The sequence below is a fragment of the Leeuwenhoekiella polynyae genome, assembly GCF_004104075.1.
GTDB lineage: Bacteria > Bacteroidota > Bacteroidia > Flavobacteriales > Flavobacteriaceae > Leeuwenhoekiella > Leeuwenhoekiella polynyae.
Genome location: NZ_QOVK01000004.1, coordinates 57,672 through 251,718, shown reverse-complemented (window position 1 = coordinate 251,718; position 194,047 = coordinate 57,672). Strand labels below are relative to the sequence as shown.

General features: G+C 37.0%; 176 protein-coding genes and 1 other RNA gene (1 of these 177 running past the window's edge). 99 read left to right on the top strand and 78 right to left on the bottom strand.

Features of this window, described 5'->3' with window-relative positions; translation table 11 throughout:
* Nucleotides 1-141 precede the first annotated feature (141 nt).
* Entirely contained in the window at nt 142-1,890 is a 1,749-nt protein-coding gene (gene rho / locus DSM02_RS07740; protein WP_128765076.1) for a transcription termination factor Rho, read from the bottom strand.
* A gap of 206 nt (nt 1,891-2,096) precedes the next feature.
* Here rho and DSM02_RS07735 point away from each other — a divergent pair, with 206 nt between their 5' ends.
* On the top strand, nt 2,097-2,507 hold the full coding sequence (locus DSM02_RS07735) for a DUF4293 domain-containing protein (protein ID WP_128765075.1): 411 nt from the start codon (nt 2,097-2,099) through the stop codon (nt 2,505-2,507).
* Nucleotides 2,508-2,568: 61 nt separating this feature from the next.
* Here DSM02_RS07735 and DSM02_RS07730 read toward each other — a convergent pair whose 3' ends face one another.
* Nucleotides 2,569-3,075, bottom strand: coding sequence for a metallophosphoesterase family protein (locus tag DSM02_RS07730; RefSeq protein WP_128765074.1), 507 nt, complete (start codon nt 3,073-3,075; stop codon nt 2,569-2,571).
* A 50-nt stretch (nt 3,076-3,125) separates the two neighbouring features.
* On the opposite strand from DSM02_RS07730, the gene truA reads away from it, so the two are divergent.
* Nucleotides 3,126-3,917 (top strand): tRNA pseudouridine(38-40) synthase TruA, encoded by a 792-nt coding sequence (truA, locus tag DSM02_RS07725; protein WP_128765073.1) that lies wholly within the window; start codon nt 3,126-3,128, stop codon nt 3,915-3,917.
* Nucleotides 3,907-5,676 (top strand): ABC transporter ATP-binding protein, encoded by a 1,770-nt coding sequence (locus DSM02_RS07720; protein ID WP_128765072.1) that lies wholly within the window; start codon nt 3,907-3,909, stop codon nt 5,674-5,676. Before truA ends, DSM02_RS07720 begins: the two co-directional genes overlap by 11 nt.
* Here DSM02_RS07720 and DSM02_RS07715 read toward each other — a convergent pair.
* Together DSM02_RS07715 and cdaA are read right to left on the bottom strand one after the other, a co-directional pair.
* Entirely contained in the window at nt 5,673-6,527 is an 855-nt protein-coding gene (locus DSM02_RS07715) for a DUF3667 domain-containing protein (RefSeq protein ID WP_128765071.1), read from the bottom strand. The genes DSM02_RS07720 and DSM02_RS07715 overlap by 4 nt on opposite strands.
* A gap of 6 nt (nt 6,528-6,533) precedes the next feature.
* Entirely contained in the window at nt 6,534-7,316 is a 783-nt protein-coding gene (gene cdaA / locus DSM02_RS07710) for a diadenylate cyclase CdaA (protein WP_128765070.1), read from the bottom strand.
* 241 nt (nt 7,317-7,557) lie between these two features.
* On the opposite strand from cdaA, the gene DSM02_RS07705 reads away from it, so the two are divergent.
* Together DSM02_RS07705 and DSM02_RS07700 are read left to right on the top strand one after the other, a co-directional pair.
* Entirely contained in the window at nt 7,558-7,917 is a 360-nt protein-coding gene (locus tag DSM02_RS07705; RefSeq protein ID WP_128765069.1) for a BlaI/MecI/CopY family transcriptional regulator, read from the top strand.
* A gap of 1 nt (nt 7,918) precedes the next feature.
* Complete coding sequence (locus tag DSM02_RS07700) at nt 7,919-9,802, top strand: M56 family metallopeptidase (RefSeq protein WP_128765068.1); 1,884 nt, start codon at nt 7,919-7,921, stop codon at nt 9,800-9,802.
* An 84-nt stretch (nt 9,803-9,886) separates the two neighbouring features.
* Here DSM02_RS07700 and DSM02_RS07695 read toward each other — a convergent pair whose 3' ends face one another.
* The 4 genes from DSM02_RS07695 to DSM02_RS07685 all read right to left on the bottom strand — a co-directional run bounded on the left by DSM02_RS07695 (nt 9,887) and on the right by DSM02_RS07685 (nt 12,725).
* Nucleotides 9,887-11,083 carry an IS256 family transposase gene (locus DSM02_RS07695; RefSeq protein ID WP_128765067.1) on the bottom strand — a complete coding sequence of 399 codons (1,197 nt, stop codon included), beginning with the start codon at nt 11,081-11,083 and terminating at the stop codon, nt 9,887-9,889.
* Between the two features lie 87 nt (nt 11,084-11,170).
* A complete protein-coding gene (locus DSM02_RS07690) occupies nt 11,171-11,590 on the bottom strand; it encodes a nucleoside-diphosphate kinase (RefSeq protein WP_073097393.1) in 420 nt (139 codons plus the stop codon).
* A gap of 111 nt (nt 11,591-11,701) precedes the next feature.
* Nucleotides 11,702-11,920 (bottom strand): hypothetical protein, encoded by a 219-nt coding sequence (locus DSM02_RS20575; protein WP_240674004.1) that lies wholly within the window; start codon nt 11,918-11,920, stop codon nt 11,702-11,704.
* Nucleotides 11,892-12,725 carry an alkaline phosphatase D family protein gene (locus tag DSM02_RS07685; RefSeq protein ID WP_240674003.1) on the bottom strand — a complete coding sequence of 278 codons (834 nt, stop codon included), beginning with the start codon at nt 12,723-12,725 and terminating at the stop codon, nt 11,892-11,894. Before DSM02_RS07685 ends, DSM02_RS20575 begins: the two co-directional genes overlap by 29 nt.
* A 79-nt stretch (nt 12,726-12,804) precedes the next feature.
* Here DSM02_RS07685 and DSM02_RS07680 point away from each other — a divergent pair, with 79 nt between their 5' ends.
* The 4 genes from DSM02_RS07680 to DSM02_RS07665 all read left to right on the top strand — a co-directional run bounded on the left by DSM02_RS07680 (nt 12,805) and on the right by DSM02_RS07665 (nt 16,213).
* Nucleotides 12,805-13,821 (top strand): DHH family phosphoesterase, encoded by a 1,017-nt coding sequence (locus DSM02_RS07680; RefSeq protein ID WP_128765066.1) that lies wholly within the window; start codon nt 12,805-12,807, stop codon nt 13,819-13,821.
* Nucleotides 13,814-14,368, top strand: coding sequence for a gliding motility-associated peptidyl-prolyl isomerase GldI (gene gldI, locus DSM02_RS07675; RefSeq protein WP_128765065.1), 555 nt, complete (start codon nt 13,814-13,816; stop codon nt 14,366-14,368). Before DSM02_RS07680 ends, gldI begins: the two co-directional genes overlap by 8 nt.
* A 2-nt stretch (nt 14,369-14,370) precedes the next feature.
* Nucleotides 14,371-15,549 (top strand): peptidylprolyl isomerase, encoded by a 1,179-nt coding sequence (locus DSM02_RS07670; protein WP_128765064.1) that lies wholly within the window; start codon nt 14,371-14,373, stop codon nt 15,547-15,549.
* A 163-nt stretch (nt 15,550-15,712) separates the two neighbouring features.
* On the top strand, nt 15,713-16,213 hold the full coding sequence (locus DSM02_RS07665) for a DUF4168 domain-containing protein (protein WP_128765063.1): 501 nt from the start codon (nt 15,713-15,715) through the stop codon (nt 16,211-16,213).
* A 76-nt stretch (nt 16,214-16,289) separates the two neighbouring features.
* On the opposite strand, the gene DSM02_RS07660 is transcribed toward DSM02_RS07665, so the two are convergent.
* Nucleotides 16,290-17,756 carry an aminoacyl-histidine dipeptidase gene (locus tag DSM02_RS07660; protein WP_128765062.1) on the bottom strand — a complete coding sequence of 489 codons (1,467 nt, stop codon included), beginning with the start codon at nt 17,754-17,756 and terminating at the stop codon, nt 16,290-16,292.
* Between the two features lie 162 nt (nt 17,757-17,918).
* On the opposite strand from DSM02_RS07660, the gene DSM02_RS07655 reads away from it, so the two are divergent.
* Complete coding sequence (locus DSM02_RS07655; RefSeq protein ID WP_128765061.1) at nt 17,919-18,203, top strand: 4a-hydroxytetrahydrobiopterin dehydratase; 285 nt, start codon at nt 17,919-17,921, stop codon at nt 18,201-18,203.
* An 88-nt stretch (nt 18,204-18,291) separates the two neighbouring features.
* Nucleotides 18,292-19,023: a YebC/PmpR family DNA-binding transcriptional regulator gene (locus tag DSM02_RS07650; RefSeq protein WP_128765060.1), complete on the top strand. Its 732-nt coding sequence runs from the start codon at nt 18,292-18,294 to the stop codon at nt 19,021-19,023.
* A 209-nt stretch (nt 19,024-19,232) separates the two neighbouring features.
* Here the strand turns inward: DSM02_RS07650 and rny are convergent, their stop codons facing one another.
* The 4 genes from rny to DSM02_RS07630 all read right to left on the bottom strand — a co-directional run bounded on the left by rny (nt 19,233) and on the right by DSM02_RS07630 (nt 21,599).
* Nucleotides 19,233-20,801, bottom strand: a complete 1,569-nt coding sequence (rny, locus tag DSM02_RS07645) for a ribonuclease Y (RefSeq protein WP_128765059.1) — start codon at nt 20,799-20,801, stop codon at nt 19,233-19,235.
* A gap of 46 nt (nt 20,802-20,847) precedes the next feature.
* A non-coding RNA gene (ssrS, locus tag DSM02_RS07640) (6S RNA) lies at nt 20,848-20,956 on the bottom strand.
* Nucleotides 20,957-21,007: 51 nt separating this feature from the next.
* Nucleotides 21,008-21,298 (bottom strand): cell division protein ZapA, encoded by a 291-nt coding sequence (locus DSM02_RS07635; RefSeq protein ID WP_128761000.1) that lies wholly within the window; start codon nt 21,296-21,298, stop codon nt 21,008-21,010.
* Between the two features lie 10 nt (nt 21,299-21,308).
* A complete protein-coding gene (locus DSM02_RS07630; protein ID WP_128765058.1) occupies nt 21,309-21,599 on the bottom strand; it encodes a hypothetical protein in 291 nt (96 codons plus the stop codon).
* Nucleotides 21,600-21,882: 283 nt separating this feature from the next.
* Here DSM02_RS07630 and DSM02_RS07625 point away from each other — a divergent pair, with 283 nt between their 5' ends.
* On the top strand, nt 21,883-23,574 hold the full coding sequence (locus DSM02_RS07625) for a M23 family metallopeptidase (RefSeq protein ID WP_128765057.1): 1,692 nt from the start codon (nt 21,883-21,885) through the stop codon (nt 23,572-23,574).
* Nucleotides 23,575-23,579: 5 nt separating this feature from the next.
* On the top strand, nt 23,580-26,042 hold the full coding sequence (locus DSM02_RS07620) for a TonB-dependent receptor (RefSeq protein ID WP_128765056.1): 2,463 nt from the start codon (nt 23,580-23,582) through the stop codon (nt 26,040-26,042).
* Here DSM02_RS07620 and DSM02_RS07615 read toward each other — a convergent pair whose 3' ends face one another.
* On the bottom strand, nt 26,043-27,188 hold the full coding sequence (locus DSM02_RS07615) for a cysteine desulfurase family protein (RefSeq protein ID WP_128765086.1): 1,146 nt from the start codon (nt 27,186-27,188) through the stop codon (nt 26,043-26,045). It abuts the gene before it with no gap.
* 107 nt (nt 27,189-27,295) lie between these two features.
* Between DSM02_RS07615 and DSM02_RS07610 the strand changes: the two genes are divergently transcribed.
* Nucleotides 27,296-28,249 (top strand): hypothetical protein, encoded by a 954-nt coding sequence (locus DSM02_RS07610; RefSeq protein WP_128765055.1) that lies wholly within the window; start codon nt 27,296-27,298, stop codon nt 28,247-28,249.
* Here DSM02_RS07610 and DSM02_RS07605 read toward each other — a convergent pair.
* The gene (locus DSM02_RS07605) at nt 28,246-28,788 is read right to left on the bottom strand and encodes a Smr/MutS family protein (RefSeq protein WP_128765054.1); all 543 of its coding nucleotides are present in this window, start codon (nt 28,786-28,788) and stop codon (nt 28,246-28,248) included. The genes DSM02_RS07610 and DSM02_RS07605 overlap by 4 nt on opposite strands.
* 93 nt (nt 28,789-28,881) lie before the next feature.
* Between DSM02_RS07605 and DSM02_RS07600 the strand changes: the two genes are divergently transcribed.
* The 6 genes from DSM02_RS07600 to DSM02_RS07575 all read left to right on the top strand — a co-directional run bounded on the left by DSM02_RS07600 (nt 28,882) and on the right by DSM02_RS07575 (nt 34,944).
* On the top strand, nt 28,882-30,852 hold the full coding sequence (locus DSM02_RS07600; protein ID WP_128765053.1) for a T9SS type A sorting domain-containing protein: 1,971 nt from the start codon (nt 28,882-28,884) through the stop codon (nt 30,850-30,852).
* Nucleotides 30,853-30,855: 3 nt separating this feature from the next.
* Entirely contained in the window at nt 30,856-31,131 is a 276-nt protein-coding gene (locus tag DSM02_RS07595) for a DUF2752 domain-containing protein (RefSeq protein ID WP_128765052.1), read from the top strand.
* Between the two features lies 1 nt (nt 31,132).
* A complete protein-coding gene (locus DSM02_RS07590; RefSeq protein ID WP_128765051.1) occupies nt 31,133-31,459 on the top strand; it encodes a CCC motif membrane protein in 327 nt (108 codons plus the stop codon).
* Nucleotides 31,460-31,603: 144 nt separating this feature from the next.
* Nucleotides 31,604-32,890, top strand: coding sequence for a mechanosensitive ion channel family protein (locus DSM02_RS07585; RefSeq protein WP_128765050.1), 1,287 nt, complete (start codon nt 31,604-31,606; stop codon nt 32,888-32,890).
* 51 nt (nt 32,891-32,941) lie between these two features.
* Complete coding sequence (locus tag DSM02_RS07580) at nt 32,942-34,021, top strand: endonuclease/exonuclease/phosphatase family protein (protein WP_128765049.1); 1,080 nt, start codon at nt 32,942-32,944, stop codon at nt 34,019-34,021.
* A 5-nt stretch (nt 34,022-34,026) separates the two neighbouring features.
* Nucleotides 34,027-34,944: a mechanosensitive ion channel family protein gene (locus tag DSM02_RS07575; RefSeq protein ID WP_128765048.1), complete on the top strand. Its 918-nt coding sequence runs from the start codon at nt 34,027-34,029 to the stop codon at nt 34,942-34,944.
* A gap of 23 nt (nt 34,945-34,967) precedes the next feature.
* On the opposite strand, the gene DSM02_RS07570 is transcribed toward DSM02_RS07575, so the two are convergent.
* The 3 genes from DSM02_RS07570 to DSM02_RS07560 are packed head-to-tail and all read right to left on the bottom strand — an operon-like array spanning nt 34,968 to nt 37,694.
* Nucleotides 34,968-36,314, bottom strand: coding sequence for a GntP family permease (locus tag DSM02_RS07570; protein WP_128765047.1), 1,347 nt, complete (start codon nt 36,312-36,314; stop codon nt 34,968-34,970).
* A 4-nt stretch (nt 36,315-36,318) separates the two neighbouring features.
* Nucleotides 36,319-36,804 (bottom strand): gluconokinase, encoded by a 486-nt coding sequence (locus DSM02_RS07565; RefSeq protein WP_128765046.1) that lies wholly within the window; start codon nt 36,802-36,804, stop codon nt 36,319-36,321.
* On the bottom strand, nt 36,801-37,694 hold the full coding sequence (locus tag DSM02_RS07560) for a DUF72 domain-containing protein (protein WP_128765045.1): 894 nt from the start codon (nt 37,692-37,694) through the stop codon (nt 36,801-36,803). Before DSM02_RS07560 ends, DSM02_RS07565 begins: the two co-directional genes overlap by 4 nt.
* 214 nt (nt 37,695-37,908) lie before the next feature.
* Here DSM02_RS07560 and DSM02_RS07555 point away from each other — a divergent pair, with 214 nt between their 5' ends.
* Both DSM02_RS07555 and DSM02_RS07550 read left to right on the top strand, forming a co-directional pair.
* Nucleotides 37,909-38,652, top strand: a complete 744-nt coding sequence (locus tag DSM02_RS07555; RefSeq protein ID WP_128765044.1) for an outer membrane lipoprotein-sorting protein — start codon at nt 37,909-37,911, stop codon at nt 38,650-38,652.
* A gap of 168 nt (nt 38,653-38,820) precedes the next feature.
* Nucleotides 38,821-39,039, top strand: a complete 219-nt coding sequence (locus DSM02_RS07550) for a hypothetical protein (RefSeq protein WP_128765043.1) — start codon at nt 38,821-38,823, stop codon at nt 39,037-39,039.
* On the opposite strand, the gene DSM02_RS07545 is transcribed toward DSM02_RS07550, so the two are convergent.
* Nucleotides 39,036-39,677, bottom strand: coding sequence for a protein-L-isoaspartate(D-aspartate) O-methyltransferase (locus tag DSM02_RS07545; protein WP_128765042.1), 642 nt, complete (start codon nt 39,675-39,677; stop codon nt 39,036-39,038). The two genes, DSM02_RS07550 and DSM02_RS07545, sit on opposite strands and share 4 nt — an antisense overlap.
* A gap of 192 nt (nt 39,678-39,869) precedes the next feature.
* On the opposite strand from DSM02_RS07545, the gene DSM02_RS07540 reads away from it, so the two are divergent.
* The 4 genes from DSM02_RS07540 to dnaN all read left to right on the top strand — a co-directional run bounded on the left by DSM02_RS07540 (nt 39,870) and on the right by dnaN (nt 44,556).
* Nucleotides 39,870-40,829: a Gfo/Idh/MocA family oxidoreductase gene (locus DSM02_RS07540; protein WP_128765041.1), complete on the top strand. Its 960-nt coding sequence runs from the start codon at nt 39,870-39,872 to the stop codon at nt 40,827-40,829.
* Between the two features lie 73 nt (nt 40,830-40,902).
* The gene (gldF, locus tag DSM02_RS07535; protein ID WP_128765040.1) at nt 40,903-41,622 is read left to right on the top strand and encodes a gliding motility-associated ABC transporter permease subunit GldF; all 720 of its coding nucleotides are present in this window, start codon (nt 40,903-40,905) and stop codon (nt 41,620-41,622) included.
* A gap of 1 nt (nt 41,623) precedes the next feature.
* Nucleotides 41,624-43,300 carry a gliding motility-associated ABC transporter substrate-binding protein GldG gene (gldG, locus tag DSM02_RS07530; protein ID WP_128765039.1) on the top strand — a complete coding sequence of 559 codons (1,677 nt, stop codon included), beginning with the start codon at nt 41,624-41,626 and terminating at the stop codon, nt 43,298-43,300.
* A gap of 137 nt (nt 43,301-43,437) precedes the next feature.
* Nucleotides 43,438-44,556, top strand: coding sequence for a DNA polymerase III subunit beta (gene dnaN / locus DSM02_RS07525; RefSeq protein WP_073097459.1), 1,119 nt, complete (start codon nt 43,438-43,440; stop codon nt 44,554-44,556).
* A gap of 124 nt (nt 44,557-44,680) precedes the next feature.
* Here dnaN and DSM02_RS07520 read toward each other — a convergent pair whose 3' ends face one another.
* The 3 genes from DSM02_RS07520 to gltB all read right to left on the bottom strand — a co-directional run bounded on the left by DSM02_RS07520 (nt 44,681) and on the right by gltB (nt 51,220).
* Nucleotides 44,681-45,118, bottom strand: coding sequence for a hypothetical protein (locus DSM02_RS07520; RefSeq protein WP_128765038.1), 438 nt, complete (start codon nt 45,116-45,118; stop codon nt 44,681-44,683).
* Nucleotides 45,119-45,236: 118 nt separating this feature from the next.
* Complete coding sequence (locus DSM02_RS07515) at nt 45,237-46,703, bottom strand: glutamate synthase subunit beta (protein WP_128765037.1); 1,467 nt, start codon at nt 46,701-46,703, stop codon at nt 45,237-45,239.
* Between the two features lie 8 nt (nt 46,704-46,711).
* Nucleotides 46,712-51,220, bottom strand: a complete 4,509-nt coding sequence (gene gltB / locus DSM02_RS07510; RefSeq protein ID WP_128765036.1) for a glutamate synthase large subunit — start codon at nt 51,218-51,220, stop codon at nt 46,712-46,714.
* A gap of 472 nt (nt 51,221-51,692) precedes the next feature.
* Between gltB and DSM02_RS07505 the strand changes: the two genes are divergently transcribed.
* From DSM02_RS07505 to DSM02_RS07495, 3 genes are read left to right on the top strand one after another with little or no spacing between them, the layout of a single operon-like run.
* Nucleotides 51,693-52,817, top strand: coding sequence for a porin (locus DSM02_RS07505; RefSeq protein WP_164918258.1), 1,125 nt, complete (start codon nt 51,693-51,695; stop codon nt 52,815-52,817).
* Between the two features lie 18 nt (nt 52,818-52,835).
* Nucleotides 52,836-53,174, top strand: coding sequence for a P-II family nitrogen regulator (locus DSM02_RS07500; protein WP_128761026.1), 339 nt, complete (start codon nt 52,836-52,838; stop codon nt 53,172-53,174).
* Between the two features lie 28 nt (nt 53,175-53,202).
* Nucleotides 53,203-54,486, top strand: a complete 1,284-nt coding sequence (locus tag DSM02_RS07495) for an ammonium transporter (RefSeq protein ID WP_382403029.1) — start codon at nt 53,203-53,205, stop codon at nt 54,484-54,486.
* Nucleotides 54,487-54,554: 68 nt separating this feature from the next.
* On the opposite strand, the gene DSM02_RS07490 is transcribed toward DSM02_RS07495, so the two are convergent.
* Nucleotides 54,555-54,899 (bottom strand): DUF4870 domain-containing protein, encoded by a 345-nt coding sequence (locus tag DSM02_RS07490; protein WP_236638806.1) that lies wholly within the window; start codon nt 54,897-54,899, stop codon nt 54,555-54,557.
* Nucleotides 54,900-55,065: 166 nt separating this feature from the next.
* Between DSM02_RS07490 and DSM02_RS07485 the strand changes: the two genes are divergently transcribed.
* The gene (locus DSM02_RS07485; protein WP_128765035.1) at nt 55,066-56,355 is read left to right on the top strand and encodes a hypothetical protein; all 1,290 of its coding nucleotides are present in this window, start codon (nt 55,066-55,068) and stop codon (nt 56,353-56,355) included.
* A gap of 46 nt (nt 56,356-56,401) precedes the next feature.
* On the opposite strand, the gene DSM02_RS07480 is transcribed toward DSM02_RS07485, so the two are convergent.
* From DSM02_RS07480 to DSM02_RS07465, 4 genes are all read right to left on the bottom strand, one after another.
* Nucleotides 56,402-57,871, bottom strand: coding sequence for a lipopolysaccharide biosynthesis protein (locus DSM02_RS07480; RefSeq protein WP_128765034.1), 1,470 nt, complete (start codon nt 57,869-57,871; stop codon nt 56,402-56,404).
* A gap of 7 nt (nt 57,872-57,878) precedes the next feature.
* The gene (locus DSM02_RS07475) at nt 57,879-59,054 is read right to left on the bottom strand and encodes a glycosyltransferase (protein WP_317128232.1); all 1,176 of its coding nucleotides are present in this window, start codon (nt 59,052-59,054) and stop codon (nt 57,879-57,881) included.
* A gap of 144 nt (nt 59,055-59,198) precedes the next feature.
* Nucleotides 59,199-61,652, bottom strand: a complete 2,454-nt coding sequence (locus DSM02_RS07470) for a YfhO family protein (protein ID WP_128765032.1) — start codon at nt 61,650-61,652, stop codon at nt 59,199-59,201.
* A gap of 30 nt (nt 61,653-61,682) precedes the next feature.
* Nucleotides 61,683-61,943 carry a DUF4834 family protein gene (locus DSM02_RS07465; RefSeq protein WP_240674002.1) on the bottom strand — a complete coding sequence of 87 codons (261 nt, stop codon included), beginning with the start codon at nt 61,941-61,943 and terminating at the stop codon, nt 61,683-61,685.
* 175 nt (nt 61,944-62,118) lie between these two features.
* Between DSM02_RS07465 and DSM02_RS07460 the strand changes: the two genes are divergently transcribed.
* Nucleotides 62,119-63,009, top strand: a complete 891-nt coding sequence (locus DSM02_RS07460; protein WP_128765030.1) for a transporter — start codon at nt 62,119-62,121, stop codon at nt 63,007-63,009.
* 39 nt (nt 63,010-63,048) lie between these two features.
* Nucleotides 63,049-64,167, top strand: coding sequence for a GNAT family N-acetyltransferase (locus tag DSM02_RS07455; RefSeq protein WP_128765029.1), 1,119 nt, complete (start codon nt 63,049-63,051; stop codon nt 64,165-64,167).
* A gap of 42 nt (nt 64,168-64,209) precedes the next feature.
* On the opposite strand, the gene DSM02_RS07450 is transcribed toward DSM02_RS07455, so the two are convergent.
* Both DSM02_RS07450 and DSM02_RS07445 read right to left on the bottom strand, forming a co-directional pair.
* The gene (locus DSM02_RS07450; protein WP_128765028.1) at nt 64,210-64,887 is read right to left on the bottom strand and encodes an SIMPL domain-containing protein; all 678 of its coding nucleotides are present in this window, start codon (nt 64,885-64,887) and stop codon (nt 64,210-64,212) included.
* A gap of 43 nt (nt 64,888-64,930) precedes the next feature.
* Entirely contained in the window at nt 64,931-65,581 is a 651-nt protein-coding gene (locus DSM02_RS07445; protein ID WP_128765027.1) for a rhomboid family intramembrane serine protease, read from the bottom strand.
* Nucleotides 65,582-65,724: 143 nt separating this feature from the next.
* Here DSM02_RS07445 and DSM02_RS07440 point away from each other — a divergent pair, with 143 nt between their 5' ends.
* Entirely contained in the window at nt 65,725-66,594 is an 870-nt protein-coding gene (locus tag DSM02_RS07440; RefSeq protein ID WP_128765026.1) for a lysophospholipid acyltransferase family protein, read from the top strand.
* Nucleotides 66,595-66,657: 63 nt separating this feature from the next.
* Here DSM02_RS07440 and glmM read toward each other — a convergent pair whose 3' ends face one another.
* The gene (gene glmM / locus DSM02_RS07435; RefSeq protein ID WP_128765025.1) at nt 66,658-68,046 is read right to left on the bottom strand and encodes a phosphoglucosamine mutase; all 1,389 of its coding nucleotides are present in this window, start codon (nt 68,044-68,046) and stop codon (nt 66,658-66,660) included.
* A 155-nt stretch (nt 68,047-68,201) separates the two neighbouring features.
* Between glmM and DSM02_RS20335 the strand changes: the two genes are divergently transcribed.
* The 7 genes from DSM02_RS20335 (at nt 68,202) to DSM02_RS07405 (ending at nt 72,694) form a co-directional block, all read left to right on the top strand.
* The gene (locus DSM02_RS20335; RefSeq protein WP_164918257.1) at nt 68,202-68,360 is read left to right on the top strand and encodes a hypothetical protein; all 159 of its coding nucleotides are present in this window, start codon (nt 68,202-68,204) and stop codon (nt 68,358-68,360) included.
* 138 nt (nt 68,361-68,498) lie between these two features.
* Entirely contained in the window at nt 68,499-68,705 is a 207-nt protein-coding gene (locus tag DSM02_RS07430; protein ID WP_128765024.1) for a hypothetical protein, read from the top strand.
* Nucleotides 68,706-68,713: 8 nt separating this feature from the next.
* Nucleotides 68,714-68,809: an acyloxyacyl hydrolase gene (locus DSM02_RS20775; RefSeq protein ID WP_128765083.1), complete on the top strand. Its 96-nt coding sequence runs from the start codon at nt 68,714-68,716 to the stop codon at nt 68,807-68,809.
* Between the two features lie 55 nt (nt 68,810-68,864).
* Nucleotides 68,865-69,467, top strand: a complete 603-nt coding sequence (locus DSM02_RS07420; protein ID WP_164918256.1) for an acyl carrier protein phosphodiesterase — start codon at nt 68,865-68,867, stop codon at nt 69,465-69,467.
* A gap of 14 nt (nt 69,468-69,481) precedes the next feature.
* The gene (gene ggt / locus DSM02_RS07415; protein WP_128765023.1) at nt 69,482-71,236 is read left to right on the top strand and encodes a gamma-glutamyltransferase; all 1,755 of its coding nucleotides are present in this window, start codon (nt 69,482-69,484) and stop codon (nt 71,234-71,236) included.
* Nucleotides 71,237-71,369: 133 nt separating this feature from the next.
* Nucleotides 71,370-71,963 (top strand): transcriptional regulator, encoded by a 594-nt coding sequence (locus DSM02_RS07410; protein WP_128765022.1) that lies wholly within the window; start codon nt 71,370-71,372, stop codon nt 71,961-71,963.
* On the top strand, nt 71,960-72,694 hold the full coding sequence (locus DSM02_RS07405) for a DUF3307 domain-containing protein (protein ID WP_128765021.1): 735 nt from the start codon (nt 71,960-71,962) through the stop codon (nt 72,692-72,694). The genes DSM02_RS07410 and DSM02_RS07405 overlap by 4 nt, the downstream gene beginning before the upstream one ends.
* A gap of 151 nt (nt 72,695-72,845) precedes the next feature.
* Here DSM02_RS07405 and DSM02_RS07400 read toward each other — a convergent pair whose 3' ends face one another.
* Together DSM02_RS07400 and DSM02_RS07395 are read right to left on the bottom strand one after the other, a co-directional pair.
* Nucleotides 72,846-75,377 (bottom strand): ABC transporter permease, encoded by a 2,532-nt coding sequence (locus tag DSM02_RS07400; protein WP_240674001.1) that lies wholly within the window; start codon nt 75,375-75,377, stop codon nt 72,846-72,848.
* Between the two features lie 14 nt (nt 75,378-75,391).
* A complete protein-coding gene (locus DSM02_RS07395; protein WP_128765020.1) occupies nt 75,392-76,078 on the bottom strand; it encodes an ABC transporter ATP-binding protein in 687 nt (228 codons plus the stop codon).
* Between the two features lie 57 nt (nt 76,079-76,135).
* On the opposite strand from DSM02_RS07395, the gene DSM02_RS07390 reads away from it, so the two are divergent.
* The 5 genes from DSM02_RS07390 to DSM02_RS07370 all read left to right on the top strand — a co-directional run bounded on the left by DSM02_RS07390 (nt 76,136) and on the right by DSM02_RS07370 (nt 80,543).
* Entirely contained in the window at nt 76,136-76,858 is a 723-nt protein-coding gene (locus DSM02_RS07390; RefSeq protein ID WP_382403030.1) for an arylesterase, read from the top strand.
* A gap of 24 nt (nt 76,859-76,882) precedes the next feature.
* Nucleotides 76,883-78,199, top strand: coding sequence for an MFS transporter (locus tag DSM02_RS07385; protein ID WP_128765019.1), 1,317 nt, complete (start codon nt 76,883-76,885; stop codon nt 78,197-78,199).
* A gap of 411 nt (nt 78,200-78,610) precedes the next feature.
* Nucleotides 78,611-79,192 (top strand): YdeI/OmpD-associated family protein, encoded by a 582-nt coding sequence (locus DSM02_RS07380; protein WP_128765018.1) that lies wholly within the window; start codon nt 78,611-78,613, stop codon nt 79,190-79,192.
* Between the two features lie 2 nt (nt 79,193-79,194).
* Nucleotides 79,195-79,620: a DUF1801 domain-containing protein gene (locus DSM02_RS07375; RefSeq protein WP_128765017.1), complete on the top strand. Its 426-nt coding sequence runs from the start codon at nt 79,195-79,197 to the stop codon at nt 79,618-79,620.
* 92 nt (nt 79,621-79,712) lie between these two features.
* Nucleotides 79,713-80,543 (top strand): alpha/beta hydrolase, encoded by an 831-nt coding sequence (locus DSM02_RS07370; protein WP_128765016.1) that lies wholly within the window; start codon nt 79,713-79,715, stop codon nt 80,541-80,543.
* Between the two features lie 162 nt (nt 80,544-80,705).
* Here DSM02_RS07370 and DSM02_RS07365 read toward each other — a convergent pair whose 3' ends face one another.
* Entirely contained in the window at nt 80,706-82,001 is a 1,296-nt protein-coding gene (locus DSM02_RS07365; protein ID WP_128765015.1) for an NAD(P)/FAD-dependent oxidoreductase, read from the bottom strand.
* Between the two features lie 124 nt (nt 82,002-82,125).
* Between DSM02_RS07365 and DSM02_RS07360 the strand changes: the two genes are divergently transcribed.
* The 5 genes from DSM02_RS07360 (at nt 82,126) to DSM02_RS07340 (ending at nt 88,182) form a co-directional block, all read left to right on the top strand.
* Nucleotides 82,126-82,620, top strand: a complete 495-nt coding sequence (locus DSM02_RS07360) for an RNA polymerase sigma factor (protein WP_128765014.1) — start codon at nt 82,126-82,128, stop codon at nt 82,618-82,620.
* A gap of 6 nt (nt 82,621-82,626) precedes the next feature.
* Nucleotides 82,627-83,268 carry a hypothetical protein gene (locus DSM02_RS07355; RefSeq protein WP_128765013.1) on the top strand — a complete coding sequence of 214 codons (642 nt, stop codon included), beginning with the start codon at nt 82,627-82,629 and terminating at the stop codon, nt 83,266-83,268.
* Nucleotides 83,269-83,423: 155 nt separating this feature from the next.
* A complete protein-coding gene (locus tag DSM02_RS07350; RefSeq protein WP_128765012.1) occupies nt 83,424-86,330 on the top strand; it encodes a PEP/pyruvate-binding domain-containing protein in 2,907 nt (968 codons plus the stop codon).
* Nucleotides 86,331-86,394: 64 nt separating this feature from the next.
* Nucleotides 86,395-87,690, top strand: a complete 1,296-nt coding sequence (locus tag DSM02_RS07345; protein WP_128765011.1) for a serine hydrolase — start codon at nt 86,395-86,397, stop codon at nt 87,688-87,690.
* 126 nt (nt 87,691-87,816) lie between these two features.
* Nucleotides 87,817-88,182 carry a DUF2200 domain-containing protein gene (locus tag DSM02_RS07340; RefSeq protein WP_128765010.1) on the top strand — a complete coding sequence of 122 codons (366 nt, stop codon included), beginning with the start codon at nt 87,817-87,819 and terminating at the stop codon, nt 88,180-88,182.
* Nucleotides 88,183-88,184: 2 nt separating this feature from the next.
* Here DSM02_RS07340 and DSM02_RS07335 read toward each other — a convergent pair whose 3' ends face one another.
* The 11 genes from DSM02_RS07335 to DSM02_RS07285 form a co-directional block, all read right to left on the bottom strand.
* Entirely contained in the window at nt 88,185-88,823 is a 639-nt protein-coding gene (locus DSM02_RS07335) for a hypothetical protein (protein ID WP_128765009.1), read from the bottom strand.
* Between the two features lie 551 nt (nt 88,824-89,374).
* Entirely contained in the window at nt 89,375-90,088 is a 714-nt protein-coding gene (locus DSM02_RS07330) for a LytR/AlgR family response regulator transcription factor (protein ID WP_128765008.1), read from the bottom strand.
* Nucleotides 90,089-90,095: 7 nt separating this feature from the next.
* Complete coding sequence (locus DSM02_RS07325; protein ID WP_128765007.1) at nt 90,096-90,413, bottom strand: Hpt domain-containing protein; 318 nt, start codon at nt 90,411-90,413, stop codon at nt 90,096-90,098.
* Nucleotides 90,400-91,470: an ATP-binding protein gene (locus DSM02_RS07320; protein ID WP_128765006.1), complete on the bottom strand. Its 1,071-nt coding sequence runs from the start codon at nt 91,468-91,470 to the stop codon at nt 90,400-90,402. The genes DSM02_RS07325 and DSM02_RS07320 overlap by 14 nt, the downstream gene beginning before the upstream one ends.
* Nucleotides 91,471-92,604 (bottom strand): FIST signal transduction protein, encoded by a 1,134-nt coding sequence (locus tag DSM02_RS07315; RefSeq protein WP_128765005.1) that lies wholly within the window; start codon nt 92,602-92,604, stop codon nt 91,471-91,473.
* Nucleotides 92,594-94,969 (bottom strand): PAS domain-containing sensor histidine kinase, encoded by a 2,376-nt coding sequence (locus DSM02_RS07310; protein ID WP_128765004.1) that lies wholly within the window; start codon nt 94,967-94,969, stop codon nt 92,594-92,596. Before DSM02_RS07310 ends, DSM02_RS07315 begins: the two co-directional genes overlap by 11 nt.
* The gene (locus DSM02_RS07305) at nt 94,941-95,507 is read right to left on the bottom strand and encodes a heme NO-binding domain-containing protein (protein ID WP_128765003.1); all 567 of its coding nucleotides are present in this window, start codon (nt 95,505-95,507) and stop codon (nt 94,941-94,943) included. Before DSM02_RS07305 ends, DSM02_RS07310 begins: the two co-directional genes overlap by 29 nt.
* Nucleotides 95,507-95,923, bottom strand: coding sequence for a response regulator (locus DSM02_RS07300; protein ID WP_128765002.1), 417 nt, complete (start codon nt 95,921-95,923; stop codon nt 95,507-95,509). Before DSM02_RS07300 ends, DSM02_RS07305 begins: the two co-directional genes overlap by 1 nt.
* 145 nt (nt 95,924-96,068) lie before the next feature.
* The gene (locus tag DSM02_RS07295) at nt 96,069-97,439 is read right to left on the bottom strand and encodes an alanine/glycine:cation symporter family protein (protein ID WP_128765001.1); all 1,371 of its coding nucleotides are present in this window, start codon (nt 97,437-97,439) and stop codon (nt 96,069-96,071) included.
* Between the two features lie 76 nt (nt 97,440-97,515).
* Nucleotides 97,516-98,469 (bottom strand): phosphoribosylaminoimidazolesuccinocarboxamide synthase, encoded by a 954-nt coding sequence (locus tag DSM02_RS07290; protein WP_128765000.1) that lies wholly within the window; start codon nt 98,467-98,469, stop codon nt 97,516-97,518.
* 14 nt (nt 98,470-98,483) lie between these two features.
* On the bottom strand, nt 98,484-99,437 hold the full coding sequence (locus DSM02_RS07285; protein ID WP_128764999.1) for a PhoH family protein: 954 nt from the start codon (nt 99,435-99,437) through the stop codon (nt 98,484-98,486).
* Between the two features lie 109 nt (nt 99,438-99,546).
* Between DSM02_RS07285 and DSM02_RS07280 the strand changes: the two genes are divergently transcribed.
* From DSM02_RS07280 to miaA, 8 genes are all read left to right on the top strand, one after another.
* The gene (locus DSM02_RS07280; protein ID WP_128764998.1) at nt 99,547-100,377 is read left to right on the top strand and encodes an SAM hydrolase/SAM-dependent halogenase family protein; all 831 of its coding nucleotides are present in this window, start codon (nt 99,547-99,549) and stop codon (nt 100,375-100,377) included.
* A gap of 113 nt (nt 100,378-100,490) precedes the next feature.
* Nucleotides 100,491-100,787 (top strand): putative quinol monooxygenase, encoded by a 297-nt coding sequence (locus DSM02_RS07275; RefSeq protein ID WP_128764997.1) that lies wholly within the window; start codon nt 100,491-100,493, stop codon nt 100,785-100,787.
* A gap of 93 nt (nt 100,788-100,880) precedes the next feature.
* On the top strand, nt 100,881-101,771 hold the full coding sequence (locus DSM02_RS07270; protein WP_128764996.1) for a 3-hydroxyacyl-CoA dehydrogenase family protein: 891 nt from the start codon (nt 100,881-100,883) through the stop codon (nt 101,769-101,771).
* Nucleotides 101,772-101,927: 156 nt separating this feature from the next.
* Nucleotides 101,928-103,160: a DUF1015 domain-containing protein gene (locus tag DSM02_RS07265; RefSeq protein ID WP_128764995.1), complete on the top strand. Its 1,233-nt coding sequence runs from the start codon at nt 101,928-101,930 to the stop codon at nt 103,158-103,160.
* A gap of 136 nt (nt 103,161-103,296) precedes the next feature.
* Nucleotides 103,297-103,959 carry a YggS family pyridoxal phosphate-dependent enzyme gene (locus tag DSM02_RS07260; protein WP_128764994.1) on the top strand — a complete coding sequence of 221 codons (663 nt, stop codon included), beginning with the start codon at nt 103,297-103,299 and terminating at the stop codon, nt 103,957-103,959.
* A gap of 31 nt (nt 103,960-103,990) precedes the next feature.
* Nucleotides 103,991-105,382, top strand: coding sequence for an exonuclease domain-containing protein (locus tag DSM02_RS07255; RefSeq protein WP_262707843.1), 1,392 nt, complete (start codon nt 103,991-103,993; stop codon nt 105,380-105,382).
* A gap of 133 nt (nt 105,383-105,515) precedes the next feature.
* Complete coding sequence (locus tag DSM02_RS07250; RefSeq protein WP_128764992.1) at nt 105,516-106,361, top strand: ion transporter; 846 nt, start codon at nt 105,516-105,518, stop codon at nt 106,359-106,361.
* Entirely contained in the window at nt 106,354-107,262 is a 909-nt protein-coding gene (miaA, locus tag DSM02_RS07245; RefSeq protein WP_128764991.1) for a tRNA (adenosine(37)-N6)-dimethylallyltransferase MiaA, read from the top strand. Before DSM02_RS07250 ends, miaA begins: the two co-directional genes overlap by 8 nt.
* Before the next feature lie 23 nt (nt 107,263-107,285).
* Here miaA and DSM02_RS07240 read toward each other — a convergent pair whose 3' ends face one another.
* The 13 genes from DSM02_RS07240 to DSM02_RS07180 form a co-directional block, all read right to left on the bottom strand.
* A complete protein-coding gene (locus DSM02_RS07240) occupies nt 107,286-108,005 on the bottom strand; it encodes a response regulator transcription factor (RefSeq protein ID WP_128761074.1) in 720 nt (239 codons plus the stop codon).
* Nucleotides 108,006-108,010: 5 nt separating this feature from the next.
* Nucleotides 108,011-109,582 (bottom strand): sensor histidine kinase, encoded by a 1,572-nt coding sequence (locus DSM02_RS07235; RefSeq protein WP_128764990.1) that lies wholly within the window; start codon nt 109,580-109,582, stop codon nt 108,011-108,013.
* Between the two features lie 65 nt (nt 109,583-109,647).
* Nucleotides 109,648-110,241: a dephospho-CoA kinase gene (coaE, locus tag DSM02_RS07230; protein WP_128764989.1), complete on the bottom strand. Its 594-nt coding sequence runs from the start codon at nt 110,239-110,241 to the stop codon at nt 109,648-109,650.
* Complete coding sequence (locus DSM02_RS07225; protein WP_128764988.1) at nt 110,238-111,182, bottom strand: CdaR family protein; 945 nt, start codon at nt 111,180-111,182, stop codon at nt 110,238-110,240. Before DSM02_RS07225 ends, coaE begins: the two co-directional genes overlap by 4 nt.
* A 23-nt stretch (nt 111,183-111,205) precedes the next feature.
* Complete coding sequence (locus DSM02_RS07220; RefSeq protein WP_128764987.1) at nt 111,206-112,204, bottom strand: glycosyltransferase; 999 nt, start codon at nt 112,202-112,204, stop codon at nt 111,206-111,208.
* A 166-nt stretch (nt 112,205-112,370) separates the two neighbouring features.
* Nucleotides 112,371-113,195, bottom strand: coding sequence for an enoyl-ACP reductase FabI (locus DSM02_RS07215; protein ID WP_128764986.1), 825 nt, complete (start codon nt 113,193-113,195; stop codon nt 112,371-112,373).
* A 39-nt stretch (nt 113,196-113,234) separates the two neighbouring features.
* Nucleotides 113,235-114,887 carry a DNA repair protein RecN gene (gene recN / locus DSM02_RS07210; RefSeq protein ID WP_128764985.1) on the bottom strand — a complete coding sequence of 551 codons (1,653 nt, stop codon included), beginning with the start codon at nt 114,885-114,887 and terminating at the stop codon, nt 113,235-113,237.
* A gap of 264 nt (nt 114,888-115,151) precedes the next feature.
* Entirely contained in the window at nt 115,152-116,036 is an 885-nt protein-coding gene (gene porD, locus DSM02_RS07205) for a type IX secretion system protein PorD (protein WP_128764984.1), read from the bottom strand.
* Nucleotides 116,029-117,240, bottom strand: coding sequence for a bifunctional phosphopantothenoylcysteine decarboxylase/phosphopantothenate--cysteine ligase CoaBC (gene coaBC / locus DSM02_RS07200; protein WP_128764983.1), 1,212 nt, complete (start codon nt 117,238-117,240; stop codon nt 116,029-116,031). Before coaBC ends, porD begins: the two co-directional genes overlap by 8 nt.
* A gap of 2 nt (nt 117,241-117,242) precedes the next feature.
* Nucleotides 117,243-117,566 carry a DNA-directed RNA polymerase subunit omega gene (locus tag DSM02_RS07195; protein ID WP_009780002.1) on the bottom strand — a complete coding sequence of 108 codons (324 nt, stop codon included), beginning with the start codon at nt 117,564-117,566 and terminating at the stop codon, nt 117,243-117,245.
* A 19-nt stretch (nt 117,567-117,585) separates the two neighbouring features.
* Nucleotides 117,586-118,377, bottom strand: a complete 792-nt coding sequence (locus DSM02_RS07190; RefSeq protein WP_240674000.1) for an outer membrane protein assembly factor BamD — start codon at nt 118,375-118,377, stop codon at nt 117,586-117,588.
* 51 nt (nt 118,378-118,428) lie between these two features.
* The gene (gene dapA, locus DSM02_RS07185; protein WP_128764981.1) at nt 118,429-119,310 is read right to left on the bottom strand and encodes a 4-hydroxy-tetrahydrodipicolinate synthase; all 882 of its coding nucleotides are present in this window, start codon (nt 119,308-119,310) and stop codon (nt 118,429-118,431) included.
* A 1-nt stretch (nt 119,311) separates the two neighbouring features.
* Entirely contained in the window at nt 119,312-119,830 is a 519-nt protein-coding gene (locus DSM02_RS07180; RefSeq protein ID WP_128764980.1) for a DUF6913 domain-containing protein, read from the bottom strand.
* A 65-nt stretch (nt 119,831-119,895) separates the two neighbouring features.
* Here DSM02_RS07180 and DSM02_RS07175 point away from each other — a divergent pair, with 65 nt between their 5' ends.
* The gene (locus tag DSM02_RS07175) at nt 119,896-120,645 is read left to right on the top strand and encodes a 5'-nucleotidase C-terminal domain-containing protein (RefSeq protein ID WP_128764979.1); all 750 of its coding nucleotides are present in this window, start codon (nt 119,896-119,898) and stop codon (nt 120,643-120,645) included.
* Between the two features lie 2 nt (nt 120,646-120,647).
* On the top strand, nt 120,648-121,556 hold the full coding sequence (locus tag DSM02_RS07170) for a bifunctional metallophosphatase/5'-nucleotidase (RefSeq protein WP_128764978.1): 909 nt from the start codon (nt 120,648-120,650) through the stop codon (nt 121,554-121,556).
* On the opposite strand, the gene DSM02_RS07165 is transcribed toward DSM02_RS07170, so the two are convergent.
* The 6 genes from DSM02_RS07165 to DSM02_RS07140 all read right to left on the bottom strand — a co-directional run bounded on the left by DSM02_RS07165 (nt 121,553) and on the right by DSM02_RS07140 (nt 127,234).
* A complete protein-coding gene (locus tag DSM02_RS07165; RefSeq protein WP_128764977.1) occupies nt 121,553-122,275 on the bottom strand; it encodes a hypothetical protein in 723 nt (240 codons plus the stop codon). The genes DSM02_RS07170 and DSM02_RS07165 overlap by 4 nt on opposite strands.
* A 113-nt stretch (nt 122,276-122,388) precedes the next feature.
* The gene (locus DSM02_RS07160) at nt 122,389-122,826 is read right to left on the bottom strand and encodes a hypothetical protein (protein ID WP_128764976.1); all 438 of its coding nucleotides are present in this window, start codon (nt 122,824-122,826) and stop codon (nt 122,389-122,391) included.
* A gap of 445 nt (nt 122,827-123,271) precedes the next feature.
* Entirely contained in the window at nt 123,272-125,263 is a 1,992-nt protein-coding gene (ligA, locus tag DSM02_RS07155) for an NAD-dependent DNA ligase LigA (protein WP_128764975.1), read from the bottom strand.
* Between the two features lie 49 nt (nt 125,264-125,312).
* Nucleotides 125,313-125,903 (bottom strand): LOG family protein, encoded by a 591-nt coding sequence (locus tag DSM02_RS07150; RefSeq protein ID WP_128764974.1) that lies wholly within the window; start codon nt 125,901-125,903, stop codon nt 125,313-125,315.
* Nucleotides 125,900-126,751 carry a peptide chain release factor N(5)-glutamine methyltransferase gene (gene prmC / locus DSM02_RS07145; protein WP_128764973.1) on the bottom strand — a complete coding sequence of 284 codons (852 nt, stop codon included), beginning with the start codon at nt 126,749-126,751 and terminating at the stop codon, nt 125,900-125,902. Before prmC ends, DSM02_RS07150 begins: the two co-directional genes overlap by 4 nt.
* Nucleotides 126,752-127,234 carry a GNAT family N-acetyltransferase gene (locus DSM02_RS07140; RefSeq protein ID WP_128764972.1) on the bottom strand — a complete coding sequence of 161 codons (483 nt, stop codon included), beginning with the start codon at nt 127,232-127,234 and terminating at the stop codon, nt 126,752-126,754.
* Nucleotides 127,235-127,269: 35 nt separating this feature from the next.
* On the opposite strand from DSM02_RS07140, the gene ribD reads away from it, so the two are divergent.
* From ribD to DSM02_RS07120, 5 genes are all read left to right on the top strand, one after another.
* Nucleotides 127,270-128,322 (top strand): bifunctional diaminohydroxyphosphoribosylaminopyrimidine deaminase/5-amino-6-(5-phosphoribosylamino)uracil reductase RibD, encoded by a 1,053-nt coding sequence (ribD, locus tag DSM02_RS07135; RefSeq protein WP_164918255.1) that lies wholly within the window; start codon nt 127,270-127,272, stop codon nt 128,320-128,322.
* A complete protein-coding gene (locus DSM02_RS07130) occupies nt 128,315-128,929 on the top strand; it encodes an HAD-IA family hydrolase (protein WP_128764970.1) in 615 nt (204 codons plus the stop codon). The genes ribD and DSM02_RS07130 overlap by 8 nt, the downstream gene beginning before the upstream one ends.
* A complete protein-coding gene (locus DSM02_RS20725; RefSeq protein WP_317128231.1) occupies nt 128,926-129,381 on the top strand; it encodes a hypothetical protein in 456 nt (151 codons plus the stop codon). The genes DSM02_RS07130 and DSM02_RS20725 overlap by 4 nt, the downstream gene beginning before the upstream one ends.
* 71 nt (nt 129,382-129,452) lie before the next feature.
* Nucleotides 129,453-129,794 carry an SMR family transporter gene (locus DSM02_RS20720; RefSeq protein WP_317128230.1) on the top strand — a complete coding sequence of 114 codons (342 nt, stop codon included), beginning with the start codon at nt 129,453-129,455 and terminating at the stop codon, nt 129,792-129,794.
* 10 nt (nt 129,795-129,804) lie between these two features.
* Complete coding sequence (locus DSM02_RS07120) at nt 129,805-130,416, top strand: IMPACT family protein (RefSeq protein ID WP_128764969.1); 612 nt, start codon at nt 129,805-129,807, stop codon at nt 130,414-130,416.
* Between the two features lie 3 nt (nt 130,417-130,419).
* Here the strand turns inward: DSM02_RS07120 and DSM02_RS07115 are convergent, their stop codons facing one another.
* Nucleotides 130,420-130,815, bottom strand: a complete 396-nt coding sequence (locus DSM02_RS07115) for an acyl-CoA thioesterase (protein ID WP_128764968.1) — start codon at nt 130,813-130,815, stop codon at nt 130,420-130,422.
* A 201-nt stretch (nt 130,816-131,016) separates the two neighbouring features.
* On the opposite strand from DSM02_RS07115, the gene dnaA reads away from it, so the two are divergent.
* From dnaA to DSM02_RS07100, 3 genes are all read left to right on the top strand, one after another.
* The gene (gene dnaA / locus DSM02_RS07110) at nt 131,017-132,447 is read left to right on the top strand and encodes a chromosomal replication initiator protein DnaA (RefSeq protein ID WP_128764967.1); all 1,431 of its coding nucleotides are present in this window, start codon (nt 131,017-131,019) and stop codon (nt 132,445-132,447) included.
* Between the two features lie 76 nt (nt 132,448-132,523).
* The gene (locus DSM02_RS07105; RefSeq protein ID WP_128764966.1) at nt 132,524-132,982 is read left to right on the top strand and encodes a low molecular weight protein-tyrosine-phosphatase; all 459 of its coding nucleotides are present in this window, start codon (nt 132,524-132,526) and stop codon (nt 132,980-132,982) included.
* A gap of 9 nt (nt 132,983-132,991) precedes the next feature.
* Nucleotides 132,992-133,711 (top strand): SAM-dependent methyltransferase, encoded by a 720-nt coding sequence (locus DSM02_RS07100; RefSeq protein WP_128764965.1) that lies wholly within the window; start codon nt 132,992-132,994, stop codon nt 133,709-133,711.
* Between the two features lie 47 nt (nt 133,712-133,758).
* Here DSM02_RS07100 and DSM02_RS07095 read toward each other — a convergent pair whose 3' ends face one another.
* The 4 genes from DSM02_RS07095 to dapF all read right to left on the bottom strand — a co-directional run bounded on the left by DSM02_RS07095 (nt 133,759) and on the right by dapF (nt 136,990).
* Nucleotides 133,759-134,418 (bottom strand): peptidoglycan-binding protein LysM, encoded by a 660-nt coding sequence (locus DSM02_RS07095; protein WP_128764964.1) that lies wholly within the window; start codon nt 134,416-134,418, stop codon nt 133,759-133,761.
* A 232-nt stretch (nt 134,419-134,650) separates the two neighbouring features.
* Nucleotides 134,651-135,694 (bottom strand): endolytic transglycosylase MltG, encoded by a 1,044-nt coding sequence (mltG, locus tag DSM02_RS07090; protein ID WP_128764963.1) that lies wholly within the window; start codon nt 135,692-135,694, stop codon nt 134,651-134,653.
* Complete coding sequence (locus DSM02_RS07085; protein ID WP_128764962.1) at nt 135,684-136,226, bottom strand: GNAT family N-acetyltransferase; 543 nt, start codon at nt 136,224-136,226, stop codon at nt 135,684-135,686. The genes mltG and DSM02_RS07085 overlap by 11 nt, the downstream gene beginning before the upstream one ends.
* Nucleotides 136,214-136,990: a diaminopimelate epimerase gene (gene dapF / locus DSM02_RS07080; RefSeq protein WP_128764961.1), complete on the bottom strand. Its 777-nt coding sequence runs from the start codon at nt 136,988-136,990 to the stop codon at nt 136,214-136,216. The genes DSM02_RS07085 and dapF overlap by 13 nt, the downstream gene beginning before the upstream one ends.
* 136 nt (nt 136,991-137,126) lie before the next feature.
* On the opposite strand from dapF, the gene DSM02_RS07075 reads away from it, so the two are divergent.
* From DSM02_RS07075 to DSM02_RS07030, 10 genes are all read left to right on the top strand, one after another.
* Nucleotides 137,127-138,524 carry a trypsin-like peptidase domain-containing protein gene (locus DSM02_RS07075; RefSeq protein ID WP_128764960.1) on the top strand — a complete coding sequence of 466 codons (1,398 nt, stop codon included), beginning with the start codon at nt 137,127-137,129 and terminating at the stop codon, nt 138,522-138,524.
* Nucleotides 138,525-138,646: 122 nt separating this feature from the next.
* Nucleotides 138,647-140,095 carry a glyceraldehyde-3-phosphate dehydrogenase gene (locus DSM02_RS07070; protein WP_128764959.1) on the top strand — a complete coding sequence of 483 codons (1,449 nt, stop codon included), beginning with the start codon at nt 138,647-138,649 and terminating at the stop codon, nt 140,093-140,095.
* Between the two features lie 180 nt (nt 140,096-140,275).
* Nucleotides 140,276-140,884: a hypothetical protein gene (locus DSM02_RS07065; RefSeq protein WP_128764958.1), complete on the top strand. Its 609-nt coding sequence runs from the start codon at nt 140,276-140,278 to the stop codon at nt 140,882-140,884.
* Between the two features lie 74 nt (nt 140,885-140,958).
* The gene (gene trmD / locus DSM02_RS07060) at nt 140,959-141,636 is read left to right on the top strand and encodes a tRNA (guanosine(37)-N1)-methyltransferase TrmD (RefSeq protein ID WP_128764957.1); all 678 of its coding nucleotides are present in this window, start codon (nt 140,959-140,961) and stop codon (nt 141,634-141,636) included.
* A gap of 135 nt (nt 141,637-141,771) precedes the next feature.
* Nucleotides 141,772-142,122 (top strand): 50S ribosomal protein L19, encoded by a 351-nt coding sequence (gene rplS / locus DSM02_RS07055; protein WP_128761109.1) that lies wholly within the window; start codon nt 141,772-141,774, stop codon nt 142,120-142,122.
* A 618-nt stretch (nt 142,123-142,740) separates the two neighbouring features.
* Nucleotides 142,741-144,966 carry an NADP-dependent isocitrate dehydrogenase gene (locus DSM02_RS07050; protein ID WP_128764956.1) on the top strand — a complete coding sequence of 742 codons (2,226 nt, stop codon included), beginning with the start codon at nt 142,741-142,743 and terminating at the stop codon, nt 144,964-144,966.
* A gap of 109 nt (nt 144,967-145,075) precedes the next feature.
* The gene (locus tag DSM02_RS07045) at nt 145,076-147,448 is read left to right on the top strand and encodes a TonB-dependent receptor (protein WP_205875105.1); all 2,373 of its coding nucleotides are present in this window, start codon (nt 145,076-145,078) and stop codon (nt 147,446-147,448) included.
* A complete protein-coding gene (locus DSM02_RS07040) occupies nt 147,448-148,257 on the top strand; it encodes a DUF4249 domain-containing protein (RefSeq protein WP_128764955.1) in 810 nt (269 codons plus the stop codon). The genes DSM02_RS07045 and DSM02_RS07040 overlap by 1 nt, the downstream gene beginning before the upstream one ends.
* 207 nt (nt 148,258-148,464) lie before the next feature.
* Nucleotides 148,465-149,283, top strand: a complete 819-nt coding sequence (gene murQ / locus DSM02_RS07035) for an N-acetylmuramic acid 6-phosphate etherase (protein WP_128764954.1) — start codon at nt 148,465-148,467, stop codon at nt 149,281-149,283.
* Nucleotides 149,273-149,494, top strand: a complete 222-nt coding sequence (locus tag DSM02_RS07030) for a DUF6095 family protein (protein ID WP_128764953.1) — start codon at nt 149,273-149,275, stop codon at nt 149,492-149,494. Before murQ ends, DSM02_RS07030 begins: the two co-directional genes overlap by 11 nt.
* 118 nt (nt 149,495-149,612) lie before the next feature.
* Here DSM02_RS07030 and DSM02_RS07025 read toward each other — a convergent pair whose 3' ends face one another.
* The gene (locus DSM02_RS07025) at nt 149,613-149,864 is read right to left on the bottom strand and encodes a type B 50S ribosomal protein L31 (RefSeq protein WP_073100460.1); all 252 of its coding nucleotides are present in this window, start codon (nt 149,862-149,864) and stop codon (nt 149,613-149,615) included.
* 170 nt (nt 149,865-150,034) lie between these two features.
* Between DSM02_RS07025 and DSM02_RS07020 the strand changes: the two genes are divergently transcribed.
* From DSM02_RS07020 to DSM02_RS06990, 7 genes are all read left to right on the top strand, one after another.
* Nucleotides 150,035-150,568: a DUF4199 domain-containing protein gene (locus tag DSM02_RS07020; RefSeq protein WP_128764952.1), complete on the top strand. Its 534-nt coding sequence runs from the start codon at nt 150,035-150,037 to the stop codon at nt 150,566-150,568.
* A 7-nt stretch (nt 150,569-150,575) separates the two neighbouring features.
* The gene (locus tag DSM02_RS07015) at nt 150,576-151,523 is read left to right on the top strand and encodes a glycosyltransferase family 2 protein (protein WP_128764951.1); all 948 of its coding nucleotides are present in this window, start codon (nt 150,576-150,578) and stop codon (nt 151,521-151,523) included.
* A gap of 75 nt (nt 151,524-151,598) precedes the next feature.
* Nucleotides 151,599-153,317: a phospho-sugar mutase gene (locus DSM02_RS07010; RefSeq protein WP_128764950.1), complete on the top strand. Its 1,719-nt coding sequence runs from the start codon at nt 151,599-151,601 to the stop codon at nt 153,315-153,317.
* Nucleotides 153,318-153,475: 158 nt separating this feature from the next.
* Nucleotides 153,476-155,299 (top strand): ABC transporter ATP-binding protein, encoded by a 1,824-nt coding sequence (locus DSM02_RS07005; RefSeq protein WP_128764949.1) that lies wholly within the window; start codon nt 153,476-153,478, stop codon nt 155,297-155,299.
* Nucleotides 155,300-155,782: 483 nt separating this feature from the next.
* Nucleotides 155,783-156,301, top strand: a complete 519-nt coding sequence (locus DSM02_RS07000; RefSeq protein WP_128764948.1) for an RNA polymerase sigma factor — start codon at nt 155,783-155,785, stop codon at nt 156,299-156,301.
* Nucleotides 156,302-156,331: 30 nt separating this feature from the next.
* Nucleotides 156,332-156,823: a hypothetical protein gene (locus tag DSM02_RS06995; RefSeq protein ID WP_128764947.1), complete on the top strand. Its 492-nt coding sequence runs from the start codon at nt 156,332-156,334 to the stop codon at nt 156,821-156,823.
* Nucleotides 156,824-156,837: 14 nt separating this feature from the next.
* A complete protein-coding gene (locus DSM02_RS06990; protein WP_128764946.1) occupies nt 156,838-157,287 on the top strand; it encodes a hypothetical protein in 450 nt (149 codons plus the stop codon).
* Nucleotides 157,288-157,471: 184 nt separating this feature from the next.
* Here the strand turns inward: DSM02_RS06990 and DSM02_RS06985 are convergent, their stop codons facing one another.
* A complete protein-coding gene (locus tag DSM02_RS06985) occupies nt 157,472-158,521 on the bottom strand; it encodes a WD40/YVTN/BNR-like repeat-containing protein (RefSeq protein ID WP_128764945.1) in 1,050 nt (349 codons plus the stop codon).
* 77 nt (nt 158,522-158,598) lie between these two features.
* Here DSM02_RS06985 and DSM02_RS06980 point away from each other — a divergent pair, with 77 nt between their 5' ends.
* The 14 genes from DSM02_RS06980 (at nt 158,599) to DSM02_RS06915 (ending at nt 178,314) form a co-directional block, all read left to right on the top strand.
* Nucleotides 158,599-159,819 carry an RsmB/NOP family class I SAM-dependent RNA methyltransferase gene (locus tag DSM02_RS06980; RefSeq protein ID WP_128764944.1) on the top strand — a complete coding sequence of 407 codons (1,221 nt, stop codon included), beginning with the start codon at nt 158,599-158,601 and terminating at the stop codon, nt 159,817-159,819.
* Nucleotides 159,820-160,009: 190 nt separating this feature from the next.
* Complete coding sequence (gene purL / locus DSM02_RS06975; RefSeq protein ID WP_128764943.1) at nt 160,010-163,672, top strand: phosphoribosylformylglycinamidine synthase; 3,663 nt, start codon at nt 160,010-160,012, stop codon at nt 163,670-163,672.
* Nucleotides 163,673-163,740: 68 nt separating this feature from the next.
* The gene (locus DSM02_RS06970) at nt 163,741-164,076 is read left to right on the top strand and encodes a hypothetical protein (RefSeq protein ID WP_128764942.1); all 336 of its coding nucleotides are present in this window, start codon (nt 163,741-163,743) and stop codon (nt 164,074-164,076) included.
* A 77-nt stretch (nt 164,077-164,153) separates the two neighbouring features.
* The gene (locus tag DSM02_RS06965; protein WP_128764941.1) at nt 164,154-165,002 is read left to right on the top strand and encodes an HAEPLYID family protein; all 849 of its coding nucleotides are present in this window, start codon (nt 164,154-164,156) and stop codon (nt 165,000-165,002) included.
* Nucleotides 165,003-165,225: 223 nt separating this feature from the next.
* The gene (locus DSM02_RS06960; protein ID WP_128764940.1) at nt 165,226-166,998 is read left to right on the top strand and encodes an AMP-dependent synthetase/ligase; all 1,773 of its coding nucleotides are present in this window, start codon (nt 165,226-165,228) and stop codon (nt 166,996-166,998) included.
* 134 nt (nt 166,999-167,132) lie between these two features.
* A complete protein-coding gene (locus tag DSM02_RS06955) occupies nt 167,133-167,597 on the top strand; it encodes a MarR family winged helix-turn-helix transcriptional regulator (protein ID WP_128764939.1) in 465 nt (154 codons plus the stop codon).
* Complete coding sequence (locus DSM02_RS06950; protein ID WP_128764938.1) at nt 167,594-170,002, top strand: 3-hydroxyacyl-CoA dehydrogenase/enoyl-CoA hydratase family protein; 2,409 nt, start codon at nt 167,594-167,596, stop codon at nt 170,000-170,002. The genes DSM02_RS06955 and DSM02_RS06950 overlap by 4 nt, the downstream gene beginning before the upstream one ends.
* 106 nt (nt 170,003-170,108) lie before the next feature.
* On the top strand, nt 170,109-171,302 hold the full coding sequence (locus DSM02_RS06945; protein ID WP_128764937.1) for an acetyl-CoA C-acyltransferase: 1,194 nt from the start codon (nt 170,109-170,111) through the stop codon (nt 171,300-171,302).
* 104 nt (nt 171,303-171,406) lie between these two features.
* A complete protein-coding gene (locus DSM02_RS06940) occupies nt 171,407-173,215 on the top strand; it encodes an acyl-CoA dehydrogenase family protein (RefSeq protein WP_128764936.1) in 1,809 nt (602 codons plus the stop codon).
* 613 nt (nt 173,216-173,828) lie between these two features.
* Entirely contained in the window at nt 173,829-174,707 is an 879-nt protein-coding gene (locus tag DSM02_RS06935; RefSeq protein ID WP_128764935.1) for a TolB family protein, read from the top strand.
* Nucleotides 174,707-175,510: a DUF2971 domain-containing protein gene (locus DSM02_RS06930; RefSeq protein ID WP_128764934.1), complete on the top strand. Its 804-nt coding sequence runs from the start codon at nt 174,707-174,709 to the stop codon at nt 175,508-175,510. The genes DSM02_RS06935 and DSM02_RS06930 overlap by 1 nt, the downstream gene beginning before the upstream one ends.
* Nucleotides 175,500-176,663: an MFS transporter gene (locus DSM02_RS06925; RefSeq protein ID WP_128764933.1), complete on the top strand. Its 1,164-nt coding sequence runs from the start codon at nt 175,500-175,502 to the stop codon at nt 176,661-176,663. Before DSM02_RS06930 ends, DSM02_RS06925 begins: the two co-directional genes overlap by 11 nt.
* Entirely contained in the window at nt 176,660-177,403 is a 744-nt protein-coding gene (locus DSM02_RS06920; protein ID WP_128764932.1) for a sugar-binding protein, read from the top strand. The genes DSM02_RS06925 and DSM02_RS06920 overlap by 4 nt, the downstream gene beginning before the upstream one ends.
* A 5-nt stretch (nt 177,404-177,408) precedes the next feature.
* The gene (locus DSM02_RS06915; RefSeq protein ID WP_128764931.1) at nt 177,409-178,314 is read left to right on the top strand and encodes an aldo/keto reductase; all 906 of its coding nucleotides are present in this window, start codon (nt 177,409-177,411) and stop codon (nt 178,312-178,314) included.
* Here the strand turns inward: DSM02_RS06915 and DSM02_RS06910 are convergent.
* The 8 genes from DSM02_RS06910 to DSM02_RS06875 form a co-directional block, all read right to left on the bottom strand.
* Nucleotides 178,311-181,046 carry a hypothetical protein gene (locus DSM02_RS06910; RefSeq protein ID WP_164918254.1) on the bottom strand — a complete coding sequence of 912 codons (2,736 nt, stop codon included), beginning with the start codon at nt 181,044-181,046 and terminating at the stop codon, nt 178,311-178,313. The genes DSM02_RS06915 and DSM02_RS06910 overlap by 4 nt on opposite strands.
* 5 nt (nt 181,047-181,051) lie before the next feature.
* A complete protein-coding gene (locus DSM02_RS06905) occupies nt 181,052-184,180 on the bottom strand; it encodes a glycoside hydrolase family 2 TIM barrel-domain containing protein (protein WP_128764929.1) in 3,129 nt (1,042 codons plus the stop codon).
* A 528-nt stretch (nt 184,181-184,708) separates the two neighbouring features.
* Nucleotides 184,709-186,748: a DUF2264 domain-containing protein gene (locus tag DSM02_RS06900; protein ID WP_128764928.1), complete on the bottom strand. Its 2,040-nt coding sequence runs from the start codon at nt 186,746-186,748 to the stop codon at nt 184,709-184,711.
* A gap of 17 nt (nt 186,749-186,765) precedes the next feature.
* Nucleotides 186,766-187,953, bottom strand: a complete 1,188-nt coding sequence (locus tag DSM02_RS06895; protein ID WP_128764927.1) for a glycoside hydrolase family 88/105 protein — start codon at nt 187,951-187,953, stop codon at nt 186,766-186,768.
* 30 nt (nt 187,954-187,983) lie between these two features.
* Entirely contained in the window at nt 187,984-189,198 is a 1,215-nt protein-coding gene (locus tag DSM02_RS06890; protein WP_128764926.1) for a DUF2264 domain-containing protein, read from the bottom strand.
* Nucleotides 189,195-190,100, bottom strand: coding sequence for a glycoside hydrolase family 16 protein (locus DSM02_RS06885; protein ID WP_128764925.1), 906 nt, complete (start codon nt 190,098-190,100; stop codon nt 189,195-189,197). The genes DSM02_RS06890 and DSM02_RS06885 overlap by 4 nt, the downstream gene beginning before the upstream one ends.
* On the bottom strand, nt 190,100-193,393 hold the full coding sequence (locus DSM02_RS06880) for a VCBS repeat-containing protein (protein WP_240673999.1): 3,294 nt from the start codon (nt 193,391-193,393) through the stop codon (nt 190,100-190,102). The genes DSM02_RS06885 and DSM02_RS06880 overlap by 1 nt, the downstream gene beginning before the upstream one ends.
* A 112-nt stretch (nt 193,394-193,505) precedes the next feature.
* Nucleotides 193,506-194,047: the final stretch of a glycoside hydrolase family 97 protein gene (locus DSM02_RS06875; protein WP_128764923.1), read on the bottom strand. It continues 1,420 nt past the right edge of the window; 542 of the gene's 1,962 nt are visible here — the last part of the coding sequence; its start codon lies beyond the right edge, outside the window — the gene reads right to left on this strand; it ends in the stop codon at nt 193,506-193,508.

Here is a 194,047-nt window from a genome sequence, read left to right as displayed (position 1 = left end):
AACAAGATAAGATAAAACCAAAACGGTATAAATCAAAAAAGCTTGACGATAATAGAATCGTCAAGCTTTAAATTATAAATTTAATCCATCAATAATCTGTATCGTTTATTTAGGACTAGACAGATTTATGAATTGGATTCTTTACCCGTTCATAGATATTAAGAACTCTTCATTATTTTTAGTTTGTTTAATGCGATCGCTAATGAATTCCATAGCTTCAATAGGGTTCATATCTGCGAGGTATTTGCGCATTACCCACATACGCTGTATTGCGTTATCACTAAGTAATAAATCATCACGTCGCGTACTTGAAGAAGTAAGATCTATAGCCGGGAAGATTCTTCGGTTTGCAATCTTACGATCTAATTGAAGTTCCATGTTTCCGGTACCTTTAAATTCTTCAAAGATTACTTCATCCATTTTGGATCCTGTTTCAGTTAAAGCTGTAGCTATAATTGAAAGAGATCCTCCATTTTCGATATTTCGGGCAGCACCAAAAAAACGTTTTGGCTTATGTAAAGCATTTGCATCAACACCACCGCTTAATATTTTACCAGAAGCTGGTTGTACGGTATTATATGCTCTCGCAAGACGTGTGATAGAATCAAGAAGTATTACAACATCATGACCACATTCTACAAGACGCTTTGCTTTTTCAAGAACGATATTGGCTACGCGAACATGCTCGTGAGCTTCTTTATCAAAAGTTGAAGCTACTACTTCGCCTTTTACGTTGCGTTGCATATCGGTAACTTCTTCAGGGCGCTCGTCGATCAGTAAAATCATTTGGTATACTTCAGGGTGATTAGCTGCGATAGCATTGGCAACATCCTTAAGCAACATGGTTTTACCTGTTTTTGGTTGCGACACAATCATACCGCGCTGTCCTTTTCCTATAGGAGCAAAAAGATCCATTATGCGTGTTGAGATTGTGCTTTGACGCTCTCCGATATTGAATTTTTCTTTCGGAAATAAAGGTGTTAAGTGCTCAAAAGAGACGCGATCGCGAACTACGCTTGGGTCAAGACCGTTAATTTTTGAAACCTTAATAAGTGGAAAGTATTTCTCACCTTCTTTAGGAGGGCGAATGACTCCAAGAACAGTATCTCCGGTTTTTAAGCCAAACAATCTGATTTGAGACTGAGAAACATAAATATCATCTGGAGATGATAAATAATTGTAGTCTGAAGAGCGCAAGAAACCATAACCGTCTTGCATAATATCTAATACACCTTCACTTTCTATTAACCCATCAAACTCATAATCTGGCTCTCTGTAGCGATTGCGGGTATCTTTATTCCCGCTGTCGTTATTGTTAGAGTTGTTGCGATTATTATTGCGATTATTACTGTTGTTACGGTTATTATTCGAATTGTTGTTAGAATTAGAATTACCGTTTGTATTGTTGTCTTTGCTAGGGCGACTTTTTGAATTGCCAGCATTAGCATCTTTTTGAGGTCTAGGCTTAGATTGCTTAGCGTCAGGTTTTTTGTTGTCAGGTTTCTGAGAATTGTCTTTATCAGATTTCTGATTTCTTGGTTTACGCTGTGTGTTTTCTGACTTGTCCTCTTTCTTAGCTGAAGCAGCCTGAGTGTTTTTTGTGTCCTGTTTTTTATCGCTATTGCTTTCTTTAGCAGCAGGACGTGTGCTTTTTTTATTGGTGCTCTTAGATGCAGGTTTGTTTTCTGGAGCTTTTGCTTTTGCAGGAGTATCAGATGAAGTTTCTTCTATGACTTCTGCAACCGCCTTAGGATCTGCGGCTTGTTGATCAAGAACTTTATAGACTAGATCCAGTTTTTTAAGCGATCTGTATTTAGGGATGTCTAAGCCTTTAGCGATTTCCTGTAATTCAGGTAGCTTTTTGGCTTTTAATTCTGAAATATTAAACATTAACTATAAGTATGAATTTCTGTATTGAATTGATTTGAATGCGATCAAAAAATTTTGAGAGAAGATCTGAGAAATTTTTTGGCGAGTAAGTAACCAACTTAGAAGCGGTTACACTTTCTATTGCAATTATACAACAATATTTTTTATTAAAATGAGTATAGTCTGAAAGAAGTTTATATTTTTGTCGCTCTCAACTAAAGAAAGAAATGATTCAGCGTATACAGAGTGTTTACTTAATTCTTGCAGCTATTGTGTCTGCCGGTTTACATTTTGCAATACCGGTTTACAGCACATCAACAGGAGAACCTGTTTATGCAGTAGCACATTTAGAGTTGGTTGCTTTGTTTTTTGGAAGTACTCTTCTTTCTTTAATAACAATTTTTTTATTTAAAAACAGGAAGCTTCAGTTTGTTCTGGGCAGATTGAATATAATATTGAACTTTATTTTGCTAGGTGTATTGGTTTACCAGTCGCAAATCTTATCTGGAGGGGCGGCGGCCCCAGAGAAGGGTATTGGGATGCTAATCCCCATCATTTCTATCGTTTTTATCGCTTTGGCAAACAAGGCAATTAAGCGGGATGAGGATCTTGTAAAATCTGTTGACCGGTTGCGATAGACCTAATATCTTAGTTAATTAGTGCGAAAGCCCTGCTAGTATGCCAACTAGCAGGGTTTTTTTAGTTATAACCTGGTTCACGTTTGATCTCTATAACTTCGAGATTATCTATTTTACCTTGATCTACAGTAAAGCGTAGCATTGTACGTACTTTATGGAAGCCATGTTTTCCTATGGCTCCAGGATTCATATGGAGTAAGTTGAGTTTGCGGTCTGGCATTACTTTTAGAATATGAGAATGCCCGCAAATAAATAATTTAGGAGGATTGGCTCTTAGCTCTTCTCGAATTGCAGGTGAATACCTCCCGGGGTATCCGCCGATATGCGTTATTAAAACATCTACCTCTTCACAAATAAAGCGATTGTTCAGTGGGAACTCTTTTCTTATTTCGTGATCATCAATATTTCCAAAAACAGCTCTTAAAGGTTTTACTTTCTGCAGCGCTTCAGTTACAGCCAGGTCCCCTATGTCTCCTGCGTGCCAGACTTCATCGGCTTTTTCGGCGTAAGCCAGAACACGTTCGTCAATATAACTATGGGTATCACTAAGGAGCAGTATTTTTTTCATATCAGATAAAGAATTCTCAAAATTAGAAGACCTCTTGCAAAGATGTATCTTTGCAGCTTCAATCACAAACAGAACGCTTGCGGTATTTTATAGACATAGCTTATGATGGCGGGCCTTACCACGGGTGGCAACGTCAACCTCAAAGTATTACAGTACAAGAAGTTTTAGAAGGGGCACTTTCTACTTTATTGCGCAAAGAAATGAGTGTAGTAGGAGCGGGCCGTACCGATGCTGGTGTTCATGCGACACAATTGTATGTGCATTTTGATTATGAAGCAGCCTGGACACCGAAAGAAATCAAACACCTGCAGTTTAGATTGAATCGTTTTTTACCGGAAGCAATCGCGGTTAATTCCATACTTCGAGTAGTTGAAGAAGCACATGCGCGTTTTGATGCTACGAGAAGAAGTTATGTGTACAAGGTGCACACGTTTAAAACTCCATTTATGGTAAATCAATCTTATTTTTTTGAGAAAGAATTAGATTTGAATAAGATGAATGAAGCGGCGCAGTTTCTTTTAGGTAAGCAGGATTTTAAGTGTTTCAGTCGTTCTAATACAGACGTTAAAACTTACCTTTGTGAGATTGTAGAAGCGCAGTGGATCAAGCAAGAAAATAGCTTGCTTTTTAAAATTAGTGCAGACCGTTTTTTACGCAATATGGTGCGGGCGGTGGTAGGAACGTTGCTTGAAGTAGGTTTAGGCAAGTTAGATCCTCAAGATTTAAAAACGATTATAGCAAGCAGAACGCGTTCTGAGGCTGGAGCTTCTGCTCCTGCACACGGTTTATACCTCACAGAAGTACGCTATCCTGAAGAAATATTTTTACCCTATGGCAAGTAGTAAAGGAAATGCATTTGATTTTGGGTTGTTTAAAAAACTTTTGAGTTACACAAGCCCTTATAAAATGCGCATGTATTTTGTGGCACTATCAGCGGTGCTCATTTCAATTTGTGCAGTATTACGTCCTGTATTTATCGAATATGCGATGGATGAAGGTATGCAGCCTAAAGATATGGATACGCTGATCTATTTTATAGGTTTGAGTTTTCTGGTGCTAATAGGAGAGTCCCTTTTTCAACTGCTTTTTATCTACTTCGCAAACTGGCTGGGACAACAAGTGGTACTTGATATCAGAACCCGACTTTTCAAGCATATGATCTATTTTAAAATGCAGTATTACGATAAATCTGCTGTAGGTCGTCTGGTAACTCGTGCAGTAAATGATATCGAAACGATATCTAGTATATTCAGTCAGGGACTGTTTATGATTATTAGTGATTTACTTAAAATGCTGGTTATTGCCGGGGTTATGTTGTATAAAAGCTGGCAATTATCACTAATTGTTTTTGTGATTCTTCCGTTTATACTTTATGCAACGCGGGTATTTCAGAAGAAAATGAAGGTGGCTTTTGAAGAAGTACGTACGCAGGTTGCTAATCTCAATTCGTTTGTGCAAGAACGAGTAACCGGTATGAAGATCGTGCAAATTTTTTCTCGTGAGGAAATTGAACAGGATAAATTCAATGAGATCAACAGAAAGCACATGGCTGCGTGGAATAAAACCGTGTGGTACAACTCTATTTTCTTCCCTATTGCCGAAGTTGTAACTTCAATAACAATCGGATTACTGGTGTGGTACGGAGGTTTACGAGCGGTAGAAAGCGATGTGATCACAATAGGTTTAATTACTGCTTTTATTCAGTTTTCTCAAATGTTATTTACGCCGCTGCGTCAGATTGCAGATAAATTCAATACCCTGCAGATGGGAATGGTCGCTGCAAATCGTGTTTTTGGAATTTTAGATACTGATGCACGTATTGATGATGAAGGAACTCACGTATTGAATAACATCAAAGGAGACCTAAGTTTTGAAAATGTACGTTTCAGTTATGTTGCTGATGAAGAAGTTCTTCGCGGAATCAACCTGGAAGTCAAAGCTGGAGAAACCGTTGCAATTGTAGGTTCTACCGGTGCAGGAAAATCTACAATTATTAATCTGTTGGGGCGTTTTTATGAAATAGACAGTGGTGTAATTAAAATTGACGGGATTGATATAAAAGATGTTGAAGTTGCGTCTTTGCGATCTGAGATAGCAGTCGTTCTGCAAGATGTTTTCTTATTTGCAGATTCGATATTAAATAATATTACCCTCAATAATCCGAATATCACCGAAGCAGATGTTATTGCTGCTGCCAAAGCAATAGGTGTAGATTCTTTTATATCTAGTTTGCCTAACGGATATCATTATAATGTAAAAGAGCGAGGAGCAATGTTATCTAGTGGTCAGCGTCAACTTATAGCCTTTTTGAGAGCTTATGTGAGTAATCCTAGTATTCTGGTATTGGATGAAGCAACCTCTTCTGTAGATTCTAACAGTGAACATTTAATTCAGAAAGCGATTAATAAAATTACAAAAGGGCGTACCTCAATTGTTATTGCGCATCGACTGGCAACCATCAAAAAAGCCGATAAAATCATCGTGATGGAAAAAGGCCAGATTGTAGAAATGGGTAGTCACAAAGAATTACTCGAAGTAGAGAATGGTCATTACCGCAATCTACACGAAGTACAGTTTGCGGCAAATAAACAGCCGGCTTAGCCTGTTACTTCGTTGGCAGCTTTAATATTTTCTATGAGCTCGTCAAGCATTCCCATTTTAAACATTATAATTCCAACTAGTATTGAAATTATAAGAAAGAAGATGCTGCCTATAAGAGCAAAGAGGGAGGTTTTTAAGATTAGTTTTTTAAAACTTAAGCCGTAGAGCCTTTTAAGTACGTAGCACAAATAAATGACGTAGCCTATCGTTCCCACAAAACTGAAAAAGAGATAGATTGAAGGTGACCAGATAGTAAGAATTGCTAAAATGTAAACAGTGAGGTTGATGTGGCTAAACGCATACAGGTAAATTACCACATGCTCCAGATAATTAAATTGCTTATAATTCCAGAAAACAATTCGAGAAATTAAGGCTAAAATAGGAATACTGAGAATGCTTAATAATGCCTGATACTCATTGATACTATTAGTAAATTGTTTTACAAAATCTAACTGAGCCTGATCTTGATTTTGAATTGTCTCAGATGAAATGTTTTCAAAAATAGAATCCATAAAATATTCTCTGAGAATAAAAACATAAATACCAGCGATTGAAAGAGATAGCGCAAAATATCCAAAAGCAGACATATATTTTTTTCGCACGCCATTAATATAGCCACCTATGACATCTTCAGGATTTCTATAAAGTGCGATGAAGGTTTTAGGAAATGCAGCATCAATACTCAAAAATCGATCGTTAAAATCCTCGAGTAGATTTTTTGTGGTAATTCTGTTCTTAATAATTTTCCCACCACAGTGATCACAGAATACAGCATTAGAACTCAAATTTTTTGAGCAATTTCGGCAGTAATCAACTACGACCAGTTTGCTTTCTGATTTTTCAATATTCATAACAGTTTAGCTGAGGTCTTTTCTTAAAATCTCAATAAGTTCCGTTAGGTTTTTAAAGAGTACAAATTCACCATCTTTTAAATAACTTATATTACCGGTTTCTTCACTAACAACTAAAGCAACAGCATCTGTTTTTTCAGTAATACCTACAGCAGCTCTGTGACGCAGACCAAAACGTAAGGGGATATTGCGTTCATTAGAAACCGGTAAGATTGCGCGTGTAGCAACAATACGGTTGTCTTCAATGATTGCAGCACCGTCATGGAGGGTAGAGTTCTTAAAGAAAATACTTTCCAGAATGGGGCGGTTTACTTCAATACTCATTTCATCTCCCGTTTGTTTGACAAAATCAAGATGTGTAGTGCGTTGTATAACAATTAATGCCCCGGTACGGGATTGTCCCATTTTTTCACAAGCATCAATTATTTCTTCTACTTTAGTATCAGAAGTGTCCTTGGCTTCGTCCTGAAGGAATTTAATATGCTTGAGAAAACCTGTTTTTCTACCAATATTTGTAGAGCCAATCATCAGTAGAAACTTTCTGATTTCTTGCTGAAAAACCACAATCAAAGCAAACATTCCTGCCCCGATGAATTGCCCTAAGATGGTACTTAGCATTTCCATCTGAAGGAGTTGTGTAATTTTCCAAATGACCCAAATAATACAAATCCCTAGAAAAATATTAATTGCCACAGTCCCTTTTACCAGTTTATAGAGGTAATAGAGTAGGGTAGCAACTAATAAAATATCGACTAAATCGAGTATCCTAAAATTTTCAAGAATGTCCAAAGGTCAAGCTTTTTTTGTAAAAATAGGGCAAAATATGCGGTTCTCTTAGTTAATATAAGGTATAATATGAAAGCTGAAAAATTAATATTCTCAACAAAACTATAAAAATAGTTGTCTAACTGTATTTATAGTTTTATGTTTGTTGTGGGCTAATAGTTAGATTGTTAGTTGACAAATAAATTTTAGATACAAAGATTAAAAAAAGAATAGCTTTTAGATTGAGGCCTTTATAAAATAAAACATGGAAAAGTTAACCAATAAGGAAGAAGAAATCATGCACGTAATCTGGAAGCTTGAAAAAGTTTTTGTAAAAGAGGTGCAAGCAGATTTAGAAGATGAAAATCTGCATTATAATACAGTTTCTACAATTGTACGTAACCTAGAAGAAAAGGGTTATGTAGGTCACAAAGCCTTTGGCAAGACGCATCAGTATTTTCCTATTGTGAGCAGAGAAGCTTATGGCAAGAAGTTCTGGAATGAGGCGACCAGGAGGTTTTTTGATAGTTCGTATAAAAACATGGTCTCATTTTTTGCCAAAGAAGAAAAAATAACTGCAGATGAGTTGCGTGAAATATTAGAAATCATCGAAAAGAAGAATTAAGATGGCTCTATTAATTTACATATTTAAAAGTGCCGCAATTCTAAGCCTGTTTTTTATGGCTTATGTTACGTTATTAAAAAATGAAACTTTCTTTAAAGCAAACAGGCAGTTCTTATTGGTAGGAATTGTCGCTGCACTCATCGCACCAGCATTGGTTTTGACGAGAACTGTTTATAAAGTGCCTGTTGTATACTTTGATATTCCTGAAGATTTATTGCTTCAAGCTCAGTCTTCATCTGTTGTTGAAGAAACCTTCAGTTTTTGGCAGCTTGGCGTTTTTATATATTCAATTGGAGTCGCTGTTATGCTTTTTCTTTTCAGTAAAAAGCTCATTCAGATTTTTTCTTTTTTAAAGAATACCCGGCAACAAACCAGTAATGGCTATCATTTTTTACAGATAGACGGTCTCGATGCTCCTTTTTCATTTTTCAATTATATTGTATTGGATGCGCAAGCGCATAGTGAAGATGAGTTAGAAATGATCCTATTACACGAGAAGGCTCACGCTAATCAGCGACACAGTCTCGATATGTTTTTGGTACAATTTGTTCTCATTATACAGTGGTTTAATCCTTTAGCATGGTTGTATAAAAATGGAGTTGTACAAAATTTAGAATACCTCGCAGATGCTACCACAGCCAGCCAAATAGAGGATAGAAAAAATTACCAGCTTGCTCTGGTAAAAGTTGCAGCGCCTCAGTTTGTACCGGCACTGGCTCATTCATTTTATCAATCATTCATCAAAAAACGAATAGTTATGTTAAACAAGCAATCATCAAGCGAATTTAGAAAGTGGAAGATTCTTCTTATTGTGCCTGTACTCGGTGCATTTATGTGGAGTTTTAATGTAAAAGAAGAGGTTAAATTTAAAGTTGAACCACTTTCAGATTCTGAAGTAAAAAAATCTGAGAATGCTTTAGTCGTATCACCTTCTCAAACTGAAAATCAAAATAAGACAAATCTTTCTGAAATTATTAAAGATCAACCCAAGCAATTTGTAACAAAAAACGAACAAACCTCTCCGAAAGCTTTTAAGAAGGTTATCACCCCTAAAATGACAAAAGGGGATATTGAGCAACTTGTGGAAGAATTAGATTCTGATTATAATATAGAAATGGATTTCTCAAAGTTAAGATATAACAGCAATGGGGAGATTACTCAAATTTCAATCTCCGTCAAAGATCGTGAGACCGGAAACAAAGCTTCGGCAACTTATAATACAAATGATAAGGCATTAACAAGTATTGTGGTTTATCGAACCGCCGATGGAACATTTGGCGTAGTATCTGGCCATAATACGATAGTTCAACGTTCAAAATTGAGTGCGGCAGAATTGCAAGAACGAGAGCAGGAAATGCAAGAGCGCAGACAAGAGATGGAAGCGCGTAAAGCCGAAATGATGGTGCGTAGAGAAGCAATGAAGAATAGACTTAATGATTCTATTAGAGTGACTGAGAAGATGAAAGAGCGTATGGTAGAGATGGAATTGCGTAAGGCTGAAATGCAATCCAGAATGGAAGAACGTAAAGCTGAACTAGAAATTCGCAAAGCAGAAATAAAGGAGCGAAGAGCGGAAATGTTGAATATGTCTGATGATAGTGTTTTTTTTCAAAGAAGACCGATTCATGCTTCTGAATATAAAACAAGTGATTCCAAGTATCACATAACTTATAGAGGAAAAGGAAATCTAAACGCGAAGGCTCTATTTATTATTGACGGAGAAGAGGTTGATGAGTATGAACTTAAAAATATAAACCCTGACGACATAGAATCTATAGATATTATAAAGGGAGATAATGCAATTCAGCTGTATGGTGCTGAAAAAATGAAGGGTAAGACGGGTGCTATTCTAATTACTACCAAAAAGGCAAATAACAAAAAGTAAATAATCTTCATCAATCAAATCTAAAAAAATCCGGACACTATCCTATTAACTGTGTAAGTTAAAAATAACAGGGGTTTGACTTGTTTAAAGTCTGACCCTTTTTTCATAGATCGTCAGGAACTGATTTAGGATTATGCCCCAGTTCCTTACAGGCATCGACCATTTTTTGGTCGCCTCCCTTATTGCCAAATATACGGATTTCATCACCGCATCGTCGGTTGGGAAGGAGAGTTTGTTCTTAGTATACTTTCTGATCTTTCCATTAAGGTTTTCTATCAGGTTGGTAGTGTATATGATTTTTCTGATCTCAATGGGGAACTCGAAGAACACTGTAAGCTCGTCCCAGTTCTCCCTCCAGCTTTTTACGGCATAGGAGTACTTGCCTTCCCATTTATTTGCAAAGTCCTCTAGGGCTGCCTGTGCCGCAGCCTGGTTTGGTGCGTTATAGATACCTTTCATATCTGCCGTGAAGGCTTTTTTGTCTTTCCACACCACATATCTACAGGCGTTTCTTATTTGATGTACCACGCATATCTGGGTTTTGGATTCCGGGAAAACGTTTTTTATAGTATCGGTAAAGCCGTTCAGGTTATCGGTAGCGGTGATAAGGATATCTTCTGTACCACGGGCCCGCATATCGGTAAGTACACTCATCCAAAATGCGGCGGATTCGTTCTTGCCCAGCCATAGCCCCAGGACTTCCTTCTTGCCATCTCTGCGAAGCCCTACCGCAATATAGACGGTCTTATTGATGACCTTTGAGTTCTCCCTTACTTTGAATACGATCCCATCCAACCATACGATAAGATAGATCGGCTCTAAAGGTCTGTTCTGCCAGGCAACTATATCTCCTGAGATCTTATCGGTTATTCTGGATATAGTGGATGTAGAAATATCGAAGTTATAGACTTCTCGTATCTGCTCTTCGATATCGCTGTTGCTCATACCCTTGGCATAGAGCGACACAATCACGTTCTCAATGCCGTCAACCATAGTACCACGCTTAGGAACTATCATAGGGTTGAAACTGGCATCCCTGTCTCTGGGAACTGCAATCTGCGACTCCCCGAAGGAAGTACGCACTGTTTTTGAAGCATACCCATTACGGGTGTTCCCGGTCTTAGATTTTTGGTTCTTATCGTAATCCAAATGCCCATCAAGTTCACCTTCAAGCATTTTCTCTATACCACGTTTCTGCAGTTCCTTCAAAAAACCGTTAAGCTCATCGCCTGTCTTAAACTGTTTTAAAAAATCATCATTAAATAATTCCTCTTTCTTCATAATGGTGTAAAATTTAAAGTTAAAAAAATAGCGGGGGCATGCCCCCGCTATTTTTAGTTACACATTTTATGAGATAGTGCTAAGAATTTAGAATAACTCTCTACCTGAAAAATGAAAAGCACCTTCAATAGCAGCGTTCTCATCGCTATCACTACCGTGTACTGCATTTTCACCTAAAGAAGTAGCATATAGTTTTCTAATTGTACCTTCTGCAGCATCAGCAGGATTAGTAGCACCTATTAAAGTTCTAAAATCTTCAACAGCATTTTCTTTTTCTAATATAGCAGCAACAATAGGTCCTCTGCTCATAAACTCAACTAGCTCGCCATAAAAAGGACGCTCGCTGTGTACTGCATAAAACTCCTTTGCATCTGCAACAGTCATCTGAGTTAATTTTAAAGCTACAATGCGAAATCCTGAAGCTGTGATTTTTTCTAATATTGCACCGATGTGTCCATTTTCAACAGCATCTGGCTTAATCATGGTAAACGTTCTGTTTGTTGCCATTTTTTGTGTTTTAATAATTTTGCTTTTTCAATATCGAAGCAAAACTTCTTGTTTTTAAAATCGGTGCAAAAGTAATTCTTTTAATCACAATAGCGAATGGCTTAGCAATTATTAATACTCTTGTTGCATTTCGCCTAAAATCTCACCTTCTATACCGATAATTTTCATGTCTATAGCATTTAAATTCAGGTCTATATCTACAAGACCATAACTACGAACGCTCACTACCTTTCCCACTCGGTATCTATTGGGTTCGCCATCATAAGCTGTATATGAATGCGTCAATCCGCTAGAAGTAAAATCAATTAGCGGGTAAGCAAGGTCTTTCATGTTTTTTTTTAGAGAATTCTGAAATATGCCTATCGCCACTTAAAACAAGAACAGCATTTGCTTTTGACCTTTTTACTGCTTTGATAAATCGCTTTACCTCCTTCGGAAAATTACCCCAGGTTTCAAAACCATGTTCAGCACTCAATAGTTGAATACTGCTCATAATGATTGTAAAGTCTGTTTTTTCTGAAAGTTCTTCTTTAAACCATCGCCATTGTTGCTCTCCTAGAATAGTTCCATTTTTTCTACGATGCGGTTCATAGCGCTTATCAGGACCTGCTGAAGCTTCAAGTTGCGTTCTAAAATAGCGAGTATCTAAGACAATTACGTTTATAGACTTACCAGCTTTTAAATAGGTTTTTGAATTGTAAACCCCTTCTCGCTTCCGTGAAGGTGCATCTTTTGGCACGTCTAAAAAGTCTAAAAATAAATTCTGACTCTCTTGCTTTTTAACATAAGCTGCACCACCATCATTTATACCGTAATCATGATCATCCCAGGTTCCTAATATTTCAGTATTTGCTATAAAATTGCTGTAAGCAGGATTGCTTTTTTGAACCGCATACATTTCTTCCATCTTAGACATATCTTCGGTATCTGCATAGATCACATCACCACCCCAGATAAACAAATCAGGATCACGGTTGGCCATATCTTCCCAAAACGGATTGGACAAATCTACTTTATTACAAGAGCCAAAGGCGATTCTAAAAACATCAGGATTTTGCTCTTGAGCCTTTAAAAAACTATAGTGTAAAAGCATTACTGAAAGAAGAAAAATAGTGGCTTTAGAAATTTTTATCATTGAAAGTACGAGTTAGAATACTTCAAAAATAAGATTTCCCATATTAAGTCTACATGAAGAAATTGTATATTCGCCACCTATGAAAGAATCAGAATTAGCCTTACTTAAAGAGCTTTTAGCTACACCGAAAAAAATTGTAATTATTCCACATAAAAATCCTGACGGTGATGCAATGGGTTCTACACTTGCACTCTATCAGTATTTAACTAAAACCGGTCATTCAGCTAATGTTGTTTCACCTAACGATTATCCTAAGTTTTTAAAGTGGTTACCTTTTGAAAATACTGTTGTAAAATATGATTTGCAAAACAAACAGGCCGTAAGACTTATTAAAGAAGCAGAACTCATTTTTACACTTGACTTCAACGCATTATCACGCGTTGCAGAAATGGCACCAGCGCTAGAAAAAGCTAAGGCCAAGTTTATAATGATAGACCACCATCAGCAGCCAGACGATTACGCTGTTGTAACGTATAGCGACACTTCAGTTTGTGCTACCTGTCAAATGGTTTACCATACGTTTGAAATGCTCAATGCGACTGATCTGGTAGATGCAAATATGGCAACTTGCCTCTACACCGGGATTATGACTGATACTGGTTCGTTTAGATTTAGATCAACAACAGCAACTACCCATCGCGTTATTGCAGATCTTATAGATAAAGGCGCAGATAATGCTTTTGTACATGAGAAAATTTATGATGCTAATAATTTCTCCAGATTACAACTACTAGGTACAGCACTTACTAATTTACATCGTTTAGAAGAGTATAAAGCTGCGTATATAACACTTTCTCAAGAAGAATTAGATGCACACGATTATCAAAAAGGAGACACTGAAGGTTTTGTAAACTATGGTCTTTCTTTAGATAACACAGTTTTAGCGCTGATTTTTATCGAAAATAAACAGGAAGGAATAATTAAGATTTCTTTACGTTCTAAAGGCGATTTCTCGGTAAATTTAATGGCACGTGAACATTTTGAAGGCGGTGGTCACACCAACGCCGCAGGAGGAAAAAGCGATCGTTCTTTAGAAGAAACCGTTGCATATTTTATTAGTATATTACCACAATACATAGACGCTTTAAATGAATAAACTCATTGGCTTAATACTCGTACTTTTTCTGGTAATGGCTTGCAAAACTCCTGAAGCCCGCAGACCCGTAAGCCATTCTAGTGGTTCTTACATTGATGCTTCTATTGCTCGTAATAAAAAATTAAATAAAGCTGATGAAGCCGCTATAAAAGAATTGATGGCCGCAAATCCGCAAAACGAGTATTTTACTTCAGATAAAGGGTTCTGGTATTATTATAATGTAAAAGATACTACTGCTTTACCCACCGCAGATACCGGTGATTTGGTCACTTTTGATTATCAGATAAATACTCTTGATGGCAATCCTATAGTTACCGAAGCAGAACTCGGTCCGCAAATTTATCAAATAGAACAAAGTAATCAAGATCTGATTTCCGGATTAAAAGACGGACTCAAATTGATGAAAGAAGGAGAGACCGTTACTTTTTTATTGCCTTCCCATAAGGCTTTTGGATATTATGGTTATGAAGATAAAATAGGATCAAACCTGCCTATTCAAACCCGAGTAACGCTCAACGATATAAAACAAAGCAATACTGAAAATTAACTATGAAGAAAGCTTCCATTTTTGCATTCTTAATTCTTTTTGGTCTGGTAGCCTGCTCTGATGACCAATACCCAAATCTACAGGATGGCTTATATGCCGAAATCAAAACCAATAAAGGTACGATGGTTGTTCAGCTTTACTATGATAAAGCTCCTGCAGCAGTAGCAAACTTTGTATCGCTGGCTGAAGGCAACAATCCGCTTGCAGATTCAATCTATAAAGGCAAACCGTACTATGACGGTATAACCTTTCACCGCATTATTAAAGATTTTATGATTCAGGGAGGTGACCCTACGGGTACCGGAAGCGGTGGTCCCGGTTATAAATTTCACGATGAATTCAGTCCAGAACTCAAGCATGACACTATAGGTATTCTTTCTATGGCAAATTCTGGTTATGGAACCAACGGTAGTCAATTTTTTATCACCGATGCTCCTACTCCACACCTAGACGGATATGATGCAGAAGACAATTTAAAAAACTGTGAGAATCCGCAAATAGGTTGTCATACCGTTTTTGGTCAGCTTATTTTAGGCTTTGATGTTTTGAAAAGCATTACTGAAGTTGAAATGAAAGATCCTCGAAGAGGAAAGCCAAAAAAAACAGTGACTATAGAATCTGTAAAAATTATTAGAAAAGGAAAAGATGCACGTCACTTTGAAGCTCCCGAAGTCTTTACGGAAGAAATAGATAAAAAAGCTGAAGAAATAGAGCAAGCAGCAGCAGCCCAGCAAAAACTCAAAGAAGATCAAAAAGCAATTTTTGAAGAACAACGTAAAAATGCAGATACGCTAGAAAGTGGCTTAGCATACTATATCACACAAAAAGGAAGCGACGTTAAACCCAAGCGCTCTCAAAAAGTAAAAGTAGATTATGCCGGTTATTTTGAAGATGGAGAATTGTTTGACAGCAATATACTTTCCTGCGCTGAAGAATGGAATATGCAAACGCGACCTAAAGAAGATATGTATGTGCCTTTAAACATCCCATACGGCCCGGAAGCACAAATGATCGCCGGCTTTAAAGAAGGAATTCAACAACTCAATTACGGTGATAAAGCAACCTTATTTATTCCTTACTACTTAGGTTATGGGGAGCGCGGTTATCGTGTGATTCCACCAAGAACAAATTTGGTATTCACTGTAGAATTGCTTGATGACCGAGAACCAGAGAATGAATAATACATAAATTACTTGACTAAATTGGTTGTTTTATTCACTGTAAATGTTAAAGGAAACGCCGTTTATTGTTAAGCTCTTCTAAAATTGAATAAGCTTATCTTAAATCATCAGGAAAGGTGCTAAAAATTGCTAACCTTTCCAGTTCATTAAAAAAAGAGAACAAATGATTACATTCAAAAAAAATATAATAGCGCTAGCACTAACAGGTGCATTAGTAGGAGGATTTAGTCTTACCGCTGCTGCGCAACAAACTCAGGCTGCTGCAAGCGTTAAAGCACAAACTGATGTTACTACAGCAGAGCTGAATAAGTTTGCTGATGCATTTCAGGAAGTGCAGGTTGAAAACCAGGCTGCTCAGCAAAAAATGATGGGAATAATAAAAGAGGAAGGTTTAGATGTACAGCGTTTTACCGAGATTCAAAAAGCGCAGATGAACCCGGAAGCAAAAGTTGAAGCTACAGATGAAGAGCTTAAAATGCACGCAGCTGTAGTTGTAGAACTCAAAAAAATGCAACCTGCATTAGAAAGCAAAATGCAAGAGATTATTGTTGATCACGGTCTGACTTTAGATCGTTATAAAGCAGTTGCTATGGCTTTACAACAAGACAAAAGCTTACAGCAAAAATTTCAAGGAATAATGATGAAGAAACAAACTGAAGGATAATATTTCAGATAAATTCATTTAAAAGGAAAAGGAGTTGCATCGCTGCAACTCCTTTTTTTTGTCTTCAGTTCAACAATTAATTTTTAGCAGGAATATCCTTCAAAATTTCCTGAACAAAAGTCCAGAATTTTTGTACCGAAAAAATACTCGCACGTTCATCTGGAGAGTGAGCACCTCTAATGGTTGGTCCAAAAGAAATCATATCCATCTCTGGATAGTTTTGACCTAGAATACCACATTCTAATCCGGCATGACAAGCAGCTACGTGTGGCTCTTCATTATTGATCTTCTTATATTTTTCAACTAAAATCTTTAAGATAGCGCTGTCCATATTGGGTTTCCATCCCGGGTATTCCCCACTTAAAGTAACTTCACAACCTATCAGTTCAAAAACACTTCTTATTGTATTAGCTAAATCGGTACGAGAAGATTCAACAGAAGAACGCGTTAAACATAAAACTTCGAGTTCGCCATTATACACTAAAACCCGAGCTACATTATTAGAAGTTTCCACAAGACCTTCAATATCTGGACTCATACGGTAAACACCATTCCATACTGCTTGTATCGCTTTTAGAAAGCCTTCTTGCACACCTAGACTCATAACGTTCTCAGGAAGGTCAATTGATTCTAGACTAATTTTTAAATTTGGTTCCATGGTTTTATATTCATCCTGTAAAACTTCAGCAAACTCCTTTATATCACTTTTAAAAGCTTCCTCGTGAACCGTATCTATACAAAATATTGCCACGCTCTCTCGTGGTATAGCATTGCGCAATCCGCCACCATTTACTTCGCTGATGCGTAAGCCATAATTCTCAAAACCGTCTAATAAAATGCGGTTCATAAATTTATTAGCATTCCCCAGACCTTTAATAATATCCATCCCAGAATGCCCTCCTTGCAATCCGTTTACGGTTAGTTGAAAACCGGTTTTTGCTTCTTCAACGGGCTCTTGTTTGTATGTACGTGTAGCGGTGATATCTACTCCACCAGCACACCCTACGCCAATCTCATCATCTTCTTCGGTATCTAAATTGAGTAAAATATCGCCTTTAAGAACACCACCTTTCAATCCCATTGCTCCGGTCATCCCAGTTTCTTCATCAATTGTAAACAAAGCTTCTAAAGCAGGATGTGGTATATCTGCACTTTCCAATAAAGCCATTATAGTTGCAACACCCAGACCGTTATCTGCTCCCAGAGTTGTTCCTTCAGCTTTAACCCAGTCCCCTTCTACTTTCATTTTTATTCCTTCAGAATCAAAATCAAACTGCGTTGCATTATTTTTCTGATGAACCATATCGAGATGAGATTGCAAAACAACCATTTGTCGATCTTCAAGACCAGCAGTAGCGGGTTTTCTGATGATTACATTTCCTACTTCATCAACTAGCGTTTCTAGGTTTAAACCTTCGCCAAATGCTTTCATAAAGGCAATCACACGCTCTTCGTGTTTAGAAGGTCTGGGTACAGCATTGAGATCTGCAAACTTTTGCCAAACGGCTTGGGGCTCTAGCTGTCGTATTTCAGTATTTGTCATAAAATCATTTTTTTGCAAAGGTACTGGTTCTCTTTGAGTCGTTGTTAAATTTGATAAACTACCTTTGGAAGGTATAGAGAACAGAAACAAACGTTAATCTTGGCTTAAACCTTTTTATGCTGAAAATACTCTGATTATCTTAATTAAAACTAACATGCTATTATGAAAAAATTAGATCAACAAACCGTAAAAGAACGCCTCAATAAATTGGAAGGTTGGGAATATAAAAATGATGCTATTCATACTTCTTTTGAGTTTGAGAACTTTAAAGAAGCCTTTGCTACTATGACACGCATTGCTTTTGAAGCAGAATTGCAACAGCATCACCCAGACTGGACGAATGTTTACAATACATTAAACATATCACTGTCTACCCACGATGCAGAAGGCGTTACCGAAAAAGACTTTAAACTCGCTCATATTATTGAAGCTTTACTAGGAAACTAGTAAAATATGCTACCTTATTTTTAAACTGAAATAAGACTTTTTGTAAAGCCTATTTTTGTTAAATTTACCGCCTTTAAAAATATGAATTATGGGAAGAGCATTTGAGTTTAGAAAAGCTCGTAAAATGAAGCGCTGGAGCGCAATGGCTAAAGCCTTTACTCGAATAGGAAAAGACATCGTTATGGCCGTTAAAGAGGGCGGTCCTGATCCTGATTCTAATTCACGTCTGCGAGCAGTTATACAAAATGCTAAGAGTGTAAACATGCCAAAAGACAATATCGAGCGTGCTATAAAACGTGCAAGTGATAAAAGTCTGGGTGAATATAAAGAAGTACTTTTTGAAGGGTATGCTCCTCATGGAATTGCGATTCTTATTGAGACGGCTACAGACAATAACAACCGTACTGTTGCTAATATCAGGTCCTATTTTAATAAGTGCAACGGAAACCTAGGAACCTCGGGTTCTGTTGAATTCATGTTTGATCACACCTGCAACTTTAGAATTAATGCTGAAGGTATAGATGCTGAGGAACTCGAACTCGAACTTATAGATTATGGTGCAGAAGAAGTTTTTGAAGATGAAGACGGAATTCTGATATACGGACCTTTTGGAAGCTTTGGAGCTTTACAGTCTTACCTGGAAGAAGCAGGACACGAAATCCTCTCTAGTGGTTTTGAGCGCATTCCTCAGGTGACTAAGAAGCTTACTGCGGAAGAAGCTGAAGATGTAGAAAAACTTTTAGAAAAAATCGAAGAAGATGATGATGTACAAAACGTTTACCATTCTATGGATGAGAGCTCATCAGATTCTGATTCTTAATAATTAAAATCTTTAGATTTTATAAAAATAAGACTGTCTAATAAGGCTGTCTTTTTTTATGGACTATTTTTCTTCTTACACCGTTTTTTGGTTACTAGCGAAAAGACACTAAACCAGCTTAAAATCGTCTACTTTTTAAATAAAAATATCTGTTTTCTAGATTCTTATAATCAAAAACGGCTTCGAAATTTCGAAGCCGTTTTTGATTTTTATTTAGCGATGTTGACCGCTCTGGTTTCTCGTATAACCGTTATTTTTACTTGCCCGGGATAAGTCATATCTGTTTGTATTTTCTGCGAAATTTCAAAAGACAAAGCTGATGCTTTTTCATCATTTACTTTTTCACTTTCAACAATAACACGAAGTTCTCTACCCGCCTGTATCGCATAAGCTTTTTTAACACCAGCAAAACCAAACGCGATATCTTCAAGGTCTTTCAATCGTTGAATATAAGAATCTAGAACCTGACGTCTTGCTCCCGGTCTTGCCCCGCTAATCGCATCACAAACCTGAACTATAGGCGCCAATAATGTTTTCATTTCTATCTCGTCATGGTGCGCACCAATTGCATTACACACATCTGGCTTTTCTCCATATTTTTCAGCCCACTCCATGCCTAATAACGCGTGAGGCATTTCACTTTCCGTTTCTGGCACTTTACCTATATCGTGTAAAAGACCGGCACGTTTAGCGAGTTTAGGATTAATACCCAACTCAGAAGCCATTGTAGCACATAATTTAGCCACTTCTCTACTGTGTTGTAATAAGTTTTGACCGTAAGAAGAACGGTATTTCATTCTACCTACCGCTTTAATCAATTCAGGATGCAAACCGTGGATACCAAGATCAATTACTGTACGTTTACCAACTTCAACAATTTCCTGTTCAATTTGTTTTGTAGTTTTTTGAACCACTTCTTCTATACGTGCAGGGTGAATCCTACCGTCTGTTACTAACTTGTGTAATGATAATCTGGCAACTTCTCTTCGTACACTATCAAAGCAAGAAAGAATAATCGCTTCTGGGGTATCATCTACTATGATCTCAACTCCGGTAGCAGCTTCGATAGCTCTAATGTTTCGACCTTCACGACCTATGATACGTCCTTTTACATCATCACTTTCTAGGTTAAAAACAGAAACACAGTTTTCAACAGCCTCTTCTGTACCAATACGTTGAATGGTATTAATGATAATTTTTTTAGCATCCTGCTCAGCAGTAAGCTTAGCTTCTTCCATAGCATTTTGAATAAATGCCATTGCATCACTTTTAGCCTGATCTTTTAAAGATTCTACTAATTGCTCTTTTGCATCGTCTGCAGATAAACCAGAAATCACTTCAAGCTGCTGTACTTTACTTGCGTGCAGCTTATCTATATCAGATTGACGCTTATCAAGATATTCAAGACGATCATCATAATCTTTAACTTTAGTCTCTATCTCCTTGTTTAACTTTTTATTCTTAGCAAGTTCACTACTTACTTGTGATTCTTTATCACGAGTACGCTTCTCCGCATCATTTATTTTTTTGTCTCGCGACAAGATTACTTTTTCGTGCTCAGATTTAAGTTCAATAAACTTTTCTTTAGCTTGAAGAATTTTGTCTTTTTTAATAGACTCTCCCTCACTTTTAGCCTCTTTTACAATATTAGCTGCCTCTTTTTTGGCATTGCTAACAATTTGTGAAGCGTTATTTTTTTCTAGCAGCTTTGCTAATAAAAATCCCAGTGTGCCAGCTATTAAGATGACTCCTACGATTATAAGTACTGTATTTCCCATTGAGTTTGTATATATAAAAAAAGCCTACATTGGTAGGGTTTTGTGTAAACTCCTTAAAATAAATCATAGGACTAACGAGCTGATCAAGAATCCGTTCTAAGACGGCGCGCTTTTACAACTCAGACTCATCCCTCTTAAAGAATATAGTGTTGAGTTTACCAAAAAATATAACCAATGTAGGCAGTAAGATTCTATTTTAAAGAACGTTAGGATAACTGACTTTTAACGAGTAATTCCAGGTTTTTAAGCTGTTCTACAGCTTCTGAACTTTCCCCGCTTCCGTCTAAATCCTGTTGTATTGCTTTCGAAGCAAATTGTAAAGCACACATCGCTAAAACATCTTGCTTATCTCTAACAGCATAACTTTGCTCAAATTTTTTAATCATCACCTCAATTTCTTTCGCTGCTTTGCGTAAGCCTTCTTCCTGTTGAGGTTTTATAGTTAAAGGATAAACCCGGTCTGCAATAGATAATTTAATTTTTAAATGTTCAGACATATCCTTAGTTCTAATCTGCAAGTTGTGCGATACACGCATCAAGTTCTCGCATCATAGTATTTATTTTGAGCTTGGTCTCCCGTTTGTATTCGTTACTGCCCAGCATTGCATTAGCAGTTTTAAGTGTACTGTATTTAGCTTCCCAATTTTCCAGAAGGATTTTTAAATCTTTCTGCTCGTGCTTCAACTGCTCATTTTCAGTCGTTAATACTTCATTTTGACGCTGAAGCTTCTGGTACCGATGCACTAATTTGCTAATTACATTTTGCAACGCATCTACACGCTCCAACAGTTCACTCATAACCTAATTTTAACAATGCTTAGTCTCACAAAGTTAACATTCGCTTATTAATATCCCAATACAATCTATTATATTTTTAAAGCTTGTATTTACCTCCCGTAACAAATTGAATTTTAATTTTATAGCTTTCAACAGGTTACATAGGTATTAGACGTAAGACTATTTTTTCAATACAAGTTTATAGTAACAAATAGTCTGCACCTATAAATATCACTTACAATAATTAGATTGCCGTAGCGATTTATACAGTAGGTCTTCACAAAATATTTATCTTAGCTTTTCTATGAAAAAAAGAATTACACTCCTATTATTAACTATAAGTCTTGCTTCAAAAGCACAGTCTGATTTCCCTCAAAATGAATTCATTCCACCATTAAGAATACCTACTGTATTTGCCGGTACTTTTGGAGAATTGCGCAGCAATCACTTTCATAGTGGCCTTGATATAAAAACACAACAGCGTACCGGACTTGATGTTCTGGCAAGTGCAACAGGTTACGTAAGCAGGATTAAAGTCTCTCATTATGGTTATGGTAAAGCACTTTATATCACGCACCCAAATGGATATACTACGGTTTATGGTCATTTAAATGCGTACGGACCTACCATCGAGGAATATGTAAAAGCTAAACAGTATGAAGCCGAAAGCTATGAAGTAGAACTTTTTCCTAATCCTGATGAGCTTTCGGTAACTCAGGGAGATTTGGTAGCTTATAGCGGCAATACAGGTGGAAGTGGTGGTCCGCACGTTCATTTTGAAATACGAGATAAAAATGAGCGCCCGCTAAACGCGCAACTCTTTGGTATACAGGCACCAGATCATCGTGATCCTTTATTAAAAGATCTGGTCGTTTATCCATTAAGCGACAGCAGTCAGGTGAATCAATCTCAAAAGCAACAGCGTTTACGTTTTACAAAACAACCCGACGGAACCTTTTTAAGCGAAAAGATCAACGCCTATGGTACTATTGGTTTTGCTTTGGGAACTGTTGACCAGCAAGACGGTGCAAATAACAATAATGGTATCTATAAGATTGAAACCACACTGAATGGAGAGAAGATATTAGAAGTTGAGATGGACAAATTCTCTTTTGCTGAAACACGCTATCTCAACAGAATGATAGATTATGCACTTTTTGAAGGTGAACGCGACCGAGTTCAAAAGCTATTTATTGAGCGCAACAACCCATTGAGTATTTACAAATTTGAGAAAGATAAGGGCATTTTAAATCTAACTCAAACCGGTAATTCTTCTATATACACCATTACAGTTTCAGATATACAAGGAAATACGAGTAAACTGGTAGTACCTATAAACATTAGAAAGGATAGTATTTTAACAACAAAGAACAAAAAAAATAGTCCATATTTTGTTCAGGCAGATGCGAGTCAGAATTTTGAAGTTGGTGATTGGGACATTTTCATTCCAGAAGGTTCATTCTATGATGATTATTTCCTTGACATTTCAGCAAATACAGATGCTTTGCATCTTGATGAAGATTTAATTCCTGTACATAAATACATCAGACTTGCGTATGATGTATCTGATTTTCAGCCTCAGGATCGTGAAAAACTTTACATAGGCAGAGTAAATTATAGAGGTCTACTGCGCTTTGAAGGAGCAAAACTTGAAGATGATCACATTACTGCAACCGTTAATGCTTTAGGAGATTTTAAATTGGGATTAGACACCAAACCTCCTAAAATCCAATCTTTAGATTTTACGGATGGAAAATGGATATCGAATTTAAATACTATGAACTTTAAAATTACAGATCAAGACACGGGTATAAAAAGCTATCGCGCTACCATCAATGGGAAATTTGCTTTGATGGAATATGAATACAAAAAAAAACTGCTCACCTATAATTTTGAAGATGATATAAGCATTAGCGGAGCAAATTCATTCAAACTCATTGTGACTGATAATGTAGGAAATAGTACTACTTTTGAAGCAACCTTTTATAGAAAATAAACCTATTGAAAGCGCTACCCCATTATTTCTTTTTACTTCTTTGTTTCGGGATCGCTCCTGCATTACTCGCACAAACTGCAACTTTAAAAGGGATTGCTTTTGACGAAAATAATGCCACATTATCAGATGTGAATGTTTCGTATGCAGATGGAGGAACACTTACGGATGAAAGCGGATTCTATTCTTTAGAAATTCCTACAGAACACGTTATCACGGTTCGGTTTACACAGTTAGGGTTTAAGACTTTAGAAGTTAAATTTTCCCTTCAGAAAAATGAGCTCTTTGAATTTAATCCTGTTTTAAATACAAAGATTGAGCAAATAAGCGAGGTTGTTATTTCATCTGAAAATCGGGCTAGAATTGAAGGCGTAATTAATCTCGATCCAAAAACTGTACGCAAAATACCCGGTGCAAATCCCGGAGTTGAAAATCTTTTACAATCTTTACCCGGAGTAAGTTCTAATAATGAATTGAGTACCCAGTATGCTGTGCGTGGAGGGAATTATGATGAGAATCTGGTTTATATAAATGACATTGAAGTCTATCGACCTTTTTTAATACGCTCCGGTCAACAAGAAGGATTAAGTATCGTTAATCCTGATCTAGTAAGAGATATCGATTTTAGTGCTGGAGGATTTCAGGTAAAGTATGGTGATAAATTAGCTTCGGTTTTAGATATCACGTATCGCCGGCCGGTAGATTTTGCAGCTTCGGTAGATCTCAGCCTGTTGGGTGTTAATTTTTCCGCCGAAGGCTTGAGTAAAAATAAAAAGTTTACTGCACTTGTAGGCGCCAGATATTGGGATAATAGCCTTCTCGTAAACGCTAAGCAAACAGAAACCAATTATAAGCCCAGGTTCACAGATGTACAAACCTTTTTGACGTATACCTTCAATTCTAAATTTGAACTGGACTTTTTAGGAAATATAGGCGTGAACAGATACAGCTATCAGCCGCAAACGCGCCAGACAAACTTTGGTACGCTTGCTGATCCCATAGCGCTCATTGTTGTTTATGACGGCCAGGAAGAAGATAAATATGAGACGTATTTTGGAGCCTTTTCAGGAACATACAAACCTAATGATCATCTAAACCTAAAGTTAATCGCCTCATCTTATCACACGCAGGAGCAAGAACATTATGATATAGATGCGCAATATGCTTTGGGAACGCCCAGCACCAATATAGACAATGCTTCCGCTGGTGAAGTAGATTTTACACGAGCAATAGGCTCCCAACTTACACATGCACGGAACGATTTGGATGCATTGATTGTAAATCTTCAGCATAAAGGGCAGTATCAAAAAGGAAATGATCAACTAGATTGGGGATTAATATATACTAGAGAATCTATTCGCGACCGTTTGCAAGAATATGAGATTATTGATTCTGCAGGATTTTCTATTAGACCTCCGCTCGAAGGATTTACTAATCAACAACCCTACGCAGCTTTTGATGCTCCACTACAGCCTTTTAGTTCGCGAAGAGCACAGAATGATGTAGTAATTGATAGAGTTTCCGGTTACATGCAGTATAGTAAGCGCCTCAACTGGAATACCTCCAAAGCCTGGTATAATCTAGGTATACGCAGTCAGTTATGGACGGTAAGCGGACAGGATATCGCTTCGAAAACCCAACAAGTTGTGAGTCCGCGTGGGCAATTCAGTCTAAAACCGAATTGGAAAAATACAGATATGATTTTTAGGCTTTCTGCCGGAATGTATCATCAGCCTCCTTTTTACAGAGAGTTGCGCGATATGCAAGGACAAGTTATTCCTGATGTGAAAGCACAGCAAAGCATTCATCTCGTAGCTGGAAACGACTGGAGTTTTGAACTTTGGGGTCGGCCTTTTACACTTACTAGTGAAGCATATTACAAATCCTTAAGCGATGTAAATACTTATACTTTAGAGAATGTAAGAATACGCTACAGAGCAAAAAATGATGCGGAAGCTTACGCTTATGGTTTAGATTTGAGATTATCTGGAGAGTTCGTACCGGGAACAGAAAGTTGGATCAGCCTAGGAATTCTTAAAACAGAAGAAAATATTCAAAATCGCGGTTATATTGCCCGGCCAACAGATCAACGTTTTAAACTGGGGTTTTTATTTCAGGATTATGTACCCACAATTCCTGATTTGAAATTATACCTTAATATGGTTTATCAATCCGGTTTACCGGGAGGATCGCCAAACTACGCAGATCCTTATGTGTACCAAACCCGGTTACCATTCTATTTTAGAGCCGATGTTGGGTTTGCATATACCATCATAAATCCCAAAAGAGCTTTAAAAAATAATTCTATTTTTAAAGAACTAAGCGCCGGTCTGGAAATCTTTAATATATTTGACCGAAACAACAGCATCACCAATACGTTTGTAAGAGATGCTGCTACTCAGCAACAGTATGCGGTGCCTAATTACCTAACACCCCGTGTCTTTAATGTAAAAGTTAGTGCTCAATTTTAACTAGGCAACAAACTCTTTTAAGGTAGAAACTACATAGTCTACTTCTTCTTTGGTGTTTTCGTGAGAAAAAGAGAAACGAATAGAAGGCTTGTCTAGCTTGTCTTTAGATAAAAATGCATTTAAAACGTGACTTCCTTGATCGCTTCCGCTTTGACAAGCACTTCCTTTAGAACACGCAATTCCTTTTAAATCTAATTGAAATAAAAGCATTAAAGCTTTATTAGGAGGCACCGGTAAACATACATTCAATAAGGTGTATGTGCTAAGGCTTCCGTTGTGACAATTTCCATTAAAATGTACCCCCGGAATATTTTTCTCTAACTGCTCCTTAAAATACCATTTGATTTCTTCGATATGCTTACGTTCTGCATTAAGATTCTCCTGAGCTTTTATCAATGCAGTTTCCATGCCTGCAATATTATGCACCGGCTCTGTTCCTGCACGGCTTCCGCGTTCTTGACCACCACCAAAAATCAAAGATTTAACTTTACTATTTTTCCGAAGAAAAGCAAAACCAACACCTTTTGGTCCGTGAAATTTATGAGCTGCAGCAGCGATAAAATCTACAGGTATTTCGCTAAGATTCAAATCAAAATGACCTACAGATTGCACCATATCACTATGAAACAACGCATCGTGCGCTTTTGCCAATTTAGATACTGCTTTAATATCTAACATATTACCGATTTCATTATTGATATGCATCAGACTTATTAAAGTCTTTTCTTTGTTTTCTGCTAGTAAGGCTTCAAGGTTATCCATATCAACACTACCACACTCTTTAATTTTAAGCATAGAAACCTTTATGCCATAAGCCAATTGTAAATGCTCTACCACATGAATTACGGCATGATGCTCTATAGGACTCGTGATAATATGACGCACACCAAGATCACGTACAGCACTATTGATAATAAGATTATCAGCTTCAGTACCTCCGGAAGTAAAAACAATCTCTGCCGGGGTTACGTGTAAATAACTTGCAATTGTTTTTCTAGCCTGTTCTATAATTGTTTTTGCTTTACGCCCTACAGCATGGGTTGAAGAAGGATTACCCGGGATATCGCGCATAACTTCAATCATACGATCTAATACTTCAGGGCGAATAGCTGTAGTTGCAGCATTATCAAAATATACTTGCGTCATCATTAAAATTTAGAGGCACAAAATTAACTAGAATAAAATTATTTAGACCTCATTAACGTTAGTAAAGTTCAATTCGGTTATTTTTGCCCAAAATCATTTACTGCGCTATGAAAAAGCACCTGTTTCTACTATTTTCTATATTGCTATTAATTTCTTGTGATGACGGAGATGTTATTGTCACTTCATTTGATTTTAGTGATCAAAATATAGCGTATTGTTCTACTGTAGATAACAACGAGACAGAAGTGACCAACTATATTTTTTATAAAATAAATCCGGATACAAACGAAGCTATCGCTTTTAGAATTAGCACAAGTGACCCTATTTTAACCGAGCCTAGCGGAACAAATACATACACTTTTACGCTAGGAAGTAGTTCTTCAACGTTTGTTTCTTACCGTATTTTTAATAGTCCTGTAACTTCAGATTATTTTTGTTCTGAATTACCACCGACGCAACCTACAGTTTCTAAAGAATATAAAAGTGCAGAAGGCACAGTGACTATAGTAACTCAGGGGGATTATGATGATAATGACGGTATAGATGCTGAATTTGAAATGACCTTATTGGGCGAAGCGGACTACGATGGTGATGGCATCCCAAATTATTATGATTTTGATGATGATGGTGATAATGTACCTACCATTCAAGAAGGTGTTGCTTTTAATGATGATGGATCAATAGACATAGAAGGTTCATTAGATACTGATGGTGATGGGACTCCTGATTTTTTAGATCCTGATGACGATGGGGATGGTGTGCTAACTATAAATGAGGCAAATCCTGATGGTGAAGATGCCACGCCATTAAACCCTACAAATACTCAAACAGTTGATGGTGTCCCTGATTATTTAAATGATACTGAAACAACCGATTATGGAATCAATGAATATCGAAATCATCCTTTCACCTTGAAGAATATTACTTTAACGATAAATCTCACTAATTTAGTCTTTATAAATGCTGATGGCAGTGAGACTATTAGACAAGAAGAATTGCTTTTTGGTGATTATAATGCTCCCAATCAAACAGGCATTCTTTCACCTGAATTTTCTGATTAATTCTGGTAAATATAAATTTCTGTAGCACCTAGCCCATATTTCTGGTAGTCAGCATCATAAAACTTAATATTTTCATACCTGGAAAAGAGATATTCGAGTTCTGCTTTTAAAACTCCGGCTCCAACCCCATGAATAAAAACGACTCTTTGAATACGTTTTTTAACGGCGAACTCGAGTTTATGTCTGGCTGTATCAATTTGTAAGTTCAATTTATCGTGAGAAGACATACCTCGCTCATTTGAGGTAAGTTGGTGAATATGCAAATCCACCTCCATTGGAGGTATTGTACCTTTAATCTTTTGAGTAGTACTTTTCTTCTTTTTGTAAGCCTTTTCCTTTTCAGAAACCAACGCTTCAAAGTCATCAGGCTCCTCAATTTCTAAGTTATGATTGGGAACAATTTCGCTTGCATTTACTTCAAACTCAAAACCATCCTCAGTCGAAATAAAAATCCGCTCATCTAAAATTTTCGTAATTACACCAGAGAAGTCATCATCCAAAAGTGTAACTGACTGACCTATTTTAAATTGTGAATTCATTCCTCAACTATTAATTCGATAAAAAGCACTGAAATTACTTCGAACAACGCAGTTCATATTGTAATTTTAGTATCTTTACAAAAATATTCCTTTATGAGAAATTTTTACCCCAAATTATTCTTTTTAATGTTGCCATTCTTGGTATCAGGTCAATTGTATATTGGTGACGGCTCAAGTAGCTCCTATGTTTACAATAAAGGAGAAATTGTTTTTGTAACTCAAGATGTAAGTCTTCAAGGAGGTCCAGATCAAGAAGGGGGGAATTTTTATCTTAGAGAAGAAGGTCAATTAATACAGGGAGACGATGCAAGTGTAAATACAGGAGATGGTATAGTTTCAGTTTATCAAATAAACACACAAAATAAGTGGGATTATCATTATTGGACATCTCCGGTAGGTGACCCTGACAAATCTGCTTCAGGTAATGGAAATTCTGGTAATGTAAGTTTTTATCTAAGTGACGATGATAATGGAGGTTTATATAAGACAGATGTGCTCAGTCCAATTGCAGCTAGTCCTATTACTTTTACCACAAATTTTAACAGCTCTATAACAAATGAAAATGATTTTAGCTTATCAAATTATTGGCTTTATAAATTTGTAGCTACAACAGGGTATGGTAACTGGCAAAAAATAACTGCCTCCAATCCTTTAGCTTCTGGAGAAGGATTCACTATGAAGGGACTTGGAGACGGAACTAGTCCTTCTGGTATAGTTCCTATAGATTTTAGAGGTAGACCTAATAATGGAACCATAAATGTTACAGTAGCTGATAATAATTTAACATTAGTCGGTAACCCTTATACTTCGGCTATTAACCTTAATTTTTATTTACTATCTAACTCATTAGCTACAGGTACATCTCTTGCTGGATGTTTAGGCACCTATCCAAGTTCTTATACTCCAACTGCAATTGGTGAAAATATTACTGGCGTAGCTTACTTCTGGGAATCAGACCCCAATGTTAAGTCTCATTATATTAAAGATTATGAAGGAGGCTATGGAACATTTTCACCTGAAGCTAGCTGTAACTCTACCGGAACTTATGAAAGTCCTGTATTTATAGAATATAACAATGAAGGAGAACCTGTATTGGATACAGATGGTAATGCTGTTGAAACAGGATTAATCGGTAGTACTGCAGAACGGCATTTTACTCCAATTGGTCAAGGTTTCTTTGTAAATGGGGCTAAAGCTGGTTCTGTAACTGCTAAAAATGAATTTAGAGTTTTTATAAAAGAAACTGAAAATCCTTATTCTCAATTTAAGAGTAAAACAGAATCTAAGATAAAGTCTTCTTCTAAAATTAAAAGTTCTCCAAAAAAAGCGGGAGAATTTAATTTAAATGAAGACGGAGTTATTATTCTCTCTAAATTCCGAATTAAAACTTTAGTTAATAAATCTTATACTCGTGGATTAACTGGTGTAATGTTAGATGAAGCTACTCTTGGTTATGATATTGCAGGTGACGGAAACAATGTTTCTGAACTACCTTCTGATATAAATTTTTTAGTTTCGGAAGGTAATGATTATCCATTCTTAATAAATCTTTTTCCTTACGATATTGATGTCGCATTACCTTTAAAAATCTCTGGAGCCGCTGAAATTAACACCTATGAAATGCAAGTTTCCGGATTAAACTTCACTCCAGATGAGAGTATTTATCTACATGATAAACAGACTGATGAGTATCATGATATTTTGAATGAATCCTATGAGTTTGAACTAGAAAAGGGAACTTATACAGATCGATTTGAAGTTGTTTTTAAAGATGCTAAGACTCTTGACATAGAAGAAGTTGAAGAAGTTAAACGCTCTTTTAATATTTATCAAAATAATGGTAGAGCAGAATTGACTGTCCTAAACCCATTAGAAACTGAGCTGAAAGAAATTAACGTTTTTGACATTCACGGTCGTTTATTGGTATCTAAATTAAATGAAGGCAGAAACTCAAAAGTTACTATTCCTTCTAGTGCTTGGAGTGATGGAATCTACATAGTACGCGTAACAACTCGTGAGAATATTGAATATTCTAAAAAAATATCTGTAAAGAATTTAAAATAATTTATGGAAGAATATATGCTTCCCTGCCTTAATAAAAAGTATTTTGGGTTTGAGTGTATGGGGTGTGGTGTACAACGATCTTTAGTGGCTCTTTTTAAGGGCCATTTTACTGAAGCATTTTCACTATATCCTGCTATATTTCCATTAGTATTTTTAGGTATTGCTATTGGAATTAATATTTTTTTTGGTTTAAAATATACTAATCGTATCATTTCATTTTTGGCGATCTTATCTGTAACCACTATTATTGTAAGCTACATTCTTAAACTAACAACCTAATATGGAACAACAAAAATTACCTAACGCAACAATATCATTAATTCTTGGGATAATTTCTTTTATCGCTTGCTGCTTCAGTTCTGGCTTTGGAGGTGTTATACTTTCTGCAATTGCACTCTATCTTGCTAACAAAGACAAAAAAGTAGGTGATCAAAATCCTGAAATTTATGAGAATTATGGTCAAGTTAAAACTGCCAGAATTATTGCAATCATCGGTTTAGTGTTATCTATTATAATATCAATTATATGTTTAATCTTTATTATAATATTTGGTAGCGTAGAGGCTATACAGGAATGGGCCTTAGAAATGCAAAATGCTCAGGCATAAAATACAATCTTTATTGAAATAAAAAAGTCTGAAAACATATGTTTTCAGACTTTTTTATTTTCTTAAATCAACAAAAATCTTGACAATTGTATAGGTGATTCTTCTAAAACGAATGTCTACTTTTGCCAAATTAAATGCGCTAAAATGGCTTATCAGTTAGATACATATTTAAAAGACTTTACAAAATACATTGAGAATTGGGGGATCGTTCCATTCTACGCAGAAATGCTTTCGGTTTTCATCAATGGTTTTATTTTTATTCTACTTCTCGCGCTATTAGATAAACTTCTTAAGAGAGTTATAGTTGAGGTCTTTAAAGTATTTAGCAACAAAACCAAGACATCTTTTGACGACTTTTTAATCCTTACTAATTTTCCAAGATATATAGCTCATATTATTCCGCTAGCTATATTTAAGTGGTTCTTTATTCAGCTTTTAGTAGATTATCAAGTTACTTTATACTGGCTATTAAAAGCCTTCAATATTTATGTAATTCTTCTGATATTAAAAATCTTAAGAAGTTTACTTAGAACCTCAAGAGATTATTTTCAAACTAAAAAAGAATTCCATGATAAACCGCTCCAAAGTTATCTTCAGGTAACGATGTTGTTTTTATGGGGTATAGGTATTTTCTTTTTTACACTAGAGCTTTTTGATAAAAATGCAATGAATTTTGTATTACAGTTGGGAGCTGCATCTGCTGTGATATTACTCATTTTTAAAGACACCATACTAGGTTTTGTAGCTTCAATACAAGTTTCTATTAATGATATTGTACGCATTGGAGATTGGATAACGTTTAGCAAGTATGGTGCAGATGGTTATGTGACTGAAATAAACCTTGCCACCGTACGCGTACAAAACTGGGACATGACCTTTACGACGATTCCTACCTACAGTCTTATTTCTGATTCTTTTCAGAACTGGAGAGGTATGCAGGAAAGTGGTGGTAGACGTATCAAAAGATCTATAATGATTAAACAAAACTCAGTCAAATTTCTAACTTCTAACGAATTGTCTGAACTTAAAAAAATACAACTAGTAGCTCCTTATATTGAACATATGGAGAAAGAAGTCATTCGTAGCAATCGTAAACACGAAGTAGACGACAGTCTTGCGATAAATGGGCTCAATCAAACAAATCTAGGAGTTTTCAGAAAATATATTGATGCTTATTTATATGAACTCCCGGGTATTAATAAAGATATGTTCATGATGGTAAGGCACTTACCTCCTACTCCTCAGGGTATTCCTATTGAGATCTTCTGTTTTAGCAGTGATAAACGCTGGGAAAATTATGAACTTATCCAAGCAGATTTATTTGATCATATTATCGCTGCTGTACCCTATTTTAATTTGGAAATCTTTGAAGAACCCTCTTCAAAGGATATTACAAGTTTTTTAACGCAACACCAGAATTATAAAGATTAGCTTACCCAAAATTGAAACTTGAAGTTTCATTACCTTACTAACCTAACCTAAATGACCTTTAAAAACATTCTCCAAATTCTTGGGGGTATTGCTGTTGTGCTTACACTTGTGCCTTTTGTTGCGGCAGATTATTGGTGGATACGTGTTTTTGACTTTCCGCATATGCAGCTAACTATTTTTACTGCTATAGCTACAATAGCTTATTTAATGAAGTTTGATATTAAATGGGCAAAGGATTACGCTTTTATGACAATAATGATAGTTTGCCTTACCGTACAAGCCATTAAAATTTACCCCTATACTCCCATTTCTCCTTTTGAAGTTTTAAATGCCACTGAATATGATAAAGAAAGTCAATTTAGTGTTTTGGTATCTAATGTTTTACAGAAAAACAAAAACCATAAACTCCTTTTAGAGGAAGTAAAACAAAAAGATCCGGATATTTTACTTCTCTTAGAAGCAGATACAGTGTGGCTCAATGCAGTAAATAATGAACTAAAAGAAGAATATCCCTATTATAGAGGCTCCCCCATTAGCAATACCTACGGTATGCTTTTGTACTCAAAATTACCTCTCGTTAATCCAGAAGTTCATTATCTAATAGATGATAGTATACCATCTATCGATGCTCAAGTTCAATTAAAATCAGGTGAGAAAATTCAACTTTACGCAATACATCCTACACCGCCAATGCCACAGCATAATACACGCTCTACAGACCGTGATGCCGAGATGATGAAAACTGCTTTCAAAAGCAGAAAATCTAAATTACCAGTATTAGTAATAGGTGATTTCAATGATGTCGCCTGGTCAGAATCTACAGAACTTTTTAAAGAAGTTAGCGAGCTACTCGATCTTCGAATTGGTAGAGGTTTATTCAATACGTTTAGTGCAGATAGTAATATTATGCGTTGGCCCTTGGATCATATCTTCGTTTCAGAGCATTTTAAAGCTGTCGAGGTTTTAAGAGGAAATGACATCGATTCTGATCACTTTCCTGCATATGCAAAACTCAGTTTAGAACCTGAAGGAAAGGACGCGCAATTACCCAAACTACCTACGGAAGGTCAACTTAAAAATGCTTATGAAATTATAGAAAAAGAAGCTACTCAAAAAGACACTAAACAATAATACCCATGCAGACCGATACAACTAAAACGCTATCAGAATCCTTTAATAACTTCTATAATAATTTTATAGATCAGTTACCTGGGATAGGTCTTGGCTTGCTTATCATAATTTTAGGTTTATTGCTAGGAGCGTGGATTGGCAACTTTGCAAAAAGACGAATCTCTCAGCAAACACAAGATCCTTTAATGAGTCGGTTTCTGGGCAAAGCGATTCGTATCACCTTCTTTATAATTGCCGTGATGCTGGGTTTAAAAGCCGCCGGACTTGGAGCTATTGCTACAGGAATATTAACTGCTGCAGGAGCAAGTGCTGTCGTTTTAGGTTTCGCATTTAAAGATATTGGAGAAAATTTTATTGCAGGGATTATTTTAGCTTTCAACAGACCTTTTAATGTGAATGATACTGTTGAGATAGGTGAGAATTTTGGTAAAGTAAAAGCACTAGAATTTAGATATACAAAACTCAAAACCTTTGACGGAAAAGATGTCTACATCCCCAATAGTGATGTACTCACAACACCGGTGACTAATTATACGGAAGACGGTTTTTTCCGATGGACGTTCATCATTGGTATTGCCTACGAAGATAATATTGACGAGGCTAAACGTGTAGTTATGGAAGCCCTTAGAGCTGAACCTAATGTTACAGAAGATGAAGAACACGAGAACTTTGTTATAGAAGACGAACTAGCAACGAGCACGGTAAACCTGAAAGTTTTCTTCTGGGTTGATACTAAAGATTTTAGAAGAATGGCTCTAATTACAAAAGGTAATGTGGTTCGCAAAGTAAAAGAAGCACTTGAAGATAATGGCTTTTATATGCCTGCAGACATTCAGGAAATTAAATTATACGGTGCGACAAAAGATTCACCTTTTCGTTTTGAACAAGCTCCTACTCTTTCAAAAACTGAAGAAAAGAGTTAAGGCATTTTATTTCTAAAATATTCTTAAACCAAATACCACAAAGCTGTTGACACCACTAATCCTGTAGCAGCAATTAAAGTGGTTAAAACAGACCAAGTTTTAAACGTTTGCTTTTCTGTGAGGCCTAGGTATTGTTTTACTAACCAAAATCCGCTGTCATTTACATGCGAAAATATTGATGCTCCTGCAGCAATCGCTATGACTAATATAGCCAGTTGCATTTCTCCATAATCTGCAGCAGCAAGCAACGGGCTTGTAATACCTGCTGCCGTAATCATAGCTACGGTAGATGACCCTTGCATAACACGTACAATAGCAGCGACTAAAAAACCAAAAACCACTGGTGGAAAATAGTCACTTGAAAGTGATGAAGCGATTGCTTCTCCTATTCCGGTATCTATTAATATTTGTTTAAATGCACCACCAGCACCAGTTAATAAAATGATCACTCCGGCTGGATATAAAGCCTTAGTTGAAATTTTCAATAATTCTTCTTTAGCAACATTTCGACGAATGCCTAAAACATACCACGCAATAATGTTTGCCAATATTAATGCGGTAAATGGATGTCCTAAAAGAGCTATTAAAAAAGAAATTGGTGGGGGTATTGACCACTCCTCAACTAACGGACTCGTAAAAACGGTGTTTAGTACTATTAAAAATATAGGAAGAAATATAATACTCAAAATGGTTCCTGCAGCAGGTAATTCTGTTTTTGACTTTTCTTCTTCTGAAGCTTCATATGGCGCATCTATATGTATTCTTTTTGAAATAAATTTTGCAAAAAACGGACCTGAAATCACTGCTGTAGGAATACCGGTTACAAACCCAAACACAATCACCCAGCCTAAATTTGCTCCTAAAATATCTGCAACGGCAATAGGTCCCGGCGTTGGAGGAATGAATGCATGCGTAACAGCTAAACCAGCTAACAGCGGCAAAGCGTAAAGCAACAAAGACTTCTTAGTATTTCGCTGCAGTGCGTATATCAATGGAATTAAAATGATAAATGCCACATCAAAAAACACAGGTATAGCAATAAAAAAACCTGCCAGCATAATTGACCAGGGGGCTTTTTTAATTCCGAATTTTGATAAAAGATACTGGGCCAATTGTTGAGCTCCACCAGAATGTTCTAACACTGCTCCAAAAAGCGAACCTAACCCTACTACTGTTGCGACAAAACCCAGCGTTCCTCCCATTCCTGTAGTGATCGAATCTAGAATACTATCTGGATTTAAACCACTTAACGCTCCTACTACAATGCATACAATAAGTAATGCTAAAAATGCCTGGAACTTTAATTTCAATATTAAAAATAAGAGTAAGGCTATGCCAGTTATAACAGCAAATAGAAGCTGATAATCCATAATTTTATGAGTCTAGTTTTTGCAGAATTTCTTCGGTAATTGCTTCGGGAGTCTGATCTATTGAAACGTGAATTCCATAATCAGCTTTTTCTAAAGCGTCTATTTGAGATTGCAGCAAAACAGGTTTAAAAAAGTGATTTTTTCTACCGGTTAACCGGGATTCTAAAACTTTAAAACTTCCGTCTAAAAAGACCCATTTCACATGAACTTTAGAAGACAATGTTTTTCTGTACGATTCTTTGAGCGCAGAGCAGGCCAAAACAGCTCCTCCTTCGGTTTTCCATTCGGTTAATTTTGTTGCTAAAATTTGCAACCAAGGTTCGCGGTCAGCATCGTTAAGTGCATAACCTGCTTTCATTTTATCAACGTTTGCCTGAGGATGATAGTCATCTGCATCCTTAAAAGGAATATCTAATTTCTCAGCTAAAAGTTTCCCTATAGTTGTTTTGCCTGAGCCGGATACACCGGCTACAATAATCAATTTACTCATAAATCTAAAGTTGGATTTTCTGAATCAGTTCCCGGAAGGTATAATTGAAAACCTAAACGGTCATTCATCTGTCTAATAAAATGTGTAGCCAGCAAGGGAGATTCTTTTTCAACGTTCTGGTGAATAAAAAAGTCTATTTTTTCGATTCCCGCTTCAATCCAAGTTTCTAAGCGATCTACCCACGCATCTAGCCTCTCATAATCACTAGGATGATTAGCGCCTACAAAACGTATAAACGCCTCGCTATTGGTCATTCTCATATGCATAATATCTCTTCTTCCGGCAGTATCTACGAGTACATTCGCAATGTTATTTTCTTCTAATAAATGATATAATTTCTGAGAAACTGCTTCATTATTAAACCAGTCAGTGTGCCTAAATTCAATTGCCAACGGTACTTCATTAGGCCAAGCTTCAACAAACTGCTCCACTCTATCCCAGTTTTTAGGCTGAAAATTATTATGCATTTGTAAAAACACACAACCTAGTTTTTCCTTTAATAATAAAGTATGATCTAAATATTCTGGCAATAGCTCTGCGGCATTGATCAAGCGCTTTAAATGACTGATGTTTTGGGTTATTTTAGGAAAAAACTTAAAGTTGGCAGGGACTTTATTATACCACTTTTCAAATTGCTCTTTCGGAAAAAGTCTATAAAAAGTAGCATTCAATTCAATCGAGTTGAACTGTCTTGAGTAATAAGTCAATTCATCTTTTGTACCTTTGGGATAAAAACCTTTTAGGTCTTGTTTATTCCATTTTGCACAACCTACGTATAATTCTACTGGCTTTTTTGAAGCTTTATTGTTGAGTAAAACTTCGGTTTCTGGATGGTCTGGAGGTAAAGTAAAATCTATGCTTCCGGGATCATCTACTTTTCCAAATTTCATTTTAACTGACTTTAAAGGTGATTAAAAACTAAATTAGGACAAGCACTAATATAGTAATAGCTTAAATATATAATTTGCAACTGTAAAAACACGTTTAAGCAGTAAGCTATTCGGTTTTTTAATGGCTTTTATTTTTGTAAATCTAATTTTGACTGAATAAATAGTAATAAATTTCAGCCATTAATAATGACAAAACAGCAACCCTAATTGAATTATGAAATCCTATTCCCTCCTTTTTTTTCTTTTTTTTTCTTTAACACTTAGTGCGCAAGAAGAAATTCTCTTAGACCTCTACGATCACAATGCAGATGAAATAATAGCCCATTACATTGAGAAAACAGGCGGCGCTGAAGCCTGGTCTGAGGTTGAAGCTACAAAAATGAAAGCGAGTTTAACCCAAGGAGAGTTAACGATGCCGATCACAATTTACAATACAAAAGAAGGTAAACAGGCGCTAATTGTTGAATACAATGGTAAAAAAATAACCCAAATGGCTTTTGATGGTGCAACCATGTGGACCACAAATTCTACGACAATGGAACCCGAAATATCTTCTGATGATATGAGAAAAAATATGATGCTCAAACGTAATGATTTTCCTTCTCCATTAATTAATTACAAAGAAAATGGCTACAGCGCAACATATATGGGTACAGTTGCTAAAGATGGCCTAGTCACTTTTAAGGTTAAACTTACTCAAGAACCCATTTTTGTAAACGGAGAGGAAAAAACCAATGAAAGCTATTATTTTTTTGAAACAGAAAATTATTATCCTATAGCTATAGATGCTACTCAAATGGGACTACAAGTAAATATAAAAATGAGTAATTATACAGAGGTTGAAGGACTATACTTTCCATTTAATTTAAGTCAAAACGGACAACCAATAACTATAAGAGAGATTATCATCAATCCAGAAATAGACGAGAATATTTTTACCTTTCCTGTAAAAGATTAAAAGTTAAATAGGTATATAAGACATTGAATATTTTAAATCTTAATGTTAATTTAAAAACTCAAAAAAGAGCGATTAATCGCTCTTTTTTGTTTAAATCAGTCTATTTTTTGGAATTTCGCCTTGTTTTATGTAAATTTTAAGGAATTATAGAAATGAAAATTATCTATTATGAGTTCTTTAAAAACAATAAAATATTCAAAACAATTAATCGGTACTAGTCTTGTTTGGTTAACAGGAATGGGAATGATCGCTTTTGCAATCGTAAATTCTTCTTCTATTGAACAATTAGCACAACTTAAATATATACCTATTTATACAGTCATAATACTATCTAGTTTGTGTCTGGGATTGTGCCACTATTTATACTGGCAAGATTATAAAACCTAATTCTTGTCTTCTAATAAGGGTACAAATCTAAACTCGCCATATTCCTTCTTCTCAAATTCAGTCTGACTTTTTCTAATAATACGAGTCATTGTCTGTATTTCATCCCCTACGGGAATAATTAACTTACCTCCTATTTTTAGCTGAGCTAACAAGGGTTTTGGTATAAACGGCGCACCCGCAGTGACTATAATTCCATCAAAGGGAGCAAATTCTGGCATCCCTAAATATCCGTCTCCAAAAGTGAGTCGCTTAGGTCTGTATCCCAATTTTGATAAGAAATTCTTAGTCTTTCTAAACAGTGCTTGCTGGCGTTCTATACTGTAAACTTTAGCACCTACTTCACAAAGAACTGCAGTTTGATACCCGCTGCCTGTACCTATTTCTAATATTTTATCACCTTTCTTGATCTCAAGCAATTCGGTCTGAAAACCTACGGTAAAAGGTTGAGAAATAGTCTGATCTGCAGCAATAGGAAATGCCTTGTCCTGATAGGCGTGATCTTCAAAACTGCTGTCCATAAAAAAATGTCTGGGTATTTTACGTATCGCGTCTAATACAGCTGTATTAGAGACCCCTTTCTTTTCAACGACCTGAGCGAGTAAGCGACGTTTACCTTGATGACGAGTAGTATCCTTCATACTGCTAAAATAAGGAAACCTATAAGCGTAATCCTAGTCAAAATGCTTCATTTTTTTAACAATGTGCTTTGCGCTTTCAATCTGCCTGAGAAAGCCTATTTTTGTATAGCACAATCTAAAAATATACTGTTTTCTTTTAGATTGAATTCTTAAAATATTAATCCTTCCTAAGGAAAAAATATACGATATATTATGCTAAAAGCCGGCGTACTGGGTGCAGGTCATCTGGGAAAAATTCACTTAAAACTTTTACAGCAATCTGAAGAATATGATCTGGTTGGTTTTTATGATGAGTCAGAAGAAACTGCTAAAGCGGTCTCGAGTGAATTTGGCTATCACAGATTTATGACTATTGAAGCTTTAATTGAAGCTTGTGATATGGTTGACGTTGTTACACCCACCACACATCACTTTGAATGTGCTGAGCAGGTTATTAAAGCCGGTAAGCATTTGTTTATTGAAAAACCAATTGCACAAACTGTTGAACAAGCTGTAGCCATTCGCGAGCTTGCAAAGAAACACGGCGTACGCGGTCAGGTAGGACACGTAGAGCGTTTTAATCCGGCGTTTACTGCGGTAAATCATCTTATAGAAAACCCAATGTTTATTGAGGCACATCGTCTGGCAGAATTCAACCCGAGGGGTACGGATGTTCCTGTAGTGCTCGATCTGATGATTCATGATATCGATGCGATTTTAAGCGTTGTAGACAGTAAGGTTAAGCATATTTCAGCTTCGGGAGTTTCAGTAATTAGTGATACTCCAGATATTGCTAACGCGCGAATTGAGTTTGAAAATGGCTGTGTTGCTAATCTTACTGCAAGTAGAATTTCAATGAAAAAAATGCGTAAAGCACGGTTTTTTCAAAAAGATGCATACATCTCTGTAGACTTCTTAGAAAAGAAATGCGAAGTAGTTAGAATGAAAGATGCACCACAAAATCCTGATGATTTTGCGATGATTCTTCAAAATGCAGAAGGGGTTAAGAAACAAATATATTTTGATAACCCTGAAGTTGAACCGAATAACGCTATTCTAGATGAATTAGAAGCTTTTGCTAAAGCGATACAACAAGACAGCACTCCTGTCGTTAGTTTAGCACAAGGTACCGAAGCGCTTCGTATTGCTATGAAAATCATTGCTGATCTTTAGTTGCAAGTGAATCAGAACTAAAATCTAAACGAATTTTAATTTCGATTATCGGGTAAAAGCTGCTCAATACTATATGATCGCTATTTTAAAGAAAGAATTTCATTCATTTTTTGCATCGCCTGTAGGCTATCTTGTTATAGGCCTTTTTCTTGTTTTAAATGCGTTGTTCTTATGGGTTTTTGAGAATGATTTTAACCTGTTTGATTACGGTTTTGCAGATCTCACTCCTTTCTTTCAACTCGTACCGTGGATCTTTATTTTTCTGATTCCGGCAGTGACGATGCGCAGTTTTAGTGATGAATTGCGTTTAGGAACGTTAGAATTGTTGCTTACTCGACCTATTAGTAAAGTACAATTAGTCCTTGGTAAATTTTTTGGCGCATTACTACTTATTGTTTTAGCATTGCTTCCTACCTTGGTATATGTTTATGCCATTGACCAACTGGGCAATCCACAAGGTAATTATGACCTTGGTGTTTTAATAGGTTCCTATTTAGGCTTGTTGTTTTTAGCTTCTGCATATACCGCGATAGGTGTTTTTGCCTCTACCCTTTCTGAAAATCAAATTGTAGCTTTTATCATTGCAGCTTTTTTGTGTTTCCTATTTTTCTTCGGTTTTAATGCTCTAGCCGATGTTTTAAACAGCTCTTTCTTTAAAAATTTAAGTTTACAGAATCATTTTGAGAGTATCAGTCGGGGTGTAATTGACAGCCGAGATCTTATCTATTTTTTAAGTTTAACCGCTTTTTTCATCGGTGCTACTGTTTTTAAGCTTGAACACAAAATCAGATAACATGAAGCAGAACACTAAATATTTATTGTTTCTGATTGTTATAGTCGGTATTTTATTTGTTTCAAAAACAGCTCATTTCAGAATAGATCTGACTGCAGATGGTAGATATACGTTATCTGAAACTTCAGAAGATATTATTGCGAAAGCTACAGATCCAGTTATTGTTGATGTATTTCTTGAAGAAAATGTGCCGGATGCTTTTTTAAAATTACAGATTGAAACCCGTCAACTTCTTGAAGAATATGCTTCGGCAAATTCAAATATCAAATTTGCTTTTGTCAATCCTGTTCCAGAAGGTACAGTTGTAGAACAAGTTGCAGAAGATTTCAATAACCGTGGTATGCGCCCTGAACAGGTACAATTGCGAAATAATGGTAAAGTAAGCCAGGAGTTTATTTTTCCGTGGGCTATTGCTTCCTATAAAGGCCAGACAGTGCGTATTCCATTATTAAAAAAGACTTTAGGAGCCAGTCCTGATGAATTGGTTAGCAGATCGGTTCAAAATCTGGAATATGCTTTTTCCGATGCTTTTTATAAGCTGCTTAACCCCAAAAGTAAACGCATCGCTGTTTTAAAAGGAAATGGTGAAATGCAAGATAAATACATCGCAGATTTTTTTAAAACGCTGCGCGAAAGCTACTTTATTGCACCTTTTCCATTAGATTCAATTTCAGCAAAGCCAGATACTATAATGACTGCGCTCAATAAATTTGACTTAATCGTAGCTGCAAAACCTACCAAAGCATTTACAGACCTTGAGAAATATGCTTTAGATCAATACACCATGCAAAGTGGCAAGTCACTTTATCTCCTAGATCAGGTTGCGATGGAAACTGATAGCCTGTACCGCAATAATGGTATGGCTCTCGCTACAGCAAGAAGCTTAAACCTAGATGACTTTTTCTTTAAATATGGAATACGTATCAATCCGGTTTTAGTTGAAGATTTATATGCTGCTCCACTTGTTTTAGCAACTGGTGATGGTAATGATTCGCAATATTCGCAATTACCTTGGTTTTTCTATCCGCTGGTTACACCTGAAGAAAATCACCCTATAAATACAAATATTGATAATCCCGTGTTTTTTAAATACGCCAATCAAATTGATCTTCTTGATACTTCTGTAGAAAAAACAGTATTGCTTCAAAGTTCTGTTTTATCAAAACTGGATGGTGTACCACTCCCTGTTAGTCTTGAATCAATCACTACAGAACCAAACCCAGAAAACTATAGTGACGGAAGTCAAAATTTAGCAGTCTTACTAGAAGGAGAATTTACTTCTGCTTTTAAAAATCGCATTCTTCCTATTGCGAAGAGTCAGATTCCTTTTCGCGAAAGCGCTATAAGAAAAACTGCAATGATTGTTGTTGCAGATGGAGATTTGATAAAAAATGATCTGGATCAAAACGGCCGTCCCCTAGAATTAGGTTTTGACAAATTCACCTTTAAAGAATACGGCAACAAAGAATTTTTACTCAACGCAGTCAACTACCTCCTGGACGACTCCGGTCTTATTAACATTAGAAGTAAGAGTATTGTGCTTCCTGCGCTAGATATTCAAAAAACAACTAATGACCGCTACACGTGGCAAGCCTTGACATTAGGGCTTCCACTGGCTATGCTTTTGATTTTTGGCCTTATTTATACCTATTTGAGAAAGCGCCGTTACAACTCGTAAGTGTTGATAAGTTTGTTTCGGCAAAAAAGCCTATTACGATATCTTTGTGAGGCTGCAAATTCAGCTTTAAAAAATTATTACAACCAATTGAATTCAAGTTTTGGCTTCTAGTCAAACCGCATAAATAGCTATTTCTTATGAAATTTATTGTATCGAGTTCTTACCTTTTGAAACAATTACAAGTCTTAGGTGGAGTAATCAATAACAGCAATACCCTGCCTATATTAGACAATTTTTTGTTTGAGTTAGACGAAAACATTTTAAAGGTTTCTGCTTCTGATTTAGAAACAACAATGATTGCTACACTAGATGTAGAATCTGACGATAACGGAAGCATCGCTGTACCGGCTCGTTTGCTTTTAGACACACTAAAAACATTTCCTGAGCAACCATTGACGTTTGTAGCAGGTGATAATAACACTGTTGAAATCAGCTCTAATCACGGTAAATATGCATTAGCATATGCTTCTGGTGAAGAATTTCCTAATGCTGTAGAACTTGACGATCCCAGTACGGTAAGCATCCCGGCTGGAGTTTTAGCAACAGCGGTGAGCAATACTATCTTTGCAACAGGTAACGACGATCTAAGACCGGTAATGAGTGGGGTTTTCTTTCAGTTTGACACAGAAGGTTTAACATTTGTAGCAACAGATGCTCACAAACTTGTGAAGTATGGTCGTACTGATGTAAAAGCAAATCAGACCGCAGAATTCATCATGCCTAAAAAACCTTTAAATCTCTTAAAAGGAATTTTAGCCGCTAGTGATGATGATATTAAGGTAGAATATAACGACTCGAATGCAAAATTTAGCTTTGATAACGTTCAGCTACTTTGCCGATTAATTGATGGTAAGTATCCTAATTACGAAGCAGTAATTCCTAAGGAGAACCCTAATAAACTTATTATAGATCGTAATCAGTTTTTAAATTCTGTACGTCGTGTTTCTATTTTTTCTAATAAAACTACGCACCAGATTCGTTTAAAAATTGCAGGAGCAGAACTTAATATTTCTGCTGAAGATATAGATTACAGCAATAAAGCAGAAGAGCGTTTAACCTGTGATTATCAGGGAGACGATATGCAAATTGGTTTTAACAGCCGTTTTCTGGTAGAAATGCTTAATAACCTTAACGCTAACGACGTTTCTCTAGAAATGTCACTTCCTAATCGTGCGGGAATTTTAACTCCTGTAGATGGGCTAGATGAAGGTGAAAAAGTCACTATGCTAGTAATGCCAGTAATGCTTAATAGTTAAGAAGAAGGATAAGTAAGTACCTTTTATTGTAAAAGCGTCGTTGTGTTAAATCATAAGGGCGCTTTTTTGTTTTCATAAAAAAGCCCGACATATGCCGGGCTTTTTAAATTCTAGTTTGTGTATGCTAATTGAAGGTATATTGTAATCCCGGACCATCACATGCATTCCAGGTACTTTCTAAACTGTCAGAACTAGTATATTTTAAAAGTTCTATTTTATCTCCGGTACAATTCCCTATCAATTCACTATCAGAATCGTGTACAAACTTGAGGTATTTATCACTATTGATCATTACGATATCAAAATCTCCTTCTGAAATCAAAGTATTTTCATCGCTCTTTCTAACTTTTTTAAAACGCATTCCCGATCCTAACGTATAGGTTTCTTGCCAGGACATTTCATCACCAGTGGTTTCTGAACCTCTTACCTGACCGCTCATCTTTACCAAATTTAATTCTACTGAAGTTTCTTGTTGAACCAAATCTGCTGTAGTTCCGTTATCATCTGTACAAGAAACAAACAGACCTAAAAAAAGCGCCATTGAAGCTATTCTTATATTCATTGTTATCTATTATTTCCTATTAGACGCAAAAATAATAAAAAGGTTGCGTCACAATATCATAAAAAAAAGACCGATTAAACTAATAATCGGTCTTTCAGATATTTATTAATAAAATAATTTACACACGCGGAAGATCTCCATCACCTTTAAGCGGTAAATCTGATTTTCCCATCAAATATTTATCAACGTGATGAGCAGCTTGTCTTCCTTCTGAGATCGCCCATACAATTAAAGACTGGCCTCTACGAGTATCACCAGCAGCAAAAACTCCAGGCACATTAGTCATATAATCTTCAATAGAAGCTTCGATATTTGTTCTGGCATCCATTTTTATACCTAACTGTTCGGCAATTGTTGGCTCACTACCTGTAAAACCAAGTGCCAATAAAACCATATCTGCTTTCCATTCTTTTTCCGTACCCGGGATTTCAGAAAGATTAGGTCGCTCTCCCGGTTTGTGAGTCCACTCTACTTCTGCAGTAACAAGACCGGTTAAATTACCAGCATCATCACCAACAAATTTCTTTGTAGAGATAGAAAAGAAACGCTCTGCTCCTTCTTTGTGCGAGCTACTTGTGCGTAAACGCATCGGCCAATATGGCCAAGGCTGATTCTCAGGGCGCTCTGTAGTTCCCTTACTCATAATCTCAAAATTGTTTACGCTCTTTGCACCGTGTCTGATAGAAGTACCAATACAGTCACTTCCGGTATCTCCACCACCAATAACAATTACATCTTTATCAGTTGCTTTAATGTCTTCCCCTTCCCAAGTTAAACCATCTACGCGACGGTTGTTTTGTGGTAGAAAATCCATAGCTTGATAAATACCTTTTAAATCAGAACCCGGTATTGGCAAATTACGTCTTACTGTAGCCCCCGTAGATAAAACTACTGCATCAAATTCTGACTTCAATTCATCAGCCTTAACATCTTTACCTACATGAACACCACATTTAAAAATGATTCCTTCTTCTTCTAAAACAGCTAATCTGCGATCTATCACGCTTTTTTCCATTTTAAAATCAGGAATTCCATAACGTAACAAACCTCCCGGTTTCTCATCACGTTCAAAAACAGTTACAAGATGTCCGGCACGATTTAATTGTTGTGCAGTTGCAAGACCAGCCGGACCAGAACCTATAACAGCAACAGTTTTTCCTGTTCTATTTTTTGGTGGATTAGCTTTTACCCAACCATTTTTAAAAGCTTCTTCAGCTATATTTTTCTCAATATTCTCAATTGTAACAGGGTCTTCGTTAATTCCTAATACGCAAGCCTCTTCACAAGGAGCCGGGCACAATCTACCTGTAAACTCAGGGAAATTATTTGTTCCGTGTAAAATAGTTGCTGCTTCTTCCCAACGCTCACGATAAACGGCATCGTTAAAATCTGGAATTAAATTTCCTAATGGACAACCACTGTGGCAAAAAGGAATTCCACAATCCATACAACGTGCACCCTGATTTTTAAGCTCAGGCTTATCTAGCGGTATGGTAAATTCTTCATATTTCTGAATCCGTTCCTCAACAGGTTTGTACGGTTCAATCTTTCTTTCGTATTCTAAAAATCCGGTTACTTTTCCCATGATTCTATTTATTCCGTTAAATCTGTTAATTTTTCTTCTTCTTCAAGTCTTATTAAGGCTTTACGATATTCTTCCGGTAAAACTTTTACAAACTTAGGTAAGTAAGCATCCCAGTTCTCTAAAATGCGTTGCGCTAAAGAACTTTGTGTATAATTGTAGTGATTTGTAATCAACTCTTTAAGCTGAACCTTATCTTCCTCTTCAGTGATAGGGTCAAGATTTAAATCAGTAGCATTACATTTCCCTATAAAGGTTTGATCTTCATCCAAAACATAACCAATACCACCGCTCATTCCTGCACCAAAATTACGTCCTGTTTTACCAAGAATTACAGCAACACCACCTGTCATATACTCACACCCGTGATCCCCTATACCTTCAACCACAGCTATGGCACCACTATTTCTAACACAAAAACGCTCTCCGGCAACACCGTTAAAATAAGCTTCACCGCTAGTTGCTCCATAAAGCGCAACGTTACCTATGATGATGTTCTCATTAGCTTCAAAAGTCGCTTCTTCTGGTACTTTTATAATCAATCGTGCTCCAGAAAGACCCTTACCTACATAATCATTAGCATTACCATCTATCTTCAAGGTTAAACCTCTTGTGGCAAATGCTCCAAAACTCTGACCGGCAGAACCTTTAAAGTTAACTTTTAACGTATTATCTGGTAAACCTTGCTCACCATAGATTTTTGATATTTCGTTACTTAAAATAGCACCTACTGCACGGTTTAAATTTGTAATATCAAGATCTAACGTAGTTTTTTCCTTACGGAACAAAGCTGTGTGCGCTAGTTCTATTATTTCAAAATCTATAGCTTTTTCTAAATGATGGTTTTGAGATTCAGTATTATAAATCTTCACACCTTTAGGAACTTGAATATCGTGTAAAATAGGAGATAAATCAATACCTGCAGCTTTATAATGTTCTACTGCTTTGTTACGGTCTAATTTATGAGCTTGACCTACCATTTCATCAACGGTACGGAAACCAAGTTGCGCCATTATCTCTCTTAATTCTTCAGCGATGAAATACATAAAGTTAACCACATGTTCTGGCTGACCTTTGAATTTCTTACGCAATTCAGGATTCTGAGTTGCAATACCTACAGGACACGTATTTAAGTGACACACACGCATCATTATACATCCTGAAGCTACTAATGGAGCAGTCGCAAAACCAAATTCTTCTGCTCCTAATAAACAAGCTACAGCAACATCACGTCCCGTTTTTAATTGACCATCACATTCTAAACGAATACGGCTACGTAAATCATTAAGAACTAGCGTTTGTTGTGCTTCTGCGATACCAAGTTCCCAAGGTAAACCGGCGTGACGTAATGAAGTTAAAGGAGATGCTCCTGTACCCCCATCAAAACCAGATACTAAAATCACATCTGCCATTGCTTTTGCAACACCAGCTGCAACTGTACCAACACCTACTTCTGATACTAATTTAACGTTAATACGTGCTTCTCTATTTGCTGATTTAAGGTCATAAATTAATTGAGCTAAATCTTCAATTGAATAAATATCGTGATGCGGTGGTGGTGAAATTAGTCCTACATATGGCGTACTCTTACGCGTCTTCGCAATAAACTTATTTACTTTTTCACCAGGTAATTGACCTCCTTCTCCAGGTTTAGCTCCCTGAGCCATCTTAATCTGAATTTCGGCAGCACTTGTTAAATAGTTACTCGTTACTCCAAAACGACCTGATGCAACTTGCTTAATAGCAGAATTTCTCCAGTCACCATTAGGACTCTTATAAAAACGCTCTGCATCTTCTCCTCCTTCTCCACTGTTACTTTTACCACCAATACGGTTCATTGCAACAGCAAGATTCTCATGCGCTTCTTTACTAATAGAACCATATGACATTGCTCCCGTTTTAAAACGCTTTACAATTTCTGTCCAAGGTTCTACTTGTTCAATAGGAATAGGATCGTAATTAGAAAACTCAAATAAACCACGTATTGTCATCAACTGTTTTGACTGCTCGTTTACAAGTTTTGAGTATTCTTTATAGGTCTTAGGATTGTTTTGACGTACAGCTTCCTGAAGTTTTGCAATAGAAAGCGGATTAAACATATGTTTTTCTCCGTTACGTCTCCAACGGTAATCTCCACCTATTTCTAGGTCTAAATTTCCTGAAATATCCTTTCGTTTAAACGTACGATTATGACGTTTAGCAATTTCCTGCTCAACTTCATAAAGACCTATACCTTCAATACGGCTAGGAGTATTTGGAAAATATTTTTCTATAAGTTTAGAGTTAAGTCCTAAAGCTTCAAATAGCCTAGAACCACGGTAAGAATTCAAGGTAGAAATACCTATTTTATTCATAACCTTAACGACACCTTTACCTACAGCTTTGTTATAGTTTTCAACGGCTTCCTGAAAGTTTACACCCTCTAAGTTACCTGCTTCAATTTCTTTTTGTATAATCTCATTTACCATATATGGATTAATAGCACTTGCACCATAACCAAATAGTAAAGCAAAATGATGTACCTCACGAGGTTCTGCAGATTCAACTATAATACTCATTTTAGAACGTTGGCCGCTTCTAAAAAGACCACTGTTTAAATAAGAACAACCTAAAAGGGCAGGAATAGGTGCCATTTCTGCATTTACCCCTCTATCTGATAAAATCAAAATAGTATGACCTTCATCAATTCCTTTTGAAGCTTGAGCCACCATTTCCTCTAAAGCATCTTCAAGTCCATTTAACCCACGATTCGATTCATAAAGCATCGGTATGGTCTTAACCTTAAAGTCTGGATTGTCATAATTTTTGATCTTATCAAGATCTTCTTTAGATATTACCGGATTCTGAATTCTAATTTTCTTACAATAATCTGGAGTAATCTCCATTAGGTTAGTATCCGGCCCTAAAGTAAGACTTAAGTCTGTGATCAACTCTTCACGAATACCATCTAAAGGTGGGTTTGTTACCTGCGCAAACAACTGCTTAAAGTAGTTGTATATAAGCTGTGGTCTGTCTGATAATACTGCTATGGGTGTATCGGATCCCATAGAACCTATAGGCTCTTTACCTTTATTTGCCATTGGCAAAATAATGGTGCTAATGTCTTCTTGAGTATATCCAAAGGCATTCTTACGCAAGTCAAAAACAGTATCTTCTAATTTAAAGTCAACATCTCTATAAGGAATGTCTTTTAAATTCACTCTATTTTTATCTAACCAAGCTTGATAAGGATTTTGCGTAACAATACTTTCTTTTACCTCTTCATCATTTACAATTCGTCCGGCTTTCATATCCACTAAAAACATTTTACCAGGTTCTAACCTACCGTGGAAAGCAACATTTTTAGGTTCTATATCAAGAACTCCGGTTTCTGAAGACATAATCACATCTCCTGTTTTGGTTACGGTATATCTAGAAGGTCTCAAACCATTACGGTCTAATACAGCACCTATATAATCTCCATCTGTAAAAGGAATAGACGCAGGACCATCCCACGGTTCCATAATACAGCTGTTAAATTCATAAAATGCTTTTTTCTCAGCACTCATATCTTTATGCTTTTCCCAAGCTTCAGGTACAAGCATCATCATAATTTCTGGTAAAGATCTACCTGACATTAAAAGTAGTTCTACAACCATATCCATAGAAGCAGAATCAGATTTTCCTTTTAATATAATTGGAAACAATTCTTTGATCTCTTCACCAAACCACTCACTCTTTAAAAGTTCTTCTCTACTTCGCATACGCGAAACGTTACCACGTAGAGTATTTATCTCTCCGTTGTGGCACATGTATCTAAAAGGTTGGGCTAGATCCCATGTAGGGAATGTATTTGTTGAGAATCTCTGATGCACAAGTGCTAATCTCGTAGTAAGGTCTGGATCTAATAAGTCTGTATAATAATACTTGATATCCTCAGGCATCAAAAGACCTTTAAAAATAAGTGTCTTATTTGATAGGCTTGGAAGGTAAAAATAAGAACGCTCAGAAAGTTTACTTTCTAATATAGTATGTTCAGTAATTTTACGAGCGGTGTAAAGTTTTATCATAAACTCACGCTCTTCCATATCAGCGCTAGGCTTACCAATAAATATTTGCTCTATATGAGGTTCAACACTAGCAGCAATTGCACCTAGATAACCTGCATCAACTGGAACCTTTCTCCAGCCTAGTAGAACTAATCCTTTAGCCTTAATTTGGTCTTCAAATACTTTTTTACAATAAGCACGCTGATTTTCCTTCTTAGGTAAGAAAACATTACCCATTGCATATTCTCTTGCGTCAGGAAGTTCAAAATCACACTTTTTCTTAAAAAAATCATATGGTATATCTATAAGTATACCGGCACCATCTCCTGTTTTACCGTCACTACTTACTGCTCCACGATGTTCTAATTTTTCTAGAATCTCAAGTGCCTTATGAATAATACCATTAGACTGCTTTCCTTCAAGACTACAAATGAACCCCGCACCACAATTCTCGTGCTCCCATTCTGGTGAATATAAACCTTGTTTTTCCATAAATTTTTTGCTCTTTATTAAAGACAGAATCATAAAGCTATTCAATAAACTGAAATGCCAATAATTTTAAAGAATAAGATTTTTATTATTTCGATTTTCATAAAATAAGTACTATAAATTATAAAGAAATCAAAAAATGCCTTTTCTTTTTGATGAAAACGAAATGGGTTTTTGATAAAAAATGCTCTTTTCTTCAATAATTAATTAACGTCAAATCTTAAGCGAATGTTAACAATTGACGTTTTTGATGCTTTTTTACCTCAATTTTTACCAATAATTAACAAAAACTGCACATAAAACATAAATAATATCACAATTTGAATCTATCGAAATCGGTTTCGAGTAACATACCCTGAAAAATTAGGGGGTATAATTATCGAAACAATAAAAATTTGACCAACACCCCTATTTTTTTAGGGGCAGTTTTAAATAATACCTAGTTTAGCATCTCACCAATTAATCAATTTAAAAAATGAAAAAATTAATTTTACCTGTAATGCTTTGCTTAGGTATTTCTGCCTTTGCTCAAGAAGAAGAAACTTCATGGACTGATGGATTCACATTATCTGGATCTATTGATGCGTATTTCAGACAGAACATCACTACCCTTAATAAGGTTACTGATCAAGGATATCCTGCACCAGGATCTTCTTTTGCAAACCAACCTGGTTTTGCTTTAGGTATGGCAAATGCAGTATTAAGTTATGAAAAAGGAAATGTAGGAGCTGTTGCTGATCTTGTTTATGGTCCTCGTGGGACAGATGCGGTTTTTAATTCTACGACTGCTAGTTCTAGTATTGTTAATCAGTTATACGTTTACTGGAATGTTAGCGAAAGTGTAACCTTAACTTTTGGTAACTGGAACACCTATTTAGGGTATGAAGTTATTTCACCAGCCGCAAACTTTAACTACTCTACTTCTTACATGTTTTCTTACGGACCATTCTCTCACTCAGGTCTTAAAGCAGATTTTGCTTTAGATGATAACTGGAGTGCAATGCTTGCTGTTATGAATGCTACAGACTTCACTGACTTTAACCCATCAGGAAGTTACACGTTTGGAGGTCAGTTAGGATATTCTACAGACAGCGGTAGCACATTCTTAAACTTATTATACGGAGATCAGGATGGAGATTATACTGATCAAGGCATGGGAGAAGGAGCTGGATCAACTTTTCAAGTTGATTTAACTACCGGTTATGACTTAAGTGATTCCTTCTATCTAGGATTAAACGCTACTTATAACACTACGGATGCTGGAGATTTAGCTGATGATTATGGGTTCTATGGAGTAGCTCTTTACGCTCAGGCAGCTTTAAGCGATTCATTTTCATTAGGACTTCGCCCAGAGTACTTTAGTCAATTCGGTACTGGGATAAACGGTTTTGATGCTATTGGAGGTGCAGATGCTGAAGGAGATGCTAATGTATTTGCTGTTACTTTATCTGGTAATGCAAAAGTTGGTCCTTTGACATTTATTCCCGAATTTAGATTAGATTCTGCAAGTGAAGATGTATTTCTTGACTCGTATGACGGAACTCCTACTTTCACAGGTAGCTTAGGTTCTTTCTTGCTTGCGGCCGTATATTCATTTTAACCTAAACTAAATTTTACAATGAAAAAAATTGAAGCAATTATTAGAAAATCAAAATTCTCAGCTGTTAAAAAGGCTTTACATGAAAAAGGGGTAAACTTTTTCTCCTATTGGGATGTAACCGGCCTTGGAAATGAGAAACACGGTCACGTATATCGTGGTGTATCTTATAGTACCAGTGATATACAGCGAAGATATTTGTCAATTGTTGTAAATGATGATTTTGAACAGGCTACAATTGCTGCAATTCTTGACTCAGGCGCTACTGGAGAAGTTGGAGATGGCAAAATATTTGTCTCTGAGGTACAGGAAGCTTACCGAGTAAGAACGGGCAAAAAAGGGCCAGATACTTTAAACTAAAACTAATTAATCTATACAAATGAATTTTATGGCTTATATGTTATTACAAGAACCAGCAGATGCTGTTCAGACTGCTGTAGATGCTATTAATGCAGATTTGGGTATTCTTTGGATCATCATAGCTGCTATCTTAGTATTCTTTATGCAAGCAGGTTTCACCTTAGTTGAAACCGGTTTTACAAGTGCTAAAAACGCCGGTAACATTATTATGAAAAACATAATGGATCTTGCTATTGGATCATTAATGTTCTGGGTAGTAGGTTACTCTATTATGTATGGTGGAGAATCTATACTTGGTGGTTTTATGAGAAACCCTGCAGAACTCGCTTTTTTCAATCAAGATGATTGGCACAACCTGTTTTTTCAAACAGTATTCTGTGCTACAGCAGCAACTATTGTTTCTGGAGCAGTTGCAGGACGATTCAAGTTTTCTTCTTATTTAATTATCTCTGCTGTGTTAACTACATTCATCTACCCGGTTTCAGGTAGTTGGTTATGGCCTTTTGATGATCAGGCTTGGTTAAACAATCTTGGATTTATTGACTTTGCAGGTTCAACAATTGTACACGCTGTAGGTGGTTTTGCCGCTTTAGTTGCTGCAAAATTAGTTGGCCCTAGAATAGGAAAATATGGTCCTAACGGAGAAGTAAATGTAATTAGAGGACACAACTTACTATTAGGAGCACTTGGTGTATTCATCCTTTGGTTAGGTTGGTTCGGTTTCAACGGTGGATCACAATTAGCTTTTGGTGGCGAAAATTCAATCGCAGTAGGAAAAGTTATAATAAACACAAATATTGCTGCTGCAATAGGAGCTGTTACTGCACTCTTTTTAACTTGGATGCGTTACGGAAAACCAGACATTTCTATGACTCTTAATGGTGCTTTAGCCGGTCTTGTAGGTATTACCGCTGGTTGTGGTAATGTTGATGCATTTGGAGCACTTGCTATAGGTTTTATCTGTGGTATTGTAGTTGTATTATCTATTGAATTCATTGACAAGAAACTTAAGATTGATGATCCTGTAGGAGCTGTATCCGTACACGGTGTGTGTGGTTTCTTAGGTACTGTTTTAGTAGGTGTTTTTGCTACTGAAGGTGGTGTTCTTTATGGAGGTGGCTTTGGTCAACTTGGTGTTCAATTCTTAGGATCTATCTCTATGATAGGCTGGGCCGTGTTAGCTTCTTTCATAGTATTATTTATAGTGAAGAAAACTATAGGTCTACGTGTTTCTGAAAAAGAAGAAATAGAAGGCTTAGATGTACACGAGCATGGTACTGCTGCTTATTATAATGGTGAAGATGAAGAATAAATTCAACCATATATAAATTAAAAGCCCTGCACTATTGCAGGGCTTTTTTTATGAATATCATTTCAAAATTATTTCAAAAACTGAATACTTAAAGGATAATAAGTAGGTTCTCCGTTAGAAGCCTTGATAGCATTGATTATAGGAAATATTAATACCAAAATTCCCAGCACAATAAACCCTAGTATCCCAAGACCTAACAGCAAAATAAGAGGTATACATAGTATTGAATAAATAAAAATACTTATCTGAAAATTGATTATCTGCTTTCCGTGTTCATCCATTTGCATCACTTTATCTTTCTGAGTTAACCATAAAATTAACGGAACGATAAACCCTCCTACCCCGGTTACAAAATCTAATAGTTGACTCAAATGAGCAACTACTAATAAATTCCTATCTTCTCTAAGCATCATAATGTATTGGTTTTTTGATTGTTCACAATATTAGTGTCAAAATTCTAGATATTGTTACACCTGTTTCTGGTAACCCTTTTCAATTTATGGCACACTACTTGTACTTATAACAGTGTACCATCCAAAATTATTAAAAAAGAGTACAAACAATCTAAATCTAGAACTTATGAAAAATCTAATTTATCTTTTTGTTGGCCTGTTAACAGGCCTAGGTCCTGCAACTGCAGAAACCTTGGATGATACCTCAATTAATAGATACTATGACGGTAGCCGTTATATTTTTGTAGAAGATGGTGTTGAATTTTCGGTTTATCCAGATGGAGAATTTGATTTCGTTTTACCACAGGTTGCTCAAGGCGTTAATGTGAACGTAAATGCAGGTCCTGTAAATATTAGCTATAACTCAGGTTACAATTATGATCCATATGTACAATATGATGATTATGGTGCTGTAATTCAAGTTGAAAGTGTACCCATCTATTATGATAATTGGGGTAGAATCACCCAAGCAGGAAATGTCTATATAAATTATAGAAATAATAGAATCGTCAATGTTGGTGGCTTAAATATATATTATAGTGGTGCTCGTTTTTCACACGTGACTGGTTATATCAACATATACAACAGAAGATATGTATATCATCCATATCACAACTTCTTTTATAGACCATTTTTTGACAGATGTTTAGTTTATAACACACCCTATAGAAGATACTATCGTCCTGTACGTTATGATTATGCTTATCATAGAAGTCACTATACCCAAGGATATCGTAATGGATACAGAAACGCATATCATGATTTTAAAAGACCAAAAGGTCGTGTTGCACACAACAATGCTAGACGCGGTAGCTATTCCAGAGCAAGAGCTCAGGCTCATAATACGAGAAATTATTCTGGCAGATCAAGCTCTAGTCGTAAAACTATAGCAAATAGAACTAGTAGAAGCAACAGCAATTCTAGACAAGCTCGCAGTGCGAATACTACTCAAAGAAGGTCTAGTAATAACAATGCTATTATCAATAATAGATCTAATAATACTGTAAACAGAAATACAAGGGTTACAAGTCGCTCTCAAAATTCAGAGCGCGCTACTAATTCTGCAAGAAATTCGGTTAAAAATGCAAGAACTAGCAATTCTAGTCGAAATAACACGATAAAAAGAGCAAATCAACAACGTTCTGTTGCTCAAAGAAGCTCAAATAATCGTAATATTGCAACTCCTAGAAAAGCTAATACACAACGCTCAGTTGCACAACGTAATTCTAGTAGTCAGCGTAAAGTACAAAGCGCTCAGCGAACTGTAGCAAAAAGAGCTGCAAGTCCGCAACGTAGCGTACAACAACGCTCACAAACATCGCGCAGTAGTAATGCTGCAAGAACTAATAGAAGTACTCAAAAAAATGCTTCTTCAACAACATCTAGAGACAGCTCAAGATCAAGAAGAGGTAATTAAAATATAAACGCTTTGGTTGGTTAGTTGGAAGGTCCCGCACTTGATTTTATTCAGGTCGGGATTTTCTCCTTAATAGGTATAGGTTTAACCAATTATTGATTTCATTAGAGATATTCAGTTTGTAAACAATTATCAAATAAGCCAAGCTTAAAATAATAGACTTCACTCCTATAGACACTATAGGATGCCACTCAAAATCCCAAAAGAAAAACCCCAATCCTAATGCCCCAAGAATACTGGTTAAAAAAAGTGTTTCCTTAGTAAAAGGATGCATCTTAAATTTTTTAAATACAACCACTATTTTTGAGAAAGCATAAACAACTGAAGCCATAAATGTAGCTATAGCCGCTCCGTTAATTCCTAGTTTTGGTATAAATATTAGATTGAGACTCACAGCAACAACAACAAGGATTACTCCTAAGACTAATACAAGCCGGTAATAATCGCTATTGTATAAAATTGCATTATTATTTCCCATTAGATTGTCTACCAACTTTGCCAAAGAAATTAGAAGTACTACATACAACCCCTTACTATAAGCAGGATCAAGTAATAAATATAAACTTTGAATGTTGCAAATGATTAAAAGAAAAATCAAACCAGAAATTGCGTAAAGCGTTATAGAACTCTTTTTATATAAATCTTTAAGTTCTATGAATCGTCTTTCATTCAAATAATTTGCAGTTAGTGGGTATATAATTTGATGCATTGCTCTCACAGGAACTGCTATAACTGCAGCAATATATATTCCAACAGAATAATAGGCTACATTTTCAATAGGCACGAGTTTTCCTAACATAAACATGTCTATTTCAAGAATCATTACCGCTATTGAGCCTGCAATAATGATCAATGCACTATATTTTAAAATAGAACTCCATTCTTGAGGAATCGAAATCCGTAAACGAGGTCTGCGTAATTTAAACGCATAACTCATCATTATCACCATTCTCAAAAGATAAACGACAGCAACCCCATATAAAAAACCTTCGGTAGTAAGTAATTTAAAAGCAAATAGAATCAACAAAATCATAATACCTAAACGATGAAAAACTTCATTCATCATATTGCCAAAAACACTTTGCAATTGTGTTTTTGACCAGGCATAACTGATTTCAAAATAAGCCATTGCAAAAGCAATAATTCCTATAAGAAATACATAAGGACGTACTATTTCGTTTTTAGAGGCTAAAAAGTCAACCAGTTGATCGTAGAAAATTGAAACACCAATAGAAATAGGAATCAAAACTGCCATTGGCATAACCAGCATAAACGACAGGAAATCATCTTGCTTACGCCCGCTATAAGATGAATAAAACTTAATCATCGTGTTTTGCACTCCCAAAGCTACAAATGGCATTGCTAATGTAGCAGCACTCAATAGAAAACCTACCAAGCCGTAGTATTCGTCTTTAAAAAAATGCACGTATAGCACGAGCGTATTCAACGCTCCTATACCAAAACCCAGATAGGTTGTGATTAAATTTTTAAAGGATTGTGAAGCAACAATGCCCATATTAATATTAGATTGAATATATAAGTTGGGCCAGATCTTTAGTTAAATTCTTTCTGGAATACTCGTCAACATTCCCAATTGTTGATGGAATTCCGATACTTTTAAAACGCTCATACTTTGTTTTAATTAGTTTTTTTAATTCTTGTTTTTGCTGATAATTAAAATAAACTCCGCCTTCTGATTTCTCTAAAATTGAATCAATATCAGAATGCTTTGGTCCTATTGCAAGTATAGGTCTTCTAGCCGCCAAATATTCAAATAGTTTTCCTGGAATAATTGCTTCGGTTTCCTGAGAATCTATTTCTATCAAAAGTAGCAGCTGAGCACTATGTTGTTTTTGTAAAGCTTCTGAATGACCTATATAACCGGGAAGTGATAAATTATCACCTAAATCCCTCTCTTTAATCGAATCTATTACTGAGGCTCCTACTCTACCTGTCAATTCAATTTTTAAATCTTTTGAAAATTCAGGTAATTCTGTGACTAATTCCTGAAGTACATCCCACAAAATTTTAGGATTTCTATCTTCTAGTAAAGACCCAATATGAGCTAACGTAAAAGCAGTATCTAACCTTGTTTTCGGCATATCTTCATCATCAAAACCGTTCGTTATACAACGTATAGGTGTACTTGTCGTTTTTTCAAAATCAGACTGTGTGGTAGGACTAGTCACAAGTATATGATCTGCCTTAGTTAAAACTTCAAACTCTAGGTTAGCGTGTTTCTTAATAGCCCAGTTTGTAAGTTTTAATTTTTTTTGATAACCGATAGTTGTCCAAGGATCCCTAAAATCTGCCAGCCAAGGCAAGTTAGTTTGCTTTTTCAAACCTAAACCTATTAAATGCAAACTATGCGGTGGACCAGTTGTGATAATGATATCTACCGGATTCTTTTTTAAATAGCTTGACAAGTAGTTAACCGAAGGTTTTACCCACCACTTTCGAGCATCAGGAACAAAAAGATTTCCTCTCACAAAAAGCATCAGCTTCTGAAGAAAACTCTGTTTAGTATTTGATTTTATTATTCCAGAGCTTATTTGACGCGTACTTTCTTTTGAAAATAATTTTGCTAGACCGTAAGGTTCTAAGATAGGTTTTTTGATGATTTCAATCCCTTTTGGAATCTCATTCTCTAAGCTCGAATCTTGTAGAGGATAATGTGGATTTTCTGGAGCGTAAACCACAGGTTCTACATTAAAATCTCTTAAGTATTTTACAAATTTTAACCAGCGCTGAACTCCGGGACCTCCTGCAGGAGGCCAATAATAACAGATGATTAACGCCTTTTTCACAGAACTAAAATTTTATTATTGAAGATTTTAAACCTATTAAGAAACTGTCTCAGAATCTGAGTCGTTTTGAGATCTTTTAATACCAAAAAACACAGCCCCTATTATAACTAAAACCAGAAGAATATTACTGGCTAAACTAATTTTACTACCGGTTTTCACAACTTGTGGCTCAAACTTAAATTCTATAATATGATTTCCCGCAGGAACCATCATTCCTCTTAAGATATAGTCTGCTTTAAAATATTTTGCTTTATTTCCATCAACATATGCATTCCAACCATCAGGATAATACACTTCGCTAAAAACAGCTAAACGATCCATATCAGAATTAGATTGATACTTCAAGTAGTTAGGCTGATGCTCAACCAATTTTATAGAAGCTGTAGAATCCTGAGGAAAGATCTTCCCTGAAATCTCATCCGCAAATTGTTTTTGAACTACTGCAGTTTGTTTAGTATTTAAACTATCTAAAGAAAGAATTTCGGTATCTGCATCAGCTACTATTTTTACATTTTGCACAAACCATGCATTTCCATTTGCTTGTGGATTTATCTGTACTTGCTCTGCCCCTTCTTCATTTTGTGTAATTATATATTTTACGTTGAGTAAGTTTAATGGTTTGATGTTACCATTATATAAATAGAACTCAACCAAATCTTGCAAACGCGCTGGCTTTGCACCGTGATAACCTCCTATAGAACTGTGAAAATAACTCGTACGTGCACCATTAAGACCTATACTTTGCTCATAAACACGATATTTTGTTGTATCCTGCAAAATTTGCTGATCTGCATGTGTTGCCTGAAAAGGTTTTTCAACAATGCGAGCAGCCATAAAATTCTCTGTATTCACATAACGACGGTCAACCTGAACCAAGTCAAAAACAATAAGAATCGCCATTACAAGAATAACCTGATTTTCTGAAACCTTTTTTTTCAAGTAAAACCAAATCAATCCGGCAGCGATTAATACCAATACTAAAGTCTTTATAGTATCGCTTACTAAAAGCGCTTTTCGGTCTTCTTTTATTGCATTTATAAATTCCATTCCATAATTCTGAATGAAAAATGCATCGTTTCCACCGGAAAATGAAAAAAGACTTCCATTAAACAGAAGAATAATCAGTGATAATCCGCCTGTGATTATTGTTGTCCACTTAAGAGCGTTTAATTTATGGGCTTTAGATTCGGTTTTCTGAAGCATTTTATATAATCCAAAAACTGCTAAAACCGGAACACATAACTCTAAAATTACTTGTATAGAAGTAACTGCTCGAAATTTGTTGTACAGTGGGAAATAATCAATCCACAGGTCAGTAAACCACGATAAATTACCGCCAAAACTTAATAATAAAGAAATTAATGTACCACCGACAAGCCACCATTTGAGTCTGCCTTTTACCATAAATAACCCTAGCACGAACAGAAAAACAATTACTGCGCCCAGATAAGCCGGACCAGAAACACCGGGTTGACTCCCCCAGTAATACAAACCAAATTGTCCAAAAATTGAAGGTACTTGAGTTGCAGGAACTCCTTGTTTTTTTAAAAATTCTGTAAAGGCACTATTTTTTTTATAAGGCTCAGAATTAGATCCTCCGTATAAACCGGCAATAAACAAGTCTAGTGATTCAGAAATACCATAACTGTATTGATTAATATACGCTTTATCTAAACCGCCAACGTCAGTTTTAGGATTTCCGTCTGGAGTTATAGTTAATTCACTTTTCCCTCGCGTACTGAAAGCGCTGTATTCTGAAGTTGCCATTAAACTTGCAGCGTTAGTCCCGATTGCAAGACCAACAGCAAGTATCAAAATACCCACACTCTTAAAGAAATGTGGTAACTCTTTTTTACGAAACGCATCAATAAGATAGGCTGCACCTAGAACCAATACCAAAAGCATGAGGTAATAAGTCATTTGCACGTGATTGGCTACAATTTCTAAAGCCATCGCAATAGTGGTGAGCACAAAACCCCAAATATATTTTTTACGGAAGGTGAGAATGATTCCGCTTAAAACCAGCGGCATATAGGCAATAGCGTGTGCTTTTGCATTATGACCAACACCTAGAATTATAATAAGATAACTTGAAAAACCAAAAGCCAGTGCACCCAATCCTGCATAGCGCCAATCTAGTTTAAGCACAAGTAGCAATATGTAAAACCCTATAAAATATAAGAAAAGATAATCTGCAGGCCTAGGTAAAAAACGTATACTAAGATCTAAACTTTTTATCCAGTTAAAAGGATATTTTGCTCCTAATTGATAGGTGGGCATTCCTCCAAAAGCAGCATCAGTCCAATACGGTTCTTCTCCTGTTTGCTCTCTGAAATCCATTTGCTCTCTAGCCATCCCGCGATATTGTTGTATATCGCTTTGAAACATTTTTTTACCAGAAAGCACCGGACTAAAATAAAGCAATGCCGTTACTATAAAAACCAAAACCACAGCGAGGTGTGGCCCTATTTTTTTAAAAGAAAAATTCATAAATATTTGCTAGAAACTAGAATGCGGAAATTAGTCAATTTCTTCGTAATCGATATATTCACCCACGTTTTTATTTGAAGTATGCTCGCGTTTGGGAACTTCGTCAATCACGGTCTCTCCTTCAGGTTTAGAAGATTGATTTTGAGAAGAGTATCCCTGAGCCATATTTTGAAAACGCTCTCCTGCTTTCTTTGCTATATAACGCATTATATATGGTGCTAACAGTCTAAAAAGAATGCGTAAACCAAAAAATATAAGGAGAATTATGAGAAGTGTTTGTATAAATTTCATCAGTATGGTATTTGAAACAAAATTAACCATTAAGCTTCTTTTTAGCCTTAAAAAAAGAATAAAAACCAAATCTTAGGGTTCTATTTCTATCTTTAGGCTATCTCTTATTTTTACACTATGTTTGTCTGATTAGGAATTTTATCACCTAAACTTTAAACCTAAATATTTCAGGATTATGCCAGCTAAATTGATTTTTAGTTTAACCTTCTTGCTGTGCTTTTGCACGCAACAGGCTAAATCTCAGTACACTGAAACACTCAACTCCAATCGCCCCGGCCAATCTCAAGGTGCTTTTGCGGTAGGTCGTGGTGTTTTTCAGGCAGAAGTAGGCGCTATAATGGGAAAAGAATCTCATAATCTTTTAAATACTGAAACTGATAATATTGGTGGTGAATTTCAGTTTAGATATGGAGCTATAAAAGAGCAATTAGAATTTAACCTTAGTGGATCATATTTATATGAGGAGATTACTCAAACTTCAGGAGCAAATGAACCATATAGTCATAGCGGCTTCCCTATCGTTACTGCAGGTGTAAAATATTTATTGTACGATCCTTATAAAAACTACGAAGAAAAAATAAATGTTTACAGTTATCACGCAAACAGAGCTTTTAAGTGGCGTACCTTAATACCCGCTGTGTCCATTTATTCTGGCGCTAACTATGTGTATGAGGATAACAACCCTTTTTTACCAGAAAGTCAGTCTGGCTTTACACCTAAGGTCGTGGCCATTACACAACACAATTGGGGTCGCTGGGTTTGGGTTAATAATTTTATATACGACCAGTTTTTAACCGATTATCCTACCAAAGCCTGGATAACTACAATGACACATTCCTTTAACCCAAAAATTGCTGCATTTGCAGAATTTCAAGTTATTATGAGTGATATTTATGCTGATGATTTATTCCGGTTTGGTGGAGCTTATCTAATCACCAAAGATTTACAGGTAGATATAAGTGCATTAATTAATTTTAAAGAAACACCAAATCGCCAACAACTGGGACTAGGTCTTTCTTACCGTCTTGATTTTCATAGTAACGACGAGTTACTTCCGCAGAAATAAAAATACGGTTACCTTTACAAGCTATATTACTCGAGCAGAATGATTACAATTAAGGAAATGAAAACGAAACAGGAATTGACACAATTTGTCAAATTCCCGTTCTCACTATATGATAAAAGCACAAACTGGGTTCCGCCATTAGTTAATGACGAACTCGAAAGCATGGATCCTGAAAAGAATCCTGTTTTTAAAAATGCCGAAGCACGCTTTTTCCTGGCTTTTAAAGGAAACAAGACTGTGGGACGTATTGCAGCTATCATTAACCACATTGAAATTAATGAGCAGGGTAAACCAAAAATGCGTTTTGGCTGGTTTGATGCTATTGATGACCTTGAGGTTACCAAAGCCATGATTGCCCAGATTGAAGAAATAGGAAGAGCTAATGACCTTAACTGGATTGAAGGTCCTGTAGGTTTTAGCAATATGGAAAAAGCCGGGATGCTCGTAGAAGGTTTTGAGTATCTCAATACCATGATCACATGGTATAACCACCCTTATTATAAAGAGCATTTTGAAAAGCTAAACTTTGAGAAAGCTTCAGAATGGGTAGAATATAAAATTCAGATTCCCAAAAAATCTCCTGAAAAAGTAGAAAAGTTTGCTCGAATAATTACTGAGCGTTACAAACTAAAATTGATACATTTTAACAACAGTAAAGAGATTTTGCCTTATGTAGATGATATGTTTGGGTTACTTAATAAAACCTATAACGATCTCAGTACATTTGTTCCTATTCAGCAATACCAGATCGATCACTATAAGGATAAATACATTAAGTATATCAATCCGCATTATATAAAATGTATTGAGAATGTTGAAGGAAAATTAATTGCCTTTGCAATCACAATGCCTTCATTTAGTAAAGCGCTTAAAAAAGCTAATGGAAGTTTATGGCCTTTTGGTTTTATACATCTTTTAAAAGCCCGTAAACAAAATGATACTGCAGCTTTTTACCTGATAGGTATTGATCCTGAATATCAAGGAAAAGGAGTAACAGCTGTTATATTTCAAGCGATGCAAGACTTATTTTCTGCTAACGGAATTACGCAAGTTGAAACAAACCCTGAGTTGGAAGAAAACAAAGCTATACAACAGCTTTGGAAAAAATATGATCACGTTTTACACAAAAGAAGAAGGACTTATAAACGTAATTTATAAGCCCTTTATCAAGTTTTTGGCAAACGCCAAGTTAAATGTTCATTAGTCTAAAAGTTCAAAACTTACCTGAATTTTAGAAGTGATTGTTAATTCACCCGGAGCTAATGTTCGCTGAGTTGAATCCATTTCTGCCATTGCCATTTTATACATAGGCTGAGGTTGTGGTGAACTGGTACCCTGCTCTGCAATCAATAAAGCTTTGCCTATATTTTGGCCAAGTACGCCAGCATATTCTTTTGCTTTCTCTTTAGCATTTGCTACTGCTTTCTTACGTGCTTCAGCCTCATATGCTTCCATTTTAGAAGAAGAAAAATCAACACCATTTATCGTATTAATACCAGAAGATACAAGGCCAGACATGATGTTATCATATTTTGACAAATCTTTCAGTTTTACTGAAATGGTCTGACTCGCTATATAGTTATAAGTTTTTGTATTATAGTCGTAGTTCTTATTCAGATTCACATATTCTGTTTGTACCTGATTCTGAGAAATATTCATTTTCAATAAATAATCAAGCACTTTATCTACACTAGCATCATTTTCAGATTTTACGGTTTTAGCGTCTTTTCCTTCGGTTTGAACACCCATACGTATAGTAACTTCGTCAGGCACGGCAATAACCTTACCTTCTCCTGTTACACTTACTGTTGGTTGAATTTGCTGTGCATGTGCCATAGTTGACATAGCGGTAATTGCAAGAATTAAAATAGATTTCATAATAGTTGTTTTATTTTCTAATACAAAAGCAAGAGGCGTGCCATTATAGCTTACCGGTTTTGCTGAGCACAAATAAAATCACGATAGGAATTGCTAAAAGACCTACCATCAAGGTGTTAATCTGAAGCAACACCGGAGCCATTAACAAAGTAATAACATAACCGCCTACTGCCCCGCCAAAATGTGCATCGTGACCTATATTGTCATTATTAGCACGCATTCCGTAAATCGAATACAATAAATATCCTATTCCAAAGATATATGCCGGAATTGGCACAGGAATAAAGAACATATACAAGCTCATATCTGGATTAAGTAAAATAGCTGAATATAAGATTCCAGATACTGCACCACTGGCTCCTACCGCCGTATAGTGATATTCATCCTTATGAAAATAGTAAGAAAGTAAATTCCCCAGAATTAAACTCCCTAAATAAATAACTACAAATTCCCAATTCCCTAAAAGAGTAATAACAATTGGAGCAAAAAAATAAAGGGTTAACATATTAAAAAACAAGTGAGAGGTACTCACATGTAAGAAACCAGAAGAAAGAATACGTATTTGTTCGCCCCTGCGTACTGCGCCTGTATTAAACTTATATTTTTCAAAAAAAGAATAATCATTAAAACCCTTCATTGAGATCAATACATTGATACCAATAACAACAACGGTTATTAAATTTAAATCACCCATAAAAGCTCTAATTTTGGGGTCAAATATACCTATATTTGCGCACTAAGAGCATCTAAAACGTAAAGGCTTTTGAGGAGCAATAATGTTTTCAAAATTTCACTTTTTATATGCTTATTTGCCGAATAATTTAAAAATTAAGCTTTATGCAATGGCTAATCTTTTGGTTGGTTTACCCGCTTTTGTGGTTGATCTCAAAACTTCCGTTCTGGCTATTTTATAAGGTTTCTGATGCTGTTTTTGTACTGGCTTATCACATTGTAGGCTACCGCCGAAAAACAGTTACAAAAAACCTGAAACTGGCATTTCCCGAAAAAGAAGCATCTGAAATAATGAAGATAGAAAAACAGTTTTATCGCCATATGTGCGATATGTTTCTCGAGATGATAAAATCGATATCTATCTCTGCTGAAGAGTTGCAAAAGCGTTTTCAATTTGACGATTTGACAATCATTGAAAAACTAGCAAAAGAACAACGAAGTTCGCTTATTGTTATGGGACATTATGCGAGTTATGAATGGTTAACGGCGCTTCAGTTTTATTTTGATCACAGCGGATACGGAATATACAAACGCATAAAAAATCCGTATTTTGATAAACTCATTCACGATATACGTGAAAAATGGAATTCAAAATTACTCGCTAACAAAGAAGCTACTTTTATTATAAGAAAACAGCAGCGCGCAGGTAAAATGGCTACCTATGCATTTATTGCTGATCAATCTCCTAAAACTAGACGCAATCAATATTGCACCAATTTTCTAGGTCAAAATGTTCCGTTTTTTACAGGTGTAGAAAGACTCGCAAAATCTGAAAATATGCCGGTGCTTTATCTAGCAGTAGATAAAGTAAAACGAGGATTTTACAAAGCTTCTTTTAAAGTAATTACCGAAGAGCCAAACTCAGTACCTGATTATAATATTACAGATGCTTTTGCCGAACATCTGGAAAATCAAATCTACAAAGCACCACAATATTACCTCTGGACGCACAAACGCTTTAAACATGCTAAATAGTGCAATAAAAAAATGCCCTTAATAGAGTGGTAAAGGTTTTTTTTTATTGGATTAAATAAGAAGTTAAATTCCTGCTATTTCTTTGATCTCTGAGATCATATCATCTGCTATTTTATTAGCTTCTACTTGCGAGGAGGCTTCTGTATAAATACGAATTATAGGTTCTGTATTCGATTTTCTAAGGTGAACCCAGTGGTTTTCAAAATCAATTTTAACTCCGTCTATCGTATTTACATCTTCGTTGCTATAACGCTCTGCTATACTTTTCAATATACCGTCTACATCTAGAGTTGGAGTTAGCTCTATTTTTTTCTTGCTCATAAAATAAGCAGGATAACTTGTTCGTAGCTCGCTTACTTTCATCTGTTTTTTAGCCAAATGCGTTAGAAATAAAGCAACGCCTACTAAAGCATCGCGACCATAATGTGATTTAGGGTAGATAATTCCACCATTACCTTCACCACCTATAACTGCGTTTACTTCTTTCATTTTGGTAACCACATTTACCTCTCCTACAGCCGCCGCATAATAGGTGCCGCCGTGTTTCTGAGTAACATCTCTAAGTGCTCTAGACGAACTTAAATTAGAAACCGTATTACCGGGATTCTCGCTCAATACATAATCTGCACAAGCAACAAGTGTATATTCCTCACCAAACATCTCCCCTGTTTCATCAATAAAAGCCAAACGATCTACATCAGGATCTACTACTATTCCTAGATCTGCGCGCTCTTCTGGAACCAGTTTACAGATGTCTCCTAAATGCTCTTTTAAAGGCTCAGGATTATGCGGAAAGTCTCCGTTAGGATTACAAAATAGTTTTTCAACTTGTACGCCCAGACGTTCTAAAAGCATTGGAATTGCGATACCTCCTGTTGAATTCACTCCATCAACCACAATTTTAAATTTGGCAGCTCTAATGGCATCTTCATCAACTAATTCTAGTTCCAGAACTTCGTCTATATGAATATCAATATATGCGTCATTTTTGTGTATATCGCCCAAATCGTCTACTTCGGCATAAGCAAAATCTGAAGCTTCAGCGATCTTTAGTATTTCAGCGCCTGCTTCAGCATTTAAGAACTCGCCGTTTTTATCTAATAGTTTCAATGCATTCCACTTTTTTGGGTTATGAGATGCAGTCAGAATAATTCCGCCATCGGCGTGCTCTAATTGAACTGCAAGCTCAACTGTAGGTGTTGTTGATAGATCAAGATCTACAACATCAATCCCCATCCCAACAAGTGTTTGCATAACCAACTGTTGAAGCATCTCACCACTAATACGAGCATCACGCCCTACCACAACACGGTATTCATCTTTATTACGCTGCTTTTTAATGAAAGTTCCGTACGCCGAAGCAAACTTCACAGCATCAATAGGTGTTAGGTTGTCACCGGGATTGCCACCAATGGTTCCGCGTATTCCTGAAATAGATTTTATTAGGGTCATAAGTATGTTTCTTGTATTTAGTAATGCTTAATAACTATTGCTATTGGCAAATATAGCATTAAAGTTATTCCCTAAAATTCTTCATATTACAATACCTCGTCAATCATCCCCCTAAACATCTGTTTTTCAAAGTAATTAAAATTCGATTTTTAGTAGTGTTCTTTTTCTTATGTATTGCTTTAAAAGCAGATGCCCAAGATGATCTTCAGGGGCGTTTTTATCAAATAGGTTATAATGTAAGCTATGCCTCTGTTGATAATATTATTTTTAGAGATGACGATTATTACTACGAAGTGTATCTTCAGAAAATCTAAATCTTATATCGCATAAAGTAGGGTGTTTTAGATTATGATTTCATCTTTCAGCCCGAAATCAACAGAGCCCAGCATAAGCTTTTCAACCCTTGGTTTGCAGGGAATCCTGACCAGTATAGTGCCCGTCGTGAGCGCTTGATGCGTTATAAATTTATCAATGAATATGTTTTTAATTGTGGTCTGATCATCAGAACATCTATAACTGAAAAGCTTAATATATACGGTCTTACAAGCATAGGTCCCGGTTATTTTGATGAAGATTCTGAGCGTATGGCTAAGGGTATTGGTTTCTCTGATAATTTGGCATTAGGAATCAACTTTCAGTTTTTTAAAAGTTTTTTTTAGATAGTAGAATAGGTTTTAGACATGTTTCTAATGCAGAAATTAAACAACCTAATGAAGGTGATGACGCGCTAGAGGTTAATCTTGGTATTGCTTATAGATTGTAAACAATTACCTCAAATGCTAATGCAGGCTTATAGCAATAATTTGTAATTTAAGCCTGTGAATTATTTAGCGCATATATACCTGTCTGGCGATGACCCGCTACTTACCATCGGTAATTTTATGGCAGATGGCATAAAAGGAAAACAATACAAAACCTATTTACCACAACTTCAAAAAGGTATTTTGTTGCACCGCAGCATAGACAGTTTTACAGATAGTCATCCCATTGTAAAACAAAGTACAAAACGTCTTCATAGCAAGTATAGTCATTACAGCGGTGTGATTGTAGATATTTTATATGACCATTTTTTAGCAAAAAATTGGAAAAATTATGCTACCACTCCTTTGTCTAGTTATATCGAAAATTTTTACGACAATCTTGATGAGTATTTTGAGTTGCTTACTCCGGGAATTCAGAGAATGATACCACATATGATCGCAGATAACTGGTTACTGAGTTATGCCGAAATTAGTGGTATTGCAACTGTTCTCTACAATATGAACCGCAGAACTAAGAATATTAGTGGTATGGATCGCGCTGTTGAAGATCTTCAGTTGCACTATCACGATTTTGAAAATGAATTCACCTTATTCTTCGATGAATTACTTCAGTTTTGTGAACAAAGGCTTTTAGAATTAGAAGATCAATTCCATACTTAAACCTATCCTTAAATATGATTAAAATTACTTTAACCACCTTTAAAATCACTAATCACTGGTTTCTTTTCTTATTACTTTTAATACTGGTTAGTTCTTGTAAAACTGAACAAAAAGCTCCGCGTGAGATTCAGCGTGGGAAGCTTGCAGACAGTATTATGGTGGTTTCTGCACGAGAAGAAGCTTCTCGTATAGGTGCCGAAATTTTAAAAAATGGAGGTAATGCTTTTGATGCGCTTATAGCTGTAGACATGGCTTTAAATGTTGCCTATCCTTTTGCCGGAAGTTTAGGTGGTGGTGGTTTTATGGTATATCGTAAAGCCAATGGCGAGATTGGCAGTATAGATTATCGCGAAAAAGCTCCTATGGGAGCTACACACGATATGTATCTTGATAAAGAAGGAAATCCTATTGATTCTTTAAGCCGGCAAGGACCACTCGCTGTAGGTGTTCCCGGTAGCATTTCTGGGATGTTTGCTATTAATGAAAAACTAGGTTCTATGCCTATGTCAGAAATTTTAGAACCGGTTATTCAATTGGCTAAAAACGGTTATGCTATAACCGAAAATCAGTTGAATAGATTTCAAAAATATGCTCCTGTATTTGATCAGGTGAATGGAAAAGAAGTCCTGTATTCTATTGGCTTTCGCGAAAGCGACACTCTAAAGATTGAAACCGGTAATTTCATTAAAAACCCTGTTTTAGCAGAAACATTACAGCGCATTGCAGATAATGGAAAAAGCGAATTTTATGAAGGTGAAACTGCTCAACTATTAGTTGATTTTATTGAAGCCCACGGTGGGATCATCACGCTTGAAGATCTTAAGAATTATGAAGCAGTATGGCGTAACCCTATAACTTCAACGTATAAAAATATTAAAGTAATAGGGATGCCTCCTCCATCTAGTGGTGGTGTGTGTCTCGCTCAGATTTTTAAAATGCTTGAACCTTATGATATGCAAGAATTTGGTCATAACACAGTAAAAAGCATTCAGATGATCACCGAAGCAGAACGCCGAGCGTATGCTGATCGTAGTTTCTTTTTGGGCGATCCCGACTTTAATGATATTCCGATTGACAGCCTTATTAGTAAAGCCTATGCTTCCCGTCGTATGCAAAGCTTCAGTTTTGATAAGGCGACACCTTCTGCAGAGATCAATCATGGCGTAATTAGCGGCTATGAATCTATGGAAACTACTCATTTTTCGATAATAGACCAGTATGGTAATGCAGTTGCACTTACAACTACTTTAAACGGTGCTTACGGCTCAAAACTTTATGTAGACGAACTCGGCTTTTTCTTAAATAATGAGATGGATGATTTTAGCGTAAAACCGGGTGAGCCTAATATGTTTGGCCTTATAGGAGCTGCAGCAAACAAAATTGAACCTCAAAAACGCATGTTGAGTTCGATGACACCTACTATCGTTGAGAAAGACGGCAAACTCTGGATGACAGTGGGTACGCCAGGTGGTTCTACAATTATAACTTCAGTATTGCAGACTATTCTAAATGTTGCAGATTATAATATGGGAATGCAGGAAGCTGTAGATGCACCGCGTTTTCACCATCAATGGTTACCCGATGTTGTGATCTTTGAACCAGATGCTTTTGGGGAAGAAATACTGAATAGCTTGCAAAATAAAGGCTATGAAATTCGCCAGGAAAATAGCGTGATTCTTGGTAAAGTTGACGGGGTTTTAGTTTTACCTGACGGAACTTTAGAAGGTGGCGCAGACCGTCGTGGTGATGATACAGCTGTTGGTTTTTAAAAGAAAAACTTCAACTATGCCCTCTTTAAGCTATATTCTAAATTATAACCCATATAGAATATATTTTAATTTATAACCTATTTAATGTATATTTGAATTTATAATCTATTTAGCGTATAATTTAAGTCATGCTATGAGAGCTGTATTAACAGGAGATATCATAAACTCAAGAGAACACGAAGGATGGCAACAAGAGCTTGTTGCAATTCTTGATCAGTATGGGACGTCTCCACAAGATTGGGAGATTTACCGCGGTGACAGCTTTCAGTTAGAAGTTGATGCTGCGAAAGCCCTCAAAGTGGCAATACATATCAAAGCTGTAGTAAAAATGCGTGCCGAACTCGATGTACGTATTGCTATCGGGATTGGAAACAAAACCTATACAGCCGCACAAATAACGCAGGCAAATGGGAGTGCTTTTATCCATTCCGGGACTGCATTTGATGCTATTAAGAATAATACTTTAGTCCTTCAGTCTGATTATAAAGATTTTGACGAAACGTTCAACATAATGCTGGCATTAGCTACTCTAACTATGGATAACTGGCCACCGGTAACCGCAGCTATCGTAAAAGCTCGTCTAGAAGCGCCAGAACTTAATCAAACCGAATTGAGTAAGCAACTGGATAAAGCACAAAGTGCAATCAGTAAAGCGCTTAGCAGAGCCGGTTATGACGAGGTTACAAAGATGCTTACGTATTATAAAAAACAAATCGAAACGCTATGATAGCTCTCGCATTAAAATTATTACTTGCTCACATTCTAGGTGATTTTGTCTTACAACCTACAAAATGGGTAAAGCATAAAACTAAACACGGCTGGAAATCAAAATATTTACTTGCTCATATAGGTGTTCACCTACTGGCATTACTTATTCTTTTGCAATTTCAACTCAACTATTTATTAGGGGTTTTAGTTATTATTGTTACCCATTATGCTATTGATGCGCTAAAAATAAAATTCACTACAAAAAAGAATAGTAGAAAGCTTTTTATGATAGATCAAGTTGCGCATTTACTGGTGCTTAATCTGGTTTTGTTTTACTATAAACCTTACTCTTTAAATCTCAACACGCTCTTTCAACCTAAATTTTTATTATTAGTGTTTCTGTTACTTTTTGTGACTTTCGTTTCCGGAATTTTAATAAAAGTAATCTTACAACCTTGGCAAAATGCCATCGAACCTACTAAAAAAGAAAAGCAAAAAAGCACCTCTTTGGCGGGAGCCGGAAAAATAATAGGTATTCTAGAACGTCTATTTGTCTTTGCTTTTATTCTACTGAATGCCTGGTCTGCAATAGGATTTCTGATTGCGGCAAAATCTGTATTTCGTTTTGGAGATTTAACCGAAGGAAAAAATCGCCAACTTACCGAATATGTCTTAATAGGAACTTTATTGAGTTTTGGTATCGCGATAGGAGCAGGATTATTATTTAATTACTTAAGTCAGATTGTTTGAAAGTCAGTAGAACTTTTATATTATAAATAACTTAAAAGAATCTGTTTTGATACTTTATTATGTACTTCTCTCATCTTTGAATTAAAACACTGAACCTCCGCCTTATTCTAAAAATAATTTTAAATAAGAACTAACAATTCTTATCCATAAATCAACGCGCCTCTTTGCGTAAAACCTCGAGTGGCGAACTCCTGATAACACTTCGGCTGTTTGCGAGCCCAATGATAACCACCAGCAGTGTAATGCCCGGCAGCAAAACACCAAATGGCACCCAGCTTGGAATAAAAGTCGTGTCAAATGCAAAATAGGCCAGCAGCAGACTTCCTATAAGAGATAACAAAATCCCGGAAAGACTACCCAAAAGTCCAAGATACAGGTATTCAAGCCCTTGAATGCGTAAAATCTGTTTGCTTTTCGCACCCATAGTACGCAGTAAAACGCTTTCGCGAATGCGTTGGTATTTGCTGGTTCGCACCGCGCCAAGCAATACGATAATCCCAATCAGAATGCTGAAAAAAGCCATAAAGTTGATGATGTAACTGATTTTGGTAAGTAAATATTCAATCACATTAAGCACCTGCCGTAAATCGAGAATGGAAACATTGGGATAATCTTCAACCAAAATACGTTGAATCGATGCCGAAACTTCAGAGTTAGGCACCTGAGTCGTAATCACACCAAATTGCGGCGCCTGCTCGAGCACTCCGGCCGGAAACACCACCGAAAAATTGAGTTGCAGACGGCTCCAGTCCACCAAACGGATACTGCCTATGGTTGTTTCTAAAAGCCGTCCCTGCACATTAAAGGTTACCCGGTCGCCAATAGCCACCACGGCATCCTGTGCAAAATTAGCACTCACCGAAACGGGCACGGGTTCAGTCCCTGCATCTATTCGCGGAGTAAAAGTTCCTTCCTTTAAACTTTCGGAACCGATCAGCGAATCGCGGTAGGTTGTACGAAATTCATGATTGAGAATCCAACGGCTAATTTGGGAAGTCGTATCGGTTTTCAGGTCGGCAACAGTGCGCCCGTTAATACTGTGTACCCGCATAGTCACGATAGGAACGGCATCAAGAGGTTTCAGGTCATTCGTTTTTAAAGTTTGGGCTACATCGGTCATCTGATCGCGCTGCACATCGAGCAAAATCATATTGGCCTGCTGCGCGCTGCTGTCGAGATTGGCTTGTGCCAGCAACATATCTTTGGTAAAATACAGGGTACTTATCAAAAAGGAACCCACGCCAATGGCCAGTATCAGCACCACCGTCTGATTACACGGTCTAAAAAGACTGCGTAAACTCTGCCGGGATGTAAAACTCCACGAGCTGGGAAAATAGCGTCGCAACAGGCGCATAAAAAGACGGGCAATACCTGCCAGAATACTGAAGGTGACCACAACGCCGCCGAGAAAAGCCAGCGCATACCTCCAATCACCCAGTAACCACAGCGAAAATAAAAAGATAAATAACAGAATGATTACCGAAACCAAAATGGCGGTACTCCTTGACTGGCTTCCCGCGTCTTCTGTAAATCGAAGGGTTTGTAAAGGCGAAACATACAGCGTGCTCAGCAAAGGATACAGAGCAAAAAGCACAGACATAAACATACCGATAAAAATACCCAGTATGATTACCGGTAAAGACCAAGTGATCTGGACAGCTACGGGCAGTAAACCTTCCAGCAACACCGGAAATAATTGTTGCAAAGCAAGCCCTGCGACCGTACCTAAAATTCCGCCCAGTAAGCCAATGGCCGCAATCTGAATTAAATAAATTAAAAAGGCCTGCTTTCGCGTAGCGCCCAGACATTTCAAAACTGCCACTGAACGCAATTTCTCCCTGATGTAAATGGTAGTCGCACTGGCTATGCCTACACATCCCAATAAAAGGGCTACAAAGCCCACAAGATTGAGAAATTTACCAAAGTTTTCATAGCGCCTGCCCAGACGGTCGCTGGTTGAAGTATGGGTATCCAGATCAGCTTCTGCGGCATCAAGCCGCTCCCCGACTGCATCTTCAAGAAGCTGCATATCAGCTTCTGGGGCTTTGAAATAATACTCATAATCGATACGGCTGCCCAGTTGTACCAAACCTGTTTGTTCAACATAAGAATAGGGAATTACCACCGGCGGCGCGATGGCACTAAACACCGCATTGCTGCCGGGAAGATTTTTGAGTTCACCTACCACCGGAAGGCGTACCGCTCCCAGTTTTACCGTGTCCCCTACTTCAATACCCAACTGAAGCATTACTGTAGCGTCAACCAGCGCTCCGTTGAGTTTTCCAAAGTATCTTCCGGCAGTTGCGGGTTGCGTTTCGATTTCACCATAAAATGGAAAACCTTCGCTAATACCACGTACCTGAAGTAATTTGGTTGTCCCGTTTTTAGGAAATAAAGCCATCGAGGCAAACGAAATCTCTTCCGCATCTGCGCCTCCAAGCGAATCTACAATTGCCAAAGCTTCTTCAGTCAGGGCATTATCGCTGTCAATTTTAAAATCGGCCCCCATAAGGGCTTTAGATTGCAATGCGATGTTATCTTTTAAGGTTTCTCCAAACGACTGAATCGAAACAATAGCCGCGACACCCAAGATAATCGAAACCATAAACAAACTCAGTTTGCCTGCACTGGCCTTAAAATCACGCCAAGCCATCTTAAAGAGCCAGGCTGCACCTGCTGTCATTCTCCCATTTTTACTCATACCGCTGCGCTTGTGAGATTTGCGATCTTTCCGCCCCTGATGGTCAGTATATTTTGGGTTTTACGTGCCAGTTCCATATCGTGGGTAACCAGTACCAGTGTTGTGCCCAGCTCTTTATTGAGTTCAAAAAGCAATTCGACGACTTTGGCTCCGGTTTCAGCATCCAGATTTCCGGTGGGTTCGTCTGCAAATAAAATTTTGGGTTCGTTGGCAAATGCCCTTGCCAGAGCAACCCGTTGCTGTTCCCCTCCAGAAAGTTGTGTGGGATAATGATCGCCACGATCACCTAAACCTACTTTTTGAAGCAAGGCTTCTGCCTTTTTCGTGGCTTGCCTGTCACCTTGTAGTTCCAGCGGAACGGCGACATTTTCCAAAGCGGTAAGCGTGGGCAGCAATTGAAAATCCTGAAACACAAAACCCACATCGCGGTTGCGTAACACGGCACGCTCATCTTCCGAGAGGCTGCTCAATTCAGTTCCGTTTAAGATAACACTACCGGCATCCAGGCGATCGAGACCCGCGCACAAGCCGAGTAAAGTCGTTTTCCCACTTCCAGACGGACCTACTATGGCAAATGTTTCGTTTTCTGTTATACTAAAGTTAATATCTTCAAGTACCTTTAGCTTTTTAGAGCCACTGGTATAGCTTTTTTCTAAATTTGAAATTTCTAATATGGAAGTCATAGCGTACGTGGTTTTGAGCGCAAACCGCAGGTTTTGGCTTTTCAGCAAAATAAACAAATGCTTGTGATAAAGAATAGACTCCATCTGCTAAGCCTGTTAATCTTTTGTTGTTTTTTAGGCGGAATGACTCTGCATTCGTGTAAAGACAACTCAAACGCGTCTTCCGGCGAAACTGAAAAATCTCAAACCGAGGAAACCGCTTCTACTGAAACCGATAGCACTTCAAAAACCATTTTATTTTTTGGCGATAGCCTCACCGCTGGTTACGGACTTGAAGACCCTGATGATGCCTTCCCGGGGTTGATTCAGGATCGTATAGACAGTCTGGGACTGGATTATACCGTTATCAATGCCGGTCTAAGCGGCGAAACCACTGCAGGCGGAAGAAACCGACTGGAATGGGTGCTGGAGCCTGATGTGGATATTTTTGTTTTGGAACTGGGTGCTAACGATGGTTTACGCGGAGTAAACGTTGCTGAAACGCGGGAGAACCTACAGTGGATGATTGATCAAGTAAAAATCGAAGCTCCAGAAGCCAAAATCGTGTTGGTTGGTATGCAATTACCGCCCAACCTCGGTACCGAATACACCCGGGATTTTAAAGAATTATTTCCCGATTTGGCCGAAGAAAACAATATTACGCTCGTCCCCTTTTTACTGGAAAATGTGGGTGGTGTAGCGCGTCTTAACCAAAACGACGGTATTCATCCTACCGCCGAAGGACACAAACTTGTAGCTGAAAACGTATGGCCTATTTTAGAATCTCTTTTAAACGAATAAAGTCCTATATTTTCTGAAATTGTCATGAGTACCCGCCACCCTACTGAACTTGAAAAACTCTACGATTACCTCAACGATGAAGAAGATGCTCGCACCTGTAAAGCCATTGGTGATGAAGCCTGCCGGGAGACTCCTAAAAATTACTTTTTAATTCTGATCAGCAATATGCTGACTTCGCTTGGGGATACCCTGAGTAACCCAAAAACGGTTCTCACCTGGGTGATGAGTTATGTAAATGCGCCGGTGATGCTCATCAGTTTTATCGTTCCTATTCGCGAATCGGGATCTATGCTGCCGCAATTGTTTATCGCGCATTACATCAGGAAGCGTCCCGTACGTAAATACGTTTGGGTGCTGGGTTCAGTTTTACAATTTTTGGCGATTGCAGGAATCGGTTTTGTAGCCCTTTCTTTTGAAGGAAGTATGGCCGGCTGGCTTATAATCCTGTGTCTGGTGGCTTTTAGCCTTTCACGTGGCCTGTGTTCCATTGCCTTTAAAGACGTTTTGGGCAAAACCATACCCAAGACCAAACGCGGTAGATTAAAAGGCTATACCGCTTCGGTAAGTGGTGCGCTGGTGCTGGCAGCCGGACTTTTTATTCTATATAAATCTAAAGATGATGTAGGCATTGATTTTTACAGCTATCTCATCTTTTTTGCAGCCAGCCTCTGGCTTATTGCTGCTCTTATATACGCGAACATTCAGGAATATCCGGGAGAAACCGAAGGTGGCAAAAACGGATTCAAAGAAGCCTGGGAACGCCTGGTTTTATTAAAGGAAGACAAACACTTTCGCAATTTTGTTATCACCCGTTCGCTGCTGCTATGCTCAGCATTAACCGCGCCCTATTATGTTCTGCTCGCACAGCGTTATGTAGGGATAGAGGCTTATTTACTCGGACTTTTTATTATCGCCAACGGAATCGCCTCGATTATCAGTGCTCCGGTTTGGGGCAAAATGGCCGATAAATCCAGTAAAAAAGTAATGACCTACTCTGCCATTCTCACCGCCAGTCTGGGGTTAATTGTGGTTGGAATTATTCAGTTTTTACCGGCACTTAACGATAAGGTCTGGTTGTACCCTATCGCCTTTTTTGTTTTAGGAATCGCGCATCAGGGTGTTCGTCTTGGGCGTAAAACGTATATCGTAGATATGGCAGAAGGCAATCGCCGTACCGATTATGTTGCGGTGAGCAATACGCTCATTGGTTTTATACTGCTTATCGCAGGAGGATTGAGTGCTTTAGCTTCGCTTATTTCAGTTGAAGGCGTAATCGCTATACTTTCGGTTCTGGGCATTTTAGGAGCGATTAAAAGTGCTACATTGCCCGAGGTGGAGTAAATATTCTCTCCAAAATTCGGAATACATTCTTCTTACTCAACTTCCGATCATTTGGCAGTCCAAAGATTATTCTAATCCCGATTATCGGGAAACAAAAAAGCCACGTTTTAAGTGGCTTTCGTTTAATTTATATCGGCTGCATCCTGGATGCCCTTAGATACGTTCAGATTACTTCTTTTTAGAAGCAGTCTTCGCTGGTTTCACAGCTGCAGGCTTGGTTGCCTGTTTTGCTGGAGCCTTTTTAGCAGACTTGTTTTGTGCCATTATATTCTCGTATTAATAGTACTAATGTACTGCGAAAAACAATCCGTTTTAAAGATTAACACAGCTCTTTTAGTTAATTTTATAGTTAAATTTTCAAACGTTTTTTCAACCTTTTTAGAAAAACTGAAAAATGACTAATCCAATAAAATAGAGGCCTATTTCGAGCAGGAGCATCCTTTTAAGGAGGCGCTTTTAAAGCTTAGAGCTGTTTTTAAGGAAACGGAACTCGTGGAAACCTTTAAATGGAACAGTCCGGTCTATACATTAAACGGCAAAAACGTCACAGGGCTTGCACGATTTAAAAATCATTTTGGGGTTTGGTTTTTCAACGGAGCCCTTTTGAAAGATGCTGAAAATAGATTGCATAATGCGCAGGAAGGTAAAACCAAAGCCCTAAGGCAAATGCGCTTTGAGTCGAAGTCTGAGATTGACAGTCAAATTTTAAGGGCTTATTTACAGGAAGCCATAACTAACCAAAAGAAAGGATTGGAGATCAAAGCAGCTAAACCGGTTAAAAAAGTTTCAATTCCAGTAGAATTAAAATCAGTTTTTTCTAAAAATGCAGCGCTTCAAAAGGCTTTTAATGCACTCACCCCTGGAAGACAAAAGGAATATGCTGAACATATAGGCAGCGCCAAGCAAGAAAAAACACGTATATCCCGTCTGGAAAAAGCTACCCCCATGATTCTTGAAGGAAAAGGTCTTCACGATAAATACAAAAACTGCTAACTATGGCTGAAAATAAAAATCAACCAACTTCAGTTTCGGTATTAGATTATATCAATGCTGTAGAACACCAAAAACGCAAATCAGATGCTTTAAAGCTTTATGCCATTTTCAACAGCATTATGCCTGAACCTGCGGTGTTATGGGGCGATTCTTTGATAGGCTACGGAAGCTATCACTATAAATACGACAGCGGGCGTGAAGGTGACTTCTTTTTGACCGGTTTTGCACCTCGCAAACAGAATCTTTCGGTGTATATTATTCCGGGGTTTGAACAACTTTCTGATTTACTCAATAAACTTGGCAAATATAAAACCGGCGTGTCCTGTTTATACATTAATAAACTGGAAGACATAAACTTAAACATCTTAGAAAAGCTCATCATAGAATCTGTAAATTATATGCGAGAGAATTATGAGAATAAAGTTTAATTCTCTGCGTTAACCAGTGATTGAGACTGAACATTTAATACATTGTCAGAAATATCAATATGACTTTCTGCTCATTAGACGAAACTTAAATTATGCGAAATCACCTATTCCTTTTTGCCTTAATCGCAAGTATTCTTGCAAGCTGTGGTTCAGTTAAAAAAGAAGATATTACCTATCTGGATGCCGATTATACAGCTTCTGCCAAAGAACCCCAACTTAACATTTTTCAACCTAAAGATTCTTTAGTGCAGCACGATGTTCTCATTTTTGTTCACGGCGGTAACTGGAACAGTGGAAACAAAGAAACCTATTCTATTTTGGGTCGAAATTTTGCCGGTAAAAATTATGTAACCGTCATTCCAGGCTATACTTTGAGTCCGTTTGCAAATTATGACCAAATGACTCAAGAGATTGCTAAAGCCATAAAATGGACGCACGAAAATATCGCCCAATACGGTGGCAAACCGAATCGTATCTTTCTCATGGGCCATTCTGCCGGAGGGCATCTGGTTGCACTGGCTACAATGAGTCCTAACTACCTCAACAACCCCGATTACATTAAGGGAATCATTCTGGACGATGCCGCCGGTTTAGACCAATATTCGTATTTACAAGAAAATCCACCAACCAGTGATGAATACTATGATGTCACCTGGACCACAAATCCTGAAGAATGGAAGAATGCTTCGCCTTATTATTTTTTAGACGAAAACACACCACCTATTCTCACATTTTTAGGCACTAAGACCATTCCATCCTTATATTACTATAATGATCTGTTTCATCAAAAATTGCTGGAATTTCAACCAGAAGCAAAACTTATTATTTTGAACAAAAAGCACGTAGCCATGGTCTCGCAGTTCTTCTCTCCATTGAGTTCTCGCTTTGGAGAAATACAAGAATTTACAGAAGGTGTTCAGTAAATCAACTGGGGCGAGCCCGAGACTATTAAAAGGTATTAGTTTTTTTACTTTGACGCAAGCCTCAACATTTAGACCTTGATTATCGAGTAATAATTTTTAAAGTTATCACATAAAAAAACCGCTTCTAAAATGAAGTGGTTTTTTATATAGAATTCTGAATTTCTAATCTTCTTCAGCAATGATTTTGTTCTGCTTAAATGGTCTTACAATCAGTCTGGCTGCTTTATCATAATTGATGTAGCTATACGTCCAGTTGAAAAAAGTAACCATTCGGTTTCTAAAACCAACTAAAAACCAAAGGTGAATAAACATCCAGATAAACCAGGCAAAAAATCCACCAAAATGAATCTTACCCATATCTACAACAGCCTTATTTCTCCCTATAGTTGCCATAGAACCTTTGTCAAAATATTTAAACGGATTCAGTTTTTCTCCACGTAACATCTTTTTAAAATTCTTTGCTAAATTCTTTCCTTGCTGAATAGCGGGTTGAGCTAACTGCGGATGTCCTTTAGGGTATTCCTCACTTTCCATCAATGCAATATCTCCTATCGCATAAATATTCTGAAAACCGGCAACACGGTTGTACACATCTACTTTATAGCGATTGAGTTTTGGCAATAAAGAAGTTGCTTCAAACCCATCAATTGAAGCGCCCGTAACACCGGCAGACCAAATAAATGTCGCGGTATTGAAAGACAGATCACCTTTAGTAGTCACTAAATTATTCTCATAATTCCCTACAAAAGTTTCTAGGTGAATGGTCACCCCCATATCTTCTAAGAACTTCTGAGCTTTTTCAGAAGACTGTTTGCTAAAAGGGGGTAAAACCCGGTCAGCTCCTTCAATCAGGTGAATTTCTATCTCGCTAGTATCCATATCTGGATAGTCTGCCTGCAACACATTAGATTTTAACTCTGCTAAAGCTCCACTGAGTTCTACCCCCGTTGGGCCGGCACCGGCAATTACAAATCGTAGCAACTCTTTACGTTGTGCAGGATCTTCGGTACGGTTAGCTTTTTCCAGGTTCTCAAACATCAAACTGCGAATGTTGAGCGCCTGTGGTAAGCTTTTCATCCAAATCGCATTTTCTTCAATGGTTTTGTTTCCGAAAAAATTAGTACGGGTTCCGGTAGCAATAATCAAATGATCGTAGTGTAAATCACCAATATCAGTTCGTACTTTTTGAAGATTGGTATCTATTCGGTTTACTTCCGCAAGGCGGAAATGCATATTTTTTTGTTTCCTGATAATCTTCCGCAACGGATAAGCTATAGATTCTGGCTCCAGACCTGAAGTCGAAACTTGATATAATAAAGGTTGAAACGTGTGAAAATTCCTCTTGTCTATAAGCACTACCTGGTAGCCTGTTCTTTTAAGATTTTTAATGAGGTTCATTCCGCCAAAACCCCCACCAATTATGATGATTCGGGGTTCTTTAGTATCAGGGATGTTCATGATTAATTATTTACAACAAAGTTAAAGTACAGCCGGCAAAACTCTTAATGTTTATCATTATTTTAGCGTTAGGTGTAACATATTACTTCCTATATGTACAAATAGGCAACTAACAATTAATTATTTGGATCCGCAACTTGAAAAACAATTTGTAACCCAGCTAGAAGCGAACCAGAATATAGTGCATAAGATCTGCCGGTTGTATACTCATGACCAGGAGTCGCACAATGATTTGTTTCAAGAAATAACCATTCAATTATTTAAAGCATATCCAAAATTTAGAGGAGACTCTAAGTTTACAACCTGGATGTATCGTGTAGCGCTCAACACGGCAATTACACTCTATCGTAAATCTAAACGTAGTCTAAAAACGCAGGATTATGAGAGTGTGATGTTTAAAATCGAAAGTACTGAATATGATAATACGGTTGAAGAACAACTAAAACTGATGTACAAGGCGATTAGACAACTCAATGATATTGATAAGGCACTGGTATTTTTATATCTCGAAGACAAACCCTATAGCGAGATATCAGAAACTTTAGGTATTACAGAAGTTAATGCCAGAGTTAAAATGAACCGGGTAAAAGGAAAGTTGAAAGACTTATTAAATGTGTAGCAGCAGATGGATGAACTTGAATTTTTAAAAAAAGACTGGAAGCGCCAGGAGGCAGATCTTCCTAAAGTTAGCGGTGATGCTATCTATAAAATGATACATAAACGCTCTTCATCATTGATGAAGTGGATTTTATATGTATCTATATTTGAGTTTATATTGTGGACTGTCATTAATGTTTTAACAATAAATAACAAAACCTGGGAATCACTTCGTAAAATTCATTTGTTTGAATTTGAAATCATTTCTGTACTGCTTCAGTATATAGTTTTAGGTTTCTTTATATTTATCTTCTATAAAAATTATAAAGAGGTACAAACTACAGACAGTACCAGACATCTTATGAATCGTATTCTTAAGGTACGCAGAACAGTGAATTTTTATGTAGCATACAACCTTATATTGATGTTTGTCGTTGGGCTTATAGTCTTTTTTGCAATGCTCTATTTTGATCCTGAATTTGAAAAAATAATGATTACTGCAGATGACGGTTCTCAGTCTATTCCGTTAGGTTTTATTGCATTATTTATAGGAGGTCTTCTACTATTAGTATTTATGCTTTGGCTATTCTATAAACTGCTTTATGGTATTTTATTAAAGCGTTTAAAGCGCAATTATAAAGAGCTCAATAAGCTCGAATTGAGAGATTAACTTAAAACATAAAAAAGTCTGCTGATACAGCAGACTTTTTTTGTTTATAAAGATTATGTCTTTTAATTAAAAACCTTAATATTTAAGAAAATCATAGCCTTTTTTATAAGTCTATTAACAGGCTCTACACCTATTTTTGTGACAAACAACCTTTTATGCAAGCAACACTACGCTTAACCCTACTTGTTGTGCTTCTTACAGGAGCATCTTTACCTGCCCAAGAATATACTACTCAGAATATTAAAAAAATCATTACTGATTTTAAGAATGATGCTCGCGGACCTTATTTGCGCATTCGCTGGTTTTGTGAAGATGGTACTATGCGTGAACCTAAAGATCCTTGTCCAGAAGGTGTTGACGGGATTCAACATGCAAGTTACAAACAAGAAACTGAAAATCTTGCTGCTCGTAATCATCTTTATTTTGGTGAGATCCTAGCTGCTGCAGATAATACAAAATTCTGGGATGCGGCTAATGATCATAGCAGATTGAAGCAATATCAATTGGGTAATTATCTAAAAAGTGTTGACAACGGTTGGATTTTAGAAAAAGCCCAGTACTACCGTGGTGCAATACAATCTGAAGATGAAGAAGCCTGGGGTATTGATTTTTTCAATTGGTTGCTGAAAGACGACAAGCGACTAGAAGCTAATTACTACTTAATAAGACAAGCGCTTAAAGATATTCCACATGCAGGTGATGATAACATTGCGCAACGTATGCGTAGTGAATCTAAAGTGATCGCAGAAGAGTTTCCAAAATTTATGGACTTGCGTGTAAAAATTCACGGTCAACCTGATGTAAGTGATGTGGCTTTAGTTCAAAATTTTAGAGAAGAGTACAATGATGAACTTTCTCCAGAATTGAAAATGGAATTCAAAAACTTACTAGAAACACTTAATGAGTACTACGCTCCTATCAATTTAGCCAAGTTGAATAGCCAGATTGCTGGAATAAAAAGTAATCTTGAAGTTAAAAATCAACTTCTCGAGTTCACCACAAAATTTGACAACAATACGCCGGCATACTCTGTAATTCCGGAAATCAGCGATATGTTGTGTAATATTCGCACACAAATTACTCAAGTGCAACGCGCTCAAGATCGTTTAACTCTACTTGATGTTTCGCTTAAACTGGAAGAAATGCTTCTCAAAAAATCTGGAGATTGGGAGCCTGAAACCCTTAAAGAACTTTTAGATAAAGTATATCATTTAAGTTATGCTACAGCAGGAACCGGACTTCTTGAAGTTTGGGAATGGGAAGAAATTGAAGGTATAATTGCACCTATAAATTATACAACTGTTTCTTTAGCTGAACTCAATACTATTCTCAACACTTCACGTAATGCAGTGCAATGGAGTGCTGCTATGGCAAAAGCTAATTACGATAACATAGTAGAAAAATATACCGCTTTTGAGCCGCTTGCAGCAGGATTTATAGACGATCGTGTACGATCTTCTGTAGCGCTTCCTTTAGGAAAAACAGTTAGTGAATTGGGTGATTTTATAAACAATAAATCAAATCTTGAAAACCACGTAATGGATATAGCAGACCAGAGCGCCATTCACGGATTAAATCCCGGTTATGCGATGGGCGAATTGGTTGTTGTTCCAGGCAATCCTGATGGAATAGAAGTTTCGAGCAATAAAATTTACATATTTAAGCGCCCGCCTTCTGATCTAAAACCTGTTGCCGGTATTGCAACGGTTGATGAGGGTAATCTAGTTTCTCACGTGCAATTACTAGCCAGAAACTTAGGGATTCCCAATGCTGCACTTATAGATTCTAATCTTGAAGATCTAGAGGCTTATAATGGCAAAACCGTGTTTTATGCGGTTTCTAATAAGGGAACAGTGATTATCAAACCTGCAGATAAAATGTCTGCTGAAGAAAAAGATTTATTCTCTGTAGCAGAACGCAATCGCGAAAAAATTGCAGTTCCTATTGAAAAAATAAGACTAGACAAAAAAAGTATTCTCAATATGCGCGATATCGATGCTTCAGCAAGTGGCATTCTGGCAGGTCCCAAAGCAGCCAATTTAGGACAACTGAAGAAAATGTTTCCAGAGCACGTTGTTGAGGGTCTAGTGATTCCTTTTGGTATTTTTAGAGATCACTTGAATTTGCCTATGCCGGGACAAAATAAAAGTTATTGGGAATTTTTAACCGAAATGTTTGCTTCAGCAGAAAAAATGCGTGCAAATGGTACAGCCGAGACACAAGTAGAAGATTTTCAGCTTAAAAAACTAGCAACATTGCGCGATGCAATCAATGCGATGCAATTAAAACCACAATTCATCAACGAGTTACGCAGTTCGTTCACTTCTATTTTTGGTAAGCCTATGGGGCAAGCTCCTGTATTCTTACGAAGTGACACCAATATGGAAGATCTGAAAGAATTTACCGGTGCCGGTTTAAATCTTACTTTGTTCAATGTAGTTGAAGAACAGAAAATATTAGACGGAATTAAAAAAGTATGGGCATCACCATACACCGAACGCAGTTTTAAATGGCGTCAGGTATATTTATCAAATCCGGAAAATGTTTTTCCATCAATTTTAGTGATTCCTAGTGTAGATGTAGAATACAGCGGTGTGATGATTACAAAAGGTATCAATGAAGGTACTGATGAAGATCTTACTGTTGCCTTTAGTCGTGGTGCCGGTGGTGCCGTAGATGGTCAAGCAGCAGAAACCAGATTAATCACCGCAAGCGGAAACAGGTTGCTTGCTCCAGCCCGTCAACCAGATTATATCAGACTTCCGGGAACTGGTGGTACACAGGGATACAGCACCACTTTTGAGTCTAACATTTTAAGTGAGCAAAATATTGCGAGTCTGCGTGAAGTAGCTCAAGAAATTCGTACCAAAATACCAGAAGAAACTAACACCAATCCTGAAGGTGCTTATGATGTAGAATTAGGCTTTCAGGATGATAAAGTCTGGTTGTTTCAGATCAGACCTTTTGTTGAAAATAAAAATGCACTGAGTAACGGGTATTTGGATTCGATTTCTCCCAAAAGTAACCCAGATGAATACATTGAAATGGATACAAAACTCTAACAGGTTTTCTACTTTAATTTAACATCACAGCATATTTCAGAATACAACTATTTAAAGAAAAACTATGAAAAAAATCCTACTCTTTGTCCCGTTAATCTTGATTACACTTGCATTTTCGGTACCTAACAGCTACTACCCTATTGACGGTTATGAACGAACCGGAATAGATCGCCTTGCTTATCTTCAAAAGATCGTAAGAGACAGTATCAAATACACACGTATTCCTGCCGGAGCGTATTTATCTATTGATGATATTAAACTGAACTTGACTAATAAAGCCGATAGCGCTATTGCTTATATGAAAGAGGATCCCGACTTTCAAAAGAAGATAGGCAGCTTATTTTATGGTCTGGACCAGAGTTATTCCATTTCGGTACTAGATATGACCGACTCTACCAATCTGAAATATGCAGCTCGTAATGAAACACGTGGTTATCAACCCGGTAGTGTAGGTAAACTTGCCATTCTAATCGCGATGTTTGACCAACTTGAAAAATTATGCCCTGATGATTGGGGTGCTCGAATCAATTTATTAAAATACAAACGCGTAAAAGGTGGACCATTTGCAGTTTACGACCATCACACCATCCCTATTTACGATATTGAGAATGATAAGTTGACTAAAAGACAAGCCCAGCAATCTGATGTTTTTAGCCTATTTGAGTGGATTGATCATATGGTTGCTGTGAGTAATAATGGAGCAGCGAGTGTGGTTTACAGAGAAGCTCTGTTACTTAAAGTTTTTGGTGAAAAGTACTTTGACCTAACGGATGAAGAGGCTATGCAATGGTTTAAAGATACAGACCGTATCGAAGTAACCCGTCTGGCTAATGAAGTGGTTAACGAACCCCTGCGCGAAATGGGTATTACCGAAGACGAGTGGCGACTGGGTGGATTTTTTACTAACGGTGGAGAGCGTTATGTAGGCAGAATGGGGGGCAGTATCGGTTCGCCAAAAGGTTTGATGAAATTCTTAATTAATCTGGAGCAAGGTAAGGCGGTTGATTCACTTTCTAGCTTAGAGATGAAGCGTATTATGTATCAGACCGAGCGTCGTATTCGCTACGCATATTCACATGATTTAGACTCTGCTGCCGTATACTTTAAAAGCGGAAGTTTTTATAAATGTGATAAAAGCAAAGGTGCTTGCGGGGACTATGCCGGTAATGTGTTTAATTATATGAACTCGGTTATAATTGTAGAGCATCCTAATGGCGGTCCTAAATATATTGTGTGTTTGATGACTAACGTACTCCGTAAAAATTCAGCCACAGACCATATGTATCTTGCCGGAAGAATAGATAAAGCTATACAAGAAGAAGTTGTAGAAAGTAAAATGACTGGTACCACCGGCCAATAGTTCACCATTTTTGATAACCTATTAAGCCCTTTTGCTATGTTCTAAAGGGTTTTTCATTTTAAATAAAAAAACACATTCTAAGAAAAAGATTAATTTTAGAATTATCTGAGAAAAAAAACACGTAAAGTGAAAACTACTCCAGAGCATAATAAACGTATTGCTATTATGACTTTTTCTTCTGTGTATCTTCATTATGTAAATAAAGTGGAGAAAAAAGGCAGAACACAAGAAGAATTACATCAAGTTATAAAGTGGCTCACCGGTTTTGATGAAGCCGAGCTTCAAACTCTAATTGAGCAAAAAATAAACTTTGAAGAATTCTTCAGCAAAGCGATTATAAACTCAAATGCTCAGTTGATCAAAGGAGTGATTTGTGGATATCGCGTAGAGGAATTAGAAAATCCATTGACTCAAAAAGTACGGTATTTAGACAAACTTATAGATGAGTTAGCTAAAGGCAAAAAAATAGATAAAATCTTGAGAAAGCTTTGATATTACTGCTGAAAAGTAAATTTATCAAACAAAACATAATGTTCCTGAGTGGGCCATTTTGATCCCATAAAAGAAAGATTCTCCAAACTACAATAAGCAGAAAATTTCACTTTGATTTTTACTTCAGTTTGTAAGGTTTTTACAAGTTGATTGTTTAGGTACCACTTGATCAAATACCTGCCTCCTACATCGGTTAAACTTATTTTAAAATCTGACCATGAATTCATTTCCACGATAAATTCTTCAGATGAAAACGGATGACTTTGTGAAGTACAATACACAACAGCTTCATCTTTTTGAACCATCAACTTTTCACGTATCTGAGGCTTTCCGGAGCCTATTTCAAAATCAAACTCGAACGCTGTATTACCACTATGGTATAAAAAAGCTCCTATACTGCATCGAGCATTTTCTTCAAAAACAGGAATGAATATGCGCCAGTTATAAGTACCTATACCAAAATCTTTACGGCGTGTATGCGTTTTGACTCGGTCTTTGCTCTTCGCACGCGTTGTAATTTTTAACTGATTATTTTCAACAGAATAGGATTTGGGACTGTTGGATGAGTCATCCTTCCAATGTGTTTTAAAACCAATTTGAGAATCAAAATTCTCAGTAAAAGAGATTATTTCTGAAGGCATTATTGTTTGTTTATCATAAAATGATTTACAACAGTAGAGGCTCAATAAGCCCGCAACACATATGATTCGTAAAACATGTTTATTCAATAGAAAATCGAGATTATGATAGTTTGGGGTTTACTTAAAAAGGTTTCTTATAACTTGATGAACTTAAAATTTAAACTGATTATTGAAACCTAATAAAAAAGGAATTTACTAAAATTTTATCAGTTGATACAAAAAAAGGCAGCGCCCTGCCAAGCGCCACCTTCTAACTAACAAAAAACAAACAACTAACTAATTTATCACAAATTTCCCCTTATAAGTATTTCCAAAATATGTTGTAACCACATAATTTCTTCTTCACAATAAAGCGAAGTACTATTAAAAGAGTAATCCCCTAAAAAATGAAAATTTCGAGTAATACTAATACCTGTAATAAATAATAGACTTAGTAACAGGAATCGTCTCATAATCTTGAATTTGAATTTAAAATTAGAAGAGCCTTATAAAGATTTATTAATTAATCGTTAGTTGGTAATTAGGTGTAGATGAGCGGTAAGTAAAAGCCTTTAAAGCAAATTGAGTCTTTTCATTAAAATAGGTCTGTTAGAGCGACTTATGGGTATAACATCTTTTGCTATCAACACACTGTTGTCTTCTATATCGATAATCTTATGGAAATTAATCACATAAGACCGGTGAATTTTTAAGAATTTACTTTCCGGTAGTTTGTCTTCTATCTTTTTTAGAGTAGAATGTACCGTATAATTTTTACCTTCCGTCTTAATAAGAATGTAATCACCCTTTGCTTCAATAATTAAAATACTATCAAAGTTGATTTTGATTAACCTGCGGTCAATATTCACATAGAGATCATTACCTTCTGAATCATTCTTTTTTGTTACATTCTCAACCGTTTTTTCTGTGACCGGTTTAAATTGTTCTGCCTTTTGAACTGCCTTGAGAAACCGGGGTAACTCAACTGGTTTTACTAAATAATCTACAATACAATCATACTCAAAAGCTTCAATTGCAAAATTACGGTCTGAAGTTGTTAAAATAATTTTTGGCGGATTCTTTAATGTCTGAATAAAATCAAAACCTGTAAAATCTGGCATATGTATATCCAGAAAAATGAGATCTACTGTGTGCTGATTTAAATATTTTATAGCAGCTATAGCATTTGAATATTCTTCTAAAACAACTAAATTATCAGCTTTTGCACAATGATTACGAATTATAGCGCGTGCCAAAGTCTCATCATCAATAATAATACAATTCATAAGTAGGTTACAATTTTGCTACAAAATCAAGCATATTTTGAAGTGTGTCTTCAAATTGCCCGGCCAGTTTAGGGTTATCGGCTCGTAGTTCATTCTCATAGTTTGTGGCAAGCTCGTAGCTATTTGCCATGTTCAAGATACTTATTTTATGTTTTAATTTATGAACATCTTCTGCAGATCTAAGAAAATACTTTGCATTCAGGTTTTTGCGGTAAATTTCAACCTCAACAGGTAACTCTTCTTTTATGATCGCTATCATTTCTTTCTGAAATTCAAGCTGATCACTCGCTATTTCTTTTATTTTATCAAGATTAGGCTTGTCCATTGCTGTATTTTGGAATTTTGAAATAGAAAGTAGTTCCCTCTCCGATTTGAGATTCAAGCCAGATTTTTCCGCCATAAAATTTGATGATTTTAGAGACGATAGAAAGCCCTATTCCCTTCGATTTGGAAACATCTTCAAGCGTTTGAAATACCTGAAAAATCTTATCATGATACTGTTTTTCTATCCCCTTACCATTATCTTTTATGCTGAATTTAAAATGATTTACGCCATCTTCAAATCCTATTGCTATATGCCCCAGCTCCTTGTCATTATACTGAATAGCATTTTGTATTAAATTTTGAAATAACTGCTGAAATCTAAAAGAGTTACCCTCAACGAGTGGTAGTTCTTTTTGAATTTCTACTTCAAAATTTTCAGGGATGTGCATCGTAGCTAAAAGATTTTTGACCAGAATATCCAGATCTAAGGTGTAACTGTCACCATCAGCTTTATCTACGGCAGAATACTCCAGAATTCCTTCAATAAGACTATGCATATGCTCTACGTGCTCTAAAATCAAATTGAGATTTTGCGAAGCATCTTCATCGATATTTCCGTCTTCTAGAATAAAATTAGTTAGCGCATTGATATTGTTTAAAGGAGATTTTAAATCGTGTGAAACAACGTGAGCATAATCATTAAGCTCCTTATTCTGTTTTTCTAATTTTTCTAATAAAGCCTGACGCTGTTGATTAGAGTTGATAATTTCTCTAGTTTGACTTTCTATAACTCGCGCAAGCTCTAGCCCGTCTAGCTTTTTATTTTCGGTGACTTTAGGAAGTTCTTCTGCATTTCCGTATTTCTGAAGTTTAGCGATAGTCTGGGTGAGACTGTCTATGATCTCACGCTGCTGTGTACTTTCTTTCTTTAAATTCTTATTAGCCTCGACTAACTCGTCAGAACTTAAAGACATTGCACGTTGCACCATTAACAACTGCTCTTCATAATTAGCATATGAACTACTCACTGCATTCAAAAAGACCGAAAACTTCTCATCTATTACGATACCTTCTTCCTGAAGGTGCTTGCGTATTTGTCTTTTTAAAAGTGGGTTCATTTACTCGCTTATTAAGGTCAATGTCATAGTCTGATTATGCAGTTCGCAGCTGCGCTCATTGGCAAAAGGGGACAACTCACCATAACTGTAAAAGCCGGTAATTGCTGCCTGACTACCCACGATTTCTATAACTTCTTCTACTTCTTCTTCAGACCGTTGATCCATTACCAGTTTTCTACCCACACAACTCACTAAAATGGCAAGTTGGGCTGCACTTTCTCGTTTTGCAACTGCGGCTTTTGCCGCTTCAAGCGCACCATCTACAATACCGTCTACTGTAGCCATCATCAGTTTAACCCGCGAACCTTCGGGAACATCCCCTGCTAAAATCATCGCATTGTCGGTCTCATCAATATTTAAAATAGTGCGTACAACCGGATGTTCTTTTTCCGCAGAATGCACACTCAAGGGATAAAACAGAGCAGCTTGCGGTAACTCTGCTGCTTTATCCCCTAGGTAGGTTTTGTATAAGTCTAAAGCCGGTTTATCATCTAACTCATAAAGAATGTTACCTGTAGATTTTGTAATTGTACGCTCGGGGCCAAAAGCAAACCAACCGCCGTAGTTAGAAAAACTAATTTCAAGCGATTCTCCATACAATGCAATAGCAATCACCTCCCCCGCTTTTGCTTTAGTATTATATCCACACAAGGTTTTTTCAAACCGTGCATCATCTCCACATAGTCCTCCGGTCACGGCAACCTCATCAGGCAACACAGACTCCAAACCTTTTATGAGATCATTGCCATTTATATAACTACCCTCTGCAATTACAAAAAGGTGTTTAAGGTTTTTTTTTTCTATTTTTTGAGCAAGAATATTACCTGTTTCTATACTGTTTTTCTCGTGATTCAAAATATTTTCAGAAACTATTTTAAACACAGAATTCTCAAATTCTATGGCCGTGTAAGCGAGCCCACCATCACTTACCTGATCGCCCAAAATTTCTCCTGATGTAGATGCATAAACTAGATGCCCATTAGGAAACAGATGCCGCATTGTGCTAAAAATATAATCTTCTTCCAGCAGGTATCTGTTCGCAAAAATGAGAACAAGAGGTGCGTCAAGTTTTACATCTTCGTTGAGATGTTTCCATATTCTGGCTTTATTGAGACTCCCTTGTCTAATCTTCATTATGCTCTTTTTTTAGACTAAAATAAAATGTACTACCCAATCCCGGAGTACTTTCTAACCAGATATCACCTTCATACAGGTTCACGATTTTCTTTACGATTGATAGTCCGATACCGGTAGATTCTTTATGATCTGTAAGTGACTGAAAAATATTGAATATCTTATGATGATATGCCTTCTCTATCCCAATCCCATTATCTTCAACAGCAAAAATATGACGCTCCTTTTCTTCGGTATAATGTATTTTGACGTAGCCTTTTTCTTTATCGCAATAGCGAATAGCATTACCTATTAGATTCTGTAAAACTTGTTGCAAACGAGTTTTATCTACTTGAATAACCGGCAGCTCGTTTGCGGTTATAAGTTCTATATGTTCTGGTATAAAAATAAGATCTTTAATATCGCTTAAAACCTCGTTAACGTCTGTAGCCTCGTCGTGTATGCTTTCAAGCTGAATACTACTGTAATTGAGAATGCCTGAAATTAAACTTTCCATCTTCTCCAGTGTTGTTTCTAAAATGCTAAAATTTTCAAGACTTTGTTCATCAAGTGTTTCTGCATTATCTTCTTTGATCCAACTAGCTAAAGCATTGATGCTTCTCAACGGACTCTTTAAATCATGAGATACTACATGTGCGTATTCTTGCAATTCTATATTACTCTTTTCTAAAGTTTTGAGTAGTTTTTCCTTTTGAGCTTCTAGATTTTTTAATTCTGTAATATCAAGGTGAATCCCTATACTTCCAACTAATTTTCCATTGATATCAAAATTGGGAGCACCGCTTATGAGCCAGTTCCTTTTTACTCCATTTTTGCGATATACCTCAACTTCATAAGAATCAGAAACACCTTGTTTTCTAGATTTGAATTTATCTAGAATTATTTTTTTACTCTTAGGAGGCATAAATAATTCTGCTGCTTTTTGTCCTACCAGTTCAGTTTCTGAATATCCGCTCAGATCACAAAAACTTTGATTTACCATTAGAATATGATCTTCTGTATCTACTTCTAGTAAACCCAGATTCATATTAGCTATGATGTTGCTATACTTCTCTTTTTGCTGCTGCAGGTTGTTTTTATAACGCCTTTTAAGTGTTACATCGGTATAACTCCAAAGATGCCCAGTGTAGTTCCTGTTAGAATAAATAGGAATAAAATCACGTTCAAACACCCTTCCGTCGACAAGCTCCAGTTCTTCTGCTGTAACGATTTCTCTCTTATCCAGTATTTCTGAAATTCGTTTTATAAATTCTTCGGGTTTTTTAAAGAGGATTTTACTTTGTTCTGCAGCCGCATCACAATCTGCTCCAACCATATCTTCAGGTGAAGCCGGAATACCAAATATGTCGCAAAACATAGGATTTGTAAGCACTACTTTTCGGTTTTCATCTTCTAATAAAACACCGCTTTGTAGTTTTAAAATCAAAGCTGAAAGTCTGTTTTCTGACTCAACCAACTTTTCTTTTGCCAACAGTTCATTAGTTACATCTTCAATAGTGATCACCTCCTGTTGATGCATTACAGAATCACTATGTCGAATAGCACTTACGTTGATTTTTGTTCTTATGATCTGACCGCTATTTGTTATGTATTTTTGGGTAGCTACAAATGAATCTAATTTACCATTATGTAAGGCTTCTCGTTGAAATTCATAATCAGATTCTTCAGCAGCAATAGTAATAGACTTTAGATTTTTACCTAGAATTTCCGATTCAGGATATCCCAGAATTCGTGTAAAACTATCATTACATTTTTCTATGAGGCCATTTGTAGTAAGCGCAATTCCTAGTGGTGAACTATTAACGATAAACTCAAGTTGTCGCTTTTGCTCTTCAATAATCTTTGCCTTTTTTTCTTCAGAAGTAATATCTCTTACAATGCCTTGTGCTGCAACAGCAAGGTTATTTTCGTCAAGAATGGTGCTTGCATTTATGTGAACCAAGCGGGTTTCTCCACTTTTTGTAATAATATTTACTTTAAAATTAGTAATGCTACTGGTCTTAAGTAAACTTGCAAATGCCTCAGAAACATGTTCTTGCTCGCCTTTAGCGACCATTTTAGGTAAAAAAACTAACTCTTTACTAGAATCATAGCCCATTAAAGAAACTGCGGCATCATTCATTTTAAGAACGTGTCCCTCTAGATCAATAACAACATAAGCATCAGCAAGATTTTCAAATAAGCCTTCTAACTCAGAATTTTTCTGATAGATTAAAGATTGAAGTCGCTCGTTAGATTTTTTTAATTTGTTTGATAACGTGTAAAGTTCAGAAGATTTTTCTTCAAGAATAGATTCTGCGATTTTACGGGCTTTACGCTCTCTTTCAATAATTCTTTTATATAGATCCGGATTTGCTGTTTTCATCTGTGTTGACTATAAAAAATCGTACATAAGTCCCATCTTCTTTTATCTTTTCAAAATCTATTTTAAAATTCTTATTAAAATAATTGAACGACTCGTGCATCAATCCTAATCCAAAACTATACATCGCTCTGCTAGAAAGATAATCTAAAATTAATGTATTTTCTGACCTTTTTACAATTTTAAAAACAGGAAGCTGCGCATCAGGGTAAATTTTACGCACTTCAACGTGTATATGATTCTCTATAGAAGCAATCAATTCTAAAGGATCTGAGTAGGTATTTAACAATCCCGGGTAGCTGCGCTGAATAACCTTAAAAAAATGCAATGCATAGGTATACAATAAATCATCTACAGACAACTGGGTGCGCTCACTTAAATGGGTAAGCAGCTGTACCATTTCTGAAAATTTATAAGTACCCACAGCAGTATATGCTCCGCCTGATTCTAACTCAGAAGCAGTGATGATATCGTCTACCATCTCTAACCCAAACTTCTCTTCTACTAACTCCAAAAATTCTGTAAATACAATTCCCTTCATTAAAAATGAATTAACTCATTAAGACTCCAATACTCCAACAAACCATTTATTTTATCTACGTAATCTTCATATTTTAAAGGTTTTAATATGTATCCTGCAATACCTATCTCATAACACTGCTTTACATCATTATGATTATTAGAAGTTGTTAGAATTACCGTAGGAATATATTTTAGTACAGGATCGTTTTTTAAAATTTTTAAAAATTCTATTCCGTTAATCTTAGGCATATTGAGATCCAGAAGAATGATGTCTGGCAATTTGCTTTTGTCACGCAATACATCTAAGGCTTCTTCACCATTCTTAGCTTCGTTCAACTGGTGTTTCAATTGATTTTTAGAAAGTACACGTTTGAGTTTCATAACCTCAATACGGTCATCTTCAATAAGCAAAATAGATAATACTCGTTTGCGCATTTTATAGGGTTTTTACTCGATAGTCGAGATTTAAGTTGGGTTAGTGTACAAATTTCAATAAAAGTGAATCCAATACTTTCAAAAGACGTTGAAAACGGCATTAAGTGTAGACGAGTTGCAGTTAAGTGTAGACGAATGGTTTTTATTAACTTTTAATCATCTTAAAATACACTCTTGCCTTTGTCATTACTTTAGGAGCGAGAATAAGGGTTGCAAGCATTGTAGGGATCGCCATAAGTGCAAAAAAAGTGTCAATAAGATTGATCATTAAACTTAGAGAAGTAGTTGCTCCAATTAGAATACTGCTTATATAAAAGTAATTGTAGAGGTGTTTGTAGCGTGTTCCTACTAAAAACGATAAACACTTTGTACCATAGTATGAATATGAAAATAAAGAGCTAATGCTGAATACCGCAATACAAATTAATAATACATAAGAACCAAAGCCCGGCATAGCATCTGAGAAAGCTTTTGCGGTAAGACTTACACCATTTGCATCACTGCTTTGCCAAACTCCGGTAACCAGAATGCTCAAAGCCGTTAGCGTACATACAATAATAGTATCTATAAAGGGGCCCAACATTGCTACTAATCCTTCTCGAATAGGTTCTTCGGTTTTTGCTGCACCGTGTGCCATAGGCGCCGTACCTATTCCGGCTTCGTTAGAGAAAGCTCCTCTGCGAATACCTAAAATAATTAAAGCTCCTAAAATGCCTCCCAACATTGGATCACCGGTATAATTATTTGCTGCAAAAGCATCTGTAAAAATTAGTTTGAAATATCTGGGTACTTCAGAAGCATTGATAAACAAAATAACAAGCACTGCTAAAAAATACAGTACAACCATCCCCGGAACGATCTTAGAAGCCGTCTTACTGATGCGATTGAGACCACCAAGAATTACAATTCCTGTTATCACAGCGAGCACAATACCTATGGTCAAATCTGTAGAAAAACCTTTTGCAATTCCATTAGGAATTAGCAGAATATCATTTATAGCTTGCGTGAGTTGATTTACATTAAAAACCGGTAAAGCTCCAACAAGACCGGCAATACTAAAAAAAGCAGCAAGTGGTTTCCATGTTTTTCCGAGACCTTCTGTAATAAAATACATAGGGCCACCTTGTATTGCACCAGAATCATCTTTACCTCGATACAAAATAGCCAGCGTACAGGTAAAAAATTTAGTACTCATCCCTACGATAGCACTCACCCACATCCAGAAAACTGCACCGGGACCGCCCACAGCAATAGCCACTGCAACACCAGCAATGTTCCCCATACCCACAGTAGACGATAAGGCAGTCATTAATGCTTGGAAATGGCTGATTTCGCCTGGATCATCGGGATTATCATATTTACCCCGAAGCACGTCTATAGCATGGCCAAAATATTTAAAAGGAAGAAATCGAGAATAAACCAGAAGATACAAGCCGCCACCAATAAGCAATACTAAAAGTGGTAGTCCCCAAACAAACGAAGCAGCCTCTGCAATCCAATGATTTAAGCGTTCCATATATTAAAAATAAAAAAACCGAAAAGATAACTAGTGAACTTTTCGGTTAAGTGAAATTTTGATTCTATCCTGAAACTTATTTGTTTAGGTAGTTTAGAACATTATCTTCTATTCGTTTATCAATTGCATCAAGACCTGCTTTTACAAACTGCTCCCCGGTGATGTTCTCATATAACTCAATGTAGCGTTCAGAAACCGTCTCGATATAATCATCTGTCATTTCTGGTAGCTGCTGTCCTTCTAATCCTTGAAATCCATTGCTGATCAACCATTGTCGCACAAACTCTTTAGAAAGCTGCTTCTGTGCTTCGCCTTTTTGTTGACGTTCTTCATACCCATCCGCATAAAAATAGCGAGAAGAATCCGGCGTATGAATCTCATCAATCAATACGATCTTACCATCTGCAGTTTTTCCAAATTCATATTTAGTATCCACTAAAATGAGTCCGCGCTCTGCAGCAATCTCGGTTCCGCGCTGAAATAATTTATAGGTGTAATCTTCTAAAATAGCATAATCTTCAGCAGAAACGATTCCTTTTTTCAGAATATCTTCTTTAGAAATATCTTCATCGTGATCACCCATTTCAGCTTTAGTTGCCGGAGTAATAATAGGTGTTGGAAACTTATCATTTTCCTGCATTCCTTCGGGCATAGCCACACCACAAAGCATGCGCTTTCCGGCTTTATATTCCCGGGCAGCATGCCCACTCATATAACCGCGAATAACCATTTCAACTTTAAAAGGTTCGCATTTTTTACCCACCGCAACATTAGGATCTGGAGTAGCTTCAAGCCAGTTAGGCACCAAGTCTTCGGTATCCCGCATCATTTTTGTCGCGATCTGATTTAATATTTGACCTTTGTAAGGAATTCCTTTGGGCATCACAACATCAAACGCGCTTAAGCGATCTGTTGCAATCATCACCAGTAAATCATTTTGAAGACTATAAACTTCACGTACTTTTCCTTTGTAAACATGAGTCTGCCCCGGAAAGTTGTAGTTCGTATCTGTGATGGTTTTATTTGACATCTATATTCTAATATTTAATCTCTGTTTTCTATCGCTTTATAGGCAGCGATAACTTCTTTAACCAGTTTGTGACGTATAACATCTTTATCATCAAGATAAATCATCCCCACACCTTTTACATCTTTTAGAACCAGTAGTGCTTCTTTAAGGCCACTTATCACGCGGCGAGGCAAATCTATCTGCCCAGGATCGCCGGTAATCAAGAATTTTGCATGTTTACCCATACGAGTTAAAAACATCTTCATCTGGGCGTGAGTAGTATTCTGCGCTTCATCAAGAATCACAAAGGCATTATCTAAGGTACGACCGCGCATAAAAGCCATAGGTGCAATTTGTATCACTCCTTTTTCTATAAAACTTTCTAGCTTTTCATGCGGAATCATATCACGCAATGCATCGTACAACGGCTGCATATAAGGATCTAGCTTTTCTTTTAAATCTCCCGGTAAAAAACCTAGATTCTCCCCTGCTTCTACTGCCGGTCTGGTAAGAATAATACGTTTAACTTGTTTTTCTTTTAAAGCTTTAACCGCTAGTGCAACGCCTGTATAGGTTTTACCCGTACCCGCAGGCCCAATAGCAAAGACCATATCATTTTTACGAGCAAGATCTACCATCTTACGCTGGTTTGCCGTTTGAGCTTTAATAAGCTTACCGCCCACTCCATGCACTAAGATTTCCCCACTTTCGGGAGAAGTCTCATAATCTGCTCTGCTTTCGCTCGTTAAAACACGCTCGATCATATTCTCATCAAGCTTATTATACTTTGCAAAATGTTCAAGCAGCATCGTGATGCGTTTATCAAACTCTTCCAAAAGATCCTCATCCCCGTAGGCTTTTATATGATTGCCCCGGGCAACCAGTTTTAACTTGGGAAAATACTTCTTAAGAAGTTCAATATTACTATTGTTTTGACCAAAGAATTCCCTTGGCGTGATCTCTGAAAGTTCGATGATAAGTTCGTTCAAAAGCGGAAGAATTTTATAAAAAAACTAGTTAATTATCTTTAGTTTTGTGCTTAACAAATGTAACTAAATTTACGAACTATCTCCCTTAAAAATATCAACAAAACCGCCTATGCCCATTATAACATTAACCACTGATTTCGGCTTAAAAGACCATTTTGCCGGTGCGGTTAAAGGCGCTATTTACAGCGAAATGGCTGATGCCAAAATTGTTGATATCTCGCACAATGTATCTCCATTTCACATTACTGAAGCCGCATATATAATACAGAATGCCTATCGTAATTTCCCCAAAGGAACCATACATATTATTGGTATAGACTCTGAACAAAATGCTGAAAATAAACATATTGCAGTCAAAGTTGAAGGGCATTATTTTGTTTGTGCCAACAATGGGATTATGTCTATGATCACCCGCACTATTGTTCCTGAAGAACTTGTTGAAATCAATATTCACGACCGGATTAAAACCAATTTTACAGAACTTGATGTTTTTGTACAGGTTGCCTGTCATATCGCTCGTGGCGGGACTTTAGGTGTTATTGGCAAACCTATTAAAGAAATCAAGGCGATTACGGGGATTATGCCAGTTATTAACAGCGATCAAAAGCAAATTATAGGTAACGTGATCTATGTTGATAACTACGGAAATGTGATCACAAACATCACGCGGCGTCTTTTTGATGATGTGGGAAAAGGCCGCAATTTTATCATACAGGCAAGACGTGCACATTTTAAAAAAATTCATGAGCGGTATAGCGATGCGATCAATTTTAATATTGAAAAAGCAAAGCGGGAAGAAGACGGTAAAAAAATAGCCCTTTTCAACTCCTCAGGTTATCTGGAACTTGCTATTTATAAAAGTAACCCAAGTACAGTAGGCAGCGCATCTACCCTATTTGGTCTAGACTATCGCGATTCCGTAAGTATTACTTTTGAATAAGTAACTAACTCGGGGGCAACCCCACAAGACATTCGTTAGAAACGATTTTTCAATTTCGAGGCAAGACTCGGGGTATTAAACCCTTTAGCGGTGCCAATAAAAAGCTTAAAATTATGATTGTACGTCTGGTTAAAATGGAATTTAAACCTGAAAAAATAACTCATTTTCTAGATCTTTTCGATCAGGTAAAAGAAGAAATTCGGAATTTTGAAGGTTGCGAATTTTTAGAATTGTTGCAGGGCGAAAAAGATACTGGAACTTTCTTTACACACAGTTATTGGAAAGATACTCAAGCTTTAGAAACCTACCGGAACAGCACCTTATTTAAGACCACTTGGGCGAAGACCAAAGTTCTTTTTAACGCAAAACCCGAAGCTTGGAGCGTTGAAAAATTCGTAACTTTACACTAATCCTCTTTCTGTTTTCAAGAGGAAATTCAATTAAAACATTATAAAATACAGAATATTGTAAATTCTACTCAATATTCACTTATAACTTCTTTTATGAAAAATATAGCTATAATAGGTGCAGGAACAATGGGTAATGGTATCGCACATACCTTTGCTCAAAATGGATTTAATGTTAATCTTATAGATATAAGTGAAGCTTCTTTGAAAAAAGGGATTGCTACAATCACCAAAAATTTAGATCGTCAGGTAGCAAAAGAAGTTCTAACTGAAACCCAGAAAAACAACGCACTTCTAAACATAAAGTTATTAACCGATTTAAGAGAAGGCGTTTCTCAAGCCGATCTTGTTGTTGAAGCCGCAAGTGAAAACCTTAAAATTAAACTGGATATCTTCAAAAATCTTGAAGAATTTTGCCAGCCTAATACTATATTAGCAAGTAATACTTCTTCTATTTCCATTACACAAATTGCTTCAACTACAAAACGCGCAGACAAAGTTATAGGGATGCATTTTATGAATCCGGTGCCGGTTATGAAATTGGTTGAGATTATTAGCGGGTATAGCACGTCAAAAGCAACTTTAGAAACCATCACAAAACTTGCTGAACAATTAGGAAAAGCTCCTGTTCCGGTAAATGATTACCCTGGGTTTGTTGCTAACCGTATTCTGATGCCTATGATCAATGAAGCTGTTGAAACTTTATACAATGGTGTTGCCGGCGTTGCTGAGATAGACACCGTTATGAAACTAGGTATGGCACACCCAATGGGACCTTTACAACTTGCAGATTTTATTGGCCTAGATGTATGTCTTGCAATTTTAGAAGTGATGTATGAAGGTTTTAAAAATCCTAAATATGCACCTTGCCCTTTACTTGTCAATATGGTACGCGCGGGTAAAATGGGTGTGAAATCAGGAGAAGGTTTTTACGATTATAGCGAAAGCAGAAAAGCAGAAACTGTTGCTAATCAATTTAGTTCGTAAAAACAGTTCTAACTTAAATTTAAGTTTACTTAGCTTAACCCTCATTTGGATTAAGCTTCTTTATTCAAGGAAAGAAAATTATAAATTCATAAACGAACTTAGTTATATCCTAACAGAATGTTCCCATTTGATTACTGTTGAACTAATGAAGGTTAAATGCCAAAAATAATTCCATTTAAAGCCATACGTCCTACTAGAGACATAGTAAGTCTTATCGCGTCGCGTTCGTACGATACTTATACTAAATCTGAACGTAAAGCACGATTAGAAAATAACCCGTATTCGTTTTTACACATTGTGAATCCCGGTTATAAATACCATAAAGTAATTAGTGGCGAAGAGAAGTTCAAAATGGTATGCAACCGCTATCTGGAATTTAAAGAAGAAGGTATTTTTATTGAAGAAAACCAGGCTTCGTTTTATGTGTATAAAATCGTAAACCGAGATGCTGAAGAATTTGTAGGTATTATAGGCGCAGCAAGTGTCGCCGACTATCAAAACAATCACATCAAGCGCCATGAGAATACCATCAAAAAACGTGAAGAGGTTTTTAAAGAATATCTAAAAACAACCGGATTTAATGCTGAACCGGTTTTACTCACACATCCTGATTCTGATGAATTGCGTGAAATTTGTAAACAAGTTATGCAGAAGCGCTCTGAATATGAGTTTACCACGACCTATCGCGATACACATTATTTATGGCCGGTGTCTGATTCTAAAGTTGTAGAAAGAATTCAACATTTATACGCTGAAATGCCTGAGCTATACATTGCTGATGGACATCATCGTTCTAGTTCGTCTGCACTTCTTGCTAATGATTTAAATGAACAGAATATCGAAAGCACTGCTCATAATTATTTTATGAGTTATATCATACCAGAATCTCATTTGCGTATTCATGCTTTCAGCAGAATGATTACAGACCTTTGCGGTATGGACAGAGACGAATTTTTAATCAAATTAGATTCGATATTTAAAATCGAAAATCGCGGAGAAGAGTTTATTCAACCTGTAGCTTTGCATAACTTTAGTATGTATCTCGCCGGAAATTTTTATACTCTTGAATTACGCAAACACCATCAGAACTTCAACAATGCTTTAGAAACTTTAGATGCTCAGATTCTTTATGAATTGGTTTTAAAACCCTTACTAAGCATTGAAGATCCCCGAGAGGATAAGCGTCTGGCTTATGGGAAGGGTAAAAACGATATGTTGAGCGTAAAAGAAAAAGTAGATCAGCAAAAGTTTGCTGTTGCCTTTAGCTTGTTTCCGGCTACATCACAGCAAATCAAAGATATATCTGATGAAGGCTTAACGATGCCACCAAAGTCGACATTCATTCAGCCCAAATTGCGCAGTGGTGTTACCATTTACGAGTTTCTATAAATTATTGTAGCCCATTACAAATACTTAACTTTACAAAAAAGCGATACCCAATAACCAAGCATAAGGTTGCTAAGTTATAATTGGAGTTTATCATTACAAAGCACGATCATTTTTCGATTATTGATTAATACTATTTATGTCTGAAATAACTCAAAATATAAGTCAGTTTAAAGCATCTCTCTCTGAGAAGGTAACACTTGTAGCTGTCTCAAAAACAAAACCTAACGAGGATATTGAAGAAGCTTATGCTGCTGGTCAACGCGTTTTTGGTGAAAACAAAATTCAGGAAATGACCGATAAATCGGAAGCCCTTCCTAAAGACATTCAGTGGCATATGATAGGTCATGTACAAACAAATAAGGTTAAGTATATGGCTCCGTATGTAAGTTTAATACACAGTGCAGACCGCTTAAAGCTTTTTAAAGAAATCAATAAAGAGGCTAAAAAAAATGATCGAATTATAGATGTACTGCTTCAGGTTAAAATTGCTGAAGAGGATAGTAAATTTGGTATGTCTCCAGAAAACGCTAAAGAGTTTTTAGAACATAATGCTGCGAATAATTATCCTAATGTTCGCGTAGTAGGCTTGATGGGGATGGCTTCATTTGTAGATGATGAGACACGAATTAGCCGCGAGTTTTCTCAACTTGAAAAAATTTACAATACCTTTAAAGATACGTATGGTTTTAAAGTGCTTTCTATGGGGATGAGCGGCGATTATCCTATTGCTTTGAAACACGGTAGCACAATGGTTCGCGTGGGAAGTGCTATTTTTGGTGCTCGTAATTACGACAATTAGACGCTCACTAAACTAATCTATAGAATATAAGATTTTAAAACATTTTATGTACGCAATACTCGATCTAGAAACTACAGGAGGAAAATACAATGAAGAGGGAGTTACCGAGGTTGCTATCTACAAATACGACGGACATCAAATTGTAGATCAATTTATAAGTCTTGTTAATCCCGAGCGTCCCATACAAGCTTTTGTGGTGGGTCTTACCGGTATAAATAACGAGATGTTGCGCAATGCGCCTAAGTTTTACGAGGTTGCTAAACGTATTATTGAGATCACAACAGACTGTATTATTGTTGCACATAACGCCCAGTTTGATTATCGTATTTTACAATTAGAATTTGACAGACTTGGTTATGATTATCAGCGTAAAAGCCTGTGTACCGTAGAACTTGCTCAGGAGTTACTTCCCGGTCAAAACAGCTACAGTCTAGGTAAGTTGGTAAGGAACTTAGGAATTCCTATTACAGACCGACACAGAGCCAATGGTGATGCTTTAGCCACAGTAAAACTCTTTAAATTATTACTGACGAAAGACACAAAAAAAAGTATCATACAAGAGTCTATAAAGCTCAATCCCAAAAAACAAATAGATACTAAACTACGTGATCTCATTACCGAAACACCTAGTGTAACGGGAGTTTACTATATGCATAATGCTAACGGAAGCGTTATTTATATTGGAAAAAGCCGAAATATAAAAAAAAGGCTCAATCAGCATTTTACAAGCGATAATAGAAAATCAAAACAAATACAAGAAGAAGTTGAAGCGGTAAGCTATGACGAGACCGGAAGCGAACTCGTTGCACTTCTTAAAGAGAATGAAGAAATAAAAAAAATCAGGCCTAAACACAACCGGGCGTTGAGACGGGTTAAGTTTAAAGCTCAGCTGGTGAGTTTTATTGATGACAAGGGGTATTTAAACCTAAGGGTAGAAAAAGCAGACAGCACTAAGCCCAGCATCATTACTTTTGCAACAATTCCTTCAGGAAAGGTCTATTTAGCTAAAATGCTTGAAGAGTATAATTTGTGTCAAAGTAAAACCGGTTTACATCAGACTGAGGGCAATTGTTTTAACTACACCATAAAAACCTGTGACGGAGCTTGTATTGGAGAGGAAATACCTGAGACTTATAATAAACGTGTTGAAGCTTTCATTAAAAAACATACGTTTGAAAATAAGAACTTCATTATCATAGATCGCGGTCCAACTAAAGAACAACGCAGTGCTATTTTAATTGAAGATGGAATTTTTAAAGGTTTTGGTTATTATAACCTGAATCATCAGTTGAATAATTTGGATATTTTAGAACGCATCATCACACCAATGGAAGATAATCGCGATGCCAGGCATATTATTCAAAGCTACCTGCGCTCTCGTAAAGTGATCAAAATAATGGAGCTAACCGAATTAGAAAACTAAACTATGATCAAAAAGCTACTTATTATTCTCTTGCTTGCTTTCTGTTGCAGTTGTTCTGTGCAAGAACTCGAAAATGAATTAGAATTTCATAAAGTAGTGTTGACAAAAAAAATGAAAAATTAGCAGTAAAAATTTGACACAACAACAAAAACACACTTGGAAAACAAAACTTCATGAAATAATTTATGAAGCAGATACTCCTGCTGGAAAAGCTTTTGACGTTGTACTACTTATTTTAATTTTTCTGAGTGTGGTATTGGTGATGCTTGAAAGTGTTTCATCCTTTCAAGATGAATACGGTAAGTATTTTTATATAGGGGAATGGTTTATAACCATATTTTTCACTATAGAATATATTTTGAGAGTAATTTCAATCAGAAAGCCTTCGGCATATATTTTTAGCTTTTATGGCTTAATTGATTTCATATCTACCATTCCGTTGTATCTATCTTTTTTTATTGTGGGTACCAACGCGCTACTAACGATAAGAGCTTTGAGGCTTTTGCGTGTTTTCAGAATTTTAAAAGTGACTCGGTATATTGGCGAGGGAAACAAACTGGCAAAAGCTTTAAAAGATAGCAGACCCAAAATTTTGGTTTTCTTATTTGCCGTAATGATTCTCTCGGTCATCGCTGGTACCTTAATGTATATTGTAGAAGGTCCAGAACATGGATTTAAAAGTATTCCCGTAAGTGTTTACTGGTGCATTGTTACATTGACCACTGTAGGTTTTGGTGATATCGCCCCAGTTACAGCATTAGGTCAGTTTATAGCCACCGTGATCATGATCATGGGTTACGGAATTATCGCTGTACCCACAGGTATTGTAAGTGCAGAAATGGCTAAAGGTAATAAACCACAACCTGATCCTCAAAAACTACATTTAAACACACAAGTTTGCCACAATTGCGGTTCTAAAAAGCATCAGGATTCTGCCAAATATTGTCACCAATGCGGATACAGTCTTCATTATGAATAAAACTTTAATAGCTGTTGTAGGTCCCACAGCCATAGGTAAAACAGCTCTGGGAATAAAACTTGCCAAGCAGTTTAATACCGAAATCATTTCTGCAGATTCCAGACAGTTTTTTAAAGAAATGAAAATAGGAACTGCCGTGCCAGACGATGACGAATTGGCTGTAGCCAAACATCATTTCATTCAGCATATATCTATCGAAAAAGAGTATAATGTAGGACTGTTTGAACAAGAAGCTATTTCAAAACTCAACGAACTTTTTAAGGTTCACAATGTTGTTATTATGGTAGGTGGCTCTGGTTTATATGTAGATGCTGTGCTCAACGGATTAGATCGTTTTCCAGATGTGGATTCTCAAATACGTGAAGACTTAGTTCTACAGTTAGAAAATGAAGGTATTGAAAGTTTACAGAACCTCTTAAAAGTTCTTGATCCTATTCACTATGCTAAAATAGACTTGGATAATAAACAACGTGTAATTAGAGCTCTGGAAATCTGCATAGGTACTGGAAAACCTTATTCTTCCTATTTAGCAAAAAATACGGTAAAGAGAAATTTTAATTTTATTAAAGTAGGCCTTACTGCAGAACGGCAGCTTATTTATGACCGAATTAATTTTCGTGTAGACCTTATGATCCAAAACGGACTTCTGGAGGAAGCACGCTCGTTATTACATAAAAAACACCTCAATGCACTACAAACGGTAGGCTACCGGGAACTGTTTAGTTATTTTGATGGCGTTTATGACTTAAAAACTGCTATTGAAGAAATTAAGAAAAATACAAGACGCTTTGCAAAACGCCAATTAACTTGGTATCGTAAAGATGAGTCAATTATCTGGTTTGATCATGGGATTCCTTCCCAAGAAATTATAACAACGATAAAAGAAAGAGTGTCTTTTTAAAAAAGACACTCTTAGCTATACCACTATTTTTTTTCTTCTTCACTCTTAACTACAAGGCGGAAACCTTCACCGTGAATATTGAGTATTTCTACTGTATCATCACGCTTTAAGTACTTACGTAATTTTGCGATATATACATCCATACTACGAGATGTAAAGTAGTTATCGTCTCTCCATATCTTTGTAAGAGCCAGTTCGCGAGGCATTAAATCATTTTCATGCAAAGCTAACAGACGTAATAATTCGTTTTCTTTAGGAGAAAGTTTGTTAGGCTCTTCGTCTTTATACGTTAAGAAACGCAGCTTAGAATTTAAGAAGAAGTTACCTATATTGAATTCAAATTGCTTACTATCTGCAACAGAATCTGTAGCCTTACGCATCATAATTGCTTTGATCTTCATAAGCAATACTTCGCTATCAAAAGGCTTGTTCAGGTAATCGTCTGCCCCTACTTTGTATCCTTTCAATACATCTTCTTTCATCGCTTTAGCGGTTAAGAAAATAATAGGCACATCTTCGTTTTTCTCGCGTATTTCTTTTGCCAATGTAAAACCATCTTTATAAGGCATCATCACATCTAAGATACACAGATCAAAGTCGTCTTTTTTAAATTTCTCAAAGCCTTCCATACCATTTTTGGCGTGGGTAACGTCATAGTCGTTCATTGAAAGGTAATCTTTAAGAACCGTTCCGAAATTTGGATCGTCCTCTACGAGTAAGATTTTTTTGTTTTCTGTTTCCATTATGTTTAAGATATTAGTGGTAATTTAATTATGAACGTGCTGCCTTTGCCCTTCTCACTTTGTACCCAGATCTCACCTGCGTGATCTTCTACCATACGCTTTGCATAAGCTAAGCCAAGGCCATGTCCTTTTACGTTATGTATATCGCCGGTATGCTCGCGATAAAATTTATCAAATATTTTTTTCTGAACCTGTTTAGTCATTCCATCACCTTGGTCTTTAATTTTTACCAATATGAAATTCTTGAGATTTTCTGTATAGATATCAATCTTAGGTACATCTGTAGAATACTTCACAGCATTGTCTAGAATATTAACCAATACATTAGTAAAATGTGACTCATTGGCTAAAACCGAACTCTTTACTGCTCCAAAATGTGTATTTACATACCCTTGCTTATCTTCTACAATAAGCTCTATATGAGAGATCGCATCTTCAATGATATCGTGAAGTTTTAATCGTTCTTTACGGATATCAAGTTCATTCTTTTCAAGTTTAGAAATACGCAATACATTCTCAACCTGAGCATGCATGCGTTTATTTTCTTCCCGTATCATTCCCATATAACGCGTAAGCGCTTCAGGGTTGCCATTTATTTTTGGATTCTTAATCGCATCTAAGGCTAAGTTTATAGTCGCTATAGGCGTCTTAAACTCATGCGTCATATTATTTATAAAATCCGTTTTTATTTCTGAAATCTGGCGTTGCTTAACCAACTGCTGTAAAGCACTGCTGTAAGCAATAACAATGATAAGGGTAAACAAAATACTCAATCCTCCCATTCCTATCACCGATGAAACAACAAACTTCTTCTCCCCCGGAAAATTAGCTACTAACTCATAATCATTGTTGCCCTCGTTATCAGTAAATAGAGGAACACTGAAGTTCTGATCTGGAGACTGTAAATCAAAATCTTCTGAACGCACGTTAGTAACCAAATTGTTACTATATATAGCATACTCAAAATTGGTATCCATATCACGCTCTGCTAACTCCATCGTTAGTAAACGCTCCAACTCTTCTTCGTCAACACGCTTATGAATAGGTATTTTACGTGTTATGTACATCACAGCCTGCTCAATATTATAACGCTCTATCTCGCTTAGATCAGACATTCTCGTCAAAACTTTAGTACGGTCTACTCTAGAATTGTCAATATCATTTTTGTCTATTATTTGAGTGTATTGTCGCTGTAAGTATCTTTTAAATTTTATGCTGTCAACTTCATAATCCAGAATTGGCGCACTTAACTTATAATCTTGCTCTACAATACTATTTCTAAAAATGAAAGATTCATTAGTCAATGAATCATCTTGCTTGTAAATCAAATCATAGAGGCTAACATCATCAGGAACTCCAAGACTGTCTCGCATACGCAAAACAGGGTTGTACCAGTCATTTACCTCTTTCATTTGAATATCACGAGAGACTTCTTTTAAGACCTGTTTGGCGTTAAATGCAAATTGACCACGCTTCGCTTCAATACTATTTGATATCCAATAGCCTTGCACAAAAATGATGCCTATGAGAGATAGGCTCATCAGCACGACAAGGAGTACAAATAGATTTTTATTCATAGCTCAAATGTATGATTTTAACATTTAGCGCTTTGGTGGTTTAACCAAATGTTAACAAGAATGAGCTATGTATTTACGCGGTCTCGCAAGATTTGACGATGAATATTTTTAGCCTGTAGTTTGCTGTTATCCAATTCAATGTTCTCGATTATAAAGTCTGCTAACGGAATCTTTTTTGCATCATTCCATTGCTTATTCATTCGGTTTTCTATGTCTTCAACCGTAGAATCATCACGTTCTAAAACACGATGAATTCGCATTTTTTTTGGTGCTGTAATGAGAATCGTATAATCTAGTCCCGAAGCTGTACCGTTCTCAAAAAGTATTGCAGCTTCCTTTAAAACATATGGAGCATCTTGTTGAGCACACCAGTTTTTAAAATGTTTACCTACTGCCGGATGAACAATTTGATTGAGTTTTTCTAATAAATCCTTATCCTTAAAAACTTTATCTGCAACATATTTACGATCTAATTCACCTCCTCTATAAGAAGCTTTTCCCAGAAGTCTTATAATTGGCTTTCGCAACGCTTCTGTATTCATCAAAGCTTTAGCTTCAATATCTGCATAGTAAACCGGGATACCAAATTCTGAAGAAAAATACTTAGCAATTGTAGTTTTACCACTACCTATTCCTCCGGTTATACCTACTGTGATCATTTTACTAATAAATATTGTACAGTGCTTTCGCTTAAACGAATGTCACGCACATATTCTGGAGCTTCTAGAACCTGAGGCGTTAAAGATGTAGAAAGACTGTCTATTTCATTAAAATCAACAACCACTTTAAAGTCTGAAGATTTTACTTGCTCGTAGTTGCTTAGATTCACATTAAATATAACATTAACCCGCTTTGGGAATACCTTAGCCGTAACATTAGATGGCACATTAATAAGCTGAAGCGGGACTGACACGTTGCCTTCGGTAAACTTATCTACAGCTAAGGCATAAGCGACGCGACCGGGAGCTAATTTCACTAAAGGAATATCTTTTCCAAAAGTAAGGTTGAGACTATCTGCTTTAGAATTCCGTACGTCCTGAAATTTTAATTCTTCAGTGAAAATTTGTGTTATGGTATCAACTTCAGTCTGCGGACCACGTATGGTAATTGAATCAGGCTGAATTTTAAACCCTTCTAAACTACCATAACCCGGTGCAAACGTAATGCTATACTTAGGCACGATAGGTATCTTCTTATCAAAATTTCTATCCAGATCAAAAAATACAGTGTCTGGTTTGAAAGAAGCTATTTCACTACCACTTAAACTTCCTTTTAATGCGTCATTCTCGTCATTAAAAACATAATATGACCGATCTTTATTTCTGGAAAGCTGAGATAAATCTATTGGAAAATCCTGCGAAAAGAATCTGTATTTAAAATAATCGTAACCACTCGCCTTACCTGTAACTTCAACCGTATTTGTAGATGCAGATTTTAAAATCTGATCTTCAGATAAATTTTGAAACTTCAACGGAACTTTAACTGTAAAGCTGAAATTTCGATTCAACTTGATCATAACAGATATTGTAGCCACAACCACCAGAATGGTCATAAAAACCCGAAGGTTTGCATTTTTACTACGTTTTTTTCGATCTGCCATATTCAAATTTCATTCAATTAAAATTACTTAAAAAATAAGTGAGGGTATTCTTTTAAAGGATCCTTTTTGAGTAATATTATTTTGATTTTGGATTCTAAAAAAGCAAAGCCATAACCTACGAACTGAACCAATACCGCCCATACAGAAAGTAAACCTATACTCAGACTTTTATTTTTTAATGTGGAATCTAAAGCAATTAAAATAAGATAACCTAAAACCAACAATACCGGTAAATAAATCTCAAGCATTGCAAGAATAAATGCCACAATCAAACCAAGTGTAAAGAATGTAGGAAACCAATACGTGAGTTTTGCAGTTTGTGGATGCCAGCTGGTAAGAATAGGCCTAACCGTACCAAATTTTTTAACCTGAACATAAAATTTAGACCATGAAATTCGGCGTTTATGATATACAAACGCTTCTGGAATCAACTTGGAGTCAAAGCCTAGACCCCAAAGTCTTATACTTAAATCTGGATCTTCGCCGGGATGAATTTTACCAAATCCTCCTGAAGCTTCAAATGCTTCTTTTGAAATTCCCATATTAAAACTACGCGGCTCAAATTTGCTTTTCCCCTCTTTTCTTCCCCGTATTCCTCCTGTGGAAAACAACGAAGTCATCGCGTAATTAATTGACTTTTGTAACGATGTGAAATCTTCATGAGCAGCATCAGGTCCACCAAAAAAATCTATATACTCGTGATTTAGAGAGTCTGAAACAAGCTTCAAATAATTTTCTGGTAACACACAATCACTATCCAGAATGATAAAATAATTGCCTTGTGCGCGTTGCATTCCATAATTGCGGGATGCACCGGGTCCAGAATTATCTTTAAACAAATAAGTAATATTTAAATCCTTAAAAGCCTTACAAACTTCTTCTGAACTTTTAGTAGAACCATCTTCTACAATAACAATCTCATAAGGTTGAGCATAAATCTGTTTCTTAAAACTTTCTAACAGTTCTTGCACCTCTTGAGGCCTGTTATAAACAGGGATTATAATGGAAAGTTTTATCGACATATTATACACGTAGTATTCTTTTGGCTAAATTACGCTTTATACTATAATTGAGGTTAGTTAGTTTTTAAACTTAAACAGAAGCTTATTTATTATTCAACGACAAGTTATATCATAAAAAATGCCCGATAGTCACCGACTTCGGGCACTTTAAAATTTTAGCCTAAGCTTATTTTTCTTCTGCTTCTACAAAAGCTTCCATCACTGCATCGCTAACTCCCATATTACTGAAGCCACCGTCGTGGAACAAATTCTGAAGCGTTACTTTTTTCGTTAAATCTGAAAATAGAGAAACGGTGTAGTCTGCACAATCCTGAGCAGTAGCGTTTCCTAACGGACTCATTTTATCTGCATAAGCGATAAATCCATCAAATCCTTTTACTCCTTGACCAGCTGTAGTAGGTGTTGGAGATTGAGAAATTGTATTCACTCGTACTTTTTTATCTCTTCCGAAGAAATAACCAAAACTACGCGCAATACTTTCTAAATAGGCTTTATTATCTGCCATATCATTATAATCAGGAAAAACACGCTGTGCAGCCATATATGTCAAAGCAACAATGCTTCCCCACTCATTCATTGCATCTTGCTTATAAAGCACCTGCATCGTCTTGTGAAAAGACATCGCACTAACGTCTGTTCCCTTCTGAGTCCAATCGTATTTTTGATCAGTATAGTGACGCCCTTTACGCACATTAATAGACATCCCAATACTATGAAGAACAAAGTCTATTTTACCACCTAATTCTTCAACTGCGCCTGCAACAAGAGCCTCTAAATCTTCAACTGAAGTTGCATCAGCAGGAATAATTTTTGATCCTGTTTTCTCTGCAAGTTTATTGATGCTTCCCATACGCATTGCAATAGGAGCATTTGTCAATACAAAGGTTCCACCTTCTTCGTGAACACGCTCTGCGGTTTTCCACGCGATAGAATTTTCGTCAAGCGCGCCAAAGATTATACCTCGTTTTCCTTTTAATAAATTATAGGACATAATAGTTGTTTAATTTAAGTGGTCAAATATAGTATTTTATTAGTTGAGAAGCTGTCTTGCGTGGTCAAAAGCTGCATCAGAAGACGCTTTACCTCCTAACATTTCTGCGAGTTCTGCTACACGCTCATCGGTGCTTAAAACGCGGATTCCTGTAGTGGTTTTTTTAGCTAAATCTTCTTTGTAAACTTTTAAATGACTTGCTCCCTGACCAGCGATTTGCGGTAAATGTGTAATACTTATAAGCTGCATACGGGATCCCATATCTTTCATAATATGCCCCATTTTTAAAGCAACCTCACCACTCACACCCGTGTCAATTTCATCAAAAATAAGTGTAGGTAATTTTGCATAATCACTTAATATAGATTTTATAGCCAGCATAATACGAGACAATTCACCACCAGAAGCTGCTTTTTTTAATTCTTGTGCTCGCATTCCTTTATTAGCTGTAAACAGAAAATGAAGTTGATCTTTTCCATTTTCTAAAAAAGTAGTGCTATCTGTTAAACTGACTTCAAACCGCGCATTAGGCATCCCAAGATTTGAAAGAATCTGCTGAAGTTTTTCAGTTAAAGGTTTTATAGTTTTTGTACGTCTTTTAGTAAGCGATACAGCTTGTTTTTCAAGTTCAATTTTTGCCTGAGCAATTTCTCGCTCCAAGTTATTTATTTCAGAATCCAGATTGTTTAAAGATTGTACTTCGTCATCTAACGTATCTCTAATTTCAATAAGCCCTTCAACGCTGTCAACCTGATGCTTTTTCTGAAGATCAAAAAACATTTTTAACCTACTTTCTAAACGTGCCAACTCGGTTGGATCACTCTCTGTATCTGCGGCAAGATCATTTATACTTTCTGAAATATCATCAAGCTCAATAGTTACCGCCTCAAGCCGATCACTCAATTCTTTCAATTGAGGACTAAAGCTAGAAAGTTTAGCTAAGCGAACTTTTGCGGTAAGCAACATCTCATTAACTCCCACCTCTTCCCTACTCAGAATTTGGTAGGCTTCAGCAAGGCCTTCAGTAATTTGCTCCACATTATTTAATGCATCATGTGATGCTTCAATACTTTCTTGTTCCCCCTCTTTTAAATTTGCAGCAAGCAATTCTTCCAGCAAAAAGGTTTTATATTCTTCTTCCTTTTGAGCTTCCTCTTTTTGAGATCGCTTCTTTTTAAGCTGACTTTGTTTAGATCTGAATTCTTGATAAAGCTCCTGATAGTTAGCCAGAATCGATTCATTTTCTGCAAAAGCATCCAAAACCTGAAACTGAAAATCTACATCGGTTACCTCAAGTGTTTGATGCTGACTGTGAATATCTACCAGTCGTGCTCCCAATGCTGAAAGTTGACTAAGCGTAACCGGAGTATCATTAACAAAAGCACGGCTTTTTCCACTAGAAAGAATCTCACGCCTAATAATTGTTTGCGACTCGTAATCCAAATCTTCTTCCTCAAATAGAACTTTTAAATCATAGGCCGAAACATTAAAATGTGCTTCAATAACACATTTCTCATCAGGATTACCTATACTGCTAATATCTGCGCGCTTCCCTAAAATAAGCCCTAAAGCACCCAGAAGAATAGATTTACCTGCACCGGTCTCACCGGTAATCACAGTAAACCCTTCATTAAACTGAAGGTTGACCTCTTCTATTAATGCGTAATTTTTTATGTGTAGTGAACTGAGCAATTAAAATTTTGGTTTAAGTTCTTAAAAATGAAATTTTACCGGTAATGACAAATACTAATCCGGCTCCACAAACTATTCCGACTATAGAACCCATCAAATCTCCAGAAAATACAATTAATGTTAATATTCTAAAAACAAGAATTAATAGACCCAGAATGAGGACTTTATTCATAATCATCATATTTATAAGCAAAAAATGATGTCGTTTTGCTCCCGTAAATATACTAGAGAAATTTGCTACACTCAAAGAAAACAGACAGTCTCTTACAATTTGATCTGTTGCCAGTAAGCAGACTTGGTAGGAGCCACTTTATTAAGCATATCTACAAGATTACTTATAGAAACCTGCGGCCCTTCTGAGAACATATTTTTAACTTCCTCAGCTTTTGTATCAAAAAATACGCGTGTTAAAAAATTGTTCGGTCGGCTGGTATACATTTGGTTAAACAACTCTAATGTCACAGCAATAGACTGCTTTCCTTCTTTTGGGTTATCTGCCATATAATCTAAGCCATTTCGATGATAAGCATACATCACATCATGAAATTCCCTGAAATTAGGAGACAATAAATCTTGATTCAATCTAAAACGCGTTTGCGTCCCACTTTGAGGAGACCAGCCATCTGTTACTTGTTGTTGCGCTGTATTTACAATACGTTTAGCTTCTTCAAAATAGGGTTGGCCACCATTCAATTCATACGAATCTGCATCAAGGCCAATTATCGTATATGCATAGAAAGCCAATACTGAAATTAGATTAGAGTCAAAACTATTAGGGTTATAATTTAAAGGCTGGAATTCTGTATATCTAAAATTGAATTGCTTGTCGTTAAAGTTTAAAAGTGTTGAGTTGTACGTGCTGTTATATACAGGTCTTGAAGATTGAACCTGTATAGAAGCTGTAAAATAATCAGAATCTATATTCGAAATTATAATAACAAAACTACAATCTATACGCTCCTGTTGCTTGACATTAAGATCTGTCCAAGTTGTTTTATTCATAAACTCGGTAAGTTCTGTTTTCAACGTTCTAAAAACCTGAAGATTACTCAACCCGGTTTGTTCTGTATTTATTGTCAAAGAGCAATTGAGCTCCTGCGCCTGAAGTCCAAAACACACAAAAAACAAAACAAGTACAAGTTTATACATCTAACGCCTTTTGAATAAATTCTAATAAATCTTGAGCAACGAGTTCTTTTTCTTTCAATTCCTGCGGAAAAACAGCTCCATCCCTAGTGATGAAAGTTACTTTATTAGTATCGGTTTTAAAACCAGCACCTTTATCATTTAAAGAATTTAAGACGATTAAGTCCAGATTCTTTCGAGTGATTTTTCCTTTTGCATTTTCAAGTTCATTTTCAGTTTCTAATGCAAAACCAACTAAATACTGATTCTTCTTATGTTTTCCTAAATGTGCTAAAATATCCTGAGTTGGCTCTAACTGAATAGTTAATGCATCAACTTTCTTTTTAATTTTTTGAGTTGCAACTTCAGCTGGTCTGTAATCTGCTACAGCAGCAGCAGCGATTACTACATCAGCAGAACTATAGTATTGCTGTACAACTTTAAACATTTCCGCTGCAGATGTAACGTGAATAAGATTAACTAAATTGTGTTTCAGTTTTAAATGCGTAGGCCCCGAAACCAGAACAACTTCTGCTCCAAGATTTGCAGCTTCAGCGGCAATCGCATAACCCATTTTACCACTACTGTGATTCCCTATAAATCGCACAGGATCTATAGCTTCATAAGTAGGACCAGCAGTTATGAGAATCTTGCTCCCTTTTAACGGAAGCCTTTTTAGTATATCTGCCTCAATAAAAGTGATAATATCTTCGGGCTCCGCCATACGGCCTTTACCTTCTAAACCACTCGCAAGTTCACCACTAGTAGCCGGTATCATTACATTACCGTAACTAATAAGTTGCTCAAACGAATTTGCAGTACTGGGGTGCATATACATATCCAAGTCCATAGCAGGAGCAAAATAAACCGGACATTTAGCCGAAAGATAAGTTGCCAGTAACAAATTATCTGATGTCCCATTTGCCATTTTAGACAAGGTATTTGCTGTTGCCGGGGCTATAACCAGGAAATCGGCCCAAAGACCGAGTTCCACGTGGTTATTCCACAATGCATTTTCACTTTCTTCATTAGTAAATGTAGAAAGCACTTCGTTTTTAGATAGCGTAGAAAGGGTCAACGGAGTAACAAACTCTTTGGCATCAGGAGTCATAACAACCCGTACTTCTGCACCAGCTTTGACAAAACCTCTAACCAAAAGAGCCGCTTTATAAGCAGCTATCCCGGCGGTTACTCCAAGTAAGACCTTTTTACCGCGTAAAACAGACATGACTACTCTGTTGCAGTCGTATCGCGGAAGTATATTTTATCTTCTAACCATTCTTGAACAGCCATAGCATGTGGCTTAGGCAAACGCTCGTAAAACTTAGAAACTTCAATCTGCTCTTTGTTCTCAAAAATCTCTTCTAAACTGTCACTATACGTAGCAAACTCATCTAACTTCTCAAGTAATTCTCTCTTGATTTCTGTGTTTATTTGAGTAGCACGCTTAGCGATAATTGAGATCGCTTCATAGATGTTCCCCGTAGGAGCATCAATCTCGCTTCTGTTATGAGTAACTGTATTTACTGGTGCATCTAAATTTTTCACATCCATAATATTCGCATTAATTTAATTAGGAATAATTTTCCAATATTGAGTCTATATCTGCTTTTATCTCATCAGCCTGAGCACGATAATCTCCCTCAGGGAAATAATTGATTAACGTCTCATACATTTCTATTGCTTCTTCTAATCGTGGTTTGACCAATATGTTAATACTTTTTGAACCGTATTGATACTGCGAATCTAATTTATAGAAAAATGCAGCTTCACGAAATGGTGAACCAGGGTAATCTGATAAAAAATCATCTAAAGAAGAAATCGCAGCCGGATACTGCATAATCTTATGCCATCCCTTTGCTATTTCAAAAGATTTCTTCTGCATTTTAATGCTAAGCTCTTTAATTCGCTCATTAGCATCTTCAGCATAAGGTGATTCTGGATAAGACGTGATGAATTGCTGTAATTGAGTTAAACCTTTTTCAGTTTCAGACTGATCTAGCTGATAATTAGGAGAAAGCTCTGCATAACTCACTGCAGCTTTATATTCTGCCTCCTCTGCCTTATCAGAATCAGGATATGCCGAAACAAAACGATCAAACTGATAACCTGCTAAATAGTAATTTTCTTCTTGATACTGAGCATCTGCATATAAAAACATGATACGCTCTGCTTGAGGTTTACCTCTATATGCAGGAACGATCTGCTCCCACAACTTTAAGGATTTACGGTATTTACCGGCATCGTAAAGCGAGTCTGCCATAGAATATTTCACTCCTGTATCTTCAGATTTGAGAGCTTTTTGATATTCACTACAAGACGCCAAAGTTATTACGGCTAATACAACTACAATTGTTTTCTTCATTAAGCTTAAAAACATCGGGCAAAAATAAGGTTTTTCTAGGGATTACAAAACTTAAAGACCAGTCTCGCTCAAGTATGTTGCAATATTTTGTTTTAAAGTTTCTGTTGCCGGAACTAAAGGCAGTCTGACACTGTCGTTACAAATCTTCTTACTTGCCAGTAAAGCTTTAATACCGGCAGGATTACCTTCAGCAAAAATAAGATCTACGGCAGGCATTAACGTATAATGCTTCTTATATGCTTCGTTAAAATTACTTTGTAAGCCTTGCTTCATCATTTCTGAAAAAACACCGGGTAAACCTTGCGCAAGTACCGAAATCACACCATCACCACCAGCAGAAACTGTGGGTAAAGCCAGTAGATCATCTCCAGAAAGTACTAAGAACCCATCTGGACGGTCTTTTATAAGGCGCATCATTTGAGCGAGATCACCTGCAGCTTCTTTAACTCCAATAATATTTTCTGAATTATTGGCGAGTTTAATTACCGTTTCTGGCAAAACATTGCTACCGGTACGACCAGGAACATTATACAAAATTATAGGAAGCGGTGAAGCCTTTGCTATCGCTAAATAATGTGCATAGATACCGGCTTGTGTAGGTCTGTTATAATAAGGTGAAACCGATAAAATCGCTTTAAAATCGGTAAAATCTCTGGTTTTAAGTTCTTCTATAAGAGCTGTGGTATTATTCCCTCCCACTCCTAGAACTAGTGGTAATCTGCCAGCATTGACCTCAATAACCTTAGCGATAACCTTGTCTTTCTCTGCAGATGTGAGCGTAGCATTTTCTGCTGTAGTCCCCATTACCACGAGGTAATCTACACCACCAGATATGTTATATTCAACTAGCTCACCTAAACCGTTTAGGTCTAAACTTAAGTCTTCATTAAATGGAGTTGCCAGTGCAACACCAGTCCCTTTCAATTCTTGCATCTTAATCTATGCGATTTAATAATTTCAAATATTTCAACAGTTCGGTTTCAAACGCTTGTACCTCTTCAGCCCTAGAATTAATGGTTAAATCATTAAAATCTACTGAGTCCGAAGAAATACCAACTTTAAATAAAGCTTTAGATTGCGCCGAAACGAAATCCAAAAATACATTTTCTGTACGGTAATAACTTATTAACACCTTAAAAGGTTTATCTATAAATTGCTGTATTTTGGAATTTCTTAAACTTCCGGAGATTGAAAAATCACTTTTACTCAAACCCAGGCAAGACTCTTTTTGGGTATGGGTTTTATCATCTGTAAAAACAACCAGCATATTATCGTCTGATTCTGTTACAAGTAAAAGCAACTCGTTTAATCTTTTCAGATTTTGAACCTCACGCAAATCAACGAGTAATCCTGCACCTACTCCTACTGAATTTTTAAAACTTTGCTTAGAATTCTTGTGAATATTCTTAACCTTAGATTTAAGCAAATTCTGTTTCCATCCATCTAAAAACATCTAAATTTGTTTTGCGCAAATGTAATTAATTATCGCGCAAAGCAACTCTTTTATTTAATCAGTCAATGATTCGGATTTTTCTATCTCTAGTTCTCACTATTAGCCTGCTGGGCTGCAAAGATTCTCAAGCCACCTTAACACACATTGAAAGCCATCAACTTCCTGTCACAGACAGTATTCAAGCAAATCAGGATGTCCTGGATTATATTGCTCCTTACCGAAAACGCATAGATGAAGAAATGAGTGCTGTGCTTGCATACGCTCCACAAAGCCTTTCAAAAAAGGAAGGTCCATACAACACTGCAATAGGTAATATGATGGCAGATGCTGTTTTTAAATTGAGCAACCCGGTGTTTAAAAAAAGAACAGGAAAAAATATTGATGCGGTTCTTCTTAATCATGGAGGAATCAGATCTACTTTAAATGCCGGTGATGTGACCATGCGATCAGCTTTTGATATTATGCCTTTTGAAAACAGCGTTGTGGTTGTAGAACTTACAAGCGACCAGGTGAATGAGATGTTTGATTATTTAAAATCAGGCACCGCTCACCCTATTTCTAATATGCAACTTGTACTCGATGAAAAAAATGAGATTAAAACCGCCACTATAAATGGAAACTCAGTCGAAAATAGCAAAACCTATTTTATAGCGACTAACGATTATCTGCAACAAGGAGGCGACCACATGACATTTTTAAGTGAACCTTTAAGTATGGAGGTTTTAGATTATAAAATACGTAGCATTTTAGTTGATTACTTTAAGGAGCAAGACACAATAGCACCTGTAAGAGACAATCGTTTTATAAAAGAATAGATATGGAAAGAAGAAAGTTTATAAAGCAAACCAGTATCGCAACTGCAGTTGTTGCCGGCACACCTAGTTTTAATCTTTTTGCTGAGACGAAAAAGTCAAAGAAAATCACGATTCTCCACACAAATGATGTACACAGTCATATTGATCCGTTTTCTCCCGAAGATGCATCTTTTCCCAATAAAGGTGGTGTTGCAAGACGCTTAACCCTAATCGAAGCAATACGCAAAGAAAATCCCAATACCTTATTATTGGATGCGGGAGATATCTTTCAAGGCACACCTTATTTTAATTTTTATGGCGGCGAACTTGAATTTAAATTAATGAGTATGATGCAGTATGATGCTGCAACAATAGGTAATCACGATTTTGATAATGGTGTGAATGGCTTAGCTGCACAAATGCCAAATGCCAGCTTTAAAATGCTGAGTTCAAATTATGATTTTACAAACACTGCTATGGACGGTTTAACAAAACCGTATGAGATCTTTATAAAAGATGGAATTAAAATAGGCGTGTTTGGAATAGGAATACAATTAGAAGGCTTAGTAACTCCTGCACTATCTAAAGAAACTCAATATCTAGACCCCACTGAAATTTCTCAGGATATGACCCGCATTTTAAAAGAAGAACAAAATTGTGATTTAGTCATTTGTCTCTCTCACTTAGGGTACAGCTATAAATATGATAAAATATCAGACGTCACACTCGCAAAAAAAACTAAAAACATCGATCTGATCATAGGGGGCCACACGCACACATTTTTAGAAAAACCTACAATAGTCAAAAACGCCGCAGACGTTGATGTCATAGTGAATCAAGTAGGTTGGGCCGGAGTCAATCTGGGAAGAATAGACTTTGAGTTCGATCTTAATGGTAAAGCAACTGCAACTTCAAAAACAATTACTATCTAATAATCATCATAACCTATATCTGTACGTATTTTTTCAATTCGTACATAATAGATTACTACACAAGTCTTGTGTACACATATTGCAATTTTGACACCGGTGGCAATGATTGTTATGGGCATACTATAGGTATACACAAAAGCCAAAATAGCTTCAAGAAGTAAGCCTCCTCCTATTAGATACAAATAAACATTACTTGGGTGGCTGTTTCTCAACGGAATCAAAAAGCAGATCAGCGTAAATATTAGTAGAAATATGGCGCCAAAAACAAATAAGAATTTATTTGGAACACTATTATAATACATACTCATCAAATATATTACTGTATAAGTGCAGAATATAACTTCTATTATCGGCTGCAACACCATTTCTTTAGTGATTTTTCGCGGTCTTATTCTAAGAATAGGTATGAATGTATATAACATAGCAGCCGCAGCAATAAAAAACGTCACAAGTATTATTGTAAAATACTTATGTACATCGGTAAGTAAGCATACCTCCCCTACATAAGCTGAAGCCAAAAAAGCAGCTAATACGAGGTTATGTTTTTTTAAAGACTTACAATAAAACCAATAATAAATTAAATAGAAAGAAGGCTGTAAAATATATCCTAAAGTCTGATTGATTGAAGAAGTGAAAATAAATACTATACAGCAAAAAATACCCAGATACAAAATTTGTGAAGGTCCGGGTGTATAAAAATCAGTATTTATTTCTCTCATCTATTTTTAACTATGCTCAAGGACACTAATAAATAAGGTCGTAAATAACTAAAAAAAATTAACAATTAATAATATTACTTATGTTAAAGTGTTGAGTTAACACGTCTTTTCTTTCAGAAGTATTCCTCTTTAGAACATAATATTTTATCAAGGTTAATCAAATACCAAACTAAAAAAATCTTTAGCAAAAACATTGAGATCAGAGAAAGATATAGAATTATAGAGTTTGACCATAAAAACTCATATATAAACATTGTAGGAGCCATCACAGCCATAGAACCTCCTATAAAATACAAAGCAAAATTATCTGGATGCTTGTCTTTAGCTGGCATAATTGAGCAAAAGAAAATCCAAACTAACAATGCCACTAAAGCCGGAAAAAAAATATAATAATTTGGCAAATTCTTAAACACCATTAAAATCAATTCCCAAAAAATAAAAAGTATTCCTAATAAACCAAGAAATGGCCTTATCAAATCACTCCAATCAGTTTTAAAATTTGTTCGCTTAACAAGTGGCCAAATATGATAAAGCATAGAAAATGTAGCCAAACAATAACAAGTTAAGATCAAAAAAAAATATTTGCTGAAATCAATTAAGAAAAACACCTCATTAATCAACTCACAAGTCAGGTAAAAAAGCAAGAAGTAATTATGCTTTTTTACATTGGCAACATAAAAACTATAGATTAAAAAAACACAAACAGGTCTTAAATATATTGAAAGATTAAAATGAAAACCTATTAATAGGATTTCAATAACTCCAGCAAATATATATAAGTACACTAAGTATTTAAACTTCATATAATCGGGGCTTATTCTAATCTAAATAATTTGATTGAATAGAGGTTCTTGTAATTTAAAAGAATTATTATTTAAGATGATTTATTTAAAATCAAACTGCAAAATAAAATACTCAACTATAGTTGATTAACGTGATTTCAAACACCTTGCAAAGGTTTTTACAAGTATTAAATATTTTATTTTGATTTTCGACTTATAGCATTATGAGAAATTCATCTTCAGAAATAATAGGAACATTCAATTTTTCGGCTTTTTCTAATTTACTAGGCCCCATATTTTCACCAGCAACTAGGAAATTTGTTTTTGAAGAAATACTTCCGGAAGCCTTTCCACCGTTATCTTCAATCATTTTTTTAAGTTCTGTTCTGGAAACTTTGGTAAAAACACCCGAAATAACAAAAGTCTTTCCTTTAAGTTTTTCAGTTTGATTCTCAAGTACTGAAGCATCGAGTTCTAATTGCAACCCCTTCTCTTTTAAACGACTTACAAGGTTTCTGTTTTCATTTTCAGCAAAAAAGGAAACGACACTCTGCGCGATACGCTCACCTATCTCATCAACCGCAACTAATTCCTCTTCAGATGCAGCTTCTAAAGCTTCTATATTTTTAAAATGCTTAGCCAGTTTTCGAGCTACAGTTTCACCAACGTATCTAATACCCAAGCCAAATAGAACGCGCTCAAACGGTACTTTCATTGAAGTTCCAATACCCTTTATCAAATTATCTGCAGATTTCTCTGCCATGCGCTCTAATGGTAAAATTTGCTCTTTTTTCAAATCGTATAGATCTGCGTAACTCTGAATCAATCCTTCGTTTACAAGCAGAGCAACAGTTTCTCCTCCAAGCCCTTCTATGTCCATTGCTTTTCGAGAGATAAAATGTTGAATACGACCGATAATCTGCGGCGGACATCCAATATCATTAGGACAATAGTGTTGCGCCTCACCTTCCTGACGGATTAATTCTGTATCACATTCAGGACAATTGGTTATGTAAACTGTAGGCTCAGAATCTGGATTCCGCTTTTCAAAATCAACACCCACTATTTTTGGTATAATCTCCCCCCCTTTTTCAACATAAACGTGATCTCCTTCACGTATGTCTAATTTTTCAATCTGATCTGCATTATGCAAAGAAGCTCGCTTTACAATGGTTCCGGCAAGTTGAACCGGGTCTAGGTTTGCTACCGGTGTAATTGCACCAGTACGCCCAACTTGATAAGTAATTTTCTCCAGAACAGTTTCTGCTTGCTCAGTCTTAAACTTATAAGCCATCGCCCATCTGGGAGCTTTTGCAGTAAAACCCAATTCTTCTTGTTGCTGAAAACTATTCACTTTAATCACAACACCATCAGTCTCATAAGGCAAGTCGTGACGATGCTCGTCCCAATAATTTAAAAACTCAAAAGTCTCTGCAGTTGAAGCCGTTTTTTTAGCTACATCCGGAACTTTAAACCCCCAAGAGCGGGCTTTTTCTAAACTTTCAAACTGACTTTTTATATTCAGGTTTTCTCCTACAATACTATACAATAAGCAATCTAAAGGTCTCTTAGAAACCTCTGAACTATCCTGAAGCTTCAAACTCCCGGAAGCTGTATTTCTGGGGTTACTATAAGGTTCCTCACCAGCTTCTACGCGTTCTGCATTCATCTGCACAAAACCGGCCAATGGCAAAACAATCTCTCCTCTAATATCAAATTTAGCCGGGAAATCTCCTTTTAATTTTAAGGGTACGCTTCGTATAGTTTTCACATTATTAGTAACATCATCACCCTGCACACCATCACCACGCGTGACCGCACGTACGAGTTCTCCATTCTCATAAGTAAGACTTATAGAAGCCCCGTCATACTTTAATTCACATACATATTCTACCTCACCGTCAACTAATTTTTTAAGGCGCGTTTCCCAATCTTCTAAATCTTCCTGAGAATAACTATTAGCTAAAGAATACATGCGTGACTCATGTTTTACCGTCGCAAAGTTCTTAGTGATCTGACCTCCCACTCGAAGCGTTGGCGAATTAGCATCATAAAACTCCGGATGTTTTTCTTCTAACGCTTGTAATTCTTTTAATTTTTGATCAAATGTATAATCGTCAATCTCAGGCTTATCCAAAACGTAATAATTATAATTATGGCGTCTGAGTTCTTCGCGTAAAACCTGTATCTTTTCTTGGGTAGTCATATACTGAAAATCTGTATTTAATCTTGGGAAGTTGATATTTAGTTGAAAACTAAGTATTCTCTGGTTTCAAAAACTTTGAATTCAAATTGGGTTCAAAATTTTTCATTTTCTCTAATAGCTTTTCCACATTGGCATCTTCAATCAAGAGTTCGCGGTTTTCCTGTTTTAGAAACCCACGAGTAACCATCTCATCAAGCATTGCAATTAAATGATCATAAAAACCATTTGTATTAAGCAAACCTATAGGTTTATGATGCAAGCCCAACTGGCTCCACGTAATGATTTCAAAAAGCTCTTCAAACGTACCAAAACCTCCCGGAAGCGTTATAAAGCCATCGCTCATCTCTTGCATTTTTAGTTTGCGCTCGTGCATATTATCAGTAGTTACGAGCTGATCAAGACCGGGATGTACAATTTCCCTGGTTTTCAAGAACCCGGGAATAATCCCGACTGCTTTTCCGTTATTTGATAAACATGATTGCGCAACACGCCCCATGATTCCCAATTGAGAACCTCTGTAAATAAGGGTGATTTCGTGTTTCGCAAGCTTAGCACCCAATATCTCTGATTGATTTATAATTTCTGGATCATTGCCTTCACTGCTTCCGCAGAAAACACAAATAGAATTTAAAATTTTCATGTACGTTTTGCTTTTAGCATTCTGGGTTTTCCCGCAAAATCATTTCGTAATTCTACGTTTTTAAACCCACTATTTTTAACTAGCTCTAGCGTTTCATCTCCTAAATACTCATTGATTTCAAAATACAAAATTCCGTTTTGTTTTAAGCTCTGAAATGCCAGAGTTGCTATTTTTTTATAGAAAATTAACGCATTGTCATCTGCGACAAAAAGAGCCTCGTGAGGCTCATAATTAAGCACATTAGATTGTATTTCTACCTTTTCCAGATTTCTCACATATGGCGGATTTGAAACAATAACATCATAGCTTTGCTCTAGACCACCTGTTGAAAGTATATCTTGCTCTATCCAATTAATTTTAACTGAGTTGAGCGCTGCATTATCCTTTGCTATCGCTAAGGCTTTAGTCGAAAAATCAATCGCGCTAACCGATGCCTGAGTTATTAATTTAGCCAGGCTCACAGCAATTGCTCCACTGCCGGTACCAATATCTAGAATTGAAATAGAAGCATTATTCTTTTTAAAATCCTGATAAACCCAGTCTACTAATTCTTCAGTTTCCGGTCTGGGAATAAGCACTCCTGAAGCAACTTTAATAGGAAAACCATAAAATTCAGTCTCACCGATTATGTACTGTAAAGGTTCGTGCTTTTTCAGTTTTAAAAGCGCTTCATTGAATAGTTCTAATTCTGCTTCCGTCAATTCCTTATTCAAACTTATAGGAATCTGAACAGGTTGCATCCCGAGAAACTTTTCGGCGAAAGACTTAAAAAAAGTCACACACTCCTCCAGAGGATATAAATCAGCTAATTGCTTATAAAAATAAGTTCGGTATTCGCCTAATATCATCTACTTTAAATCTTTAAGCATATGAACGGGGCAAGCATTATGACCCGTGCATCCCATTGGTCCGTCGATGTAATAAAAACCGGTTTTCTTATAGAGTTTCTGGGCGGCTTCCATATACGGCATCGTCTCTATATAAACTTGTTCAAAACCTGATTTTAATGCAAATTCGAGACACGTATTCATGAGCTGTTTCCCTACACCCCGCCCCCTCAACTCTGAAGAAACATACATTTTCTGCAGCTCGCAAACAGGTCCATCATAATTGGCTAATGCTGCAATACCTGCACCTCCTAAAATTGCACCATCTTGTTCTACCACAAAATACTGCGCATTTGTTTCAGCATAAGTTTCATACATGCAATCTAAAGCCTTGTCCTCGTATGCAGTACCTACTTTAGGTACGCCCATTTCAACTAAAATAGCTCTTAGAACAGTTGCTAAATTCACATTATCAGCATGTTCTACTGGTCTAATTTGTAGCATCGATTTTCTTACTTTTTAATGGTACTTTTGAGTTTGTGAAGATACACGAAAAATACATGGCTCGCTGTTTACAACTGGCTAAAAACGGACTGGGAAACACTTACCCCAACCCAATGGTAGGTAGTGTTATCGTTTGCGATGGCATAATTATAGGAGAAGGCTGGCACCAGAAAGCCGGGCAACCACATGCCGAAGTGAATGCGGTAAATAGCGTAAAAAAAACAGAACTACTTGAGAAATCTACGATTTATGTAAGTCTGGAGCCTTGTAGTCATTTTGGTAAAACTCCACCGTGCAGTGATCTCATTATAGCCAAAGGAATAAAAAAAGTGGTCATAGGAACGGTTGATCCCTTTGCTGAAGTTGCAGGAAGAGGAATTAAGAAATTGCTTGATGCAGGCTGCGAGGTGTTGGTAGGTGTATTAGAAAAAGAATGTCAAAATCTGAACAAGCGCTTTTTTACATTTCATCAAAAAAAGCGTCCCTATGTTATTCTTAAATGGGCTGAAAGTTTAGATGGCTTTATCGCCCCAGATGTTGAAAGCAGAAATAAAAAAGAACCGGTTTGGATCACAACTAAAATAAGCCGACAACTTGTACATAAATGGCGCGCTGAAGAACAAAGTGTTTTAGTAGGAACAAATACCGTCAAAGCTGATAATCCCAGCTTAACAACTCGCGACTGGGCAGGCGATTCTCCCACCCGCGTAATCATTGATCGTAATTTGAGTTTACCTCAAGAAACTATTGTTTTTGATCAAAAGGTACCAACGCTAATACTAACAGCTTTAGAGGTTGAAAACAAAACTAATTTGAAGTTTATTAAAGTAGATTTTAATCAAAACCTTCCTGCTCAGATTTGTAAAATACTGTATAGCGAAGGCTTACAGTCAGTGATTATAGAAGGTGGCGCTCATACACTACAAAGCTTTATAGACGAAAAGCTCTGGGATGAAGCCCGGGTTTTTAAAGGAAATCTTATTTTTAAATCTGGCATTAAAGCTCCTGTACTTACAGCTATTCAAAATTCAGAAAGCACAACGATTAACGGTGATACACTAACCCATTATAGTTCTATTAATGATTAAGAATCTACTCTTTGATTTTGGTGATGTTTTCATCAATCTCGATAAAAAAGCCCCTGAGCAGGCATTAGCCAAAATGGGAATCAGAATTATAAATGAAGAGATGACCACATGGCACAACGCCTATGAAAAGGGGTTGATCACCAGTGATCAATTAACTGAAAATTACCTGAAAAAATTCCCGCAGCTTACAGCTTTATCCTTTCAACAAGCCTGGAATAGCATCATTCTCGATTTGCCTCAACAACGCCTTGATTGGATTATAGAATTAGCCAAGTCAAAAAAATACAGATTGCTTTTGTTGAGCAACACCAATGACCTGCACATTGAGCAGGTTATTAAAAATATGGGAGCGGTACGCTATTCTCAATTCCAAAATTGTTTTGAACGGTTTTATCTTTCACAGCAAATCAATTTACGTAAACCAGATCTTGAGATTTACGATTTCGTTTTACGTAAAGACGACCTCTTAGCAAATGAAACACTATTTATAGACGATACTATTTTAAATACTGCAGCGGCCTCATCAATGGGAATTCATACTTGGCATTTAGAACCCGGTTTTGAAGACGTCACACACTTGTTTGAAGTCAAAAAAGCCTTGTTTTGATCTATTTGTTTTTAAACATACTTGCTTCAAGCATTATCTTTTTAGTATTTAAGCTTTTTGATAAGTTTCAAGTCAACATATTTCAGGCTATAGTCGTTAACTATATAATCGCTTATGCTTCAGGCTTTGCAGCATATTCACAGCCCGTAAACTGGACCGGACTTGCAACGTATTCTTGGTTACCCGGCACAGTTTTTTTAGGAGTTTTATTCATTGTTATTTTCAACCTAATGGCTATAACCACACAACGCAGCGGACTTTCCGTTGTATCTGTGGCAACAAAAATGAGCGTGGTCATACCAATTGCTTTTGGGTTAATTTATTATAGAGAAAATGCCGCTACTCTTAAAATAGTCGGGATTCTTGCTGCCTTAATTGCCGTTTATCTGGTTTCGGTAAAGAAGCAGGATTCTAGCAAACCAACTAAAAAAATCTGGTATTTCCTATTTTAGTATTCCTGGGTAGTGGTATAATTGACACGAGCATCAAATTTCTGGAAGATAGTTTTGTAGCAGAAAAAGACGTGCCGCTTTTTTCTGCAATGATATTTGCAACAGCATTTATACTTGGTCTTGCGGTATTAATTTTCCAGTTAATAAAGGGCAGTCAGAAGATTCAACTTAAAAACATTATTGGAGGAATAGCTCTGGGAGTTCCTAACTATTTTTCGATCTATTTTCTGGTACGTGCACTGAGACACCCCTCTCTAGAAAGCTCTACTGTTTTTACATTAAACAATTTAGGTATCGTAATGGTTGCAACATTAATAGGAATCTTATTTTTTAAGGAAAAACTTTCCGCAAAAAACTGGATTGGGATAGGATTTGCTATTTTAAGCATCATACTAATCACAACTATCCAGTAAAAATTGAATAATGCAGGAAATAGACTGTTATAAAACCCTTGCTAAAACCGGAGAAGAAACATTCTTTAAAGACCGCGGAAGTAAATTCATCGGCCAGGCACATCCTGTTACCAATGAAAGTGAAATTGATACTATTATTTCTGATTTAAAAACCAAACACAATAAAGCATCACACGTTTGTTATGCCTGGCAACTAGGAAAGAATTACGAGCATTATAGAGCAAATGATGATGGGGAACCCAGTAATTCTGCGGGATTACCTATTTATGGTCAACTACAATCTTTTGAGGTTACACAAACATTGGTAACGGTAATTAGATATTATGGTGGCACGAATCTAGGCGTTGGCGGATTGATACAAGCTTACAAAACTGCTGCTCAATTCGCTTTAGAAGAGTCTACCATTATAACAAAAACGATTACTGAAGAACTTCAATTAAAATTTGAATATCCCTTACTTCATACGGTAATGAGAATTATCAAAGAAGAGCAATTAGACATTGCAAAACAAAAAATGGAATTGAGCTGCTTAATCACAATAGATGTTCGTAAAAATGATCTGAACCGTATTCAAGATCGCTTCAATGCAGTTTTTGGCATCGAGAGCTCAGTTATTGAGTAACTATTATTTTAACTTCTCTAAGACATATTCCGGACATCTTGTAGGTCTGTTTGTTGACATATCTACAAAAACTAAAGTTGTTTCTGCTTTAGTAAGCAATTCTTGATTCTGATTATAAATTTCATAGTCAAAAACTATACTCGCACGAGGTGTTTTCCTAAGCATTGTTTTTATAGTTAAAATATCATCAAATAGCGCAGGCTTCAAAAAAGAAAACTGCATGCCGTAAACAGGTAACATAACCCCTTTCTCTTCCATTTTTTTATAGGAAATTCCAATAGCTTCTAACCATTCTATACGAGCAAGTTCCAGATAAACAGCATAGTTAGCATGATGCACTACACCCATTTGATCTGTTTCTGCATATCTAACTTTAACAGAAGTTGTGTGTGATTTCATAGAGTTATTAACAAATAAATTCTTAGATTAAACCTCGGAAAGAGTATGCGCAAAAAATTCTAAAAAAGCAATCTAATTTTCTTTTTTTATTACATTTTTTGTTCACATATTTGCCTCGCGCTGAACGAAACGAAGATCTCTTTATTTTCTCACTTTTCAGACGTCCGAAAAACAAAAATAACTTAAAATTTAACCAAAAGAATGAGTATGACTGCGCAAACAGTATGGGATAATTGTCTCTCATTTATTCAGGACAATATAACCCCGCAGGCTTACAAAACCTGGTTCGAACCCATTCGAGCAGTTAAACTTACAGATAATGCTCTCAGCATACAGGTTCCTAGTAAATTCTTTTATGAGTGGCTAGAAGAACATTATGTAAAACTATTAAAAGTCTCTCTAACTAAAGAGCTGGGAGAACACGCAAAGTTGGTTTATGTAATTCGTATGGAAAATACCTACGGAAACCGCCAACCTTTCACTGAAAAAATACCGAGCACCAACCGTCCCAACACGATGAAATCGCAAGAGGTTGACGCTCCTTTAAAAAATAAAAATCCTGAACTAAAAAATCCCTTTGTAATTCCGGGAATTCGTAATCTTCAGATAGAATCTCAATTGAATCCTAATTACAATTTTGATAACTTTCTTGAAGGTGACTCTAACCGCCTTGCTCGTTCTGCAGGTATGGCTGTTGCCAATAAACCGGGAGGAACTTCTTTTAATCCATTACTTATTTTTGGAGGTGTTGGTTTAGGTAAAACTCATTTAGCTCATGCTATTGGTGTACAAATTAAAGACCGTTACCCAGATAAAACAGTTCTTTATATTTCTGCAGAAAAATTCACTCAGCAATATATAGAGTCGGTTAAAAAGAATAACCGAAATGATTTTATCCATTTCTATCAGGTAATTGATGTACTTATAGTAGATGACATTCAATTGTTATCAGGTAAGGCTGGTACTCAAGATGTATTTTTCCACATCTTTAACCATTTACATCAAAACGGAAAACAAGTAGTTTTAACTAGTGATAAAGCTCCTGTAGATATGCAGGATATAGAACAGCGCCTGCTTTCTCGCTTTAAATGGGGACTTTCTGCAGAATTGCAACAGCCTGGTTTTGAAACACGTGTTTCTATTATTAAAAATAAACTGTATCAAGATGGCGTAGAAATGCCAGAAGATATTGTTGAGTTTTTAGCAAATAATATCAAGACTAACATTCGTGAACTAGAGGGTGCCATTATCTCATTAATCGCTCACTCTTCTTTCAACAAAAAAGAAATCAATCTCGAGCTTGCAAAGAAAATTGTAGACAACTATGTTAAACACACCAAGCGCGAGGTTTCTATAGATTACATTCAGAAAGTAGTAAGTGACTATTTTCAGATGGATGTAGATACGCTGCAGTCTAAAACTCGCAAGCGACACATAGTACAAGCAAGACAACTCGCTATGTTTTTTGCAAAAAAACTAACCAAAGCTTCTCTTGCAAGTATTGGTTCTCAGATAGGTAAACGCGACCATGCCACCGTTCTACACGCCTGCAAAACCGTCGACAACCTATCAGCTACAGACAAGCAGTTTAAAAAATACGTAGAGGATTTAAACAAAAAACTCACTATGTAATTAACTCTTGAGTTGCGTATCTTTACCTTTCTGTATCAATTAAAAAAATTAAGCTTTCGCTAAAAATTTACCTGAAATGAAAACACGTATTTTAATGGTTTGCTTAGGTAATATTTGCAGATCTCCACTAGCAGAAGGATTATTAAAATCGAAATTAGACACTGATAAATTTGAAGTCGATTCAGCAGGAACGGGTCATTGGCACGTAGGGAGTCTTCCAGACTCGAGAAGCATTGCAATTGCTCAAAAAAATGGCTTAGACATTTCAGATCAACGCGGAATGCAATTTAAACCCGCTTTTTTTGGTCACTACGATCATATTTTTGTGATGGACAATTACAACTATGAAGACGTAATTGAGCAAGTACGCAATGATGGCGATAAAGAAAAGGTTCATCTTATCTTGGATGAAATATTTCCCGGTGAACGCGTAGATGTACCAGATCCTTATAACGACAGTTTAAGAGGTTTTGACAAAGTTTACGAAATGCTAGACGAAGCCACTACCAAATTAGCGGAGCGCCTCACTAAATAATTCAATTTTATGCATATAAAACCTGAGTACGGTAAATTGTATCTGATTCCTGTAACACTGGGTGATACAGATCCTCTTGAAGTCATGCCGGGTTTGGTTCAGAAAATCATCAGCACTATTGATGAATATGTGGTTGAAAACGAGAAAACAGCTCGAAGATTTATCAAACAAATTTGCAAAGAAAAACCACAACCTTCTTTAATTCTACATCCACTTAATAAACACACAGAAATTACCGAAGTCCCTGCATACTTAGACTCTTGTTTAAAAGGAAAATCAATAGGTTTAATGTCTGAGGCCGGTGTTCCCGGTATTGCAGATCCCGGCGCTGAAGTTGTGCGACTCGCTCACGAAAAAGGAATACAAGTAGTTCCTTTAGTAGGGCCTTCTTCTATTTTAATGGCAATGATGAGCAGTGGGATGAATGGTCAAAACTTTGCTTTTAACGGCTATTTGCCTATTGATTCTAAAGAACGACGCAGCGAACTGAAACGTTTGGAGCGAATTTCTAAAGATTATAATCAATCTCAACTTTTTATTGAAACACCTTATCGCAACAATAAAATGATTGATGAATTGTGCAACACTTTACAGGCTAACACGCGACTTTGTATTGCCTGTGACATCACACTTCCTACCGAATTTATTGTAACAAAGCCCATCTCTATCTGGCAGACCAAAAAACCGGATTTACACAAGAGGCCTGCGTTATTTATAATACAAAACTAAAAAAGCGACCGTACGGTCGCTTTTTTAGTTTTTATATCATTCAGATTTTAACTATCTAAATCGACTTTTGCATTTCTATCAGGCTCAATAAATGAAACATCATAACCTGCAAATTTTTTTATATAACTATATACTGAAGTTCCAAAAGCATCTCTAAAACCCTCTACTCCACCTGAGCGTAAATAACTTTTTACACTCCCGGGACCAGCAAGATGAGCTGCTGCTAAAATACCAGATTCTGTTACTTTAACTCCATTTATAACTTTCCCTGTAAAGCGCTTGATATCTTTTCTAAGAACCCATTTATTACGAGAAGCATTTGCAACAAATGCCTTTTCCTGTAATCTGGGGTTATTTATAAATTCATCTGTATCTGTTACTCCTAAAAGCAATAAAGTACTTCTACCAAACTGATATTTTCCTAAATACCCTAATTGATTGATACGTTTGTAATCATTTTGAGACTCTTTAAAGCCTAATGCCTCCTTGAAACCGGTAAATGATTTCCCGGTGGTGGCAAGATTTAAATTTGAAGTGTTATCCAATACAGCTGTATCGATCTCATCAAATTGGGGTACTGTGTAGAATAACTCTAAACCTTCAGTAGAATTTTCACGTGGTTTATCTGCATCTTTAACTGACATACTTAATGCCACCAAACCAAACACAGAAGGCAACGCTGCTAATTTTACAATGTTTTTCGTCATAAAATAAATTTCAGACCGGTAGATGAACGCTACTAAATTACCCGTCTATATTACTGCGCAAATATACAAATAGAATATAAGCGATTGACAATGAATTGGTTAAGTTTTTATTAAAGTCAGTGTTTTCGCAAAAATGTATTGTATTCTATTCGACATGACTCTTTTTCTTAGATATTTTAACATTTATCAAACCTCCGATTGAGGAAAAGACAAACATTTAACATTTATTGGCTTAACGATTAATTCCTTGCTTATTTATCCAGTTAATATACTGCTTTCTATTTGTATTATGTTGAGCCATAGTCTTCGCGAAAAGATGATAGCCAGGATTAGAAACGTCTGCAACGAAAAAATAGTATTGGTGTGACTCCGGATTTAACACAGCATGAATAGCTGAAAGATCGGGCATAAAGATTGGTCCTGGAGGTAAACCACCATACATATAAGTATTATAAGGAGAATCTGTCTCCAGATCTTTATAAAGAACGCGCTTAATAACGCGATCAAAATCATTAGCTTCTTTTTTTACAGCATAAATTACTGTTGGATCTGCGTCTAGCTTCCAACCATTATGTAAGCGGTTGAGATAAACTCCGGCAACCCGAGGACGCTCATCTGCTTTTGCAGTTTCTTTTTGTACAATAGAAGCTAAAGCATAGACTTCATTAGGTGTTAAACCTTGTTCTTTAGCTTTAGCCTTTCGTTCTTCTGTCCAGAAGCGCTTGTATTCGGCAAGCATTCTGCCTCTATAGGATTCTGCATCAGTATTCCAGTAAAATTCATAAGTATTGGGCAAATACATACTTAGGGCTGTTGCTTCTTCAAAACCATTATCCTTTAAAAATTCAGCATCTTTAAAAGCTGAAATCAACTCTATGCTATCAGCCTCAAGTTGTTGACCTATTCTACCGGCTAAATCCTCTAAACGCTCCTGATTGTTAAATGAAATCTTAATAGGAATGTTTCCGCTGCGAATAGAATTTACAATATCATTATTACTACTTCCCTTTTTTATAAGGAAATGACCAGCTTTGATATTGCTTATGTAACCTTTTCGCTCTGCAACCTGATCAAAAGATTCTTCATCTTTTAATAAAGGCGCCAACTCTGCTTTTACATCTTGATATGTCGCATCTGAAGCTATATAGACGTGAGCTTCTTCATTATTAAATGCAGTATTAGGAGATAAAAATTTACCATAAATGTTATATGCAAAAACCCCAGCTATGACTAATCCTATTAAAGCGGTAGCCGCAATTATTTTTTTAATGTACATCTTTATGTATTAATTGATATAAAAATTCATTCTTAAAAGTTCCCGCTATTCGAGTCCAGTCTTTTTTTAATCCTACAGCCTTAAAACCTTGCTTTTCAAAAAGCTTGATACTCGGCTTATTTTCTTCTAAAATATTGGCATAAAGTTGATGCACATTTAAATGCTTAAAACTATAACGCGTAATTAAATCTAGTGCCTCTGCGCCATAACCCTTACCACGATCTGATGTGCTAAAAATCAAAATACCTAAACCGGCACGTTGGTTTCTGGGATCAAAATCAAAGAGATCTATCATTCCTAAAGCCTCATCATCACTAGCCCTACAAATAACTAAACGCAATTGTTTAGCTTCATAAATGTCCTTATGCGAGTTTTTAATATAATGCTTCAGTAAAAATTTTGAAAAAGGAGTCAGCGTTGTAGTTAGCTCCCAGAGATCCTCATCATTTTCAATTTTGAAAACCAGATCGAGATCTTCGGGCTCTAATGCTCTTAAGTATACGAGTTGTCCTTTTAGAGTTAAACGTTCCATACGCCTTCAAAAACTTTTTCTGCAGGACCGATTAAAAATATGTTTTTATAGCCATCTTCCTGGGGCTCAAACATCACTTGAAGCTGCCCCCCTTCAACCTGCAAAGGAATACTGTTTATAGAAACTTTATTCTGTTTATGAATAGCAAGAGCAACTGCGGTAGCTCCTGTACCACAACTTAATGTCTCATCTTCTACCCCTCGCTCATAGGTTCGCATTCTGTAACCGTTATCTATTGCCTCTACAAAATTAATATTGCTTCCAGCTTTGCCATAAAGTGAGCCATAGCGTAAAGCTGCACCCTCCTTTTTAACATCAAAAACATCTATATCAGAAACCCACTGCACGTGATGTGGCGAACCGGTATCTAAGAAAAGGTGGTCATCAAACTCTTTAATTTCAGCAACATCTTGCATTTTAAGATGCACAAGACCTTCTTCAATGAACGCTTCGTGTACACCATCAACGGCTTCAAATGTAGTTTTGTCAGCTATCACTCCAAGTTCTTTTGCAAAAGCTACAATACAACGACCACCATTCCCACACATCGAACTCGGGTTTCCATCTGCGTTATAGTAAACCATTGTAAAGTCTAAGGTCGTGTGATTCTCTAATAAGATCAAGCCATCTGCTCCTATGCCAAATTTTCGGTTACAAATAGCTTTAACGAGTTTGGTATCATTATTGGAAAATATATGCTGACGGTTATCGATCATTACAAAATCGTTGCCGGTGCCTTGGTATTTATAAAAAGGTATTGACATTTCTGGTTTTTTAAAAAGCCTCGCAAAAATACATAAAGCGAAAATTCTATGCCTTGTTAAGACCAAGTTAAATACTGCAACGCAATATACTGTCACTCGTATTTATAATGTTATACTAAAAAAACAGAAACGTATTATGAAAAAATTTGCAAGCCTACTGTTTGTTGCCATCTTAGGTGGTGGTATTACTCTGGGAGCATATAAGCTTCTAGAAAATGAAACCCAAACTGAAGTTTCTAACCTAACTGCAACTTCATCTTATACTCCGGTAAAATATAATGGAACTCCTATTAGCAGTACCAATGCTGACTTTACCGAAGCGGCAGACCGTACCGTACATGCGGTAGTACACGTTAAAAACGTACAAACCTCAAGACAGCCCCGCAGTTTACAAGAGTTTTTCTACGGTGGTGGTGAGATGCGCAAAGGTCTCGTAGGAGCTGGTAGTGGTGTTATCATTTCACCAGATGGTTATATTGTGACGAACAATCACGTGATTGATGGTGCTACAGAACTTGATGTTTCTTTAAACGACAACCGCACCTATAAAGCAGAAGTTATAGGTACCGACCCTAAAGCAGACATTGCGCTTATAAAAATTGATGCTGATAGTGAACTGCCTTATCTTCCTTTTGGAGATTCTGATGGTGTAAAACTCGGAGAATGGGTATTAGCGGTAGGTAACCCGTTTAACTTAACAAGTACAGTCACTGCAGGTATTATTTCAGCTAAAGCCAGAGATATCAGCGAGTATGATTCTAATCCGCAATCTTTTATTCAAACTGATGCGGCAATAAATCCTGGTAATAGTGGCGGTGCATTGGTAAATATAAATGGTGAATTAATAGGTATCAACACCGCGATTACTTCACAAACTGGTAGTTATGTTGGTTATGCTTTTGCTGTACCTTCTAATAATGCCCGTAAGATTGTTGAAGACATTATGGAGTATGGTGATGTACAACGCGGAATCCTTGGTGTTAGCGGTACGAGCTTAAATCCTAGTATTGCAAGTGAATTAGATATAGACGCTGTAGAAGGTGTTTATATAGCTAATGTTGAGTTTGAAAGTGGTGCAAAAAAAGCCGGACTTCAAAAAGGAGATATCATTACTAACATTGACAATATTAAGATCACTAAATTCCCTGATCTAGCAGGATATTTAGGTACTAAACGTCCTAATGATGTTGTTCAAGTTACGTATAGCAGAGATGGAGAAAGTAAAACTGTACCAGTTACTTTACTTAAATATTCGTCTTATGTAATTGAGAAACCGGGATTAGAAGTTCGGGAAGCTTCACCTAAACTTCTTAAAGAATATGGAGTAAAAAATGGAGTTGTCATTGCGCAAGCAACTAATGATAAACTAAAACGCTATAATTTAAAAGGAATTGTAATTACAGAAGTTGACGATGAAGCAGTAAATTCTGTGGAAGATATTAAACGCATAATGAATAATAAAAATCCTAACGAACCGATAAGCTTAAGTTTTGTAAGTAAAGGTGGTGAGAAAAAGCAAATTATTTTTCAATAGAAAGCTTCTGGATAATTGAATTTAAAGTCCTTCATAATGAAGGGCTTTTTTATTTAAAATTATGCTTACGAAAACGATATAGTTGAGTATATTTGTCGAAAATTAAAACCAATTTATACTCCATGAGTACTTCAAATACATACGAGAAAGAATTATCCTTTCAGGCAGACCGCCGAAGAGCAACTGTTGAATTTATAAAAATTATAAGCGATCTCTGGTATGATAAAAATATTGAACTGGTTTTATTCCGAAATCAATTAATAGATAGAAACGTGAGTGAAATACTCAATCTGCATGCTTATGCAGGTGCTTTTGTACAAAAGCCTATTTCGATTTTTGATAGTGTTGAGATTGCAAAAGCGATTTTGCAAGCAAATTTCCCTCCTGCTAAATTAGATATTGGCAAACTTACGTATGAATATCACTTAGAAAATAACGATTATACCGATGCTTCTGCATTTATCCATTATAAATTGAAAGACGCCGAAGCTTCAAATACCATTGTTCCTAAAGATGTGGTTCTTTACGGTTTTGGGCGAATAGGCAGATTGCTAGCTCGCGAACTTATGACGCGAACCGGAAGCGGAAACCAACTAAGATTAAGAGCAATTGTAGTTCGTGGTGAGATTACAGAGTCTGTTTTAAAAAAAAGAGCTTCTTTACTAAAAAGCGACAGTATACATGGAGACTTTCCGGGAACTATAGATATTAATATAGAAAAGGAAGCGCTCATTATTAATGGGACCACAGTTACCATAATAAGCTCTAATACTCCTGAAGAAATAGATTATAACTCCTACGGAATCGATGATGCATTGATCATTGACAATACTGGTGCTTTTAGAGATAAAGAGCAACTAAGCAGACATTTAATTGCCAAAGGTGCTTCAAAAGTTCTACTTACAGCTCCCGGAAAAGGTATTCCTAATATCGTTCACGGTGTAAATCAAAATGCGTTTAATCCAGATGAAGTTTCAATTTTTTCAGCTGCATCATGCACCACAAATGCGATAACTCCTGTTTTAAAAGCCATTGAAGAAAGTTTCGGTATTGCTACGGGTCATTTAGAAACCATTCATGCGTACACAAACGACCAGAATTTAGTAGACAATATGCATTCTAAATATAGAAGGGGTCGTGCTGCTGCTTTAAATATGGTAATTACCGAAACCGGTGCTGGTGAAGCAGTTGCTAAAGCTTTACCTAATTTAGAGGGAAAATTGACTTCTAATGCAATACGAGTTCCGGTTCCTAATGGTTCACTAGCTATTTTAAATTTAAAACTGAAACAAAAAACTACCGTCGAAAGCGTTAATGCTACACTGAAAAAATATGCTTTAGAGGGGGATCTGGTAGAGCAAATAAAATATTCTATCAATAATGAACTAGTCTCCAGTGACATTGTGGGTTCGTCTGCACCTTCAATATATGATAGTCAGGCTACATTGATTTCTTCAGATTCTGAAAACGTGGTTTTATACGTTTGGTACGATAATGAGTACGGCTACAGTCATCAAGTCATTCGCCTTGCAAAATATATAGCCAAAGTGAGAAGGTTCACCTATTATTAGAAAAAAGTCTCAACTGATTGTTAAAAGATTCATATTCAGCAAACTAAACGTTTCTGTAAAATCAATCTATTTATTCTGAATAAACAGTAAGAACAAGATGATTTGATTATTTTTGCACTTTTAATATACTAAGATGGGATGCATTCCGTTTTCCCAAAAACAGAAAAACGACTAGCCTAAATGAATACTATAAAGAGCAGCTTATTTTTTTTATTATTTGTAGTTGCAGGAGCAAACGCACAAGAAGAGCAAACACAGGAAACTGAGCCCAAAGTGAACACGATTTCACAACAATTTGAAGACTTATTAGAGAAATCTAATAACTTTCAAGAATACAAAGTGGTTAATCAAAATTCACTTTTAAAATTAAAAAGTAATACCGCAGATAGCATTTCAGGGTTAAAAGAAAAAATCAATAGTCTGCAAGAACAAATAAACTCGCAGCAAGCGAAGGTTAGCGAACTCAACAATTCTTTACAGGAAACTGAAAACACACTTGAAACAACTCGCGCTGAAAAAGACTCTATTTATTTCTTAGGAATACCAATGAGTAAAGGCGGTTATATGGGGATGATGTGGGGAATCGTAGCTGTACTTGCTCTAGCTTTGGTTTTCTTTATTTTAAGATTTAAAGGAAGTAACGCACATACGCAGGAAGCTCGTAAAAAGCTTGGAGAAGTTGAGACTGAGTATGAAGAGTACCGCAAGAAAGCTCTTGAAAAAGAGCAGAAAATGGGTAGATTACTTCAGGATGAGCGTAATAAAGCTGTAAAAAATAATAACAAATAAACTTTTAGCTCGAAGCTTTAACGCTACAGATTGCGACTTCAATTCTTTAGTTTTAACAAATTATAGCGTGCTTTATGCGCATAGATATCATTACCGTAGTACCCGATCTTTTAAAAAGTCCTTTTGAAGCCTCTATTATGCAGCGCTCAATTGCAAAAGGTCTCGTAGAAGTTCATTTCCATAATCTTAGAGATTACTCCGCAAATGCCTACAAACAAGTTGATGATTATCAGTTTGGGGGCGGTGCCGGTATGGTTATGATGATTGAACCTATTGACAAATGCATTAGTGAACTAAAAGAGGAACGAGATTACGATGAGATTATTTATCTAACTCCAGATGGTGAAACCTTGAATCAAGGTATTGCTAACCAGATTTCATTACAAAAAAACATAATCCTTTTATGCGGACATTATAAAGGTGTTGATCAGCGGGTGCGTGATCAATTTATCACACGTGAGATTTCTATAGGAGATTATGTATTGAGCGGTGGAGAACTGGGCGCTCTTATTCTTTGTGATGCTGTGATTAGATTAATTCCCGGAGTTTTAGGTAATGAAACCTCCGCATTAACAGATTCTTTTCAAGACGATATGTTAGCTCCTCCCGTTTATACGAGACCTGCTGAGTATAAAGGTTGGAAGGTTCCTGAAATACTCACATCAGGAAACACACCCAAAATTGAAACTTGGCGCGAGGAACAAGCTTATAAACATACACTTAAGCGGAGGCCCGATCTTTTAAAAGACTAATTTTCAGAAACATTGAAAAAAATATAGTTTTCAATTGATTAACTTATTTTTTATAGTAAATTTGCAGCCTCATAGAACCAACCTCTGGCGAAGTACGTGCATGTTGCTTTTATACAATTTAAAAAAATCTTAAAAATGGAAGATTTAATCAGTTTTGTACAAAACGAATTTGTAGAGAAAAAAGAATTCCCAGAATTTAGTGCAGGTGATACGATCACTGTGTATTATGAAATTCGTGAAGGTGAAAAAGTACGTACACAGTTCTTTAGAGGAGTTGTTATCCAAGTACGTGGTACAGGAGTAACCAAAACATTTACAATCAGAAAAATGTCTGGTACAGTAGGTGTTGAGCGTATTTTCCCTATCAATATGCCAGCTCTTCAAAAAGTTGAAATTAACAAAAGAGGTAAAGTACGCAGGTCACGTATTTACTATTTCAGAGGTCTTACTGGTAAGAAAGCAAGAATCAAAGAGATTAGAAAATAATCTTTCTTTTAGAATATATATTAAAAGCTCCTCATTGAGGAGCTTTTTTTAGTCGAACCATAAGGTAATTAACAATTGTTAATAATGCTGGTTAATAAGGAGTTAATAAGATTTTTAATCTAACGATAACGTTTTAAATATTTTAATTAAATTAGTATCACTAAACATTTCAAGAGTGCTATTTTATAAATACATTCTTTTGCCAATATCGTTATCACTGTTTAGCAGTAATTTTAAATAAAGGTATTGGATCGGGATTAGTTTCAGCTAATCTCTATGTATTGATTTACGGTACAAGTACTAATATTCTTGCCATAGGAACTTCAAGGGTTCACCGGTAAAAAATCAAAACATCAGAAGCTCTGTTAGATATTTAAATATCTTAACAGAGCTTTTTTCATTTCAGCAAATGATCCTTTTAAAGACCTAATTCATCAGATTGCTTTCAGTCTGCCGTATTCTTAGGGCTTTAAGAAGAATTTAGCTGTTAAAATCTGCCATAAAATTCTATATTTGCAAACCACTAATTTTTCTTAAAATAAAATTTTTAAATATACTCAGGTTAATCGATTTCGCAAATTAAGGTATAGCTTAAAAATTATTAAACGAACACATTATATGTCAACCAAAACTTCTAAAATAGCTTACACCAAGACTGATGAAGCCCCGGCTTTAGCTACACATTCATTACTTCCTATTATCAGTAAATTTGCTAAACCGGCAGGTATTGAATTTGAAGTTAAAGATATATCTCTTGCTGCAAGACTTTTAGCCAACTTTCCTGATTATTTAAATGATGAGCAAAAGGTAAATGATGCTTTAGCAGAATTAGGTGCTTTAGCTAAAAGTCCTGATGCCAACATTATCAAATTACCTAACATTAGTGCTTCAATACCACAACTGACTGCTGTAATTAAAGAGTTACAGTCTAAAGGTTTTGCTGTACCTGACTATCCTGAAAATGCTAATACTGATGAGGAAAAAGCTTTAAAACAGCGCTATGCTAAGGTTTTAGGTAGTGCCGTAAATCCTGTTCTTAGAGAAGGTAACTCAGACAGACGCGCACCTAAACCGGTTAAAGAATATGCTAAGAAAAACCCACACAGTATGGGTGAATGGTCTAAAGAAAGTAAATCTCACGTAGCAACTATGGCTTCCGGAGACTTTAGATCTAATGAAAAATCTGTTACTGTACCTCAAGCTACTTCTATTTCTATTGTACTCCTTAACGAGTCAGGTACTAAAACAACATTAAAAGAAAATTTAGCACTTAAGAAAGAAGAAGTTATTGATGCTACTTTAATGAGCAAAAATGCCCTTCTTACCTTTTTAAGTGAGCAAGTAGAAGATGCAAAAGCTAAAGGTGTTTTGTTTTCTATACATATGAAAGCAACTATGATGAAGGTTTCTGATCCTATCATCTTTGGTCACGCTGTTCGCGTTTATTTTAAAGACGTTTTTGAAAAATATGGCGAAGATTTAAAAGCAATTGGCGTTGATGCTAAAAATGGTCTTGCAGATCTTTTAAGCAATGTAAACAAGCTACCTGAAGGTAAACGTGCTGAAGTAGAAAAAGCAATTTTAGATACGTTAGACAACCGCGCAGATCTTGCGATGGTAAATTCTGATAAGGGAATCACCAACCTACATGTACCGAGTGATGTAATTATTGACGCTTCGATGCCGGCAATGATTAGAAACAGCGGAAAAATGTGGAATGCTGACGGAAAATCTCAGGATACTAAAGCTGTTATACCAGATAGTAGTTATGCTGGTATCTATCAAGAAACTATAGATTTCTGTAGAGAAAACGGGGCTTTTGATCCTACTACAATGGGTACTGTTCCTAATGTAGGTCTTATGGCTCAAAAAGCAGAAGAATATGGTTCTCATGATAAAACCTTTGAAATTCCACTTGCTGGTAAAGTTCAGGTTATTGACGCTGAAGGAACTGTTCTTATGGAGCATGCTGTTGAAGAAGGCGATATCTGGAGAATGTGCCAGACAAAGGATGAACCAGTACAAGACTGGGTAAAACTTGCCGTCAACCGCGCTCGCGCAACTAGCTTACCTACTATTTTCTGGTTAGATAAAGATCGTGCTCACGATGCTGAATTAATCAAAAAAGTAAATTTATATCTTAAAGATCACGATACTGAAGGGTTAGACATTCAAATTATGTCTCCTGTTGAAGCTACACGTTTCAGCTTAAAACGTATGAAAGCCGGAGAAGACACAATCTCTGTAACCGGAAACGTTTTACGTGACTACAATACAGACCTCTTCCCTATTCTTGAAGTAGGAACAAGTGCAAAAATGTTATCTATTGTTCCATTAATGAATGGTGGTGGGCTTTTTGAAACCGGAGCTGGTGGTTCTGCGCCAAAACACGTTCAGCAATTTTTAGAAGAAGGGCATTTACGATGGGATTCTCTTGGTGAATTTTTAGCCTTAGCTGTTTCTCTGGAGCACGAAGGTAATGCGAATGGCAATTCAAAAGCATTGGTTTTAGCTGAAACACTTGACGAAGCAACAATCAAATTTTTAGATAATAAAAAATCGCCTTCCAGAAACGTTAATGAACTGGATAACCGCGGTAGTCATTTCTACCTTGCTTTATATTGGGCACAAGCTTTAGCTGCTCAGGAAAAAGACAAAGAGTTGCAGGTACATTTCGCTGAAATTTCTAGCGAATTGGAAACCAATGAAGAAAAGATCTTACAGGAATTATTAGATGCTCAAGGATCACCTGTTGATCTCGGCGGATATTATTTCCCAGACGAAAACAAGTCTGAATCTGCAATGCGACCTAGTGCTACACTAAATGCAATTGTAAATTCGTAGAGCTATAAAGCTTATTTTACAAAAAAAGGGTTTCTATCTAGAAACCCTTTTTTTGTTCTATTTATTTTCTTAAAAAAGCCTTATTAATTCATTAAGTCTCTTATTTTTGATGAAAAACGTGATTAATCACTTTTACACGCTTTTATTACTATTTGCAATTTCAACTGCCTGGTCTCAGGAAAATTTCACAATAAGCGGTGTTATAAGTGCCGCTTCTTCTAATGAAACTCTCATAGGTGTAAATGTTCTCATACCAGATCTCAATAAAGGAACGGTCACTAACGAGTATGGCTTCTACTCCATTACTTTACCTAAAGGAAATTACACGCTTCAAATAAGTTTTATAGGTTTTCAACCGGTGACACAAACTATAAATCTGGACCAGAACACGAAATTAAATCTAGTCATACAGGAGTCAACAGAAACACTAGATGAAGTAATCATTGAAGAGAATATTGAGAAGCTCAGTATTCGTAAACCGCAAATGAGTGTTAACACACTTACAGCTTCTACTATAAAACAGATTCCTGTGGTTCTTGGAGAAGCAGATGTGATTAAATCTATTTTGTTGCTTCCAGGAGTTACAAGTGCCGGCGAAGGAGCTTCAGGTTTTAATGTACGGGGTGGCGCTGTAGATCAAAACCTTATACTCCTTGATGAAGCGATCATTTTCAACTCTTCACACCTGTTCGGTTTCTTTTCGGTATTTAATCCGGATGCTATTAAAGACTTAAAACTTTATAAAGGAGGCATTCCTGCACGTTATGGCGGCAGGGTTTCTTCAGTTTTAGATATTTATCAGAAAGAAGGAAACAGTAAGGAGTTTCACGCCAATGGTGGGATCGGCGCTGTTTCAAGCAGATTGCTCTTAGAAGGTCCCATAGTTAAAGATAAATCAGCTTTTTTAATTGGCGGAAGAGCATCATATGCACATTTATTTCTTCCACTTTTTGACTTGGATAATAAAACTTATTTCTACGATCTCAATACGAAGCTCAACTATAAATTAAACGATAATAACAGTTTTTATTTGTCAGGATATTTTGGTCGGGATCTATTCAGCGTTAGCGAAAGCTTTGTAAACACCTATGGAAATGCTACAATAAATTTGAGATGGAACCACCTGTTTACCGATAAATTGTTTTCTAATTTATCACTTATTTATTCTGATTATTATTATGGTTTGTTACTAGACTTTGTTGGTTTTCAATACGATTCCGGGATTCGTAATTTTAATTTAAAATATGACTTTCAACATTACCTCAATTCAAACCTGAAGCTGAGTTACGGAGTTAATGAAATCTATTACCGCTTCAATCCCGCAACCATAAAACCCAACCGGCCAGATTCAGGAATTATTGCATCTCAGCTCAAGCATAAATTTGCAAATGAGTTTTCGGTCTATGCCGAAGCAGAACAAGATATTAGTCATAATTTGACGTTAAGATATGGCTTTAGACTCAGTCATTTTACCCGTTTAGGACAAGATGCTTTAAATCAATATGAAAATGATAATCCGTTGATTTTTAATTCAGATTTAAAGATTTACCAGCCTGCACCAGTAACAGACACGTTATTGAACACCGGCACACTAGCTAATTTTACCAATTTTGAACCGCGTGCTTCTCTGTCGTATGTATTGAACAAAAAAAGCTCTGTAAAAGCCAGCTACAACAGAATGGCGCAATATTTACATTTAATTTCAAACACCAACTCACCTACACCGCTTGACGTTTATGCTCCTAGCGGACCTTACTTAAAACCACAGTTGCTAGACCAATTTGCTGCCGGATATTTTAGAGAAATTAATGACGGTGCATATTCTGTTGAAACTGAAGTTTTCTATAAAGACATTAAAAACAGACTAGATTACCGCAATGGCGCTCAGCTTATCGCAAATAATGCTATTGAAGGTGAAGTATTAAACGGTAAGGGAAGGGCTTATGGTCTTGAGTTCTTAGCTCGTAAAAATGGCGGAGTTCTAACGGGCTGGTTAGCTTATACCTTATCGAGAAGCGAACAACAAACCCCGGGGCGAACCTCAGAAGAAACCGGTATCAATAACGGAAACTGGTATGCTTCAGCTTACGATAAAACACACGACATCAGTGCATATGTGAATTATGAGTTCAGTAAAAAATGGAACTTTAACGCCAATTTTATTTTTCAGACGGGACAACCTACTAACTATCCGGTTAGCCAGTCTCAGTTTCAGGGTTTATCTATTTCCAACTACGGGATGCGAAATCAAGAACGACTTCCCTCCTACAATCGCCTGGATATCTCAGCAACTTTAACTCCTTCAAATAATAAAAACCGAAAGTTAAAAGGAGAATGGGTTTTTAGCATTTATAACGTATATAACCGAATGAATGCCGCTTCGATCAATTTTAGAACCAATGAAGACACCAGACAGAATGAAGCAGTAAAAACTTCAATTTTTGGGATTCTTCCTTCAGTAACCTATAATTTTAAGTTCTAATGAAACAGTTTTTTTCAACTTTTGCAGTACTTTTTATAGCAATAACTTTAAATTCCTGTCAAGAAACTATTGACGTTGATTTACCAGAAACTCAAGAACGATTAGTTGTAGATGCATTAATGAGAATTACTGACACAGAGACCTTTTTAACAGAAGCTCGTTTACGATTAACGCTCACCACAGCTTATTTTGCAGACTCAGTACCTACCGTAGATGATGCAATTGTCAACTTAAATAATAAAGAGAATACCTTTAGGTTGAACTCAGAAGGAAACGGATTTTATTCAACAACCATTCCGCGTGATATTATGGAACAAGATTCTTTAAGATTAACCATTTTTCATAATGACGAAGTTTACAGATCTGATGCTAAATTTATTTCGGCAGTACCTATCAATTCAATTTCTCAAGGTGACGGTAGCCTATTTGCAGGAGATGAAACCGAAATAATCATAAGTTATACTGACACTCAAGATCAGGATAATTTCTACCTTTTTGATCTGGATTTAGGCAATTACTTAACCAGTGAAGATACTTTTTATAAGAATCAAAACTTTGCTTTCTCTTATTTCTATGAAGATTTAAGCCCGCAAGACACACTCAACATTGAGCTAATGGGGATTAACAAACCCTTTTTTGATTATATGAGCATAATAATCAATCAATCAGGACAAGCTACAGGTAATCCCTTTACCGCACCACCTTCAGAAATACGAGGAAATGTTATAAACGAAACCGACGAGAGTAATTATCCTCTGGGATATTTTATAATCGCCCAGACCTATGCAGAGTCTATAATTATTGAATAGCTTAAATTGCGTATGGAAATCTATTGCAATATTTTAATGGTAATCATCTAGTAAACTACTTCAGGGCAAGCCAAAGAAGCGTTCGTTAGAAAAAAATTTTTAATTTCGAGGCAAGCCTCGGAGTAATGAACCCTTTAGCAGTACAAATAAATTACCTGATTAAGCTTTTAGATTCATACCGTTAAATAAGTTAATCTTCTATCTACTATGAGTTTTACAAAAACTACAGAACAAGATTCAAAATACAACGAGTTAGAGAATATGAGTATTTCTCAACTCCTCACTAATATAAATACTGAAGATAAAACCGTACCACTGGCAGTAGAGAAAGCTATGCCACAAATTGAAAAATTAGTTGAGCAAGTAGTTACTCAACTCAAAAAAGGAGGTCGTTTGTTTTATATGGGAGCTGGAACCAGCGGAAGACTCGGCGTTGTTGATGCTTCTGAATGCCCACCTACTTTTGGTGTTCCTCACGAGCTTGTAATTGGACTTATCGCCGGCGGTGAAGCTGCTATAAGAAAAGCTGTAGAAAATGCTGAAGACAGCACCACGCAAGGGTGGGCAGATCTACAACGATTTAATATTAATGAAAATGATTTTGTAATTGGCATCGCTGCATCAGGTAGTACACCTTATGTTTTGCATGCACTAAATGCTTGCGCAGAAAACAATATCCCTACAGGAAGCATCACATGTAATGCTTCGTGCCCTATTTCATTAGCAGCAAAATATCCTATAGAAGTAATTGTAGGTCCAGAATTTGTAACCGGAAGCAGCCGTATGAAAGCAGGAACCGCTCAAAAATTGGTTCTCAATATGATTTCAACGACTACAATGATTCAGTTAGGTAAAGTAAAAGGAAACAAAATGGTAGACATGCAACTCAGTAATGATAAGCTTGTAGACCGGGGGATCAGAATGATTCAGGCAGAAATACCGGTTGACCATTTTGAAGCTGAACGACTTTTAAAAGAATATGGCTCAGTACGAGCTGCAATAACATTTTATTTAAATGGCAACTAACAAAGAAGCTTTAGCAAAAGGCGTACGTACGATGGCTATGTCTTTATTTTTTATGTTCTCAGGCCCAGGAATAATCTATCAAGCCTTTAAGAATAAAGAACATCCACTTTACATTCCGGTTTTGGTTTTGGGGATTGCCTTTGCCACATTAGCAATATTTTTTGCTTTCAAAGGTTTGAAAAGAATCATGAGCGCCCTGTTCAATGACTAGCACAAATAAAGCTTAATTAGATAGAACTAAATATTCAGAATTAATTTCTGAAAAAATCTCAACAAAAAAAGCCTTTGCATTTTGCAAAGGCTTTTCTAATATATGATTGAAATAACGCTTATTTAGCGAATTTCTTGTATTTGTTTTTGAACTTGTCAATACGACCAGCTGTATCTACCAATTTAGATTTACCGGTGTAGAATGGATGAGATGCTCTAGAAATCTCCAATTTTACCAATGGGTAAGTCTCACCTTCAACTTCTATCGTTTCTCTTGTATTAGCAGTAGATTTTGTCAAAAAAACCTCGTCGTTAGACATGTCTTTAAATGCTACTACTCTATAATTTTCTGGATGTATCTCTTTTTTCATCGTAAATGCTTTAAAATCTGCTCAATTTTGAGGTGCAAATTTAGAAATAAAAAATAATCTGACAACATTATTTTTCAAATAAATTCTTAGACTTTTCAAACTTACAAAAAACGATGTAACGTTTTACTATCTTTGTTGTCTTATAGACCGCTTAACATAAAACGATAAAAATGGAAAATACCAGCCAACCATCAAGTAAAAAAATAATGATTACCTACGGAGTTATTTTAGCTGCCGTTTCAATACTACTGAGCGTATTCTCATACGTTATGGGTAATGTTTATCAACCACACTGGTCTATTCAATTATTTGGCTTTTTAGTATTAATTGCTGTCATTGTATATGGTATCATAGAATTTAAAAAGCAAAATCAAGGTTATCTTAAACTTTCTGAAGGAATTAAAATAGGTTTAGGAATAGCTGCTATTTCTGCTGTGATAGGAGTATTGTATTTCGTTATTTTCGCAACTGTTATTGAACCGAATTATTTTGAAAATTATATTGAATTTCAAAGACAAACAGCAATTGAGACTAATCCTTCAATGACTACTGAGCAAATTGAAGCAGGCCTCAATATGTCTAAACCATTTATGAATGTTGGCTTTTTTGCAGGTATTCAATTAATAATGGGGTTATTTTTTGGGTTCATAGTATCTTTGATTGCTAGTTTAGCTATGAAGAAAACTAACCCATATCAAGAATAGTCACCGCATGCAATTATCGGTAGTTATACCTCTACTTAACGAAAAAGAATCCCTTCAAGAATTATATGATTGGCTGCTTCGTGTGCTTCAAAAAGAAAAGCTCTCTTATGAGATTCTCTTTATTGATGATGGAAGCACTGATGGCTCCTGGCAGATTATAGAAAAGCTCACGGCTTTAGATAGTCAGGTAAAAGGTATTTGCTTCAATCGCAATTACGGAAAGAGCCAGGCATTGAATGCAGGTTTTCTTGCCGTTGAAGGTGATGTAGTGATCACGATGGATGCTGATTTGCAAGATAGTCCAGATGAGATTCCGGAGTTATACAAGTTAATTACCGAAGAGGGCTACGACATTGTTTCCGGCTGGAAGAAAAAAAGATACGATTCCGTTCTTACTAAAAATCTTCCGTCTAAATTATTCAATGCGGCTGCCCGCAAAACCAGCGGACTCCAATTACATGATTTTAACTGTGGTTTAAAAGCATACCGCCTTGATGTTGTGAAAAACATAGACGTTTATGGTGATATGCACCGGTATATTCCCCTTTTAGCGAAAAATGCAGGCTTCTTCAATATCACTGAAAAACCCGTACAACATCAAGCCCGTAAGTATGGGCAAACAAAATTTGGTGCAGATCGTTTTATAAAGGGTTTTCTCGACTTATTAACTATTTGGTTTACCACCCATTTTGCTAAGCGTCCTATGCATCTTTTTGGGACATTAGGTGCTATTATGTTTAGTATAGGTTTTGGGCTTACTGCCTATCTGGGTATTGACAAATTATTTATAAATCCTACTGCAAGATTGCTCACGCAACGACCTCAATTCTATATTGCGCTAACCAGTATGATTATAGGTATGCAATTATTTATAGCTGGTTTCCTTGGTGAGCTCGTGCAACGTTCTAAAAATGAAAGACCCCGCTATTTAATTAAAGACAAAAAGGGATTTTAATCTAAAGACCTATTGTAGAGAGTTTACTTTGAGCGAAATGTTTACTTTTGAGTTTTAACGCTATTATTTACAACTATGAATCCAGAAATTAATGCCAAAGCAGAAGCTTGGCTATCTCCTACCTTTGACGAGACTACACAAAAAGAAGTAAAAAAACTTATTGAGCAAGACTCTGAAGAACTTACCGAAAGTTTTTACAAGAATCTAGAGTTTGGTACCGGTGGTATGAGAGGGATTATGGGCGTAGGTACAAACCGTATCAATAAATACACTTTAGGTAAAAACACACAGGGTTTATCTAACTATCTAAAAGAGGCTTTTCCTGGCGAAACACCTAAAGTTGCGATTGCATACGATTGCCGTAACAACAGTAAAGAACTCGCTCAGGTTGTTGCTGATGTTTTTTCTGCAAATGATATTAAAGTTTACTTGTTCAGTGACCTTAGACCTACACCAGAGTTGAGTTTTGCTGTAAAGCATTTAGATTGCCAATGTGGTATTGTTTTAACGGCTAGCCACAATCCTCCAGAATATAATGGTTACAAGGTATATTGGCAAGATGGTGGTCAATTGGTTCCACCACAGGATTCTGAAATTGTATCAGAAATAGAAAGCCTGGACTATAGCGCTGTTAATTTTGATGCAAAAAAAGAACATATAACCTATATAGATAAAGACGTTGATGAAGCTTTTATAGAAGCTTCATTAGAAAACGGAAGCTTCTCTGAGTTAGATAAGCATCGTGATGATGTGACAATTGTTTTCACTCCACTTCACGGAACTTCTGTTACCATCATTCCTGACGTTTTGGAAGGTGCTGGTTATAAAAATGTACACATAGTTGAAGAGCAACGCAAGCCTGACGGAAATTTCCCAACAGTGAAGTCTCCTAACCCAGAAGAGCCTGAAGCCTTAAAAATGGCTTTAGATCTTGCTGAAGAAAAAGGTGCAGATATAGTTATAGGTACAGATCCTGACTGTGATCGCCTGGGTATTGCTGTGCGTGATAATTCAGGGAAATTGGTGCTTCTAAACGGAAATCAGACGATGGTTGTTATGACCGATTTTTTACTAGAAAACTATTTTGCAAATAATCAGGCTAAAGGAAATGAGTTTGTAGGCTCTACAATCGTTTCTACCCCAATGATGGAAACACTTGCTAAGTCTTATGATGTTGAATGCAAATTAGGTCTTACCGGCTTTAAATGGATCGCAAAAATGATTGTAGACTATCCAAAGCAACAATTTATAGGTGGTGGTGAAGAAAGTTTCGGTTTTATGGTAGGTGATTTTGTTCGAGATAAAGATGCGGTTACCGCAACCCTACTCGCTTGCGAAATTGTAACTAAAGCAAAAAGTGAAGGTTCTTCATTCTTTAAAAAATTACAGGATCTGTATGTGAAGCACGGTTTCTTCAAAGAAGACCTTACTTCATTAGTTAAGAAGGGAATTTCAGGCGCTGAGGAAATCAAACAAACTATGATTGATCTTCGTGAAAATCCACTAACTACAATTAATGGGGAGAAAATTGTACAAATTGATGATTATGCTTCATCAAAATCCCTGAAGGTTGCTACAGGAGAATCTACAGATATTGACATCCCAAAAGCTAATGTACTTATCTATCATACAGAGCAAGGGTCTCGTATCGCAGCTAGACCAAGTGGTACCGAACCAAAAATAAAATTCTATATCAGCGTTAACGATACTGCAGAAAGCTTAGACGATTTAAATAAAGTTGAAGAAAAGTTAGATGCAAAAATTGCCGGAATTTTAAAAGAATTAGGTATTTGATACTCGAAATTTATACTTATTAAACACACCTCTGAAGGAATCTTATCAATAAGAAAAGTTGATTCCAGAAGAATTGAATTAAATTCGCCTCAATATTTCTATTCCTAGAATTATTGAGGCGAACTTTTTAAACACCCCTTTTAAGGGTTTATTATAATATGAATTATTTTAAACAAATTTTACAATTTGCAAAGCCGTATAAAAAATATGCGGTTCTCAATATTGTCTGTAATATTCTGTATGCTATTTTCAGTACGCTCAGCTTTCTAGCGTTGATTCCCGTTATTGACATTCTGTTTGATAAAGAAAAGCGAGTAACAGAACTTCCGGTATGGGAAGGCTGGGGCAATATTAAAGAATATGCTTTCAACTCCTTTTATTATCAGGTGAGTGAGCGTGTTGCAGATAACGAGCTATCTGCCTTGGTTCTTGTTTGTGGTATCGTAGTAGTATTATTTTTCTTAAAAAATATTTTTGGTTATTTGGCTACATTCTTCATTACCTTTTTGCGAAATGGTGTTATGCAAGATGTACGCGATGCTATTTATGACAAACTTTTAGAACTACCTATTGCTTATTTTTCTGAAAAAAGAAAAGGAGACACTATCTCTCGTATAACCGCTGATGTCAACGAAGTTGAGCGTTCTTTCCTTTCTATTTTAGAAATGGTTGTGCGAGAACCTTTAACCATCATTTTCACGATTCTTACGATGCTGGTTATTAGTCCGAAACTCACCCTATTTGTTTTTATATTCTTACCAATCTCTGGAATAATAATTTCACGAATCGGTAAGTCTCTTAAAAAACAATCTAATCAGGCTCAAGAAGAAAATGGAGCTTTTCTTTCTATAGTAGAAGAAACACTCTCAAGCCTTAAGATTATAAAAGGTTTTAATGGTGAAAATCAATTTAGAAAGAAATTCAGAGACAGTACATCCAGATTAAACTCCATCCTTAATAGTTTGGTTAACCGCCAGAATTTAGCTTCACCCACCAGTGAATTCTTAGGGATTTTTGTAATCGTAGTGATTCTGTGGTATGGTGGTCAGATGGTACTTGTTGAAGGATCTCTGGAGGCATCTCAGTTTATAGCATTTTTAGGTCTTTCTTACCAGATTCTTACTCCAGCAAAACAAATCAGTAAAGCGTCGTATAGCGTTAAGAAAGGTAATGCTGCTGCAGAACGTATACTTTCTGTATTAAATACCGAAACTACAATTAAGGATCTACCTAATGCTCAAAAAGCTCAGGAATTTAATGATGCTGTCCGTATTGAAAATGTTTCCTTTAAATATGAGGATGAATATGTCTTAACAGACTTTAGTACGGTTGTTTCTAAAGGCCAGACAGTGGCTCTGGTTGGCCAAAGTGGTAGTGGTAAAAGTACGATTGCAAATCTGGTAACGCGCTTTTACGATGTAAATGAAGGCTCTATAAAATTAGATGGCATTGATATAAAAGAACTTTCAAAAGAGTCTGTGCGTGCACAAATGGGTCTTGTAACACAAGATTCTATTTTATTTAATGACACCGTAAGAAACAACATACTTTTAGGCAAACCGGAAGCTAGTGATGAAGAAGTTATAGATGCTCTTAAGATTGCCAATGCTTGGGAATTTGTAAATGAACTTCCACTGAAACTGGATACTAATATTGGTGATAGCGGTAATAAATTAAGTGGAGGTCAAAAACAACGCTTATCCATTGCCAGAGCCGTGCTTAAAAATCCACCGATAATGATCCTGGATGAAGCTACTTCTGCGCTAGATACCGAAAGTGAAAGACTGGTACAAAAAGCTCTAGAAAATATGATGATGAATCGTACTTCTATTGTAATTGCACACCGTTTATCAACTATTCAAAATGCAGATCAAATCATTGTAATGCAACGCGGTAAGATAGTAGAACAAGGAAAACATCAGGAACTTCTTGCGCTTAACGGAACTTATAAGAAATTAGTAGATATGCAGTCGTTTGAATAAAAAACAGAACTTTAATTATTGATTAAGTAAACTACTTCGGGCAAGCCTCGGATATTAAACCTTTTGGCGGTGCCAATAAAAAATCCACATCTTTCGATGTGGATTTTTATTGTTGTAGAATTTCTTTAGTCGGGTGAAAACTTAAAGATCTTAAAGCAACTTTAATACTTGGGGCAAAAAAGGACTTTTCGTTTTATTATTTACAACAACTTAATTAACAATCAATTACTTAAACACATTTCAAATATAAATGCAATATTTATTAAAAACAACTAATTTGTGTATTTTGTCACATTAAATATGTTTTTAATCGTTTTTATTGAGTTTAAAATTATAATATCTTAAAACTAATTTAAGCTACTGAGCCTTGAATTTATTTTTAACTATATTTTATATAACCTAAGATTAAACCTTTTAACAAAGACTCAGTCTTAATATTAAGCAAGCATTCAATCTCTCTAAATAAAAAGAACAACCTTTTTTTTGAATAGTATAGAAGATCATAGCGTAAGTCTAAAGTTTGAAGACCTCGTTAGCGAGTACAAAGAACGTTTGTACTGGCATATACGACGTATGGTCATCTCACATGAAGATACAGATGATGTGCTTCAGAATACTTTTATAAAAGTATTTAAGAACTTAAATAATTTTCAAGGAGATAGTCAGGTCTATACTTGGTTATATCGAATTGCGACTAATGAAACCCTTACCTTTATTAATAAAAGGAATCGCACGACTCATCTTAGCAATGAAGATTTACACGAAAGTTTAGTAACTAATTTAGTAAGTGACCCTTATTTTAATGGAGACGAAGCGCAGTTAAAATTACAACAGGCAATAGATACTTTACCTACAAAACAGAAACAGGTTTTTGTAATGAAATATTTTGATGAATTGCAATACAATGAGATTTCAGAAATACTAGGTACTTCAGAAGGAGCACTCAAAGCAAATTACCATTATGCTGTTAAAAAGATAACCGAATACGTTACAGACAATTAAACCTTTTAGAATTAATTAAGTCTAAAAATAATGAAAAGCGAAAAAGAAAACAAACAGTTTGATGTACCCCAAGGTTATTTTGAGTCTTTTGATGAGCGCCTGATGATTGAACTTAAATTTCAGCAGCTTTTTCCTAAAAAGAGCGATGGATTTACAGTACCTGAAAATTATTTTGATCAGGTCGAAAAAACAATAATTCAATTAAATAAGCCACAAGGCAAACTGGTTAACTATAATTTTAAAACAGTTATAGGTAGTATTGCGGCCATTGCGGCTGTACTCTTAGTCCTTTTTTATGTAGTGAACCCTATTGATAAAGAGATGGAATTTGACTCTCTGAGTATTACCAGTCTAGAGAACTTCTTTGAAGATGAAGAGCGTCTTCAAGATTACTTTTCAGCAGAAGAATTGAGCACTATAGAGAATAACACCTCCATTTTTGATGATCAGGTTGTTACTGATGAAATCATTTATGAATATGTAGATCAAGACATTATTCAAAGTTCATTAGCTGACCAATAAATTTTAGAAAAACGATGATGAAAAACATAATTATATTATTAGTTCTAGGCCTTAGCTTTTCTTTAAATGCACAGAAAAAAGACCGACACGAACATATAAAAGCATTAAAAGTTCCTTTTTTAACTGAAGAGTTAGAATTAACCCCAGCCGAAGCCGAAAAATTTTGGCCTATTTACAATGTCTATGATAATGCTATGAACGATTTGCGAATTCGGGAACGTGCTTTATTTCAAGAGAAATTTTCAGAATCAGGTTCTAAAAATAACCTTTCTGAAAAAGAATCTGAAAAATTAATGACTGAATATAAAGACATTATAAAAAGAAAGTACCAGCTAGAGAGTGAGTTGATGGATGATTTAGCAAAAAAATTACCTGCTTCAAAAATGGTTTTTCTTCCAGAAGCAGAACATAAGTTTGGAAAGAAACTGTGGGAAGAATACAAGAAGCGTAAAAATAATAAATAGTTTAAATAAATTTTTAATTAGCGTTAAAACAAAAAAGCAGCTCCAATTAGAGCTGCTTTTTTGTTTACCTAGTAAATTACTTCGGGGCAAGCCCGCGAAGCATTAAACTAAACAGTACATTTTTAGAACGAGACAAGTCTCAAAGCATTTAAATCTCGATTATCGAGTAAATTAAAAATTCTAATTACCGCTTAAATTTTAGCTTTGCTACTCTATTAGTTCCAGCTGCGTAGGCTAACGTATCATTTACAAACTGCAATACATAAAAACCTTCGTCAGTTAGCTTTATCCAGCTTTTTCCTTGATCGTTACTATAACTCACGCCATTAGCACCGGTTGCTACGAGTTCATCTCCTCCCCGGCCGGGAACAAATTGTACGCAGCTGCGGTGATTAGGCTCTTCGCCATCTGCAACTAATGTCCAGGTTTTACCACCATCTGTTGATAGAGCCTTATTACCTGAATTTCCTTCTTGATCTAAATAATCTCCACCTATAATAAAACCAATTTCCTCATTGTAGAAATCTATAGAATATCCACCAAAGGTTGGTTCCCCTTGCTTTAATGGAGTTTCAATAACCTCCCAACTTTCTCCTCGATCACCGGTATGAAAAACACGAGATTTCATTCCTCCTGTTATAATCCACGCATCATCACCATATACAGCGATATTGGTATTACTTGCAGCGAAAGCACCTTCGCTTGCTTCGGGCAAATTATCACACGAAATTTTTGACCAACTTGATCCGCCATCGCGAGTAATTAAGATTGACAGGCAATTTTCTGTAGGATCCCCCATCGCAATCCCCTCTTTATCGTCCCAGAACTTCATAGAATCGTAAAACACCTTCGGTCCTACCTCTTCATAAACCAATTGCATTTGACCGTTATCACCTGTTTTATAGAGCAACGCGGGGTTTGCGATACTCAGCATAAAAAAGTCTGTAGTTGTGTGCGCAATAGCTCTAAAGCTAGGTACTAGTGTATCAGTCTTTAAAACATTAGTAGTCCATTTTTTGGTTTGCGCATTATACAAACCATATTTACCGTTATTTCCTGCAAATGCAACACTACCATCATCTAGAATATCAAGCGTACGTATGCTTACACTATCGCTATAAATAGGTTCTACAGTAATTCTGGTAACAGGTCCTGATTTTTGGTTCTTTTCTGCAGACTTCTCACCACAACTCATCAAAGCCAATAAGCTGAGTAAAACAACTGATTTATACATAATTTTAAAATTTGGGGGAATTTAAAACTATTCCTTTTTAATCCTGTACCTTTGCGCGCATTTTAAAACAAATTTTTATGCGTTTACATCGCAATCTGGTTTTTGCTGTCATAGACGGTTTAATCGAAATTTTTAACGAAGGCGGCTATGCTGACAAGGTCATTTCAAAACAACTCAAACGCGATAAGCGCTGGGGTTCTCGTGACCGTAGCTTTATCGCCGAAACCACTTATGATATTGTAAGATGGAAAAGGCTCTATGCAGAAATTGCTGATGTAAAAGAACCTTTTGAACGTAAAGATCTGTGGCGACTTTTTGCGGTATGGTGCACCCTACGCGGAATTAAATTACCAGACTGGCCCCAGTTTGAAGAAACGCCAACCCGAAGAATCAAAGGTCGTTTTGATGAGTTATCAAATACTCGTAAATACAGAGAGTCTATACCAGACTGGTTAGATGAATTAGGAGCTGAAGAATTAGGAGCAAAATGGGATGCAGAGATCGCTGCACTCAACCAGCAAGCACCGGTTGTATTACGAGTAAACCGTTTAAAGGGAGACATTGGTTCATTACAAACGGCACTATCTGAAGAAGGTCACGAGACCGAAAACATAAAGCCTTATAAAGATGCACTACAGCTTCAGGAACGCGGTAACGTGTTTACTACTGAAGCCTTTAAAAATGGATTGTTTGAAGTTCAGGATGCTTCTTCTCAGCTGGTCGCTCCATTATTAGGTGTTGAACCGGGGATGCGTGTTGTAGATGCCTGTGCCGGTGCTGGTGGCAAAACCCTGCACTTGGCTGCACAGATGGATAATAAAGGGCAGCTTATCGCTCTGGATATCTACGGAAATAAATTGAAAGAACTTAAACGACGTGCACGTCGTGCAGGTGCTTTTAACATAGAAACTCGAGTGATCGACTCTACTAAAGTTGTAAAAAAACTACACAATTCGGCAGATCGTGTATTGATAGATGCACCGTGTACAGGACTTGGTGTTTTAAGTCGTAACCCTGACGCGAAGTGGAAATTACAACCAGAATTTGTAGAAAAAATTAAAGCTACCCAACAAAGTATTTTAGTTGATTATTCTAAAATGGTGAAGCCGGGCGGAAAAATGGTTTATGCAACCTGTTCTATATTACCTTCTGAAAATCAAGAACAAGTAAAGAAATTTTTAAAAACCGAAGAAGGAAGAGATTTCAGTATAGAAAAACAAAAAACGGTACTTTCTAGCGAGAGCGGCTACGACGGTTTTTACATTTGCCTGATGGTTAAGAAAAACAAAGAAGCTTAATTATATAAAATATTTTGATTGATAAACCCCATAACGTTTAAACGTTATGGGGTTTATTGTTAAAAACATATGCTTTTTTTAATATTTACTTATCAACAAACAGATTACTAGATCTGTGAATTTGTTTGATTACAATGCTATTTCTAACCGTTAAAAATCATTAAATTTGTGGCTTCTTAGCAAAATCACTATGATTCATTTTTTCGGTTCACAAGACAGCAAAATTTACGCAGTTCAAGCTACCGCTGAACTTTCAGAAGAAACTACAAATAAGCTCATTTGGCTTTTTGGCAACCAGCCTAAAATACAAGCGTCTGCAATTGACGCTTTTTTTATTGGTCCCCGTGCTACAATGATAACACCGTGGAGTACCAATGCGGTTGAGATCACTCAGAATATGGGGGTAGAAGGTATTATAAGAATTGAAGAATTTGTAGCAGGTGAAGCCGAATTTGACCCGATGCTTTCTCAGGAATATACAAAGCTTGATCAGGAGATTTTCACGATAAATATTCAGCCGGAAGCTATCAAAGCCATTGAAGATATTCAGGCATATAATAAGCAAGAAGGGTTAGCGCTAAACGAGGAAGAGGTCGCCTACTTAGAAGGTGTTGCAGCGCGCATTGGCCGCCCATTAACTGATTCTGAAGTATTTGGTTTCAGTCAGGTGAATTCAGAGCATTGCCGCCATAAAATTTTCAACGGAACGTTTGTTATAGACGGGAAAACGATGCCTTCTTCCCTCTTCAAAATGATTCGTAAAACTTCAGAAGAAAATCCTAACGAAATTGTTTCGGCTTATAAAGATAATGTTGCGTTTGTAAAAGGTCCTAAAGCAACTCAGTTTGCGCCTGCAACGGCTGATAAACCTGATTTTTACACCGAAAAAGAATTTGAAAGTGTGCTTTCTCTTAAAGCAGAGACACACAATTTCCCTACTACCGTAGAGCCTTTTAACGGTGCCGCAACCGGTGCCGGTGGTGAGATTAGAGACCGTCTGGCAGGTGGTCAAGGTTCGCTTCCGTTAGCAGGAACTGCTGTTTATATGACGGCCTACTCAAGACTTAAAGAAGATCGCCCATGGGAAGATGCAATGCCTGCTCGCAAGTGGTTGTATCAAACACCAATTGATATTTTGATCAAAGCTTCTAATGGAGCTTCAGATTTTGGAAACAAATTTGGTCAACCTTTAATCGCAGGATCAGTATTAACTTTTGAGCACGATGAAGCTGGTCGTAAACTGGGTTTTGATAAAGTAATCATGCAAGCTGGTGGTATAGGCTATGGTAAAAAAGAACAGGCTTTAAAAGAAAAACCAGAAACCGGAGATAAGATTGTAATTTTGGGCGGTGACAATTATCGAATAGGTATGGGTGGAGCCGCTGTTTCTTCGGCAGATACCGGTGCTTTTAGTTCAGGGATTGAACTGAACGCAATACAGCGTTCTAACCCGGAGATGCAAAAACGTGCTGCTAATGCTATCCGCGGAATGGTAGAAAGTGATGAGAATACCATCGTTTCTATTCACGATCACGGTGCTGGTGGTCATTTAAACTGTCTTTCTGAATTGGTTGAAGAAACTGGCGGATTGATTGACCTTGATAAATTGCCAGTGGGTGACCCTACCCTTTCGGCTAAAGAAATTATAGGTAATGAATCACAAGAACGCATGGGACTTGTGATCGGTTCCAACCAACTAAAAACATTAAAAGCGATTTCTGATCGTGAGCGCTCACCAATTTATGAAGTGGGTGACGTTACAGGAGACCATAGATTCACATTCAAATCTGCTACTACAGGTGCTGCTCCTATGGATCTGGCGATGGATGATATGTTTGGCAGTTCACCAAAAACTGTAATGGTTGATTCTAAGATACACCGCATTTATAGCGATGTTTCGTACTCTTTAGAAAATTTCCATGAGTACTTAGAAAACGTATTGCAGCTTGAAGCTGTTGCAAGTAAAGACTGGTTAACCAATAAAGTTGACCGTTGCGTAGGTGGTCGCGTAGCTAAGCAACAATGTGTGGGAAGCTTACAAATTCCACTCAATAACGTCGGAGTGATGGCTCTTGATTTTAAATCAAAAAACGGAATCGCAACTTCGATAGGTCATTCTCCTGTAAGTGGATTGATTGATCCCGTTGCCGGAAGTAAAAACAGTATCGCAGAAGCCTTGACAAACTTGATTTGGGCACCTTTAGAGAAAGGATTAAAGTCCGTTTCTCTTTCTGCTAACTGGATGTGGCCTTGTAATAACGTAGGTGAAGATGCACGCTTATATGAAGCAGTAGAGGCAGTTTCTGAATTTGCAATTGATTTAGGAATCAATGTACCTACCGGAAAAGACTCGCTTTCTATGAAGCAGAAATATCCTGAAGGTGATGTGCTTGCTCCGGGAACTGTGATTATTTCAGCTGCCGGAAGTTGTAGTGATATTAATCGTGTTGTAGAGCCTGTTCTAGATACGGAAGCAGGGTCTATTTACTATTTAAATCTATCTCAGGATGGATTTAAATTAGGTGGTTCTTCTTTTGCCCAGATACAGAATAAAGTAGGCATGGAAGCGCCAAGCATTAAAGACAATGCTGCTTTCAAAAAAACCTTTGACCTTATACAAAATCTAATCAAAAGTGATCTGATTGCTGCCGGTCATGATGTGGCTTCAGGCGGATTGATTACCACACTTCTTGAATTTTGTTTTGCTGAAAATAAACTAGGAGCTTCTGTTGATTTTTCTGCATTTGCTGAAAAAGATATCATCAAAATATTATTTGCAGAAAATACCGGAATCGTTATTCAAGCTACTGATGATACAGCCATTGAAAATGCGTTCGCAGAAAATGATATTCAGTTTTACAAATTAGGAACTGTAACTAATTCTGACGAACTATTAATTAAACAAGGATCTGTTGAAATTGGTTTAAACATTCCTTCGTTACGCAGAAAGTGGTTTGAAACTTCGTATTTATTAGATCAGAAACAAACTGCTAATAATCTTGCAGAAGACCGTTACCATAACTTTGACAAACTAGATTTAAAATTTGAATTTCCGAAGCATTTTACAGGAATAAAACCTGCAATTGACACTTCTAAACCAAGACCTAAAGCTGCTATTTTACGTGAAAAAGGAAGTAATTCTGAACGCGAAATGGCAAACGCTATGTTTCTTGCCGGTTTTGATGTAAAAGATGTACATATGACTGATTTGATCAGCGGTCGTGAAACGTTAGAAGATATTCAGTTTATAGGCGCCGTGGGTGGCTTCTCCAATTCAGACGTTTTAGGTTCTGCAAAAGGTTGGGCCGGCGCATTCTTATACAATGATAAAGCCAACACTGCATTAAAGAATTTCTTTGCAAGACCTGATACACTTTCAGTAGGAATCTGCAATGGTTGTCAGCTTTTTGTGGAGTTGGATTTGATCAACCCAGAGCATAATGAAAAGCCCAAAATGCTACATAACGATTCGCATAAACACGAGAGTGGTTTTACAAGTGTAAAGATTGAAAAGAATGATTCGGTGATGCTTTCTACATTAGAAGGAGCAACATTAGGCGTATGGATTTCTCATGGAGAAGGAAAATTTGAACTTCCACTTAGTGAAAAGCATTACAATATTGTAGCTAAATACGGTTACGATGCCTATCCTGCAAACCCTAACGGAAGTAGTTACAACACAGCGATGATGACTGATAAAACCGGGCGTCACTTAGTAACCATGCCACATATTGAACGTTCTATATTTCAATGGAATTGGGCAAATTACCCGAAAGGTCGCAAAGACGAGGTTAGTCCATGGATCGAAGCTTTTGAGAATGCACGCAAGTGGATTGAGAAAAACAAGAACTAGATCAGTACTGATTTTATATGCTGAAATTCGGGTCTCATCATTTTTATATACGTAGGTTTTGGCTGCTTATGGCCCTCTATGTTTTAAACATTTGTGTTGACAGTCCAGATTTCAGCAAAAACACCCCTGAAAATCTTAATATCAATGATCAGGAAAGTATTATTGAGTTAGTTGTTGAACAGGTTTTGGATCTTGGCGATGTGATCCCCGAACAGGACGATGCAGATTCAGAAAAACACAACTCAGGTAAGTCCCCTTTTAGTCTGGATCATTTCACCCTAGATGATCATTGCTCCAATGGAAACCATGTTTTTTTAACGCTCAATCAGCAACTTATACACTGGTCGAATAATTTTTATAAAGTTGCGTATCTGGAAATCGACGCACCCCCACCACAATCTTAATTTGTTTTTCCTTCAGTAATTACACCTCAGCAATTGAGGTGCATTTTCTCATTTAATAACTCATTAAACAAATTAAGATGAAACTATTACAACTAGTGCTGATCGTTTCAGTACTTTCCAATTTTACCTATGCTCAGGAGTCTGAGAGCAATGCCATAAAAGACAGTTTATACATTTCTGAAATTGAAGACAGCAAGGAACCCTTAAAAATTCTTCATGCAGAACCCTTATATATTGATTTGATTCGGGATTTAGGAGCCCGTAAAGGCGAAAAAGAATGGAATGTTGGCCTTGGACTTACTGACCGTGATCAATATGACGAATATCTGGCTTTAGTAGAATATGAATGGGCTCCTGTAGACCGATTGGGTTTAGAAGTTGAACTTCCATTTTCGTTACATTACCCCGTGGGTAATAATGCTAACGCTCCCGGAAATAAATTGAATAGTGTGAAAATTGCTGGCCAATATACTTTTTGGGTTTCAGATAAACATAAAACAAGTATGGCATTTGGATACATTCAAGAATTTGAGCTTACTGATTTTAATAATTATGGTTCGGGTAAGCTACTTACTGGTAACATCTACAATCCATTTTTTATTGCTGCCAAACGCCTGGGTTCTAATTTTCACAGTTTAATCTATACCGGGCCTGCTATCGCTCATCATTTTAATAATGGTGCTATGCAAACCAGCTGGCAGATCAACAGCAATATTCACTATATGATTTCCGGAACCCGAAATTTTATCGGTCTTGAATTTAATAAGGAGTTTAACCAAGGAGATTTTGACATGACTATTAGACCTCAACTACGTTTAGATATAGCTGACAATTTACTAATAGGTATTGTTACAGGAATTCCTATAAACCGCGAGACAGAACGTTTTAGTACTTTTCTAAGGCTGATTTATGAACCGGGACACTGATGAAATTGTATTAGAAATAGCATAGACTTCAAAAATCTATGCTATTTTGACATTTTCAATACAACGTTGTAAATTTTTCTAAAATCGTAGAAAAAGGTTTGTAAATTCATTATTTTGCAGAGTATCTTTATTCAAAGAATAATCCCAAACTAGTTTTTAGAAACTTTCATTTCATAAAACTTTAACGTTCTATCGCTCCAAGAGCGAATTAACCTATATCATAATCATGGAAATTAAACGTCTTTTTGACTTCCCCTATCACCAGCTTGAACAGTATAACCTGAAAGAGGCTTTGGTTACTAAATATAACGGGAAATGGGTCGCTACAACTACACAATCTTATATTGACCAGGCCAATGCGATAAGTCGCGGACTTTTAAAACTGGGTGTAAAACCTAATGATAAGGTTGCGGTTATCTCTTCTACAAATCGTACGGAGTGGAATATTATGGATATTGGTATTCTGCAATTAGGTGCTCAAAATGTACCTATTTATCCAACGATTTCTGAAGAAGAATATGAGTATGTACTCAACCACAGTGAGTCTATCTATTGTTTTGTTTCAGATAAGGAAGTATTAGATAAGGTTAATGCTATTAAAGCAAATGTGCCTACTCTAAAAGATGTTTTCAGTTTTGATAAGGTTGACGGTTGTAAAAGCTGGCAAGCTGTAAAAGAAGATGACACCAATTTACAGCCCGAAGTAGAGAAACTTAAAGATGCAGTAAAAGAAGATGATCTGGCAACACTAATTTACACTTCTGGAACAACCGGAAGACCTAAAGGTGTCATGCTAAGTCATAAAAATGTAGCTTCAAATGCTCTAAACAGTACTTCGAGATTTCCTATCATACCGGGACAAAGTAAAGCGTTGAGTTTTTTGCCGGTTTGTCACATCTACGAACGTATGTTGATGTATCTCTATCAATACACTGGCGTTTCTATATATTTTGCTGAAAGTTTAGATACTATAAGTGAAAACTTAAAAGAAGTTCAGCCTGAAGTAATGACTGCGGTGCCTCGGTTATTAGAAAAAGTTTACGATAAAATCATTGCAAAGGGTGCTGCACTTACTGGGATTAAAAAGAAATTATTTTTCTGGGCAGTTGAGACTGGTTTAGAATATGAACCTTATGGTGAAAATGGTTGGTGGTATGAAAAAAAACTAGCTATTGCTCGCAAACTGATTTTCAGCAAATGGCAAGAAGCTTTAGGCGGAAACTTAAAAGTTATCGCGTCAGGTAGCGCTGCTTTACAACCCAGACTAGCCAGAGTTTTTAATGCCGCAGATATTGCTGTGATGGAAGGTTATGGACTTACAGAAACTTCTCCAGTTATTTCTGTTAATGATATGCGTAATAAAGGCTTTAAAATTGGTACGGTTGGTAAGCCTATTCCACAGACTGAAGTTAAAATTGCTGAAGATGGTGAGATTCTTATAAAAGGTCCACAGGTAATGATGGGTTATTATAAGGATAAGGAGAAAACAGAAGAGGTACTGGAAAACGGATATTTCCACACCGGTGATATCGGTGAGATCGATAAAGAAGGTTTCCTTAAAATAACCGACCGTAAAAAGGAAATGTTTAAAACCAGTGGTGGTAAATATGTAGCTCCTCAACTAATAGAAAATGCGATGAAACAATCTCGTTTTATTGAACACATTATGGTTGTAGGTGAAGGCGAAAAAATGCCTGCCGCTTTAATTCAACCTAATTTTGAGTTTGTAGCAGAATGGGCCAAATTGAAAAATATCAATGTAGGATCTACAAATAAAGAGATTGCAGAAAACAAAGAAGTTCAACAACGTATTCTTGAAGATGTGAATCTTCATAATGAAAAGTTTGGCAAATGGGAACGCGTTAAAAAAATAGAACTTACTCCAGACGAATGGAGTATAGAGGCGGGTCACCTCACTCCTACTATGAAGTTAAAAAGACGCATTGTAAAAGAGAAATACATCAATTTGTATAATAATATATACGAGCATAATTAATTTATAAAACTCCTTAGAAATAAGGAGTTTTTTTATGAATATACCCGTCTTCAAGGGCATCAGATAATAATCTTATAAAATTTCCTTAATTTATTATGCGTGCATAGTATTATTTTTTAACTTTACGCAAACGTATGAGTAAAAAAGATATCACAATAGATCACGCGCTTAGAGCAACCTGGCAAGCCATTACAAAAATGTATAATGAGCAAGCAGCAAAATTAGACAGTACAATGGCTACAGGATTTGCATTACTAAGTATCGACCCGGAAGAAGGAACACCTTCAACAGCTCTGGGGCCACGAATGGGAATGGAAGCTACGAGTCTTTCAAGAACCTTAAAGTCAATGGAAGAACGCGGACTCATAGAACGTAAGCCGAACCCTGCAGATGGACGCGGTGTTCTTATTTTCCTAACAGAATTTGGGAAGGAAAATCGCAATTTCAGTAAAGACCGGGTTCTAAAATTCAATGATGCCATTCGTGCAAATATTGAATCTGAAAAAATAGATCATTTCTTTGAAGTCATTCACGTCATCAATGATTTGATTCAAAACAAAAAAATATATAACAATTCTGAAACTACTATAAAACAATGAGTAAAAGACGAATAAATAAAGTTGCAGTTATTGGCTCCGGAATTATGGGAAGCGGGATCGCTTGCCATTTTGCTAATATAGGAGTTGAAGTGCTGTTGCTCGACATCGTTCCTCGTGAACTAACCGACAAAGAAAAAGCTAAAGGTTTAACCTTAGAAGACAAACAAGTGCGTGACCGTCTGGTTAACGATCACTTGCAAAACGCTTTAAAATCTAAGCCCTCTCCTATTTACCATAAAGATTTCGCCAGCCGTATCTCTACCGGTAATATGGAAGACGATATCGCTAAAGTGAAAGATTACGACTGGATCATTGAGGTAGTAATTGAACGTCTTGATATTAAAAAACAGGTTTTTGAAAAGCTGGATAAGCACCGTACTTCGGGCACCTTGATTTCTTCAAATACTTCTGGTATTCCTATTCAGTTTATGAGTGAAGGAAGAAGTGAAGATTTTCAGAAACATTTCTGCGGAACCCACTTCTTCAATCCAGCTCGTTACTTAGACCTTTTTGAAATCATTCCGGGACCAAAAACTGATCCTGAAGTTCTTGATTTCTTAAATGCCTACGGCGAAAAATTCCTTGGTAAAACTTCGGTTGTAGCAAAAGACACTCCGGCGTTTATTGGAAACCGCGTGGGTACCTTCAGCATTATGAGTTTGTTTCACACGGTGAATGAACTCGGGATGACTGTTGAAGAAGTTGATAAACTTACCGGTCCGGTGATTGGTCGCCCCAAGTCGGCTACCTTCCGTACGGTTGATGTTGTGGGTCTTGATACACTGGTACACGTAGCAAATGGTATTCGTGAAAATGTAAAAAATGATGAACGTGCTGAATTATTCTCACTACCTAATTACATCAACACGATGCACGAAAACAAATGGCTGGGTAGCAAAACTGGTCAGGGCTTTTATAAAAAAATTAAAAAGGATGACGGTTCTAGTGAGATTCTCACATTAGACCTCAATTCAATGGAATATAGAGCGAATAAACGAGCTTCGTTTAGTACGCTTGAGATGACTAAATCCATTGATAATGTAGCAGATCGTTTTCCTGTTTTATTAAAAGGAAAAGATAAAGCAGGTGAATTCTTCCGAAAGAACTTCGCCGGACTATTTGCATACGTTCAAAACCGTATTCCTGAAATTACAGACGAACTATATAAAATTGATGATGCGATGCGTGCCGGTTACGGCTGGGAACACGGTCCATTTCAAATTTGGGATGCCGTAGGAGTTGAAAAAGGAACCGAATTGATGAAGGCTGAAGGTTATGATATAGCTGATTGGATTTCAGAAATGGTTTCTTCTGGTAAAGAAACATTTTATACCGTAAAAGAAGGAAATACTTTCTACTATGATATTCCTAAGAAAGAATATGTAAAAAAACCGGGGCAGGATGGTTTCATCATTCTAGATAACATACGCAAATCAAAAGAAGTTTTTAAAAACAGCGGTGTTGTAGTTGAAGACCTTGGAGATGGAATCCTAAACTTAGAATTTCGTTCTAAAATGAATTCTATAGGTGGAGATGTCTTAGCAGGCTTAAATCGTGCGATTGATATTGCTGAAAAAGACTTTGCCGGGCTCGTAGTTGCTAATCAGGGCAAGAACTTTTCCGTTGGTGCTAATATCGGGATGATTTTTATGATGGCTGTGGAGCAGGAATATGACGAACTCAATGCGGCTATAAAATACTTTCAGGATAGTTGTATGCGCTTACGCTACTCTTCTATTCCTACAGTTGTTGCACCACACGCAATGACACTAGGTGGTGGTTGCGAGATGACACTGCATGCTGACCGCGTTGTTGCGGCAGCAGAAAGCTATATTGGGCTAGTAGAATTTGGCGTTGGGGTGATTCCCGGCGGTGGTGGTTCTAAAGAAATGACGCTTAGAGCTTCAGAAACTTACCATAAAGACGATGTTGAATTAAACCGCTTGCGTGAATATTTCTTAGCAATTGGTATGGCAAAAGTATCTACTTCGGCGCACGAAGCTTATGACTTAGGCATTCTTAAAAAAGGCAAAGATATTGTTGTGGTCAACAAAGACCGTCAGATTGCTGCTGCAAAGGAAGTAGCAAAGTTTATGGCAGAACAAGGTTACACCAAACCGATTGAAAGAACAGACATTAAAGTTTTAGGTAAACAAGCTTTAGGTGCCTTCTTAGTTGGTACAGATCAGATGAATGCCGGTAAATATATTAGTGATCACGATAAGAAAATCGCTAACAAACTGGCTTACGTTATGGCAGGTGGAGATCTTTCTGAAGCTTCTTACGTAAGCGAGCAATACCTACTTGATCTGGAACGTGAAGCTTTCTTAAGTCTTTGTGGAGAACGCAAAACTTTAGAGCGTCTGGAGCATATGATTAAGAAAGGGAAACCGCTAAGAAATTAAATGCCCCACCTAACCTCCCCAAAGGGGAAGACCAAATAGTGTTGAACAATAAAAATCCTATTTCCTCCTAATAGGTATTCCCCCTTCGGGGGATAGGGGGCTAAATATGAGCAAAACAGCATATATCGTACAAGCATATAGAACAGCCGTAGGGAAAGCACCCCGCGGATTGTTCCGATTTAAAAGACCAGATGAGTTGGCAGCCGAAACCATCGATTTTATGATGCAAAAGGTGCCCAACCTGGACAAGAAGCGCATCGACGACGTAATGGTAGGTAACGCAATGCCCGAAGCCGAACAGGGACTTAATGTTGGGCGTTTGATCTCTCTTATGGGATTAAAAATTGAAGACGTACCGGGTGTTACGGTTAACCGCTACTGCGCCTCAGGTATTGAAACGATCGCAATGGCATCGGCAAAAATTCAGGCCGGTATGGCAGATTGCATTATCGCCGGTGGTGCCGAAAGTATGAGCTACATCCCAATGGGCGGTTACAAACCCGTACCGGATTATAAAGTGGCCAAAGCCGGAAACGAAGACTACTACTGGGGAATGGGGCTAACTGCAGAAGCAGTAGCCAATCAGTTTAACGTCTCTCGTGAAGATCAGGATGAATTTGCTTTCAATTCACATCAAAAAGCCTTAAAAGCACAAAAAGAAGATCGTTTTAAAGAGCAAATCGTTCCTATCGAAGTCGAACACACATTTGTGAATAATTCCGGTAAAAAAGAAACCAAGAACTATACAGTTAGTAAAGACGAAGGTCCGCGTGCAGACACCAGTTTGGAAGTACTTGGAAAACTACGTCCCGTTTTCGCCGAAGGCGGAAGCGTCACCGCAGGGAATTCGTCACAAATGAGTGATGGTGCAGCCTTTGTTTTAGTAATGAGCGAAGAAATGGTAAAAGAACTGAATCTGGAACCTATCGCACGCCTTGTAAATTTTGCAGCTGTAGGAGTTGAACCTCGCATTATGGGAATAGGACCCGTAAAAGCAATTCCAAAAGCATTGAAGCAAGCCGGTCTTAAACAAGATGATATTGATTTAATCGAATTAAATGAAGCTTTCGCTTCCCAGTCCTTGGCTGTAATTAGAGAGCTTGACATCAATCCGGATATCGTGAATGTAAACGGTGGTGCTATCGCACTGGGTCATCCCTTAGGATGTACGGGAGCTAAACTTTCGGTTCAATTATTTGACGAGATGCGCAAACGCGATATGAAAGGTAAATACGGTGTGGTTACGATGTGTGTAGGTACCGGTCAGGGCGCAGCAGGAGTTTATGAGTTTTTGAACTAAAGCCCCACCTAACCTCTCCAATAGGGAGGAATAAAAGTATTGTTTAATAAAAATCCTATTACCCTCTGATAGGTGTTCCCCCTTCGGGGGACAGGGGGCTCAAAATGGCAGAAACAGCAGACAAAAAAGACATTTTACGTGGCGGACAGTTTTTGGTTAAAGAAACTGCTTGTGAAGACGTATTTACTCCCGAAGATTTTAATGAGGAGCAAAAAATGATGAAAGAAACGGTTAAAGAATTTGTTGACCGTGAGATTGTACCCCACAAAGAACGTTTTGAGCATAAAGACTACGCATTGACTGAAGAAGTTATGCGTAAAGCTGGTGAGCTTGGTCTTTTGGGTATCGCAGTACCCGAAGAGTACGACGGACTCGGGATGGGCTTTGTTTCTACAATGCTTGTTTGCGATTACATTTCGGGAGCAACGGGCTCTATCGCGACTGCTTTTGGTGCACATACTGGTATTGGTACGATGCCTATCACGCTGTATGGTACTGAAGAACAAAAGAGAAAATATGTTCCTAAACTGGCTACCGGTGAGTGGTTTGGTGCGTATTGTTTAACAGAACCGGGAGCCGGTTCTGATGCTAATAGTGGTAAAACCAAAGCCGAACTTTCTTCAGATGGAAAAACATACAAAATCAACGGACAGAAAATGTGGATTTCAAACGCAGGCTTCTGTAATGTGTTTATTGTTTTCGCTCGTATTGAAGACGATAAAAACATCACCGGTTTCATTGTAGAAAATGATCCTTCTAATGGAATTTCATTAGGTGAAGAAGAGAAAAAACTAGGTATCCACTCCTCTTCTACCCGCCAGGTATTCTTTAATGATACTGTTGTTCCTGTAGAGAATATGTTAGCAGGTCGCGGAGAAGGTTTCAAAATTGCTATGAATGCACTCAACGTAGGTCGTATCAAACTGGCAGCTGCCTGTCTTGATGCCCAGCGACGTGTGATTGATATGGGAGTTAAATATGCTAACGAGCGCGTACAGTTTAAAACGCCAATCGCAAAATTTGGTGCTATAAAATCAAAACTTGCAGAAATGGCGACCAACGCCTATGCCAGTGAAAGTGCTTCCTACCGTGCCGCAAAAAATATTGAAGACCGAATTGCTATTCGTTTAGATTCTGGTGCAAGCCACTCTGAAGCTGAATTGAAAGGTGTTGAAGAATATGCCATTGAATGTTCTATTCTAAAAGTAGCGGCTTCAGAAGATATGCAGAATTGCGCCGATGAAGGAATCCAGATTTTTGGAGGGATGGGCTTTAGCGCAGATGCACCTATGGAAGCTGCATGGAGAGATGCCCGTATCTCGCGTATCTACGAAGGTACTAACGAGATCAACCGTATGCTCGCTGTGGGAATGCTGGTTAAAAAAGCGATGAAAGGTCACGTAGATCTTTTAAATCCGGCAATGGCAGTAGGCGAAGAACTTACCGGAATTCCATCTTTTGATACTCCAGATTATTCTGAAGTACTTTCTGAAGAAAAAGCAATGGTTGCAAAGCTTAAGAAAGTGTTCTTAATGGTAGCCGGTAGTGCTATCCAAAAATACGGTCCTGAACTTGAAGAACATCAACAATTATTGATGGCTGCTTCAGACATTCTGATTGAGATCTATATGGCTGAAAGTACTATTTTGCGTACCGAGAAAAATGTGAAACGTTTTGGCGAAGACGCGCAAAAAGAGCAAATCGCGATGGCACAACTTTATTTGTATCACGCCGTAGACATCATTACTCAAAAAGCAAAAGAAGGCATCGTCTCTTTTGCCGAAGGTGATGAACAGCGTATGATGCTTATGGGGCTTAAAAGATTTACAAAATATCAAAATCAGCCTAACGTGATTGCATTACGTAATCTGATCGCAGAAAAAGTAACATCAGAAAACACATACCCCTTTTAGATTTGACCCCTAAACTTGAGAATCTGAAGACAAAAACCTGTAGCAATCTGCTGCAGGTTTTTTTATTTAGGGCGTGCCCTTCGGGCCGGGCTATCCGTTGCAATCTTTAGTCGCTCGCGCTCCTAAAGGATTTCCACTACTATCCCTCACGCGGTGTCAAGCGAATCGAGTTGGTTTTAAAATTGAAAATGTCACCTCGACATATAGGAGCCGTCACATCCTACTGGGTAAAAAGTCAAGCTCTCGGGAAGGGCTGATGCGATTTCTCCCTACCAGTCGAAATGACTACGCCTGTCACCTCGACGACAGGAGCCGTCACATCCTACTTGATAAAACAAATGATGAAGATATTCACACTAATCACACGTGAATCACTGATGTGATTGCTCCCTAAAGGTCGAAATGACAACGTGCGTAACCTCAACAACAAGAGAGGTCACATCCTGCTTGGTAAAACAAATGATGAAGATATTCACACTAATCACGCGTGAATGACTGATGTGATTGCTCCCTACCGGTCGAAATGACTAGTTTGCGATTTTCACCAAAACGGCTCAATCCTTGCAAGACTCTTTACACAAACATCTGTATCTTTAAAACCTCAATCATTAGTATGCTAAAATCATCTTTTTTCGGACTCTTCGCTCTTTTGAGCTTTAGCCTTTGTGCACAAAACGCTCCCGACGTGTATCTTTTTGACATCAGTACCACGCCTACCACACTTAAAATTACCGAAGGTGCAAACATTTCATCCAATGCAGGTTACGACAGTCAGCCCTCATTTTACGATGATAACACGCTATTGTACAGTCGTACACAAGACAGTCTTACGGCTATTGGCATTTATGATCTCAGCACTAAAAAAACCGCGTTGCTCACCAATGAACCCAACAACGGATTTTTCTCACCCCAGCGCCTTCCCGAAACGGATCACGTTGTTGCCGTACGCCAGAATCCCGAAGGCAGACAGCGTATTGCTGAATATGACTTTAAAACCAAAGCCTTTCAGAGATTGCGGGACAGCAGTCAGGTGGGCTATTTCAAATTTTACGATAAAGATGCGTTTATAGCTTCCGTTTTGGTTCCTAATCAATTGGATTTAATGCTTTCAAGTCCGGCTATGGATACGCTGCAAAAAATAGTTTCCAAGTCCGGTCGCTCACTACACAAAGTACCCAACAGCGAGTCACTGAGTTATACTGTAGAGAACGATGACCAAAATATGGACTTATATATGCTCGATCTTTCCGGTGAAAGTCCAACCAGTTATTTTGTTTGTGAATTACCTATTGGCCGTCAGGATTATGCCTGGCTCGATGAAAACCGAATTTTGGTAGGAAGCGGTGACAGCTTATTTGTGTACGATCTTTTTGGAGAGCCGGCCTGGGTTTTTGCAGCTAGCCTTAATGCATACAACCTTACCAACACTACCCGTATTGCCGTAAGTCCAGATGGCAAGCATCTTGCTCTCGCAGCAGAACCTGTTGAATAATGATGTTTGATAGAGCTAAGTTTGATGCACATTTTTTTAAGGGAAATTTACTCTTTCATTATACAACTACTCAAGTTGCCCTTGAGCATATTCTTTTTGAGAACAGATTACGTATATCTCCAAGAAAAAATTCTAGAGATCCAATCGAAAATTCAAATCATCAGTATTCATTTGGAACTTGGGGAAGTGGTGAAAAGAAACCACTATCAATGGATGTTAGAAGAAATTCGGAAATCATATTATCTTCCCATATAAAAAAAGCCAAACAATTATCTTTTTGTAAAAATGGCGATTATGAAACTTATGCCAATTATTCATTACGCCCTCTCGATTATTTTGGATGTTTTAAACCTCGAATGTGGGAACAATATGGCGATAATTATAGTGGAGTTTGCCTAGTATTTGATAGAGAAAAATTGGAATTAAATAAATCACACATTTCAGGTAATATTAAATATGTTGGATATAATATTCTAGATTTAAATGAATACAACATAGATTTAGATCGAATAATTGAAATTGGAGAAGAAAAATTTATAGAGGAATCAAAGTCAAAGGTTACTAAAAATCTTTTTAATAAACATTTAGACTACTCTGGCGAAAATGAATTTAGAATTATGTCATTTTGTGATAATCAGTATGACTACATAAAAGAAATTAAAAAATCTTTATTCGGAATTTTAATTTCAAATTTAGCAACAGAATATGCACAACAAACACTAAAGAAAATCTGCGAAGATTTAAGTATTCCTTTAGTTTGTATTGATTGGTCTACTTCAGGAATCTACCTTTATGAAAGGTAAATGCCGAATCATCATCCTTATTGTTCTCGCTCAGTTTTTGGGAACATCGTTGTGGTTTGTGGGCAATATTGTGGTACCCCAATTGCCCATTTCGGCTTTGCAAAATCCGGATGCGGTAAGTGATGTGCTGGCCACCGTACAGTTTGGTTTTATCACAGGGACATTGGTTTTTGCCGTACTCGCCTTTGCTGATCGGTTTTCGCCCTCAAAAGTATTTTTGATCTGTGCTCTTTTGGGTGCAATCACAAATCTTACGCTGCTTTTGCCGGGAGTGCAATACCAGGCTATTTTAAGTTCGCGGTTTAGTACCGGTTTTTTCCTTGCCGGAATTTATCCGGTGGGGATGAAAATCGCTTCTGATTATTTTGAAAAGGGACTCGGGAAGGTTCTGGGATATCTGGTAGGAGCCTTAGTTTTGGGCACTGCTTTACCCCACTTCCTCAACAGTTTTGGCATTGCTATTGATTACAAAAGCATCACTATAATTACGAGTGCATTAGCAGCTTTAGGCGGGATCTTAATCGGTTTTGGTGTACCTAATGGTCCGTTTCGCAAACAACAACAAAAATTAAAGATATCTGGTATTCTGGCTCTTTTTAAGGTGAAGGCTTTTCGTTTAGCAGCTTTTGGATATTGGGGACATATGTGGGAATTATATGCATTTTGGGGCTTTCTTCCACTATTTATTAAATTCTATGCGATAGAAAACGAACAGGTTTTGAATATTCCTCTTTGGGCTTTTATCACGATTGGTATGGGAACATTATCGTGTGCAATAGGTGGTCATTTGAGCAAAAGATTCAGCAGTACAAAAGTGGCGCGTTTCAGTTTACTGGCTTCCGGGATTTGCTGTGTACTTTCTCCATTTAGCCTGCAATTTCCACCGGTTTTATTCATTGCATTTATGCTTTTCTGGGGAGCAGTTGTAGTTGCGGACAGTCCGCAGTTTTCGACACTCGTTGCTACACACGCGATCCCAGAGTACCGCGGCACGGCTCTTACTTTAGTAAACTGCATAGGTTTTGCGATCACAATTTTGAGTATTCAGCTTTTGGGGCATTTTGCACTGGCAAACGATTTGAAGTATCTCTTTTTGGTTTTGGCGGCAGGGCCTATATTTGGCGTCCTCAGTCTGGGAAGAACCAATTTATGAAGTATCTAATCCTTTTTCTTTTAAGCCTTATATTCTTCGCTTGCAAGAGCGATAATACACCTCCTCCCCTTTTTGTAAAAAATGCGGCTGTTTATCAACCGGTTAACAAAGCCGTTATTGCTCCAAAAATTGATGGAAATCCCAATGATCCTGCGTGGAAGAAAATCAACTGGCTACCTCTGAATCAGCTTTGGCAGGGAGAAAAACAAACTGAGAATATACGCTACAAACTTACCTGGACACCCGATGCACTCTACGTTTTGATTAAATTTGACACCTATATCCCCGTCATAAACTCCGGTACTAATCCGTTAGAAAATTTTAAGGAGCAGGATCGTTTACTGGTGTATCTGGACGAAAACAACAGCGGCGGAAATTACGCAACCGATCACAGTGCATTTGCCTATCAGGTGTTACTAAATGGTTTTGTAATTGATTATGAAGATGAAGAAAAGCCTGCTACGTTTGACCACATCAGTAATCGTATGATGCGGAACGGAAAAAGCACCATCTGGGAACTGAAGATTAGCGTGTTTGATGAAACTTATTGCGATGATCAACCCAACGAAGCTGTCAGACTTACCACGGATAAAAAACTGGGATTTGCTTTAGCTTTTCTTAAAGTCAATGCTGGAGAAGAACCTGATACAATACTCGGTTCTTTAGAAATCCCGAAAGATTACGAAGGGCGCATCGATATGGATTCAGGCCTTTTTGGTACCTTACAATTAGAAGAATAACTACTATGAAAAATACATTAGCACTTAACGATAATCTCAGCCTTTCCCGCATCATTCATGGATACTGGCGACTGCGCGACTGGAACCTCAGCGATCCCGAACTTCTTAAGTTGATCGAACAGGTTTTAGAACTGGGAATCACTTCTTTTGACCACGCCGATATATACGGAAACTATACCTGTGAAGAATTCTTTGGCCGTGCCTTAGCGTTGAAACCTGAATTGCGCGAGCAAATGCAACTCATCAGTAAATGCGGCATTCGACTGTCAACTGATTTTAACCCGGAACTGGAGGTGAAAATTTACGAGTACAGCTCCGAATACATCATCAAACAGGCAGAAGCTTCGCTGAAGAATCTGGGGACAGACCGTCTGGACTTATTGCTACTGCATCGCCCGGCGCCGTTTTTTGATCCGGAAGAGGTTGCCAAAGCGTTTGATCACTTAAAGCAAAGCGGAAAAGTGTTCAACTTTGGGGTGTCAAATTTTACACCGATGCAGTTTGACAGCCTTCAGTCGTATCTGGATATGCCTTTGGCTACCAATCAGGTTGAACTTTCTATTGCCTGTCTTGAGCATTGGGAAAATGAGAATATTGAATTTTTCCAAAAACATAAAATCAAACCTATGGCCTGGTCACCTTTGGCCGGAGGAAAAATCTTTAAGCCCGAAAGTCAACGGGAGCACCGCCTGCATTCGGTACTGAAAGAAGTCGCAGCTGAACTAGGGATTGAAGCTATTGATCAGGTGATGTACGCGTGGTTACTAAAGCATCCGGTAGGCATTCTGCCAATCGTAGGCTCCAAACACATCGATCGCATCAAAAGTGCTGTAGATGCGCTTGAAATTGATTTAAGCCTGCAACAATGGTATAAAATCTGGATTGCTTCAAAAGGGGAAGATTTGCCTTAATCTTCAACCTTATAGTCGAGCGACTTATAACCCAATTTACCATCCCGGGAAATAACTTCTACAAGGATCGTTTTAGTTCCCGGGGTTTCATTATTGGGAAATTTAACCGTAGCCGAAGCCTCACTTTTTAGCTTAATGTCGGGGTTCCAATATAAGGTAACCTCATTGTCAGCAGACCCCAAAGTTGTATCTTCCGAATCATATTTAGGAATATAAAATTCTTTAGTGCGCGCAAACAGCGGGATGCTGGTTTTCAAAATACCCTTTGATTTTGTGGCAGTATAAAAACCGTTACCTGCATAGGTGTAAATCGCCAGAATACTTCCCTGAACGGGCGTCGACCTCATATCCTGAAACGGATACACCCGACGATACAGCGGCATAAAATTTTGAGTAGTACCGTCTAAAATTTCAACGCTTTTGACTTCACTGGGTGGCAAATTGGGTAAAAACTGATAGGCATCAGCCAAAACCGGAATCCCATCAACCAGGACTATAGTTTCCATGCCACCGGTTACCATCGCCTTTTGATAGCGCACTCCGATACTGTCCTGATACATTTGAAAACTGATTTTATCACCAAAGGCCTGTCGAAGCACGCCATACAACCCGTTGCTGTACTCATTCGCTTTAGTTTCAATTTCCCGACCGTCAATGACCACGTCGGGCTTGCCGTAGGTGTCCATCACTTTTTGGCGTTGCGGAGTAAGTTCATAATTACTGATGAGCACCTCATCTAACTCGTTTATATTAGGATCGTATTCAAAAAAAGAATCAGCCCCATCATTCTTCCTAATCGTTTTTAATACCTGAGATAACGAATCCTGATCCTTAAAGTACGCCCGGGTACGGTCGTATGTGATTTTTGGTTTTGTAGGTTCATCAAGACTCAGCGTATAATTCCGATTTTTTCCAGCTTCATTTTTAGTTTGCAACACCGCACGAACCCGCCTGCCTTCCAGAGGAGGCAATAGAAAATTAAAGCGTCCCAGACTATCGGTTTTCTGATTGTAAAAACGTTGTTCCTCACCAAACACCATAAGACTAACGTCTACGTCTTCCTTGGCTTTATCTTTATCAAAAAGCGCCGCAATCTCTCCCTGAACGCCCAATCCAAATTCCGGTAAAAAGTCCATTGCTTTTGTATCTGGTGGGGTGTTAAAGGTATAACCCCGCCAACCCTGAGTTAGAAGCAGGTTGTCGAGTTCGTTGGGTTTTACAAGCTGCGTACCTTCAAAATAAAAAGACGGATTTTCGATCCTTCCACGCAATTCGGAAGTAAGCATAAAATAGGTCCAGATGTTTTGCTCCTCTTTCAAATCTTTCGGAATTACCAGTACTGAAGCGCTGGCAGACCAACTCGTATCGGCCGAGACTCCTGCTGTGGAAAGCTTCAGGCTTACTTCTTCATCTGATTTGTAAAGATCTCTGGCCAAGTCCAGATTGAGATCAAAGGCCTCGGTTTCTAAATGGTTGAAGTACAAACGCTCGGCTACCGGATTTCTATTTTGGTCTTTAAGCGTAAACACCAGAATTCCTGCAGGTAAAGATTCGTTTGAAAACACGAAGTCTTGCTTTCCTCCTTCAAGTTTTCGACCTACTTCACCGAGAGCCATACCTCTGCTACTCACTTCCACATAAACCGAATCATTCACCAATTGGCTTGAATTAACTTGCAAGGCAATAATCTTACCTACGCGGTTTACCGAAAGTTTACTGCCTTTTTTAATCACTTCAGGAAATGAATAGGTAAGCTTGATGTTATCTTTTGGCGCTGTCAACTCAACTTTATATCTTGTTGATGCATTAGGGAACATATAAACCCGTCCCATTCCCAGCTTATTGCTTTTAAAGGCAGTTACGGGATTGTTTTGTGAATCGTAAATCGTTCCCTCGACCGCGACGCCTTTTCCAGTCTCATCAATCGCTTTAAAGCCCAAAAGATTATTCATCCCTACGACTAAGCTTCCGCCTTCGGGCAAAAACTGAATGTCTATCGCCGGCCTGGAAAGGGGTATGCTTTCGCTCCATTGTTTACCAGATTCAGTAGTCAATTTAAAATGCACCCAACTCGTCTCTTCTGGAAAATCTTCTTCCAATAGAAAATAATCTGAAGCATTTTTACGAATCACCCGTTTTTTTACCTGATCATTATAAGCCAGTTCGAGCTCAAATTTTGAACCCACAGTAGGGTCAATAAGCTTTGGGTTGAATACAAAACGTAGAGCATCCTGCCCTTCAACTTCCAGTTTACGTACGACATCTTCCGCTATCCGGTCTTCGGCAATCGTGAGATACGTAGAAAATAAAAAATCAGAATCAAAATTTTGATCCCATTGGGTATATGCCCGCAATTGATAGGTGCCGGGAGCGTAAAAATCTTCAATACTGAAAAAATTGTTGCCAATGCCGTTATCGAGTTTGACCAATTTTTCACCCACAATCGTCTCAAAGGGATCAATCAATTCAACCCGCAATACCCCACTTAAAGTAGATGGCACATTATCTTTAGCCTGAGCGACAACTCCTTTAAACCAGATTGTCTCGCCCTTCGTATAGGCTTTACGATCAGCTTGAATGTATATCTTTTCGGCCATGGCCTCGTGAGCAATTAGATTTTGCTGCGCGAAGGCCTGAGCGGCCACGAAGAATAGGATAAAAGCACAAAGGCCCGTTTTAATTTTAAAAAATAAATGGTGTAGGGGACACTTCGGTACTTTTACATGTTGCATTTGTTTTAGTTTATGGGTTTTATCAGAAAACTGTAACTATAATTCTTAGGTTTCAATTGATACTGCTCGTGAGGCTTTGCTCCCCAACTGTTATCACCTCCAACTCCGGTTTGTTTGTAATCAATAGTTAAACTGATTAAATCTCTGGGCTTAATATCAATTGTGTGACGCTGTTGCTTTTCTTCACCCGGATCAAAGTCGGAGATGTAATTGTGATGTGCACTAAAGGAAACTGTGGGCAGCCCAATGATTGTAATGCCCGCTCCAGAATCGTTCGTAAGACTAATCCATCGGTTATCGGTGCGATACCCGTTTTCCTGAGGCCTGATGTATGGAAAATACAAATCGGCTACCGATGCTTCATAAACACCTACAAAAGCAGCTTCCTTACGGTCCTGATAATTTTCGTGCGGTCCACGGCCGTACCATTTTGCATGATCATAGGTTTTGGGCAGAATAAAATTCATACCAAAACGTGGGATCTCCGCCACTTTTTCTGAATCAGCGTAATTAAGGCTGTTGGTTACCTTGAGGCTTCCATCTGCGTAAATCAAAAAACGCGAGGATGCCTGCGCCTGTAAGGTATCTAACTGATAAACCGATTCTACCACCACAGAATCGCGGGTCTTTGATAGTAACTTAAACGAAATCAAACGTTGATTATGGGATGCATCCTTCCAGAGTTTGGCTCGCTTCGGGTAGTTATTGCCAAAATCATTATCGGTAGGCGCACGCCAAAAATTAAGACGGGCTTCTTCTTTTAGATAATTTTGGCCTTTAAAACTATACGATTTTAAACGCCCGCTTCGCAGGTCAAAACTCAGGCTTACCGCCCCTGTTTTCACCGTCAGGGAATCTTTATAATCGGTAACATCAAGCTTTTCTGTTGATCCGGTAAATGCATTATTGGGAAGAGGTACATTCTTGAGCAGGATTTGATCTCGTGCAACCACAAAGTCTTTGGGCAACAGTGGCGAAGCTGTTTTGGTACGTATTATAAAATTGATAAAATATTCATGCCCATCTTCAGGAAGCTGTAATTCGTTAATTTTAAATACAATGGAATCTTGTGGTGCTACCTCAAAAGACCCGAGGTTATTGGAAGAGATCGCAACCCCGTCTCGCAATAGGTCATAAGAAATGGTGTAAGCATCCAGATTAGTAAAGAAAAAACGGTTTTTCAGGGTAAATTCAAGGGCTTCGGTATCGCGTGCTTCGATTTTTACGTTTTGATATACCTGCTTAACCTCTGCAAGAGCAGGATGCGGCGTGCGGTCTGGATTTACAATTCCGTTTAAAACAAAATTGGCATCGTGGCGGTAACGGTCGGGGCCATAATCACCACCGTAAGTCCAATAATCGGTACCCGTACTATCCTGTTTTACAAAACCCTGATCGACCCAGTCCCAAATAAAACCGCCTTGCATTTGCGGTTGCTCATAGACAAAATCCCACAAATCCTGCAAATTCCCGGTGCTGTTGCCCATACTGTGCGCATACTCGCACCAGATAAAAGGCCGATCCGGATACTTCCCGATGTAGTTATTTTTGATGTAATCAAGGCTGGCATACATCCACGGAATGATGTCGGTATGGGGTTCCTGAAAGCTGGTACCGCGCTCTGCCCGCTCATACTGAACCGGGCGCGAGTTGTCTCGATTTTTGATCCAGTGATACCCGTCTATAAAAGCAGGGCCGTCACCGGCTTCATTACCCATAGACCAAATGATAATGGATGCATGGTTTTTATTCGTCTCTACCATCGCCTCCAGACGGTCATGGTGCATCGCAGCGAATTTAGGTTTATTTGCAGGCGTTTTATCTTCCTCGTAGCCAAAACCGTGGGTTTCCAAATTGGCCTCGTCAATCATATAAATGCCATATTCATCGCAGAGTTCGTACCATCTGGAATCGTTGGGATAATGCGAGTTACGTACCGCGTTGATGTTGTTTTCTTTAAAAAGCCGAATATCTTGCAACATCGATTCTTCACTAATCACGTGACCTGTATTTTGATCGTGTTCGTGACGGTTGACGCCCTTAAGCAGAATAGGTTTGCCATTTACCAGAAGTTTTCCACCCTTAATCTCGACCGATCTGAAACCGATTTTAAATGAGGTGCTCATCAAGGTATTCCAATCCTCAGCAAGGTTTAGCGTAGCGGTATATAAATTGGGATGTTCGGCGCTCCATGCCTTAACCTGTTTTATCAAATGCTGAAATTGAAACGTATCTTTTGCTGAAGCGGCTAAACGCACCTCCTGATCAACAGTATAAACTTCCTGAGTGCCATCATAGAGTTTTAGTTGCAGCTGAAGCTTTCTGGAGCTTAAAGATTCATTCACTAAACTTACCGAAGCACCAAGTATTCCTGCGGTGTAGGTTGAATCGAGACCGGCTTTAAAAAACACATCGGCTATATAAGCTTGGGGAGTCGCATACAGGTAAACATCACGCTCGATGCCGCTCAATCGCCAAAAATCCTGATCTTCCAGATAGGTACCATCACTCCAGCGGTACACCTCAACAGCAAGTTCATTTTCACCGGGTTTTACAAATGAGGTAATGTCAAACTCAGAAGGTGTTTTTGCATCTTCATTATAACCTACTTTCCTACCATTAACCCAAACATAAAACGCACTGTTTACAGCACCAAAGTGCAAGACAACGCGTTTGTCCTTCCAACTCTCAGGCAGGTTAAAGCTACGCTTATACGAACCTACCGGATTATAAAGCGTATCTACAAAGGGCGGATTAATCTTGTGCGTATAGCCCGCGCTTACATAAAGCGGAAAATCATAACCCTGCATTTGCCAGTCGCCCGGCACTTTAATATCATCCCAGCCCGAAACATCATAATCTGATTTATAAAAATCCTCAGGCCGAGTCTGCGGCGTTTCAGCTAAATTAAATTTCCAGGTTCCGTTGAGTAAAAGAAGATTTTTAGAATTGTAATAGTCATTTTCTAAAGCTTCATTTTCCGTATCAAAAACATAAAAAGTAGCCTGTGGTTTTAGTGTATTGACTTCAAAAACACTTAAATCCTGCCACTCGGGAGAATTTTGCTGGGCATTTATTAACTGAGCTACTAAGACGATTAGTATTACACTCAACTGGTTTTGCTTTCGTTTCATGGACTTTGATTTAAGAGAAAGGAGCATAATATACTATATCAAATAAAGAATGGTTTATACATAATTATTCTTTGTTTATTAAATACTAACCTGTTTAAACAAGCATTCAACAACATTTTAAAACTAAACACTTTACCTGTTGACCTACTTCATCAGTAAATATCCCCTCTTCCTTAACTATGCTATGAGTTTTTAGCCCGAACAATGTATTTGTTGGGCAGTTTTTATAAATCAAAAAGATAGAATTTATGATTTTTTTCCCTTTTGAGACCCATTTGTTATCTTACATAAGGATTGAAAATTAGACTTATATAACTATAATCGGATTTATTTATTAAATGCATATATCTATTTTAGAACGGGTCAAAAAGACAGCTAAATCGGGCCTCAAGTAGGGCAACTCCCAGGCATCCCCTAGGCAAAGCCTAGGATAGAGTATGAAGAGTGTATGAAAACGCCTTTTCAAAAGAGATAATTTAACACTTTATTAACAATCACTGATTCAAGCCGTAGAAATCGTTTTTACAATTAAAAGAGAATAATTTTCTGAGAACCATCTGCCAAAGTAACTTCAACACCGGTTGAAGTATTTTTTAAATTAACCGGCATCAATTCTGCTTCGGTAAAGGTTTCGCCAGATTTTTTCCATAGCATCAGCGTGGCGTAAATGTTGGTTGCAGCCTGCGGCAAAAAGCTTGCAGCAAGATTGATGGTTTTACTTTCTTCAGAAACCGGGTTTAGACCTTCAGCAGAAACAAACTCGGTTTTTCCCCAGCCCTGAAGCGGTACTAAAGCCAGTTGGTACTCTCCGTTATCAACGATATAGGCTTCGGTATCGCCTATTTTCTTTTTGGATTGCTTCAGCTCTTTTCCTTCCAATTTCGGTAAGGCGTAATGACCCAGACGCATTTGAACCGTCACCTGACTGGTCTGACGGTCAACGCGGAGTATTCCATTAGGCAATGGAATATCAGCCAACTGCATTGTCACTTTATCGTTGGTTTCCAATACCGCATCCCGGCGGTACACGCCATTTTCATAGCTTTTAAAGGTATACAAACGCCAGGGTTCCCATTCGTTTTTGGCATTTTTAAACACATAGTTCATGGAGATTTCGCCATCCTCCCCATCTGCCTGCCACGGAAAAGCTGAATTGTACGATAGTTTGTTATAATTCTCGCTACTGCGAAAGCCCTGCCAGTCGTCTGCTTTTTTCTCGTGGCACCAGGCGCGGATTTCGGCAGCGCCGATATCAGGATAATCGGTGATTAAAATATGGGATGCCGCCTGAAACTTATTGTACACCTTGCCTTTTTCAAAAGTGGTATCCCAGGGACCTAAATTTTCGGTTGCGGTCCAAAACGGATTATCATCAGGAACCAAAAGCCCCAAAAAGGCTTTCCCCATCCAGAATACACTTCCGCGGGCGCTGTACACCTGTACGGCAGGCTCAAAATGCCCGTAAAAACCTAAAGTCGGAATACGATCTAACAAAAAGTTTTTATTCTGTAAAAACTGAAGTAAGGTACCTGAAGAAATGCGGCGCAACCAACCAAAATTAATCGTGTCGTCCTGAAGGGTTCCGGTAAAGGGAAACGGACTGATCGACCCAATTCGGTAACTGATGCTTCGGCCCCACATAATCATCTCTCCATCTTCAGAAAACATATAGGGATAATGATACACCAAATCCTGAAAATTGGTTTTAAAAGCTTTGGCTATCTCCGGGTAATGCGTATCGCCGTAAACCGAAGCCCACATAGGCCCGTACACCTGAAACGCCCACATACTGTAATAATCGTAAGCCGGATTGTCATTATACCAGCCCTGACCCCGGTAATGATCCAGGGATTTTTGCAGGTACTCTTCCAATAAAGGTTTGTTTACTTCATAACCCTGCGCATCAAAGAAACTGAGTACAAAAATATTGAAGAACTTCCAGTTGGAAGGCACGGTAGGTCCGTCGCCATAACTCAACATCGAAGCAGCTAGAGCATCTTTATCTTCCTGACTCAACGGATCCCATAGCGTTTCAGGAGAAATAAACAGGGAAATCGCCAGCGCACCATATTCAACCAGATTTTGACTGGGGCCGCCATTACCACGAGGTTTTATAAAAGCTTCACTTTCAGGATCAGCCAATTTGGGCAATTGATGTTGATAATACTCGGCTACTTTAATCCCGTTTAAAGTAAGATCGGGTTCTTTTTTGAGGAGTGGTGCCGCAACAAATAAGGTACGCACGAGACCTTCCAGTTTTTCGGTAGGCACCCGACCGATGTCATGCGGGTAGCTTTTCCCTGGAAGTTTGGGAAACTTCATGGGGTCGTCCAGATCGTCGATATAACTAAAAGCACCAGCCAATAAATACCGTGCGGCATCTTCCCAGTGTTTTTTGGTCATACCGGTATACGGACTCGTTTTAAAATCGGGGTTCTCTACCTGAAATAAGGGCATTTCGCCATCCACTTGTTTTGCAGGTTTTATTTCCTGTGCTTCCATAGGAAACACAACAAGTACCATTACTAAAAGAAAAGCAACGTGATTTATCTTTTTAAACTGTATCATATTATCGTTTTTTATTCTTAATCTATAAAGCGATACATTTCTGAAGCTGCAAGTAAATAAGCCCCAACTCCAAAATCTGCAGTAGAGTTTTTATCAACGACCTGTCCGGGGATTGCCTTTTCTCCTATTGGCTGAACATAACCTACGCTACCATCCTCTTGTAAGGCAATCTCAGTAAGATACTCCCAGCTTTTTTTTACTACCGGTAAATAGGTTTCTTCGTCCAAAATACCTTTGTTTAATCCCCATAAATAGGCATAGGTGAAAAATGCGGTACCACTAGTTTCAGGTCCCGGTGCATGCTCCGGATCAAGAATACTTCGTGTCCAGTATCCTTCCGGCTGCTGAGCTTCTTTAAGAGTTGCTGCCATTTTCTTGAAACGATCAATATACTCATGCCTATGCGTAGCATCTGCCGGCAAATCTTGAATCACCTTAGCTAAACCTGCAAAAACCCAACCGTCACCACGTGCCCAGAAGTCCTTTTTCCCATTCAAACTCTTGTGTTTTGGGTATACATATTTTGCATCGCGGAAGTACAATCCCGTTTCTTCATCAAGCATTATACTGTCTGAATAAGTTAAATACTCATCGAGTTTTTCTAAATACAATTCATTTCCTGTTACCTTATATAATTTGGTCATCACCGGCATTACCATATACAAACCATCTGCCCACCACCAGTAATCATTTATATCTGTACTCATCTCATACTCCATCACCTCTAGTGCCCGAGCGATCTTATCAGGGTCTTTAGAATCTTCCAAAGTATACAGGTCTATATAGGTTTGAAAAGCGATTTGCCAATCTCCAAAAAGAACGTGATCATCTGTTTCTCCATAATTGTATTTCCAGGCCGATTTATCATCCGATTTGGCACCTTTCCATTCATTATGTTCTGCCCAGGCGGTAGAATAATCTAAGAACTCTTTGTTACCGGTAACTTTATAAGCTTCTATATTACCCGTATGATACGCTGCCGGATGCCAAAAAGCAGAACCTGGTTCAGGATGGGTATTTTGCCAGTGCTCATTCACAGAATTTATGATCTTTAATACAGAATCTTTACTTTCAGGTAATCCTGTCTCTACAGATTCTTGGTTTATAACCTGTGCTTTATCTTCAGTGCTATTTTTACAGCTTATGAGTAAGAGGGTGCTGAAACCTAGAGGTACAAAACTTTTTAGATGGTTTTTTAAATTCATTTCTTAGATATTGATTTTTTTGTGTCTTTATTAGTGGGCGTGATCAATTGAAATGGTTTCTCCACTCCATATTTTTTTCTGTGTCCAGGCGACATATGGGTCTGACCATAAAGCAGCATTCTCAGGGAGACCAAGAATCAGAAAAACTTCAGAACATAAATACAAGCTTCCTGTTGAGATATACCCTTCTCCAATATTATTTTGAGCTCCGTATAGGCCAACTTTTAACCAACCGTTTTCATCAAAAGTCCCTGGTGCTTGTATTTGCCTTTTGACCATAGTATACAAAGCTTCTCTTACTTGAGCTGGTTGTACACCTTCTGGAAGTTCTTTTCTAAGAGCTACGTGAGACAATAATTGAAACGCACCAAAGCGATATGCTAAAGACCTGCCGATAGGTGGATACGTACCTTCTGGACCTATAAGTCGTTCTTGAATTCCTGCATAACGTGTTGCCCGGTCTTTAACAAGCTTAAAGTCCCGGTCTTTACCTTTACCAGTTTCCTGAAGTGTCTGATGAATATCTAAAAGGAAAGGCTGTATCACAAAACTGTTATAATAATCCCAATGAAAATCTGGGCCATCACCGTACATCCCGTCTCCTAAATACCACTCTTTGTGTTTATTTAAGCCATAATCTATACGCAGCATATCTCCACTTTTGTCAAATTTTTCTAAAGCTGCTTCTACCATCCCAGAAAATAAAAGCCAATTGCTGTAATACGGTGTGATAACTCGTGTAGACTTCAAAGCTTTGATAGTGCTTTGCTGAGTCTCTTCATCTAACTTATCCCAAACCTGAGTAGGAGACCGTAATAATCCTTGTGCTAAAAAAGCTGCGTCCACTAGAGGCTGCGCATCTTTATTAAAATTCATAAAGTCATCAGCATCAGGATCAGTTGCATTTTCTAAGCATTGAATCACAAGGTCAATGTATTTTTTACGCAGTTTACCTTCTTTTGTGTCATCTGCCCCCAACTCTAACCATGGTGCCATACCTGAATATAAACGCCCAAAAGCCTCAAGATAGGTAACGTGTGTGCGGTCATCCCATGCGCCCGGGGAACGTTCTACAGGCATATTAACCTTAAGTTTATCTTTTGCTAAATTCTTTAAAACAGGATCTGCTATTTTTAGCATAGTCTCAACCATGTACTCCCGCTCTCCTTGTTGAGCTTGACTTTTGAAACTACCTAAAACCAACGCAAGACAACAAAAGATCAAAACTTCTTTAACTGTTCTCATTTATTAACTCCATTTAATATTTGACCGTGTTTCTGAAAAATTCTCACATAATCTACTAGGTATTCTTTGGGAAATTGAGTTTGAGAAGGATCGCCCCCATTGGAACCTATCGCCAGATTGAGTAACATATAATGCGGTTGGTGAAAGCCGTTAGAGCCATCCGGATTTTTAGTTTTGGCTAAATCAATTTCATTTAAGAGTTCGTCATCAAGGTATAATTTGATGAAATCAGGCGTCCATTCCATTTTCCAATTGTGGAATTTTTCTGGCCATTGCGGGTCTTTCTTTAAAAACTCAATAAACGGAATTTTGGCACTGTCCCAGGAAACGTTTTTCCAGTTTGCACCCCAGGCGGCATTTGCCAGGATATGTGGCTTTCCATCAATCTGATAGTACTCCATCATATCGATCTCGCCATTTGATGGCCAGCCTTTTTCAATGCCTAACGTCCAGATCGCGGGCCACATTCCACTTGCGGTATCAATTTTAGCACGAACTTCGACAATACCATATTGAAATTGGAATTTCCCCCTTGTATTGATGCTTGACGAGGTATACTGAGCTGCTTTTCGACTTCTTTTCCAATCGCCACTACCTGCATTATAATCTGGGTTTACGAGCTCTTCGCGTTTACCGGTAATTATCAGGTTGCCGTTAATTAGGGTCGCGTTTGCTTCCTGATACCATTGCAACTCGTTGTTGCGTACAAAACCGTGCTCGTACGACCAGGAATCAGGATCAGGCTTCTCTCCTGAATTGAATTCGTCGTGCCAGATCAATTCATAACCCTGAGGTATTGGGATTTTAGCTTCCTTATTTTCCTTCGGTTTAATACCACACGAACTGAGCGCTATTGAAACAAAAAAACAAGTAATCAGATATGTTGTAGATCTCTCAAGCATTATTGTGAATTTTTAATTTTATGCATAGTTGCAAAATCATCATTACGCGTTACCAGTAAGCGCTTTTCACCCGAATTAAAATTCATCACAGCGAGGTATCTCACATCACCATCTAACCAGGTTTTATTCGTGAAACCTTCAGTTAAAATCTTTCCTGAATCGTAGGTGAAGATTGTACCGAAAGATGCATCAAGACGCCCAATATTTACCCGAAACGGAAAAAGATTACCAGCGGCTAATATTTCATTTTGACCATCAGCATCAAAATCAGCTATTACAAAATCTTGTATTGCAGAAACCTGAAGTTCTTCCGGCATAACGTTCAATTTAAACTTACCATCACCTGTATTCTCTAAATAAGAGGATTTGAGTTCATTGATTTGATACGTAAAACGCGGTTTGATTGCTGCAGTTTTAAGCAAATCATCTGTAGAAGTAGCAGCATAACTTTCGTAAGTTTTATAGTGTTTTTTCAAACGCGGAACTTGCCCTAATAGTTCGTCTCTACCAGGAACGGGGTAACTTACTCCATTGATGTAATGCGTCAATATAGGGTCTATACGACCGTTATTATCTATATCCTGAATGTAGTAACGCATAGGTTCTGTAGGCGAAGCCGTAAAAGGTATATTTGCTCCTAAATTTCCCAATAAAAAATCGGTATCCCCATCATTATCAATGTCATGAGGTTTAATGGTCAACCACCAGCCATTTGAATCGGCTAAACCATAAGCTTGCGTTTGATTCGTAAGTATTCCGTTTGTGTTTATAAAAATTGTGATAGGCATCCACTCACCAACAAGTACTAGATCTGGCCAGGAATCAGCATTAATATCTTCCCATACAGCGTCAGTAACCATTCCTACTTTTTCAAGATCAAAATTTCTTAATGCTAAAAATTTTGCATTACCATCATTAAGCAAAATCGTGCTTCGAGGAATAAGGGGATAACTATTTCCGTTCAAGCGACCACCCACAAAAATATCAAGGTCCCCGTCTTTATCAAAATCTGAAGCTGTAACAACACCTCCACTGAACTTCATATCCGGGAGGCTATTTTCCGCTTTGCGAAAAGATCCCTTTCCGTCATTGATATATAAACGGTCTTGATAATAGGCATCACCATTAACCTTCTCATTTCCGCCGCTTACGATGTATAAATCCAAATCCTGGTCTCCATCTGCATCAAAAAACAAAGAGGCAGTATCTTCCTGCGAACTATCTAAAACACTTGTCCAAGGCTGATTTATATTGTTTTCTTCTAAAGTTCCGGTGTCTGTTCCTAAATATAAAATACCGGTTTGCCCTCGTGCTCCTTCCAGGTAAACGTCATCATTACCGTCTGCATTTACATCTGCAACACTTGCCTTACCTCCCATTCTTGAAAGTTGATAGGGAATTAAACTTTCGGTATTAAAATCGACATAATTATTCTCAGTATGCTTAAAATTTAGCTGAGAATCTTGTGTAATATCAGTAAGTAATTGGTCTTGCGGAATGAGTTTAAATATTAAAGAGTTCTTGGCATTTTTTTCTGAAAGAGTTAGCGTTTGGTTAACATCAAGATTATCTAATTCTGTAACCGTCTTTGAAGGCCAAATGACTTGTAAGTTTTTAATACGCTCAGCTTCCCCTAAACCAATAGTCATAATGGGCTCTACTGAAGATTGATATCCTCTACCGTAATACGCTTCCTGAAAAATAGAAGTCCCATTCTCTAAATTGACATAAACCTTAGCCCCAAGTGCGAGCGTATTTTTAGTAGTTCCCTCAAGCTTGATTTTTATGAAATTATTCTTTTGGTTTTGAGCAGTATTTTCATAAAGAAGAACCGGCTGATTTAGATTATTTATAATAAGATCCAAATCTCCGTCATTATCAAAATCTGCATAAGCGGCTGCATTAGAAACCGTTTTTTGAGAAAGACCCCATTCTTTTGTGACATCTTTAAATTTTAGACTTCCGGTATTTTGATAAGCATAATTAGCTATCTTGGTTGCAGGCATCTCACTTATGAGCTTCGGTAAATCTACTGCTTGTTGATTATCCTGTGCTTTTTGAACTTCATTATTAACCGTATAATTTAAAAAATCGAGATTGCTGAAATCTCTTAAAAAGCCATTGGTTATGAATAAATCTTTACGACCGTCGTTGTCATAATCTGCCAGTAAAGGTGCCCAACTCCAGTCTGTATTTGAAACACCAAATAGTTGCCCAACCTCGCTAAACCGTAAAATAGAATCTTTAGGAGAAAGTCCTCTGTTCAATTGTAACGTGTTGCGCATATACTGATAATGGTAGCCACTATCTATTAGACGCTGATATCTATTGTATTGATCTGGACCTTTTAGCGCTTTTTGCCTATAATTATCTTCTGGCCACATATCAGCCACAAAAATATCTTGCAATCCGTCGTTGTTGATATCTGCAATATCAGAACCCATTCCAAAATTAGACAAGTGACCAAACACAGTTTTCGTTATTTCCTTAAAAGTTCCATCACCGTTATTTAAATATAAAAAATCTTGCTCCTCATAATCATTGGTCACATAAACATCAGGATAGCCATCTTGATTGAGATCACTTATTGCAGCACTTAACCCAAAATTTACACCTGAACCTATAATCCCGGCTTCTTCAGAAACTTCTTCAAAAAAATTATTGTTATTTTTAAATAATTTATTGCCGTAATAGGGATGGCGTTTTTTTCTAAGAACACCGACATTGAATAAGGTATTGTAAAATTTATTGGCGTGATTAAGGAGAAACATATCCAAATCACCATCTAGATCATAATCTAAAAAATAAGCCTGCGTACTGAAAGTCCCAATACCCGATAGTCCATATTCCTGAGCCTTTTCTTCAAAAACCGGAATACCTTCAGGCGAATTCCCTGTGTTGATGAATAATTGATTTGAACGACCCTTATAATCTTTACGTACAGGGGTCGTAGCAGATTCTCCGGGAGCATTTCCCGAATAGGATAAATAAATATCTAATAGTCCGTCGCCATTAACATCTACTATACTTACACCCGTTTTCCAACACTTTTTTTCCTGAATTCCAGATTTTTGGGTGATATCTTGAAACTTAAAATCACCTTTATTAAGAAACAGTTTATTTTCAACTTGGTTTCCTGAGAGATACACATCAGCTAAGCCGTCACCATTTAAATCACCTACACCTACTCCTGCTCCATTGTAAAAGTATTCATAAGTCAAAACGTTATAGTCTGGAGTTTCTACTAGGGTATTTTCAAAATCTACCCCTGTATCTGCTATTGATCTCTCCAAAAATAAAGGCTGCTTTTCTTTGCACCCCACAACCAAAAACCCTGAAAATATCAGGATAATGAATAGTATGTGGTTTGAAGATTTCATTTATCAATTAGGGTTTCAATCTCAATTATTTCGAGATAAGTAGCGCACCACCTTCTCCCAAAACATCAATATTAAATGTTCCGTTCTTTTTTATTTTTACTGTTTTAGTTGCTGCTGAGCGATCTTTTGCATCATAGATAAGTGTAAGTTCTGTATTTTTCAACATAGGAAGATTCAGCTCTAAAGTTTTATCTTTTTGTTCACCGTTTGTAATTGCGATATACCATTTATCACCTTTTCGACGGGCGATTGCTGCATAATCTCCCGGCTCGCCACCTACGTAAACGATCTCATCCCAAACTGTAGGAACCTCTTTTAAAAAGTCTAAAACAAAATCAGGTTGTTCTTCTAGATTATTAGGTGTTAAACCAAAATGCTGAATAGGTGAAAAATAAAGAACTCCTGTTGCTAATTCAAAAGCTTCTGTTGTTTTACGAATAGAGCCTCCTTTCTGATCTCTCGAAAGCTTTTTGTTTAAGAATACGGGACCAAAATCCATCGAAGCAACTGAGTTTCTTATAAACGGATGCAGCGTGCTTTTAAACGCGTGCATATCTGAAGCTTCTT

Coding starts and splice junctions, on each gene's coding strand:
- rho (WP_128765076.1), bottom strand. CDS start 1,890: ATGTTTAATATTTCAGAATTAAAAGCCAAAAAGCTACCTGAATTACAG.
- DSM02_RS07735 (WP_128765075.1), top strand. CDS start 2,097: ATGATTCAGCGTATACAGAGTGTTTACTTAATTCTTGCAGCTATTGTG.
- DSM02_RS07730 (WP_128765074.1), bottom strand. CDS start 3,075: ATGAAAAAAATACTGCTCCTTAGTGATACCCATAGTTATATTGACGAA.
- DSM02_RS07720 (WP_128765072.1), top strand. CDS start 3,907: ATGGCAAGTAGTAAAGGAAATGCATTTGATTTTGGGTTGTTTAAAAAA.
- DSM02_RS07715 (WP_128765071.1), bottom strand. CDS start 6,527: ATGAATATTGAAAAATCAGAAAGCAAACTGGTCGTAGTTGATTACTGC.
- DSM02_RS07705 (WP_128765069.1), top strand. CDS start 7,558: ATGGAAAAGTTAACCAATAAGGAAGAAGAAATCATGCACGTAATCTGG.
- DSM02_RS07700 (WP_128765068.1), top strand. CDS start 7,919: ATGGCTCTATTAATTTACATATTTAAAAGTGCCGCAATTCTAAGCCTG.
- DSM02_RS07695 (WP_128765067.1), bottom strand. CDS start 11,083: ATGAAGAAAGAGGAATTATTTAATGATGATTTTTTAAAACAGTTTAAG.
- DSM02_RS07690 (WP_073097393.1), bottom strand. CDS start 11,590: ATGGCAACAAACAGAACGTTTACCATGATTAAGCCAGATGCTGTTGAA.
- DSM02_RS20575 (WP_240674004.1), bottom strand. CDS start 11,920: ATGAAAGACCTTGCTTACCCGCTAATTGATTTTACTTCTAGCGGATTG.
- DSM02_RS07685 (WP_240674003.1), bottom strand. CDS start 12,725: ATGATAAAAATTTCTAAAGCCACTATTTTTCTTCTTTCAGTAATGCTT.
- DSM02_RS07680 (WP_128765066.1), top strand. CDS start 12,805: ATGAAAGAATCAGAATTAGCCTTACTTAAAGAGCTTTTAGCTACACCG.
- gldI (WP_128765065.1), top strand. CDS start 13,814: ATGAATAAACTCATTGGCTTAATACTCGTACTTTTTCTGGTAATGGCT.
- DSM02_RS07670 (WP_128765064.1), top strand. CDS start 14,371: ATGAAGAAAGCTTCCATTTTTGCATTCTTAATTCTTTTTGGTCTGGTA.
- DSM02_RS07665 (WP_128765063.1), top strand. CDS start 15,713: ATGATTACATTCAAAAAAAATATAATAGCGCTAGCACTAACAGGTGCA.
- DSM02_RS07660 (WP_128765062.1), bottom strand. CDS start 17,756: ATGACAAATACTGAAATACGACAGCTAGAGCCCCAAGCCGTTTGGCAA.
- DSM02_RS07655 (WP_128765061.1), top strand. CDS start 17,919: ATGAAAAAATTAGATCAACAAACCGTAAAAGAACGCCTCAATAAATTG.
- DSM02_RS07650 (WP_128765060.1), top strand. CDS start 18,292: ATGGGAAGAGCATTTGAGTTTAGAAAAGCTCGTAAAATGAAGCGCTGG.
- rny (WP_128765059.1), bottom strand. CDS start 20,801: ATGGGAAATACAGTACTTATAATCGTAGGAGTCATCTTAATAGCTGGC.
- DSM02_RS07635 (WP_128761000.1), bottom strand. CDS start 21,298: ATGTCTGAACATTTAAAAATTAAATTATCTATTGCAGACCGGGTTTAT.
- DSM02_RS07630 (WP_128765058.1), bottom strand. CDS start 21,599: ATGAGTGAACTGTTGGAGCGTGTAGATGCGTTGCAAAATGTAATTAGC.
- DSM02_RS07625 (WP_128765057.1), top strand. CDS start 21,883: ATGAAAAAAAGAATTACACTCCTATTATTAACTATAAGTCTTGCTTCA.
- DSM02_RS07615 (WP_128765086.1), bottom strand. CDS start 27,188: ATGACGCAAGTATATTTTGATAATGCTGCAACTACAGCTATTCGCCCT.
- DSM02_RS07610 (WP_128765055.1), top strand. CDS start 27,296: ATGAAAAAGCACCTGTTTCTACTATTTTCTATATTGCTATTAATTTCT.
- DSM02_RS07605 (WP_128765054.1), bottom strand. CDS start 28,788: ATGAATTCACAATTTAAAATAGGTCAGTCAGTTACACTTTTGGATGAT.
- DSM02_RS07600 (WP_128765053.1), top strand. CDS start 28,882: ATGAGAAATTTTTACCCCAAATTATTCTTTTTAATGTTGCCATTCTTG.
- DSM02_RS07595 (WP_128765052.1), top strand. CDS start 30,856: ATGGAAGAATATATGCTTCCCTGCCTTAATAAAAAGTATTTTGGGTTT.
- DSM02_RS07590 (WP_128765051.1), top strand. CDS start 31,133: ATGGAACAACAAAAATTACCTAACGCAACAATATCATTAATTCTTGGG.
- DSM02_RS07585 (WP_128765050.1), top strand. CDS start 31,604: ATGGCTTATCAGTTAGATACATATTTAAAAGACTTTACAAAATACATT.
- DSM02_RS07580 (WP_128765049.1), top strand. CDS start 32,942: ATGACCTTTAAAAACATTCTCCAAATTCTTGGGGGTATTGCTGTTGTG.
- DSM02_RS07575 (WP_128765048.1), top strand. CDS start 34,027: ATGCAGACCGATACAACTAAAACGCTATCAGAATCCTTTAATAACTTC.
- DSM02_RS07570 (WP_128765047.1), bottom strand. CDS start 36,314: ATGGATTATCAGCTTCTATTTGCTGTTATAACTGGCATAGCCTTACTC.
- DSM02_RS07565 (WP_128765046.1), bottom strand. CDS start 36,804: ATGAGTAAATTGATTATTGTAGCCGGTGTATCCGGCTCAGGCAAAACA.
- DSM02_RS07560 (WP_128765045.1), bottom strand. CDS start 37,694: ATGAAATTTGGAAAAGTAGATGATCCCGGAAGCATAGATTTTACTTTA.
- DSM02_RS07555 (WP_128765044.1), top strand. CDS start 37,909: ATGAAATCCTATTCCCTCCTTTTTTTTCTTTTTTTTTCTTTAACACTT.
- DSM02_RS07550 (WP_128765043.1), top strand. CDS start 38,821: ATGAGTTCTTTAAAAACAATAAAATATTCAAAACAATTAATCGGTACT.
- DSM02_RS07545 (WP_128765042.1), bottom strand. CDS start 39,677: ATGAAGGATACTACTCGTCATCAAGGTAAACGTCGCTTACTCGCTCAG.
- DSM02_RS07540 (WP_128765041.1), top strand. CDS start 39,870: ATGCTAAAAGCCGGCGTACTGGGTGCAGGTCATCTGGGAAAAATTCAC.
- gldF (WP_128765040.1), top strand. CDS start 40,903: ATGATCGCTATTTTAAAGAAAGAATTTCATTCATTTTTTGCATCGCCT.
- gldG (WP_128765039.1), top strand. CDS start 41,624: ATGAAGCAGAACACTAAATATTTATTGTTTCTGATTGTTATAGTCGGT.
- dnaN (WP_073097459.1), top strand. CDS start 43,438: ATGAAATTTATTGTATCGAGTTCTTACCTTTTGAAACAATTACAAGTC.
- DSM02_RS07520 (WP_128765038.1), bottom strand. CDS start 45,118: ATGAATATAAGAATAGCTTCAATGGCGCTTTTTTTAGGTCTGTTTGTT.
- DSM02_RS07515 (WP_128765037.1), bottom strand. CDS start 46,703: ATGGGAAAAGTAACCGGATTTTTAGAATACGAAAGAAAGATTGAACCG.
- gltB (WP_128765036.1), bottom strand. CDS start 51,220: ATGGAAAAACAAGGTTTATATTCACCAGAATGGGAGCACGAGAATTGT.
- DSM02_RS07505 (WP_164918258.1), top strand. CDS start 51,693: ATGAAAAAATTAATTTTACCTGTAATGCTTTGCTTAGGTATTTCTGCC.
- DSM02_RS07500 (WP_128761026.1), top strand. CDS start 52,836: ATGAAAAAAATTGAAGCAATTATTAGAAAATCAAAATTCTCAGCTGTT.
- DSM02_RS07495 (WP_382403029.1), top strand. CDS start 53,203: ATGGCTTATATGTTATTACAAGAACCAGCAGATGCTGTTCAGACTGCT.
- DSM02_RS07490 (WP_236638806.1), bottom strand. CDS start 54,899: ATGATGCTTAGAGAAGATAGGAATTTATTAGTAGTTGCTCATTTGAGT.
- DSM02_RS07485 (WP_128765035.1), top strand. CDS start 55,066: ATGAAAAATCTAATTTATCTTTTTGTTGGCCTGTTAACAGGCCTAGGT.
- DSM02_RS07480 (WP_128765034.1), bottom strand. CDS start 57,871: ATGGGCATTGTTGCTTCACAATCCTTTAAAAATTTAATCACAACCTAT.
- DSM02_RS07470 (WP_128765032.1), bottom strand. CDS start 61,652: ATGAATTTTTCTTTTAAAAAAATAGGGCCACACCTCGCTGTGGTTTTG.
- DSM02_RS07465 (WP_240674002.1), bottom strand. CDS start 61,943: ATGAAATTTATACAAACACTTCTCATAATTCTCCTTATATTTTTTGGT.
- DSM02_RS07460 (WP_128765030.1), top strand. CDS start 62,119: ATGCCAGCTAAATTGATTTTTAGTTTAACCTTCTTGCTGTGCTTTTGC.
- DSM02_RS07455 (WP_128765029.1), top strand. CDS start 63,049: ATGATTACAATTAAGGAAATGAAAACGAAACAGGAATTGACACAATTT.
- DSM02_RS07450 (WP_128765028.1), bottom strand. CDS start 64,887: ATGAAATCTATTTTAATTCTTGCAATTACCGCTATGTCAACTATGGCA.
- DSM02_RS07445 (WP_128765027.1), bottom strand. CDS start 65,581: ATGGGTGATTTAAATTTAATAACCGTTGTTGTTATTGGTATCAATGTA.
- DSM02_RS07440 (WP_128765026.1), top strand. CDS start 65,725: ATGCAATGGCTAATCTTTTGGTTGGTTTACCCGCTTTTGTGGTTGATC.
- glmM (WP_128765025.1), bottom strand. CDS start 68,046: ATGACCCTAATAAAATCTATTTCAGGAATACGCGGAACCATTGGTGGC.
- DSM02_RS07430 (WP_128765024.1), top strand. CDS start 68,499: ATGCGTTATAAATTTATCAATGAATATGTTTTTAATTGTGGTCTGATC.
- ggt (WP_128765023.1), top strand. CDS start 69,482: ATGATTAAAATTACTTTAACCACCTTTAAAATCACTAATCACTGGTTT.
- DSM02_RS07410 (WP_128765022.1), top strand. CDS start 71,370: ATGAGAGCTGTATTAACAGGAGATATCATAAACTCAAGAGAACACGAA.
- DSM02_RS07405 (WP_128765021.1), top strand. CDS start 71,960: ATGATAGCTCTCGCATTAAAATTATTACTTGCTCACATTCTAGGTGAT.
- DSM02_RS07400 (WP_240674001.1), bottom strand. CDS start 75,377: ATGACAGCAGGTGCAGCCTGGCTCTTTAAGATGGCTTGGCGTGATTTT.
- DSM02_RS07395 (WP_128765020.1), bottom strand. CDS start 76,078: ATGACTTCCATATTAGAAATTTCAAATTTAGAAAAAAGCTATACCAGT.
- DSM02_RS07390 (WP_382403030.1), top strand. CDS start 76,136: ATGCTTGTGATAAAGAATAGACTCCATCTGCTAAGCCTGTTAATCTTT.
- DSM02_RS07385 (WP_128765019.1), top strand. CDS start 76,883: ATGAGTACCCGCCACCCTACTGAACTTGAAAAACTCTACGATTACCTC.
- DSM02_RS07375 (WP_128765017.1), top strand. CDS start 79,195: ATGGCTGAAAATAAAAATCAACCAACTTCAGTTTCGGTATTAGATTAT.
- DSM02_RS07370 (WP_128765016.1), top strand. CDS start 79,713: ATGCGAAATCACCTATTCCTTTTTGCCTTAATCGCAAGTATTCTTGCA.
- DSM02_RS07365 (WP_128765015.1), bottom strand. CDS start 82,001: ATGAACATCCCTGATACTAAAGAACCCCGAATCATCATAATTGGTGGG.
- DSM02_RS07355 (WP_128765013.1), top strand. CDS start 82,627: ATGGATGAACTTGAATTTTTAAAAAAAGACTGGAAGCGCCAGGAGGCA.
- DSM02_RS07350 (WP_128765012.1), top strand. CDS start 83,424: ATGCAAGCAACACTACGCTTAACCCTACTTGTTGTGCTTCTTACAGGA.
- DSM02_RS07345 (WP_128765011.1), top strand. CDS start 86,395: ATGAAAAAAATCCTACTCTTTGTCCCGTTAATCTTGATTACACTTGCA.
- DSM02_RS07335 (WP_128765009.1), bottom strand. CDS start 88,823: ATGCCTTCAGAAATAATCTCTTTTACTGAGAATTTTGATTCTCAAATT.
- DSM02_RS07330 (WP_128765008.1), bottom strand. CDS start 90,088: ATGAATTGTATTATTATTGATGATGAGACTTTGGCACGCGCTATAATT.
- DSM02_RS07325 (WP_128765007.1), bottom strand. CDS start 90,413: ATGGACAAGCCTAATCTTGATAAAATAAAAGAAATAGCGAGTGATCAG.
- DSM02_RS07320 (WP_128765006.1), bottom strand. CDS start 91,470: ATGAACCCACTTTTAAAAAGACAAATACGCAAGCACCTTCAGGAAGAA.
- DSM02_RS07315 (WP_128765005.1), bottom strand. CDS start 92,604: ATGAAGATTAGACAAGGGAGTCTCAATAAAGCCAGAATATGGAAACAT.
- DSM02_RS07310 (WP_128765004.1), bottom strand. CDS start 94,969: ATGAAAACAGCAAATCCGGATCTATATAAAAGAATTATTGAAAGAGAG.
- DSM02_RS07305 (WP_128765003.1), bottom strand. CDS start 95,507: ATGAAGGGAATTGTATTTACAGAATTTTTGGAGTTAGTAGAAGAGAAG.
- DSM02_RS07300 (WP_128765002.1), bottom strand. CDS start 95,923: ATGCGCAAACGAGTATTATCTATTTTGCTTATTGAAGATGACCGTATT.
- DSM02_RS07295 (WP_128765001.1), bottom strand. CDS start 97,439: ATGGAACGCTTAAATCATTGGATTGCAGAGGCTGCTTCGTTTGTTTGG.
- DSM02_RS07290 (WP_128765000.1), bottom strand. CDS start 98,469: ATGTCAAATAAAACCATCACAGATACGAACTACAACTTTCCGGGGCAG.
- DSM02_RS07280 (WP_128764998.1), top strand. CDS start 99,547: ATGCCCATTATAACATTAACCACTGATTTCGGCTTAAAAGACCATTTT.
- DSM02_RS07275 (WP_128764997.1), top strand. CDS start 100,491: ATGATTGTACGTCTGGTTAAAATGGAATTTAAACCTGAAAAAATAACT.
- DSM02_RS07270 (WP_128764996.1), top strand. CDS start 100,881: ATGAAAAATATAGCTATAATAGGTGCAGGAACAATGGGTAATGGTATC.
- DSM02_RS07265 (WP_128764995.1), top strand. CDS start 101,928: ATGCCAAAAATAATTCCATTTAAAGCCATACGTCCTACTAGAGACATA.
- DSM02_RS07260 (WP_128764994.1), top strand. CDS start 103,297: ATGTCTGAAATAACTCAAAATATAAGTCAGTTTAAAGCATCTCTCTCT.
- miaA (WP_128764991.1), top strand. CDS start 106,354: ATGAATAAAACTTTAATAGCTGTTGTAGGTCCCACAGCCATAGGTAAA.
- DSM02_RS07240 (WP_128761074.1), bottom strand. CDS start 108,005: ATGGAAACAGAAAACAAAAAAATCTTACTCGTAGAGGACGATCCAAAT.
- DSM02_RS07235 (WP_128764990.1), bottom strand. CDS start 109,582: ATGAATAAAAATCTATTTGTACTCCTTGTCGTGCTGATGAGCCTATCT.
- coaE (WP_128764989.1), bottom strand. CDS start 110,241: ATGATCACAGTAGGTATAACCGGAGGAATAGGTAGTGGTAAAACTACA.
- DSM02_RS07225 (WP_128764988.1), bottom strand. CDS start 111,182: ATGGCAGATCGAAAAAAACGTAGTAAAAATGCAAACCTTCGGGTTTTT.
- DSM02_RS07220 (WP_128764987.1), bottom strand. CDS start 112,204: ATGTCGATAAAACTTTCCATTATAATCCCTGTTTATAACAGGCCTCAA.
- DSM02_RS07215 (WP_128764986.1), bottom strand. CDS start 113,195: ATGTCCTATAATTTATTAAAAGGAAAACGAGGTATAATCTTTGGCGCG.
- porD (WP_128764984.1), bottom strand. CDS start 116,036: ATGTATAAACTTGTACTTGTTTTGTTTTTTGTGTGTTTTGGACTTCAG.
- coaBC (WP_128764983.1), bottom strand. CDS start 117,240: ATGTCTGTTTTACGCGGTAAAAAGGTCTTACTTGGAGTAACCGCCGGG.
- DSM02_RS07195 (WP_009780002.1), bottom strand. CDS start 117,566: ATGGATGTGAAAAATTTAGATGCACCAGTAAATACAGTTACTCATAAC.
- DSM02_RS07190 (WP_240674000.1), bottom strand. CDS start 118,377: ATGAAGAAAACAATTGTAGTTGTATTAGCCGTAATAACTTTGGCGTCT.
- dapA (WP_128764981.1), bottom strand. CDS start 119,310: ATGCAAGAATTGAAAGGGACTGGTGTTGCACTGGCAACTCCATTTAAT.
- DSM02_RS07180 (WP_128764980.1), bottom strand. CDS start 119,830: ATGTTTTTAGATGGATGGAAACAGAATTTGCTTAAATCTAAGGTTAAG.
- DSM02_RS07175 (WP_128764979.1), top strand. CDS start 119,896: ATGATTCGGATTTTTCTATCTCTAGTTCTCACTATTAGCCTGCTGGGC.
- DSM02_RS07170 (WP_128764978.1), top strand. CDS start 120,648: ATGGAAAGAAGAAAGTTTATAAAGCAAACCAGTATCGCAACTGCAGTT.
- DSM02_RS07165 (WP_128764977.1), bottom strand. CDS start 122,275: ATGAGAGAAATAAATACTGATTTTTATACACCCGGACCTTCACAAATT.
- ligA (WP_128764975.1), bottom strand. CDS start 125,263: ATGACTACCCAAGAAAAGATACAGGTTTTACGCGAAGAACTCAGACGC.
- DSM02_RS07150 (WP_128764974.1), bottom strand. CDS start 125,903: ATGAAAATTTTAAATTCTATTTGTGTTTTCTGCGGAAGCAGTGAAGGC.
- prmC (WP_128764973.1), bottom strand. CDS start 126,751: ATGATATTAGGCGAATACCGAACTTATTTTTATAAGCAATTAGCTGAT.
- DSM02_RS07140 (WP_128764972.1), bottom strand. CDS start 127,234: ATGCTACAAATTAGACCAGTAGAACATGCTGATAATGTGAATTTAGCA.
- DSM02_RS07130 (WP_128764970.1), top strand. CDS start 128,315: ATGATTAAGAATCTACTCTTTGATTTTGGTGATGTTTTCATCAATCTC.
- DSM02_RS07120 (WP_128764969.1), top strand. CDS start 129,805: ATGCAGGAAATAGACTGTTATAAAACCCTTGCTAAAACCGGAGAAGAA.
- DSM02_RS07115 (WP_128764968.1), bottom strand. CDS start 130,815: ATGAAATCACACACAACTTCTGTTAAAGTTAGATATGCAGAAACAGAT.
- dnaA (WP_128764967.1), top strand. CDS start 131,017: ATGAGTATGACTGCGCAAACAGTATGGGATAATTGTCTCTCATTTATT.
- DSM02_RS07105 (WP_128764966.1), top strand. CDS start 132,524: ATGAAAACACGTATTTTAATGGTTTGCTTAGGTAATATTTGCAGATCT.
- DSM02_RS07100 (WP_128764965.1), top strand. CDS start 132,992: ATGCATATAAAACCTGAGTACGGTAAATTGTATCTGATTCCTGTAACA.
- DSM02_RS07095 (WP_128764964.1), bottom strand. CDS start 134,418: ATGACGAAAAACATTGTAAAATTAGCAGCGTTGCCTTCTGTGTTTGGT.
- mltG (WP_128764963.1), bottom strand. CDS start 135,694: ATGTACATTAAAAAAATAATTGCGGCTACCGCTTTAATAGGATTAGTC.
- DSM02_RS07085 (WP_128764962.1), bottom strand. CDS start 136,226: ATGGAACGTTTAACTCTAAAAGGACAACTCGTATACTTAAGAGCATTA.
- dapF (WP_128764961.1), bottom strand. CDS start 136,990: ATGTCAATACCTTTTTATAAATACCAAGGCACCGGCAACGATTTTGTA.
- DSM02_RS07075 (WP_128764960.1), top strand. CDS start 137,127: ATGAAAAAATTTGCAAGCCTACTGTTTGTTGCCATCTTAGGTGGTGGT.
- DSM02_RS07070 (WP_128764959.1), top strand. CDS start 138,647: ATGAGTACTTCAAATACATACGAGAAAGAATTATCCTTTCAGGCAGAC.
- DSM02_RS07065 (WP_128764958.1), top strand. CDS start 140,276: ATGAATACTATAAAGAGCAGCTTATTTTTTTTATTATTTGTAGTTGCA.
- trmD (WP_128764957.1), top strand. CDS start 140,959: ATGCGCATAGATATCATTACCGTAGTACCCGATCTTTTAAAAAGTCCT.
- rplS (WP_128761109.1), top strand. CDS start 141,772: ATGGAAGATTTAATCAGTTTTGTACAAAACGAATTTGTAGAGAAAAAA.
- DSM02_RS07050 (WP_128764956.1), top strand. CDS start 142,741: ATGTCAACCAAAACTTCTAAAATAGCTTACACCAAGACTGATGAAGCC.
- DSM02_RS07045 (WP_205875105.1), top strand. CDS start 145,076: ATGAAAAACGTGATTAATCACTTTTACACGCTTTTATTACTATTTGCA.
- DSM02_RS07040 (WP_128764955.1), top strand. CDS start 147,448: ATGAAACAGTTTTTTTCAACTTTTGCAGTACTTTTTATAGCAATAACT.
- murQ (WP_128764954.1), top strand. CDS start 148,465: ATGAGTTTTACAAAAACTACAGAACAAGATTCAAAATACAACGAGTTA.
- DSM02_RS07030 (WP_128764953.1), top strand. CDS start 149,273: ATGGCAACTAACAAAGAAGCTTTAGCAAAAGGCGTACGTACGATGGCT.
- DSM02_RS07025 (WP_073100460.1), bottom strand. CDS start 149,864: ATGAAAAAAGAGATACATCCAGAAAATTATAGAGTAGTAGCATTTAAA.
- DSM02_RS07020 (WP_128764952.1), top strand. CDS start 150,035: ATGGAAAATACCAGCCAACCATCAAGTAAAAAAATAATGATTACCTAC.
- DSM02_RS07015 (WP_128764951.1), top strand. CDS start 150,576: ATGCAATTATCGGTAGTTATACCTCTACTTAACGAAAAAGAATCCCTT.
- DSM02_RS07010 (WP_128764950.1), top strand. CDS start 151,599: ATGAATCCAGAAATTAATGCCAAAGCAGAAGCTTGGCTATCTCCTACC.
- DSM02_RS07005 (WP_128764949.1), top strand. CDS start 153,476: ATGAATTATTTTAAACAAATTTTACAATTTGCAAAGCCGTATAAAAAA.
- DSM02_RS06995 (WP_128764947.1), top strand. CDS start 156,332: ATGAAAAGCGAAAAAGAAAACAAACAGTTTGATGTACCCCAAGGTTAT.
- DSM02_RS06990 (WP_128764946.1), top strand. CDS start 156,838: ATGATGAAAAACATAATTATATTATTAGTTCTAGGCCTTAGCTTTTCT.
- DSM02_RS06985 (WP_128764945.1), bottom strand. CDS start 158,521: ATGTATAAATCAGTTGTTTTACTCAGCTTATTGGCTTTGATGAGTTGT.
- DSM02_RS06980 (WP_128764944.1), top strand. CDS start 158,599: ATGCGTTTACATCGCAATCTGGTTTTTGCTGTCATAGACGGTTTAATC.
- purL (WP_128764943.1), top strand. CDS start 160,010: ATGATTCATTTTTTCGGTTCACAAGACAGCAAAATTTACGCAGTTCAA.
- DSM02_RS06970 (WP_128764942.1), top strand. CDS start 163,741: ATGGCCCTCTATGTTTTAAACATTTGTGTTGACAGTCCAGATTTCAGC.
- DSM02_RS06965 (WP_128764941.1), top strand. CDS start 164,154: ATGAAACTATTACAACTAGTGCTGATCGTTTCAGTACTTTCCAATTTT.
- DSM02_RS06955 (WP_128764939.1), top strand. CDS start 167,133: ATGAGTAAAAAAGATATCACAATAGATCACGCGCTTAGAGCAACCTGG.
- DSM02_RS06950 (WP_128764938.1), top strand. CDS start 167,594: ATGAGTAAAAGACGAATAAATAAAGTTGCAGTTATTGGCTCCGGAATT.
- DSM02_RS06945 (WP_128764937.1), top strand. CDS start 170,109: ATGAGCAAAACAGCATATATCGTACAAGCATATAGAACAGCCGTAGGG.
- DSM02_RS06940 (WP_128764936.1), top strand. CDS start 171,407: ATGGCAGAAACAGCAGACAAAAAAGACATTTTACGTGGCGGACAGTTT.
- DSM02_RS06935 (WP_128764935.1), top strand. CDS start 173,829: ATGCTAAAATCATCTTTTTTCGGACTCTTCGCTCTTTTGAGCTTTAGC.
- DSM02_RS06930 (WP_128764934.1), top strand. CDS start 174,707: ATGATGTTTGATAGAGCTAAGTTTGATGCACATTTTTTTAAGGGAAAT.
- DSM02_RS06925 (WP_128764933.1), top strand. CDS start 175,500: ATGAAAGGTAAATGCCGAATCATCATCCTTATTGTTCTCGCTCAGTTT.
- DSM02_RS06920 (WP_128764932.1), top strand. CDS start 176,660: ATGAAGTATCTAATCCTTTTTCTTTTAAGCCTTATATTCTTCGCTTGC.
- DSM02_RS06915 (WP_128764931.1), top strand. CDS start 177,409: ATGAAAAATACATTAGCACTTAACGATAATCTCAGCCTTTCCCGCATC.
- DSM02_RS06910 (WP_164918254.1), bottom strand. CDS start 181,046: ATGCAACATGTAAAAGTACCGAAGTGTCCCCTACACCATTTATTTTTT.
- DSM02_RS06905 (WP_128764929.1), bottom strand. CDS start 184,180: ATGAAACGAAAGCAAAACCAGTTGAGTGTAATACTAATCGTCTTAGTA.
- DSM02_RS06900 (WP_128764928.1), bottom strand. CDS start 186,748: ATGATACAGTTTAAAAAGATAAATCACGTTGCTTTTCTTTTAGTAATG.
- DSM02_RS06895 (WP_128764927.1), bottom strand. CDS start 187,953: ATGAATTTAAAAAACCATCTAAAAAGTTTTGTACCTCTAGGTTTCAGC.
- DSM02_RS06890 (WP_128764926.1), bottom strand. CDS start 189,198: ATGAGAACAGTTAAAGAAGTTTTGATCTTTTGTTGTCTTGCGTTGGTT.
- DSM02_RS06885 (WP_128764925.1), bottom strand. CDS start 190,100: ATGCTTGAGAGATCTACAACATATCTGATTACTTGTTTTTTTGTTTCA.